General features: G+C 56.1%; 201 protein-coding genes, 2 tRNA genes, 1 pseudogene and 1 other annotated feature (2 of these 205 cut by a window edge). Of the genes and pseudogenes, 157 read left to right on the forward strand and 47 right to left on the reverse strand.

Annotated elements, in window-relative coordinates; translation table 11 throughout:
* Window positions 1–275, forward strand: partial view of a transposase gene (locus tag AC3Y2E_RS00660; protein ID WP_379206089.1) — the 3' portion only. The gene continues 28 nt to the left of window position 1, outside the view; only the last 275 of its 303 coding nucleotides appear in the window; its start codon lies beyond the left edge, outside the window; the stop codon is at window positions 273–275.
* Window positions 276–959: 684 nt separating this feature from the next.
* Here the strand turns inward: AC3Y2E_RS00660 and AC3Y2E_RS00665 are convergent.
* The 5 genes from AC3Y2E_RS00665 to AC3Y2E_RS00685 all read right to left on the reverse strand — a co-directional run bounded on the left by AC3Y2E_RS00665 (window position 960) and on the right by AC3Y2E_RS00685 (window position 7,621).
* Complete coding sequence (locus AC3Y2E_RS00665; protein WP_379206091.1) at window positions 960–1,583, reverse strand: NUDIX hydrolase; 624 nt, start codon at window positions 1,581–1,583, stop codon at window positions 960–962.
* A 47-nt stretch (window positions 1,584–1,630) separates the two neighbouring features.
* A complete protein-coding gene (locus tag AC3Y2E_RS00670) occupies window positions 1,631–3,946 on the reverse strand; it encodes a helix-turn-helix domain-containing protein (RefSeq protein ID WP_379206093.1) in 2,316 nt (771 codons plus the stop codon).
* Between the two features lie 184 nt (window positions 3,947–4,130).
* Window positions 4,131–5,750: an extracellular solute-binding protein gene (locus AC3Y2E_RS00675; protein ID WP_379206095.1), complete on the reverse strand. Its 1,620-nt coding sequence runs from the start codon at window positions 5,748–5,750 to the stop codon at window positions 4,131–4,133.
* Window positions 5,751–5,786: 36 nt separating this feature from the next.
* Entirely contained in the window at window positions 5,787–6,671 is an 885-nt protein-coding gene (locus AC3Y2E_RS00680; RefSeq protein WP_379206097.1) for a carbohydrate ABC transporter permease, read from the reverse strand.
* Window positions 6,665–7,621, reverse strand: a complete 957-nt coding sequence (locus AC3Y2E_RS00685) for an ABC transporter permease (RefSeq protein ID WP_379206100.1) — start codon at window positions 7,619–7,621, stop codon at window positions 6,665–6,667. Before AC3Y2E_RS00685 ends, AC3Y2E_RS00680 begins: the two co-directional genes overlap by 7 nt.
* A gap of 184 nt (window positions 7,622–7,805) precedes the next feature.
* Between AC3Y2E_RS00685 and AC3Y2E_RS00690 the strand changes: the two genes are divergently transcribed.
* Together AC3Y2E_RS00690 and AC3Y2E_RS00695 are read left to right on the forward strand one after the other, a co-directional pair.
* On the forward strand, window positions 7,806–8,675 hold the full coding sequence (locus AC3Y2E_RS00690) for an NUDIX domain-containing protein (RefSeq protein WP_379206102.1): 870 nt from the start codon (window positions 7,806–7,808) through the stop codon (window positions 8,673–8,675).
* A gap of 35 nt (window positions 8,676–8,710) precedes the next feature.
* Window positions 8,711–9,274: a dihydrofolate reductase gene (locus AC3Y2E_RS00695; RefSeq protein WP_379206104.1), complete on the forward strand. Its 564-nt coding sequence runs from the start codon at window positions 8,711–8,713 to the stop codon at window positions 9,272–9,274.
* On the opposite strand, the gene AC3Y2E_RS00700 is transcribed toward AC3Y2E_RS00695, so the two are convergent.
* The gene (locus AC3Y2E_RS00700; RefSeq protein ID WP_379206106.1) at window positions 9,271–9,912 is read right to left on the reverse strand and encodes a class I SAM-dependent methyltransferase; all 642 of its coding nucleotides are present in this window, start codon (window positions 9,910–9,912) and stop codon (window positions 9,271–9,273) included. The genes AC3Y2E_RS00695 and AC3Y2E_RS00700 overlap by 4 nt on opposite strands.
* A gap of 113 nt (window positions 9,913–10,025) precedes the next feature.
* A complete protein-coding gene (locus AC3Y2E_RS00705) occupies window positions 10,026–10,172 on the reverse strand; it encodes a hypothetical protein (RefSeq protein WP_190924316.1) in 147 nt (48 codons plus the stop codon).
* A 138-nt stretch (window positions 10,173–10,310) separates the two neighbouring features.
* On the opposite strand from AC3Y2E_RS00705, the gene AC3Y2E_RS00710 reads away from it, so the two are divergent.
* Window positions 10,311–10,715: a helix-turn-helix domain-containing protein gene (locus AC3Y2E_RS00710; RefSeq protein WP_379206108.1), complete on the forward strand. Its 405-nt coding sequence runs from the start codon at window positions 10,311–10,313 to the stop codon at window positions 10,713–10,715.
* Between the two features lie 414 nt (window positions 10,716–11,129).
* On the opposite strand, the gene AC3Y2E_RS00715 is transcribed toward AC3Y2E_RS00710, so the two are convergent.
* Together AC3Y2E_RS00715 and AC3Y2E_RS00720 are read right to left on the reverse strand one after the other, a co-directional pair.
* Entirely contained in the window at window positions 11,130–12,674 is a 1,545-nt protein-coding gene (locus tag AC3Y2E_RS00715; protein WP_379206111.1) for a glycosyltransferase family 4 protein, read from the reverse strand.
* Window positions 12,675–12,958: 284 nt separating this feature from the next.
* A complete protein-coding gene (locus tag AC3Y2E_RS00720; RefSeq protein WP_379206113.1) occupies window positions 12,959–13,876 on the reverse strand; it encodes a LysR family transcriptional regulator in 918 nt (305 codons plus the stop codon).
* Window positions 13,877–14,051: 175 nt separating this feature from the next.
* Here AC3Y2E_RS00720 and aroA point away from each other — a divergent pair, with 175 nt between their 5' ends.
* Window positions 14,052–15,413, forward strand: a complete 1,362-nt coding sequence (aroA, locus tag AC3Y2E_RS00725; RefSeq protein ID WP_379206115.1) for a 3-phosphoshikimate 1-carboxyvinyltransferase — start codon at window positions 14,052–14,054, stop codon at window positions 15,411–15,413.
* A gap of 413 nt (window positions 15,414–15,826) precedes the next feature.
* Here the strand turns inward: aroA and AC3Y2E_RS00730 are convergent, their stop codons facing one another.
* Window positions 15,827–16,909, reverse strand: coding sequence for a YheC/YheD family endospore coat-associated protein (locus AC3Y2E_RS00730; protein ID WP_379206118.1), 1,083 nt, complete (start codon window positions 16,907–16,909; stop codon window positions 15,827–15,829).
* Between the two features lie 1,007 nt (window positions 16,910–17,916).
* Entirely contained in the window at window positions 17,917–18,588 is a 672-nt protein-coding gene (locus tag AC3Y2E_RS00735) for a phytanoyl-CoA dioxygenase family protein (RefSeq protein ID WP_379206120.1), read from the reverse strand.
* Window positions 18,589–18,831: 243 nt separating this feature from the next.
* Here AC3Y2E_RS00735 and AC3Y2E_RS00740 point away from each other — a divergent pair, with 243 nt between their 5' ends.
* From AC3Y2E_RS00740 to AC3Y2E_RS00785, 10 genes are all read left to right on the forward strand, one after another.
* Entirely contained in the window at window positions 18,832–19,746 is a 915-nt protein-coding gene (locus AC3Y2E_RS00740) for a helix-turn-helix domain-containing protein (protein WP_379206122.1), read from the forward strand.
* 149 nt (window positions 19,747–19,895) lie between these two features.
* A complete protein-coding gene (locus AC3Y2E_RS00745) occupies window positions 19,896–21,188 on the forward strand; it encodes an extracellular solute-binding protein (RefSeq protein ID WP_379206124.1) in 1,293 nt (430 codons plus the stop codon).
* A 273-nt stretch (window positions 21,189–21,461) separates the two neighbouring features.
* The gene (locus AC3Y2E_RS00750; protein WP_379206126.1) at window positions 21,462–23,456 is read left to right on the forward strand and encodes a hypothetical protein; all 1,995 of its coding nucleotides are present in this window, start codon (window positions 21,462–21,464) and stop codon (window positions 23,454–23,456) included.
* 128 nt (window positions 23,457–23,584) lie between these two features.
* Complete coding sequence (locus AC3Y2E_RS00755; protein ID WP_379206128.1) at window positions 23,585–24,580, forward strand: hydroxyacid dehydrogenase; 996 nt, start codon at window positions 23,585–23,587, stop codon at window positions 24,578–24,580.
* A 76-nt stretch (window positions 24,581–24,656) separates the two neighbouring features.
* Window positions 24,657–25,991, forward strand: a complete 1,335-nt coding sequence (locus AC3Y2E_RS00760; protein ID WP_379206130.1) for an ABC transporter substrate-binding protein — start codon at window positions 24,657–24,659, stop codon at window positions 25,989–25,991.
* A 94-nt stretch (window positions 25,992–26,085) separates the two neighbouring features.
* A complete protein-coding gene (locus AC3Y2E_RS00765) occupies window positions 26,086–27,873 on the forward strand; it encodes a glycosyl hydrolase family 28-related protein (RefSeq protein ID WP_379206132.1) in 1,788 nt (595 codons plus the stop codon).
* Window positions 27,874–28,001: 128 nt separating this feature from the next.
* The gene (gene modA, locus AC3Y2E_RS00770) at window positions 28,002–28,859 is read left to right on the forward strand and encodes a molybdate ABC transporter substrate-binding protein (RefSeq protein WP_379206134.1); all 858 of its coding nucleotides are present in this window, start codon (window positions 28,002–28,004) and stop codon (window positions 28,857–28,859) included.
* Window positions 28,856–29,527 (forward strand): molybdate ABC transporter permease subunit, encoded by a 672-nt coding sequence (gene modB, locus AC3Y2E_RS00775; protein ID WP_379206136.1) that lies wholly within the window; start codon window positions 28,856–28,858, stop codon window positions 29,525–29,527. The genes modA and modB overlap by 4 nt, the downstream gene beginning before the upstream one ends.
* A 197-nt stretch (window positions 29,528–29,724) precedes the next feature.
* A complete protein-coding gene (locus tag AC3Y2E_RS00780; RefSeq protein ID WP_379206138.1) occupies window positions 29,725–30,063 on the forward strand; it encodes a L,D-transpeptidase in 339 nt (112 codons plus the stop codon).
* A 95-nt stretch (window positions 30,064–30,158) separates the two neighbouring features.
* Window positions 30,159–31,316: a glycosyltransferase family 4 protein gene (locus tag AC3Y2E_RS00785; RefSeq protein WP_379206140.1), complete on the forward strand. Its 1,158-nt coding sequence runs from the start codon at window positions 30,159–30,161 to the stop codon at window positions 31,314–31,316.
* 463 nt (window positions 31,317–31,779) lie between these two features.
* On the opposite strand, the gene AC3Y2E_RS00790 is transcribed toward AC3Y2E_RS00785, so the two are convergent.
* Both AC3Y2E_RS00790 and AC3Y2E_RS00795 read right to left on the reverse strand, forming a co-directional pair.
* Window positions 31,780–32,832 carry a CotH kinase family protein gene (locus tag AC3Y2E_RS00790; RefSeq protein ID WP_379206142.1) on the reverse strand — a complete coding sequence of 351 codons (1,053 nt, stop codon included), beginning with the start codon at window positions 32,830–32,832 and terminating at the stop codon, window positions 31,780–31,782.
* A gap of 179 nt (window positions 32,833–33,011) precedes the next feature.
* A complete protein-coding gene (locus AC3Y2E_RS00795; RefSeq protein ID WP_332075420.1) occupies window positions 33,012–33,389 on the reverse strand; it encodes a hypothetical protein in 378 nt (125 codons plus the stop codon).
* 306 nt (window positions 33,390–33,695) lie between these two features.
* On the opposite strand from AC3Y2E_RS00795, the gene AC3Y2E_RS00800 reads away from it, so the two are divergent.
* From AC3Y2E_RS00800 to AC3Y2E_RS00865, 14 genes are all read left to right on the forward strand, one after another.
* Complete coding sequence (locus AC3Y2E_RS00800) at window positions 33,696–39,362, forward strand: WIAG-tail domain (RefSeq protein ID WP_379206145.1); 5,667 nt, start codon at window positions 33,696–33,698, stop codon at window positions 39,360–39,362.
* A gap of 232 nt (window positions 39,363–39,594) precedes the next feature.
* Window positions 39,595–39,723 carry a hypothetical protein gene (locus AC3Y2E_RS00805; RefSeq protein ID WP_379206147.1) on the forward strand — a complete coding sequence of 43 codons (129 nt, stop codon included), beginning with the start codon at window positions 39,595–39,597 and terminating at the stop codon, window positions 39,721–39,723.
* A gap of 107 nt (window positions 39,724–39,830) precedes the next feature.
* Window positions 39,831–40,622: a glycosyltransferase family 2 protein gene (locus tag AC3Y2E_RS00810; RefSeq protein WP_379206149.1), complete on the forward strand. Its 792-nt coding sequence runs from the start codon at window positions 39,831–39,833 to the stop codon at window positions 40,620–40,622.
* Between the two features lie 13 nt (window positions 40,623–40,635).
* The gene (locus AC3Y2E_RS00815; protein ID WP_379206151.1) at window positions 40,636–41,763 is read left to right on the forward strand and encodes a glycosyltransferase family 2 protein; all 1,128 of its coding nucleotides are present in this window, start codon (window positions 40,636–40,638) and stop codon (window positions 41,761–41,763) included.
* Window positions 41,760–42,497 carry a glycosyltransferase family 2 protein gene (locus AC3Y2E_RS00820; protein ID WP_379206153.1) on the forward strand — a complete coding sequence of 246 codons (738 nt, stop codon included), beginning with the start codon at window positions 41,760–41,762 and terminating at the stop codon, window positions 42,495–42,497. Before AC3Y2E_RS00815 ends, AC3Y2E_RS00820 begins: the two co-directional genes overlap by 4 nt.
* Window positions 42,498–42,538: 41 nt before the next feature.
* Window positions 42,539–43,270, forward strand: coding sequence for a sugar phosphate nucleotidyltransferase (locus tag AC3Y2E_RS00825; protein WP_379206155.1), 732 nt, complete (start codon window positions 42,539–42,541; stop codon window positions 43,268–43,270).
* A 27-nt stretch (window positions 43,271–43,297) separates the two neighbouring features.
* Window positions 43,298–43,867 carry a dTDP-4-dehydrorhamnose 3,5-epimerase gene (gene rfbC / locus AC3Y2E_RS00830; protein WP_379206157.1) on the forward strand — a complete coding sequence of 190 codons (570 nt, stop codon included), beginning with the start codon at window positions 43,298–43,300 and terminating at the stop codon, window positions 43,865–43,867.
* Window positions 43,864–44,907 (forward strand): NAD-dependent epimerase/dehydratase family protein, encoded by a 1,044-nt coding sequence (locus AC3Y2E_RS00835; RefSeq protein WP_379206159.1) that lies wholly within the window; start codon window positions 43,864–43,866, stop codon window positions 44,905–44,907. The genes rfbC and AC3Y2E_RS00835 overlap by 4 nt, the downstream gene beginning before the upstream one ends.
* Window positions 44,904–45,791 (forward strand): dTDP-4-dehydrorhamnose reductase, encoded by an 888-nt coding sequence (gene rfbD, locus AC3Y2E_RS00840; RefSeq protein WP_379206162.1) that lies wholly within the window; start codon window positions 44,904–44,906, stop codon window positions 45,789–45,791. Before AC3Y2E_RS00835 ends, rfbD begins: the two co-directional genes overlap by 4 nt.
* 3 nt (window positions 45,792–45,794) lie before the next feature.
* The gene (locus AC3Y2E_RS00845; protein ID WP_379206164.1) at window positions 45,795–46,931 is read left to right on the forward strand and encodes a CgeB family protein; all 1,137 of its coding nucleotides are present in this window, start codon (window positions 45,795–45,797) and stop codon (window positions 46,929–46,931) included.
* A gap of 23 nt (window positions 46,932–46,954) precedes the next feature.
* Complete coding sequence (locus AC3Y2E_RS00850) at window positions 46,955–48,046, forward strand: CgeB family protein (RefSeq protein WP_379206166.1); 1,092 nt, start codon at window positions 46,955–46,957, stop codon at window positions 48,044–48,046.
* A gap of 139 nt (window positions 48,047–48,185) precedes the next feature.
* Window positions 48,186–49,169, forward strand: a complete 984-nt coding sequence (locus AC3Y2E_RS00855; RefSeq protein ID WP_379206168.1) for a GT-D fold domain-containing protein — start codon at window positions 48,186–48,188, stop codon at window positions 49,167–49,169.
* Window positions 49,170–49,224: 55 nt separating this feature from the next.
* The gene (locus tag AC3Y2E_RS00860) at window positions 49,225–50,589 is read left to right on the forward strand and encodes a glycosyltransferase family 2 protein (protein WP_379206171.1); all 1,365 of its coding nucleotides are present in this window, start codon (window positions 49,225–49,227) and stop codon (window positions 50,587–50,589) included.
* A gap of 11 nt (window positions 50,590–50,600) precedes the next feature.
* Complete coding sequence (locus AC3Y2E_RS00865) at window positions 50,601–50,861, forward strand: hypothetical protein (protein ID WP_379206173.1); 261 nt, start codon at window positions 50,601–50,603, stop codon at window positions 50,859–50,861.
* Window positions 50,862–50,922: 61 nt separating this feature from the next.
* On the opposite strand, the gene AC3Y2E_RS00870 is transcribed toward AC3Y2E_RS00865, so the two are convergent.
* Window positions 50,923–51,435, reverse strand: coding sequence for a DUF4214 domain-containing protein (locus tag AC3Y2E_RS00870; protein ID WP_379206528.1), 513 nt, complete (start codon window positions 51,433–51,435; stop codon window positions 50,923–50,925).
* A gap of 283 nt (window positions 51,436–51,718) precedes the next feature.
* Between AC3Y2E_RS00870 and AC3Y2E_RS00875 the strand changes: the two genes are divergently transcribed.
* The 6 genes from AC3Y2E_RS00875 (at window position 51,719) to AC3Y2E_RS00900 (ending at window position 58,519) form a co-directional block, all read left to right on the forward strand.
* Entirely contained in the window at window positions 51,719–52,651 is a 933-nt protein-coding gene (locus tag AC3Y2E_RS00875) for a GDP-L-fucose synthase family protein (RefSeq protein ID WP_379206175.1), read from the forward strand.
* Window positions 52,652–52,687: 36 nt separating this feature from the next.
* On the forward strand, window positions 52,688–53,974 hold the full coding sequence (locus tag AC3Y2E_RS00880) for a glycosyltransferase family 2 protein (protein ID WP_379206177.1): 1,287 nt from the start codon (window positions 52,688–52,690) through the stop codon (window positions 53,972–53,974).
* Between the two features lie 211 nt (window positions 53,975–54,185).
* The gene (locus AC3Y2E_RS00885; protein WP_379206179.1) at window positions 54,186–55,220 is read left to right on the forward strand and encodes a mannose-1-phosphate guanylyltransferase; all 1,035 of its coding nucleotides are present in this window, start codon (window positions 54,186–54,188) and stop codon (window positions 55,218–55,220) included.
* Window positions 55,221–55,224: 4 nt separating this feature from the next.
* Window positions 55,225–56,172 (forward strand): GDP-mannose 4,6-dehydratase, encoded by a 948-nt coding sequence (locus tag AC3Y2E_RS00890; protein WP_379206181.1) that lies wholly within the window; start codon window positions 55,225–55,227, stop codon window positions 56,170–56,172.
* Window positions 56,173–56,480: 308 nt separating this feature from the next.
* The gene (locus AC3Y2E_RS00895; RefSeq protein WP_379206183.1) at window positions 56,481–57,791 is read left to right on the forward strand and encodes a glycosyltransferase family 4 protein; all 1,311 of its coding nucleotides are present in this window, start codon (window positions 56,481–56,483) and stop codon (window positions 57,789–57,791) included.
* A gap of 71 nt (window positions 57,792–57,862) precedes the next feature.
* Window positions 57,863–58,519 carry a serine/threonine protein kinase gene (locus AC3Y2E_RS00900; protein WP_379206185.1) on the forward strand — a complete coding sequence of 219 codons (657 nt, stop codon included), beginning with the start codon at window positions 57,863–57,865 and terminating at the stop codon, window positions 58,517–58,519.
* A gap of 51 nt (window positions 58,520–58,570) precedes the next feature.
* Here the strand turns inward: AC3Y2E_RS00900 and AC3Y2E_RS00905 are convergent, their stop codons facing one another.
* Both AC3Y2E_RS00905 and AC3Y2E_RS00910 read right to left on the reverse strand, forming a co-directional pair.
* Window positions 58,571–59,482 carry a phosphotransferase family protein gene (locus AC3Y2E_RS00905; RefSeq protein ID WP_379206187.1) on the reverse strand — a complete coding sequence of 304 codons (912 nt, stop codon included), beginning with the start codon at window positions 59,480–59,482 and terminating at the stop codon, window positions 58,571–58,573.
* A 40-nt stretch (window positions 59,483–59,522) separates the two neighbouring features.
* Complete coding sequence (locus AC3Y2E_RS00910; protein ID WP_379206189.1) at window positions 59,523–60,020, reverse strand: DUF4214 domain-containing protein; 498 nt, start codon at window positions 60,018–60,020, stop codon at window positions 59,523–59,525.
* 277 nt (window positions 60,021–60,297) lie between these two features.
* Between AC3Y2E_RS00910 and AC3Y2E_RS00915 the strand changes: the two genes are divergently transcribed.
* The 4 genes from AC3Y2E_RS00915 to AC3Y2E_RS00930 all read left to right on the forward strand — a co-directional run bounded on the left by AC3Y2E_RS00915 (window position 60,298) and on the right by AC3Y2E_RS00930 (window position 66,361).
* On the forward strand, window positions 60,298–63,060 hold the full coding sequence (locus AC3Y2E_RS00915; RefSeq protein ID WP_379206191.1) for a glycosyltransferase: 2,763 nt from the start codon (window positions 60,298–60,300) through the stop codon (window positions 63,058–63,060).
* An 87-nt stretch (window positions 63,061–63,147) separates the two neighbouring features.
* Entirely contained in the window at window positions 63,148–64,029 is an 882-nt protein-coding gene (gene galU / locus AC3Y2E_RS00920; protein ID WP_379206193.1) for a UTP--glucose-1-phosphate uridylyltransferase GalU, read from the forward strand.
* A complete protein-coding gene (locus tag AC3Y2E_RS00925) occupies window positions 64,026–64,994 on the forward strand; it encodes an NAD-dependent epimerase/dehydratase family protein (protein ID WP_379206195.1) in 969 nt (322 codons plus the stop codon). Before galU ends, AC3Y2E_RS00925 begins: the two co-directional genes overlap by 4 nt.
* Entirely contained in the window at window positions 64,991–66,361 is a 1,371-nt protein-coding gene (locus AC3Y2E_RS00930) for a UDP-glucose dehydrogenase family protein (protein ID WP_379206197.1), read from the forward strand. The genes AC3Y2E_RS00925 and AC3Y2E_RS00930 overlap by 4 nt, the downstream gene beginning before the upstream one ends.
* Window positions 66,362–66,438: 77 nt before the next feature.
* On the opposite strand, the gene AC3Y2E_RS00935 is transcribed toward AC3Y2E_RS00930, so the two are convergent.
* Genes AC3Y2E_RS00935 through AC3Y2E_RS00955 form a run of 5 tightly spaced genes read right to left on the reverse strand, consistent with a single transcriptional unit; the run spans window position 66,439 to window position 70,532 of the window.
* A complete protein-coding gene (locus AC3Y2E_RS00935; RefSeq protein ID WP_379206199.1) occupies window positions 66,439–67,197 on the reverse strand; it encodes a glycosyltransferase family 8 protein in 759 nt (252 codons plus the stop codon).
* Between the two features lie 29 nt (window positions 67,198–67,226).
* Window positions 67,227–68,357 carry a glycosyltransferase family 61 protein gene (locus AC3Y2E_RS00940; protein ID WP_379206201.1) on the reverse strand — a complete coding sequence of 377 codons (1,131 nt, stop codon included), beginning with the start codon at window positions 68,355–68,357 and terminating at the stop codon, window positions 67,227–67,229.
* 3 nt (window positions 68,358–68,360) lie between these two features.
* Window positions 68,361–69,098 carry a glycosyltransferase family protein gene (locus AC3Y2E_RS00945; RefSeq protein ID WP_379206203.1) on the reverse strand — a complete coding sequence of 246 codons (738 nt, stop codon included), beginning with the start codon at window positions 69,096–69,098 and terminating at the stop codon, window positions 68,361–68,363.
* Window positions 69,099–69,120: 22 nt separating this feature from the next.
* Window positions 69,121–69,831 (reverse strand): glycosyltransferase family protein, encoded by a 711-nt coding sequence (locus AC3Y2E_RS00950; RefSeq protein WP_379206205.1) that lies wholly within the window; start codon window positions 69,829–69,831, stop codon window positions 69,121–69,123.
* Window positions 69,828–70,532, reverse strand: coding sequence for a hypothetical protein (locus tag AC3Y2E_RS00955; protein WP_379206207.1), 705 nt, complete (start codon window positions 70,530–70,532; stop codon window positions 69,828–69,830). The genes AC3Y2E_RS00950 and AC3Y2E_RS00955 overlap by 4 nt, the downstream gene beginning before the upstream one ends.
* Window positions 70,533–70,752: 220 nt before the next feature.
* On the opposite strand from AC3Y2E_RS00955, the gene AC3Y2E_RS00960 reads away from it, so the two are divergent.
* The 3 genes from AC3Y2E_RS00960 to AC3Y2E_RS00970 are packed head-to-tail and all read left to right on the forward strand — an operon-like array spanning window position 70,753 to window position 74,308.
* Window positions 70,753–71,844, forward strand: coding sequence for a glycosyltransferase (locus tag AC3Y2E_RS00960; protein ID WP_379206209.1), 1,092 nt, complete (start codon window positions 70,753–70,755; stop codon window positions 71,842–71,844).
* 24 nt (window positions 71,845–71,868) lie between these two features.
* The gene (locus AC3Y2E_RS00965; protein WP_379206211.1) at window positions 71,869–72,975 is read left to right on the forward strand and encodes a glycosyltransferase family 4 protein; all 1,107 of its coding nucleotides are present in this window, start codon (window positions 71,869–71,871) and stop codon (window positions 72,973–72,975) included.
* 4 nt (window positions 72,976–72,979) lie between these two features.
* Window positions 72,980–74,308 carry a UDP-glucose dehydrogenase family protein gene (locus tag AC3Y2E_RS00970; RefSeq protein WP_379206213.1) on the forward strand — a complete coding sequence of 443 codons (1,329 nt, stop codon included), beginning with the start codon at window positions 72,980–72,982 and terminating at the stop codon, window positions 74,306–74,308.
* A gap of 95 nt (window positions 74,309–74,403) precedes the next feature.
* Here AC3Y2E_RS00970 and AC3Y2E_RS00975 read toward each other — a convergent pair whose 3' ends face one another.
* Window positions 74,404–75,297, reverse strand: coding sequence for a DUF4915 domain-containing protein (locus tag AC3Y2E_RS00975; RefSeq protein ID WP_379206215.1), 894 nt, complete (start codon window positions 75,295–75,297; stop codon window positions 74,404–74,406).
* A gap of 179 nt (window positions 75,298–75,476) precedes the next feature.
* On the opposite strand from AC3Y2E_RS00975, the gene AC3Y2E_RS00980 reads away from it, so the two are divergent.
* The 7 genes from AC3Y2E_RS00980 to cysC all read left to right on the forward strand — a co-directional run bounded on the left by AC3Y2E_RS00980 (window position 75,477) and on the right by cysC (window position 82,648).
* Window positions 75,477–76,586: a glycosyltransferase family 61 protein gene (locus tag AC3Y2E_RS00980; protein ID WP_379206217.1), complete on the forward strand. Its 1,110-nt coding sequence runs from the start codon at window positions 75,477–75,479 to the stop codon at window positions 76,584–76,586.
* 149 nt (window positions 76,587–76,735) lie between these two features.
* Window positions 76,736–77,455 carry a sulfotransferase family 2 domain-containing protein gene (locus AC3Y2E_RS00985; RefSeq protein WP_379206219.1) on the forward strand — a complete coding sequence of 240 codons (720 nt, stop codon included), beginning with the start codon at window positions 76,736–76,738 and terminating at the stop codon, window positions 77,453–77,455.
* Window positions 77,452–78,291: a GT-B fold glycosyltransferase domain-containing protein gene (locus AC3Y2E_RS00990; protein ID WP_379206221.1), complete on the forward strand. Its 840-nt coding sequence runs from the start codon at window positions 77,452–77,454 to the stop codon at window positions 78,289–78,291. The genes AC3Y2E_RS00985 and AC3Y2E_RS00990 overlap by 4 nt, the downstream gene beginning before the upstream one ends.
* 20 nt (window positions 78,292–78,311) lie before the next feature.
* Entirely contained in the window at window positions 78,312–79,484 is a 1,173-nt protein-coding gene (locus tag AC3Y2E_RS00995) for a glycosyltransferase (RefSeq protein ID WP_379206223.1), read from the forward strand.
* Window positions 79,481–80,680 (forward strand): glycosyltransferase family 4 protein, encoded by a 1,200-nt coding sequence (locus AC3Y2E_RS01000; protein WP_379206225.1) that lies wholly within the window; start codon window positions 79,481–79,483, stop codon window positions 80,678–80,680. Before AC3Y2E_RS00995 ends, AC3Y2E_RS01000 begins: the two co-directional genes overlap by 4 nt.
* A gap of 125 nt (window positions 80,681–80,805) precedes the next feature.
* Window positions 80,806–81,960 carry a sulfate adenylyltransferase gene (gene sat / locus AC3Y2E_RS01005; RefSeq protein ID WP_379206227.1) on the forward strand — a complete coding sequence of 385 codons (1,155 nt, stop codon included), beginning with the start codon at window positions 80,806–80,808 and terminating at the stop codon, window positions 81,958–81,960.
* Between the two features lie 55 nt (window positions 81,961–82,015).
* Entirely contained in the window at window positions 82,016–82,648 is a 633-nt protein-coding gene (gene cysC, locus AC3Y2E_RS01010; protein WP_379206229.1) for an adenylyl-sulfate kinase, read from the forward strand.
* Window positions 82,649–82,776: 128 nt separating this feature from the next.
* Here the strand turns inward: cysC and AC3Y2E_RS01015 are convergent, their stop codons facing one another.
* Together AC3Y2E_RS01015 and AC3Y2E_RS01020 are read right to left on the reverse strand one after the other, a co-directional pair.
* Complete coding sequence (locus tag AC3Y2E_RS01015; protein ID WP_379206231.1) at window positions 82,777–83,538, reverse strand: GT-D fold domain-containing glycosyltransferase; 762 nt, start codon at window positions 83,536–83,538, stop codon at window positions 82,777–82,779.
* A 42-nt stretch (window positions 83,539–83,580) separates the two neighbouring features.
* Window positions 83,581–84,618 (reverse strand): glycosyltransferase family 2 protein, encoded by a 1,038-nt coding sequence (locus AC3Y2E_RS01020; RefSeq protein ID WP_379206234.1) that lies wholly within the window; start codon window positions 84,616–84,618, stop codon window positions 83,581–83,583.
* 123 nt (window positions 84,619–84,741) lie between these two features.
* Here AC3Y2E_RS01020 and AC3Y2E_RS01025 point away from each other — a divergent pair, with 123 nt between their 5' ends.
* The 4 genes from AC3Y2E_RS01025 to AC3Y2E_RS01040 all read left to right on the forward strand — a co-directional run bounded on the left by AC3Y2E_RS01025 (window position 84,742) and on the right by AC3Y2E_RS01040 (window position 86,760).
* Complete coding sequence (locus AC3Y2E_RS01025) at window positions 84,742–85,581, forward strand: alpha-1,2-fucosyltransferase (protein WP_379206236.1); 840 nt, start codon at window positions 84,742–84,744, stop codon at window positions 85,579–85,581.
* A gap of 155 nt (window positions 85,582–85,736) precedes the next feature.
* Window positions 85,737–86,024, forward strand: a complete 288-nt coding sequence (locus AC3Y2E_RS01030; RefSeq protein ID WP_190924428.1) for a nucleoside-diphosphate sugar epimerase — start codon at window positions 85,737–85,739, stop codon at window positions 86,022–86,024.
* A 68-nt stretch (window positions 86,025–86,092) separates the two neighbouring features.
* On the forward strand, window positions 86,093–86,425 hold the full coding sequence (locus AC3Y2E_RS01035) for an alpha-helical endospore appendage domain-containing protein (protein ID WP_190924430.1): 333 nt from the start codon (window positions 86,093–86,095) through the stop codon (window positions 86,423–86,425).
* Window positions 86,422–86,760, forward strand: a complete 339-nt coding sequence (locus tag AC3Y2E_RS01040; RefSeq protein WP_379206239.1) for a hypothetical protein — start codon at window positions 86,422–86,424, stop codon at window positions 86,758–86,760. The genes AC3Y2E_RS01035 and AC3Y2E_RS01040 overlap by 4 nt, the downstream gene beginning before the upstream one ends.
* Before the next feature lie 135 nt (window positions 86,761–86,895).
* On the opposite strand, the gene AC3Y2E_RS01045 is transcribed toward AC3Y2E_RS01040, so the two are convergent.
* Together AC3Y2E_RS01045 and AC3Y2E_RS01050 are read right to left on the reverse strand one after the other, a co-directional pair.
* Complete coding sequence (locus AC3Y2E_RS01045) at window positions 86,896–89,040, reverse strand: methyl-accepting chemotaxis protein (protein ID WP_379206242.1); 2,145 nt, start codon at window positions 89,038–89,040, stop codon at window positions 86,896–86,898.
* Window positions 89,041–89,321: 281 nt separating this feature from the next.
* Window positions 89,322–90,710 carry an extracellular solute-binding protein gene (locus AC3Y2E_RS01050; RefSeq protein WP_379206245.1) on the reverse strand — a complete coding sequence of 463 codons (1,389 nt, stop codon included), beginning with the start codon at window positions 90,708–90,710 and terminating at the stop codon, window positions 89,322–89,324.
* A 294-nt stretch (window positions 90,711–91,004) separates the two neighbouring features.
* Here AC3Y2E_RS01050 and AC3Y2E_RS01055 point away from each other — a divergent pair, with 294 nt between their 5' ends.
* The 8 genes from AC3Y2E_RS01055 (at window position 91,005) to AC3Y2E_RS01090 (ending at window position 100,589) form a co-directional block, all read left to right on the forward strand.
* Complete coding sequence (locus AC3Y2E_RS01055; protein ID WP_379206247.1) at window positions 91,005–91,874, forward strand: sugar phosphate isomerase/epimerase family protein; 870 nt, start codon at window positions 91,005–91,007, stop codon at window positions 91,872–91,874.
* A gap of 66 nt (window positions 91,875–91,940) precedes the next feature.
* Entirely contained in the window at window positions 91,941–92,972 is a 1,032-nt protein-coding gene (locus AC3Y2E_RS01060) for a Gfo/Idh/MocA family protein (RefSeq protein WP_379206249.1), read from the forward strand.
* Window positions 92,969–94,279, forward strand: a complete 1,311-nt coding sequence (locus AC3Y2E_RS01065) for a neutral/alkaline non-lysosomal ceramidase N-terminal domain-containing protein (protein WP_379206251.1) — start codon at window positions 92,969–92,971, stop codon at window positions 94,277–94,279. Before AC3Y2E_RS01060 ends, AC3Y2E_RS01065 begins: the two co-directional genes overlap by 4 nt.
* Window position 94,280: 1 nt before the next feature.
* Window positions 94,281–95,054, forward strand: coding sequence for a glucosamine-6-phosphate deaminase (locus AC3Y2E_RS01070; RefSeq protein WP_190924442.1), 774 nt, complete (start codon window positions 94,281–94,283; stop codon window positions 95,052–95,054).
* A gap of 5 nt (window positions 95,055–95,059) precedes the next feature.
* Complete coding sequence (locus tag AC3Y2E_RS01075) at window positions 95,060–96,247, forward strand: N-acetylglucosamine-6-phosphate deacetylase (RefSeq protein ID WP_379206254.1); 1,188 nt, start codon at window positions 95,060–95,062, stop codon at window positions 96,245–96,247.
* On the forward strand, window positions 96,244–97,095 hold the full coding sequence (locus AC3Y2E_RS01080; RefSeq protein ID WP_379206256.1) for a sugar phosphate isomerase/epimerase family protein: 852 nt from the start codon (window positions 96,244–96,246) through the stop codon (window positions 97,093–97,095). Before AC3Y2E_RS01075 ends, AC3Y2E_RS01080 begins: the two co-directional genes overlap by 4 nt.
* Window positions 97,096–98,114: 1,019 nt before the next feature.
* Complete coding sequence (locus AC3Y2E_RS01085) at window positions 98,115–99,641, forward strand: DEAD/DEAH box helicase (RefSeq protein WP_379206259.1); 1,527 nt, start codon at window positions 98,115–98,117, stop codon at window positions 99,639–99,641.
* Window positions 99,642–100,046: 405 nt separating this feature from the next.
* Window positions 100,047–100,589 carry a hypothetical protein gene (locus AC3Y2E_RS01090; protein WP_379206261.1) on the forward strand — a complete coding sequence of 181 codons (543 nt, stop codon included), beginning with the start codon at window positions 100,047–100,049 and terminating at the stop codon, window positions 100,587–100,589.
* Between the two features lie 377 nt (window positions 100,590–100,966).
* On the opposite strand, the gene AC3Y2E_RS01095 is transcribed toward AC3Y2E_RS01090, so the two are convergent.
* On the reverse strand, window positions 100,967–102,538 hold the full coding sequence (locus AC3Y2E_RS01095) for an extracellular solute-binding protein (RefSeq protein WP_379206263.1): 1,572 nt from the start codon (window positions 102,536–102,538) through the stop codon (window positions 100,967–100,969).
* A 241-nt stretch (window positions 102,539–102,779) separates the two neighbouring features.
* On the opposite strand from AC3Y2E_RS01095, the gene AC3Y2E_RS01100 reads away from it, so the two are divergent.
* Both AC3Y2E_RS01100 and AC3Y2E_RS01105 read left to right on the forward strand, forming a co-directional pair.
* Complete coding sequence (locus AC3Y2E_RS01100) at window positions 102,780–105,020, forward strand: helix-turn-helix domain-containing protein (protein ID WP_379206265.1); 2,241 nt, start codon at window positions 102,780–102,782, stop codon at window positions 105,018–105,020.
* A 280-nt stretch (window positions 105,021–105,300) separates the two neighbouring features.
* Window positions 105,301–105,870 (forward strand): CcdC protein domain-containing protein, encoded by a 570-nt coding sequence (locus AC3Y2E_RS01105; protein ID WP_379206267.1) that lies wholly within the window; start codon window positions 105,301–105,303, stop codon window positions 105,868–105,870.
* Between the two features lie 290 nt (window positions 105,871–106,160).
* Here the strand turns inward: AC3Y2E_RS01105 and AC3Y2E_RS01110 are convergent, their stop codons facing one another.
* Entirely contained in the window at window positions 106,161–107,819 is a 1,659-nt protein-coding gene (locus AC3Y2E_RS01110) for a methyltransferase domain-containing protein (RefSeq protein ID WP_379206269.1), read from the reverse strand.
* Window positions 107,820–108,143: 324 nt separating this feature from the next.
* Between AC3Y2E_RS01110 and AC3Y2E_RS01115 the strand changes: the two genes are divergently transcribed.
* Genes AC3Y2E_RS01115 through AC3Y2E_RS01130 form a run of 4 tightly spaced genes read left to right on the forward strand, consistent with a single transcriptional unit; the run spans window position 108,144 to window position 111,657 of the window.
* Window positions 108,144–108,335: a hypothetical protein gene (locus AC3Y2E_RS01115; protein ID WP_379206272.1), complete on the forward strand. Its 192-nt coding sequence runs from the start codon at window positions 108,144–108,146 to the stop codon at window positions 108,333–108,335.
* Window positions 108,332–110,239, forward strand: coding sequence for a glycosyltransferase (locus AC3Y2E_RS01120; RefSeq protein ID WP_379206274.1), 1,908 nt, complete (start codon window positions 108,332–108,334; stop codon window positions 110,237–110,239). Before AC3Y2E_RS01115 ends, AC3Y2E_RS01120 begins: the two co-directional genes overlap by 4 nt.
* Complete coding sequence (locus AC3Y2E_RS01125) at window positions 110,236–110,943, forward strand: glycosyltransferase (protein WP_379206277.1); 708 nt, start codon at window positions 110,236–110,238, stop codon at window positions 110,941–110,943. Before AC3Y2E_RS01120 ends, AC3Y2E_RS01125 begins: the two co-directional genes overlap by 4 nt.
* 3 nt (window positions 110,944–110,946) lie before the next feature.
* Window positions 110,947–111,657 (forward strand): class I SAM-dependent methyltransferase, encoded by a 711-nt coding sequence (locus AC3Y2E_RS01130; RefSeq protein WP_379206279.1) that lies wholly within the window; start codon window positions 110,947–110,949, stop codon window positions 111,655–111,657.
* A gap of 92 nt (window positions 111,658–111,749) precedes the next feature.
* Here the strand turns inward: AC3Y2E_RS01130 and AC3Y2E_RS01135 are convergent, their stop codons facing one another.
* Both AC3Y2E_RS01135 and AC3Y2E_RS01140 read right to left on the reverse strand, forming a co-directional pair.
* A complete protein-coding gene (locus tag AC3Y2E_RS01135) occupies window positions 111,750–112,463 on the reverse strand; it encodes a response regulator transcription factor (protein WP_190924472.1) in 714 nt (237 codons plus the stop codon).
* A gap of 184 nt (window positions 112,464–112,647) precedes the next feature.
* Window positions 112,648–113,655 (reverse strand): ketoacyl-ACP synthase III, encoded by a 1,008-nt coding sequence (locus AC3Y2E_RS01140; protein ID WP_379206282.1) that lies wholly within the window; start codon window positions 113,653–113,655, stop codon window positions 112,648–112,650.
* 239 nt (window positions 113,656–113,894) lie between these two features.
* On the opposite strand from AC3Y2E_RS01140, the gene AC3Y2E_RS01145 reads away from it, so the two are divergent.
* From AC3Y2E_RS01145 to AC3Y2E_RS01155, 3 genes are all read left to right on the forward strand, one after another.
* Window positions 113,895–114,665, forward strand: a complete 771-nt coding sequence (locus AC3Y2E_RS01145) for a peptidoglycan-binding protein (protein ID WP_379206284.1) — start codon at window positions 113,895–113,897, stop codon at window positions 114,663–114,665.
* Between the two features lie 167 nt (window positions 114,666–114,832).
* Window positions 114,833–115,561: a YhcN/YlaJ family sporulation lipoprotein gene (locus AC3Y2E_RS01150; RefSeq protein ID WP_379206287.1), complete on the forward strand. Its 729-nt coding sequence runs from the start codon at window positions 114,833–114,835 to the stop codon at window positions 115,559–115,561.
* Between the two features lie 248 nt (window positions 115,562–115,809).
* Window positions 115,810–116,034 (forward strand): helix-turn-helix domain-containing protein, encoded by a 225-nt coding sequence (locus AC3Y2E_RS01155; RefSeq protein WP_138877617.1) that lies wholly within the window; start codon window positions 115,810–115,812, stop codon window positions 116,032–116,034.
* A gap of 158 nt (window positions 116,035–116,192) precedes the next feature.
* Here the strand turns inward: AC3Y2E_RS01155 and AC3Y2E_RS01160 are convergent, their stop codons facing one another.
* Together AC3Y2E_RS01160 and AC3Y2E_RS01165 are read right to left on the reverse strand one after the other, a co-directional pair.
* The gene (locus tag AC3Y2E_RS01160) at window positions 116,193–117,275 is read right to left on the reverse strand and encodes a saccharopine dehydrogenase family protein (RefSeq protein WP_379206289.1); all 1,083 of its coding nucleotides are present in this window, start codon (window positions 117,273–117,275) and stop codon (window positions 116,193–116,195) included.
* Between the two features lie 101 nt (window positions 117,276–117,376).
* Window positions 117,377–117,697: an ArsR/SmtB family transcription factor gene (locus AC3Y2E_RS01165; protein WP_190924482.1), complete on the reverse strand. Its 321-nt coding sequence runs from the start codon at window positions 117,695–117,697 to the stop codon at window positions 117,377–117,379.
* A 177-nt stretch (window positions 117,698–117,874) separates the two neighbouring features.
* Between AC3Y2E_RS01165 and AC3Y2E_RS01170 the strand changes: the two genes are divergently transcribed.
* The 8 genes from AC3Y2E_RS01170 to AC3Y2E_RS01205 all read left to right on the forward strand — a co-directional run bounded on the left by AC3Y2E_RS01170 (window position 117,875) and on the right by AC3Y2E_RS01205 (window position 124,788).
* Window positions 117,875–118,015: a hypothetical protein gene (locus tag AC3Y2E_RS01170; RefSeq protein WP_379206292.1), complete on the forward strand. Its 141-nt coding sequence runs from the start codon at window positions 117,875–117,877 to the stop codon at window positions 118,013–118,015.
* A gap of 197 nt (window positions 118,016–118,212) precedes the next feature.
* A complete protein-coding gene (locus tag AC3Y2E_RS01175; RefSeq protein ID WP_332073467.1) occupies window positions 118,213–119,070 on the forward strand; it encodes a helix-turn-helix transcriptional regulator in 858 nt (285 codons plus the stop codon).
* Between the two features lie 54 nt (window positions 119,071–119,124).
* Entirely contained in the window at window positions 119,125–120,054 is a 930-nt protein-coding gene (locus AC3Y2E_RS01180) for a sugar phosphate isomerase/epimerase family protein (RefSeq protein ID WP_379206295.1), read from the forward strand.
* Window positions 120,055–120,067: 13 nt separating this feature from the next.
* Window positions 120,068–121,195 carry a Gfo/Idh/MocA family protein gene (locus AC3Y2E_RS01185; RefSeq protein ID WP_190924486.1) on the forward strand — a complete coding sequence of 376 codons (1,128 nt, stop codon included), beginning with the start codon at window positions 120,068–120,070 and terminating at the stop codon, window positions 121,193–121,195.
* Between the two features lie 249 nt (window positions 121,196–121,444).
* Entirely contained in the window at window positions 121,445–122,152 is a 708-nt protein-coding gene (locus AC3Y2E_RS01190; RefSeq protein WP_379206298.1) for a PIG-L deacetylase family protein, read from the forward strand.
* 59 nt (window positions 122,153–122,211) lie between these two features.
* Entirely contained in the window at window positions 122,212–122,979 is a 768-nt protein-coding gene (locus AC3Y2E_RS01195; protein ID WP_379206300.1) for a class I SAM-dependent methyltransferase, read from the forward strand.
* The gene (locus AC3Y2E_RS01200) at window positions 122,951–123,922 is read left to right on the forward strand and encodes an MBL fold metallo-hydrolase (RefSeq protein WP_379206303.1); all 972 of its coding nucleotides are present in this window, start codon (window positions 122,951–122,953) and stop codon (window positions 123,920–123,922) included. Before AC3Y2E_RS01195 ends, AC3Y2E_RS01200 begins: the two co-directional genes overlap by 29 nt.
* Window positions 123,923–124,020: 98 nt before the next feature.
* Window positions 124,021–124,788: a DODA-type extradiol aromatic ring-opening family dioxygenase gene (locus AC3Y2E_RS01205; RefSeq protein WP_379206305.1), complete on the forward strand. Its 768-nt coding sequence runs from the start codon at window positions 124,021–124,023 to the stop codon at window positions 124,786–124,788.
* Between the two features lie 106 nt (window positions 124,789–124,894).
* On the opposite strand, the gene AC3Y2E_RS01210 is transcribed toward AC3Y2E_RS01205, so the two are convergent.
* Window positions 124,895–125,425 carry a phosphatidylglycerophosphatase A family protein gene (locus tag AC3Y2E_RS01210; RefSeq protein WP_379206308.1) on the reverse strand — a complete coding sequence of 177 codons (531 nt, stop codon included), beginning with the start codon at window positions 125,423–125,425 and terminating at the stop codon, window positions 124,895–124,897.
* A gap of 164 nt (window positions 125,426–125,589) precedes the next feature.
* On the opposite strand from AC3Y2E_RS01210, the gene AC3Y2E_RS01215 reads away from it, so the two are divergent.
* The 7 genes and pseudogenes from AC3Y2E_RS01215 to AC3Y2E_RS01245 all read left to right on the forward strand — a co-directional run bounded on the left by AC3Y2E_RS01215 (window position 125,590) and on the right by AC3Y2E_RS01245 (window position 130,378).
* The gene (locus AC3Y2E_RS01215; protein WP_379206310.1) at window positions 125,590–126,645 is read left to right on the forward strand and encodes a GerMN domain-containing protein; all 1,056 of its coding nucleotides are present in this window, start codon (window positions 125,590–125,592) and stop codon (window positions 126,643–126,645) included.
* 186 nt (window positions 126,646–126,831) lie between these two features.
* Window positions 126,832–127,590, forward strand: coding sequence for a ribonuclease PH (rph, locus tag AC3Y2E_RS01220; protein WP_190924498.1), 759 nt, complete (start codon window positions 126,832–126,834; stop codon window positions 127,588–127,590).
* Window positions 127,574–128,224, forward strand: coding sequence for a non-canonical purine NTP pyrophosphatase (locus tag AC3Y2E_RS01225; protein ID WP_379206313.1), 651 nt, complete (start codon window positions 127,574–127,576; stop codon window positions 128,222–128,224). Before rph ends, AC3Y2E_RS01225 begins: the two co-directional genes overlap by 17 nt.
* A gap of 576 nt (window positions 128,225–128,800) precedes the next feature.
* Window positions 128,801–129,267: pseudogene (locus AC3Y2E_RS01230) on the forward strand (dihydrodipicolinate synthase family protein).
* A complete protein-coding gene (locus tag AC3Y2E_RS01235; protein WP_379206316.1) occupies window positions 129,264–129,413 on the forward strand; it encodes a hypothetical protein in 150 nt (49 codons plus the stop codon). Before AC3Y2E_RS01230 ends, AC3Y2E_RS01235 begins: the two are co-directional and overlap by 4 nt.
* A 76-nt stretch (window positions 129,414–129,489) precedes the next feature.
* The gene (locus AC3Y2E_RS01240; protein ID WP_379206318.1) at window positions 129,490–129,747 is read left to right on the forward strand and encodes a hypothetical protein; all 258 of its coding nucleotides are present in this window, start codon (window positions 129,490–129,492) and stop codon (window positions 129,745–129,747) included.
* Between the two features lie 367 nt (window positions 129,748–130,114).
* Window positions 130,115–130,378, forward strand: a complete 264-nt coding sequence (locus AC3Y2E_RS01245) for a hypothetical protein (protein WP_379206320.1) — start codon at window positions 130,115–130,117, stop codon at window positions 130,376–130,378.
* Window positions 130,379–130,509: 131 nt separating this feature from the next.
* Here the strand turns inward: AC3Y2E_RS01245 and AC3Y2E_RS01250 are convergent, their stop codons facing one another.
* Window positions 130,510–130,794: a YolD-like family protein gene (locus tag AC3Y2E_RS01250; protein WP_379206530.1), complete on the reverse strand. Its 285-nt coding sequence runs from the start codon at window positions 130,792–130,794 to the stop codon at window positions 130,510–130,512.
* A 535-nt stretch (window positions 130,795–131,329) separates the two neighbouring features.
* Here AC3Y2E_RS01250 and AC3Y2E_RS01255 point away from each other — a divergent pair.
* The 6 genes from AC3Y2E_RS01255 to AC3Y2E_RS01280 all read left to right on the forward strand — a co-directional run bounded on the left by AC3Y2E_RS01255 (window position 131,330) and on the right by AC3Y2E_RS01280 (window position 140,509).
* Window positions 131,330–132,106, forward strand: a complete 777-nt coding sequence (locus AC3Y2E_RS01255; RefSeq protein WP_379206323.1) for an IclR family transcriptional regulator — start codon at window positions 131,330–131,332, stop codon at window positions 132,104–132,106.
* Between the two features lie 428 nt (window positions 132,107–132,534).
* Complete coding sequence (locus AC3Y2E_RS01260) at window positions 132,535–133,491, forward strand: ABC transporter permease (RefSeq protein WP_379206325.1); 957 nt, start codon at window positions 132,535–132,537, stop codon at window positions 133,489–133,491.
* A 1-nt stretch (window position 133,492) separates the two neighbouring features.
* The gene (locus AC3Y2E_RS01265) at window positions 133,493–134,374 is read left to right on the forward strand and encodes a carbohydrate ABC transporter permease (RefSeq protein ID WP_379206327.1); all 882 of its coding nucleotides are present in this window, start codon (window positions 133,493–133,495) and stop codon (window positions 134,372–134,374) included.
* A 56-nt stretch (window positions 134,375–134,430) separates the two neighbouring features.
* Window positions 134,431–135,975: an extracellular solute-binding protein gene (locus AC3Y2E_RS01270; RefSeq protein ID WP_379206329.1), complete on the forward strand. Its 1,545-nt coding sequence runs from the start codon at window positions 134,431–134,433 to the stop codon at window positions 135,973–135,975.
* A 101-nt stretch (window positions 135,976–136,076) separates the two neighbouring features.
* Window positions 136,077–138,128 (forward strand): right-handed parallel beta-helix repeat-containing protein, encoded by a 2,052-nt coding sequence (locus tag AC3Y2E_RS01275; RefSeq protein WP_379206331.1) that lies wholly within the window; start codon window positions 136,077–136,079, stop codon window positions 138,126–138,128.
* A 101-nt stretch (window positions 138,129–138,229) separates the two neighbouring features.
* A complete protein-coding gene (locus tag AC3Y2E_RS01280; RefSeq protein ID WP_379206334.1) occupies window positions 138,230–140,509 on the forward strand; it encodes a helix-turn-helix domain-containing protein in 2,280 nt (759 codons plus the stop codon).
* Between the two features lie 110 nt (window positions 140,510–140,619).
* Here AC3Y2E_RS01280 and asnB read toward each other — a convergent pair whose 3' ends face one another.
* On the reverse strand, window positions 140,620–142,464 hold the full coding sequence (asnB, locus tag AC3Y2E_RS01285; protein ID WP_379206336.1) for an asparagine synthase (glutamine-hydrolyzing): 1,845 nt from the start codon (window positions 142,462–142,464) through the stop codon (window positions 140,620–140,622).
* A 290-nt stretch (window positions 142,465–142,754) separates the two neighbouring features.
* Between asnB and AC3Y2E_RS01290 the strand changes: the two genes are divergently transcribed.
* The 3 genes from AC3Y2E_RS01290 (at window position 142,755) to AC3Y2E_RS01300 (ending at window position 146,805) form a co-directional block, all read left to right on the forward strand.
* Window positions 142,755–145,976 (forward strand): efflux RND transporter permease subunit, encoded by a 3,222-nt coding sequence (locus AC3Y2E_RS01290; protein WP_379206338.1) that lies wholly within the window; start codon window positions 142,755–142,757, stop codon window positions 145,974–145,976.
* A gap of 200 nt (window positions 145,977–146,176) precedes the next feature.
* Window positions 146,177–146,482, forward strand: a complete 306-nt coding sequence (locus tag AC3Y2E_RS01295; protein WP_379206341.1) for a hypothetical protein — start codon at window positions 146,177–146,179, stop codon at window positions 146,480–146,482.
* 161 nt (window positions 146,483–146,643) lie between these two features.
* Window positions 146,644–146,805 (forward strand): hypothetical protein, encoded by a 162-nt coding sequence (locus AC3Y2E_RS01300; protein WP_190924523.1) that lies wholly within the window; start codon window positions 146,644–146,646, stop codon window positions 146,803–146,805.
* A gap of 134 nt (window positions 146,806–146,939) precedes the next feature.
* Here AC3Y2E_RS01300 and AC3Y2E_RS01305 read toward each other — a convergent pair whose 3' ends face one another.
* Complete coding sequence (locus AC3Y2E_RS01305) at window positions 146,940–147,374, reverse strand: hypothetical protein (protein ID WP_379206344.1); 435 nt, start codon at window positions 147,372–147,374, stop codon at window positions 146,940–146,942.
* Window positions 147,375–147,482: 108 nt separating this feature from the next.
* On the opposite strand from AC3Y2E_RS01305, the gene AC3Y2E_RS01310 reads away from it, so the two are divergent.
* From AC3Y2E_RS01310 to AC3Y2E_RS01340, 7 genes are all read left to right on the forward strand, one after another.
* On the forward strand, window positions 147,483–148,445 hold the full coding sequence (locus AC3Y2E_RS01310) for a YihY/virulence factor BrkB family protein (RefSeq protein WP_379206346.1): 963 nt from the start codon (window positions 147,483–147,485) through the stop codon (window positions 148,443–148,445).
* A 309-nt stretch (window positions 148,446–148,754) separates the two neighbouring features.
* Entirely contained in the window at window positions 148,755–149,156 is a 402-nt protein-coding gene (locus tag AC3Y2E_RS01315) for a YhjD family protein (protein ID WP_379206348.1), read from the forward strand.
* 1,086 nt (window positions 149,157–150,242) lie between these two features.
* Window positions 150,243–150,686 carry a hypothetical protein gene (locus AC3Y2E_RS01320; protein ID WP_379206350.1) on the forward strand — a complete coding sequence of 148 codons (444 nt, stop codon included), beginning with the start codon at window positions 150,243–150,245 and terminating at the stop codon, window positions 150,684–150,686.
* Window positions 150,686–151,849 carry an SGNH/GDSL hydrolase family protein gene (locus tag AC3Y2E_RS01325; RefSeq protein WP_379206352.1) on the forward strand — a complete coding sequence of 388 codons (1,164 nt, stop codon included), beginning with the start codon at window positions 150,686–150,688 and terminating at the stop codon, window positions 151,847–151,849. The genes AC3Y2E_RS01320 and AC3Y2E_RS01325 overlap by 1 nt, the downstream gene beginning before the upstream one ends.
* Before the next feature lie 62 nt (window positions 151,850–151,911).
* Window positions 151,912–153,600: a glycosyl hydrolase family 28-related protein gene (locus AC3Y2E_RS01330; protein WP_379206355.1), complete on the forward strand. Its 1,689-nt coding sequence runs from the start codon at window positions 151,912–151,914 to the stop codon at window positions 153,598–153,600.
* A 180-nt stretch (window positions 153,601–153,780) separates the two neighbouring features.
* Complete coding sequence (locus tag AC3Y2E_RS01335; RefSeq protein ID WP_379206357.1) at window positions 153,781–154,110, forward strand: hypothetical protein; 330 nt, start codon at window positions 153,781–153,783, stop codon at window positions 154,108–154,110.
* Window positions 154,111–155,700, forward strand: a complete 1,590-nt coding sequence (locus AC3Y2E_RS01340; protein WP_379206359.1) for a glycerophosphodiester phosphodiesterase — start codon at window positions 154,111–154,113, stop codon at window positions 155,698–155,700.
* Window positions 155,701–155,986: 286 nt separating this feature from the next.
* On the opposite strand, the gene AC3Y2E_RS01345 is transcribed toward AC3Y2E_RS01340, so the two are convergent.
* Window positions 155,987–156,060 (reverse strand) — tRNA-Arg (locus tag AC3Y2E_RS01345).
* 14 nt (window positions 156,061–156,074) lie between these two features.
* A tRNA-Gly gene (locus AC3Y2E_RS01350) sits at window positions 156,075–156,148 on the reverse strand.
* 263 nt (window positions 156,149–156,411) lie between these two features.
* On the opposite strand from AC3Y2E_RS01350, the gene AC3Y2E_RS01355 reads away from it, so the two are divergent.
* The 5 genes from AC3Y2E_RS01355 (at window position 156,412) to ispG (ending at window position 162,071) form a co-directional block, all read left to right on the forward strand.
* On the forward strand, window positions 156,412–157,353 hold the full coding sequence (locus AC3Y2E_RS01355) for a hypothetical protein (protein ID WP_379206361.1): 942 nt from the start codon (window positions 156,412–156,414) through the stop codon (window positions 157,351–157,353).
* Window positions 157,354–157,493: 140 nt separating this feature from the next.
* Window positions 157,494–158,795: a trigger factor gene (tig, locus tag AC3Y2E_RS01360; protein ID WP_332073495.1), complete on the forward strand. Its 1,302-nt coding sequence runs from the start codon at window positions 157,494–157,496 to the stop codon at window positions 158,793–158,795.
* Between the two features lie 164 nt (window positions 158,796–158,959).
* Complete coding sequence (gene clpP / locus AC3Y2E_RS01365) at window positions 158,960–159,586, forward strand: ATP-dependent Clp endopeptidase proteolytic subunit ClpP (RefSeq protein ID WP_317891138.1); 627 nt, start codon at window positions 158,960–158,962, stop codon at window positions 159,584–159,586.
* Window positions 159,587–159,597: 11 nt separating this feature from the next.
* A complete protein-coding gene (gene clpX, locus AC3Y2E_RS01370) occupies window positions 159,598–160,869 on the forward strand; it encodes an ATP-dependent protease ATP-binding subunit ClpX (protein WP_379206365.1) in 1,272 nt (423 codons plus the stop codon).
* A 104-nt stretch (window positions 160,870–160,973) separates the two neighbouring features.
* Entirely contained in the window at window positions 160,974–162,071 is a 1,098-nt protein-coding gene (ispG, locus tag AC3Y2E_RS01375) for a flavodoxin-dependent (E)-4-hydroxy-3-methylbut-2-enyl-diphosphate synthase (RefSeq protein WP_379206367.1), read from the forward strand.
* A 119-nt stretch (window positions 162,072–162,190) separates the two neighbouring features.
* On the opposite strand, the gene AC3Y2E_RS01380 is transcribed toward ispG, so the two are convergent.
* Entirely contained in the window at window positions 162,191–162,889 is a 699-nt protein-coding gene (locus AC3Y2E_RS01380; RefSeq protein ID WP_379206370.1) for an N-acetylmuramoyl-L-alanine amidase family protein, read from the reverse strand.
* Window positions 162,890–163,145: 256 nt separating this feature from the next.
* On the opposite strand from AC3Y2E_RS01380, the gene lonB reads away from it, so the two are divergent.
* From lonB to AC3Y2E_RS01450, 14 genes are all read left to right on the forward strand, one after another.
* Entirely contained in the window at window positions 163,146–164,849 is a 1,704-nt protein-coding gene (lonB, locus tag AC3Y2E_RS01385) for an ATP-dependent protease LonB (RefSeq protein ID WP_332073500.1), read from the forward strand.
* Between the two features lie 266 nt (window positions 164,850–165,115).
* Window positions 165,116–167,452, forward strand: a complete 2,337-nt coding sequence (gene lon, locus AC3Y2E_RS01390; protein ID WP_379206373.1) for an endopeptidase La — start codon at window positions 165,116–165,118, stop codon at window positions 167,450–167,452.
* 19 nt (window positions 167,453–167,471) lie between these two features.
* Window positions 167,472–168,095, forward strand: a complete 624-nt coding sequence (yihA, locus tag AC3Y2E_RS01395) for a ribosome biogenesis GTP-binding protein YihA/YsxC (RefSeq protein ID WP_379206375.1) — start codon at window positions 167,472–167,474, stop codon at window positions 168,093–168,095.
* A 410-nt stretch (window positions 168,096–168,505) separates the two neighbouring features.
* Window positions 168,506–169,099, forward strand: coding sequence for a non-ribosomal peptide synthetase module (locus AC3Y2E_RS01400; RefSeq protein WP_379206377.1), 594 nt, complete (start codon window positions 168,506–168,508; stop codon window positions 169,097–169,099).
* Between the two features lie 337 nt (window positions 169,100–169,436).
* Window positions 169,437–169,955, forward strand: coding sequence for a zinc ribbon domain-containing protein (locus AC3Y2E_RS01405; RefSeq protein ID WP_379206380.1), 519 nt, complete (start codon window positions 169,437–169,439; stop codon window positions 169,953–169,955).
* A gap of 321 nt (window positions 169,956–170,276) precedes the next feature.
* Window positions 170,277–170,678, forward strand: a complete 402-nt coding sequence (gene speD / locus AC3Y2E_RS01410) for an adenosylmethionine decarboxylase (RefSeq protein ID WP_190924551.1) — start codon at window positions 170,277–170,279, stop codon at window positions 170,676–170,678.
* 240 nt (window positions 170,679–170,918) lie between these two features.
* Window positions 170,919–171,455, forward strand: a complete 537-nt coding sequence (locus AC3Y2E_RS01415; protein WP_379206383.1) for a hypothetical protein — start codon at window positions 170,919–170,921, stop codon at window positions 171,453–171,455.
* A 158-nt stretch (window positions 171,456–171,613) separates the two neighbouring features.
* Window positions 171,614–173,035 (forward strand): glutamyl-tRNA reductase, encoded by a 1,422-nt coding sequence (hemA, locus tag AC3Y2E_RS01420; RefSeq protein WP_379206385.1) that lies wholly within the window; start codon window positions 171,614–171,616, stop codon window positions 173,033–173,035.
* A gap of 12 nt (window positions 173,036–173,047) precedes the next feature.
* Window positions 173,048–173,881 (forward strand): cytochrome C assembly family protein, encoded by an 834-nt coding sequence (locus AC3Y2E_RS01425; protein WP_190924555.1) that lies wholly within the window; start codon window positions 173,048–173,050, stop codon window positions 173,879–173,881.
* Window positions 173,882–173,887: 6 nt separating this feature from the next.
* On the forward strand, window positions 173,888–174,523 hold the full coding sequence (locus AC3Y2E_RS01430) for a precorrin-2 dehydrogenase/sirohydrochlorin ferrochelatase family protein (protein WP_379206387.1): 636 nt from the start codon (window positions 173,888–173,890) through the stop codon (window positions 174,521–174,523).
* Between the two features lie 79 nt (window positions 174,524–174,602).
* Window positions 174,603–175,550: a hydroxymethylbilane synthase gene (gene hemC / locus AC3Y2E_RS01435; RefSeq protein ID WP_379206389.1), complete on the forward strand. Its 948-nt coding sequence runs from the start codon at window positions 174,603–174,605 to the stop codon at window positions 175,548–175,550.
* 7 nt (window positions 175,551–175,557) lie between these two features.
* A complete protein-coding gene (gene cobA, locus AC3Y2E_RS01440) occupies window positions 175,558–177,135 on the forward strand; it encodes a uroporphyrinogen-III C-methyltransferase (RefSeq protein ID WP_379206391.1) in 1,578 nt (525 codons plus the stop codon).
* 25 nt (window positions 177,136–177,160) lie between these two features.
* Complete coding sequence (hemB, locus tag AC3Y2E_RS01445) at window positions 177,161–178,156, forward strand: porphobilinogen synthase (protein WP_379206393.1); 996 nt, start codon at window positions 177,161–177,163, stop codon at window positions 178,154–178,156.
* 435 nt (window positions 178,157–178,591) lie between these two features.
* Complete coding sequence (locus AC3Y2E_RS01450) at window positions 178,592–179,143, forward strand: general stress protein (protein ID WP_190924565.1); 552 nt, start codon at window positions 178,592–178,594, stop codon at window positions 179,141–179,143.
* Between the two features lie 130 nt (window positions 179,144–179,273).
* On the opposite strand, the gene AC3Y2E_RS01455 is transcribed toward AC3Y2E_RS01450, so the two are convergent.
* The 4 genes from AC3Y2E_RS01455 to AC3Y2E_RS01470 all read right to left on the reverse strand — a co-directional run bounded on the left by AC3Y2E_RS01455 (window position 179,274) and on the right by AC3Y2E_RS01470 (window position 182,293).
* Complete coding sequence (locus tag AC3Y2E_RS01455; protein WP_379206396.1) at window positions 179,274–180,071, reverse strand: ABC transporter permease; 798 nt, start codon at window positions 180,069–180,071, stop codon at window positions 179,274–179,276.
* A 15-nt stretch (window positions 180,072–180,086) separates the two neighbouring features.
* On the reverse strand, window positions 180,087–180,887 hold the full coding sequence (locus tag AC3Y2E_RS01460; RefSeq protein ID WP_379206398.1) for an ABC transporter permease: 801 nt from the start codon (window positions 180,885–180,887) through the stop codon (window positions 180,087–180,089).
* On the reverse strand, window positions 180,887–181,915 hold the full coding sequence (locus AC3Y2E_RS01465; RefSeq protein ID WP_379206400.1) for an ABC transporter ATP-binding protein: 1,029 nt from the start codon (window positions 181,913–181,915) through the stop codon (window positions 180,887–180,889). Before AC3Y2E_RS01465 ends, AC3Y2E_RS01460 begins: the two co-directional genes overlap by 1 nt.
* Before the next feature lie 222 nt (window positions 181,916–182,137).
* Window positions 182,138–182,293 carry a hypothetical protein gene (locus AC3Y2E_RS01470; protein ID WP_379206402.1) on the reverse strand — a complete coding sequence of 52 codons (156 nt, stop codon included), beginning with the start codon at window positions 182,291–182,293 and terminating at the stop codon, window positions 182,138–182,140.
* 242 nt (window positions 182,294–182,535) lie between these two features.
* On the opposite strand from AC3Y2E_RS01470, the gene hemE reads away from it, so the two are divergent.
* The 4 genes from hemE (at window position 182,536) to hemL (ending at window position 187,471) form a co-directional block, all read left to right on the forward strand.
* Complete coding sequence (gene hemE / locus AC3Y2E_RS01475) at window positions 182,536–183,603, forward strand: uroporphyrinogen decarboxylase (RefSeq protein WP_379206404.1); 1,068 nt, start codon at window positions 182,536–182,538, stop codon at window positions 183,601–183,603.
* Window positions 183,604–184,539 carry a ferrochelatase gene (gene hemH / locus AC3Y2E_RS01480; RefSeq protein ID WP_379206407.1) on the forward strand — a complete coding sequence of 312 codons (936 nt, stop codon included), beginning with the start codon at window positions 183,604–183,606 and terminating at the stop codon, window positions 184,537–184,539.
* Between the two features lie 105 nt (window positions 184,540–184,644).
* A complete protein-coding gene (gene hemG, locus AC3Y2E_RS01485; RefSeq protein WP_379206409.1) occupies window positions 184,645–186,093 on the forward strand; it encodes a protoporphyrinogen oxidase in 1,449 nt (482 codons plus the stop codon).
* 73 nt (window positions 186,094–186,166) lie between these two features.
* On the forward strand, window positions 186,167–187,471 hold the full coding sequence (gene hemL / locus AC3Y2E_RS01490) for a glutamate-1-semialdehyde 2,1-aminomutase (protein ID WP_379206411.1): 1,305 nt from the start codon (window positions 186,167–186,169) through the stop codon (window positions 187,469–187,471).
* An 82-nt stretch (window positions 187,472–187,553) separates the two neighbouring features.
* Here hemL and AC3Y2E_RS01495 read toward each other — a convergent pair whose 3' ends face one another.
* Window positions 187,554–189,419: a phosphodiester glycosidase family protein gene (locus AC3Y2E_RS01495; protein ID WP_379206413.1), complete on the reverse strand. Its 1,866-nt coding sequence runs from the start codon at window positions 189,417–189,419 to the stop codon at window positions 187,554–187,556.
* A 545-nt stretch (window positions 189,420–189,964) separates the two neighbouring features.
* Here AC3Y2E_RS01495 and AC3Y2E_RS01500 point away from each other — a divergent pair.
* The gene (locus AC3Y2E_RS01500) at window positions 189,965–191,128 is read left to right on the forward strand and encodes a LysM peptidoglycan-binding domain-containing protein (protein WP_379206416.1); all 1,164 of its coding nucleotides are present in this window, start codon (window positions 189,965–189,967) and stop codon (window positions 191,126–191,128) included.
* A 220-nt stretch (window positions 191,129–191,348) separates the two neighbouring features.
* Here the strand turns inward: AC3Y2E_RS01500 and AC3Y2E_RS01505 are convergent, their stop codons facing one another.
* Entirely contained in the window at window positions 191,349–191,513 is a 165-nt protein-coding gene (locus tag AC3Y2E_RS01505; protein WP_190924576.1) for a hypothetical protein, read from the reverse strand.
* Between the two features lie 945 nt (window positions 191,514–192,458).
* On the opposite strand from AC3Y2E_RS01505, the gene AC3Y2E_RS01510 reads away from it, so the two are divergent.
* The 5 genes from AC3Y2E_RS01510 (at window position 192,459) to AC3Y2E_RS01530 (ending at window position 202,534) form a co-directional block, all read left to right on the forward strand.
* A complete protein-coding gene (locus tag AC3Y2E_RS01510) occupies window positions 192,459–195,137 on the forward strand; it encodes a valine--tRNA ligase (RefSeq protein WP_379206418.1) in 2,679 nt (892 codons plus the stop codon).
* A gap of 533 nt (window positions 195,138–195,670) precedes the next feature.
* Window positions 195,671–197,047 carry a bifunctional folylpolyglutamate synthase/dihydrofolate synthase gene (locus AC3Y2E_RS01515; protein ID WP_379206421.1) on the forward strand — a complete coding sequence of 459 codons (1,377 nt, stop codon included), beginning with the start codon at window positions 195,671–195,673 and terminating at the stop codon, window positions 197,045–197,047.
* Between the two features lie 8 nt (window positions 197,048–197,055).
* Window positions 197,056–198,441 (forward strand): UDP-N-acetylmuramate--L-alanine ligase, encoded by a 1,386-nt coding sequence (murC, locus tag AC3Y2E_RS01520; protein WP_379206423.1) that lies wholly within the window; start codon window positions 197,056–197,058, stop codon window positions 198,439–198,441.
* Between the two features lie 238 nt (window positions 198,442–198,679).
* Window positions 198,680–201,076 carry a DUF4838 domain-containing protein gene (locus AC3Y2E_RS01525; RefSeq protein ID WP_379206425.1) on the forward strand — a complete coding sequence of 799 codons (2,397 nt, stop codon included), beginning with the start codon at window positions 198,680–198,682 and terminating at the stop codon, window positions 201,074–201,076.
* A gap of 87 nt (window positions 201,077–201,163) precedes the next feature.
* Window positions 201,164–202,534 (forward strand): SPOR domain-containing protein, encoded by a 1,371-nt coding sequence (locus AC3Y2E_RS01530; RefSeq protein WP_379206427.1) that lies wholly within the window; start codon window positions 201,164–201,166, stop codon window positions 202,532–202,534.
* Window positions 202,535–202,593: 59 nt separating this feature from the next.
* Here AC3Y2E_RS01530 and AC3Y2E_RS01535 read toward each other — a convergent pair whose 3' ends face one another.
* Entirely contained in the window at window positions 202,594–204,045 is a 1,452-nt protein-coding gene (locus AC3Y2E_RS01535; RefSeq protein WP_379206429.1) for an N-acetylmuramoyl-L-alanine amidase, read from the reverse strand.
* 194 nt (window positions 204,046–204,239) lie between these two features.
* Here AC3Y2E_RS01535 and AC3Y2E_RS01540 point away from each other — a divergent pair, with 194 nt between their 5' ends.
* The 19 genes from AC3Y2E_RS01540 (at window position 204,240) to AC3Y2E_RS01630 (ending at window position 221,440) form a co-directional block, all read left to right on the forward strand.
* Window positions 204,240–204,482 carry a DUF4321 domain-containing protein gene (locus AC3Y2E_RS01540; RefSeq protein ID WP_379206431.1) on the forward strand — a complete coding sequence of 81 codons (243 nt, stop codon included), beginning with the start codon at window positions 204,240–204,242 and terminating at the stop codon, window positions 204,480–204,482.
* Window positions 204,483–204,513: 31 nt separating this feature from the next.
* Window positions 204,514–205,107, forward strand: coding sequence for a Maf family protein (locus AC3Y2E_RS01545; protein WP_190924590.1), 594 nt, complete (start codon window positions 204,514–204,516; stop codon window positions 205,105–205,107).
* A gap of 620 nt (window positions 205,108–205,727) precedes the next feature.
* Entirely contained in the window at window positions 205,728–206,495 is a 768-nt protein-coding gene (locus AC3Y2E_RS01550; RefSeq protein ID WP_379206434.1) for an MgtC/SapB family protein, read from the forward strand.
* A 403-nt stretch (window positions 206,496–206,898) separates the two neighbouring features.
* Window positions 206,899–207,588: a RadC family protein gene (gene radC / locus AC3Y2E_RS01555; protein WP_379206532.1), complete on the forward strand. Its 690-nt coding sequence runs from the start codon at window positions 206,899–206,901 to the stop codon at window positions 207,586–207,588.
* Window positions 207,589–207,645: 57 nt separating this feature from the next.
* On the forward strand, window positions 207,646–208,680 hold the full coding sequence (locus AC3Y2E_RS01560) for a rod shape-determining protein (protein ID WP_190924594.1): 1,035 nt from the start codon (window positions 207,646–207,648) through the stop codon (window positions 208,678–208,680).
* A gap of 38 nt (window positions 208,681–208,718) precedes the next feature.
* A complete protein-coding gene (gene mreC, locus AC3Y2E_RS01565) occupies window positions 208,719–209,633 on the forward strand; it encodes a rod shape-determining protein MreC (protein ID WP_190924596.1) in 915 nt (304 codons plus the stop codon).
* Window positions 209,634–209,638: 5 nt separating this feature from the next.
* Window positions 209,639–210,175: a rod shape-determining protein MreD gene (gene mreD / locus AC3Y2E_RS01570; protein WP_223836328.1), complete on the forward strand. Its 537-nt coding sequence runs from the start codon at window positions 209,639–209,641 to the stop codon at window positions 210,173–210,175.
* A gap of 72 nt (window positions 210,176–210,247) precedes the next feature.
* Window positions 210,248–210,913, forward strand: coding sequence for a septum site-determining protein MinC (locus tag AC3Y2E_RS01575; protein WP_190924598.1), 666 nt, complete (start codon window positions 210,248–210,250; stop codon window positions 210,911–210,913).
* Between the two features lie 16 nt (window positions 210,914–210,929).
* Entirely contained in the window at window positions 210,930–211,724 is a 795-nt protein-coding gene (minD, locus tag AC3Y2E_RS01580; protein WP_332075093.1) for a septum site-determining protein MinD, read from the forward strand.
* A 7-nt stretch (window positions 211,725–211,731) separates the two neighbouring features.
* Complete coding sequence (locus AC3Y2E_RS01585) at window positions 211,732–212,889, forward strand: FtsW/RodA/SpoVE family cell cycle protein (RefSeq protein WP_379206439.1); 1,158 nt, start codon at window positions 211,732–211,734, stop codon at window positions 212,887–212,889.
* Window positions 212,890–213,090: 201 nt separating this feature from the next.
* Entirely contained in the window at window positions 213,091–214,038 is a 948-nt protein-coding gene (locus AC3Y2E_RS01590) for a peptidoglycan DD-metalloendopeptidase family protein (protein ID WP_379206441.1), read from the forward strand.
* Window positions 214,031–214,912, forward strand: a complete 882-nt coding sequence (locus AC3Y2E_RS01595) for a M50 family metallopeptidase (protein ID WP_332075091.1) — start codon at window positions 214,031–214,033, stop codon at window positions 214,910–214,912. Before AC3Y2E_RS01590 ends, AC3Y2E_RS01595 begins: the two co-directional genes overlap by 8 nt.
* A 215-nt stretch (window positions 214,913–215,127) precedes the next feature.
* On the forward strand, window positions 215,128–216,387 hold the full coding sequence (locus tag AC3Y2E_RS01600; protein ID WP_379206443.1) for an Rne/Rng family ribonuclease: 1,260 nt from the start codon (window positions 215,128–215,130) through the stop codon (window positions 216,385–216,387).
* 117 nt (window positions 216,388–216,504) lie between these two features.
* Window positions 216,505–216,601, forward strand: a sequence feature (ribosomal protein L21 leader region).
* A 14-nt stretch (window positions 216,602–216,615) separates the two neighbouring features.
* Window positions 216,616–216,927: a 50S ribosomal protein L21 gene (gene rplU / locus AC3Y2E_RS01605; protein ID WP_379206445.1), complete on the forward strand. Its 312-nt coding sequence runs from the start codon at window positions 216,616–216,618 to the stop codon at window positions 216,925–216,927.
* 11 nt (window positions 216,928–216,938) lie between these two features.
* A complete protein-coding gene (locus AC3Y2E_RS01610) occupies window positions 216,939–217,268 on the forward strand; it encodes a ribosomal-processing cysteine protease Prp (protein WP_379206448.1) in 330 nt (109 codons plus the stop codon).
* A gap of 26 nt (window positions 217,269–217,294) precedes the next feature.
* Complete coding sequence (rpmA, locus tag AC3Y2E_RS01615) at window positions 217,295–217,606, forward strand: 50S ribosomal protein L27 (protein WP_190924613.1); 312 nt, start codon at window positions 217,295–217,297, stop codon at window positions 217,604–217,606.
* Between the two features lie 113 nt (window positions 217,607–217,719).
* Window positions 217,720–218,340: a Spo0B domain-containing protein gene (locus tag AC3Y2E_RS01620; RefSeq protein ID WP_379206450.1), complete on the forward strand. Its 621-nt coding sequence runs from the start codon at window positions 217,720–217,722 to the stop codon at window positions 218,338–218,340.
* A gap of 60 nt (window positions 218,341–218,400) precedes the next feature.
* Entirely contained in the window at window positions 218,401–219,708 is a 1,308-nt protein-coding gene (gene obgE / locus AC3Y2E_RS01625; protein ID WP_379206452.1) for a GTPase ObgE, read from the forward strand.
* 223 nt (window positions 219,709–219,931) lie between these two features.
* Window positions 219,932–221,440: a UDP-N-acetylmuramoyl-L-alanyl-D-glutamate--2,6-diaminopimelate ligase gene (locus AC3Y2E_RS01630; RefSeq protein WP_379206454.1), complete on the forward strand. Its 1,509-nt coding sequence runs from the start codon at window positions 219,932–219,934 to the stop codon at window positions 221,438–221,440.
* 164 nt (window positions 221,441–221,604) lie between these two features.
* On the opposite strand, the gene AC3Y2E_RS01635 is transcribed toward AC3Y2E_RS01630, so the two are convergent.
* Window positions 221,605–222,105, reverse strand: a complete 501-nt coding sequence (locus AC3Y2E_RS01635) for an NUDIX domain-containing protein (RefSeq protein WP_223836330.1) — start codon at window positions 222,103–222,105, stop codon at window positions 221,605–221,607.
* A 238-nt stretch (window positions 222,106–222,343) separates the two neighbouring features.
* Here AC3Y2E_RS01635 and AC3Y2E_RS01640 point away from each other — a divergent pair, with 238 nt between their 5' ends.
* The 8 genes from AC3Y2E_RS01640 to ruvC all read left to right on the forward strand — a co-directional run.
* A complete protein-coding gene (locus AC3Y2E_RS01640) occupies window positions 222,344–222,826 on the forward strand; it encodes an ACT domain-containing protein (RefSeq protein WP_190924623.1) in 483 nt (160 codons plus the stop codon).
* 33 nt (window positions 222,827–222,859) lie between these two features.
* Window positions 222,860–224,146 carry a homoserine dehydrogenase gene (locus AC3Y2E_RS01645; protein ID WP_379206458.1) on the forward strand — a complete coding sequence of 429 codons (1,287 nt, stop codon included), beginning with the start codon at window positions 222,860–222,862 and terminating at the stop codon, window positions 224,144–224,146.
* 60 nt (window positions 224,147–224,206) lie between these two features.
* Entirely contained in the window at window positions 224,207–225,277 is a 1,071-nt protein-coding gene (gene thrC / locus AC3Y2E_RS01650; RefSeq protein ID WP_190924627.1) for a threonine synthase, read from the forward strand.
* Window positions 225,274–226,281: a homoserine kinase gene (gene thrB / locus AC3Y2E_RS01655; RefSeq protein WP_332075082.1), complete on the forward strand. Its 1,008-nt coding sequence runs from the start codon at window positions 225,274–225,276 to the stop codon at window positions 226,279–226,281. The genes thrC and thrB overlap by 4 nt, the downstream gene beginning before the upstream one ends.
* A gap of 153 nt (window positions 226,282–226,434) precedes the next feature.
* On the forward strand, window positions 226,435–227,304 hold the full coding sequence (pheA, locus tag AC3Y2E_RS01660) for a prephenate dehydratase (RefSeq protein WP_190924631.1): 870 nt from the start codon (window positions 226,435–226,437) through the stop codon (window positions 227,302–227,304).
* A gap of 290 nt (window positions 227,305–227,594) precedes the next feature.
* On the forward strand, window positions 227,595–228,839 hold the full coding sequence (locus AC3Y2E_RS01665) for a LysM peptidoglycan-binding domain-containing protein (protein ID WP_379206462.1): 1,245 nt from the start codon (window positions 227,595–227,597) through the stop codon (window positions 228,837–228,839).
* 84 nt (window positions 228,840–228,923) lie between these two features.
* Entirely contained in the window at window positions 228,924–229,616 is a 693-nt protein-coding gene (locus AC3Y2E_RS01670; protein ID WP_379206464.1) for a BofC C-terminal domain-containing protein, read from the forward strand.
* A 966-nt stretch (window positions 229,617–230,582) separates the two neighbouring features.
* On the forward strand, window positions 230,583–230,686 hold the beginning of the coding sequence (gene ruvC / locus AC3Y2E_RS01675) for a crossover junction endodeoxyribonuclease RuvC (protein WP_190924637.1). The gene runs 400 nt beyond the window's last position; the window shows 104 of its 504 coding nt (coding positions 1–104); it begins with the start codon at window positions 230,583–230,585; its stop codon lies off the right edge, out of view.

Genomic DNA, 230,686 nt, shown 5'->3' on the forward strand with positions numbered 1-230,686 from the left:
TGGTCGTACCGGTACTATTCGTATGGCTCCGGCGGATCTCCGGCTTGTTGAAGGCGCTTCTCGATGCGCTTGCACTCGTGAGCGCCTTTGGCTTCGGCCTCTTGTCCGCGTTTGCGGTTCAAGATATCCGGGCGCACGGAACGGTATATGCGACGGAGGTGCACCACGTGTTCGAAAACTGGGCGTTTCTTCTATTCGGCAGCTATCTGGGGCTGTATTTGCTGTACCTTTTGCTGTGGAGTACGATGACGGCTTACAGACGTACAGATAGCTGATGGCAGCTGTGAAATAGGGGGTGGCCATTGCGCCGGTAGCGTCGGTCGACCGCATAAGAGCGATTTAGAGATTTAGAGCTCTTATTCGAGCGTTATACCCCCTTGTGAGCGAAATAAGAGCGATTTGAGACCCTTAATTTCGGCAGGCAGCCCTGTTTTTCGGGTTTGACACTGTGATAAGAGCTTCAAATGAGGCTGTCGATTCATTATGGACAACCAAGTGGAAAGGGAAAAGATTACCTTCTGGCGAGTTTTGTCTGGAATCCCCTACCTTACAATCCTTATGAAATCAAGGGATTCCGGACAACCTGTCTGAGCAAAAGAAGGTAACTTTTCACTTGGAACGGCCTGCTAACACTTCTACACAATGAATCGACAGTCTCTCAAATCGCTCTTATTTTCGTAGGATTTCTTGTTTTTGCGAAAATATGGGGTGCAAACCGCTCTTAATGTCAGGTGTTGGGGGAGATTTCCTTTTTTACTGCAGTTGGCGGGGGAGGAGGGACGGGTTCGTTGGTCTGGAAGCAATTGTTCAGCAGCGCGGGCTCGGGAGTCCCGGCTTGAGATCCCCGGCCAGCAGAGTTACCCAGGATCGCCACCCCCAAGATTGCTAGCCTGAGCTCCACAGCTCGGCACAGCACTGGCGAGCATGGCTAACCCACGATCGTTGCGCACCGGCACGTCTTACGAAAAGTGACGGCGTACCGCGTCCAGAATATGGCGGTAATAGTCCGCCCCATGCGGTACGAAATCGTCGCAGGACAGCTGACGGCTGACTTCGCGGGGCCGCCCGTCCGCACCGGTCTCGACGCCGCTTGCCGCGATCGAATCGATCTCGCCCCCGAACAGGCGGGAGGCGTCGGCCGCGAGCACCTTCACAAGCCCCACAACCTCGTCCGGCTGCAGAGTATATGCTTCCAACGGCTGGCTGCAGCCGTACAGAAACGTATGGTAAAACTCGCGGTCGATCAAATCCCGGTAGCGGATCTCGACCGGAATCGTCCCGATCGGGATCAACTCGTCGAAGCGGACCCGAAGACCGAGCTCCTCTTCCAGCTCCCGCACGCCGTCCTCTACCGTTTCACCGGCCAGCAGATGTCCCGCGCTCGTAATGTCGTATTTATCCGGATGCGTATCTTTGCCGGGATGGCGTTTCTGGAGCAGGAGACAGGGACCTTCGCTGCTCGGGGTGACGATCCAGCAGTGGAACGTCTGGTGCCAGTATCCGTTCTTATGCGTGTCTGCACGCGTGGCGGTGCCGATGATGTTCATCTGTTCGTCGAAAATATCGAATCGTTCGTGGTTCATAGTCTCATCCCCTCGTTCTATCGTTCTTCCTGGACCGCATCCCCCCATTATAGCACGAAACTCCCCTTGACCAGATTCCGGTACTGAATCGGCGTGACGCCTTCGGCTTTTTTGAACTTGCGGATAAAGTTTGTCGAATCGACGTAGCCGACCTCTCCCATAATGTCCTTGAGCGTCATTTCGGTCGATTTGATCAGCTCCTTGGCCCGCTCCATCCGGATGGAATCGATATACCGCATTAGCGGACAGCCGGTCTGGTCTTTGAAGAAACGGGTTGCGTACGAAGGAGACAAGCCGAACCGTCCCGCGATCGTCTCCAGGTTGAGTGTCTGGTCCGCGTAATGCAGCTCGATGTAAGCCTTCATGCTGTCCAGCAGCACCACGTTTTTGCTTTCCTTCTGGCCCATGATGCAGCCACATACTTGGAGGCAGATGCGGACGACGAGCTGTTCCAGCTCCTCGATCGTCTCGAAGCGGGGAACGAACAGCTGCTCCAGCGTCTCACCGAGATCGTCGTCGATTTCGATTTCCAGCTCGATCAGCGTCTTCATAATGTTGTTGACGATATCGAAACAGATGCATTCCGCCGCCTCCAGCGACACGTTCGTCTCTACGATATGGCTGAACGCATCGCGCACCGCCTGTTCCAAGCTGCAGCCGTCGCCCTGACGGATCGCTTTGACCAGCTGGTCGATCCGTTCTACGGGATACGCATATTCCCCGGACTGGCGCGGCTCGATCTCGCGAAACGAGATCACCTGATCCCCGCCCTTCACGAACCGGTACCGGGCCGCATGGCTCGCTTCCACGTACGACTTCGGAACCGACGCCAGATCGCTGTAGATGCCGCCGATGCCGACGGTGACGGTGAGCCGGTAATATTGCCGGAAAAACGCTTTGGCCTGATCCGCCAGCTGCCGCAGCGCCTCCGGATCGTCAAAGCCTTCGTTGAGATTAAGCAAAAACACGATGCTCCGGCCGTCGATGCTTTCCGCCCCGAACCCGGTCCCGACCTCGCAGGCGAGCTCCTCGACCACCTTCATCAAGCTGTAGGCGAGCACTTCCTGCATTTTCTCGGAATTTTGGCAACGAAATGAATTATAGTCGTCGATCATGAACAGCAGCACCGCATAGTAAGGTTTGTCGAGCCGCAGATTGGAAAACTGCAGCATGTCGTCCACTTCCGCCACCGATCGGAGCTTCCCTTTGATCAGGGTGAGCAGAACCTGTTCCCGAAGCGCGCTTCCATGACTGCGCAGCCGGTGCAGCAAGCTTTCCTTCTCCTTGGCCATCGAGCCGATCGCTCTCGATATGTAGTCGATCTCGTCACGTCTTCCCCCCAACGGCTCGGTTTTATGCTGGCTGGATACGATGCCGGCCAGCCGTTTTAACGGCTTGTAGTGCCTCATGGAGAAGCCGAAGGCGATCAGGACGCCGGTAAGAAATACGATCGTTACCGTCAGGTTGAAAATGCCGCGCGTTTCGTTAACCTTGCTCATCCATTGATCGGTCGGCAGGGCGGCAACGTAGGTCCAGTCGCGGTTATCCGATTTGAGCGTCAGCACGGAGAACTTCCGCCCCTGGGCGGTCATGCCGGTGATCGCTTCGCGGTCCGGCGTGCTGCGAATCTGGGTGAGCAGCTCCCGTCCGACCGGGCTGCGACCGCCGTTTTCCTGACTGAACAGCACCTCGCCCTCCCGGTTCAGCACAAATAACAAGCCGTCGGATTCGCTGAGCACCCCCTGGGCGGCCTGAACCCAAGCGTCCTCCCGAATTAGAAACAGTGCGGTCCCGTAAGGAACTTCCGCATTCAGCGGAATCGGGACGAGATACGTGGCGAATTTCGCGTTATGCAGACGGTTGATCATCACTTCTTCCGTCGGCCGCAACAGCGGAGCCGAGAGCTTGTCGGCCGTCCGGATGAATTCGTCCTTGCTCCAATCAGAATAAGTGTAAAACGTATCGAAAAACATCCCGAGATCGTACGTTCCGCTGGAGGCGTACAGCCTGGATATGCCCGGAACTTTATAATACAAAACGACATCGGTAATAAACAGGTTCGTCGAAGCATACTGCCTGAGCTGCGTAATCGCTTGCAGCGTTCCGTATCCGCCGTCCGAGGCTACGAACGGCGTTAATTGCGGATTGGACGAAATTTGCGAAGCCATCCGGTTCATCTCACGGATGCGCAGGTCCACGGCGTCCCGGAACTGGGACAACGAGGAGACGGTCGAATGCTCGACCTCCTGGCGCAGCGTCTCGAAAAAGTTCTGATACACGACACCGCTGACGGCTACCAGGAGGAGGATGACAAGCAGGATGTAGGAGAATAAATAGTTGTAAAACCGGTGACTTCGGATCATATCGCTAGAGCCCCCTTTCGGATCATAGACGGAAGCTTGGGCATCCTGGTGCGGCCACAAGTAGAAACCATAGCCGAAGGAGACCCCCATTTTTTCAAAATGAAGAGTCTCCCGAGTGGGTAAGCCCGGTCTGCAGCGTACGGAACAGCCGATGAAAATGATCGAGACGGGTTAAACCGTCCGACTATTTCTTATACCGCTCATAAGCAGCTCCGTATATTTGCATAAATTCGTCCAGCCGCATCTTGTTCAGCGTCGCCACATATGTGTCCCATTCGGCGAACGTCGATTTGCCGGATACGAACTTGGCCAGCATCTCGTTCACATAGCTGTTAATGTCGGCGGTCAAAGCGGACATCCGCTGGTTTTCCTCCGCGGTAAAGGTAAAGTTCGGCCATAGCTCCTTCGGCATATATTTCGCAAACCGTTCCGCCGCTTCGACCGATTCCGGCAAGCTTTCCGCCCCTTTGAAAAATTGCTGCCGCACGATATTCGGATAACCGCCGCCCGGCCAGACGACGTATTTGACGAGCGCCTGCTCGAACGTAAGGCCGTTCGGATTCGCCGTAATCTCCTTCGTATACTGGAGCTCGCCGGAAGCCGTTTTCTCGTACGATTTGCCTTCGAAGCCCATAAAGAACATTTTGCTGCCTTCTTCGCCGTACAAATAGTCCATCCAGCGGACGGTCGCTTCCGGATGTTTGTTTTTATCCGTAATGACGAACGCTCCTGGCGCCGCAAGCGGCGAGCCGACGGCCGTATACACCTGATCGCCGTGGGGCCCTTTCAGCGCGCTGGCTCCGAAATATCCCGGCTGGTTCATCAGGGTGTAGGGGCTTGTGGTCACGACCACGCCGTAAAGTCCTTTCGCGCCGGTAGCGTAAAACTGGTTCGCCTGCACGGTGAAAATATCGTTGTTGATCAGTCCTTCGGCGTACAGCTTGTTCAAATATTGAAGCAGCTCCTTGTACTTCGGATCGGTCGGGATAAAGCGCAGCTTGTTTGTCTGCGGATCGATGTCGACGTTGGCGTGACGCGCTCCCTTGTTGCCGAGTCCCCAGGCGCCCTTGAAGTACGTGACCAGCGAAGCCAGGCTGGAGCCGGCAAGCGGAATTTCGTCGGCCTGCCCGTTGCCGTTCGGGTCTTTCTCCTTGAACGCCTTCAGCATCTCGTAAAACTGCTCCGTCGTCTGAGGCTCGGGGATGTTCAGCTTGTCGAGCCACTCCTTGCGCAGCCACGTCTTGCCGCCTCCGAGCACCGAGGTGAATTTCGGATCGTAAACGGTCGGGAACGAATAAATGTTGCCGTCCGGCATCGTTAGCCCTTTGCGTACTTCCGGGTATTCGTCCAATATTTTTTTCAGATTGGGGGCGTGCTTGTCGATCAGATCGTTCAGCTTGACGAATACGCCCTGCGAGCCGTATTTGAGCAGATCCGGGGCCGGAATCGCCGCGGTGAATAAAGCGTCGGGGTAGTCCCCGCCGGCCAGCATAATATTGCGTTTTTCCGCCATATTTTCACTCGGGACCATCTCCCATTGCACTTGGACGTTCGTCATTTTTGCGTATTCGGTCCACAGCATCGTTTCATTCCAGTTGGGGGCGGTAGTCGGCGCTTTGCCCGCGATCATCTTCAGGTTGATCTTTTCGGAGACGATCGGCATCCCCGCAGCGTTAAAAATGGCTTGCGGAAGCTTCGCTCTGCTGTCAGCGCCCTCTTCTTTGCCGCCGGAGCATGCGGACAGGGCGGACACGGCGGCGACGGCCAGCGAGAGCGAGGCGGGAACCCACTTTTTCGTTTTCATTGGTTATGAACCTCCTTTGATCTGTTCCAACGTTTCTTAACCCTTCACAGCCCCGATCACCAGCCCTTTGACGAAATACCGCTGAAGGAACGGGTACAGCATCAGCATCGGCAAGTTGGCGACGATGACGACGGCGTATTTGATCGATTCGGCTTCCATGATGCTTTTGGCGAGCGATTCTTCGCTGGATTGCACCATGTCGCTCATATTGCTCTGGATCAGGATCTCCCGCAGCACGAGCTGCAGCGGATAACGCTCCCGGTCGGTGATGTAGATCAGCGCGCTGAAGTAGGAGTTCCAATGTGCCACGCTGTAGAATAGCGTCATGACGGCGAGAATCGGCAGCGACAGCGGCAGTACGATCGATACGAGCGTCTTCACGTTCGAGCAGCCGTCCATCTGGGCGGACTCCTGAATTTCGCCGGGGATGCTTTGCTGGAAAAACGTGCGCATGATGATGATGTTCCACACGGCTACCGCATTCGGAACGATCAGCGCCCACATCGTATTGACCATGCCGAGGCTTTTCACCAGCAAGTAAGTCGGGATCAGGCCGCCGCTGAAAAACATCGTAAAAACGAACAGGGCGGTAAAAACTCCCCGGCCGATCAGATCTTTGCGGGACAGCGGGTAAGCGGCCAGAATCGTCAAAACGACGTTCACGCAAGTTCCGACGATCGTGTACAGCAGCGTGTTGGCATAACCGGTCAGGATGTCGCTGTTCTGAAACACTTTCTCGTATCCCCGGATCGTTATATCTTTCGGAAGCAGCCAGATTTCTCCGTTCACGACTTTCGCCGGGTCGCTGATCGAGGCGCTAAGCACGAACAGCAGCGGATAGAGGACCGCAAGGAGCACGAGCGCCAGCAGCGCATAAACGATAAAGCCGAACAGCTTGTCGCCGAACGTTTGTTTTACCATAAGCTCGTCTCTCCCGCTTTCTTGGCTATGTAGTTGACCGTAATCAGCATGACGAAGTTCACGAGCGAATTAAACAGGCCGACGGCGGCCGAGAAGCTGTACTGGGCTTCAAGGATGCCGCTCCGGTACACGTAAGTCGAGATGATGTCCGAGCTTTCCATGTTCAGGCTGTTTTGCAGCAGATACACCTTCTCGAAGCCGACGGCGAGTATCGATCCCGCGTTCAGGATCAGCAGGATGACGATCGTAGGCCGGATGCCCGGCAAATTAATATGCCAGATTCGCTGCAGGCGGGTCGCACCGTCGACTTTGGCCGCTTCGTGCTGCTGCGGGTCGATGCCAGTCAGAGCCGCCAAGTAAATAATCGAGCTCCAGCCCATCTGCTGCCATACGCCGGAGAAAACATAAACGGACTTGAACCATTCCGGCTCCGTCAGGAAGGCGACCGGCTCTCCGCCGAACCACCCGATCAACTGATTCACGATGCCGCTGCGCGGCGACAAAAAGATGATCAGCATCCCGACAAGGACGACGGTGGAAAGAAAATGCGGTGCGTAGGTCACGGTTTGGACGAGCTTTTTGAACCGGTTCGAGCTTACCTCGTTAATGAGCAGCGCCAGTATGATCGGAACGGGGAAGCCGACGACGAGCTCGTACAAGCCGATGCCCAGCGTGTTGACGATCAGGCGCCAGAAATAGTAGCTGTTGAAAAAACGCTCGAAATGGTCGAAGCCGACCCACGGACTTCCCCCGATTCCTTTGGAAGCGATAAAATCTTTGAAGGCGATCTGTACGCCGTACATCGGGATGTAGTGGAAAATGATGTAATAAGCGATAACGGGTACGAGCAGGGCGTACAAATCCCAATTTTTCCGAAAAGACCGGAAAAGCGGCGATCGTCGCCCCCGGACCGGTTGCGCCGGAGCATCTGCCGGCATAGCCGAATTCATGTCCATTCACCATCCTTTCAAGAACGTCAGGCTGTTTTATCGTTCGATGTCTCAAGGGTCCCGGGCCCCTGTGCAAACCACCTTATAATAAAACGCTTACACCGTAAATCGGCAGTTTTTTTAGGCATCTGCAGAAATTTACGTTACCGCTAAAACAGGCGGATGGATATGGTAAGATAGGAGGATGAGAGGACCAGGATTTGGTTGGGGAGAAAGGGGACGGGGGATGAACGAGCGGGAGCGGACGGTGGAGCAGTTGGGGGATTGGCGGGCGGACCGGTCGGAGAACAAACCGGAAGTCAAGCTGGATGACAAACCCGAGGGCATACCGGAGCACGAACCAAAGGACACACGGAAAGACGAACTAAGGGACGAACCGGAGAACAAACCGGGGCACCAGCCGGATAGAGACTTGGCCGACGTTCCGGCGATTCTGGAGCTGATGCCGGAAGGGGCGGAGATCGGGACGGGACTTGCGCTGCGGGATCGCAGCGGCAGGCTGCTGTTTTTCGTAGCCGGGTCGAGACACCGGATGGAGGGAGGCGAACGTTTTTTTGCCGGTATTGGCGGTCATCTGGAGCCCGGGGAGTCGCTGACGGAATGCGCGGAGCGAGAAGCCCGCGAGGAGATCGGGGCCGAAGTGGAGCTGCGTCATGCGGAGCGCACGTTCCGGGTATCGTCTGCGGGTGTCGTGTCGGAGATCGCCGTCTCCGATCGTCCCGCTCCTTATGTCTGGTACGAGATGATTCATCCGCCGGGAAGCCCGCGCGAAGGCCGCCGCTACCAGATCGTGATCTATAGGGCAATTCTGGCCGGGCCGCTTTCCGAGCTGAAGGAGGACGAGGTGTGCGGAGTGATTGCGATGACGGATCAGCAGGTGGCCGAAGCGTCCGGGCGCAAGCCGACCTTGCGGGAGCTGATCGGCGAGGGGGCCGGGCTGGTGGCGGCGCTGCCGGGGCTCGAGCCGGAGACGAGGCTGTTTCCGATCGGGACGGCGGCAGCCTTGTCGTTTATCTTCCAAGCCGTCGGGAACGATGAACGGATGCTGCCGTGAAGGCGGCTACGCGACTTGGGCAGAGGGGGAGATTGATGATGACAGAGGAAGGCGGCGAGACGCTCCAGACGATCGGAAGAAAGCTCCGGGAGCGGCCGGGAGGGACCGGAATCGCGATGATCGCAGCGATGGATCGCAACCGGGTTATCGGCGTGAACAACACGATCCCGTGGAGGCTTCCAGCCGAGCAGCAATATTTCAAGCGGGTGACGATGGGGCACACGGTCGTATCGGGCCGGCTGAATTATGAGGATATGAAACGACCACTGCCGGGGAGAAGGAACGTGATTCTGACGCGGGACAAAGATTATGCGGCTCCGGGCTGCGAGATTGCGGGATCGGCGGAGGACGTGCTGGAGCGTTATGCGGGAGACTCCCCGCTGTTTATTATAGGCGGGGAACAAATATACCGGTTGTTTATGCCGGTAGCGGATATGTTGTATGTAACGGTTATCGATGCGGAGTTTGAAGGAGATGCCTATTTTCCCGAATTCCATGCATCGGAATGGACCGAGGTGTCGCGGCAAGAAGTGAAGGCGGACGAGTATAACAGCTTCGGCTATACATACTTGGTATACAAAAGACGGACGTCCGGTTAAGGGAGCCGGTAGCGCACCCACCAGAAGCACGAAGACACTTGCACCTGCAGCTCGGTTGCACGCGGGGTGAACAAGCCGATGAGATCGTCTGCCCGGTAGCAGTTTTTTATTATTTCATGCCTGGTGCCACCGGACAGCGTTCTCAGCTTGTACGTGTCTTCCTCGCTTTCGCGTTGGAACAACTCGCCACCGGCCTCTTCGACGTAACTATGGTCGGCCATGAATACGACAGCCCCGGGATCAAGCCGGGCGTGGAAGCCGTCCAAAAAGTCGTTCAGCCGGGATTTGGGAACATGGGACAGCCAGAAGGCAGCCAGGCCTGCGTTGAAAGGGCCGGGTACTTTCCCGAGCGCAAAGGCGTCGGCGCGGATAAAGCGGACTTTGTCCGGCGATAAGTCTCTGGCGATGGCGATATCCAGCGATTCCATCGTCATGTCGGTAGCCGTCACCCGTCTGGCCGCCGCGGCTGCGCGCTCCGTCCAGTAACCGGCGCCGCAGGCGATCTCCAGCACATCGCACCCGTTCAGGGCGCTTTGCATGCAGCGTTCCAACTCGACCAGTTCGCTTCGGCAAGCGGGATCGTCGTGATGATATGCGCTTTCGTGCTCGCGTGCCCGCCTGCTGTAATAGAACTGCATCGTCTTCCCCCTAGCGGTATCGGAATGGGCTGCGGTCCGGCCCCTGTGAGCAGCGGCCGCCGTCCGCAGGCGATCATCATCCTAGTATTCAATTCAATATAATCGTACCTAAATTAGGTTCGGGGAGTCCGGCGGATTTCCTCCATCTCCTTGCGCATTTTTTCCCGGTAACGCATCTCTGCCCGGATGGAATAGGCGAATCCGATTATACCGAGGATCAGAATCGTCACAATGACGGGAGTATTGTAAGCGGCGATCACGTAATTTACACCTCCTTTCATCCTAATCAATATTTTCCATTGCATATATTTCAAATTATAACCTATGTCTTGAATAATCTTCAATAGTGTGTTGAAGAAAATTTAAATCTTTTATACTGAAAGTCGAGGTGATAAGTAATGACTTTCGGTGCGAGATTGAAAAGCGCCAGAAACAGCAAGCGGCTCACCCAGCAGCAAGTGGCTGACAGTCTCGGCCTTAATTTTACGACGATATCCAAGTACGAAAACGATAAATCCCAGCCCGATAACGAAATTCTGCATCAGATGTCCATTCTGTACAATGTCTCGATCGATTGGCTGCTTACAGGGGAAACGGGCGGCGGATCGGCCTCCGGACCGGGTAAGGCGAAAGTATACTTCGACGGCGAAGTGGAAGAGCTGACAGAAGAGGAAGCCCAGCACGTGCGGGATTCGCTCGAGATGTTTCGCCTGCTCAAGGAGAAGCGGGCCAAGTACGACAGCAGCCGGAAGCCGGACGGCGGTCATACGGACGACGACAGAGCGGACGATGAGAACGACTGAAAAGCAATGACTGAAAAGCAACAACTGAAAAACAACAACTGAACAACAACAACTGAACAACAACAACTGAACAACAACAACTGAACAACAACAACTGAACAACAACGGCTACCAACGACTAACCCTTATAATTAACGATAAATAACGAAGAAAACAAACAAAGCGAATATTCCAACAAGTGTCGGATGACAAGGGAACGTCCCGATATCCAAACGAAAGGACCTCAGGCTTCCACGGTAACGTGGGGGCGGAGGTCCTTTTTCTATAGGATCATCGGTTTCGAGCAGGACATGAATAATAATCGCAAAATGACTTCGGGGAAAGCCCTTGTCTCTGCATGACCCGGGCGGTATTCCATCATGCGGCGGCCTCCGGCAGGACGAAGCGAAACGGGGATGATCCCGATCCGCCCGCTCATCTGGCGCACGAATAGTAGATGCTCTCGTATGCCTGCGCTTCCTGCTCCATTGTAGGGATCGGGTCGTTTCTCAGGTTCGCCTTGAACGTGTTCAGCAAGGCCGGGTTCCTAAGCAGCGTCCGGATCTGCGAAGCGAGGTGGGCCGCGTCGCCGAGCCGGAACGTATAGCCGTTCACCCCGTCCTTCACTTTCTCCGCCATGCCGCCGGCATTCGAGACGAGAGCCGGGACGTTGAACGACAACGCCTCGTACAGCACCAGCGGATAGTTTTCGTACCAGACCGACGGAACGATCGCCACATCGGCATTTTGATAAATGCCCGGAATTTCGTCTTCGGTATAAAGACCGCACAGCTCCACACGGCGGTCTTTGGCCGCTTCGAGCCGCAGCCTTTCCGTATAAGCGGCCGGTCCGGAGCCGTAGATTTTCAGCTTAAGCTTTTTGGACGGGACGAGGGCCATCGCCTCGAGCAGGAGATGAACGCCTTTGTGATCGTTCAGCGAGCCTCCGTAAAAAAACGTCAAAGCGTCGCCGCGCTTGTAAGTTTTATTGTTTCCGAGTGCCGGATCACGATGGATGCCGTGGTTCAATACTTCCACCTTCAGGTCCGGCAGCGAATATTTCATCATCGAGGCGAGAAAGGCCGACGGGGACAAAATTTTACGGGCGGCTTGCAGCAGAGGAATATGCGTGGCGAACCGCTGCTCGGCGCCCGGAATCTGGCAATGCTGAAGGCAGGCGGCGCCTTGCTCCGGGCCTGCGCACAGGTTGCGGCTTGTATGCAGCATAATCCCTTTCGGACACAGAAACCAGAAGTCCGTTAGGGTGATCACGTAAGGCACGCCGAGCCGCAAGCTTGCCTGGATGAACTCCATCGCGCGCATAGGATGCCCGATATGGAGAAGATCCGGCTGCTCCTCGGTGATAAGTTCATCCGCGAAGGAAGCGAGATCGGGATGTCCGATCCCGAACGATCGGGCCGGGTCCAGGCTCTTGTGCCGATAGGCGACCACCGGCACTCCTTCGTAGTCGTATTCCCGGTAGACGACCTCGCCGTGCGTGTGAGGAAACGTATCCGGCTCGCCTCCGCTGTAGGTCGCGATTTTAACGCGATGACCGCCGCCAAGCATCGACTTGGCCATCGTCAGGACGAATTTCTCGGTGCCGGTGTACGCTTCGGGATAAAACTGATGGACCAGGTACAAAATATTCAGCTTTTTCCCGGGAGTTCCGGGAGAGGCGGAGGCCGGATCGTAACGGGAAACCTCCGGGAGCTCCAGGCTCGGCACGTGAATGGCGGGGCGGGTTTCCCGCATCCGGATCGGGGAGAGACGGCTTCGCCGTTTGGCGGGCAGACGATCACGCTTGAAGCGGTGCTGCCCTTTCGCTGCGATCCGGCGCTTGCGCGCAAGCGATTTCTTTCTGCTTCCGCTTGCTGCTCCCGCTTTTCTTGCATGAATGCGGCCCGTTTTATGGGACCGGAGACGCTTGAATCGGGGAGTTGGTGACGAAACTGGCTTTTTTCGTTTTTTTGGCGGCAATCGGAGAACCTCCCTGCACCGTTTTACGATCCCATCAGGCATATGTCGTATAGAGGTTGTTCAAAAAGCCCACTTTTGATCACGAAGCAGATACAGGAAGCCTGCTCGACATCGAATATGGAATTCAGCCGGAACTTCCGGTGCTCACGTAGCTGTCACTACGCTCCGCTCCTCATTTCCTAGCTTCATCCCATCTTCTCGGTGCTGAAAACCGGACTTTTTGAACACTTACGTATACTATATGCTCACAGGGCCCCCAAACTCGCGGGCGGATCTCCGGGGTTTTACGATTCGTTCGATAGTTCTCCTTCTGTCGAATCGCCGATATGCTGGGACAACTGCTCGACGAACAGAGCGGCGGCCAGCGACAACGACTGCTGCGGAGCCGAGACGACCCCGATCGAGCGGGCTGGAATCGGTTCGCGGGTGCGAATCTCAAGCAGAGCTCCCGATTCCAGTTCTTTGCTGACGAAATCGCGGGTGACGAAGGCGATACCCATATTTTTGACGGCGAATTCGACGAGCAGATCGACGCTGCTCAGCTCGATATCCGGCTCCAGGCTTAACCCGTGCGTCTGCAGGTACGAGTGGAAAAAGGAACGCGTCCGGCTCCCCGCCGACAACAGGACGAACGGCTCCCGCACGAGCTCGTGCAGCGAGACCGGGGACGAGGCGAGATGAGCATAGGCTTGTCCGGCGACGAAGCAGTCCTGAATGCCGCGGCGGGCGGCAACGAGCGAGTCTTCCCGGGCCGGCAGGTGGATCATGCCGCAATCAATCGCGCCTGCGGCCAGACGCGTCATGATTTCTTCGCTTTTGCCATGCGACAAGATGATCCGGATGCCGGGCCTCCCGCTTCGGAACGATTCGAGGAAAGGCAGCAAATAATGCTTGCACAACGAATCGCTTGCGCCGAGCCGGACGATGCCCGACATATACGATTTCATTTCTCCGATTTTCCGTTCTCCGGCCTGCAGCAGTCCGAACGCTTGCTCCACGAACCGGTGAAGCACGCGTCCTTCCTCCGTCACTTCGACCCCTTTCGACCGGCGGACGAGCAGCTTCACACCGAGCTGCTCTTCGAGCTGCCGGATCGCATAGCTGGCGCTCGGCTGCGTCATGTACAACTCCTCCGCCGCTTTCGTTATGCTTCCGAGCCGGACGGCCAGCTCAAACACTTTATACTGATCGATAGCACTCATGATATAGAACACCTCTATGACAAATATCCATAACATCAATTTTTCATTTATCATACTCCTCTTTATAATCAAACACAATGACAACGCGCCGAATGCTGTAGCGAATTCTGGAGAGCGGGGACGGGAAACGGGATCGGCGCGTCTGTCCCATTACACATGGGAAGGATGAGTGGGCATGAATCATACAGATGGGGATATGGAGGCGAGATCGCCGTGGTCCGGGCTGCAGGGAGTGGTAGAAGCGGAGCTTCATCCGCCTGTCGGGCCTGTCCATCAGCCGGAATGGATCGTCGCCGGCAGCAAAAGCGTCACGAACCGGGTGTTTCTTATGGCCGCCATGGCGGACGGGAGCTCGGTAATCGGCAATGCGCTGCGAAGCGACGATACGTACTGGTGTCTGGACGCTTTGCGCCGGCTTGGCGTAAAGGCGGATATAACCGGGGAGGACATCCGGATCGGGGGAACGGGAGGGGCGTGGCCTAACCGCAAGGCCGATTTGTATGCGGGAGCGGCGGGAACGGTCGCCCGTTTTTTGCCCGGCCTTCTGGCTGGCGATGAGGGCGGCCTGTGGCGGATGGAAGGCAGCCGTAGTCTTCGGGAACGGCCGATCGCGCCGCTCGTTACGGCACTGAGCGCGATGGGGGCGGAGATCCGGTACGCGGATGAAGAGGGCAAGCTTCCGATTGAGATTGCAGGGAAACGTCTGAGAGGCGGGGCGGTTTCCTTGTCCGGGTCCGTCTCCAGCCAATTTCTGAGCGGCGTGCTGCTAGCGAGCCCTTATGCGGCTGAAGAGACCGAAATCGTCGTGCCGGACGGCATCGTGCAGCACGCTTATGTCCGCATTACGATCGAGCTTATGGAGCATTTCGGAGTACCGGTAACGCACGGGGACCGCTTCGACCGCTTCGTGGTCCGGCCCCGGCGGTACAGAGGGCAGACGTTATCGATCGAAGCGGACGCCTCGACCGCTTGTTATCCGCTGGCCTTTGCCGCCCTGACCGGAGGTTATATCCGGATCGCCAATCTCGATCCCCGTACCCGCCAGCCGGATATCGGGTTTGCCGAATTGCTTCGGCGGATGGGCTGCCGGGTCGGCCTGGACGGCGGAGCGGTGGAGCTCTGGGGCGCTCCGCGTCTGCGCGGCGGATTCGAGATCAGCATGAAGGAGATGTCCGATCAGGCGATGACGCTGGCTGCGATCGCGCCGTTTGCCGATGCGCCGATCACGATTACCGGCGTCGCTCATATCCGGACTCACGAATGCGACCGGATCGCAGCGATCTGCGAATCGCTCGGCAAGCTGGGCATCCGGGTCGACGAGCGCGAAGACGGTATGACGATTCATCCGGGAATTCCGTCTGCGGCCGTACTTCCGACGTACGACGACCACCGGGTGGCGATGTCGCTCGCTTTGATCGGCGCCAGGGTTCCGGGCATCCGGCTGCTCGATCCGGGCTGCGTGTCCAAGACGTGCCCGACGTTTTTTGACGATATGAGCCGTCTGGGGCTGCAGGTCCGTCTCCATTCCGTGCGATAAAACGCCTAATAACTCCCGGTTAAAGTGCCGTTAAAGAGCGCCAATCCCATGGGTCCTGGCGTGTACTTTGCTGTCACCGAGGAGCTTGTCCTTTCACCGATGAGGGCGGGCTGCATATACAAAAGCATAGGAAACTGGCAAATCCGGCGGGCGGTTGCGCAGCAGCGAAGAGGGAAGGTCCCGAGGAAGACGGGGGAGGCCGGCTTGCCGCACCAGCGTGAAACTCCCGGAACGGTGCTCGGCGTCACATGAAGGGGGGGGTATGCCGCATTAATGTATCGATGCACGGATAAGCCTTTCGTCGGAACGGCGGACACCGGAAGAGCAGCGCTCTCCCGGTGTCCGGATTCGGTATGGCCCGGCAATTCGCGTGAAGACCGGAGGACGGCCTGCCGCTTTTTGCCGGGAACGTGTCAGGAGAGTCCGGTGCGCTCCGATTCGAGCAAATATTTGGCGTAACCGATCGGGTTGGAATACGTCATCTGAAACATATCCGGCATATTGCCTTTTTGAAAGCTGTACCTCAAATCCCTCCCATTACATTCAATGAACATGGGAAAACCGAACTCCGTCAAGCCGACGTCGAGGCCGATATCCGCCAGATGGGTCAAATGCTCGCTCAACTGCCTCGCGACACGGATCGAGAAGTCGCACAGATCGCGCTGAACGATGCCGGGGTTCAACTGCGGATACGGCTCCAGCACCTCCTTCAGCGTACGGACGACTCCGCCTTGCGCTACGTTGGTGCGGAAGGCGCCTAGTTTGGCGACTTTGGCGGCAATACCGCTTACTTGCCACTCCCCGGTTTCGTTACGCTGCACGGTTACGCGCAGGTCGAACGGTTTGCCGTGGTAGGTGGCGAGCGGCAGCAGTTGCTGGACGAGATAAGGCCGCGCCTTCAGCTTGCGCCGGGCAATCGCAGGGAGCCGCTGCTTGAAGGCGATCGCCTTGCCGCTGCGGGTGGCGCCGTGGAGCAGCCAGCCGTGTGCGGTACGCTCCAGCTTCATAATGCCCATGCCGATGCTGCTGCTGTTCGGCTTCAGGATAAGCAGCGGATACGCCGCCATCATTTCTTTGATCACGGCCGAGGTCGCTTCGCGGGTCACCGGCAAGTGCGGACGGAGAGACGGGGACATCATGAGCAGTTGGTGAATATACCCTTTTCCGTAACGGTTCCACTCGTTAAATATGAACTTGCCGTCCTGAACGAGCTCCTGGATCGCGCGTTTTGGACGTTTCTTCGTGTACAGCGTCCGGTTGTGAATGACGTTCGGAACCGGGATCGTGATCCGTTTGTATCCGGTCTGCGTATTCACATAAGCGCTGACGACAGGCTGTCCGGGACGAATGTCCCTCAGCCGGAAAAAGCAAGGCGTAACTCCGTGAAGCCTGCCGGCCTGTTCGTAATGGGGCAGCGATTCATGATACATGCGTCCGCTGGGTATGCGCCGGTACCATGCATCGCCCACAAGTATGCCCACAAAGGGTTTGTTCATGGCTGCTCCTTCACCTCCCGTAATACCGTATGCTTCCGGAAGGCCCGCGGTCTGGACGAGTGCTGTGCCGGGCGGAACTTTTTGTACGCGAACGCCTTGTCCACGCTTTCGTGCTGTGCTGGCCATACGCTCGTGCGGCGGTCGCACCGCGATAGCATCGCAATTGCGTTGCTATTGTCCCGTGATTGCATGCGATTCATTCTGCGTTCAATTTCTCGCGTGTGCTGATGCGTCGGAGACGGCGCTTGACGTACGGCTATAATACGGTGCACCCGGCTTCGGCGGGGATGTATATTTGGTCGAAGCCTCCATACACTAATCGGGCTTGGACCAAGCAGAAAGGGAGTGAACCCTATGAGCCGCAATCAGGCGAACAACAACGGCAAGCGGAGCCAGCCGGGCAACCGGAGAGATTCCGAGACGGCGCAAGCGGGAACGTCGAAAGAGAAATAAGGTTCGAAGTTATGTTTTATTACTGAACGCGACGTAATGCATGCTTATGTTTCGGGTAATGCCTGCTTAGCGGCAGGCATTTGCTCGTTGAGGTCCTTATTTGCAGAGAAAGCCTGCTCCCATGAAGGGGATTGTAAGCGCTTGCTCATTTGGCGCCGATGGGAGGCAAATTGCTGCCGGTCCGATGCATGTACCCGTTGGGGCGCCCCGTTGCCTTTATGAGGTAACTCTTGCGGCTGACCGGCAGCGGAAAATTACTACGGACCTGTACAGAGAACTCTTTGCGGAACGTCCGGTTTGATGAAACGGGCTAAAACAGGAAGTGGAGAGCTTGCGCCCTCCAATGAAGATTTCAGTTCTCTGCTGTACAGCCTTAAATTCTTCACCGAACCAAACCCAACCGTATTTGCTCCCCTTTCGAGTGTTCAAGAATGTGCCAAGCCTGGATTGGGATTTGCTTTTTGGGCTCGATTATGGTGAATTTAGATGGAGGTTCCATTTATCAAGACCCCGCAATATCCGATCACGACATCACGACTGCGGGCGGCTGCTACTTATCCGACTTGAAACGCCGCTGTTGCCCATGCATATTCGGGATCTTCCTGCGTCCCGTCCTTGTAGGTGGCAATCAAAGCCCACCTGTCCTTGCCTGAGCTATTCGGATAGGAAGCATGATACAACAAATCGTGAAAAATGATCGCATCCCCCCGGAATGCCGCCAGATCGACAATGTCTTGATCGGAGATATCCGCATCATCAAGCCGATTTTGAAAGCCGAGTCCGTCCGTTGTATCCCCGCCGTGGCGAGCCGCGCCCAGCAGGTGCGAACCGGGAACGACTCTCAGGCAGCCGTTCTCCGGTGAAGCGTCGTCAAGCGCAATCCATACGGATATTTTATGGCTCCCTTTCCAATAAGGATAATCTTGATGCCAAGGCGAACCGAAGTCGACGGAAGCGTTTTTGAATACGAGCTTGTCGTTCATAAATATGACTTGCTCCCCGATAATTTGTTTCAATGCGGCGACCAGCACCGGATGGGCAACGGCTTGTTTGAAAATCGGGCTGGCAGCGGTCATTCCTAAATATACGCCTTCCTTGCGTACGTCCCTTTGCTGCAGAATACCGCGTGCAGTTTCTTTATACAGGCCCACTTCTTCTTCCGTAAATAATCCTTTAATCATGTAATAACCGGTTCGTTCGAACTGTTCTTTGGCAAGTCCCGTCATGACGGACATCCTCCTTCAGGTGACAGTCAGATTTGTATTTGCTGTCTTATCACCAAGTTAACCCGATATCGGGCAATAAGAAAATGCACGGAATCCGATATTTTGTGTCTTGTTCCGCACTTCATGACAGGATAGCCTGCCCGAATCAAATGCGTGCACAAAATCCCGTTTTCCCTGCCTTTTAAAGACGGGCACAACTTGGTATAGTACGATTGACAATTTACAGGGAAGGGGGCGTAAACGATGCCGCCCGAGTGGATTCATTCCTCGTTCGAATTCGGAGCGATCCGGCTCGTAACGTCCGGCGATTTTGTCGTGAAACCGGGTTGGGTGTACGGTCCGGTCTGTCATCGGAATTATCAAATCGTCTACTTTCCGACAGGTACCGAAACCCGGTACGTATGGGTGGACAAATCGATCGTCTTGAACAAGCCATGCGTCATCATTACGCCGCCCGGCGAAACGCATAGTTATGAATTTGACAAATCCCAGCCCGTCCGCCATCTCTTCATCACATTTTATGGGGATGACGGGGCCGTTGAATATCCGAAGTTGCCGAAGCTAAACGAATCCGTCTGCCTGAATTCTGTAGAAGAGACGTTCGTGCCGCATTTAATCAAGCAGATCCTTTTCTTGGCGCACAAGAAAGTATACCTGTGGGAAGAGCGGTGCAAGCTGCTGCTCGTTTCCGCATTGGCGGAGCTGGAAGGCTTGAAGGGCATGCGTCCAGCCGGATCGGCGGCCATCTCCGACACGAAAAACTCCTGGCCCGTATTGAAGGCGCTGGACTATATCGACCGGAACTTGAAGGAGACGATTACGATCGCGCAGCTTGCTCGCGAAGCGGGATGGAGCCACGAGCATTTCACCCGCAAATTTGTCCAATACATGGGGATGTCTCCGCAGAAAGCGATCGTCAAGCGGAGAATCGAGCGGGCCTGTCAACTGCTCGTTTATGAGAAGTGGAACATTTCCGAGATTGCTTATGCCGTCGGTTTTCAAAACGTCCATTACTTTTACCGGACTTTTATGAAGGTAACGGGGATGACGGCTACGCAGTATCGCAAAAAATTTTCCTCGCCTCATCTAAAGCATTTGGCGCCGGTTACCGGATTGGAAGCTTCCTATCCGTTAAATCAATACTTCCGCTATTCCTGATCGCATCTTCTGTCCAATATTCCGGCAATGTGGTATGATTTTATATAAATGAAATAGTTATATCACATGAAGGGTAAAAGTGAAACGATATGATGCACAACTCGAAACAGAAACAGAGCCGTACTACGTTCAAAGAAAGATTGGACCACATGGTCAAGACGCTGAGGCATGACATCGCCGCCGGCAAATACCAAATTGGCGAGTACCTTCCTTCGGAAGCCAATCTGGTCGACATGTTTTCCTTGAGCATCAATTCCGTGAGGAAAGGACTGAACCAATTAGTTGCGGAAGGGATTATCGTCAAAAAAATGAAAGTGGGCAATATGGTGGTCAAGGCCCCGGGTTCGGAATGTGTGACGATTACGTTCGGGTATCATCTCAGTATGGATGGAATCGCCGACATCAGCTGCTTGATAAGCGAATTTGAAGCGAGGCACCCCCATATTAAAGTGGTTCCGGTTCAATTGTCGATTTTGAATTATAACGAGATCGTCAAAAATTATATGAACAACGATATGTTGGATGTAGTAACGATCAGGGAAACGGAACTGCAAACCTATGAGGAGCGGGGCGAGCTGGATTTGCTGGAGCCTTCGGAAGTTAACTCCGGGGCGTACCCGTTCTTGCTGGATACGTTTTCGCGCGAAGATGTTTTATACGCATGCCCGTTCGTGTTTTCCCCGGTGATTCTATGCTACAATCGCGAACATTTCTTGGGAAAAGATTTGCCCGAACCGGACAGCAGCTGGAGCTGGGACGACCTGATCCGCGTAACGTCGCAATTGTCCGAGCCGCCCGGACGATACGGGTTTTATTTCAATTATTTGTCCGAGCATCGCTGGCCGATATTTTTACTGCAAAGCGGGAAGCCGGATACGACGAGTTGGATAGATGCCGCTCGGCTATGTAAATCGATTCTTGCAAACCGACAGCTTTTTCCGCTGTATGCGGAAGAACATGATATAGATGCGATGTCTTTATTTCTGGAAGAAAAAGTGTCCGTCATTATGACGACTTACTTCAATTTGAACCTTTTGAAAAACGCGCGGTTTTCATTCGATATTGCCCCGCTTCCCCATCAAAACGAACAAAAAACGATGATGCTCGCGGTCGGGCTTGCCGTAAATCGATGGTCCAGGAAGAAAGTGGCGGCACAGGAGCTCGTTCATTTTTTGACGTCGGCGGAAGCGCAGCACCATATCCGCAAACGCACTTTGAGCATTCCCGGATTGAAAAAAGCGGCGGAGTGGACTGGAGAAGAAGACATATATCGTCCGTCCCGTTATACGATGTACCGGGAAATCATCCCGACATTCCGGACGCTTGCGGACTTGCGGTTGAGCGCGGACGAGCTCCGTCAACTGCAAAGGGAATTGAAGTTGTACTGGTCGGACATTGCAGACGAAGCGGCTTTGTCCGAATTCGTCGAACAAATGCTTTAAAATCCACGAGCAAGAGGCAACCAGAAAAAACCGTCGGTTCGAATCGACGGTTATTTTTGCTTTCCGTTACACTCAAACTTCGTGCCGGATCATAAAGGATTATTTGTCACCTTGTGACAACTTCTTGATGTGAAATAGAAAATCATATTGACGAATGTATTGGTATTGAATTACTATTTATATGAAATAGAAATGAAATACATCTTGTGACTAGACATCATTTGCTGCACATAAGGGCTAAGTTCGGATGAGGTGAAGGAGGTTGTCGACAAAGTGAATCTAACGTTTTATTGCTCGGAGCAAAACGATTTATTCCGGTTGCTGATCGGGCAGGAAAGGCATTGTCCTCGCTTCGGCGACATCGACGCCGCACTCGAGCATGCGCGGCCCGGAAGCGGCGTATTGCTGCTGGCCGACGCGTATCCGAAGGCGGAACTGGAGCTGGATGAGCGGCATTTGCGCCTCATTCGCGACAAGCGGCTGCGTGTTTATGCAGAATACCCTTTAAGCTTGCCTGGGCTGGACATAGGCTCGCCCCGGCAAGCTTTATGGGAGAGAGGAGTCGTATCTTCCGAGCGATTCGCACCTGATGTGGGAGTGTTATCTATTTTGGCTATGCACGGTTGCTGGTTTCTTCCTGTCCGTAGTTCGGGGTTGACGCCGCATCTCGTACTGGCGCGGATCGCAGGTTACGACAAGGCCGTATTCGGGCTGCCGCCGGAAGAAGCGGGAGAGACGCATCCGCTTTTGTTCGATTTGCCGGATACGAACGTTTTGGCAGGGGCCAGCAAGCTGAGCCATTTCGTAACAGGCAGGTACGGACCGATGGCTGCGTGGCAGTCGATCTGGCGCGGTATATTGGCCTGGCTCGACCCGGAGAGCCCAGTGCTGCTGCTGCAGTGGAAGCCGGATGTCGCGGTCCGTTTCGGCAAACGGGAGGCGGTGCCCCCCTCATACGAAACGGATGCACTGGAGCTGTCGTTTCGTTGGTTCGAGCAGCACGTGTTGTTCAGTACGGAAAAAGGTAAAGGAGCGATGGAAGGCTATGTGTCACACATCGACCATCAAGGCCGGCAGATGCGGCTCGTCTCCTCTCCCCGCGCCGATTGCGCCGCCGAGAGCGCAATGGTGTTCGCTTACGATGCGGTGTTGAACGGCAATCCCGCCTCGCGGAAGACGGCCGAACAAATCATGAATTACGTCTGGTCCGCACCCGCCTTCCTGCACGATCGCAAGGACAGCCCGGCATATGGGCTTGCGAATTGGTACGACCGCGGTCCGATCTTCTATGGAGATGATAATGCGCGCGTGCTTCTCGCCGGGCTGGCTGTCAGCCGGCTGCTCGGCGACGAGCGGTGGGATGACCATTTGCTGCGCTGCTTGTTGGCCAATTGGCGAACAGCGGGCTCGAGCGGTTTCCGCAGAAACTTTTTACGGTATCCCGAATCGTTTCCGGATGGACGCGGATGGCAGCATTACAAGAGCGAGGACTTTATCAGCTGCGCTCCGCACTACCAGTCTTACTTATGGGCCTGCTATATTTGGGGGTACGCGTTAACCGGCTACGAGCCGCTGCTTGCGACAGCCAAACAAGCGATTCGGATCACGATGGAAGCATACCCGGACGGCTGGACATGGACGAACGGGCTTACTCAGGAAATAGCCAGAATGCTGCTTCCGTTATCGTTTCTGGTAAGCGTCGAAGATACGCCCGAGCATCGAGGCTGGCTCGAGCGGATGAGCGGCGAGCTGCTGCGGCAGATGCAGCCGTGTGGTGCCATTGCGGAGAAGATCGGAGCGCTTGAGAACGGCAAGTATCCTCCGCCCCAATCCAACGAAGCTTACGGAACGGGAGAGGCTGCTCTTCTCCAGAACGACGGCGATCCGGTGTGCGATCTGCTGTATACGGCGAATTTCGCCTTTCTCGGCTTTCATGAAGCGGCGGAGGTAAACGAGCAGCTTAAGACGGCGGAAGATCGGCTGGCCGATTTTTTATGCCGGATTCAGTTAAGCTCCGACAAGCATCCGTATTTGCACGGCGCCTGGATGCGCAGCTTCGACTACCGTTTATGGGAATATTGGGGAAGCTCGGCCGATCTCGGCTGGGGAGCCTGGTGCGTGGAATCGGGCTGGACGAACGCCTGGATCGCGGCGGTGATGGCTATGCGGCAGACGGGACAACGACTGTTCGATTTGTCGGCGAAGGACAGGTGGCAGCGGCGTTTGCCCGCCTTGCTGGAAGAAATGGGTTTAGAGCAGGCGCTGTGAGCGATAGAAGGGAAACCGATTTAAGCTGGTAAATACGGATTTCAAATCGTAATGCTTGGCGGAGTTCTAGCGCATACAGCTTGCAGCGGAGCGGGGACGATAAGCTTCACGGTGGAGGAGAGAATACGGTGGAACTGAAAATCGCCATACTGCCGGACCTGGTCGTACAACGAAAATTGTTTGACGCAACTCATCGCAAACAGCTCGAGTCGATTGGCGATGTTATCTATAATCGAACGGAAGGCATGCCTTCTCCGGAAACGCTCAAAGATACTATCGCCGGGGCGGATCTGGCCGTAACGTCTTGGGGCTGCACCCCATTAACAAAAGAGATATTGGACCGGGCTCCGCGCCTCCGGGCAGTCGTCCACGCGGCCGGCACGGTAAAGCCGGTCGTGACGCCGGAGCTGTGGAGCCGGGGAATCCGGGTGGCCAGCTGCAACGATTCATTGGCCGTCGGCGTGGCGGAATCGGCGCTTGCCCTTACAATCGCTTCGCTGAAAAATATGTGGCGATTGTCGCAGATTACTCGCGAGGGGGGATGGGGACAAGGGAGAGAGCTCGTTCGCGAATTGTATGGGATTACCGTCGGCGTCATCGGCGCGGGGAAAGCCGGGCGGCACTACATTCGGCTTCTGCGTCAATTTTCCGTCGACATCCTCGTCTACGATCCATTTAGTACGGCGGAGGAGATCGCCCGCATCGGAGCGGTGAAGGCCGAGCTGAATGAGCTGCTGGCGGCAAGCGATGTCGTATCGCTTCATGCCCCATCTATACCGTCGACGTATCATTTGATCAATCACGAGCGGCTGCTGATGATGAAAGACGACGCGATCCTGATCAATACGGCGCGAGGGTCAATCGTGGACGAAGCGGCGCTAGTCGAACAATTGCAAAAAGGCCGTCTATTCGCTTGTCTGGATGTCACGGCGCCCGAGCCTCCGGCGCCCGACCATCCGTTTCGCAGTCTGCCCAACTGCATAGTAACTCCGCATATCGCCGGCGCGGTCAATAACGGGATCAAGCGGTTAGGGCAATTCGCCGTAGAAGAGCTGGGACGGCTTGTAAGAGGAGTGCCGCTGCTCGGCGAAGTGAAACCCGAGCAATTGGAAACGCTGGCTTGAAGAAGACGAATCCGACTCTGCCCGGCCGGTACATATGCCGGCCGGACGGAGAAAACGATAGGGGGAAACGAGCAAAATGAAAACGGTTACTTTAGTCCTGCTTTTCGTCATGTTGCCTTTTACGATGCTCCTAGCGGCATGCGGCAACGGGACGGGAGGCGATACCGGGAACAAGGAGATCAGCGCGGAGACGGAAGGGAAGGATACTCCGGAGAAACTGGCGAAGAAAGCGGCCGAAGATCAGGTGGAGCTCGTATTCGCCTCGTCCAGCGGGGCGACGGCGGAACAATTCATGGAGCAGCTAGGCGGCAACGAAATCCGCAAGAAGTTCCCGAACTATACAATCACATTTGTGAACGGCGCCGTACAAAACTTGATTACGGCCAACCAAACGATCGACATTTTCCTCAGCTCCGTCGGGCTCACTCCCGCTACGCTCCTGTCGTACGGCTTGCAGAGCGATATAAGCGATTTGATAAAAAAGTACAATTACAACTTGTCCCGGCTTGAACCGTCAACCGTCGATATTCAGCGGGAGCTGGCAAACGGGGGAATTTACGGGCTTCCTGTGAATACGATTTCCGGCGCCTTGTTCTACAACAAAGATTTGTTCGATCGTTTTGGAACCGCTTACCCGAGAGACGGGATGACTTGGGACGAATTGTACGATCTCGCGAAGAAAATGACCCGCACGGAAGGCGGAGTCAACTATCGGGGCCTGACGTTCGCTTTCCAGCACATGATGTTCTTAAACCAGTATTCCGCACCGCACCTCGATCCGAAAACGAATAAAGCGCTGTTTACACAGGACAACTTCGTGCGGGCGTTCGAAAACATGGCCAGATTTTATAAAATCCCTGGAAACGGGCTGCCCAACCATACCTTTTCGCTGCCGGACCAGCAAAATCCGTTCTTCAAGGAGCAGACGATCGCCATGCTGATGACGTTGAGCGGTGGAGGCGCGGGCTTCGGGAATATGAACTGGGACATGGTGCAATTGCCGTTCCTGCCGGATAAGTCAGGAATCGGGCCGCAGTCTTACCCCGCCTACTACTACATTACGAGCATGAGCAAAAAACGGGATGCCGCGTTCCAGGTGCTCGCCTACGTGACATCGGACGAATTTCAAGAGTGGCAGGCCAAAGGCGGAACCCCTTCGATCTTGAAGGATCAAAGCAAGGTTATGCAAAACTTCGGAGTCAATCAGCCGCTCTACAAAGGAAAAAATATGAAGGCGATCTTGCCCGTGAAGTTCGCGGCTCCAACGATGAAGACGAGGTATCAAGGCATCGCGGACAAAGAAGTGCTGACGGCTCTGGGCGAATACAGCGCAGGTAAAGATATCAACAGCGCATTGAGAGAAGCCGCGGAACGGGCAGACAAGTTAATTGCCGCAGAAGTTGGCAAATAAATCGAGCCTTTGTGTGAGGAAAAAGGCGATTGCGGGCTGCAGAGCTTCTCGAAGCGAAGGCGCATGATTTCATTGATCAAGGAGGAGTCGACCTATGAAACAAAACGAGTCCGAAGTGAAAATCAGCAGGAGAAAATTGCTCGGTGCGGCAAGCACCGCCGCGGTTACAGGGTTAATGTTCGGCAGCGGCGTAGGATTTGCCCGGCAGGGAAGCGGCGTGACCGCAAGCGTCTATGGGAATGCGTCCGGCGACTGTTGTCCTTATCCGAACGCAATCCTTGTAACCTGTTTCGGGGCGACAGGCGACGGCTCGACGGATGACACGGCGGCGATTCAATCGGCGATCGACGCTGCCGCAGCAGGCTCGACCGTTTATTTCCCGAGTGGTACGTATATAGTCACGTCTTTGACGATCGGCAAGTCAATCCGTTTCCTCAGCTACGATAGCGCGACAATCAAGTTTAAGAATTCGCTCGGACAAAGAACCGTCATGTTCGATATCCAAACAAACGGAATCGATGTTTCTTTCGAAAACATGATTTTTGACGGGAATAAGGACAATCAAATTGCGCCGGATCAACTGAATCGGCTGTATTATCGCATCGTATACTGGTCGGCCCGGGATCGTGCTTACGTCAACGACAAGTCTTTTCTCTCCGTACGGAAGTGCAAATTTTTAAATACGCCTTCGAATGCCATCTTTTTAATCGGTTATGACGATGCGGACAAAGCGGACGTCGATCAATCGTTGCTTGTCAAGATCGAAGACAACTATTTCGAGAAAGGATACGAAAACGCCCCGGGCCATTTGGACACTAGCGTGATTGCCATCAGCGGCAACTGCAACGGCATCGTATCGGATAACACGTTCATTAAAAACGAGCCCATTTCGATGTATGGACTCGGGGCTATTACGATCACTACGGCAGACATCGCGGTCGAGGTATTTTCCAGTCTGGTCATTCGCAATAATCTTTTTAAACATTACGGCCGTCAAACGACGACGGGAGTCGGCCCGATCGGCGTAATCGATTTTTATGCATCCTGCGAAAAACTGCTTATTGACGGAAATCGTTTCGTCGACTCCTACTATGCTGCGATCAAGGGGAAAACCAATTCGCGGAATTGCATCGTCACAAATAATTGTATTGAAGGTGCCCTCATCAATGAGAAATCCATAATCAAATCGTTCGGCATATCGATTGGAAGAGGGACGTACTTCGGAATATACGACAAATACACCATATCTAACAATATAATTAAAAAGATTTACGGGAACGGGATCGAGGTTATCGGTTCCAATGCGGCCTTCTCTCCGGCCCCGGTGGGAAAAATAAAAGATGTCCTGGTGACGGGGAATTCCGTAGAGGTGATTGCAGAGCCGGGAACCGCGTCTTACGGCGTGCTGGTCCAGCATTTCGAAAATGCGGTTATATCGCATAATATTCTCAAGAATAACGATCGCGCGATATATTGCAGTGATTGCAAGGTCGGTGCCGTCATTACGAATAACGAATTGTTCGATACGAAAAAAATATTTATTATTTTCCAAGGCTTTAATAACGGAGAGACCGGATATCCGGATTATAACGCCGATCTTATCGTCTCGAACAATCTGATGCGTACGACGATCGAACCGGATAACTTGAAATTTTGGTGTTTCTATTTCGAGAAGTTGAGCAATGTTGCTTCAACGGGTAATGTCGTTCGAATTTCGGGATCGACTGCAGCGGAAAATTTTATGCGGACGGGTGCTAGTATATTAGGAAATCTGTCCGTTCATCAAAATCTGGTGCAGGGAGCCGTATCCGCCTATTTTGCGGTTATATCCGGAACTGTGACGCAAACGCAAAATCTTCATAACGGAGTTATCGTCCCTTAATTGTTAAACCAATTCTTGCACTTCGGTCCGATCCTGGCGAATATCGCTCTATCATTGTTTTCTAGTGCATCCGGCGGCGTGATGGTAAGATGTAGCTATTCGCTATATTACAGCCGGAGGTTCTGCGCATGGCAAGGTTTTGGAAAAGCGAGAATAGGAAAAGTCGAAGCTGGCGTCTAACGGCAGCTCTCCTGCTGACAGGATTGCTGGCCGCGTATACTGCCGGCTGCGGCCCGGAATCCGCGAAGGAAAGCGGCGCGGGCGGCGAGCCGGCCAAGCAGCAGACGGAACTGCTCGTATCGGCGGCGGCCAGCCTGACCGATGCGCTGAACGAGCTTAAGAACGTGTATGAACGCAGCCATCCGGCAGTCAAGCTGACGTTTAATTTCGGCGCTTCCGGAGCGCTGCAGCAGCAGATCGAGCAGGGGGCGCCGGCGGATCTGTTTCTGTCTGCGGCCGTGAAAAACATGCAGACGCTGCTCGATAAACAGTTGATCGACGAGAATAACCAGCAGGCGATTTTGCGCAATGAGCTAGTGGTGGTCGTGCCGAATGACGACAAAGGGGAGTGGCGCGCCGCGGTCGATCTGGCGGCGTCCAAGGTCAAACGGATCGCCATCGGCATTCCCGAAAGCGTGCCGGCGGGAAGCTACGCCAAGGAAGCGCTCACCTTCGCGAAGCTGTGGGAGGTGCTGGAGCCGAAGCTCGTTCAGGCCAAGGATGTGCGCCAGGTGCTCTCCTATGTCGAGACCGGCAATGCCGACGCGGGCTTCGTCTACAAAACGGACGCGATGTCCTCGCAGAAGGTGAAGGTCGCCTTCACCGTCGATCCCTCGACCTATACGCCCGCCCTGTACCCGGCAGGAGTCGTCAAAACAACCCGGCATCCGGAGTTAAGCCGGGAGCTGTTCCGGTTTTTGCAGACGAAGGAAGCGGCTGACATTTTCAGCAAATACGGATTCAGCCCAGCCGCCCCCGGAACATGAGCGGTCTATCGCAGGAGCAGTTTCTCGCACCGATCGTCCTGTCGCTGCAAGTGTCGCTCCTCTCCGGCGTCTTCGTATTTTTCGCAGCGGCCGCGGTTGCGAAGGGGATGAGCCGTGCCCGGTTCCCCGGCAAAACGGCGGTGGAGACGCTGCTTCTGCTGCCTCTGGTGCTTCCGCCCACTGTTGTCGGATTCGTGCTGCTTCTCGGTCTCGGCCGAAGAAGCTGGCTGGGTCGCATGGCGGAATGGCTGTTCGATCAGACGATCGTATTCACTTGGCAGGCGGCGGTAATCGCCGCTTGCGTCGTAGCCTTCCCGCTCGTTTATCAGACGATGAAAACCGGCTTCGCCTCGGTCGATCCGGATCTGGAGGATGCGGCGCGTTCGATGGGCGGCGGAGAATGGCACGTATTCTGGTACATCACGCTGCCGCTTGCCCGGCGCGCCCTGGTGACCGCCTTCGTGCTCGGCTTTGCCCGCGGGCTCGGGGAGTTCGGGGCGACGCTGATGATTGCGGGCAATATCCCCGGACGGACACAGACGGTTCCGACAGCCATCTATGTAGCGGTCGAGAGCGGCAATATGACGCTGGCCTGGCTGTGGACCGGCTCGATTATCGTTATTTCGTATGCGCTGCTTTTGTTCGTCTCCTGGAAAAAGGACGGATGAAGCGGCTGTCCGGACAGCAAACCGATTGGCGGAAGCGTTTATCCGCCGGTCGGTTTTTTGCGGTTAGGCAAGAAAGGACGGGGAGAGCGCGTTTCCCCGATGTCAGCCCGCGAAATGTCTGCATATAGTATAGAGTCCGATAGGCGGGTAACCCGCTTGGTTCGGCCGCACCATCAGTCCGGCAGGAGGGATGCCATATGCCGTCGCTCCGAATTATCGTCGATTTGTCCGACCGGAAGCTTCATCTTCTGGAGAACGATATCGTCATACGCACGTATCCCGTCGGAATCGGGAAGATGCTGACAACCACTCCCACCGGCGAATACAAGATAATCAACAAGGAGCCTAATCCGGGCGGCCCTTACGGCGCTTATTGGCTGGGGCTTTCCCGCAAACATTACGGTATCCACGGAACGAACGATCCTTCCTCCATCGGCGGCCAAGTGTCGAAGGGCTGCATCCGCATGTACAACCGGGACGTTCTCGAGCTGGCCCGCCAAGTAGGCGTCGGGACGCCCGTTACGATTCGTGCTTAACGCTGCCCGCGGCCGCACGACGTAAATTCGATCGTATTCCAAATCAGCTGTACGGAACATCCCCGTACGTGCAATCGCAGAAGGAGGTGGGGGACGTGTCCCGGTTACGCGTCGCGATCGTTACACCCGGATCATTCGTCATCCCGTCAGGCAAGAGTAGCTCGGTCGAGCTTACTGTCATGCAGATCGGAGAACGCCTGAAGCAGCAGTCGGACGTTTGGATATTCGGCAAAAAAATGGGGAAGCGGCCGGCCCGCGAGACGATCCAGGAGATTCTTTTCGTACGTACAGCCGCCAAACCGTATATCCGTCACATTTGCCTGGCGCTGAAGCGCGAGCAGCCGGACGTCATTCAGGTGGAAAACCGGCCGAGGTATGCGAAATACGTAAAGCGGCTGTTCCCGCAAAAACCTGTCGTCCTGTCGCTTCATTCCACCGTTTTTATTTCCAGACCGCATATCAGCTTGCCGTCGCTGCGAGCCTGCCTGAGAGCTGTGGATGCGATCGTGGTAAACAGCCAGTTTCTCAAAGACAAGGTCGCCGCCATGGACCCGTCCTCGGACTCGAAAATAGTCGTGAACCATCTGGGAGTCGATACCGGCCGGTTCGTCTCCAAGTGGACCGAAGGGGAGCGCGGCAAACGGGAGGAGATGCTGGAGAAGCTCGGACTGGCAGGGAAAAAAATCGTGCTGTATGTCGGCCGCTTCATTCCTAAAAAGGGCGTCCACCATCTGCTCGCGGCCATGCCCGCCATTACCGCGCTCGAGCCGGATGCGGTTTTGCTGCTCGTCGGCGGAGCTTATTACGGCTCCAACCGGAAGACGGCGTATGTGCGCAAGCTTCACAAGATGGCGTCGATCATCAAATCGAACGTCCGCTTCGTCCCGTTCGTGCCGCATGGCGAAATCGCCGACTGGTTCCGGCTGGCTGACGTCGTCGTCGTTCCTTCCGCGAGGCAGGAGGCGTTCGGCCTTGTCAACGTAGAAGCGATGGCGTCCGGAGTGCCGGTTGTCGCCACCGCCGTCGGAGGCATGACCGAGATTATCCAGCACGAGCAATCCGGACTTCTCGTTACGTCTGCCCATATCTCGGTAGGACTCGCAGAGAATATCTGCTCGGTGCTCGCCGATCCCGGTTATGCGCAAAAGCTGGGCGAGAACGGCCTGAGCCGCGTGCGCGAACGGTTCACATGGGAGCATTCGGCCGACCGGTTGCTCGAGCTGTACCGGAAGCTGGACGGCCCCAAGACGTGAGGGCTCCCGCGCCGGTTGCGGCTCATACCCGGGAGCGCGGCCCGGAAGAGAGACGGTTGCCGGATCGGGTTCGTCCGGATCGAACCGCCGGCGAGCCGGAGCGGGTCGCGTGAAAGACGGCGATAGAAAGCGGAAGAAACCAAGAAAAGCGCAGCGGACTTCCATAGAGCCGGAGCGCTTTTTGAGTTCCTCTAAGACTCCGATTGAGAGGATGATCGTTCGATAGAGGAAGATTCGTTTCCGCTAATCTCTTGATTTGACGAGAATTAGCCCGATTAGCTGCAAATAGCGGCAGCAATTGTTCCGCTAACCCCCCACAGACGGCTGCATACGCGAGATAACGGAAGTAAAACTTCCGCTGGCAAGCCAGATCGCCGAGAAAGTCCACCGCCGAACCCCGCCGAAGCAGCTTTCCAAGCCAGAAGCCCCACCGCCGCCCCCCGCCAGCCGCGTACTTATTACTCTACAACTTCTCCAGCTCCTTCAGCACAATCTCCCGGCGTTCCTGAATGTAGCTGCGGAATACGTCCGGCTCGGAGGCGAAGGTCCGGTAGGGCCACTTCCGGTTGCTGTCGCGATACATATAGGAAGAGATGCGTTGATGCATATTTTCGACGACCGGCATAATCCGGGTTGTCGTAAAGGAGGTGCTCATTAGCTGTTCGAGCAGCTCGCGGTACCGGCTGCGGACGGGCTTTTGTTCGAGCAGCGCTTCGGTCAGCTGGTTGTAGCCCGTGATCCGCACCAAGTTGGCGGAGCAGCGCTCTCCGTAACAATTCCTCCCCCAAGTCCCTTCGTAGTCCCACGGAATGATGCGATATTTGCCGGTAGGCGCATGTTCGTACAAGGCATAGTTTTGGTCGAAGCCGTCATAATTGCCCGTCAGCACGGCACCGGCGAGCCAGCGCAAGTAATTGTCGGAATCCAGCCTGCGCTTCAGATACGCCGGGCGGCTTTTTTGGAGCTTGTTGATGTTGTGCACGAACCGTTTCAGTTTCGTACGGTCGGCGTCGGAGCCGATGACGAGCCGGTATCCTTCGAACAGCGTGCGCTTCCTCTTGCGGGTGTCCGGACTGATCAAGGAGAAGTTGGCGCTGTCGTTGTCGGCGTACACGAGCGAGCGGACCTTGATTTTCCTGCGCCGGAAAAACTTGCGGTTAACCGCTTCGATCAGCAGGTAGACGCCTTCGTTAACACCGTTTATATATAGCTCGCAGTGGCGGGTTAACGGGCTCGGCACCCCGATCGTTTGAAAAAAATGAAAAGACATTGCGTTGCGCATCATCGAAGGATCGTCATATTCGGCATTAAAATGATACGTAATATCGCCGATCCGGACCTCGTACGATTTTTTCGGGTAGTTGCGCGTATGTCCGCCGCGATACCGGATACGGACCGCAAACGGCTTCCCTTTGAAATGAAGGCGGGCGTTAACGAAGGTGCCGTCCCATATATGTTTCTTCATCATTTTCGTTTCGTAAGCGCCTAGGTCGAACTTGTACACGGGCAATGCCATAACATCCGGTCCGCCTTTCCTGATAAGCAACAGCCTACCTGATCAGGTAGGCTGTTGTGGGATACTTTATGCGGAGGATACGTGGCGTGCGACGGCATATGCCCGGTTATCGGTTGCTGGATGACGCGGCTGGCACCTGGTCCAAGCTCTGCATGCGTGCTTGGAAGAGTGAAGCCCGTCTAGCAGCGTTTTTTCTTTTTGACAGGGCGTCTGACAACTTTCCGGCACGGCTTGCAGCACTTTTTGGGGCTCGCTTTCCGTTTGCCGTGGGTGCGGTGGCCTCCGGTCAAGCTGCCGAAACTATGATGGGCGCCTTCGGTGCGCCGGCCGTGGGAATGATGCTCTTCTCCGGCATGCTGGCCATGAGAGTGATGGGCGCCGCCGGTGCGGCTGCCGAGCGTGCGATCGCCGCCCGTACGCTTGCCGTGCGAATGGTGAGCGCCGCCGGTACGATGGCCCTGGGAATGATGGGCACCGCCAGAACGATGGGGATTGCATGCCCCAAAGGAAGGATTCCAACCGAACACAAAATCGGACACTTTTGTTTGATCAGACATCTTCGTTTTTCCTCCCCTCTATCTGATTCGATATTAATGTATACTCGTCCAGAAGGTTTGGTTCTAGTTACGGGCGTAATTCTTGCAAAAATAGGAAGATAGCCTGATAGGCGGCGCTATGAAGGCCGACAAGCCGATTCGGCCCGGAAACCGGGACACGCGCCTTCCCTCGTATAACGTTCCACCCCTTCCGGATGCGGTCCGGGAAGCTGGGCGCTTATCTAAATCGCCGGGCGAATGTGACCTGTGCCCATATCGGTGCATATGTTACAGATGACTACTCCTGGAAGAAGAAAGGTGACCCGGATGAAAAGGAACAAACCGAATGACGGATCGCGGGCCAAAAAACAATCCGGACAGCGGATCTACAACTCCAAGATGAATGAGCTAAGCTGGCTGGACGACGATAAAACGCAAAAAGCGCCGCGACCCAAACGTAACGAAAGCGGACCGGAGGCTACGGAACGTAAAGAAGCCGACCGTGCTCCCGAACCGGAAGCCAATGTAGCCCGGATCGCGGCAGCGCCTGCGGCGGAAGCACCCGCCCCGGACAAAGCCGCCGCGGAAAAGCCCGTTTCAGAAAAGCCCGTTCCGGAGAAGCCTGCCGTTCAAGAGCCGGCAGCAACTGCGGGCGGAAGTCCTGCCGACAAAACGATCCAGAAGGTGGAGCTGTTCGAGGAGCCGACGGATATATCCCCGGTGCTGCTCTTATTCGAACGCGCCCAGCACGAAAATGTGGCTGTCGTCTATACCGACGATATCGTCGACGAAGCGATTACGAACGAGAAGATCGCCAGCCGCGCGATCGACGGATCGAAGCTGAAGCCGAACAGCATCGGGCGCGATTCCATCGCGGATTACGCGGTCGATAACACCAAGCTGGCCGAAGGAAGCGTAACGGCGAATAAAATCGCCCTGGCTTCGATCGAGGACCGGCATATCGTCCACGGGACGATATCCGGCAAGAAGCTGAAGCCGAGATCGATATCCGGGGAGAAGCTGATCGACAACAGCATTACGTCCGAGAAGCTGGCTGACAAAACGATCGATTCGATGAAAATCGCCGAAGGCTCCATCGAGGCGAAGCATCTGCACGTACAGTGCATCTCCACCGACCTGATTCAGGACCAGTCGATCGTCAGCGAGAAAATAAAAAGCGGTGCGGTATTGTCCAGCAATCTGGCCAACGGTTCGGTAAACTCGGCCAAAATCGCCGACGGAGCCGTTCTGACGGAGAAGCTGCGGGATGGAGCCGTTACCGGGGAGAAGATCGGGGAAGCGAGTATCGACTCCATCCATCTCCAGAAAGGATCGGTATTGGGGGAGCATTTGGCGGCTGGGGCGGTGGCCGCGGAGCATCTAGCGGAAAGCAGCGTCCAGACCGTTCATTTGGCCGAGGAATCCGTAGGAACCGCCCAACTGAAGCCGCAAGCGGTAACGTCCAACAAGCTGGCAAGCGAATCCGTAGAATCGCAGCATCTGCAGCCTCAGTCGGTCCAATCGTCGCACCTGAAGCCGCAGTCCGTACTGGAAGAGCATCTGGCCGACGGAGCGGTAACAACAGGAAAGCTGGCATCGCAGGCCGTAACCGGAGCCGGGCTGTCCGACGCAGCCGTTAGCACGTCTAAGCTGGAGAACGGTGCCGTGACGGAGCCGAAGCTGGCGTCTGGCGCCGTTTCCGGCAGAGTCATCGCCGAGCGGGCCATCGACCGGCGTCATCTCTCCCCCGGCACAGTCGGCTCCGACGAGCTGGAGGAGGAAGCGGTCGGCGAGACGGAGCTGGCGACCGGCAGCGTGACGACCGGCAAGCTGCGCGACGGAGCGGTAACCGGGGAGAAGCTGGCGGATGGCTCGGTCACCTCCGGCAAGCTGGCGCCCGGAGCGGTGAACGAAGAGACGCTTGCCGAAGGCGCGGTGAAATCGCAGCATATCGGAGCGGGTGCGATCGGCACGGAACATTTTCAGAAAATGTCGATCGGCAACGATTCGATTCAGGATTATGCGGTCACGTGGAACAAAATCGCGCTAGGTTCAATAACGCGCAACCATCTTGTTCAGGGAACGGTGTACACGCACCATATCGTGGACCACGCGGTTACGACGTCGAAGCTCGCCCCCGAGACGGTGTCCACGGACAAAATGACCGACCTGGCGGTGACCTCATCGAAGCTGGCGGATGCCAGCGTAACAGCGTCGAAGCTGGCGCCCGGAGCGGTTCGTGGTGCGCACCTGGCGGACAATGCCGTTACGTCGGAGCATTTGACGCAAGGAGCGGTGCTTGGCGAACATCTGGCTGCGGACTCGGTCAGCCAAGAGCATTTGAGCGCCGGTTCGGTTGCCTCCGAGACAATTCGCAGCGAAGCGGTCACGGAAGCGAAGCTGGCCGACGGCTCGGTGACCGCGGCCAAACTCGCGCCGGATAGCATAACCGGCGGCAAGCTGGCCGCTTCCTCGGTGGAGTCGCGCCATATCGTAGCCGGTTCGATTACGCCGGAGCTGCTGGCCGAGGGGAGCGTCGGCTCAACCCATCTGGCCCAAGGGGCGGTCACGGGCCGCCATATCGGCAAACGGGCGATCGTCTCCGAGCATGTTCATGAAGGTACGATCGTATCGCGCCATCTGGCAAATAACAGCGTTGTCGGATCGCATGTGGCGGAGGGAGCGATTTCGGCCCGCCACTTGTCGGCAGGCAGTATCGAGAGTACCCATCTGAAGACGGGTGCGATCCTGCCGAACCACATTAGCGAAGGCGCCGTCGAAGCGGCGCATCTGGGGAACGGTGCCGTCGGAGCTTTGCATCTTAGCGCTGGCAGCGTCTCCGAGGATGCGCTTCAAGACGGAGCTGTGACGTCCGAGAAGCTGGCGTCCGGTTCGGTGAACTCGGATCATTTGGCCCCGCAATCGGTAACGAGCGACAAAGTGGCGGACGAAACGATTGCCGGCAAACATTTGAAAAACGAAACGATTCAAAGCTACCACTTGAAGTCCGGCATTATCCGGGCGGCTCATCTGGAAGCCGGTGCGATCACCGCCGAGCATTTGTCGCCGGACAGCGTTGCAGGGGGCAGTATCCAATCGGCGGCGATTACGGAAGGGCATTTGGCGGATGGTGCGGTTACTCAGGGGAAAATCGGCCCGGGTGTCGTGCAGGCCGTTCACCTGGCGGGTGAATCGGTACGTTCCCGGCATCTAGCCTCCCAGTCGGTAGCCGAGTCGCATTTGCAAGACCAGGCCGTCTCTCCGGCGAAACTGCAGCAGGGGGCCGTTACGGAAGAAAAGCTGGCCGCACGTGCTGTAACGTCGGAGAAGCTGGCTGCGGAAAGCGTCCGAAGCGAGCATATCCAGGCGGAAGCGCTTCGGGGCTACCATCTGCAGGCCGCCGCGGTCAAAGGATACCACATCGAGCCGGGCGTGCTGCGTACGGAGCATCTGGCGCCGGGCAGCGTTAGCGGCGACAAGGTCGCGGCCGGCTCCATCGGCCAGGACCACCTGGTAGACGGTGCCGTGACGGGAGAGAAGCTGGCATTCGAGTCGGTAAGCGGAGGACATCTGCTGAACGAATCGGTTCAGTCCTGCCATCTGGCCGACGGTGCGGTGGCCGAGGAGCATATTCAGGAAAATGCGATCACCTCCTCGATGCTGCAGGATGAAGCGGTGACAGGAGCGAAGCTCGCAGCGGATGCGGTCAGCGCGGAGAAGCTGGCGGCGGGCGCAGTGACCGAGGAGAAGCTGGCGCCAGGCAGCGTAACGGCCGACAAGCTGGCAGACGGCTCTGTCACGTTAAAGAAGCTGGCACCCGGATCGTTATCCGGTACGGTTCTGGCCGGCGGCAGCATCGAAGGCAGCCATATTCAGCTAGGAGCGGTACAAGGGCTGCATATCCGTAAAAACGCGATCGGCCGAGAGCAGTTGCAAGCCGGTTCCATAGGAGCAGAGCAGCTCGCGGAAGGCAGCGTCGGCCGGCAGCATCTGACGGCCGGCAGCGTAGGCGGGCAGCAACTGGCGGACGGTGCGGTGACGTGGGAGAAGCTGGCGTTCGAGGCGATCGATACCGACCGGCTCGCGGACGGTTCGGTTACCTCGGCCAAACTGGCAGATCAGTCGGTAACCACGGCCAATCTGGCAGCCGGCAGCGTCGTCAGCGGGCATATTCGCCCGGGCACGGTTCAAAGCATCCATATCGGCCCGGAATCGGTGCAGTCGGCTCATCTGCAGGCCGGCTCCGTAGAAGCAGAGCATTTGGCGGCCGAGAGCATCCGGACGGAGCATCTGACGGCCGGCAGCGTAGGCGGGCAGCAACTGGCGGACGGTGCGGTGACGTGGGAGAAGCTGGCGTTCGAGGCGATCGATACGGAGCGGCTCGCGGACGGTTCGGTCACCTCGGCCAAATTGGCAGATCAGTCGGTAACCACGGCCAATCTGGCAGCCGGCAGCGTCGTCAGCGGGCATATTCGTCCGGGCACGGTTCAAAGCGTCCATATCGGCCCGGAAGCAGTGCAGTCGGCTCATCTGCAGGCCGGCTCCGTAGAAGCGGAGCATTTGGCGGCCGAGAGCATCCGGACGGAGCACCTGACGGCCGGCAGCGTAGGCGGGCAGCAACTGGCGGACGGTGCGGTGACGTGGGAGAAACTGGCGTTCGAGGCGATCGATACCGACCGGCTCGCGGACGGTTCGGTCACCTCGGCCAAACTGGCCGATCAGTCGGTAACCACGGCCAATCTGGCAGCCGGCAGCGTCGTCAGCGGGCATATACGTCCGGGCGCGGTCCAGAGCTACCACATCGGCCCGGAGGCGATCCGGCCCGCTCACCTTCAAGCGGGTTCCATAGGAGCGGAGCAGCTCGCGGCCGGGAGCGTCGGGACGGAGCATCTGGCAGCCGGCAGCGTAAGCGGTCAGCAACTGGCGGACGGAGCGGTGACGTGGGAGAAGCTGGCGTTCGAAGCGATCGATACGGAGCGGCTCGTAGACGGCTCCATTTCTTCCGCCAAGCTGGCACCCGGCTCTATCACCGGTTCCGCTCTGTCGGCCGACAGCATCGACAGCGGCCATCTGCGCGAAGGTGCGGTTCAGAGCCGGCATCTCGAGCCGGGATCGGTCAAGGAAGAGCATCTGGATCAAGTGGGGTGGATCGCCGAGCGGCTGCCCGACGGCAGCATAGCCGGCGGTAAACTGCAAAGTGCGTCGGTCACCTCCGAGAAGCTGGCGGCGGAAAGCGTGACGACGGAGCAGCTCGCCAACCTGGCGGTAACCTCCGAGAAGATGGCTTCGCGGTCGGTGACCGGCGCGATCCTTGCGTCGGACAGCGTAGAGGGGATTCATATCCGCCCGGGAACGATTCAAAGCCACCATATCGAAGCCGGCGCGATCAAGCCGCATCATCTCGAAGGCATCGCCTGGCCGATGCGCGACCCTTCCCAGGAGGAGTCTTCCGTCGCCAGGTTGAGAAGCGGGGCGGTAGCCTCCGGACATTTGGCGGAATATGCGGTTACGTCCGAGAAGCTCGCGGACGGCGCGGTCACAACGGATAAAGTTGCGGAAGGAGCGGTAACGTCCGAGAAGCTGGCGGACGATTCGGTCACCTCGGGCAAACTCGCGGACGGATCGGTCACTTCAAGCAAGCTGACCGAAGGTTCGGTAAGCTCCGAGCATATCGCCGACGGGGCGATTCCGGCAAGCAAGCTCGATTTCGCAGCCGTGCAGACGACCGGACGGACAGGAAGGGCGCTGCAGCAGTTCGGAGCCGCTCCATTCCGGTTCGCCGTGCATGATGAGACCGTGTTTATCGAAGTTGTGTTCGAGGAGCCGTTCGCCGATACCGGCTACGTGCTCGTAGCGATGACGAACCATTCAGCCTGCTACCCGGTATTAAAAGCGAAAACCGAAAGGTGCGCGACGGTAGAGGTCGTGCGGACGAAGTTTACTCCGGAGCCCCAAGGGTTGATAAATTGGATTGCGATCGGAGCCGGCGTTTAAGCGCTTGTGTTCGCGCAGCGTCAGGCCGGCCGATCAATCGGCTGAAGCCGACATACGGCAGCCCCCTTACTCCGCTTGCGGAGCAAAGGGGGCTTTGTCCTGTTTTGGGCAGATGTACATAAACCGTGCCGGCTCGTTTATTGATTATGTATGAGCCGTTTTTGCGGCTGCTAAAGCCCTTTTTATCGGACAATCGGCAGGTGCCCTTTCGTCGAATGCGGATTTTCATAGAATGACTCGTAAGAAAAGCAACCATAAGCGGCTTGGCGGCGCGAAGCCGGGCAAGCTGCGGCGGAAGCGATTCGTACAGGCGGAGGAAGCCGCTGTCCCATACGCTTTTCCAGAAATCGGAGGTGAATGATGTTGAAGCCGCGAGCCGGCAAAAAAAGGAGAATAAACACTCGCTTACACCGGAGGGGGGCGGCCGCCGGCCGTCTCCATTCCCGCCGCACAACGGTCAGGCCTGGCTTGCGTGACCGGTCCGGACAATCCGGCGCAGAGCCGGGACAACAAGATTACTCCGGATATCCAGCCGTATCGGTCGTCATCCCGGTCGTGAATGAACGGAGGACGATCGGACGCGTCATACGTCAGGCGTTCCGCGTTCACCGGAACACTGAAGTTATCGTCGTGGCCAACGGTACGACGGACGGAACACGGCAATTGGCGGAATCGCTTGGAGCGCGCGTTATTACGTATCCGGAAGCGCTCGGCCACGACGTAGGCAGAAGCATCGGAGCCAAAGAAGCGAAGGGGAAAATCGTGCTTTTTACCGACGGGGATATCGTCATTCCCGCTAAAGACCTGATGCCGCTGATCAAGGCGGTGGAGAACGGGGTCGATATTGCGCTTAACAGCTATATGGGACCGACGGGCAAACGGAACGTGCACGGAGTCGTACTTGCCAAGCACGCCATGAATATCGCTTTATCGCGGCCGGACCTGAAGGGCGCTTCGATGACGACGATCCCTCACGCCTTAAGCCGGAGGGCGATCGAGACGATCGGCTTCGAGGAGCTTGCGGTTCCGCCTAAAGCCCAAGCGATCGGAATATGCCGGGGGCTGGATGTCCGAGCCGTCCATTATATCGATGTGGGCAGGCCGAACCCGATCCGCAGAAGACGGCAGAAGACGGGGGGAGACCCGCTCGAGCAATTGATAATAGGAGACCACCTCGAAGCGATGGACTGGTATATCCGATCGACGAATGAACGGGGCAATATGCCCGACCTGATGCGGGTCAGGGAAATCGTGAGGTGAAGGCATGGGTCGATTGCGAAAACGTCAACACCGAATAACCGGCCGAACGCGCGGCCGGCCTATAAGAAGATTTCGCACGGTCGGACGGCCGATCAAAGGCAGAAGAAGAAGGGGCTTCCGGCAGCAGGGAGCCCCCGACGGACAAATTCGTGCAGCGGGGACGGCGCAGCTTGCCGGCAGAGCTTTCGAGGCCGGGAAGTCTGCCGCGTTATTGCCCGAGGTAGACGGCGTCAGCCGGGCTCAAGCGATCAACAGCTGCTGGAACGACTGGAGAGAATCGGCTCATGTCCAGGCGGCGTCCTGGACGGCTTATCATGATATCGTCCGGCATTTCGTCCAGGGGTTCGAAAGCGGAAAGGGAATCCGGCTGAACAATCCGGTGCTCGTCCCTACGCGGAAGACGATCGGAGCCGTCGTAACCGCGATGAATGAGGAAAAAGCGCTGCCTGCCGTGCTGGATCAGCTCGGCAGGCTGCCGCTAAGCGAGATCGTTATCGTCGTTAACGGCTCGACCGACCGGACGTTTTGGAGCGCGCGCACCTTAAGCGGCGGCATCGTCGTTCACTTCATGCGTCCGCTCGGACACGACGTCGGCCGGGCGGTCGGGGCGAAGCTGACGCGTTCGGATATCCTGTTGTTTCTAGACGGCGATTTTCCGGTATTTGCGGAACATCTGGTCCCTTTTATCGATGCGGTGGATCAAGGAACGGATGTGGCGCTGAACGACATCTCTCCTTATATCGACGTATTCGCGAACCGGGATCCGGTATCGGTTGTGAAGGAGATGCTGAACCGGTCGCTCGGGCGGGCCGACCTGGAAGCGAACTCGATGACGGCGGTACCGCACGCCTTGTCGCGGCAAGCGCTGGAGACGATCGGCTTCGCCAACTTGATGGTACCGCCGAAAGCCCAGTCGATAGCGGTCCGCAGCGGACTCAAAGTCGGCTGTGCGATGAGTGTGGACGTCATCTCGAAAAACCGGGTACGCGCAAAAAACTCCGGTCACGACAATCCGGTAGCCCATCTGATCGTCGGCGATCATCTGGAGGCGCTCTCGTACTTGCTTCGCACGGAAGGACCGAGGCTGTCTTCCGCTGACGATATACGCAACCGCAGCGTGCTCGGGAGGGTCTCGTCATGAGTATGACCAGCATCGTCATCCCCACCTATAACGAGCTCGGACTGCTGCGCGAATGTATAGCGGCGATCGAAACTTATACGGACACCCCGTATGAGATCGTCGTCGTGGACAACGGCTCGACGGACGGGACGCTCGAGTACTGCTTGCAAAAGCCGGTTACGCTCGTCTCCCTGCCGATGAACCGGGGCTTTCCGGAGGCATGCAACATGGGATTGCTCGCGGCAAGCGGTACCGAGCTGCTGCTGCTGAACAACGACGTCGTCGTCACGCATAACTGGTTATCCAACCTGCTCAAATGTTTGTACAGCGACCGGAAGACGGGAATCGTAGGCCCCCGCACCAACTACGCGAGCGGCAGACAGCAGATGGAGTTGTACTACGATTCTCTGGACGAATTCCACCGGATGGCCGAGACGATGAACCGGTCGGACGGGCGGAAGTGGGAAGAGGTCACACGGCTAGTCGGCCTTTGCTTCATGTTCCGTAGGGACTTGATGGACCGGATCGGACTGCTCGACGAACGGTTCTCGCCGGGTCATTACGAGGATGACGATTACTGTTACCGGGCCAGGCTGGAAGGCTACCGCCTCCTGATGGCCGGAGATACGGTCGTTCACCATCACGGCAGCGCCAGCTTCCGCAAGCAGGGCCAGGATCGGATGGACCGGCTGGTCGAGACGAACTACCGCAAATTTATCGAGAAATGGGGAGTCGATCCCAAACAGTTCATATAATCGGCAGCCGGCTGCGGCCGGCCGGAAAGGATGGGAAGCCGGTGAAAGGCGTTATTTTGGCCGGGGGCACCGGGACGCGTCTCGCCCCTCTGACGAAAATCGTGAACAAACATTTGCTGCCGGCGGGAAAAGTTCCGATGATCGAGCATGCGGTCCGCAAGCTGGCCTCGGCCGGGATCGGGGATATTCTGGTCGTCATCGGCAAGCAGTCCGCCGGGCTGTTTCTCGACTATCTGGGAGGCGGCAAGCGGTGGGGCGTGCGGCTGACCTACCGGGTCCAGGAGGAGGCCGGGGGAATCGCCCAAGGACTCGCCTTGGCCGAAGGATTCGTCTCCGAAGGCGAGAAGATGGTCGTTCTGCTGGGCGATAACCTGTTCGAGGACGATCTGCGGCCGTTTTCGGACCGGTTTGCGAAGCAGGAGCCGGGGACGGCCATGGTGCTGCTTAAGGAAACGGACGAATTGAACCGGTACGGGGTGCCTGTTTTGGCGAATGACACCATTACCCGGATCGAGGAGAAGCCGTCCGACCCGCAATCGGACTACTGCGTGACCGGAGTCTATTTGTACGACTCGGCGGTATTCGGGGCGATCCGCGGCATCCGTCCGTCTCTGCGCGGAGAGCTGGAGATTACCGATGTGAACAACCGGTACGCGGCGGAGGGCGCGCTGACCTATGGCGTGTTAACCGGCTGGTGGACCGATGCGGGCACGTTCGAATCGCTCCGGGAAGCCGGTGAACGGCTGTCCTCCCCGGATGCGGAGCCGGGATAAGAACCGATAGGGAAAGGGGAGGAAAGCATGGTTAGGCTCGAAACCAAGCTGCCCGGCGTCTTTTTGCTGGAACCGGTCGTACACGGCGACCATCGCGGCTATTTCATGGAAAGCTACACCCGCAGCAAGCTGGAGCGGCTCGGCTTGACGTACGATTTCGTTCAGGATAACGAGTCGTTATCCGCTCAGGCCGGAGTCATCCGCGGGCTTCACTACCAATTGTCCGCGAAGGCGCAGACAAAGCTGGTGCGCGTCCTTGCGGGAGCCGTCTACGATGTCGTCGTCGACATCCGCAGGGGCTCGCCGACGTTCGGACAATGGGTCGGCGTAGTTCTAAGCGAGCACAACAAGCGGCAGGTTCTCGTGCCGAAAGGATTTGCCCACGGCATCTGCACGCTCGCGCCGGACACTCGGCTGCTGTACAAAGTGGACGAATATTATTCGCCGGAGCACGACCGAGGCATCGTCTGGAACGATCCGGACCTCGGCATCGACTGGCCGGTCACCGTGCCGGTGTTGTCGGCCAAAGACGAAGGACAGCCGCGTCTGCGCGATGCGGAAATCGACTTTATATACGACGGGGAGGGACATTCATGAGAACGGTACTTGTCACGGGGGCAGGCGGCTACATCGGCTCCGTCCTCGTGCCGAAGCTGCTCGGCAAAGGCTACAGGGTGAAGGCGCTGGACCGTTACTTTTTCGGAGCCGACAAGCTGGAGCCCCACCCGAATCTGGTCGTACTGCAGGAAGACAGCCGACGCATCCGCGAGGAGCACTTCGCCGACGTTGACGCCGTGATCGATCTGGTCGCCTTGTCCAACGATCCGAGCGGGGAGCTGTACCGCGAAGCCACTTACCAGATCAACCATATATCCCGGGCCAGAACGGCCCTCATGGCCAAGCAGCTCGGCGTGCGGACGTATATCCTGCCCTCTTCGTGCAGTCTGTACGGATTCCAGGAAGCGGACGTCATCGTCGACGAGACGAGTCCGACCAATCCGTTGTCGACCTATGCCAATGCGAACGAACGGGCGGAGCACAGCGTCCTGCCCCTGGCCGACGGGAGCTTCACCGTCGTCGTGATGAGACAGGCGACCGTGTACGGCTTCTCGCCGCGGATGCGGTTCGACCTCGCGATTAACGGCATGACGCTCGGAGCCTGGCGGCGCGGCGTCATCCCGCTGATGAAGGACGGGACGCAGTGGCGGCCGTTCGTCCATGTGCAGGATACGACCGACGTGATGGCCCTGCTGCTGGAGGCGGACCCGGAAGCGGTGAACGGGCAAGTGTTCAATGTCGGCTCGGATGCCAACAACTATCAGCTCGGACCTCTCGGCGAGACGATCGCCCGCGCGCTGCCGAAGGAGGTCGCCATCGAATGGTACGGCGAGCCGGATCACCGCTCATACCGCGTCAGCTTCGAGAAGATCGAGCGGGCGCTGGGCTGGAAGGCGGGATGGACCGCTGCGGAAGGCGCGCTGGAAATCTACCGGGCGCTGGAAGACGGCCGGGTGACCGATTTCGAACAGACGATCACGCTGAACTGGTATCAGGAACTGGCGAAATGGCAGAAAATCATCCGGCAGACGGAAATGTACGGCGGTATGGTCGATATCCGGGGAGGGGAAAAAGGATGAAGCGAATCCTCCTGCTCGGAGCAAACGGGCAGCTCGGCTCCGACATCCGGAGCGTGCTGACGGACGCACCGGTCGAGCTGGTGCCGCTGTACCGCCAGGATCTCGACGTGGAGCGGACCGACCGGATCGGTCCCTTCCTGCGGGAGCTCGGGCCGTTCGACGCGCTGATCAATTGCACCTCCTATCACAAAACCGACGAGTGTGAAGATTATGCGGAGAAAGCGTTCGCCGTAAACGCGCTCGCTCCGCGGGAGATGGCCCGGCTGTGCGGCGAAACCGGGGCTGTGCTGATTCATTTCACGACCGATTACGTGTTCGACGGACGGAGCCGGACGCCTTACCGGGAGACGGACCGGACTTCCCCGCTTAACGTATACGGCGTCTCCAAGGCGGCCGGCGAGCACTTCATCGCGGCGCATCACGACCGTTACTTCATCTTCCGCGTATCTTCGCTGTTCGGTACGGCCGGAGCGAGCGGCAAGGGCGGCAACTTCGTCGAGACGATGCTCCGGCTTGCCGGCGGAGGAGCGCCGATCCGGGTCGTGGACGATCAGATCATGTCGCCGACGCATACGCTGGATATCGCGGAAACGATCCGAACGTTCGTCGCGGACGGCGTATCGGGCTACGGCATCTATCACTGCTCCGGGGAAGGCGAGTGCAGCTGGCACGATTTCGCCGCCGAAGTGTTCCGGCAGCGTGGCGTGAAGGCGGATTTGCAGCCGGTGCCGAGCTCCGGCTACAAGACCAAGGCGAGCCGGCCGGCGTACAGCGTGCTCGACAACTCCAAGCTGCGCACGTACCGGTCGATGCCGCATTGGACGGAGGCGCTCCGTCGCTATTTCGCAAGAAAAGACGGACTTACGACTACAGGAGGAGGATGAGGCATGCGCCGCATAAAGAGACCTAGCGCATACGGGCGGACGCCGGTTCCGCCTCCGGACGAGGGCGACTCCGGTTGGGAGAACGGCTATCGGGACGGTTGGGCGGAAGGACGCCATTTGGGGCTGTGCGAATCGATATATGCCCGCGCCGCTTCGACAGCTGTTGGATGGCGGAACGTCAAGGTGCTGTACGTGAAGGCGGACGGAGCTCCTTATGCGGCGCTCGACCAGGGGATCGAGGATGCTCTGCAGGCGGCCGTCCGCGAAGCTGTCGTCGTCTCGCCCGAACAGGACGTCGTGCCGCTGGTCGAGGCGGCGAAGCCCGATCTCGTGCTCGTTCTCGATGCGGTCGGCCGTTCGTTCCCAACCGGACAGATCGATGCGATGCGGGCGAAAGGGTTCAGGACCGCGGTCTGGCTGCCGGACGATCCTTACCATTCCGACAAGACGGCCGCGATCGCGCCTCATTACGATTATGTGTTTACTCTGGAAGCCAGCTGTGTTCCGTTTTATAAGTCGCTCGGCTGTCCGCACGTTCATTACTTGCCTTTCGGCGTCAATCCCCGATTCATCCGCCATACGCGGCCGGACCTGACGTATCGCAGCGACATCTGCTTCGTAGGCAGCGCTTTTTGGAACCGGGCCGCCTTCTTCGACGAAATCGCCGAATATTTAGCCGGCAAGCGGCTGAAAATAATCGGCTGGTGGTGGGACCGGATGCGCAACTACCACTTGCTCGAGGATAAGATCCACGGCGTCTGGCTGTCGCCCGAAGAAACGGCGAAACATTACAGCGGAGCCAAAATCGTCATCAATCTGCACAGGTCGGCGGACGATGAGTCCCATAACGCCAACAGCCGGAATATTCCCGCCCATTCCGTGAACCCGCGCTTGTTCGAAATATCCGCGTGCGCCTCCCTGCAACTAGTCGACGAAAGATTGGAGCTGCCGGGTTTATATACGCCCGGGCGCGACATCGCTACGTTCGCCTCGCCCGGGGAGCTGGTGGACAAAATCGAATATTACTTGAACCACGAGGAAGAAAGGCGGGAAATGATACAAAGAGGGCTGTACCGCACCGTGACGGAGCATACGTACCGCAACCGGCTCCAGCGGCTGCTGGAGATCGTGTTCGGTTAGGCTGGTTGAGAGGGGGAACAAAAGTGACCGGTAGGAAAACCGCCGCCGCTCCCGGCTGGGAAGCCGGATACCGGGCCGGCTGGAGCGAAGGATTCCGGCTGGGCAAATGCGCCTCGATCGTACGTCAGACGGGATATGAGCCTTCCGCGATGGAGGTCAGCGTCCTTTACGTCAAATCCGGGCTCTGGTCGTACGATCCGTTGGATCAAGGGATTATCGCCGCCTTGCGCCGTCTTGTCCGCAATGTGCATGTCGCCGTTCCGGCGGACGATGTGGCTGGTCTCGCGGCTGTCGTCCGCCCGGATCTCGTGCTTGCCTTGAACTCGGTCGAATGTCTCGGAGTCGGCCAGGTCGATGCGATTCGCGGGATGGGCATCCGTACGGCGGTCTGGTTTACCGACGATCCGTACTATTCGAACGTGACCGGCCATATCGCCGTCCATTACGATGATGTGTTTACGCTGGAGGAAGCCTGCGTCTCGTTTTACCGGGAGCGCGGCTGTTCCCGGGTGCATCATCTGCCGTTCGGGGCCAATACGGCTTATTACGCCCCGAAACGCGCCGATCCGAAGTATGCATCGGACATCTGCTTTATCGGCAGCGCCTTTCAGGGCCGAGCCGCCCTGTTCGACCGGATCGCTCCTTACTTGAGAGACAAGTCGGTATTTATCGCGGGTTATTGGTGGGACCGGATGGCGAATTACGCCATGCTCGCGGACAAAATCCGGCTCGGCACCTGGATATCCCCGGAAGAAACGGCCATGTATTACAACTCGGCCAAAATCGTCATCAACCTGCACCGCGCCATCGATGACGAAACGAATCAAAATCCGCTTGGAATCCCCGCTCGCTCCGTTAACCCGAGAAGTTTCGAGATCGGCGCCTGCGCGGCGTTCCAGCTGACCGATACGCGGGAGCAGACCGCAGCCGCGTTCGTTCCGGACGCGGAGGTTGCCGTCTACTCCTCTCCGGAGGAGCTGATCGAGAAAGCGGACTATTACTTGAGCCGGGACGAGGAACGGAGAGAGATGGCACTGCGCAGCTTCTCCCGCACGATGCGCGAGCATACGTATCCGCGGCGTGTCCGGCAGCTGCTGGACGCCGTCTTCGCCTGAACCCGGCGGCAAATTGGATGATTGTCCCCGGCACGGATGGCCGGGGGACGAATACGATATGGGGAATCGCCAGCATATCCCTTTACAGAAGGTGGTGACCGTATTGCCACGTCCCGTTTTGCGGAGGAGCAAGACGCTGATGAAACGGAAATGGCGGCTGCGGCGCAAGCGGCTGCGGAAGCCGTCCGGGCGGCTGCAAGTCGCGACAGGCGGAGCGGCCGGTTCCGTTTCTTATAATGAAGGCTACAATTCAGGCTACAACGGCGGGTACGATAAAGGCCACGAAGACGGATACCGGCAAGGCCGGTACGACGGTGAATCGCGGAACGAATGGAAGGAAGGCGTCGAAAGTCTGATCGACTCCTTCGTTCCGGAATACGAAGTGCTCGCGGATTTTACCGCCGAACAGATTGTGGCGGCGGGAGTCGAGAGCTTGCGTTCGCGATTCCGCCATCTGCTGACGCCGGACGAACTGGGCGGCAGGGTGCTGCACGCGCTGGAGACGAAGGCTCCGTTCTCCCTCGTGAGACTGGGAGACGGGGAGCTGCTGACGATGGCGCAGGATACGGTGCTGGGCGTGCAGCAGGTTCGGGAGCAGGGATCGTTTCTCGGGTACGCTGGAGTGAACGTTCCCGACCTTGAGGCGCGCGATCAGCTCCGGGATGCGGTCAGGAAAGCGTCGGTCGTAGGCATTCCGAAGCTGCGCGTACGCAATTACCAGCCTCTTGCCGTCGCTGTGTTCAAGGCGCACGGCATTGAGCTCGATTCGCTTACTTTAACCGATTCACTGATCAACTACTACTTGTACCAGGCCGGGTATGTATCGAGAATAACGAGCGGCAGGCGGGTGCTTGTCGTCGGAACGCTGGCGGAGCCGCTGTCCAATTATTTGCGGGGCTGCGGCGTAAACGTTACGGCGTCGGTAGCTCCGGTCGACGGCGTCAAGGACGTGCCGCGCGTCATGAAAGAAATCGCGAATCACGACTTCGACGTCGCGTTCGTGGCGGCGGGCATAGCGGCCGTGCTCATCTCGCAGCGGATCGCGTCCGAGCTCGGTAAAGTCGCGATCGATTTCGGTCATTTGGCCAACTCGATGTTAAAGGGCGAGGCGCCTTTCAAATGAAAGCCGACCAGACGTTCCGCCCGGCAACTACCCGGATGAAGGGAGGGAATTCAAGGTGCGGGCCAAACAACGTAAGGATGCCCGTAATCGGGCGGCTCTGAACTCGATATACGACGGCGCCTACAATACCGGCTACAACAGCGGACATTCGCACGGCTACAGCCTCGGATTTCAAAAAGGAAGCGATGCGTTCGCCGACGGCTTCGAAGGTACGAGTATCGTCATTCCAACCTACAATCAGCATAAATATGTCGCCGAGTGCATTGAGAGTATCGGAGTTTATACACCCGAGCCGCATGAGATCATCGTCATCGATAACGGCTCGACGGACGGAACCGCAGATTACTTGCGGTCGTTGAAGCGCGGAACGGTCCGCTATAAAATATTCGACCGGAATCTCGGCTTCGCTGGCGGGGTTAATCAGGGACTGATGATGGCGCGGGGTTCGACGATCATGTTTCTGAACAACGACACAGTCGTCACCCGGGGATGGCTGTCCAATCTGCTCGCCTGTCTGCATGGCGGCAGCCGCTTTGGACTCGTCGGCCCGGTTACCAACTACATTAGCGGGGAGCAACTGATCGAAGCGAATTACAGCTCGATTGAAGAGATGCACCGGTTCGCGGCCGCGATCAACCGGTCCGATCCGGCCAAGTGGAGGGCTACCGGCAGGCTGACGGGGTTTTGCGTGCTGATGCGGAGAGACGTGTTCCAAAGACTCGGCTACTTGGACGAAGGGTTCGAAATCGGCAACTGCGAGGATGACGATTACGGCTACCGCTGCCGGCTGATGGGACTGGACCTGGTCATCGCCCGGGATACGTTCATCCATCATGTGGGGAGCACGACGATCAAAACGTTGACGCCCGAACAGTTCGATGAAGTATACGGGAGAAATCTCGCGTTTTACTCCGACAAATGGGGCGAGACGCATTCGCTGCTGAACGAAACGTCCGGTCACTGGAGCGACAAGCTGCTAGGCATGAAAGACTTCTATCCGTCCCATGTGACCGTCAGGGGCGCCGGACCGGCCGCATACTGGATCGAGAACGGCTTGCGCCGTCCGCTCGAGCGTTCCGAAGGGGCCGACGTCACGAGGGTGTCGCAGATCGACCTGCGCAACTGGCCGATGGGCGAAGTTATATCGCTGCAGGAATGGCAGGCCAAGCTGGCGAAGCTGCAGTCCGCTGTCCGCAAGGAAGGAGATCCGCTTCACGAAGGGGCGGTCGTACAGACGCCGGACGGAGCTCTCCACCAGCACCGCAGCGGCACGCTGCACCGTCTGATCACCGGCTGGGTGACGAAAGTATGGAACCTGGACCGGTACGCCGTCCAGGCTTTGTCCGAATCCGAGGCGTTACGCTTCGCTACCGGCTTGCCCGTTATTGCTCCGCCGGTGATCCGGGCCGACAACCTGTAAGGAGGGATCTTATGACCGTACGACGCAAAAAACATCCGGGAAGCAAACGGAGAACGAAACGGGCGGCACATCCGCATTCCCGGAACCGAAGCAGACTGCTCCGGCGGGGCAAACGGCGCCGGTCCGTCCGGCGGGGACCGGTACGGACGCGAGGGCCGGCGGGCGCGACGCTGAGTTACGACGAGGGGTATAACCGCGGTTACGACGAAGGGTTCGACGCAGGCTTTTTCCAGGCGTTCGAAGAAGGCTATCAGCACGCCTATGTGTCGTAACGCCTGGAGGGCCGATTACGTGAGGGACCTTGAGCCGGAAGCCGGCGCATGGTCCCTCTGCTTACTCTACATCCGGCATATACTCGAGTCTTGCAAAGTCGAACAATATTTTTTGTGCGATTTTAATGCCGTCCTTCGATTGGATCAGCTCCATCCCTTCCCCCGACCGCAACAGGTGAAGGGCGATTTCTGTCCGGGGGGCGCCGCTATGCAACTGCTTCACGAAGTTTTTAAACCCTTGGCTGTCGGCTTTTCTGCCGAGCAGCTCCTCATACAGCTCCTGCACGTATTTATCGGGAGAGCGGGCGTACAGATTGCGGAAGATATCGGCCGCCGACGGACGTCTTTTGCCGGAAACGGATACCGGACCGGAGCGGTACAGCCGTTCCGCCTCCTCACTTCTCATTACCGAGGCGAGAACGGTAATTTTCGATGTGCCGGAGCGCAGCATGCGCACGTGGTTATCCAGACCGGCCGGGTCGGGGTCCCGGTTAAGCAGCTCCCGGTAACAAGCGGCAACAAATTTGTGATTGTCTTTCTGGTAAACCTTCCTCAAGATCTCGATCATTCTCACTCTGCTCAAATTAGCCTCCCACCTTCTGCCCAAATCTTGATTCCGTCCTGCGTCCCCGGGATCGGGCGAACGGGTCGCTTCAGGACCCATTCGCTTGCACGGTTTCTTCGGACAGACTCCTAGTGCTACTGTATGGGGCGTCCTCGTCTCCGGCTTGGATATGTACCCGCCTCGGGCGCGCATATTTTAACGGACCCGATGTAGTTGTCTATACGCGCATGCTCCCGTTTACATATCGTAAACAAAGCCGATATGCCGATTTTCTGGAGAAAGGGAGAGATTCATGAAGCTTTCTGACAAGACGGTCGTCGTGACCGGGGGGGCCGGGTTTTTGGGCAGGCATGTGGTGGAACGGCTCAGGCGGGGAGGGTGCACGCAGATTTTCGTTCCCCGCAGCAAGCAGTACGACCTTCGCAAAGAAGCGGATATTGTGCGGATGCTGGACGATTGCCGGCCGGACGTCATTCTTCATTTGGCCGCAGTAGTCGGAGGGATCGGGGCGAACGAGAAAAATCCGGGCTCTTTCTTTTATGACAACCTGGTAATGGGCGCCCAGTTGATGGAACATTCGCGTCAGAAGGGCGTGCAGAAGTTCGTCGCGATCGGCACGATCTGCTCCTATCCGAAGTTCGCACCGGTTCCGTTTCGCGAAGAAGATCTGTGGAACGGTTATCCGGAGGAAACGAACGCGCCTTACGGGCTGGCCAAAAAGATGATGCTTGTTCAATCGCAGGCTTACCGCAAGCAGTACGGCTTTAATTCCATTTATCTGCTGCCCGTTAATTTATACGGTCCTTGGGACAATTTCGATCTGGAGACGTCTCATGTCATTCCGGCCGTTATCCGCAAATGCGTGGAGGCGAAAGAGAAGGGGGAGCCTTCGATCACGTTGTGGGGGGACGGATCGCCGACCCGCGAGTTTCTATATGTGGAAGACGCGGCGGAAGGCATCGTGTGCGCGGCGGAAACCTACGATGAATCGGAGCCAGTTAATCTGGGGTCCGGCGAGGAGATTTCCATCCGCGAGCTGGCCGAAACGATCAAGGAGTCGGTCGGCTATTACGGTGAAATTGTGTGGGATACGGGGCGGCCGAACGGACAACCGAGAAGAAAGCTGGACGTGACGGCGGCCAAAGCGAAATTCGGCTTCGAAGCCGGAACGGATATGCGGACCGGTCTGGAACGGACGATCCGCTGGTATATGAATACGCTATAAATGTCGTTCACTATGTTATGCAGGGAGGTTCCGAAGATGACCCGCAACGATACCGAATCGTCCCCTAAACCGCTCGTCTCCGTCGTTACCCCTTCTTATCAGCAAGGTTCCTTCATCCGTGAAACGATCGAGAGCATCATCAGCCAAGACTATCCCAACGTGGAGCTCATCGTGGTGGACGGCGGGTCCAAGGATGAAACGGTGGCGATTTTGGAGAAATATGCCCGGCGGTACGGCGACCGGTTCCGCTATATATCCGAGAAGGACCGCGGACAGTCGCATGCGCTTAATAAAGGGCTGGCTCTGGCCCGAGGCGAAATCATCGGCTGGCTCAACTCGGACGATACGTACTGGCCGAAGGCGATACGCCGAGCCGTGGACAGCTTGAGAAAACACCCGGAGTACGGTCTCGTATACGGCAAAGCGAATCATACGGACCGCAACAACCAGCTGCTGAGGCCGTATCCCGTCGATCCGTCCGTCGACCGGGTCCGTCTGTTCGACGTCTGCACTGTTTGCCAGCCCGCCGTCTTTATTCGCAAGCGGGTGCTGGACGATGTAGGGCCGATCGACGAAAGCTTGCAGTTTTGTATGGATTACGACCTGTGGATGCGCATATCCGCCAAATACCGGTTCGGCTATATAAACGAGTTGATGGCCAATTCGAGACTTCACGACGACTGCAAAAGCGCAAAGCAGTATTTCTCCGTCGGCCTGCCCGAAATTATCCGCTCCAGCCTGAAAAACTACGGGACGGTCTCGAACAACTGGATCATCCAGTTTATCGCGCACCATCTGCCGGAAGGTCCGGGCTGGCTAATAGAGCAGATGAACCAGTTCGGCCTGTTCGGCGGAAGGCAAAGTATCGCCTCCTCCAACCGGTTCGATGACGGCTGGGCTCCGCCAAGCTATTCGCTTGAAATCGACAGCGACGGTTCGCCGGATGCGAAGTGGCTGCTGATCGAAGGGGATCATCAGCTTCCCAAGGTGTCCAAGAAGGCTGGAGACATGCTGCTGACCGTATGGGTGAACGGCCGCCGCCAGCAGGAAACGAAAGTCGGCGAAGGCACGTTCACCCTGAAAATTCCGCTGGAGGACAGGGCCGAGTCGTATTCCATCGATATCCAGTCGAATACGTCGTTCGTTCCGGCGCATCTGAAGATTAACGATGACCGCCGCCAGCTCAGCTATAAAGTAAACGGAGCGGTACCTCTGACGAAGGCCGGCGTGGAGATGTACGACTTGCTAAAGGAGGACCCGGCATCGGTCGGCCACTGGCTGATGAAGTACCGGAAGTCCGAAAGAAAGCCCGGGCGGAAGTGAGACAAGAAAAGCTAGGCGGGGCGGCGGTCTATACCGGGGCCGCAGCTCCCGCTCGTGATAAGCTCCTTCCATGGGAGGACAAATGCCGATTTTTACGTTGTATCCGCAATATGTCCATGTTCGGCATGGTCGTCTTGCATACTATATACCTAGTTTGGTGGATGCTTACACAAACTTCGACTTTGGTGCCGCAGCAAAGGAGGGAAGCGATTTGAAAATCGTCATTATGGCCGGCGGATCGGGTACCCGCTTCTGGCCGAGGAGCGTCCAGTCGCGCCCGAAGCAGTTTCTCCCCCTCACCTCCCGCGATACGATGCTGCAGCAGACGTACAGACGATTGTTGGAATGGCTGCCCGCCCGCAAGCTGTATGTAGTAACGACGCAAGCTTACCGGTCGATCGTGCTCGAGCAGTTGCCGGAGCTGCCCGAGGAACATCTTCTGCTGGAGCCCGACCAACGGGATACGGGACCTTGCATCGCCTTGACGGCGCATCATTTCTTGTCACAGGACGACGACGAGGTGCTCGTGACAATGCCTTCGGATCATTACACCGAGGAATCTGTATCGCTCTTGAACGCTCTGATCCAAGCAGAGCGGGCGGCATCGGCCGAGAGGGCCATCGTCACGCTGGGCATCGTGCCGACAAGACCGGAGACGGGTTACGGTTATATCCAGACGGCGGAGCATGCGTCGGAAAGCGGCGTGCTGGAGGTCGTCTCGTTTATCGAGAAGCCGCCTCTCGATGTGGCGTTATCGTTAATTCAAGATCCGGGCGTTTTTTGGAACAGCGGCATTTTCGTCTGGAAGCCCAGCACAATCGCCTATTATATGAAGCTTCATCAGCCCTCGATCTGGACGAAACTGTCCGAAAGCGGCAGCGATCTCGAATCCGTCTACCCGGGGCTGCCGAAAATATCGGTCGATTACGCGATTTTGGAAAAGGCGGATACGATCAAAACGATTCCGGTCCGCTTCAAATGGGACGATGTCGGCATCTGGTCTTCGCTTGAACGCATTCAAAACGTGAACCGTGAAGGAAACATATTGGATGGAAGCGGAACGGTCCACGTGGAATCGACGCGCAACAGCATCATTTATTCCGATCATCCGAAAACGCTCATTATCGGCGTAGAAGATCTGATCGTCGTCTCAACTGCCGAAGGGCTGCTAGTCTGCCGCAAATCCGAGGAGCAGCGAATCAAATCGGCATTAAAAGCGATGGAACAACTTGAGGGGGGAGCTTGAACGGATGAAAGCTTTAGTAACAGGAATTTCCGGGTTCGTCGGAAGCCACATGGCGGAATTTTTGCTGAACAACAACGTGGAGGTTACCGGTACGATCCGGCAGCGCAGCCGTATGGACCATATCCGGCATATTAAGGACGTCCGGCTGGTGGAATGCGAGCTGAGGGACCCATTTTCGGTTGAAACGCTGATCGGGGAAATTAAGCCCGACCTGATCTTTCATCTGGCCGCGCAAAGCTTCGTCCCCACTTCGTGGAACTCACCGATCGATACGATTCATAACAATGTCGCCGGACAGGTTAATATTATGGAGGCGCTCCGCCGGTTCGACCTGTCCAGTAAAATGCAGGTAGCCTGCTCCAGCGAGGAATACGGTCATGTCGAGCCGGATGAGGTGCCCATCCGGGAGACGAATCCGCTCCGTCCGCTAAGCCCGTATGCGGTCAGCAAGGTCGCTCAGGACTATTTGGGCTATCAATATTACAAAAGCTACGGTTTGCCGATCGTCGTTACCCGGACGTTTAATCATACCGGTCCCCGGCGCGGCGAAAACTTCGTCACCTCGAACTTCGCCAAGCAGATCGCGGACATTGAGAAAGGGAGGAAGCCTCCGGTCATCCATGTCGGCAATCTGACGGCCAAACGGGATTTCACCGATGTGCGGGATGTGGTCCGGGCTTACTGGCTGGCTCTGGAGAAAGGGAAGCCGGGTGAAACGTACAACATTGCTTCGGGCACGTGCTACACTGTCCAGGAAGTGCTTGATCTGCTGCTGTCGTACAGCAATGTCAGCATCTCGATCCAGGAGGACCCGGCGCGGCTTCGGCCTTCGGACGTGGAAATCTTGCTCGGCGACGCCACCAAGTTCCGCAGCGAAACCGGTTGGCAGCCGGAGATCCCGTTCGAGAAGACGATGCGCGATTTGCTGCAGTACTGGAGAGACCAGCCCTAAGAGGTCCCCCAAAAGTGACGCCAACCTTCGCAGCCTATTCCGAGTACTTTCGGGGGAGCCCCCGAAACCTTGCCCCCGAAACCTTGCCCCTAAAAGTAACGCCAACCTTCGCAGCTTATTCCGAGTACTTTCCTCCAATTATAAAGTAAAGCTCAACAACGGGGGAGCTGCCGGCTCCCCTGTCATTTCAACCGGAAAGGGTGGATATTATGAAAAGCGCCGGTCGACGCTGGCAGAGCAAACGAGCCTCCACGGCTGTCAAAACGATAAAGCGTAAAAAGCGGAAGCCTCCGCTCAGGGGCAGGAAGGTGCGATCCAAGAAAAAACGTTTGACCGCCCGGGGGAGAAAGCGCAAGCTTCTGCTGGTTAGAGGTAGAAGACGGTTCCGCAAAGGCCGGCTCAAAGCCTGGAGAAAACGCCGCAGACGCACCCCCTCGCCTGCGCCTGCCGAAGCGCTGCCCGCTCTGATCGAGACTCCGGCCGAGCAGCGGGTGGAAATTCCAGAGGTGCCCGGGTACGTCAGAGGGATCAATCTGGTCGGCTTTATTCGGGCGGAGATGGGGATCGGGGAATCGAGCCGGCTGGCCGCCAGAGCGATATCGAAGACGGATATCGCATTCGGTGCGATGAATTTCCCGGTCACCTCGATCCGGATGGACGACATGTCGTGGGCGCACAAGGAGATGCCGGACCCGTTGTACAATACGAACATCTTCCATGTCAATGCCGATACGATGCGTTCGGTTCATCATCATTTTGGAAGCGGCCTGTTCGACGGACGTTACAATATCGGCTATTGGCATTGGGAGCTGCCCGATTTTCCGGACGAATTTTGCGACGGCTTCCATTTCGTGAACGAGGTGTGGGCGCCTACCAGCTTCGTGGCCGAGACGATTTCGAAGAAATCTCCCGTGCCGGTGATCCGCATCCCCCACGGCGTCGAGGTGAATCCGCCGGCTGATCTGAACCGCGGCTCGTTCGGCTTGCCGGACGACAAGTTTTTATTTTTCTCGATGTACGATACTCACAGCTACCAGCGGCGTAAAAATCCGCAGGGAGCGATCGAAGCGTTCAAGATGGCGTTCGACCGGAAAGACCATTCGGTCGGACTCGTCGTGAAGCTGAACCATTCGCACGCCAACCCGTCGGATCTCGAGGAAATCAACCGTCTCGTGCGCGGGTACGACAACATTTACATCATCGACCGGATCATGCAGCGGCACGAGGTTGACGGACTGCTGAACTGCACCGACTGCTTCGTTTCGCTGCACCGCTCGGAGGGCTTCGGCCTGGGGCTGGCCGAAGCGATGTATTTGGGCAAGCCGGTCATCGGCACGTACTGGTCGGGCAATACTGACTTCATGAATTCGACCAATTCGTGCACGGTCGATTTCAATATCGTCGGCGTCGGCGGCGACTGGGGACCGTACAAAGCGTATCAGACTTGGGCGGAGCCCGATCTGGGCCATGCCGCCCACTATATGCGCGAGCTGAGGTACAATACCGACTACCGCAATTCGATCGCGTATAATGGCATGCAGCATATTCGCACTTACTTTTCCCCTCAAGCGGTCGGCGGCATGATCAAAGAACGTCTGAAGCAGCTCGGCTTACAGTAGTGTCCGCCGCGGCTGCACCTGATCCGGGCCGGTTCCGCTTTCGCCGGCCCGCTGCATAAGGGGGTACATCCATGAAAGATTTCAGATCTATCCGGGTCGAGGCGGTTATCGTCAAGGGCAAAAAAGAGCTGAAGGTGCACAACCCCACCGATTATCCGATGATCGGGATCGGGGCTCAGGGGGCTGTCTTCCGGCTGTCGCCGGAACGGTGCGTCAAGCTGTACGGATCGACGCACAGCGCGAATTGGGAAGCTGCGGCGCTGAAGGCGGCGAAGGAGGGGGCTTACTTCCCCAAACTGCACGAAGCCGGCGACAACTATGTCGTTATGGACTATCTGGAGGGGCCGACCTTGCAGGAATACGTCAAGCAGCATCAGGAGCTGCCGGAATGGGCCTGCGCCCAGATCGTCGGCATCCTGCAGGAGATGCGGCGGTTCAAGTTCAAACGAATCGATACGAGAATCGGACATATGATCGTTACTTCCGGAAACAAGCTGAAAGTAATCGATCACAGCGGCGCCTTTCGGACGATCCGGCGGGCTCCGTTCATGCTGTTTATCAGTCTGGAGAAGGCCGGAGTCCTGCTTCCGTTCTTACGTTACGTAGCCAGGCATTACCCGAGGCTGTACGAGAAGTGGCGGGCCAAGAGGCGGCAGGGAACCGATGTGGACCAGGTTCCCAAGCTGCCCCGGGCGGAGTCTCTACTGAAGGAAGAAGAGGCGCAATAGCGGTAGGGGGCAGCATGCAGCTGTTCAATCAATAAAAGCGCGGGCCGGACTTTAGAAGTCCGCATCCCGCGCTTTTTGTTTCAGCCATTCGTGCCGCAGTTTGAATTTGTCTTCATTTTTTGTCTGGACGGCGATAATCATCGAGCTGAACCGGAGGATGTTCGCGTAGAAGGAGGAGCATCGCTCGAGAAAGGTCGGGTCGGCCGGCCCCTTGTACTCGCTCAGTACCGCCCGGGCGAACGGTTCCCCGTACGAGATGCACAGGTCGTGATAATCATAGGAGGGATCTCCCATCTTTAGCTGGCCGAAATCGATAACGCCGGTCAGCCTGCCCGCTTGCGGGTCGTACAAAATGTGGTCGTTTTTGAAATCGCCGTGAATAAGCGACGGCGTAAATTTGAAATGCTCGGACGGGTACAAGTAGTCGTCGAACACTTGCATGATCCAAGTCCGTTCCTTTTTCCCGATGTTCGGAAACACGTACAGTTCGACCGCCCGGTAATATCCGCTCCAGTTCCGTCTCCATTCCGCCTGAAACTGCTGCCGGTCGACACGGGTTATCGGATCGCCTGTGAACGTGTGGAGCGAAGTCAGAAACTCCGCGATCTGCTTCGCGAACAATCGCCGGGTTCGTTCGTCCAGGCCGTTCAGTTTTTTGGCTTCCAGCGAATCGCCGGGGATAATCGGATAGCCGACATAACGTATTTTGTGCTTCGACAACGATACGTAGCGAAACTGCGGGATCGGCAGAGGCAGCCGCTTACCAAGCTTGGGCAGCAATCGCTCCTCCAGCTTCAGTGAGGTAAGGTCGGATGTCAGCGGAAAGCGGAAGATGAGTTTTTCTCCCGCTACGATGATCAAATTTTGATGACCCGATGAAATGACGCGAAACGTCTGTCTGGATAGCTCGGGATGGTGTCCCCGCAAAAACTCGATGAGCTTCTCCGCCTCTAATTGTCCCAAGGTGCCCGCCTCCGTTCGCTGATCGTCCGTATGCGCCGCATTACTTGTAAAAACTCAAAATGAGCTGATCCAGCACGTGACGGGTAAACGTATACTTATCCATCCGCATCAGCGATTCGAATTCGGCCGAGGTGACGAACCGCTTGAAAATGGATGATCTCCTGCGCCCTCTGCCGAGCGACTCCAAGTAACCGTTGTAGGAATCGCGATCGGGCTCGCGGCATAGCACCTCCCGATATAGATGGCTTACGAACGAATCGGCTCTTCGGTCGAACAAGCGCTGCAGCTCGCGGTACATCATCGACGATTGGTCGTCCTTGTTTTTCGGAGGGGGCTGTTCGTACAGCGCCAGCGCTTCGTCGCTGGTCAGAAAGGCGATGAGCAGTTGGTGCTTGGAAGTGCCTTGGCGCAAGGCGAGGGAATGATGAGCCAATCCCTGTTCGTCGGGTTCCCGGTTCAACAGGCTGCGGTACAGTTCCTCCAGAAACGGCTGTTCATCCAGACTCACGATTCTATGCAGCTTCCGGGTTATGCTCAAATGAGTATCCCTCCGTTTCGGAAATCGCGGATTATGCGATAACGTACATACTCATACGTATGAGCAGGCTGTGCGGGTGGAACCTGTCATAAGCGGATACCGGGAGCTGATTTCCGAACCGGAACATGATCTGATCTTGCGCGGTAGGTTAACGCCAATTTCTCTCCGATAGGGGTACCGGTCCAAGTAGGTCTTTTTCCTGATGCATATGGTAAAGAAATTGCCGATTGCCCGAGCTGCTTTGCGGCTTGATCTCAAGGAAACAGGTGGTGGTACGATGAACATCGCGGTCGATATGTCCTTTTCGGAGACAGATTCCGGCCGGCCCGGCGCGGATCGTTACGTGAAAAATTTGATGGATTCGATCGCCCCGCATAATAAGGAGCATTCTTTTTTTTATTATCGGCTGGATGAAGAAACGTTGGATTCCGAAACTTACAAAAACCGTCTGCAGTCGTTTCTGGAGCAGAACAGGATCGACTTGTTCCACCTGTTTCAGCCGTTCGACCCCGCCTACCCTTCCCTTCAAAGAAAATGGTTCGGAACAGCCAAAGTGGCGGTCACGCTTCACGATGTATACCCGCTGCTAGGTCCGGACGGCACGGAAGACGGCTTCTCCGGGCAGGAAAGCGGAAGCGATAGGAAGGAGTTTATCCGGTCGAGCGACCTCATTCTGGTCAATTCGGAGAATTTGAAGCGGGAAGCGATCCATTGGGCGGATCTGGATCCGGATAAAATCACAGTCGTCCCGGAAGGAGTGGATAGAAGGTTCAAGCCGAGAAGAACAACGGCAGCGGAGCTGGCCGAATTCGGAATTACGAAGCCGTATGTGCTGAGTTTGGGAGGGATGGATAACAGACGAAATACGAGAGCTTTGATTGCGGCGTTCGCATCGGTGAACAAGTGGTGCAAGTCCAGTTACCAGCTAGTGATGATCGGCGACCCGGATACGAGGTTCGGCGCGCTGCGGACGTCCGATGAGGAACCATCGGAGGACTGCGAAGATGTCGTATGGGTGTCCCCCGCGTCCATTGACGATCTGGTGAAACTTTATGGAGGCGCTAAGCTGTTTGCCTGCCCGTCCTTTTTCGAGGCGGCCGGTTATCCGCTGCTTGAAGCGATGGCGTGCGGAGTTCCGGCGCTGGTCACGAACGACGCTTCATTAAAGGATGTGGCGGGCGATGCGTCCTACAAAGTAAACCCGGCCAAGCATGAAGAGATTCGAGCCGGGATGATGAAAGTATTGACGAACGAGAAGCTGGCCCAGGATCTGAGGGAGAAGGGGTTCGAGCAAGTCAAACGGTTTCAGCGCAGAACTGAGGCGGAAAAGGTGCTGGCCGCTTACCGTCTGACGTGCAGGAAAAAACTGGCGATCTTCACGCCGCTTGCGTCGTCGAGAACCGGAATCGCCGAACATATGGATACGATTCTGCCATTGTTAAGCGAGCGATTCGAATGCGATCTGTTCGTGGACGACAGTTATGCCTCTCCCGGGGAGGCCGGCCGTTATTGGAATCCGGAGATCCACATATGGAACCATGCCGAATTTCCGGGCAGGGCCGATCAGTACCAGGCGATCGTGTATCAACTGGGCAACACCAAGTATCACAGCTATATGGTGCCTTATCTGAGAGCTTACCCGGGAACGGTCGTGCTGCACGATCTGAACCTGCACGGATTGACGGGCGAATGCACGCTGCTGAAAGGGGACGGCAACGGTTATTTGTCGGTTGTGGTGGAGGAGTTCGAGGATCGGGCGATCGAAGTGATGCAGTCGATGCTGAACGGGGCTCATGCCGACATCGTCGTGAACCGGTATTATTTGAAAAATGCCAAATCGATCGTCGTTCATAACGAATATGCCAAGCAGCACTTGCAGGACAAAGGATTCAGCAATGTCGTCATGTGCCGGTTGCCTGTAGAGCTTCCCGTAATGATTTCGATGCTGTTCGACCGTCACTTCGTTTTTGCCAGTTTCGGCCGGGCAACGGATAACAGGCAGATCGACAAAGTGCTGGCTTGCCTACGGCGGCTGGTCGACCAAGGAATAAACGGAATCCGGTACTGGATCGTCGGGGAGTGCGAGCCCCGTTATAAGGAACGGCTGGATGAGATCGTCCGGAATTTGCAGCTCGAAGATTATGTCGTATTTTACGGTTACGTCCCGAAGATGAAGTATAACGCCATGATGAGCCAGTCCGATGTGTGCATCAGCCTGCGTCATCCGACTTGCGGGGAAACGTCGCGTTCGCTTCTGGACGCGCTCGCGAACGGCAAGCCGGCCATCGTATCCAACGTCGACTCGTTCCGCGAATTCCCGGACGGTGCCGTTTATAAAATCCAGAACGACGCAACTATGGAGAACCGTTTATATGAGGCGATGCTTGCTCTCTACGAAGACAAAAATTTGCGCAAAACGATGAAGCAGCAGGCTAGAGGTCACGTAGCCCAGCTTCACGGCGTAGCTCCCTATGTCGCCAGAATAAGCACGGTGATCGAAAAAGGGGCCAAATATGCCGAGGAAACGCAGGAGCCTCCCGCTCCGGCGGAGCTGCCGGCAGTGGAAGATATCGAAACGGATGCTTTACCGGATTACGAGCCCCGGGAGGAGCCCTGTCCGGAGCCGGTGTCCGCCCAGCCGCAAACGGTGCTGCTGCAGCCGAACCGGTACCGGCGTATGATTCGGGGCAAAAAGCGGGTTTCCTACTTCTCCTTCAACTTGGCCGCTCTCCCGCCGAACTGTTCGCTGCAAGAGGCCGTCATGGTTATCCCGGTATCGAACCGACAGCTCAGCGTGCATCGGATCAGCTCCGGCTGGAGTGCGAAAACGTTGCGCCGCCGCCGCCCGTCCGTTCGTCCGAGAGCGCTGTACCAGGCTCGGCGCAGCGCCAAAAGCAAGCCCGGAGCGTACGAGTGGAATTGTACGCAACTGGCGCAGAAATGGCTGAGCGACCACAAAAGTAACCACGGCCTCTACATCCCGTCGTATTTGGCGCTTCGTAAGCCCTATCTGTCGTGCAAGGTCATATCCAAATCGTAGCAGTGCCTTGTGGAAGGATTTGCGGGCAGCTCAACTTCTCCCGCAGATAAGCCGCGGCTTGCCCGGAGGAAAGGAGCATGGAGTTCGATGAAAAAAGTGAGGAAAGCGATCATCCCGGCCGCCGGCCTCGGAACCAGATTCCTTCCAGCCACCAAAGCGATGCCGAAGGAGATGCTGCCTGTCGTAGATAAGCCGACGATTCAATATATCGTGGAGGAAGCGGTCAGATCGGGCATTGAAGATATTATGATCGTGACAGGCCGCAGCAAACGATCGATCGAGGATCATTTCGATAAAAACTACGAGCTGGAAATCAATCTGCTGGAAACGAACAAAACGGGTTTATTGAAAATCGTCGAAGATATTACGAACCTGGTCGAAATCCATTACGTGCGCCAGAAGCAGGCGCTCGGCCTCGGTCACGCCATATGGTGCGCGCGCAAATTTATCGGAAGCGAGCCGTTCGCAGTTCTGCTCGGCGACATGATCATCGACAGCGACCCGCCGTGCCTCAAGCAGCTTATAGAGCTGTATGAGCAGCGGCAGTCCTCGATCATCGCGGTCGGGCCGGTAAGCGAGAAGGAGATCGGCAAATACGGCATTATCGACGGCGAGCCGATCGGCGAGCGGTTGTATAAAGTGAATCATCTCGTGGAAAAGCCGAAAGCGAATCCTCCGTCCAACCTGGCGATTATCGGGAGGTACATTCTGGAGCCGGAAATATTCCGCATCCTGGAAGGGATGTCTCCCGGTGTCGGCGGAGAGATTCAATTGACGGACGCCCTTCATGAGCTCGTCCGGCACAGGTATTTGTATGCCTATACGCTGGACGGCAAGCTGTACGACGTCGGGGATAAGCTCGGGTACTTGAAGGCGACGGTGGAGCTGGCTTGCAAAAATGAATGGCTGAAAGACGATTTTCGGTCGTTTCTGGACCATTTTGTAACGGGAAGAGGCGAAGCGCATTGAGAACGGCTTTGGTCACCGGCGCCGCAGGCTTCCTCGGCTCTCATCTGGCGGTACGGCTCCTCGCGCAAGGCTACCAGGTCATCGGGATCGATAACCTGTCCACCGGCACCGTGTTGAATCTAAACGGGCTGACCGGACAGGAGCGGTTCCGGTTTCTCGAGTGCAATATTGCAGAAGCGGAATGTGTGAATCGCGAGGAACTGGCAGGGGTAGACGAAATCTACCATCTGGCTTCTGCGGCGTCCCCCAAATTTTATCAACAATACCCTTTCGAGACGATCAGGGCGAATACGACCGGCACATGGAATATGCTGGAGCTTGCCAAGCGAGCCGGAGCGAAAATCGTATATACGAGCACGAGCGAAGCGTACGGCGACCCGACGGTCCACCCGCAGCCCGAGGAATACCGCGGCAATGTGAACACTTGGGGGCCGCGGGCTTGCTACGATGAGTCGAAGAGACTCGGGGAAGTATACTGCTACGAATACGTGCACCGTTACCAAGTGCCGGTAAAGGTGGCGCGCATATTCAATACGTACTCGGCGGGCCTGCGCAACGACGATGGAAGAGTGATCTCCAACTTTGTCTACCAGGCGATCCGGGGAGACGATATTACGGTGTACGGAGACGGCCGGCAGACGCGCTCCTTCTGTTATGTCGACGATACGGTCCGTGCATTGATGCTGATGATGGAGCGGGATCAGGCGTCCGGCGAAATTATCAACGTCGGCAATCCGGTCGAGTACGCCGTGCTGGACGTGGCGAAGCTGGTGCAGCGGCTCGCGGGCTCGCCCAGCGCTATCGTCTTCCGCCCGCTTCCGAAAGACGATCCGAAAGTGCGCCGGCCGGTCATCGATAAAGCGAAGCGGCTGCTCGGCTGGGAGCCGGAAGTCGGGCTGGAGGACGGTCTGCGCCGAACGATCGAAGCTTGCCGGCGGCTGCTGGCTCAAGGAGGATTGCCATGAAAGCGGCGTGTATCGGTTCAGGCTACGTCGGGAGCGTAACGGGCGCCGCTCTGGCGGCGCTTGGACATCCGACTACGATAATCGACATCGATCCGAAGCGGGTCGCTATGATCAACGCGGGAAAGAGTCCCCTCTACGAACCGGGGCTCGAGCGGCTGATTCGGGAGTTTGCCCGAAAACGGGTGCTGTCCGCCTCCACTTCCTATGGCGCCGTAGCTGAGGCGGATGTCGTCTTTATTGCTGTAGGCACTCCCTCGCTGCCTGACGGCACGGCGGATCTGAGTTATGTGAAGGCCGCATCCGGACAGATCGGTCGGCATCTGGATCCCACCCGGTTTACCGTAGTCGTAACGAAATCGACGGTGCCGGTCGGAACCGCCGACCTGGTCGCCTCTCTCATCGAGCAGGCATCGGGGCTAAGAGCCCGGGAGCACTTCGCGGTCGTCAGCAATCCGGAATTTTTAAGGGAGGGCTACGCGCTGGAAGACGTCTTTCTGCCCGATCGGATCGTGATCGGAGCGGATCAGCCGGAAGCGTTCGGAAGGATGCGAGAGCTGTACGGCAGCCTGCTGGACCGGTCTTCCTACGATCAGTTGTCCGGGCTGTTCCCGTTCCCGTACTTGCCTGGCTCCCCGGGGGCGGTTTATTTCGAGACCGATCCGAAAAGCGCGGAGCTGATCAAATACGTTTCCAACGCTTTTTTGTCCGTCAAAATCAGCTATATTAACGAGGTTGCGAGGCTGTGCGAGACGCTCGGAGCGAACGTGCTTGACGTGGCGAAAGGGATGGGGCTCGATTCGCGGATCGGAGGCAAATTTCTGGAGGTGTCCAGCGGCTGGAGCGGCAGCTGTTTTCCGAAGGATACGTCCGAGCTGCTCTCGGTCAGCCAGAAGTATGGAAGCGAGCTGACGCTGGTGAAGGCGGCCGTACACTCCAACGAAGCGATGCTGCACTATTGTGTCCAAAAAGTGCAGAGCCGGCTCAAGACGTTAAACGGGAAGTCGGTAGGAATACTAGGACTTACCTTTAAGCCGAATACCGACGACGCCCGGCATACGCAAGCGTCCACGATCATCCGGAAACTGACGGATCTCGGGGCGTCCGTGTCGGCACACGATCCGAAGGGGATGGAAATGTTTGTAAGACTGAATCCGGAGCTGCCCGTCACGTACTGCTCCAATCCGGAAGATGTGGCGACCCGTGCGGATGCAGTCATTCTGCTGACGCATTGGAGCGAATACGGGGAGCTAAACTGGCGGCAGATGGGGGAGACGATGAGGCACCCGTATGTGCTGGACACCCGCAATTTCCTCCTACGTCTTCCTTTCCGGCAGTGGGGCGTCGTTTACGAAGGAATCGGAATATAACCCGCCGGCACCTGTGCCCCGCCTATGTAGATCACCCCTGTCGCGTTACGCGGCAGGGGTTTCCGTTTTTCCTTTCTTCACCATACGGTGGTGCGGAAGTATTTTACATATTCGTGCTTGCCTAGCGGATTCCCGTTCCACGGCTTATTAATCGTTATATAATGGATGATCGCAGGAGGCCGGGAGGCGTTGTACAACGAAGCGAAGCAGTTCCATTCGGGGTTCAGTCTCATCCATTTGTCATGAAGCACCGCGTTCAGTCCGTCCTGGTCCGCGATTAGAATTCTTCGGGGGTATCGCTTGACATATCTCATAACCCGGTACGTTACATTGTCGGACCTCCATTTGTTCAAGTCCAGCACGAGGACGCCCGAATTGAAGTAATGATCCGCCGGAATGCGCAATATGCGTCCGCGGTTTATTCCGACGCTGTCTTGCACAGCGGCCAGGTAGTACGTGTCCAAGTTTATGTTCCATAATTTAGCAATATCTCTGAGGACGATCAGGTCACTGTCCAAATAAATGACTTTATGGATCGACTCCGGGAGCAGGCTCGGGATGAAGACGCGATAATACGCTTCCCGGCCGAACCGTTCCGTTATTTTAACGCCTTCCAGCAGTTCGTTGTTAAAGGGGATGAACCGGATTTCCTGGTTGAATTTCTCTACCGACTTTACGAGTTTTTCTTTGTTCTCGGAAGAGATGGTCCCCCCGTCGATGATATGGATCTGAACGGGATTGCCGGAAGTTTTGTTAGTCAGCAGCGAATTCAGCATGATAGCCATGTGCCGGACATACAGGTCGTTGGCAGCCGCAACAATATGAATCGTCTCCACGTGATTCACTCCAATATTGAATTTTGGTTTCAGGGCTGTTCATTCACCTCGGCCAGCTTCAGCAGTTGGATCAACTTAGCGGGATGAAGGGTAATGTCGTCTCCTCTAGCATGCGGATTGACGAATTCGGGAGGGCGCTTGCCTTCCCCGATCAAATAATAGTGACGATGCCCAAGCAGGCTGCTCAGGATCGGGTAGCATGTGTGAACGAGATTGGGCGAGAAAAACTCGATCACTTTCGTCCCGGGTTTGCAAAATATCAGATTGGTGAAGCCGGCCCCGTGAGGCCCCGCGACGATTTGAGCGGAGGCGAAAATCCGGATTTGCTCGTGCAGCGGCAGCGATTCCAGTATTACTTTGCGGAATCCGCGCTTCTCCAGAACGCTTAACACTTCGGTCTCGTTAAGCAGTTTTCTTTTACGGGCACGCTCCCGGCTTATATAGATCCGCTCATACCCTTTGACGGGTTTGATTCCTTTCCTGACCATCATCTCGGTTTTTAGAAAATCGCAGGCCCACCGGGCCCGGATGCCGCTCGTAAAGCCGGGTAGAACCAGCTTATCCGGCCGGATATGGAACTGGTCGCTGCTATAGATGATTTTGCTCTCGGGGATGCCCAGCGCTTTCAAGGTCGTAAGCTGGAAGGAGGCTTGCCTGTTCCCGTTCAGGACGTAATAGTCGGGAGCGATTCCGCATCTGCGCAGCAGCAGCAGGCGCGGCAGCACGTCGAGCATCCAGTGGTAATACACGCCGCTGTCTTTGATCGCGAGCAGAGCGGCGGTTCCCGGGAGCGGGCGAAGCGGTGGAAGGGTCGGCCGTTCATAGATCGAGCGCTGTTCCGGCGGCTTCTTCCACTCCAGCGAAAAATCTGCCAGCAGCTTATCGTCCGGCGTAATGATGTGGCACATCGTCCGGCAGAGCCGGCCGCCCGGGATAACGGCGACGAAGCCGCTGCGCATCCGGGAATCGGCGGCGCCCGAGAACCGGAGCCGCCAGTGGACGGGATTCTCGAGCCCGGACGGCTCGTATAGAACCGTCGACCGTTCGCCGAACTCGACCGGCAGGAGTACCTCCCCGGCGTCGCATCCGGATGCCGCGATCCATTCCCGGAAGGAGCCGTGGTGGCCGGCTGGGGCATTCATAACGGAAAAGGGTGACACGATCTATCCCCCCTCTGCTGGAATCGACTCGGCTGTGACCGGCGCGGCGGAGCTGATTCGGTTCAGAAACCGGGAGTAGTTTTCCTCCATATCCTCAACCGGCTTGTATTTGTTGCAGTAATGATAGATGATCGGCTGCGCGGCCGAATCTTTGTTTCTGCTGTTCCACTCGTGATCCAGAAATTGAACTAGGCCGCTGAATGGAGTGGGACCCTGGAACGTGTAAGTCCGAGGGTCGTAGCCGATCAGATCCATCAGCGCGGCTTGCTCCCACCATCTATGATGGATGAACGCAACGTGACGCCACACTTGCTCCAGCAGCTCCAGAGTAGAGGGGTCCCTCCGGCATATCCAAACCCCGGTGTTCGGTATCATTCTTCCTCTGCCTCGTCTGTGAGCGACCAGATGGATCTTCCGGTCCGGGTCGAGCGCCTCCCGGATATCCTTGCCCGGATCGCAAATGATCGCATCGGCGTCGATCCACATGACCGTCTCGTACATGTGCAGGGCGTTGTAAATGAGCACCACTTTGTCCCAGGCCGGAGGCCGGGACGGCGCTAGCCGGCCGTTCAAAGGCAGGACGAGGCTGTCCATCTGATGCTGCAGCGCGTAAAAAGCGACGGTGGGAGCCATGACCCGCATCAAGGCGATATGTTTGGCACCGGTGGCGATACTGCAGATCAGCATTTTGTTTTGCGGCCTCCAACTGAAAGGGAGAGACGGAATTCGCAGATCCTCCATGACTTACCTCCTGTCCGAAGCTTTAATCCGTTAAAAACACGCGAGATAAAAACTCTTTATATCTTTTGTGCATCTCCTGCACTTTTTTGTTTTTGCCGAGACAATGGATAATGACCGGATTGGTGGCGGGGCGGACGCGGCGGCTGTTCCACTCTTCGCCCAAAAAACCGACGACCCCGCTGTACCGGGCTTCTCCCCGATACCTGCTGGAGAGATCCCTTGGCTCGTATCCGATCAAATCCATGAGGGCGGCCTGCTCCCACCAGCGGTGGTTGATGAACTCCCGGTGATCCCATATCTCTTCCAGCAGAGCAAACGTCCGTTCATCCTGGCGGCACACCCATACTCCGGTATTCGGGACGCTTTTATCCGGGTAGCGGTGGGCGACCAGATGTACGGGACAACCAGGGTCGAGTACGTCGCGAATATCTCTCGACGGATCGCAAATGATCGCATCGGCGTCAATCCACATGACCGTTTCGTACAGCGTAAGAGCATGGCGGATCAAAATCACTTTGTCCCAGGCCGGCGGCCGGGATGCGTCAAGACGCATGTTCGGCATCGGCAGCAGCAGGCTGTCCATCCGATGCTTCATCGCATAATAAACGACCGTCGGGGCCATGATCTGCATCATGGCCAGATGCTGGTCACCGGTCGCCAGGCTGCAGATGAGCATCTTATGTTGCGGCAGCAGGGTATAGGGCAGGGGCGGAATGTCTGTCGCCGGATTCATAATGCCCCTCCTTCCCCAATTTCCTTCAAGAATCTATTGTAGGATTCCAGCATTCGGTGAGGCTTCTTCTTATTGCTCAGAAAATGTTTGATGACCGGACTGCCGCCTTGCTCGGGTCTGCAGTTCCACTCTTCGTCCAAATATTGGACGAGGTGGGTATAAGGGGTGGGAGCGTGAAACGTCCACGTTTTGAGATCGTACCCGAGCAGGTCCATCAGGGCAGCTTGCTCCCACCACGGATGATGGATGCAAGCGGTATGGTTCCATACGTTTTCTAGCAATTCGAAAGTTGCCGTATGGTTTTGGCAGATCCATACTCCGGTATTGGCCGTCACCTTTCCGTTATACGGGTGTAGGACGAGGTGCATCGAGAAGCGCGGGTCCAAGACGGCTTGGATATCGCGGGCCGGATCGCAGATGATCGTATCGGCGTCAATCCAGATAACCGTGTCGTAAAGCGATAAGGCATGACGGATCAGGATGACCTTATCCCATGCGGGCGGTCTGGAAGGATCCAGCCTGTCACGAAGCGGCATAACGAGACAATCCATCTTGTGGCGCAAGGCGTAGTAAGCTGCGGTAGGCGCCATGATCCGAAGAAGCTCGGTATGCTTCGGACCGGTCGCCAGGCTGCATAGCAACGTTTTATTTTGCGGAGTCCACGTAAACGGCATCGAGGGAATGGCTGTGCCAGATGACATTAGTACCCTCCATTCTGTATGCATTAATCCATTTATATGAGGGTTCTCGTAGAAATGCAGGGCGCATGATGCGGGATGTTCGTCCAATTGTCCTGCAGTCCCGGAAAATATGCGTATGCCGATTAGACAAGTGCGGTGACCGGGCATAGTCGATTTCAATACGATAAAGATAGGTAAGCTGATAGGCCGGGGTACCTGAGGCAAAAGGCGGTGATAAACGATGAATATTTTGCTGGACGGCATGTTTTATAGCGGTCACGGGTTTGCAGAGGGAAATCGGGTGCTGCTTCGCATGCTGGATGAGGCCGGATACAACGTGCGAATTCTGCCACGCGACCGGTCCGATAAAAACTTGGCGCTCACCCCGGATGAAAAGCAGTTCATCGCCTCATTTGAAAATACGGTGCTGCCGTCGAACGATTTGTATTTGTGCAATTGGACCGGCCCGAAAGTCCGCTACAATCCGGATTACCGGATCAACATCACCCGCACGACCTTCGAAACGGACCGGATTCCGGCTTCCTGGGTGCCGGAGCTGAACCGGTTCGACGAAGTATGGGTGCAATGCAAGTTTAATCTGACGACATTTGCGGCTTCTGGCGTGAATGTGCCGCTCCGGCTCGTTCCTAACTTTTTTGAGGTGGATCAGTACTCGCCCCGGGGGGAACGGCTGCCGCTGCCGATCGAGCAGTCGTTTTTATTCTTATCGGTTTTCGATATGCAGTCCCGCAAAGGATACGATCTGCTCATTCGCGCGTTTCTCGACGAGTTTTCCCGCTCGGACGACGTGGCTCTCGTGATCAAGATCCGCGAACCAAGCGCAAGCCATCTGCTCGAAAGCATAGCGGCCGGCCATCCGAAGCCGACGGAAGAGCGGCCTCCGATCTATATCATCGCCCAGATGCTGTCGACGCCGGAGCTGCTCGGGCTGTACAGAGCGTGCAGCGCCTTTGTGCTTCCTACCCGCGGCGAAGGCTGGGGCAGGTCTTTTTTCGAAGCGATGCTGCTCGAAATGCCTGTCATCGGCACGAATTGGAGCGGTCAAACCGAATATATGACCGAGACGAACTCCTTCCTGGTCGAGGTGGAGCAGCTTGTGCGGATCGACGAAAATGAAATCCCGATTTTTACCGGCCATTACTGGGCGGAACCTTCTATGGCCGACCTGAAGAAAAAGATGAGGCAAGTATTCGGGCGCCCGGACGAGGCGAGGGAGCGGGGGCGCAGGGCGCGCAGAGAGCTGCTGGACAAATTCAATATACGGAGCGTCGCCCGAAAAGTGAGGAGTGAAATTGAAAAATACATCACGTAACCCTCTGAAGAAAGGTGGAAACGGATGAACATCTTATTGGAAGGGATCTTCTATAACGGACACGGGCTCGCGGAAGGAAACCGCATTTTGCTGCGTATTTTGGACGATGCGGGCTTCCGGGTCCGGATTCAACCCCGGGACCTGTCCGATAAATGGAAAGTGCTGCCACCTGAAGAAATCGAGTATATCTCCTCGTTCGAGCAGACGGAATTGACCTCCAACGATATTTATTTAATTAACTGGGTAGGCTGGCGCGTCCGGCACAATCCGGAGTTCCGGATCAATATCGCACGGACGACGTTCGAGACCGACCGGATCCCGGACGCATGGGTTCCGGAGCTGAACAAGTTCGACGAAGTATGGGTTCAGAGCACGTTTAACAAAGAGTCGTTCGTAGCCTCCGGCGTCAAGGTGCCGCTGCGGCTGATCCCCAATTTTTTCGATATTAGCCAGTACGACCCGCGAGGGCCCAGATTACCTCTTCCGATCGCGGAATCGTTCACGTTTTTGTCGGTGTTCGATCTGAAGGAACGCAAAGGGTACGACGTTTTGCTGCAAGCGTATTTGAACGAGTTTTCGCGCGGCGAAGATGCGGCGCTGGTCATCAAGGTGCGAGACAACGGCAAAGTAGGCAAAATGGAGGAGTTCATTAACGCGCATCCTAAGCCGAAAAGTGAGAGACCGCCGGTATACATTATCGATCAGATGCTGTCGCCGTCGGAGATGCTAAGCCTGTACCGCGCTTGCGATGCGTTCGTGCTTCCGACCCGGGGAGAAGGGTGGGGGAGGCCGTTTTTTGAGGCGATGCTGATGGAGCTTCCTTCGATCGGAACCGGCTGGAGCGGTCATATGGATTTTATGAACGAATCCAATTCCTATATCGTCGAGGTGGAACGGTTCAAGCAAATCGTAAATAACGAAAACGAGCAATTTATCGGTCATTTCTGGGCGGAGCCTTCGCGGTACGATCTTCAGCGCAAGATGAGACAGGTAAGAAGGCGGATCAAGTCGGCCAAGGAAGTGGCCCGGAAGGCGAGAGAGGATTTGCTCGGCAAATACAGTATGCGAGAGACCGCCCGTAAAGTCGTGCGCGAAATATCGAAATATAATGAAATATGGATTAGGAGCTGATGGAATGAACACTCAGCAGCGCCCCTATGCCGTATCCGTCTTCGGCCTGGGATACGTCGGCTGTGTTTCGGCCGCTTGTTTGGCCCAGATGGGCCACAAGGTTGTCGGGGTCGACATTAACCCGGACAAAATCGAGATGATCAATCAAGGGAAGCCGACGATCGTAGAAAAAGGGATAGCGGAGCTGGTGATGGAGCAGCATCTGGCCGGAAGATTGACGGCTACGCTTGATATACGGGCGGCTGTGAACGAGACGGACCTCTCTCTGATCTGTGTCGGCACTCCCGCCGACAAAAACGGCCATACGGATCTGACGTTCATATGGCACGTGGTGGAGCAAATCGCAGAAGCTTTGAAGGAGAAAGACCGGTTCCACACGATCGTTATTCGCTCTACCGTACCGCCGGGCACCTGCAGCCGCATCGAGGAGCTGATCGTCCGATCGGGCAAAACTGCGGAAGCGGACTTTGCGGTCGTCAGCAATCCCGAGTTTCTGAGAGAAGGCACCAGCGTAGAAGATTACTTTCATCCCCCGTACACGCTGCTGGGTACGTCAAATAGGGCCGCGCTCGATATGCTCCGACAAATCTACGGCCCGGTTGACGCGGTGATCGTCGAGACGGACCGGGACGTGGCGGAGATGATCAAATACGTCAACAACTCGTTTCATGCGCTGAAAATCGTGTTTGCCAACGAAATCGGAGCTATCTGCCACTCGCTCGGCATCGATCCGCACAACGTCATGGATTTATTTTGCAAGGACCACCATCTGAACTTGTCGTCCGCCTATTTGAAGCCCGGCTTCGCTTACGGCGGCTCCTGCCTGCCGAAAGATTTGAAGGCGATCAATGCGCTGGCCCGCTCCCGTCATGTGGAGGCGTCCGTATTGTCCGTCATCGAGCGGAGCAATTCGCTGCAAATCGACCGCGCCCTCGAGTTGGTGCTCGCCGCCGGGAAGGTAAGAGTCGGTGTGCTGGGCATCGCCTTCAAGCAGGGAACGGACGATCTCCGGGAAAGCCCTGTCGTGAAATTGCTGGAGGGGCTGATCGGGAAAGGGTACGAGGTGAAAATATACGATCAGGAGGTGCTGGCCTCCAAGCTGATGGGAGCCAATAAGCAGTATATTGAAACGGCCGTCCCGCATATCGCCAAATTGCTTGCACCCGATCTGGATGAAATCAAGCGGTTTGCCGATATTGTCGTCATCGCCCAAAAAAACCGGTTGTACGTACCGTTCGTCGAAGAGATGCTGTTCGAGAAGCCGGTGATCGATCTGGTGCGGTTGTTCGACGAGATTCCCGCTTCCTCTAATTACAAGGGGCTGTTATGGTAGTCAGGTACTCTGCCCGGAGCATTTGAAATTTATGAATGCGGTTGTAGTATACAAAAACGGCGCTCCGTGAAGCGCCGTTTTTGTATGGCTTGCAGTTACTGCGGGCAGATGAGGATCTGATACACCTGCTGCGCCGGGAGCGATACGAACCGGGAGATGCGAAGCTTGGGGTTGTAGACATAAATGCCGCCGTCCAAGCTGCAGTTCGTAAATTTATGCGGGATACGCAGGACATGTCTCATTCGGCTCTGACCGATGAACACCAGTTCGTCGGTCAAGGCTAGCCCTCTTGTAAAGCCGGACAACTGAACGGTTGGGGATCCGCCGATCATGGTTTGGAACGACATGGAGTTGCAATAGGAGAGTCTGTTTTTATAGATGATGACGGAATGCGGCATATACAGATTTTTCACCGCCACATGATTGGCCGGATTGATCACAAGCGGAACATACGGGTTGAATTTGCTAAGATCGACGACGATGATTGCCCCCGTCACGTTCATCGGTTGTTTGTGCCATTTCCCGTAAGGAGAGAACATCGAGACGTATAACAAGCTGCCTTCCAGCCAAATGTCGTTTATGTGGTGGACATCCCGGGTCGCCGGGTTCAACCGGATTTCTCCGATTCGTTTCAGCGTATCCGCTTCGTAGCAGCCGATCGCATTATTCTCCGTCTCTACGACTAGCACGACATGATCGCTAAATTTGGCGACCCCGTGCAAGTCCAGCTGTCCGCACTCCTGCTTGGCGGTAATCTGGTAGCGGGAGTTCATACACAAGAGCTGGTTCTGGTTCGTTGCGACGAACAGGCGGTCTTTCAGCCAAGCCATCCCCATACATCCGCCGGTATATAGCTTTTTCAGCGTGTTCTGCTTGAAATCGAGTAAAAATAAGCCGCCTTCATCCGGACCGCTGACCGGACAGCTTACGAGCAGTTTGGAATCCAGACGCTGAAAATCCTGATCGATGTCCAAGCCGTGTAACAGCATCAGTTCATACCTCATTTCTATATTCAGTTGCCACTCGTTCTTAATAGGGTATGTACCGTCCCGCCATGTTGTATGGATGAAAGCTCAGCCGGGAGCCAAATTTGCGGCACCAGTGGGATTGGTCCATATGAATCTTCGTCCGCTTGCATAAGATACATGCAATAACGGGAGGTGGCAGGATGCGAAGAGGTCATGAACCGCCGCCGAAAGGCCATTACAAGAAAGTAATAGATTGGGTGGACGCCAATCAGCCGGAATCGCCGCAGCGTCTCTATTACGAGATTCATCCGGCGGAAACACTTCGCTTGCTCGATCCGAAACGGGTGGAGGAGCCGTTATACTGGCAGTATCGCAAAGATACGTTCTCCCGGAAACCGTCCTTCGTCGCCGTTTTGCCCGAGGGACGGTTCTACAGCGGACGCAGCGATGCGGTCATCAGTCCGGACAATAAGCTGATCTGGGACGCGTCGCAGCTGTTTTTCCGCAAACCGGAGCAGCATCCGGTATTCAGTCAGAACCAATTGCCCTCAGCAAGCCGTACACGGGAGACAGCTGCCGTTCTCACCTTTTGCGCCAGCCATAACTATTATCACTGGATGTTCGACGTTTTGCCGAAGTTTTATTTGCTGAGAGAGAGCGGTGTGCCCATCGACAAATTCATCCTGAACCGCTATACGGGAGGGCCCTTTCACCAAGAAACGCTGGGCCTGATCCAGATTCCTCCCTCTAAAATCATCAGGCCCGGCCGCGGTTTTCATTTGCAGGCCCGCCAGCTCGCCGTGCCGTCGCCGGCCCAGTCGCTTCCCTCGTCGTGGGCTTGTTCGTTTCTGAGGAGGGAGATTTTGTACATGACGCTGACGAAGCGGAAGAAGGGATATGAACGGTTGTACATCAGCCGATCCGACGCTTCGTACCGGAAAGTGAAAAACGATCAACAGGTAACGGCGCTCCTTGCCTGCTACGGATTCAAGCAAGTCGTCCTGAAAGGAATGACGGTAGCCGAGCAAGCCCGGCTTTTCTACAGTGCGGACGTGATCGTATCGGCGCACGGCGCGGGACTTTCCAATCTCGTATTTTGCCGTCCGGGAACGAAAGTGGTGGAAATCTTCGCTGCGAAGTATGTGAACTTGTGCTACTGGCTGCTTAGCAACTATGTGGAGCTGGATTACCACTATTTATTCGGTGCCGGCGAACGGCTGCCGGAGAGAATGGACTTTTCCCATGTCAAGGACGACATTCATGTGGATCTCGCCGCTCTGCTCCGGATGGTCAAGCTTCTGGGCTTATAGCTCATGGGTTATATCGTCATGCCGATACGATCGGATGCCCGCTCAAACTTCCTCTCGCTGGATACACGTCCATGCGGATTATCTTCCCCCTGCATAGGATTTACGAGCGGGAATAACGATTCAACTATTGGCGGGGAGGGTGCAGATGTATGGAGCAAGACGGAAGAGAGGCAGATCCGATTCTAATCGTGATGCATATTCCGAAAACAGCCGGGTCGACTATGCGCACGTTCATTCTCGATCAGTATGAGCCGGGACAAGTATACCGTTCTTACCGGGAATACGGTTACGGCAAACAAGACAGATTTACCGTGCAGACCCGGTGCATTATCGGCCATGAACCGTTCGGAACCCATCATCTTAAGCTGACGAAGCCGTACACGTATGTGACGATGCTGCGGGATCCGGTCGAGCGGGTATTGTCCGAGTTTTATTATTTAAAGCGGTGGCCGCGGCACGATCCTTATATCAGCGCGGAGCTGGAGAAGCGGAATTGGGATCTGGACTATTATTTAAGCTGCACGGACGAGACATTTTTAAATCGAACCTACAACACGCAGACTCGTTACGCAGCCGGTCAAAGGTCCCCGGGTTCTCCGGACTTGGAGCAGGCGAAAGCGAATTTGAGCCGGTATTTTTCCGTTATAGGCATTACGGACATGTTCGATGAAAGCTTGTCGATGATGAAGCGGCAATTCGGCTGGAGCGACGCGCCTTATCGGAATAGGAACGTCGCTCCCAACCGCTCTGGGGAGAAGCGGCCTTCGGAAGAGCAGATCGCCCGAATCGCAGCCATGAACGAGCTCGATATTCAGCTGTACGAATGGGGCAAAGCGAATCTGATGAACCGGCTGCAAGAACGATTATGAGGAACGAGCGCGAGCCAGTCGATAAGGCCGTTGCGGAAGCGCTTCGGCCGGAGGATTGCCTGATCTGCTGTCTGGGGGAAAACAATCCGAGGTATCATTTCGAGATTTGGACGTTGTTCCGGACGGTAAACAAGTTCGGAGGCCGAATCGCGGCCGCTAAACGATTCGCGCTGTTCGTAGGGGATGTCGACAGGCAGATCGCCGGAGCGCTGCAGCGTCTCGGCGTTACGGTGCGAGTCGTACAGCCGTTCGACCGGAGAGCGCCATATGCCAATAAGCTCCGGATGCTTGAGCTGAACGAGCCGTACGGGATGCTGATCGCCATCGACTGCGATACGGTCGTCGCGCGGGATTTTTACGATCAGATCTCACCCTCGCACGTTCAAGCCAAATATGCGCCGCTCAATCCGTTCCAGCCGGGCAAGTGGAAGCTGCTGCTGTCCCGGTACGGATTGCCCTTTCCTTATGCGGACAGAATCCCATACTTCAACAGCGGGGTAGTGACGATTCCGCGCCATCATGTGGACAGCGTAAGGGCGGCCTGGGGGAAATATGTCGGACTGCTGCTGAAGGACCGGCCCGGTCTGCCTCGCTTCAGACCCTATCAGCTGGATCAGATCGCGTTGACGCTGGCGCTGCTGGAAGAGCGGGAGGTTGCGGTCAAATCGTATCCGGCAGAGATGAACTACCAGTTCAGGCATCCCTTTCCAAATGCGGATCCTTATATTATTCATCATCATCATAAAACGAGATTCGGTCTATTGAGAGGAGTCGGGCAAGAAATTCCGGACAGGGCCATCCACAAAATCAATTCTTTTTTGCGTAAAGGCGAATAAACCGGGAAAGGAGGAACGGATTGGACTATCAGGTCGTATGGAGAGGGCCGGTTCACGATATGTCGGGCTACGGAACCGCAAGCAGAGGGTATGTGCTGGCGCTGGACCGTGTAGGGGTCGATGTCAAGGTGGAGACGTATACGCAACGCGGCTTCCCCTACACCGGCCGAGGCAGCCTCGGACGTGAAAGCGGAAGGCTGAGCGCTCTGATCGGCAAACGGTACGCGGCGAATAAACCGAAAGTGTTAATCTGGCACGGCTCCCCCTGGCTGATCGATGCCCGGAACTTGAAGGATACCTTTGACCGGATTATTTTGAATACCGTCTGGGAAACGAACCGGATTCCGCGAGCCTGGGTCCCGGTCATCCGGCAGTTCGACTGCGTGTGTGTTCCCAGCATGATGAACGAGAGCGCCGTTCGCAGCGGCGGGGTTGCGGGTCCGGTATTCGTGGTGCCTCACGGGGTCGATACGCATTCGTTCCGCCCGGATAACGAGAAGCTGCGGGTCTATGAAACGGATGGAAAGTTTGTGTTCGTTTCCGTTTTTGATTTTCAACACCGCAAAAATCCGGAAACGCTGCTGAGAGCTTACTGGGAGCAGTTCCAAAAACACGATGACGTCGCGCTGGTGATCAAAACTTTTCCCGGAACGCGGAAGCGGCCGGGAGTTATGCCGGAAGCGGCGATGCTGGAGTACAAAAGACGACTGGGCTTCGGGAACGGGACGGCACCGCTTGTCGTATTGCCGTGCCGGCTCGATGAGCCGATGTACCGGGGCTTGTATACGCTGGGAGATGCGTTTGTTCTGCCGACGAGAGGCGAAGGGGTGGGCCTGCCATTTCTTGAAGCGTTGGCCAGCGGCGTTCCGGTAATCGCTACCGGCTGGGGAGGGCAGACGGATTATGCGAATGACCGCAGCTCGTTTCTGGTCGATTACCGGCTGGAGGAGCCCTCGCGCAGCATGGGGAGCAAGCATGCGATCGCGCCGCTGTACCGCGGGCTGTTCGATAGCGGCGGTCAGCTGTGGGCCGAAGCCGATCTTCACGATCTCAGGCGGAAGATGAAGCAAGCGTTCGACAATCCGGAGCTGTGCAGACAAAAGGGGAGGCAGGGCCGGGCGGACATGGCTCTATGGTCGTGGGATCGCGCCGGCGAAGCATGGAAACGAGTCGTGGAGCATGTGCTCGGATGAACAAGCAAGAAGGGGCAATCGCGATGACGGATTATCAAGTCGTATGGAGGGGGCCGGTTCTCTCTTCTTCTACCGGATACGGGAACGCCAGCCGGGAGTATGCCGCCGCCTTGCATCGCCAAGGCGTAGACGTCAAGGTGGAGGCGCATACCCGGGGGATGCCTGCGGCCGCGATCTATGGCCGCAAGCCGGACCTAATAAGCCGGTTGATCGGCAAGCCTTACGCTCCGAACAAGCCGAAGCTTTTAATTTATCATTCGTCGGACTGGAACATCGACATAGGCAAGGAAAGAAAACGGTTTGACAAGATCGTTCTCATGACGGCATGGGAAACGGCCCGAATTCCGCGGAACAAACTGGCCGCCCTGAACCGGTACGACGCCGTATTCGTCCCGAGCAGTCAAAATGTCAAGGCGATGATACGCAGCGGAGTGACGGTGCCCGTCTATTTGGCTCCGTACGGGGCCGATACGGACCGGTATCGACCGGACAATAAAAAGATTTCGCTGCACGGAATGGAGGGCCGGTTCGTCTTCGTATCCGTTTTCGATTTTTTGCACCGCAAAAATCCGGAGCTGCTGCTGCGAGCTTATTGGGAAGAGTTTACGGCGGCCGACCGGACGGCTTTGGTTATCAAAACGTACAGCTCGAGGCATAGGAAATCCGGCGAGTGGATTAGAAAAACGATACTGGACTACAAAAGAAAGCTCGGGTTCGGCAACGATACGGCCCCTCTCGTCCTGCTCACCCATGTGCTTGAGGACGAACAGATGAAGGGCTTATATACGCTGGGGAACGCTTTCGTACTCCCTTCGAGGGGCGAAGCGGTCGGAATGCCGTATATGGAGGCGTTGGCCAGCGGCGTTCCGGTCATCGCCACCTGCTGGGGAGGACAGACGGATTTTTTGCATGACGGCAACTCGTTTCTCGTACGCTGCCGGCTGCAAAATCCGGCAATCGGCATCCGGAGCGGCGATGCTTTATCGCCTTTTTATCGCAGCTTGTTCCTGAGCAAGGATCAGCTATGGGCGGAGCCCGACCTGCAAGACCTGAAGCGGCAGATGAGAAGGGCTTATGAAAACCCGGAGCTTAGCCGGGAAAAGGGAGTGCAAGGAAGAGAAGATATGAAGCGCCATACGTGGGACCGCGGGGGGATCGCTTTGAAGCACGCGATCGAAGGGCTTCGCCGACCGTGAGCGAGCGACCCCGGCATGCGTGGAATCGTACCGACGCGCATGAGAATCGTCCATATTCGGAAGGCGTAACGTGCATAGCATACTGGAGTGTACATTCTGATATCCGAACGATAAGGTGGAATACAATGGGAGCAATCAAGCCTCACGGCGGAATGCTGATCAACCGGGCGGCCAGCGGCCCTCATAGGGATGAGCTGCTGCAGCTCGCGGAGTTCGGGAAAAAAATTTACGTAAAAGCGCGGACGATCTCGGATATCGAATGTATCGGGATCGGGGCGTTTTCCCCGTTGACCGGATTTCTCGGACAGGACGATTACGACTCGGTGCTGCACCGGATGAAGCTTGCCGACGGCACGGTGTGGACGCTGCCCGTTACTCTGGCGGTGCCCGAAGCAGACGCGGCGCGGCTGGCGGCCGGGGAACGGGTCGCGCTGATCGGCGAACAGGACGGTATTGTATACGCGGTGTTAACGGTGGCGAGCATCTATACGGCGAACCTGCTGGAGGAAGCGCGCTGCGTCTATAAAACCGGCGACCCGGCGCATCCGGGCGTCCGGCAGCTGCTGTCCGGTCCAGCCGTCTATATCGGAGGGCCGATCGAGATGGTGAACCGCCCCGCCAGCCGATACCCGGATTGCTGCTATACGCCGGCCGAGACCCGCAAGTGGTTTGCAGACCAAGGCTGGAGTACGATCGTCGGGTTTCAGACGAGAAATCCGGTTCACCGGGCGCACGAATATATTCAGAAATGCGCGATGGAAACCGTGGACGGCCTGTTCCTCAACCCGCTTGTCGGGGAGACGAAGCCGGATGACATTCCCGCTGATGTCCGCATGCGCAGCTATCGGGCGCTGCTGAAAAATTATTACCCGGGCGGGCGTGTCATGCTCGGCGTGTTTCCCGCCGCGATGCGTTATGCCGGCCCGCGGGAAGCGGTATTTCATGCGCTCGTGCGAAAAAACTTCGGCTGCACCCATTTCATCGTAGGCAGGGATCACGCCGGTGTGGGCGACTATTACGGCACGTACGAAGCCCAGCATATTTTCCGGAATTTTACCAGGGAGGAGCTTGGCATTGTGCCGTTGTTTTTCGAGCACAGCTTTTTTTGCACGCGGTGCGGCAATATGGCGACAAGCAAAACTTGTCCGCACGATCCGGCGTTTCATCTGCACTTGTCGGGGACGAAAGTTCGCGCCATGCTGAAGGACGGGATCTGCCCGCCAGCGGAATTTTCCAGACCGGAGGTCGCGAAGATTTTGATCGAAGGCATGAGTACATGAGTGCATGTGTACATGAGCAAGCAACCGAAACGGCTTGGAGACGGAGGTGAACGAGATGAACACGGCTGCCGAACATATCGTCTGGCACACGCCCCGGATATCGCGAAGCGACCGCTGCGAGCTTAACGGACACCGGAGCTGCGTCTTATGGCTGACCGGGTACTCCGGATCGGGGAAATCTACGCTGGCCTTTGAGCTGGAGAGGCGTTTGTTCGACCTGAACTGCCGTTCGTACGTACTGGACGGGGACAATATCCGGCACGGCCTGAATCGCAACCTCGGGTTCAGCGCGGAGGACCGGAAAGAAAATATTCGCCGCATATCGGAGGTGGCGAAGCTGTTTACAGACGCAGGTCATATCGCGATTACGGCGTTTATTTCCCCGTACCGGGAAGACCGCAGGTTGGCGCGTTCGTTGTTCGCGGAAGGCGATTTTATCGAAGTGTACGTCAAATGCCCGATCGACGAATGCGAGAAGCGCGACCCGAAAGGATTGTACAAAAAAGCAAGAGCCGGAGAAATCCGTGACTTCACCGGTATCTCTGCTCCGTATGAGCCTCCGGTCCGCCCGGAAATAACGATTGAAACCGACAAGCTTACGCCGGATGAATCCGTGGAGCGGGTGCTTCGTTATTTGCAGGCGAACCGGTATATGAGCGAAAGCCCTGCGACAGGCCGGCCGGAATGACCACAGCCGGTCTTATAGGGGAAGTACGGCGGGCGGGTGCAGCGGCGGAACCGGGGATGTAAGGTCCTGAGGACCGCCGCAGTCACCCTGTCCTCAGACGCAGCGGGAAGCAGGCGGCGCGAGCCGTGTTACTGGAGCATATTCTTGTTCGCCCGGTCGGAGGAATGCTCGAGTCCCGCCTTGCGCTCTACGATAAACATCAGCGATTTGCCGAAGTCGAGAGCGACCTTGCCGGTCTGATCGGCGATCCGCGGGCATAATACGACCGCATTCACTCCGCACGACACGAGGGCGACGTCGAACTGATCCTGCTTTTTCAATACGGTTGCAAGGACGTCATCCATCTGGTTGTAGTGGGTAAATTCGATCGTAAACGGGACGTTCAGGTCGTACGGGCGCCGGGTCACGATTTTTTTCACTTTATCCGCCCAAGAGCTGATCAGCAGCACCCTTTTTCCTTTTAACAACTTCCAGAACTTTGATTTTTGCGCAAAGACGCGGTTGACGAACGTATGGCACACTTCCTTCGGTTCAATCTTCAGCTGCCGGAACGTCTCTTCGGTAAGCGGCCGCTTCAGATGCTGAGGAGCCCGGATCGGGTCGTCCCGCCAAAACGGAATGCCGACAAGATCGGCCCGGTTGATCGCCTCGGCCATCTCGTCGCGAAGCTTCAGGTTCGGCAGCGTAACGCCTTTTTGCCCTTTGTTCGCGAGCCTGGCCCATTCGATCTTCAGCACCTCCTCCACCGTCATTACCGAATCCTGGGCCAGCACGACATTTTCGCCGTCGCCGACCCTCACGAGCGAGAACGGCTTTTGGTGCTCCAGCGCGTCTTTAATCTTCGAGATGGCTTGCCTTACGGTCAAAAATTGGTCATCCGGCACCGGCATTCGTGTCGTCCCTCCTGTGTCGCAATGGGCAAGTTAAGGCTCTCACCGCTGCTTGCGCTGCATGTCGTACAAATAGATTCCGTCGCCGGTCATGTTCTGCAGCACGTTGTCCTCCAGCGGAATCATGGAGCTGCCGAACGTGGCGAGCACTTTGTAGTTCAGCTGCCGTGTCGTCAGCACGAATCTGCTGTAGGCGTCTTTGCTTTTAGTTCCCCATAAATCGACGGATAAGTTCGTCCGGACGGGCTCTTTGAACTGTTTGCCCAGACCGGTATATTCGTAAAAAGCGTCATACACGACCCCCGAATCGTCGAGCGGGCATAACGCGAAAGTCCGTTCTCCGCAGTACGATAAAGTGACCTGGTACCGCTGGGTAGGCTTCTTGACATGAATCCCGGGGTCGGCGAAGTTCGTGCTGTGCGAGATGTACGGATAAACGAAATATTTGTTCTGCTCGATCATGTATTTATAAAAGTATTTTTTCCAGGAACGGGACCATTTCCTGACGTTCGGAGGAATATGATGGTCGTCGGAGCGAATGTCCAGGTTGTCCCCGTCGCCGTACCAGGCGGCAAACGAAGCCCATTGCTCCGGTGTCCACAGTTGCCCCCAGGAGGACGGAAACTGGCCGAAAAACACATCGTGCCGGGACTGCAAAGGCTCGAACGCCGACTTGGCGGTTTCGTTGTAGCGCGGAGAATACAGCGAGATTCCGGCGATTCTCGGATCGTCACGGTAATAGCTGCACGCTTGACCGGCATAACTGTAAAAAAACGGCGAAACGAATATGTCGTCTTCCAGCAGAATGATCGGGCCGTATCGCCGGGTCAGCTCTCCGCAGGCGAGAATATGCCGCTTGAGGCCCAGCTCCTGCTCCTGATAAATAACCGTTTTCGGACCGTGCTTCCATTGAAATTGGTCGGCCAGCTCCCGCACGTCCTTGTTGGAGGAGCCTCTGTCGATGCTGATGATCAGCCTTGGCGAAAGGTCTTCATACTGAGCTTTCGACAATGCCTGAAGACACCGGGCCAACGATTGCTTGCGGTTAAACGCCGCGACTACGATGGTTGCTTTCTCCATGCCGATGTTCACCTCCGCCCGTTTAATAGAATATTCTGAATCAGTCCGGCCGGTTACCTGCCGGCTTCCGATTTGCCCCGGCCGAAGGAAAATCAACTGCCGCCCATCGGGAGGTGAGGACTTATGCTAACGCCACGGCCCGTCGTCGCTATGGCAAACCTCGGCACGAGGGGGCGCTTCGGGAATAAACTGTTCCAATACGCGTTTCTCAAACTGTATGCGAAACGGTTCGGGCTCCGGACGGAAACGTCCGATTGGATCGGCCGTTACCTGTTCGGGCATAACGATCCTTTCATCAGCCGTGCCTGGCCTATCGTCGCGGAGCAGGAACAGACCCGACTGGCTCAACTGCTGTCCGCGCCGAAGCCGAGATTTGTGAACGTTAATTTCGAAGGTTATTTTCAATTCGATACCCAGCATTTTGCCCCATACCGCCCGTATTTTCAGTCGTTGTTCCAGCCCGTACCGCCGATCCGGAAGGAGCTGCAGACAGGGCTGGAGCGGCTTAAGGAGAAGGGAAGGACGATCGTCGGGGTTCATATAAGAAGGGGCGATTATTACCGGTACCGGAAAAAGGAGAAAAATCGCGTGTTTTTCATAGCGCCGTCCAACTGGTATGTCAGATGGCTGCGAAGCGTCTGGGGCAGATTGGACCGGCCGGTTCTGTTTTTGGCGAGCGACAGCTTGCCCGAAGTGATCGCGGATTTCGCCGAGTTCGATCCGGTCGTATCGGCCGGATTATACGAGAAGCCGTTTCCGGAGGCGGACTATTACCCGGATTTTTACTTGCTGTCCCATTGCCACCTGACGGCCATATCCAACAGCACGTTTTCGTTTGCCGCATCGATGCTGAATTCGGACGGAAGACTGTTCGTCCGTCCGGATAACGACGTTAAGGCGCTGGTCCGGTACGATCCGTGGGCGAGCCCGCCGCTGCTGCATTACAAAAGAAGCTACTATTGAGTCAATCCCGGACCCGTGAGACAGATAGACGGTTCTGAGGCAATTGCCCGGGTGCCCGATCGGGTTCGCCCGGCCCGAAGCGGCCGGATGTGCACCAACCCCCGGGTCCGATCATAAAATAAGAGGAAGAAAGTCACGGTCAGGGAGGTGTTCGGGTGGATCAGGAAGTAACGTCCATCATTGCCCATATGGCCAAGTCGCACAGCGAAATGGCCCGTATGCTGGAAGCGAAGCGGCAGTCGATATTCAATATGGCCCATGTCGTGACGGCGCTGCCGAATGAAACGATTCAATTTCAGGGGGCGGATATGATCGCGTCGAATTCGATCGATCTGACGAAAAGCGTTACCGCCTATTTGAACAGCCTGGCTGATTTGGCGGACGCGATCGGCGATCATCTGGAGCTGGTTGTGAAGGAAATGACCCCGCAGGAAGAAGAGTAGGGGACGTATCAGACGAACCGGACAATCCGGACGATCCGCAGCCTTGCAGTCGGGAAGGAGGGAGAAGGGTGGAACGAGCAGAGTCGTTTTTGCGGATGCTGCAGGCGTCGGCTAAAATGCAGCACGACATCTCGCTTATATTGGAAGCGAAAGCCAACGAAGCGGAGAAGTCCCGGGATTGGATATGCGTCCATCTCAACCATAAATGTTATGAAAGCCATGAGGACCAGCTCAAGAAACCGCTCGACATGCATGAGCAGTTCGTGGAGCTGATCGACGGGCTGACCAAGATGGAGAACGCCCTGGCCAAAAACTTGAAGGTCGTCTTGAATAAAAAAGAAGACAGCTCTTTTGGCGATATGGGCGGTCTGTTCGGCGGACTGGGAGATACGCTGGAATGAGCTGGCTGGAGCGGCAGAGGGAGATGAAGCTCGACATATTGGAGTCGCTTGCCCGCAGCCAGCGGGCGATGGCGCGTATTATCGAAACGGTGGCCGACGCCGATACCGGCGCTTCCGGCGACGATAAGGCGGAGCGGAGGCTGATCAAAAGCATCGAGGCGATCAGCGGGTATCAACAAGCGATTATGGAGAAGATGCTCGGCATTACGATCGGCGAAGTGAAACGGTCGTCTCCGTCGGCTCCCTGGACGAATGAGGAGCTGGGAGTAGCCCGGTTCGAAACGCAGACGGAGGGGGAAACTGCCCCCACATCCGGTTCCGGCTTCAAAAAGTGATGCTCGCGATCCGCCCGCCCGATTTCAAACGTACCGGAAACCGAAAGACGCCCCCATCCCCGGGATCAAAGGGATGGAGGCGTCTTGTTGTCCGGAGGGGCCGCGCCGGTTGTCCGGTCCGGCCCCTATTGACAGTCAGATCGAGAACTTGCTGAGCGATTCCTTCAGCGAATCGGACAACTCCTCGAGCTTGTCCGACAACCGGACGAGCCCGCCGCTGATGCTAAGCTGTTCGGTGCTGAGGGAAGCGACCTCCTGCGAAGTGGCCGACGATTGCTCGGCTACCGCGCTGACGTTGCTCATCGCGTCGGACAGCACGACCTGCGAATTTTTCAGCTCCTGTACGGACAGGGTGACTTCCTGCAGCTTGGCGGCGAAGCCGTCCATCTGCTGCTGCACCTGTTTGAAGATTCCGTCGGCGTCCTTAACCGAAGCGATCTGCTCCTGGAAGATCGGATAAGCTTCGGACAGAACATCGACCGTCTCCTTCATCTCGGTCTGAATCCGTTCGGTAATTTGCGCGACGACGTCGATCGATTGCTTCGACTGGTCGGCAAGCTTGCGGATCTCGTCGGCGACGACCATGAAGCCTTTGCCGGCTGCTCCCGCTCTTGCGGCTTCGATCGTGGCGTTCAGCGACAAAATGTTCGTCTGCTTCGTAATGTTGTTAAGCATTTCCAATATTTTGCGGATCGAGCTTGTGCTCTCTTGAAGCTTCTCGACCTTGTCGGCCATCGAGCGGATCATATCTTCCGTCGTGCCGGTTTTCGTAATGAGCTCCGTCATATACGAAGTTCCTTTGCGGCTCGCCTGCTGCACTTCCGCCGCTGCCGCTTCCATGAGAACGTTGGCGTCGACGACGTGTCCGACTTTCTGGCTGATGCTGCCGGTCAAGTCGCTGCCCCGTTCGGCCTCGACGGCGAGTGAGGAGGCGCCGCTTGCGATTTCCTCGGTGGCCACGGCGATTTCCTTCGCGGCCTGCTCGGTTTTCTTCGATGCGTCGGACAGCTCGGCCGCCGTACCCAGCACCTCCTTCGCGGAGATGTTCGTGCGGGAGACGAGACTCGTAATCTGCTCCATCATCTGGTTGAAGCTGACCGACAGCTGGCCGATCTCGTCCTGCCTGCCGGTATTTTTGGTGCGGACGGTCAGGTTGCCGCTTGCGCCTTCCATCATCAGGTTGCGGATGGCGACGATCGGGCGGGCGATCAGCCGGATGACGACATAACCGACGAAGATGGCGAGCAGTGCGGCTATGATGACCATAATCACAGTAATTTTGGAGATTTGCTCGGCGTCCTTGACGAGTTCGCCTACGGGAACGGCTCCTACGACATACCAGCCCGATTTCGAGATCGGATCGTAAACGGCCAAGTAATGCTTGTCTTCAATCTCGGTATCGAAAGTACCGGACGTGACCTGGGTCGAATCGATGCGGGCGGCCAGATCGACGCGGTAGGCGGCTTCGATATCTTCCGATTTCTCGGAGTAGATGATCTTGTTATCTTTGCCGACGATCCGGATCTCGCTTCCTTCGCCGATCGAGACGGTGCCGAGCGCGTCTTTCAAGGCGCTGGTCTTCACTTCCAGAATCAGAATGCCTTCGATCGTGCTGGACTTGATGTTGCGGAGTACGCGGGCTACGGCGAACGTGTTGGCCGATGCGGCGTAGCCGGCTTTGCTGGTGCCGAGGAACGTGATCCGGCCGTCCCCGTTTTTGATCTCCTGGAACCAAGGCGTCGTATAGACGTCGTCTTTCAGGGTTGTAATCGTGCGGTATGTATCGGTTACGTCGGGAGCATACGGGACGATATGGACGTCGGCCAGCTTCGAATTGGACAACACGTAACTTTTGAGCCGGTTGTTGACCGCTTGGCCGGTTTGCAGCTTATCGAAATTGGACAGCGTCTTGTCTTTGTACTTTATCATATTGTCAGAGACGACTTCGTCCGACATGATCTGAACCGTTATGTTCTCCAGGCTTTCCAGCAGGAAGTCGACCTTGTCGGTCGCCTGGACGATCGTCTCATGCGAAGCGTCCGCCACTTTGTCTTTAATGACGCCCTTCGATATTTGGTAGGATAAAATACCCACTACAAGAACCATGGAAACGATGCTGGCGAAGAAGATGAGAAACAATCTGACGCCTAACGATTTAACCGGATTTTTCATTTTGTACGTTCTGCCCGTGCTCTGGATGTCGGCAGAGGACATGCCGCTTCTCGCCTTGTTCCAGAAATTCGACAAATGCGAGAGCAATTTCGACAATGTTCCCTTCATAAAATCCCACCTTCGCTATTTTCGTCAATGTTCGCAATAGTTGCATAGTCCTGTATTCGACATGGGAGCGCGTACTCCTTTTCCGATTGTCAAATATTATAAAGAAAATGTCCTACATATGGCCGGGAAGGGGGGACCAGGGACGGGCGGATATTGGAAAAGGATGGGGGAAGATGAGACCTAAGGCTGGGCGGAACGCGAGAAATTGCGGTGGAAACCTAAAAAAGCTTCCGGAACCGGAAGCTTGGGATTGTCGAATTGCGTTGTCGAATAGATGCCGATTAAGTCGCTCCGGACAAAATGCCGATGATCCGGTCGGCGAGCGGCTCCGCCTGCTCCAATCCGGCCCAGAACAGCTCCATTTCCCCGCTGAGGTCGTCCAGCCGATGGGAATCGGCGAACAGCTCGTGCAGAAAATAGCCGTTCTCGATATGGCGGCCCGTAATGTTCAGCGATTCGAGATGACGCTCGTTCCAGACGGCCGCATTAACATCCGGCAGGCAGGACATAAAGCCGGTATCGCGGGCAAGCTCGGTCTGCAGCCCGGGGTCCAGGGCGATCCGCAAAAACTCCAGCGCCAGTTCCGGATCGTCACTATCCTTGTGAATCATAAAAGCGTTGGCGACGAGCAGGGTCGATTTGACCGGACCGAAGGGCAGCGGCGCCACTTTGGCCTCGAACGTCATACCTTCGCTCCGCCAGCCCGCGATCTCGATCGAGGTCGTAAGCACCATAGCCGCTTTCTCACGAAGAAAGGCGTGGAGATTGATTTTGGAGCGGTACGGCTGATACAGCGTGGCGATCCGCTTGCGGTGCAAAACGTCGCGGAACAGCTTCAGCGTCTCGACGATGCTCTCACGGCTGGTCGTAGCGTCGAACTTCACGCCATTTTGCAAGGCGACGACCGGCCAGCGGCTCGGGAACGAAGAGAGCGACAACCCGTACAGATCGGTAACGCCGTCCCCGTCTTCGTCTCTCGTGAGCTGGCCGGCCGCTTCGATCAGCTGTTCCCGGCTCCAGCCGGGATACGGCTCCTGCACGCCGAACCGGCGGAACAGCCGGGGGTTGTACGCCAGGTATACCGGCGAGAACGTAACGGGAAGGGCGCGGAGGACGCCTTCGTGACGAAACGGTTCGACGATTCGGGGGTAGAAGCCGTCCAGCAGGTCGGGCAGCTTGTCTCCCAGATCGATAAACGGATCGAGCCGGTCCGACTCCGCGAAGCTGCGGTCGGTTACCAGCACCAGATCCGGACGGACGCCGAGCTCGGCTCCGGTTCTTTGCCAGTCCCAGAAGTTGAAGCTCGGGAAATGAAGCAGCTTCACATCAATTTGCGGATACCGGGCCTGGAACGCTTCGATGATCGTGCCCAGGCAGTTATCCACATAATGGGAAGGGGAAGTGGCCAGGATGCGCAGCGTGCGCTTCTCTCCGGGGGACGGGACGAAATCGGGCGAGACGATCGTGCCTTGTCCAACCTTTTTGACGATCAGCCCTTCCTTGTGAAGTTGCTCCAGCGATTTGCGCACCGAAGTGCGGCTCATGCCGTAATATTTGCACAGTTCGTTCTCCGACAGCAGGAACTGGCCCGGCTTGATATATCCGGATACGATTTGCTCTCTCAGCATGTTGGCCAGCCGGGAATAGCGGAATTCGTTGTCGCGTCTCATAGGAATCTTCCGTTCTGCTTAGTTTCATTTATTATAACGAATAATTGGAACGGGGAGAAGCTTTCTACGAGGCTGGCTTGCGACTTCATTATTCTGTTGACGTCATCTGCTAGATACAACTATAATACAGGTGCGATCGGGAAGCTGAACGAAAAAAAAGTATAACCGAATCGTAAGAAAGATCAACACATCACGCCCTAACCTTGGTATAGTTATAGTTGGAAAGGTGCGGTTCGCTGCAGGCAAACAAACGTTCGTAGCGTTTCGCGCTGAAATCGAAAGGGGAGAACGGTTTTGGTATTGGAACGGTTAGGCATATTGACAGATGAAGTGTATCCGGATAATTTCTCCAAATCGCTCGATTGGATCGTGGAGCAAGGCTTGAAGTATATCGAGGTGCGGGTCGTGGACGGCGTAAATATCGCGAACATGACGGACGAGCAGGTTGCGGCGGTACGCAGCCAGATCGAGGCCAGAGGGCTGACGGTTACGGCGATCGCGTCCCCGCTCTACAAATGCGCGCTCGATCCGACCCGTCCGGTAGCGTCCGGCGACGTGTTCGGGCAAGCGGAGGAAAGCGTGGAAGCGCATCACGAGAAGCTTCGCCGCGTCATCGCGATCGCCAAGCAGCTCGGAGCAGGCAGCATCCGCATTTTCTCTTTCTGGAGAGAGAACGAGCCGGAGCTTTATTTCGACGACATTGTCGCTCATATGAAAAAAGCGGCGGCTGTGGCCGAGAAGGAAGGCATCATGCTGCTTCAGGAAAATGAGCCTTCCTGCAACGGCGGATTTGCCGAGGAAGTAGCGAAGATCGTACGTGCGGTTGACTCTCCGGCGATGAAGGTGCTGTGGGACCCGGGCAACGAAGCGTATGGCGGCAGACCGGCGTTTCCGGAAGGTTACGGGCTCGTTAAAGACGTTCTTGCACACGTTCACATTAAAGACGCCTACGTTCTTCCGGACGGAACTTCCCGCTGCGTGCCGGTCGGCTCCGGCAACGTTCCGTTCATCGCACAGCTGCGCGCGCTGGCCGAGGACGGCTATACGGGCATGTTCACGATCGAGACGCATTACTTGCCGGAAGGCGGCACGAAGGCGGCCGGCTCCCGGATGACGCTGGAAGCGCTTCGCGTGCTTGTGAACGAAGCTTTCCCGGTGAAATAAACCCATATCCATGGGGGACACGGATTCGTTTGATACTATTTGAACTATCGTATAGGAGGGTATCGGGTGAAAACTTGGGGATTCGGCATTATCGGAACCGGTTCGATTGCAGATTTTCATGCGGCGGCTATTAAGGAGATCGGCAGAGGCAGGCTGGTTGCCGTGGCGAACCGGACGGAAGCCCGGGCGAAAGCGTTCGCGGAGAAAGAAAACTGCGGCTATGCCACGGACTACAAAGAGCTGCTCGCCAATCCGGACATCGATATCGTCTGCGTAACGACCTCGAGCGGCAGTCATGCGGCTATCGGGCTCGACGTATTAAACGCGGGCAAACATCTGGTCGTGGAGAAGCCGATTGCAATGAATACGAAGGAATCGCTGGAGCTGATCCGCACCGCGGAGCAAAAAGGCGTGACAATCTCCGTCATCTCCCAGCGGCGCTTCGAGAAGCAGCACGTGGCGGTGCGCGAAGTGTTGGACAGCGGCGCGCTCGGGAAGCTGCTGCTCGTGGAAGTATCGCTTCCGTTTTATCGTACGCAGGCTTATTACGACAGTGCCGACTGGCGCGGAACGATCGACCAGGACGGCGGCGCCCTCATGAACCAGGGCATTCACTCGATCGATCTGCTTCTCTGGTTCGGCGGAGCGGTGGAGACCGTTTATGGCAAAACGGCGACCCAGACTCATACGATGGAAGCCGAGGATATCGGGCTTGCGCTCATCACGTTCAAGAACGGGGCGTTCGGTACGATCATGGCTTCGACCAGCATCCAGCCGGGCTTCGCAGCCGCGCTGAACCTGTATGGCGAAAAAGGCTCGATCAAGCTGGAGGGCTCTGCGATCACCCATTGGACCGTACCGGGCGTCGAGCAGCCGGACCTCGGGGAAAATACGAATTATGGAGGCGTGTCCGATCCCCGCAGCATTTCGCACGTCAATCACCGAATCCAGTTGGAGAACGTCATCGATGCGATCGAATCGGGCAAGGAGCTGTACCTGAAAGGGATCGACGGCTTGCGCGCGGTTCAACTGGTCGAGGGGATTTACGAATCGTCCAAGTCCGGTGCGCCGATCCGACTGGAAGAGGTGTCGGGATGAGCGAAGGCACGGGTACGGAAGGTCGGCTTCTTCTAGGAACGGCGAAGATCGACATTACCCCGGCATCGCCGATACCGCTGGCCGGTTACGGCCACCGGAAGGGGCCGTACGCCGGCATCAACCGCAGGCTGTTTGCGAGAATGAACGTATTCGAGCAGACGGAAGGCGGCGAGACGCGCCGGGTGCTGATCGGGATGGGCGACATTATATGGTGGCCCGGGGAGCGGATGGACCCTATCCGTGAAACGTTGGAGAGCAAGTTCGGCATCCGGCCGTCCGACGTCATTTTGAGCGCCCAGCACACGCACGGAGGACCTCAGACGAGCGCAAGCTTCTGCGACATTCTCGGGCTGACGGACGACGATTATTTGACTTATTTGGAGCGGCAGCTGTTCGCCGCGGTCGAGACCGCGATTGCGAATCTCGAGCCGGTAACGGCCGAACAGGGCAAGGGAGAAAGCTATATCGGCATTAACCGGCGCAAGATGGCCGGAGACAAGATGACGATGGCGCCGAATCCGGATGGGCTGTATGATTCCGAAGTAAATGTGGTCCGTTTCCGCAAAGACGACGGGGGGACCAAAGCGGTATTTATCCATTATACGTGCCATCCGACGACAACCGGGGACAACTTCATCAATTCGGACTACCCGGGGGTTGCCGCGGAACGTCTGGAAGCGACGCTCGGCTGCGGAGCGGTCGTATCGTTTCTGCAGGGCTGTGCCGGCAATATCCGCCCGGCGCTGCACCGGGACGGCAAGTTTTACAGCGGGCACGACGAAGAGGTGATGCGGTTCGGCCGCAGCTTGGCCGACGAGGTCGAGCGCGTGCTGGACGGTCCGATGAAGACGCTTGATCAGGCGCCCTTATCGGGCAGCCGTGTAGTAGTGGAGCTGCCGTTCCAGCCGCTGCCATCGGAGGCGGAGTTGGACGAGGCAGCCGGGAAAGGCGGTCATATGCAGCAGTGGGCCGAGAAGCTGCGTTGCCACCCGGAGAAACTGCGGCCGTATATCCCGTTCCAGGTGAACCGGATCGCGCTGGCCCAAGGACTCGCTTACCTCGCCATGGACGGCGAAGTCGTGCTGGAATACGGAGCGTATGCGAAGCAGCTAAGCGGCGGCGAAACGCTGGCGATGGGGTACAGCAACGGCATGGTCGGATATGTGCCTACAGCGTCGCAAGTGGCCGAAGGCGGCTACGAAGGGAAAGATTCTTTCGTCTACTTTGCTTTGCCGGCTGCGTTTGATCCGGAGCTGGAGTCCATCATCAAGAATGCAATCCAACAATTGATTCGAAAGGAAGATTGACATGGGCTTGCAGCCACAACCCGTTAAGGCGGAAACGGTAGATCATTTGAAAGTGAACGTATATGCGAACCGGCAGGATCTCGGGATGTCGGCCGGCCGCGCGGCGGCGGCGAGAATCAAGGAGCTGCTCGGCAAAAAAGCGGGCATCCGGATGATATTTGCGGCGGCTCCGTCGCAAAACGAGTTTCTCGATACGCTTGCCGCCGATCCGGAGATCGACTGGTCGCGCATTACGGCGTTCCATATGGACGAATATATCGGGCTTCCGAATGATGCCCCCCAGAAGTTCAGCCGTTTTCTGTGCGAGCGCTTGTTCGATAAAGTGAAGCCGGGCACGGTGCATCTGATCGACAGCTCGAGCTCGATCGAAGCGGAATGCAAACGTTACGGCGATCTGATCCGCGAAGCGCCGATCGACATCGTCTGCCTCGGCATCGGCGAGAACGGCCATATCGCGTTTAACGATCCTCCGGTCGCTGACTTTAACGATCCACATGTTATTAAAGCGGTGGAGCTGGACGACGCCTGCCGCCAGCAGCAAGTGAACGACGGCTGCTTCCCGTCGTTCGGCGACGTGCCGACTCATGCGCTGACGCTGACGATTCCGACGATGATGTCGGGTTCCTATCTGTACTGCATGGTGCCGGGACCGACGAAGCGCAACGCCGTTGTGCGGACGCTCAGCGGCGATATTTCCACGGAATGCCCGTCAACGGTGCTGCGGAGACATCCGGAGTGCACGTTGTACGTAGACCGCGATTCTTACGGAGAGTGATTAATATGACTACTGCGATAGGGGAAAGCGCAATAATCGAAGGGATTCATTATTCGAGCGGGCAGCCGGTCCGGATTACAGTCCGCGATGGAGTTATCACCGGTCTCGAGCCTTTCGCGCCGGCCAACCCGGCTGCTCTGCCGCACGTTGGTCCGGGGCTTGTCGATTTGCAAATCAACGGCTACTTCGGTGACGATTTCAATACGCTGCCTTTCTCGACCGAGCTGGTTACGAAAGTAAGCCGGGCCTTATGGCAGGAAGGCGTCACCGCCTATTATCCGACGATCATTACGAACTCGCCGGAAGCGATCGAGGAAGCGGTCGGCATGATCGCGCGGGCGTGCGACAACGATTCGCATACGAACCGGATGGTCGCGGGCATTCATGTCGAAGGTCCGTTCATCTCGCCGGAGGACGGTGCGAGAGGCGCGCACGGGCTGGAGTACGTACGCGCTCCCGAGTGGGAGATGTTCGAACGGTGGCAGCGCGCCGCAGGCGGACGGATCAAAATATTGACGCTCTCTCCGGAATGGCCGGAAAGCGCGGAATTCATCGCCAAGTGCAGCGCCAGCGGAGTGACGGTCTCGATCGGCCACACGTCGGCGACGCCGGAGCAGATCCGCGAAGCGGTCCGCGCGGGAGCGCGGATGTCGACGCATCTCGGCAACGGCTCGCATCTGATGCTGCCGCGCCACCCGAACTATATCTGGGAGCAGCTCGCGGAAGACGACTTGTGGACTTGCGTGATCGCCGACGGTTTCCATTTGCCGGAAGCGGTATTGAAAGTCGTCTTCAAGACGAAGGGCCGGCAGGCGATGCTGGTCAGCGACGCCGTCTATTTGTCCGGCATGCCGGCCGGGGAATATATGACTCACGTCGGCGGCAAAGTCGTCAAGACGGAGGAAGGCCGGCTCCATACGGCGCATAACCCGAAAATATTGGCCGGATCAGCGCAAATGCTGCTGTGGGGCATCGAGCATGTGCTCAAAAACGGTTTGGCCAGCCTGGCGGATGTCTGGGATATGTCTTCGGTCATACCAGGGCAGTTCATGAAGCTGCCGTCCGGCGCGGGACTCGCCGTCGGGGCGCCGGCCGATCTCGTGCTGTTCGAACGGAACGAATCGAGCGTCCGGCTGCTGCAAACGTACAAGGACGGAGAGCTCGTATACCGATTGGAGGAGCAGACGAAATGAAATTCGCGGCATTCAGCGGCGTTTTAATCGATCATAGTATCCAGGAAGCGCTCCAACTGACGAAAAAGCTCGGCTTCGACGGCCTCGAAATCGCTGCGCGGGAGCCGCATCTGTCGGCTTCGACCAGCGCTCAGCGGATCAAGGAAATTCGCAGCGTAGCTGACGGGCTCGGACTGGAAATTCCCGTGCTCGCCGGGTATATGGGCAGCTTCTCTACAGCAAGCGATAAAGAGTCCGAGCAGGCGTTCACCGATTTTCAGCGTATTCTCGAGGCGTCCTTGACGCTCGGATCAACGATGATCCGCGTCGTGGCGGGCGGCCCGAACGCTTTTCTGGCGCAGGATTATCATTACGCCAAATCCGCCTACTGGCTCCGGAAGTGTGCGGTGGAAGCGAAGAAGCACGAGCGGAAAATCGTGCTGGAAATCCACAACATTTCGCTGGCGGAGACGGTCGAATCCAGTCTGCGCCTGGTTCATCTGGTCGGGGAAGACAACGTCGGCCTTATCCACGACGCGGGCAATATGTACATTACCGATACCGACTACGGACGCGACTCCGTCATCGGCCTCGGCGACCGGATGTTCCACGTCCACGTTAAGGACGAGAAGCGGGTGGATGCAACCGGAACGCCCGGTACGTTCGTCAACTTGACGAAGCACGGCCAGGAGAAGTTTTTGCAATGCCGCCTGGGTGAAGGGGAAGCCGACCATCAGCCGTTGTTCGACGCGCTGAAGGAGACCGGATACGCCGGCTGGGTAACGCTGGAATGTCACGCACCGTTCCCGGCTTACGAGCGGCTCGAGCATGATCTGGCAAAAGTGAAGCAAATGATGGGGCTCGCCTAAGTCAGGCAGCCGCTTGCTAGAGAGCACGGGGAGAGGAAGGCTTGCGCATGGCGCAGGGCAGCCTCTCTCCGTGTTTTTGATTGTTACACCAGAAAGTTTAAGTTTGCTAAAGTGATAAAGCTTCAAAGCGTTGCTTCAAACAAAGCAGAATGCGAGTTTCTGTACCAAGTATAGCAACCGCTTACGCAGGGTCATGCATCGTGGCAAAGGCTTCGTTTAAAAGCTTTTCTTATTGTTGAAGGGGGTTTAACGATGCTGGAGCGTTAAAGTGGCGCTTCGCTCCTAACGGGGAGAGGAGGACCACTGAATAAGAGCGGTTTGTGAGGCTGTCGATTCAATGTGGACAACCAAGTGGAAAGGGAAAAGATTACCTTCTTGCGAGTTTTGTCTGGAATCCCCTACCTTACAATCCTTATGAAATCAAGGGATTCCGGACAACCTGTCTGAGCAGAAGAAGGTAACTTTTCACTTGGAACGGCCTTTTTAACACTTCTACACAATGAATCGACAGCCTCGTTAGCAGCTGCTAATCTCCGCGAAACGGGTGCAGCTCCCCCTTGTTGGCTGAAATAAGGGGTGCAAACCGCCTCTATATTGTCTCTATCAGCCCAATATGCCGAACATAGGGTACCAAAGACTCTTATTATGTTATTGCCCGCACGTGTCAGACGGGTTTGGCGAAGGCGACACTACCTGCTCGCAGAAAGACATTTATGGGCCGCATTTGAAGCATGCTGTTTCGACAACCCCCCTTTACATAACACGATTTCAACTAACGGCTGGAGCGAAGGCAGCGGTCCCCCCTCCCATGCACAAACGTGTGGGTTAAGTAGCTTTAAGTAGACCGTGTAAAGAATCGATACTAAATGTTCCCTGGCGGTTTTTCTCGCCCCCCAGCGGACATCGATGCGGAACCTGGACCGGTGCGGACTTGATTCAAATTTCGGATTTGGGACAGGCGGCGACATATGGTATAGTTTGAGGATACGAATGATTACCGGAAATGAGGGAATACCGCAATGAAATCGACGTTCGAATCGCTTGGCATCCGTCAAACCATTGTCGAAACGTTAGCCAGGTACGGCATAGTCGAGCCGTCGCCGATCCAGGAGGAGGCGATCCCCGCCGCTCTGGAAGGACGCGACCTGTTCGGGCAATCGCAGACGGGAACCGGCAAAACGCTCGCTTATTTGCTGCCGATCCTAGAGAGGATCGACGCATCGAACAAAGATCTGCAGGCGGTCGTGCTGGCGCCTACGAGGGAACTCGGCGTACAGATCGCGGCGGAGATCGAGAAGTACGGAGCGCCGGAAGGAATTCGCAGCTTGGCACTGATCGGCGGCGCCGCCATCAATCGTCAGATCGACCGGCTGAAGCAGCACCCGCATATCGTCGTCGGCACGCCGGGACGGGTCGCCGAGCTGATCCGGCTGCGGAAAGTGAAGATGCATCTGGTCCGGACGATCGTCATCGACGAAGCGGATCAGATGTTCGCGCTCGGCGGGGCGAAGGAAGCCGAGGAAGTGGTCGATCGTGCGATGCGCGACCGGCAGTTGCTGTTTTTCTCCGCGACGCTTCCCGCCGAGGTGCGCCGGATGGCCGGCAAATGGATGCGGGAGCCGCTGGAGCTGAATATCGACCCGGAACAGCGGACGGCTGGCGGGATCGAGCATATTGTCTTCGTCTGTCAGGAACGCGACAAGGTCGATACGCTGCGCAGGCTGGTCCGGCTGTACGATCCGAAATCGTCGCTGGCGTTCGTCAACGACCTGGACATCATTGCCGAAGTCGCCGCCAAGCTGCAGCATGCGGGACTGTCGGCGGACGCCCTGTACGGCGACGCCCCCAAGCAGGAGAGGACGACACTGCTGGCCAAGTTCCGAACCGGAAAGCTGCGCACGCTGGTCGCGACCGATGTCGCCGCCAGAGGGCTTGATATCGAAGGGTTGACGCATGTCTTCCACCTTCAGCCTGCGCTGGATGCCGATCATTACGTGCATAGAGCGGGACGTACCGGACGGATGGGACGCAGCGGATGGTCCGTCTCGATCGTTACGGAGCAGGAAATGTTCATTATCCGCAAGTTCGAAAAGCAGCTTGGCATCGTCATCCGGCAGAAGGCGATGTACAAGGGCAAAGTGGTCGAGCCTCACGAGGTTCGCAGCGGCGCCGAACGGACAGGGACGAAGGAGCGGGCGTCCGGAGGACGGAGCCGTGGGGCGGGCGATGAGGCCCGCGTATCCGAGAACCGTCCCGGCGGAAAAACGGAGAAAAGCGAGCCTGCAGCCGGGCGGACTTCCGGCGTCGCTCAGCCGGAATCTGCCGTTGTACGGAAGTCTCCGGCGGAAGGAGCGTCGCTTCGTTCTACGACCGGCGGGTTTCGCTCGCTTGGCGCGGCCAGCCTGCGGAACGAACGGGAGAGGTCCGCAGCGCCGAGACCGGCTGCTGCAGGTAAAGACCGGGCGAGCGACCGGCAGCGCGACAGCAAAAACAAAGGAGCCCCGCGCTGGCTGAAGGAGAAGAGGGACCGGGATCCGTCCACCTAAGGAGTATGTGCTGCGCAACGTGTATGGTTGCTCCCGGAAACGCCGCGACTGCTCTCTGAGTTAACATTGTAAGGAGCCTCGGCGACTGAATAAAGGTCTTTTGCGGCTCTTATTTTCCGGAAAAAGTCGATTCCCGTTTGTATAAGAGTGGTTGGAAGCTCTTAATTATGGCGATAGGCGCGGGATAACCATACTTTATGCGAAATAGAGGATACAATCATTCCTTATTTTTAAAAAATAAACGGTTTGGCCGGAAATAAGAGCTTCAGACCGCTCTTATTCTCCCCGGCTCAACCTTAGAAACTATAAGCCGATCCGAGAGCGAACCGGACGGTGACGGGGGATCATGCGGCAGTAGGCGGCGGACGGCGGACGTCAAACTGTCGGTTTTGGGAGTGGGAGAGTTTGGTTCGAAGATCGTTATTCATTATATTAGCCGTTCTGGTGCTGCTCGCAGCGGCGGCGGGCGCCGCGGTATGGTACGCGAAACCGCAGGAGAAGCTGGACTTGGCTTATCGCCCGTTATCGTTCGTAGATAAAGCGCTGGACATGCTCCAAAACCGGAAGCTTGAAGTCCGGCTCAACGAACAAGAGTTAAACGATCTATTGAAGAAAAAGCTGTCCGAGCAGCCGCAGCTCCGCCCGAACGTGACGATCGAAGGGGCCCGTTTCGAGCAGCGGGGCGACCGGCTGACCGCGCATGTCAACATCAGGACGGCCGCGAACGTCAAGGTCGGAGCCGCTCTCGATTTCGCGCTGGAATGGCGGTCTCCCGACCTGATCGTCCGCCATACCGCCACCCGTATCCGCGACTGGAGCGTGCCGTCCTCGTGGCTGCAGTTGGAGCCGATTGTCGTCCCGATCAGCGACGGGCTGCCCCCGCTGATCGCGATCAGGGAGATCCGGTTCGATCCGCAGGGCATTGTCGTAGCGCTCAAGCTGCCTTAATTCGCTACCGGAAGAGCGGTGCGCGAAAATACCCTCAGCCGGATAGGAGCTTGCGACAGACTGTATATATGTTCGGCAAACAAGGAGTGGTCCCAAAAGGATTCGCACCACACGGGAACGTCCCATGTTCCAAACAAAAGGACCTCAAAATCCACGGTAAAGTGGAGGCTGAGGTCCTTTTTCACAAGGACAATCGGATCTAGCGGGACTCCAAAAATCGCAGAATGACTTATGGGACGCCCTCTTGATGCCGGTGCAACACAGATAGAGTCGTGTGCCTTAAACTAGCATGGGATAGCCGAAACGCAGAACCGTAGAACCGCAAAACCGGCTTATAGTTTAAGGCACGACGACGCTGCACTGCCGGTACCGGATGCTTATTTCCCGAGACCCGCCGCCTTGATTTGCGCCGCATACGCTTCGAACAGCTTACTGCCGCTGTATTTGTTCATCAGCTCTTCGCGGTAGGCCGGCCAGTTTTTGCCCGACTTGTCTTCGAACACGGCTTTGGCCTGCAGCTCGCGCTGGCGTTTGCGGAACGCGGCCAGGTCGAACCCGGACGGAGGCGTCAGGCTGGTGCCGATATACGGAGCGGAAGGGATCGCGGCGAGCGTTTTGGCGATTTCTCGGTCGCGGTCGGTCTCTCTCGGATCGACTACGGTCAGACCGAATATATTCGGCGTGTTCGGGGTGAAGAAGTCCCAGATCGTCAGCCAGTCGCCTTTTTTCACGATCTCTTCCTGAATCACTTCCGGTTTGAGCGTAATCGTTTTGCCGTTTTTCGTATAATGTTTGTTCTCGACGCCGTAATGGGTGAGCAGGAACCCTTCCTCGCCGGCCAGCCAATCGAGAATCTCGGTGATCCGTTTTACTTTGTCCGGACTTTTCTCGACCACATTTTTGTGGAACAGGAACGGCGATCCCGGAGCGATGCCCGACTGCAGCGGCTTGTCGCCGAACGGCGTGAACGGCACCCAGTTGGCGTTTGGAAATATCGCCTTCGATTTGCTTTGCAGGCTTTGCGGGTTGGAGTCGTAAGCGAAATCTTTGGTCGCCCCCAAGACAACGCCGATTTTGCCTTGAGCGGCCTTATCGACATGCTGAGTCGTTTTGTTCAGGAACCAGTCCGGATCGACCAGTCCTTCCCCGATCACTTTCGAGATGTCCGTCAGGACGCCTTCCACGCGAGGATCGGTTTGCATATCTTTGAACTCGCCGTTTTCCAGGAAGCTGGCGAAGATGAGACCGTTCTTGTGATATTCCGGCCAGTCCAGCCCGATTCCGTCGCCCCCGGCGGACAAGGAGAAGCCGTACGTATCTTTTTTGCCGTTGCCGTCCGGATCGTTGTTCGTAAAAGCGCGCAGCACGTTTACGTATTCGTCGTACGTCTTCGGAACTTGCAGGTTCAATTTGTCCAGCCAGTCTTTGCGGATATACCAGGCGCGGTAAATCTCCTTGTTGTACGGAATGGGCGCGCGGACGAACTGGTTGTGCACCTGATACCGCTGAAGCGTCGTTTCATCGACCCAATATTTGAAATAGTTCGGCATCGCCTTCGGAGTAACGAATTTGCTAATATCGCCGAGCAAACCGTCCAGCGCGTACTTTTGGCCTCCGTCGCCGTTGGAGTCGCGCCACATATCGGGCGGATCGTTGGAGGTGAGGTAGGCGTTGATTTTACTGTTGTAATCCGCTCCCGGAGTCATATACTCCACTTGAAGCTTGACGTTAAACTTCTGCTCGATCGTCTTCTTGACGAAATCTTCCTGCTCGGAAGGAAGCTGTGCATTGTTCGTCCCGTCGATAAAGATACGAATCGGCATAGCGGGCGCTTGGCCTTCGGCATTTGGTCCGGCACCCGGCTTGGTCGTTTCTTCCTTGGAGCCGCAAGCGGCCAGGAGGCTGCCTGCCAGCACAATCGCCGTGCCTGCTTTCCATAATCGTTTCATGCCTCGTTCATCCCCTTTTCTTGGTCTCGTGTTGGTCCGTTACTTGCACCCTGATCGTACCCGGCGCCGGACCGCTTTGGAAATAGACGGTTTTTGCGGCATGAATCATTTTTGATGCGCTTCCGGTAAGGCTTGACGGGGGAACATGTATAGGAAATAATAACGGTATCTATCCGATTTGTAAATTGGTAAGCGGTTTCAAATATACGTACATTTTACGTCCGAAAGGGGCTGGATCGGGATGCGTAAAAACTGGTTTTACCGTTTGCTGTTTTCGTATATGCCCGTTTTTATCGCCGTGTGCGTCACGCTGCTGCTGATCACATTCGTCAGCGTCCGGCAGCTGTCCGACAAGTCCGCGATCAAATCGAACGAGGCTGTAGTGCGAAATGCGGTACAACTGATCGAGCAGTCGCTGCGGGCGATCGAAAACGCCATGTACGACACTGTATCGACGGATACGAGAGTGGCCGCTTTTTATGACGGCAGCGATCCGTCTTATGCAGGCGCCTACCCGGCCGCCTTGGCTCTTGGCAATTTGAAGTCCCGGATGCCGTTGGTGCATTCGTTATATTTGTACCGGCCCGAAGATCATACAGTATTAATGCCGACCAGTATTAGCAGGCTGGAGAGCTTTCCCGATCAGGCTTACCTCGAACGGGTCTATAACTCGGACCGCAGGTACACCTGGGGCGATCTGCGTCCGCTGGACGAGACGACGCTTGCAGGAAAGCGGGCGGACGTCGTCTCGCTGTCCAAAATATCCGATTTGCGGACGACCGGTCTTCTCGTCGCGAATATCGATGTATCGTCCTTGCAGACGTTGCTGTCCGATTCGACGGATACGTCTACGGGGTATTTGGAGATTACTGGTGCGGATGGCGCTGTGATCGCGTATACAAACGGTGCGGAAGCGCGTGCGGGCCAACAGGAGCGCAAGAAGCTCGTTACCGCCGAGATGCCCTACACCGGTTGGAAAATCGAGGGAGGCTTGCTGCAGCCGGGCATTTTCGGCTGGGTGTCGCAAGTGTTGTACGTATCGGTATCGCTCGGAGTGATCTGTGTGGCGTCCGGTCTGATCTGGATGATCTTCGTCACGAAGCGGCATTACCGGCCCGTGGAATCGCTGGTGAGGCAGATCAGCGTGTTTTCGGCCAAAAGATCGGCTATTTTGTCGCCGGCGCCCGGCAAGCGCGACGAGTTCCAGACGATCGGTCTGGCACTGGACAGTTTATGGGATCAGTCCAACCGGCTGAGCCGCGAAAATGAGGAGAACCGGCGTTTCAGGAAAACGTTTCTGTTCCGCCGCCTGGCGGAAGGGCGGACTGCTGCGGCGTCCCGGGAAGCGCTGCGCGAAGCGGAGCAGCTCGGCTTGTGGGCGGATGAGGGGATGGCGTCGGCCGTTGTCGTCGAGATCGACCGCTTTTTCGTGAACGTATGCCGCAATTATACCGATCCGGACAGGCAGCTGTTGAAGTATGCCCTGCAATCGGCTGCCGAAGAGACGGTGAGAGGAGCCGGCTTCCCGGTATGGACCGATTGGCTTGGGGAACACCGGCTGGGCATCATGATCGGGCATAGGGGCGACTCGGCAGCGGGCAGCCAGGCAGAGGTGCCGCTCGAGAGGCTGCGCAGCTGGGCGGAGGCGAGTCTGCCTTTCACAGTGACGATTGGCGTAGGAGCGGCCGCGTTGCGGATCGAGGAGATCTCGCGTTCTTTCCAGACGGCCAGCGAGGCGCTTGCGTATAAAGTACCGCTCGGCTTGAACCGGGTGATCCGGTTTCGCGATCTTCCCGAAGGCGGGCGACCGGAAATCGTGGCGGAGCTCCAGAGAATTAAGGAAATCAGCCGCGCGTTCCGGATGGGAGAGCCCGGATGGCGGGAGGAATGGTCGCTGCTGCTGGCTTCGATGCAAGGCAGCTCGCTTGGCGGCGAGCAGATCCGGCATTTGTTGTTCGTGCTGCTGTACCATGTGCAGAGGGAAATGATTGAGCTGCCGGCCGAGCTCCAGTCGGCGTGGCTGGCTGAAAGCGGGAAGCTTGAAGACGCGCTGAAGGAAGGGGAGACGCTCGGGGAAATCGATGCGGCGCTTACTGCCGTCTTCGACGCGGTCGGCGAGCGGCTGCTGCAGTGGCGCGAGTCCAGAAACAACCGGAACGTGCTGCAGGAGGTCAAAACGTACATCGACGCCAACTATGCCGATCCCGGCTTATCCCAGGCGATGCTGGGAGACGAATTCCGGCTTCATCCGACGTCAATCAGCAGGCTGTTCAAGGAAGAGTTCGGCGTCAAGTTTGTCGACTACGTCAACTCGGTCCGGATCGAGCAGGCGATGCGGCTGATGGAGCAGACGGAGCTGCCTGTGCAGGACATTGCCGAGAAGGTCGGGTTTGTACACAGCCAGACGTTTATTAAAATATTCAAGAAATGTACGGGATACACCCCCGGCGCTTACCGCAAGGAAAAGACCGGAGCCGGGTAACGGCTGCTCGTTTACATGCGGCGGATGTTGCAGCAGAGGGACTAACGGAGCCGGTAATATTTGTGAAGCGGGGGAGCCTGGGATCAGGGGATCAGGGGCAGGCTAACGCAGAGCGGGGAGCAGGCTCCTTCCAGTTGAAGCGGCCGGGGCTTGTTCCTTGTTGTTTGGCGGAGCATTACCGGAAAGTCTCCGTCTCCGTCTCCGTCTCCGGAACGATGCGGACCCTGGACTGTTTTTGGTACACTAGGGGGCGGTAGCAGGAGGAGGCGAGGAACGTAAGATGAATACAATCGGCCAATTTGCGGTACCCCTGGTAGTTATTGCTTTCATCATGTACAGAAGAACGAAACGGAGTATCGGGTTCCAGAAGCTGTCCGTCCGCCGGATGAAAGTCCGGCTCGGCTTTTTTGCTTTTGCGGCGCTGATGCTTTTGCTGCTGGCGCTGAAACACCCTGTTATGCTGATCGGGTACGCGGCCGGCGTGATCGGCGGACTTGTCCTCGCCCGTTATGCGGAGCGTCATTTCGTGACGGAGCGGCGCCACGACGAGCTGTTTTTCCGTACGCACATCGGGATCGAGTCGACGGTGCTGGCGTTGTTTCTGGGCCGGATCGTTTACCGTTTTATTGAAGTGGCGATGATGGGGGATTTCGGTGCGGGCATACCGCAGGATCCCGTCATGATGACGAAAGATCCGATTACAGGGGGCATTGTTTTCGTCATCATTTCGTATTACTTTGCTTATTACTTGTTCGTAATCCGCAGCGCCAAAACGATAGAAAGTGAAGCTGCTAATTCGCCGGACGCGGCCGATTTTTTGCCACCCGGGGGTTCCGGATCAAGCACGTGACTGAGCCGCTTCCGCCCGGGTACGCTACAGACGGCGGGGAATGTCCCGAGTACCGCTACAGCTTTGAACAAAGACGCTTCCAAGTTCCACGCCAGCCGTGGGCCGGGAGCGTTTTTTGTCGTTGAGGAAATGTGGAGCCGGAGCAGAAAGCAGCGAGCCGCTATTCGACGAACGTCCCCACCGCTCCGAAAGTGGCTGGCGTCTTATTCCCGGCACCGTGACGAACTGGCGCCAATCCGCAGTCAGCTTGCGGAGCTGCTTGGGGGAAACGCTGTTCCGCCCGAGCCGAATTATAACGAATAGGACTGCAACGTAATCTGCTCCGGCCGGACAAGCCGATCATGGGCGTAACAGGCGACAAGTTGTTTTCCGCCCCATCTGGAATTTGGAAGGATGTTGCAATCGATAGCTTCGGCATATATCAAATGAAACGAGTCCCGGTTGATGGCGAAATCGGACTTGTCGAACCGGTAATGATGCTCCGGCTCGCCGGAATCGTCCTGAAACGGCACCATGATGATCAAATAATCGTTGGTCTTGGATAACATATGCGCAATAATCGGATGCGGGTCGTAAAAATGCTCCAGTGTGTTCGACACGAATACCACGTCGTACCGCTCGGTGAATCCCCCGATATCGCCTCTGAGAAACTCGTGCTGCGGATACAGCTGCTTCGCGCGCTTGACGGCGGCTTCGGCGAAATCGATGCCGACGAACGAGCAGCCGGGCCACGCCTCGGCAAGGAGATGGGTTCCGTCGCCGAGCGCACAACCTGCGTCGCATACGTTCAGCTTGCGGGCGGCGATATCCGTCTGGATCGAGAGCGGAATGGACCCCAGGGCGACGCGGACAAAAAAAAGCGTCTGCTCCCGTCCCCGATACGCTTCCCAGTTCTGCGCGAAACGCAGATCCCAGTACGCTTCGCTGTTCATCCCTCCGTTCGCTTTACTTGAAGCGAGAGGCTCCAGATGCTCCAGCACGGCATGAATGCGCGCCGTCCAGGAATGTTCCGCGGCATAGCTCTGCCGGGCCGCCTTGTCTGCATCGCTGCCGCCGGTCATGATCCGGTCAATCTCCGCGCTCCAGTCCGCCGGATTGTCCGAAGTAAACACATGGGGGCAGTGGACCGCTTCCAGAATAGGCGAGGCGAGTACAGGAATACCGGCGGCCAAGTATTCATACATTTTGATAGGCGAGCTGCTGTGGGTCATTTTGCGGACTTGAAACGGGATCATCGCCGCATCGAAATGTCCGGCATAAGCCGGGAGCGACTCGTACGGTTTACGACCGAGAAAGTAAACGTTCGGGAAGCCGGCGAGGCGCGAGGCCGCCTTCGTATAGTCCGGTCCGATCAGCACGAAGGAGCAGTCCGGCCGCAGTCCGGCAAGCGCGGTAATAAAGTCCGTGTCGATCCAGGTGGAGATCGAACCGTAGAACCCGATTACGGGTCTTGGAATCGCGGCCAGATCGCCCGGAACGGCCAACGTCCCGGCATTGTGGAAAAAATCGTAGTCGGCTGCATTAGGCAGGAGAACGACCGTTTTGCCCGGATATTGTCCGGTGACCAGATCGTACAGCCTCTGGCTGACGACCGTAACCAGGTCGGCCGCTTGAATCGCCGCATTCAGATCGTCGTTGTGCCAGACCGCAAATTCTTCAACGGCTTCGTCGATATAATCGAATACGACCAAGTCCGCCTGCCACTGTTCTTTCAGCCTGAAATGGGGAGGATGAGTCACCCACAGCACCGTGGGACCGTCCATCCGTAACGGAACGCTGTTCACGCCGCACAGCTCCACGCCGCCCCGGTTATCGGTTCGGTCATTTCTCCCGTACTCAACAAATACGGCGCGGTGGCCCAGCTTGGCGAAAGCGTTCAACAGCTGCTGAGGCCTCTGGTAGACGGCGCTCCCTTCCCATTCGATCGTAGGGGGATAAATGATATTCAATGGACGACACACCTTCTTTAATGTTGGTAATCGCTACTTTCATACGTATGTTTTGTCGCCGGGGCTTAGAACAGAAGGGCTGCGGTTCGAAAGCGGACAACAGGGGCATAAGAAGTCCGGCCCGCATATATGAACCGGCACAAGATCGGAACTTCTACGGTGAGTTTGACCACGAGGTTGGAGATCGGCCGATCCGGTTCAACATACTGAATGCACGCTGTGCCGGGTGCAAGAACTATCGCTGTCCAGACTGCTAAGGAACACGATCCGGTTGACGGCAGAGAGCTTGCATCCGCTTGGCGGGCAAAGGACATTCGACGATTTATGGCAACTATTTTTGCGGTGCTGCATACGATGATTAAGCTGATCGAGTGCTTCCAACGGTTTCTATGTGACCGTCTCGCCTCGATCGCGGAGCTTGAACATGTACAGCCGGATATGGCGGATGGCCGCGACGACCGGCGCGCGGCACAACCGGTTTCGCCAGCACAAGCCACGAGGAAGGGGATCGAATGAGCAGACGAATACTTGCGGCTAGCCCCGTCCATCAAAAGTCCGCTATTTTGAAGCTGTTCCTGGAAAGTCTGGCCGGACTGGACCGGGACGGGCTGGAAGTGGACTATTTGTTTTTCGACGATAACGAGGAAGAAGCGTCGCGCCGGCTGCTCGAGGAGTTTGCGGAGCGGCAGGACGGCGTGACGATCGTCAAGGAGCAGCAGGTGCACGCGTATATCAAGGACGAGTCGACCCATTACTGGAACGATACGCTCGTCGATAAGGTGGCGTCGATGAAAGACCGGATCATCGAGCACGCGCTGGAGCGCGATTATGACGCTTTGTTTCTGATCGATTCCGATCTGCTCGTCCATCCCGATACGCTGCTGCGTCTGGACGGGACGGGAAAAAGCATCGTCTCGAACATCTTCTGGACCCGCTGGCAGCCGAATACGAGCGAGCTGCCCCAAGTGTGGATGATGGACGAATATTCCTTTGTCCGCCAATCGCGCCGGAAGGCGCTGACCGACGAGGAGGCGAACCGGAAGGCGGCACAGTTTCTCGAGCTGATGCGTATTCCGGGCGTTTATGAGGTTGGAGGGCTGGGCGCCTGTACGCTCATCCGAAAAGAGGCGCTGGAGAAAGGCGTCCGGTTCCGCCGGCTGCCCAATGTCTCGTTTTGGGGAGAGGACCGGCATTTCTGCATTCGTGCCGCGGCGCTGGGCATCGGACTGTATGTCGATACCCGCAAGCCCGCTTATCATATATATCGGGACTCCGACATCGAGGGGGCGATCCGCTTCAAACGGTCGATCGAAAAAGGCGATACTCCCGGGATCGGGATCAGTTTGTGCATGATCGTCAAAAATGAAGAACGTTCGTTGGAACGATGCCTCCAGTCAGTTCAAGGGATTGCCGACGAGATTGTAGTCGTCGATACCGGCTCGACGGACAGGACGAAAGAAATCGCCCTGCAGTTCCAGGCCAAAGTCTATGACTTCGCTTGGATCGATGATTTCTCGGCTGCGCGCAATTATGCGTTCGGCCAGGCGACCGAGCCTTATATTCTGTGGCTGGATGCTGACGACGTGCTGGAACAGCCGGACCGGGAGAAATTCATCGCGCTCAAGCGGGAGCTGGACCCGAAAGTGGATAGTGTCATGATGGACTATCATCTGATGTTCGACAGCGCCGGAAAACCTACGGTCAGCCTGAAGCGGAATCGGCTGGTCAAGCGGTCATGCGGCTTTCGCTGGATCGGAGTCGTGCACGAGTATTTGGAAGTGGCGGGCCATGTGATCCACAGCGACATCGCGGTGACTCACCGGAAAGACAAGACGTATACCGACCGCAACTTGCGCATCTACCGCAGGAAGGCGGAGCAGGGCGAGACGTTCAGTCCCCGGGATCAATATTATTACGCCAATGAGCTTAAGGATCACAGCTATGTGGAGGAAGCGGTCGTCCAGTACGATATCTTCCTGAAGACGAAACAGGGATGGGTCGAGGATCAAATCGCTGCCTGTCTCAAGCTGGCGGACTGCTACGGCCGGATGTACGAACGGGATAATCAGCTGCAGGCGTTGTTCCGCTCGATGGAATACGACCGGCCGCGTGCGGAATGCTGCTGCCGTCTGGGCGCGTTGTTTATGGCGGAGAACCGGCTCCAGCAGGCGATATATTGGTATGAAACGGCGGCATCGCTCGGAGAACCTCCGCGCTCCGGAGCTTTGATCGATCATGCCGCCTGGACCTGGCTGCCGCTGCTGCAGCTGTGCGTGCTGTACGACAAGCTGGGTCAAACCGACAAAGCGTATGCGTGCAACGAGAGGGCGCTTCGTTTCCGCCCCGACCATCCGAGCATGCTGTACAACAAAAAGTATTTTCAGGAGAAGCTGGCCAAGCAAGAGGAGGGACGCCCGTGAGGAGCGAAGGCGGGAAAATAACGCTGTCCATGATCGTCCGCAACGAAGCCGACCGCTACTTGCGCCGCGCCCTTGAAAGCCACCTGGACTATATCGACGAAGCGGTTATTATCGATGACGGAAGTACGGACGATACGGTGGACGTATGCCGGGAGGTGCTGTCCGGAATCCCGCTGCATCTGGTGAGCAACGAGCGGTCTTCGTTCCATCATGAAGTGACGCTGCGCAAGCAGCAATGGGCCGAGACAGCCGGCCGCAATCCGGACTGGATCTTGAATATGGATGCCGACGAATGGTTCGAACCGGGCAGCAAGGCGGCGATCGAGCAGATCGTCGCCCAGCGGAGCTATGATGCGGTTTATTTTCGATTATATGATATGTGGAGCGAGACGCATTACCGGGAAGACGCATACTGGCGGGCCCATCTCGTGTACCGTCCGTTTCTCGTGCGCTACAAGGCGGATCTTCCCTACGCGTGGAAAGAGACGCCTCAGCACTGCGGCCGCTTTCCCTTGACGATCAGCCAATTTTCGTACTGGTGCCATCCGCTGAGAGTGAAGCATATGGGTTGGGCCCGGGAGGAAGACCGGCGCGCCAAATACGACCGGTATATGCGGCTTGACAGTGAAGGGCGTTACGGCTGGAAGGAACAATACGAGTCGATACTCGATCCGGCGCCGAATACGATAGCTTGGGAGGGGTAGGACGTGCTCGTCCGCGATATTGAGAAAGCGTTGCTGCATTCCGAGCAGCAAGGGTATGGCTTCGGCCCTATGAGTCTCAGCAAAGGGGCGCTCGTTCATTTGACCCGGAGGATGGAAAACGGAGAGGGCGGAGAGCCGCTGCACGTACTGGAGCTGGGCGGGGGACAGTCGACGTTGTTTTGGCGGTCGCTGCTGGCGCTTGAGCTGTTGGCTGTGAAGGTCACGACGCTTGAGCATCAGCCTACATGGGCCGGGGAACTGCAGACGCGGGTGGAGGGCCAGCCGATCCGGGTGGTCAGACAACCTTTGAAGCAGATCGGCGACGAAGACTGGGAGCGGCTGTTTGCCGATCCGGATCAGGCGGCCGGATTGTGGGAGCACATCGGCGAAGAGGTGCCGGAGTCCCAGTACGGGCATTATACGATTCGCAATACGTTTTACGGGGATCTTGCTTCTATGATGCCGGCGCCGCAGTCGATCGATGCGATGATCGTAGACGGGCCGCACGGCAACGGAAGATCGCTTGCCTACCCGCTGTTCGCTCCCTCGTTGAAGACGGGCGCGCTGGTCCTTATCGACGATTTTGACCATTATCCGTTTCTGGCCGACCTGGGACGAATATTCCGCTACGAGGAGCTGTACCGGGAAATTATCGGCGACAAGCATTGGGTGCTTGCCCGGGTCGCAGGAAGAAAGACAGCTCCCGGCGTATAAGCCGGTCTTGTCCGCTGCGCGAAGGGCTCAGGCGACGGTTGGTACCGGATCGAGCATGGCCCTTCGGCGCTTATTCCCGGGTATGCGGTTCGTTAATTTCCCGGACCGGCCAGAGAACCGTTGAACTTGTAGCCGCCTCCGCGGACGGTTACGATGTAAGTAGGATGAGCCGGGTCCGGCTCTATTTTTTTGCGGACATTGCTTATATGTACCATGACGGTGCGGGGATCTCCGATCGAGGGAGACTCCCATACCTGAGTGAACAGCTGATCCAGACTGTAGACGCGGTCCGGATTTTTGGCGAGCAGCAGCAGCAGCTGGTACTCCTTGGCCGAGAGCGTCACGACTTCGCCCGAGAGACGCACCGTAAAGCTTTTCGGATCGATCGTCAGCTCCCCGAACGTCAGCGTATGCTCAGGCGTTACCGGTTCAGACTGCATCCGGCTTCTCCGCAAGTGCGCTTTCACCCGCGCCACCATCTCACCCGGACTAAAAGGCTTTGTAATATAATCGTCCCCCCCGACGCCGAGGCCTAAAATCTTGTCCAAATCTTCGCTTTTGCAGCTTAAAAACAATATCGGTGCTTTCGTCATTTTACGGAGCTCCAGACATACCTCGAATCCGTCGAGATCCGGCAGCTGGATGTCGAGAATAATCAGGTCAGGCTTGGATTTGTCGACCATCTCGATAGCGCCGTAGCCGTCAAGCGCAGTTAAGGTCTGGTACCCTTCACGGGCCAAATAAAGGCAGATCAGTTCGATTATCTCGACTTCATCGTCCACAATCAGTATTTTTTCTCGTCGCATGGATTCCTCCCTGAGCCTGGCGTAGGACGACTTACCGTCATGTCATATACAGGCATAGGAAGCTTCCGTCAGGAAGCCTCCGCTCCCTAATGAATAGGACAATAGTCTTATTATACCTTTTTCCTGGTATAAATCCAGATGATACGGGTATCCGCTGCGGTTAACTGGAACTTGCAGCCGATCCTCACACGGTCCAGCGGATCAGCAATCCGGCGTAAGTGAGTCCTCCACCGAAGCCGAACAACAGCATCGTATCGCCCCGGTTCAACCGGCCCGCCGCTGCGGCGTCGGATAGGGCGAGCGGGATGGAGGCGGCCGACGTATTGCCGTAACGGATCATGCTGACGAGTGTCCGGTCTGCGGGGAAGCCGCTTTTCTCGCAGATCGACTCGATCATCCGCATGTTGGCGCTATGAGGGATAAACCAGTCGACGTCGCTCATGGACAATCCGGCATGGTTCAGCAAAGCGTTCATTCCTTGCGGAACGGTCTGAACCGCCCATTTGTAGACCATGCCGCCGTTTTGGACGAGCTTCTTCGAATCGCGCAGAGGCTGGCCGTTGAGCGTATCGCTTAGACCCGTCCGGTAAATATGAACGCCGCCGCTTCCGTCGGAGCCGACGTGAGATGCAATAAAGCCGGACGCTTGCCCAGTCCGTTCGACGAGAGCCGCTCCGGCTCCGTCGCCGAACAAGATGCAGCTGGTCCGGTCCGTATAATCCGTAATGCGGGACATCGTGTCCGCGCCGAGAACCAATACTTTGCGATGAAGTCCGGCTGCGATCAGTCCGTTTGCAAGATGAAGGGCGTACGTAAACCCGGCGCAGGTGGCGTTCAGATCGACCGCTCCCGCCGCCTGAATGCCGAACCGCTCTTGGATTTGACAAGCGACCGACGGAAACGGGAAGTCCGGCGTATGCGTGGCGACGAGAATGAGATCGGCGTCATGAACGGTGACGGGATAACGGGACAGCATGTTTTCTACAGCGGCGAAGATCAGGTGGCTTGTGAATTGATCCGGGGCGCAGATGCGTCTTTCCCGGATGCCGGTTCTGGAAACGATCCATTCGTCGTTCGTCTCAACGATACGGGCGAGATCGTCATTGGTCAATATGCGGTCCGGCACGTAGCCGCCGATTGCCGTGATCGCCGCATGTGCAGGGAGCGCCGATTGACTGGCCGAATAGCTCATGGTATCCGCCTTCTTTTCATTTGGAATGTGAAATGTGATATGTTATCAGGTATTAGAACCTGGTACTAAATTAAATGTATCAAAGCATTTTGGAATCGTCAACCGGTATCGGTCCCTATTCAAGTAAAACGTTCAGGACGAAAAAACGGGAAATCCCCCAAATGACCGAAAGCAAAGCGAATAGCGCTCCTGCCGATTTGGCATATTAGGGGTAATGAGCCGAAATGGAGGAATGCAACGTGAACAAGGCGATTCATCGCCGCTATAAACAAACGTTCGTCGTTTTCGTAACGCTGGTCGTGTGCTTATTCGGGACCGCTTCAAACGTCGGCGCTTTCGGCAAAGGCGCCAAAGGACCGGATGTATATGCCGTTCAGGGGATGCTGAAATCGCTCGGTTATTTTACAGGGATGATTACCGGGTACTACGGTTCCGAGACGGAAGCGGGGGTCAAACGGTTTCAGCAGCGATACGGACTTCCGGTTACCGGAGCGGTTGACGACAAGACGCTGGAATCGATCCTGTACGCCTATGCCAACGCGAAAATAGTTAAGCGCCCCCCGCCGTCGAAACAGCCGACACCGGCGCCAGCACCAGCGCCTTCTCCAAAGCCGCCTGAAAGCGGGGTCCGTGCGGAAGAGTCACAGATGATCGACCATGTCAATGCCGCACGCAAGGCCGCCGGGCTGCAGCCGTTTGCGGCCGATTCGAAGCTGTCTGAAGTCGCGCGGCTCAAGAGCAAGGATATGATCGACCACGACTACTTTTCGCACCAGTCGCCGACCTACGGCTCTCCGTTCGAAATGATGCAGAAGTTCCATATTACTTACTCGACGGCCGGCGAGAATATCGCCTGCAATCAGTCGGTGGAGGCGGCGCACGAGGCGTTGATGAATTCCCCGGGACACCGGGAAAATTTGATGAACGCCAGCTTCACCCGGATCGGCATCGGCATCGTGGACGGTGGACCTTGCGGGAAAATGTTTACGCAACTGTTTATCGGGAAGTAAAGCTGGAGCGGAAATTCCGCTCCTTTTTCAGCTTCCGCTGCTGCGCATCCGGCCTGCGCGGCGCTGCCAGCCTTTCACTAGGGAAATCGGGCATGCGAAATCAGCCGCCGGAGTATCCTAATGTTGTTCGGCCATACCCTACAACTGACAACAAGGAGCTGAAACGATTGGCGACCAAAACGATCAAGCTTGCGGTTCTCGCTTCCATTGTAGCTGTTGCGGCGACCGGCTGCGGTGCCCGGTATGAAGGTTCCGGTACGAATGACGGCATGAAAACAAGCAATTATCGTCCTTTTCAGTACGGCACGGGGAATACGAAGGATATGAGGCTCGGCTTCGACCGCTATCAGACGGCCGATCCGAATCTGATCCGGGATAATGACAGCATGCGCGACGGCTTAAACCGCGACAACGGCATTACGGGATACGATCAGGATGGCGTCAACGACTGGAGAGACTACAAGGATCAGCGCGGAATGGCGGGGGGAGCTTCCCCGGGCGCTGGCGCTCCGGCAGACGGCCTGCATCGTAACACGAAGATGGAAGCCGCTCAAGATATCGCGAATCAGCTTACGGCGATCGAGCCGGTCCAGAACTGCAACGTTTTGCTGACGGACAACAATGCTTACGTGGCGGTTTCCACCAAAAACGGCGAAGATCTGGAAGGATCTCAGGAAGTGAAAAACCGGATCGCCGAACAAGTCAAAGCGATGCGTCCGAACGTTCAGAACGTTCACGTCTCCGCAAACCCGGATTTTGTAAGCCGGATCAACGGTTACACGCAGGACATGCAGGCCGGCAAGCCGGTATCGGGGATGATGGAGGAATTCAATACGATGGTACAGCGTATGTTCCCGACGAATGTTCCTGCACCGGCACCTGCCGCAACGCCTTAACACAAGAAGCTGAATCCAGCCCCCGAAGCGACGGGGGCTGCTTGATATACCTGGCATACTTGGCATAGATGCATACCCGGCATACTTGACATACATACACGATTGACCCCTTGCGGTTTACGCAGAGGAACCGCGCCCATTTTATTTCCCCGCCGCACCAACGAGATGCCTTGCTCATATTATACCTTTGACTGTATCCCTACACCTTGTAACTATATACAAAACCCAAGCAAGGAGGGGTGGCGATATTGAAGGGTAACGACCACAAAAACAAATTTCTACTGACCAACCGCGAACGCGAAGTCTTTGAGCTTTTGGTCCAAGACAAAACGACGAAAGACATCGCTGGGCAACTGTTCATCAGTGAAAAGACCGTCAGAAATCATATTTCTAACGTGATGCAGAAATTAAACGTAAAAGGTCGGTCGCAGGCGGTTGTCGAGTTGATTAAGCTTGGGGAATTAAAGATTTGATGCATGCCGGATTTTCGGCAAAAGACCGACCTTCCTTCCACTTGCCGCATGTTATGCGAGTGGGGGGAAGTTTTTTTATTTGGTTGCTTGCATAACAAAACTGCCAGATCGGAAACAAGAAAGCCCGATTCCATGACGAACCGGGCGCTCGGCTGAGCTCACTCCCAGGAAATTTTTACTCCATGCTCCTCATAAAAACCGGTTATCGCCGCATGGTCCATCCGCTCGTCAGGGAGGTCCTCCGGATAATAAATGCCGGGCGCAAGCGGCTGCTCCTTGGGGAGGCGCAATAGCTTCTCCGCCTGTACGGCAGCGCCCAAGGCGGTGAGATGGGTTTGGCCAAGCGGATCAGTGATGGAGACATTCCGCTCCGCCCGGTTCCCCTCCGCATCCAAGCCCTTCAGAACAATCCGGATATGATGGGCGCTGCCGGTACCCGGATTGTAGAGGATGCCTCGTCTGAGCCCGCGGAATCGCTCTCCGCTGATCATCTTCCATATTCCGCTCTTGATCAGCATGACGATGGACTGGGTAGCCGCTTTGCTGTCGAAAGCGATCCGGAAGCTGGCCGAGGCGATCGCCTCCGTCCGGATCAGAGTCTCGTGGTCGGGGGTATCGAGCCGGTAGCAGCGGGTTGCGTATCCGTTTGGAAATTGCACGCGGACGGGATCGGACATCGGATAGACGAGGCGTTTCCCTGCCGGTTCCATCACGGGAAAAGGAATCGTCATTCGATCCATATATGCTGTAGAATCGGGGCCGGCCTTGTCTTTCAGCGAGTATAACGCGTAGAGGTCGGCCTCAACCTGGTGAAACGGCTGCGAATGGAGCTTCGCGAACAAGGCCGCGGTCCCGGCCATCCATCCCGAAGCCATTACGACAGGTGCGCGAAGCTCCATCGAGTTCAGCTTATCGACCGATTGGCGGAACAAAGAGGTCCAGCGGGTAATGTCGATGAGCGGGATGCTTCTCCGGACGGCAGACAGAAGCAGCCGGTCCTGCAAGTCGTTGACGGCGTTGACGATCAGCGCCGGCTTGTTGTCGATACACATCAGCGGGTCTTCGGAATTGTTGTCCACGACGGCGGTATGAATCTTGCCGTTGCCGAACGGCGCCGCTTTTCCGGGTGTTCTGCCGCCCAATACAATCGTCAGATCGGGATAGCGGGCGTGCAGAATTTCGCCGATTTGCCTGCCGACGACGCCATGTCCGCCTACGATAAGAACGCTTTGTTTGTCCATGTCCATTAACCTCCAATAGTAAGTTTAAGTGTTTAATTATTTCGACATAATAGGGTTGAAAATAGGAATGTCGCTGTACCAGCTTAACCCGGAAAAGGGCGCTAGCACCGGCATTCCTCTTCCACAAAAACGACGAGCTGCTTCATCAGCGAGATCGCATCGTCGAACGCCAGCCTGTAGTACATCTCCGTTCCTTTTTTCTGGACGGCGAGCAGGCCGGTTTGACGCAAAATTTTCAGATGATGGGAGACGGTCGGCCGCGACATCGGAATATGCTCGGCGATCTGGGTCACATTCATCTGCTCCTTGTCGATTAACAGGGCTACGATCTGCTGGCGGACCGGATCTCCCAAGCCGATAAAATAAGGGCCTAACTGCTCGAAGATGTGAATCGCCTTCTGATTGCCGGCAACTTCGCTCATCGTTTCAACTCCGTTACTATGTTTAAATGTTTAAACGAATTATATGCGATCCGGTTCCAAAATTCAAGCTGCAATTGTTCGGAACTTCTTATGGCGGCGCTTCACATCCGAGAACCCTCCATATATCCCGAAACTTTCCAAGCGGAAGGGACGTCAAATGAGTAGAGTATTCACCATGTGTATGCAACAGATGCGGAAAGCGGGCAAAGCCGCATCCTGTTCCGGGATGTTCCGCAGAGGTCATGGCTAAGGGGCGTTTCGTCGGACGGTCAATGGCTGTATCTGGTAACGGCGGATACGTTCGTACCGCGCCGGTAGTCTCTAGTCCCGGTCACACTTACGTGCGCGCGACTGCCGTAACGGTTTAGGCTTCCGGCTGCTGTTCGTTTTTGCTTCCGCTCCTTCCGGGGCGGAGGCTTTTTAGCTTTATGGCGCGCTCCCCGCGTGATACACTGGTGTCAACCCAAGAACTATAGCGATCCGTAACGGTTCGGTTATGCAAGGAGGACAGCACGGTGAGCGCCGTTTTATTCAAGCCGTTAGACGTATTCTACAGCGAAGCCGGGGGAAACATGGCGTTTCACTCGCATGCGCATTTCGAGCTTTATTATTTTCATGGGGGCAAGACCACCTATTTGATCGGGGATAAAATATTCGTGCTGTCGCCGGGCGATCTGATTCTGATGCACGGGATGACGCTGCATTGCCCGAAAGTCGATCTGAGCGTCCCCTACCAGAGGACGATCGTTCATTTCGACCCGGTGTTTATGAAATCGTTTGCGGACGTGGCGTTTTCCGTTAACGTGCTGCAGCCGTTCCACGAGCTGAGAAACCATCGCATTCATCTGTCGGGGGACGTGCGGGAGGAAGTGGAGTCGAAGCTGAGACGGATGCTGGCGCTGCAAGCCGAAGGAGGGAAGACGTCGAAAGACCGGCAACTGCTCGTATTTGCCGATCTCCTGCTCCAGGTGTACGAGCTGTGCGAGCAATCGGCCGATTCGCCGAACGCGTTCCCGTCGGATAAAGAGCGTCATGTGCAAAGCATCGTCGGGTATTTGGAGGAGCATTACCAGGAAGATTTGCATCTCGAAGATTTGGAGGAGCACCTTCATTTAAATAAATATTATTTGTCGAAGCTGTTCAAGGAAGTGACGGGAGCGACGATATTCGATTATTTGTACCACCGCAGAATCAACCAGGCGAAAATTCATTTTCTGCTCAGTCGCGAAATGTCCGTTACCGACGTGTGCTACAAGGTCGGCTTCAAGCATCCGTCCCACTTTACCCGCATCTTCAAAAGCCGGGTAGGCTGTACGCCCGATCAATACCGCAGGGAGACGAGAGGCGGTATCACACCAATGACAGTCAAATGACCCGAGCCGATTCGGCAACGAGAAAGAAGTGCCGGAAACTCCGGATATGTTAGCATGGAGGAAACGAATGCCGCGCTTCCGATCAAACCGAAGCTGTCGATCCGGAGCTGCACGGCCGAAGGAGTGTCTAACTTGAAATTTGCGGTATTTACGGTCATGATGCCGGAGTATACGGTAGAGAATACGGTGTCCGCCTTGAGCCGGCACGGCTACGACGGTGTCGAATGGCGGGTGGCGCCGATCGATCCGGGCAAGCTTCAGGAGAAGCCTTCGTTCTGGGGCAACAATCACAGCACGATTCATGTGGATTCGTCCGAGCAAGAGCTGCTTGCCGTCAAACGTCTCATGGACGATGCGGGGCTGGCTTGCGTCAATCTCGGCTGTTATTTGAAGGTGGGGGATCTGGCCGCCGTCGAGCGGGACATGCGTACCGCCAAGCTGCTTGGCGCGCCTTCGATCCGGGTGGCCGTACCGGGCTATAACCGGACGAGAGCGTACGACGACTTGTTCAAGGAAGGCCGGGCCTATCTGGAGGGCGTTCAGGAGCTGGCCGGTCAGTACGGCGTTCAAGGCTTGATCGAGATGCATATGAACTTTATCGCTCCGAGCGCAGGGCTGGCCAGAAGGCTTGTGGAAGGACTCGATCCGGCGAGAATCGGCGTCATCTATGATCCCGGCAATATGGTTTACGAAGGGTACGAGCAGTACCGGATGGGGCTGGAGCTGCTGGACGAATATTTGGCCCATGTTCATATCAAAAACGCATGGCCGGAGCGAAACCCGGACCGCAAAACCGAAAACGATCCGTTGTGGAGAACGGTGTCCGCCCCGATTCATGAAGGCTGCGCCAATTGGCGCCAGGTGATCGGCGATCTGAAAAGCGTCGGATACGACGGCTGGGTCAGCTTCGAAGATTTCAGCCAATCGGCTCCGACCGAGCAATTGCTGGCCGACAATATCGCTTATATCAAATCGTTGCTGTGAGGAGCGAATAGAGATGAATCGAGTACGAATCGGTATCGTAGGGATCGGCAATATGGGAACGGCGCACGCCCGTTATGTTTCGGGAGGCGAGATCAACGGCGCCGAGCTGGCCGCCGTGTGCGACATTAGCGCCGACAGGCTGCGCTGGGCGAAGGAGCAGTTCGGCGAGGCGCTGCATACGTTCGAGTCGGTGGACGCGATGCTGGACTCGGGAACGGTCGACGCCATCCTGATCTGCAACTTGCATTTCGACCATCCTTCCACGGCGATGAAAGCGTTCGCCCGCGGCATCCACGTCCTGTGCGAGAAGCCGGCCGGCGTCTATACGAAGCAAGTGCGGGAGATGAACGAAGCGGCAGCGGCCAGCGGCGTCAAGTTCGCGATGATGTTTAACCAGCGGACGATTCCTTTGTACAAGAAGCTCAAAGATCTGATCGATAGCGGCGAGCTCGGGGAAATCCGCCGTACGAACTGGATCATTACGAACTGGTATCGTTCCCAAAGCTACTACGATTCCGGCAAATGGCGGGCGACGTGGGCCGGCGAAGGCGGCGGGGTCCTCCTTAACCAGTGTCCGCACCAGCTCGACCTGTGGCAATGGACGGTCGGCATGCTGCCGTCGAGAGTCCGCGCGTTTTGCTCGTTCGGCAAATACCGCGATATCGAGGTAGAAGACGAAGTAACCGCCTATGTCGAATATCCGAACGGGGCGACGGGCGTATTCATTACGACGACGGCGGAAGCGCCGGGTACGAACCGGCTGGAAGTGACCGGAGAGCGCGGCAAAATCGTCATTGAGGACGGCAAGCTGACCTTCTGGCGTCTGCGCGTATCGGAGCCGGAGTTCAACCAGACGTTCAAGGGCGCATTCGGCCAGCCGGAATGCTGGAAATGCGATGTGCCGGTATCCACCGATTCGAAGGCGCACAAGGCGATCACCCAAAACTGGGTCGATTCGATCCGCACCGGCGTGAATCTGATCGCCCCCGGCGAGGAGGGCATCCGCGGTCTCACGCTGTCGAACGCGATGTACTTGTCCGCATGGACCGACGGCTGGGTCGAGCTGCCGCTTGACGAGGACCGGTTCCACGAGCTGCTGCAGGAGCGGATCGCGACTTCGAGATACCAATCGAATACGTAAGGAGAGGGGACGTTCCCGGGTTTGAATCCGGCGGACGTCTTTTTTTGAGTTGCTGCTTCTGTGTTTCAGATTTCTGTGTGTCCTGGCGTCCTGGCAGGAATGTGAATCAGGAAAGGGCTGCGGGAACGATACCCCTTGGGTCTGCGGCTAGCGCTGTTTCGGAGCTTGGATAACCGATGCGCCCTTTTGCCCGGGAGCGTACAGTGGTACAATCGATATCAGACAAAGCCAGAGGAAGGTGGGTCTCCTGTGACAACGACGATAGCTTGGATATCCGCGCATCCGGACGATGAGACGTTCACGAGCGCTTGTACGATTATGGAAGCCGTCCGCCGCGGGGTTCGGCCCGTGCTGCTGTGTGCTACCGACGGGGACGCGGGCAAGAGCGGCTATCTTCCGCCGATGACGAGACAGGAGCTGGCGGAGAAGCGGGAAATCGAACTCCGCGAGTCTTGCGAAATAATGGGGATAACATCCATCGATTTGCTCAGGCATCCGGACGGGAAGCTGTCGCAAGTTCCGAGAGAACGGCTGGTCGCCGAAATCGTCGATTATATCGGGAAGACCGGGGCGGAGGTCGTGCTTACGTTCGGCGAAGACGGAATGTCCGGCCATGCCGATCATATTGCCCTTCATCATGCAGTTCGCGAAGCGGTTGTCGGCGGAAAGTGTCCGTCGGTCAAAAAGCTTTACTATTATTACAACTGGCTGATCCAGGACCCGCTTCGTCCGCCTACCGTTACCGTGGACGTATCGCCGGACTGGAAAAACAAAGCGAAAGCGCTGCTCGCCCACGAATCGCAACTGCTCTCGGTAGAGAGAGTGTTCGGCGACGTGCGCAATCCGGGCGACGTGCCGCCGGAGCCGATCGCGCTGGAACGGTTCGTGCTCGCCTGGAAAGACGGAGTCGAATTTCCGGAGGCTAGGGAAAGCTTTCTGACAGACGGGTTGTCGTAACGCTCGTATGCAACGCCAATGAAAGGTTCACAATCATGGGGAAGGTGCGAAATCGGAAGATGGACAAATGGTATGAGCAAAGCTTCGGAGACGATTACTTGATCGTGTACAAGCATCGCGACACGGCCGGAGCGTATGAAGAAGTGAAATCGATGATCGATTGGCTCGAATTGCCGGAGGGCTCCTCCGTGCTCGATCTATGCTGCGGAATGGGGAGACATTCGATGGCGCTGGCCGATTTCGGCTACCGGGTAACGGGGGTCGACCTGTCGGGCGTCTTGCTGGATGTAGCCCGCGAGCGCGACGATAGCGGCCGGGTCGAATGGCTGCAAGGGGATATGCGCAACGTGCCGGCCGACGGCCCGTTCGACGCCGTCGTGAATTTGTTCACCTCGTTCGGTTACTTCGACGACGACCGCGAGAACGGGAAGGTGCTTCAGGAAATAAGCCGGTTGCTGAAGCCGGCCGGCCGGTTTATTATCGATTTTATGAATGCGGCTTACGTGGTGCGGAATCTGGTCCCATTCTCAAGCCGGCAGGAGGGGGATTGGCTTATCGAGGAGAGACGTACCGTTGAAGACGGATTTATCCGCAAACGGATCGTCATCCGCGAGCCGGGCCAACCGGAAAGACATTACGACGAGCAGGTCAAAGGTTACGGGCTGGAGCAGTTTCAGATGATGGCTGAGGCTGCGGGGCTGCGCATCGACCGCGTCTACGGCGCTTATGACGGCGGCGCGTATGACGAGACTTGTTCGCCGAGACTCATCATGACAGGCATGAAGGAAGGAAAAAATCGTGATCAAACCGGTACATATTCTGGATGATTCGCTCGTTCAAGTGAAAGTGCCCTTGCCGTTTCCGCTGCGGTGGGTGAACAGCTATGTGGTCCGGTCCCGTTCCGGCTGGACGGTGATCGATCCCGGCCTGCATACGCCGGAGGCGGAGACGCTGTGGGGTCAAGTGATGACCGAGCTCGATCTGTCTCCTTCGGCGCTCGAGAAAGTCGTCTTGACGCACCATCATCCCGACCATTACGGTTTGAGCGGCTGGTTCCAGCAACTGACGAGCGCTCCTGTGCACATATCGGGTACCGGAAAAGCGCAGACGGCCGCATTGTGGGGCGAAGGGGAGACGATGAGCGTCACCCTGCTCGACTTGTTCCGCCGGCACGGGATGGAGGAAGCGACGCTGGAGCAGATGAAGGATCATATGACGGGCTTCATCTCGCAAGTGTCTCCGCAGCCGGAATTAACCGTCATCGGGGCGGACGAGCCGTACCGGATCGGAGACCGGCTGTACCGGCCGATCGTGACGCCGGGCCACGCCGCGGGACATTTGATTTTCCACGACGAAGAGCGGGCGCGCGTTTTTTGCGGGGATCACGTATTGCCCCAGATTACGCCGAATGTGAGCTACATCCCGGGCTTTGACGAGAATCCGCTCCGTTCGTACCTGGACAGTCTGGAGGAGGTAAGCCGGCTGGAGGCGGAACTTGCGTATCCCGGCCACCGGGAGCCGTTTCGCACGTTCGGGACGAGGGCGCTGGAGATCGTGCGCCACCACGAGGACCGTCTGGAAGCGATGGAACAGAAGCTGGCCGAGCCGCATACGTCCTATGCGCTGTGCAGAGCGTTGTTCGGCGACCGGCTGTCGATCCACCAGCTCCGGTTCGCATTGTCCGAGACGATCGCCCATCTGTTGTATTTGCGGGACGCGGGGCGGGTACGCGAGCTGGAGAGAGACGGGTTGATCTGGTACGGGCGATGAGCCCGGGGGGCGGATGGTTCAGCTCGTTGACAGAAGCTAGTTATTCATGTACACTAACTTACATAAAGTAAGTAACTTCCGGGATAGAGGTGTTGTACATGGTACCTTCGTTATTTTTAGCTCACGGTTCGCCGATGCTGGCGATTGAACAGACGGATTACACCCGGTTTTTGTCCGGGCTTGCCGGACGTTACAAGCCGAAGGCGATCGTCATTTTTACCGCTCACTGGGAACGCCCGGTTACGACGGTATCGGTTTCGGACGACGTGTACGAGACGATTTACGATTTCGGCGGTTTTCCGGACGAGCTGTACCAGATCCAATACCCGGCGCACGGGTCTTCCATCGTCGGATCGATGGTGCTGGACCGGTTAAGCAAACACGGCATTCAAGCTGCGGCGGATCAATCGCGCGGTCTGGACCACGGATCGTGGACGCTGCTGCACCGGATGTACCCGGACGCCGCTATTCCGGTCGTACAGGTGTCGGTGAATCCGTACACTCCGCCTCGCGAACAGTATGCGATCGGGGAAGCGCTGCGCGGACTCGGAGACGAGGACATCCTCGTCATCGGCAGCGGCGTAACGGTGCACAATCTGCGGATGGTGCTGTGGGGCCAAAAAACGCCGGAGCCTTGGGCATTCGAATTCGACGATTGGCTGCTTGCGCAGATGGAGCGGGGCGACCTGCAGGCGCTGTTCGACTACGAGAAGCTGGCCCCCCATGCCCGGCAAGCCGTACCGCGCGCGGAACACTTCGTACCGCTGTACATTGCGATGGGCAGCGGCGATCCGTCCCGCAAGCCGGAGGTCATCCATCGCAGCTACGACTTCGGCACGCTTAGCTATTTGTGTTTGCAATTTTGAAGCGCAACAAGAGCGCCCAACCTCCCGGAAGCGGGAAGGAAGGGCGCTCTTTTCCAATGAGTAAAGAACGAAACCGGACATCAGTCTCACAGTCAACGTCCGCCGTTCATCCCCCGTCGACCAGTTCGTCGGTTTCCCGTTCCGCCTGCATCCGGTGGGCGATTCGGCTGCTGGCCGCGGCGGCGATCGCCCCGACGATATCGTCGAGAAACGTGTGGACGTCCTTGCCGTTTTTCTCGTTCAGCCGTTTCAGGATGCCCGGCTTCATCTTGTCGATATAACCGAAATTCGTATAGCCTATGCTCCCGTACACGTTAACGATCGACAGCGACAAAATCTCATCGCACCCGTACAACCCTTCGTCGTTAAAGATCATTTCCTGCAGCGCGGGGAGCAGCTTGCCTTCTTCGGCCAACACATCGAGCTGGATGCCGGTTAATATCGCGTTTTGCACCTCCCGTTTGGAAAGCACGCGATCTACCGATTCCAGACATTCTTCCAGCGTTAAGCCGGAGAAATAATCTTTCTGGAGAAACAGCACCAGCTCTCCGATTTCCCGTTTGTCCACGCCTCTCTGGCGCAGCCATTCCGCCGTCGTTTCCGCCACTTTGCGGCTGTTCAAGCTGTAAGTCAACATTATCCCTCCGTATCGTACTCATATGGCCACTTTTACATTGTTGCCCAACGTTTCCCGTTTCATGAGACCCGAATGGCCCGTACCCGCAATTGGACAAAAACTGGTCATGAAATTTCCGGGAGCTCGTATACATAGTAGTACAAGGCCAAAGAGGAGGATTCCATATGAGACGAACAAAGTGGACGACATGGGTCGCCGTCGCCGGTGTTACCGTTCTCTTGACGTCAGGCTGCTCGCTGCTGAAGTCAAAGGAAAGCCAGCCGATCGATCCGCCGCAGAGCGCGACCGGTACCGGGGGAGCGGCAGAGACGCCGAATGTTACATCGCTTCCTGTGAATGGGGGCGTGCAGCAGAAAGGTGTTGCGGTTACTTTGTATATGAAAGACAGGAACAATTTCGTCGCTCCGGTAACGGTTCAGGTTCCTACGACCGACGCGGTCGCCCGCAAAACGCTCGAGTATATGGTCGACGGCGCCGGCATCGGAGTCGTACCGGCCGGATTTACAGGGCTGCTGCCCAAGGGGACCACGATCAAAGGGCTCGATATCAACCCGGAAACCAAGGTAGCGACGGTCGATTTCTCCAAAGAATTTACTACCTATAGCGCAGTTGACGAAAGAAAACTGCTGGAAGCGGTCACTTGGGCGCTAACCGGTTATTCGAACGTACAGGAAGTGCGGATCTGGGTGGAGGGCAAGGAGCTGAAGCAGATGCCGCTCGGCGGCCTGCCGATCAATGGCGCTTTAAGCCGGGCGATGGGGATCAACGTCGAGCGTGCGGAGGGCGCCGAGTTCGGGCAGTCTACGCCGGTTACGCTGTATTTCCTCGGGCAAATGGATAATCAGGAACCTTACTATGTGCCGGTGACGCGGATGGTGAAGCTTACCGACGACAAGGCGAAAGCGACGCTGGAGCAGCTGATCGCCGGTCCGCTGCAGAAATCCGCTTTATCCTCGGTTATGGCATCGACGGTCGAGCTTCCCAAAATCGAGTCCAAGGACGGCATCATTACGGTCAACTTTACCGACACGCTGCTCGGTCCGGACCGGAAAGCTCCCGGAGAAGCGCTGCAATCGGTCGTCTTGTCCTTGACCGAAGCGGCCGGGGATGCTAAGGTACAAATTAAAGTGAACGACGACGTCAAAGTCACGACGACCGACAACCAGAACTACAGCAAGCCGGTTTCCCGGCCAACCGGCGTCAACGCGATCAAGATGTAGCTACCGGTCCCCCGGGCAGGCGTAAGCGAAGCCGCGACAGCTTCCGCCTTGCCCGCGGGGATCGTTTGTATTCTTGGTTTCTTTTCAAAGCGGTATTTGGTAAAATGAGGTAGTCTTTGCGGCGAAAGTGCCGGCGGACTTTAACGAATGCTATAGCGGGAAATAGATTAGACAGGGGTGCAAGACATGAGAGGCGACGGAAGACAATACGATGAGACGCGAGCGGTAAAGATTACGCCTAATTATATCAAGCATGCGGAAGGCTCCGTTCTGATCGAAGTGGGCGATACGAAGGTGATCTGTACGGCGACGATCGAGGAGAAGGTGCCGCCGTTTATGAAAGGACAGGGCCGAGGCTGGATCACGGCCGAGTATTCGATGCTGCCGAGGGCGACGCAAGTGCGCAACCAGCGCGAATCGGCCAAGGGCAAGGTCGGCGGACGGACGATGGAGATTCAGCGCCTGATCGGCCGTGCGCTCCGCTCGGTCATTAATCTGGAGGCGCTCGGGGAACGCACGATTATGCTCGACTGCGACGTTATTCAGGCAGACGGGGGGACGCGGACGACTTCGATTACAGGTTCGTTCGTGGCGCTGTGCTATGCGATCCATAAGCTGATGCAGAACCAGAAGCTGAGCAAATCGCCGATTACCGACTACCTTGCTTCGGTCAGCGTAGGGATCGTCAAAAATCGGACATGCCTCGATCTGAATTATGAAGAGGATTCGCAAGCGAAGGTCGATATGAATGTCGTGATGACCGGACAGGGCAAATTTGTCGAGGTGCAGGGAACGGGTGAGGATTCGCCGTTTTCGCGCGATGAGCTGAACGAGCTGCTGGCCGCAGCCGAGACGGGCATCCAGGCAATGATAACGAAGCAAAAGGAGACGCTTGGGCCGATCGTCTCCGTCGTGGGGGCTGAAGCGAATGCGGGCTCTAAATAAAGAGATCGTCGTCGCGACCCGGAATAGCGGGAAAACGCGGGAATTCGCCAGCTTGTTTGAACCGCTGGGCATTCAGGTGCGCAGTCTGAACGATTTTCCGGATGCCCCGGATATCGTAGAAGACGGAGAGACGTTCGAGGCGAATGCGCGCAAAAAGGCCAAAGTCATCTCCGAAGCGTTCGGCCTGCCGGTTCTCGCCGACGATTCGGGATTGTGCGTCGATGCGCTGAACGGCGCTCCCGGCGTATACTCGGCGCGTTATGCCGGAGAAGGCGCGGCGGATAGCGACAATAACGCCAAGCTGCTGCAGGAGCTGAACCGGCTTGTAGAAGAAGGCGCGATCGTGCCGGAGCCAGCTTCCGTCGCCGGCGAAGAAGTCCGGCTGTTGAGTCCGGCGCGGTTCGTCTGCGTACTGGCGCTGTACGACCCGGATGCCCCTGAGCAAACGGTGGAGGGCGAATGCGCCGGCGTTATTGTGGACAGGCCGCTCGGCGAGGGCGGCTTTGGGTACGATCCGCTTTTCTACGTGCCGGATGCCGGTCAGACGATGAGCCAGATGCCGATGGAAGCCAAAAACGGGATCAGCCACCGCGCTGCCGCGCTGCGCAAGCTTCAGGAGCTGCTGAAGGGGTAATACCGTATCGCGAAAAAAATCATTGCCGGCAAGCTGTGCCCGATGCACAGTTGCTCGGTAAGTGAGGCCAAACTCCCTGACCGTCTTGGCGGTCAGGGAGTTTGTTTGTATGGAGTGGAGCAGGCTCGCGCTCAGGGCTCCGTCCGGCGCCGGCGGCAGGGAACCCGCCTTTTGTAAGTGACGTGTAAGCCACAAATGGAAGGCTGCTGGCCGGTGACAGCGGCAGCGGGCTCGCACCCGGCATCCGTCCCCCTGCACCCATATACCCCAATGATTGGACAAACACTATGCTTTACGGAAGCGGCGGAAGTGTTAGGTTTCCAGGCCTCCTCACGTATGTGACTGGATAAGACTCGCAATGTGAAATGACACTTCCTTCTTTCATCTAAAGAATGGAGGTAAACAGGTTTATAAATTTCAAATTAAGAAATTAAATATCATAATATGAAAATATATTGTTATATACGTCTTGTTCATCTATAATGAGTCTGAAAGTGTCATCAGACACACAAGGGGAGGCTGCGGAAGATGGGAGAGTTAGCGCTGCGTAGCAAGTTTTCGGGGGTTCATGTTGCGATGAACTCCTGTTATGACGAGTTTGGGGAGATTGACGAAGCGGCGGTCAAACATTTGACCCGTTTTTTAATCGATAAAGGCGTTCAAGGCGTCTATGTCGGCGGCGGAACGGGTGAAGGGCTGCTGCAGACGGTAGAGGAGCGCAAAAGGGTACTGGAGGCCGTTGCGGCCGAGAATGGCGGACGTATTACCGTTACCGCCCATACCGGGGCGATGACGACGAAGGACAGCGCCGAGCTGGCGCGCCATGCCGAGCGGGCGGGGGCCGACGCGATTTCGTCCGTGCCTTGTTTTATTATGCCTACACCGAGCAGGCGGTGAAGGATTACTGGCTGGAAGCGATAAACAGCGCGGATCTGCCGTTTCTGATTTATCATATCCCGGGTGCGACCGGGTTTCAGGTGACGCCGCGGTTGGTTCGCGACCTTCGGGAGGCTGCCCCGGATCGGATCGGCTGGTCGGGATGAAAGTGACCGTGTTCAGCACGTACGAGCTGCAGCAGTTCAAGGCAAGCGGCGGCGACGAGTTCATCGTGATGAACGGCCCGGATCAGCAATATTTGGCCGGACGCGTCATGGCGCCGACGGCGGGATCGGGGGGACGTACGGAGTGATGCCGGAGCTGTTTCTGGGATCGAATCGCACATCCGGCAAGGCCGTCTTCAGGACGCTCAGCGCTGGCAGTTCCGGGTGAACGGAATCATTACCGATATGCGCGAACTCGGCTTGTTCGGCGCGATCAAGCAGTTGATCCGGCTGCGCGGGATCGAATGCGGGGAGCCCAGACGCCCGCTGCCATCTTTACCGGCTTCGAAGAGCGGAGAGGCGGCCCGGATGTACGAGACGATTATGCGATATGTCGCCGAAGCGGAAGTCGAGGCCGCTGCGGAAGCCGAAGCTGCAGTTGGGCGGTCTAATACGATCGCGGCCGGAGGCGCCCAGTCATGAAGCGCCTGTTTGCAAGTCCGTTCGGCGCCTTGTGGAACCGGGGAAGAAACAGGAAAGCGATGATACGTTTTCCGTCTATTTTTCCGCGATCCGAATAGAGGGCGCTTGCAGCTTGCCGGAACAGGGTTGGCCATTTTAATGGGTCCAAGCGCAGTGCGGACGGGTGATCTTCGGCCCGAAGCCGAGTGAAATCCGATCCGTCTGTCATGCAGCGAGCACCGTATACGAGAGCTGAGAGCCGGCGCTTGTGCACGAGCACACATAGAAGAGGAGGACGAGGCGTGGAAGGGGTAACGGAGAAGCGGCTTCGTTCCGGAAGTTTGCTTCGGATCTATCGGTTCGGCGGGGGGGCAACGACTGGTGCTTCGTGCGGACCCCGCCAGGCTATAAGCCTGACGGCAGACGGCATCCCCTGCTTATATGCAATCACGGGAACGGCTGGACGATGGACGGCAGCGAGCGGACCGCCAATTTCTCGGGGAAAACGCAATATGGGGTAGACGCTCAGAATAACGGTCTTTACCTGGACGATCACATCGCCGGATTCGAAGCGTACTCGAATCCGACGATCGAGTCGTTTTATGAGTTTTGCGCTCGTTTAAGCCGGATTTATGGCTGGACAAGCTGGTGAGTGGACTGGTGTTTACCCGCATACACTTCAGCCGAGGCGGTTCATCCTCTTTCCGGACGGGGAGCATTTTTAACTACCGCCGTGTGTTGGACCGGTCTCATTTCCCCCCTGAGACGTGTATTCTGCCCAACTCATTCACTTTCCGAGTCTATTCCTCTGGTCTCGACCTTCATAATATCCATGAATGCAACTTTTGTAGTTTCACCATTCTTTTGGATGTGCACTTTACCAGTACGAGAGTCCATATTTTCAATTCGACCACGAACAGGCAGTTCCATACCCCAAACCGTCAATAACACTTCTGAACTTTCAGACTTCGCTTCGTTTAATTGGTTCGCGAGCTCTTCCAACACAAACTCATCCCGAGTTGGGCGTTTTGCGTCGTATTTCTTTTTTGGCTTCGGAACTCCAGTCAATCCAGACACCCCCGCAAGAACATTTGTAGCAATTCTACCATTTTCGGAACTATAGAGAAAACGTAAATCCTTATTCGTCGGCTTTTTCCGGTTCATAACGGGGTCAGACCATCACTAATTCAACCAAAAGGTGAATGACAGATGTCGTTTGGGTGTTTTCCACATCTGCAAAGAATGGCCGGGACTGTCAAGTTCATGTTCCCAAATCGTTATATTTAAAGCAATCATTGCATGCATTCAAATGCCATTGAAATCTTTCGTTCAAGTGAGATTTCTTTATGTGAAGGGAGTTTAGCTTTTTGCGTCGTTCCAGCTCCACCTATTCAATGGTCTTGATGCCAGACTTGAGAATAAAGACCTCAACCTCAGCCGCTTTACAGTGGAATTGGAGGTCTTTTCATATTAATGATCATTCAAATCACTTTGCATCTTACAACGGTTGGTTATAAAATGGATATATAGCATTTGCAATTAAATTGTATAATGTGCAATCCGAGGGAGGGATTTAACTCTGAAACCCGAAACATCTACAGCGATGCTTACCCAAAGCGTCACGCGGGCTTTGGCGATTTTATCGTGCTTCTCCGACAGCGAGCCGGAATTAAGAGTAATCGATTTTTCCAAAAAGCTGAACTTGACCCAGAGCAACGTATCGAGGCTGCTCACTACGATGGTGTCGATCGGTTACGTCGTGCGCAACGAGCAGACCGGCTATTATTCGCTCGGACCGGAGATCGTCACGCTTGGTGGCATTGCGCTTAATCATTATGAGATCCGCAAGCAGGCGCTGCCGGAGCTGTACGAAATCGAGCGGAAAACCGGCATCGACGCCAACCTGGCGATCCTCGACAACGGGACCGTCTTTTATTTGGCCCATGTCGACAGCTACGACTCCCCGCGCATGTATACGTTTGTCGGCCGGCGCAATCCGCTTCACTGTACGGCGATCGGCAAGGCGCTGCTTGCTTTTCTTCCCGAGGAAGAGGCGCGCCAGCTGCTTGGCGAAGCTCCGCTGGCCCGGTATACCGAGAAAACGATCGTTCAGATCGACGACGCCGTCGCTGCGCTGGAGGATATCCGCAAGTCGGGGTATGCGGTGGAGATGGAGGAGCTGGCGCTCGGCCGGGCTTGCATCGCCGCTCCCGTGCTGGACCGGACAGGCAGAGTGGCCGCCGGCATCAGCATATCCGGACCGCTGTCCAAAATGAAGCTGAACGAGCGGCTGGACGAGCTGTCCGCGTTGTTGATCGAGAAGGCGGGACGAATCTCGATGAAGATGGGACACGCCCCGATGGGCACGATGCGGCTGTAAGCTGCGGAGCACGTAATTGCGAAACCGAGATCGCTTTGTCCGGATGTAAGTTCCGGCGGGAGCGGTCTTTTTTTTGGTTGAACCGGGCGATGCGGCAAAAGCCTGCTTCTCCGGATCGGCGAGGCAACCGGAAGGAAGGAGCGGCCCGCTGCCGGGATCGAACAATGCGATAAAGCTTGTTCGCATTTGTATTCGCATTCGTACTCGCATCCGTACTCGCATTCGTACTCGTATTCTCATCCCGCTTCGGGGGAATTTGTTGTGCCTCCGAAGAATATTCCGTGCCCGTTCAGGAATGCTCCGATTCGTAAAACGCTTGTCCGGCCAAGGGAAGCGGGAAAAAGCCGCAAATGAATATAGACGGAAACGGCCGCCCTCCGGTAACGTTGGGACATAACCTTCATCTTGGCGAAAGCGGGTGGACAACGATGCCAGGGCTACCGGCGCAAGCGGTGTCCGGGAACGCGAAGACGGCGTACGGCATGCGGCTCCTTCGCGATCTGAGACGGGACCGGTGGCTATATATGCTGCTCGTTCCCGGGGTGCTGTATTTTCTTATCTTTAAGTACGCCCCGATGTTCGGCGTGCTGATTGCCTTCCAGGATTACCAGCCGTTCTCCGGCGTGGCGGGCAGCAGATGGGTCGGCTTCAAACATTTCGAGACGTTTTTTACCGATCCGTGGTTTTGGAAGCTGTTCCGCAATACGATTTTGCTTGCGCTATACAATTTGCTGTTTTTTTTCCCGCTGCCGATTCTGTTTGCGCTGATGCTGAACGAAGTGCGGCAGGAACTGTTCAAGCGGACGGTGCAGACGATCGTATATATTCCACACTTTATCTCATGGGTCGTCGTTGTCGGCATCGTGTACGTATTATTGTCGGCCGAAGGGGGGCTGGTCAACGAACTGCTCGCGTCGGTGGGGCTGGAGAAAATCCATTTTTTGATCAGGACGGACTGGTTCCGTTCGCTCATTACGTCCCAGGTCGTCTGGAAGGAAACCGGCTGGGGCACGATCATTTTTCTGGCCGCTCTGGCCGGGGTCGACCCCCAGCTGTACGAAGCCGCCCGCATCGACGGGGCGAACCGCTGGCAGCAGCTATGGAACATTACGATGCCGGCGCTGAAGACGACGATCGTCATCTTGCTGATTTTACGGCTCGGTCATTTTCTCGACAGCGGGTTCGAGCAAATTTTCCTGATGCTTCATTCCATCAACCGCGACGTCGGGGAAGTGTTCGATACTTACGTCTACACGGTCGGCGTGCAGCAAGGGCAGTTCAGCTACAGCACGGCGGTAGGGCTGTTCAAGTCCGTGGTTGGCCTGATCCTCGTCATGGCTGCGAACAAGCTGGCCAAACGAATGGGGGAGGAAGGGGTGTACTGAGATGATTCGCAACCGCGCCGTGCTAAGCCGCTTGTTCGATGTTGTGAATTACGCTGTCCTCACTTTGTTCGCCTTGTCTACGCTGGCTCCGTTTCTTTATGTGCTGGCCGGCTCGTTTGCCTCATCGGAGGAACTGCTTGTCAAGAAGCTTATAGCGATTCCGGACACGTTATCGATTGCCGCATACCGGTACATTTTCTCGACGCCGATCATTTTCAACAGCTTGCTTGTAACGATGTTTATCACCGTTGTCGGCACTGCGATCAATCTCGCATTTACCGCCACGATGGCGTATCCGCTGTCCAGAACGGCTTTGCGCGGGCGGAGCTGGCTGATGCTGATGATTATTTTCACCCTGCTGTTCGGCGGCGGCATGATTCCGACGTTTCTCGTCATCAAGGCGCTCGGTCTGCTGGATACGTACTGGTCGCTATGGCTTCCCGGGGCGATCAGCGCCTTCAGCGTCATCCTGCTGAAAAACTTTTTCCAGCAGCTTCCGGAGGGGATCGAGGAATCGGCTAAAATCGACGGCTGCAACGATCTGCAAATTTTGTGCAAAATCGTCGTGCCTTTATCGATGCCGGCGATCGCCACGTTCGCCCTGTTTTATGCGGTCGGCCACTGGAATTCGTTTTTTACCGCCATTCTGTACATCAACGATGTGAACAAATGGCCGATCCAGGTATGGCTCAGACAAATCGTCATTTTGTCCACGGGCGGGTTTGCGGACCCGAACGCGGCAGCGGAGACGGCGGCGCTCGTCCCTCCGCAAAGCGTCAAATTTGCGGTGATCGTCGTTGCAATCGTGCCGGTGCTTATCGTTTATCCGTTCTTGCAGAAGCATTTTGCCAAAGGGGTCATGCTCGGCTCGGTCAAAGGTTAGACCGCAAACCGGCGGGAGATCCGGTCCGAGTCGTATAGAAAGGGGATGTTTCTCCGATGAAAGGCAGACAAAAGCGTTCCCGCACCAGAACCGCAGCCTCGCTGCTGGTCGCGGCCGGCCTGTCCGCTGCGCTGCTCGCCGGCTGCGGGAGCGGTTCGGCCCCGGCGCCGGGTGCGGAGGCCGGGGGAGCGGGAGAGGGCGAGCCGTTCAGGATGACAATGATGTCGCCGTTTTACAACGCTCAGCCGCCGGCCGCCAACGAATCGAATCCGGCGTTTCAGGCGCTCCAGGAGCTGACGAACACGAAGCTGCAAGTGACGTACGTGCCTTCGGCCACGTACGAGGATAAGCTGAACGTCACGCTGGCATCCGGCAACTTGCCGCAGGCGATCGTCGTGCTGAACGCCAAAAGCTCCACGATTTTAAATGCGGCGCGGGCGGGGGCATTTTGGGAGATCGGCCCGTACATCGCAGATTATCCGAATCTGAAATCGTATTGGAACGACACGATCGCGTTTCATACGTCCATCGACGGTAAAACGTACGGCATTTTCCGGGCGAGACCGTTCGTGCGCACGGGCTTCATCTACCGCAAGGACTGGCTCGACAAGCTCGGGCTCCAGCCCCCGCGGACCGTGCAGGACATCTACGACATCGCCAAGGCGTTCACGCTCGGCGATCCGGACGGCAACGGCAAACACGACACGTTCGGCCTGACGACGACCAGCGACAATATCGACGCGATGGTGCGTATGTTCGGAATTGCCCAAGGCGGCGTGAACGGCTGGGGCGTCCGCGACGGGAAACCGGTTGCGATGCATATGACGCCCGAGTACGGGGAAGCGGTTAGCCTGCTGCGCAACATGTACGCGGAGAAGCTGATCAACCCGGATTACGTCACTTTGAAAGGGCTGAAGCTGTACGACAGCTTCAATCTGGGCAAGGCGGGCATGTACGTCGGCGTGCTGGACGACGCCTACAACCGGCATCCCGATCTGTACAAGCTGTTTCCGGAGGCGAAGCTCGATTTCGTGCTGACGCTGGAAGGGAAGGGCGGGGCGAAAACGATGGCGTTCCCGGGTCACGCGGGGATGATCATGTTTCCGAAAAGCAGCGTCAAAACCGAGCAGGAGCTGCGCAAAGCGCTCGCCTACTTCGATAAAGCGCTGGATTCGAAAGTGCTTATGCTGGCGGCCTGGGGCGTCGAGGGTGTTCATTACAAGCTGGAGAACGGCATTCCGGTCTACATCAACGAGCAGCTGTTTAAGGATCAGGCGGCGGAGCTGGCTCATTTGCGCGTACAGCCGGCGGTCGTGGAGTGGCCTTCCGATCACGAGATGGTCAAGAAATACAAGCGGCTGTGGAAAGAAAACGAGAAAAACGGGGTCGCGAGCGTAATTGAATCGTTTATCCCGCCCCAGGAGCTGATCAACAAGGAAGCGAGCATGGGGAATGTCATCACCGACGCGAGGGACAAATATATTCTTGGTCAAATCGACGAAGCGGCGTTCCGCGCGACCGGCGAACAATGGAAGAAACGCGTCGGTGACGATCTGTCGAAAGAAATCGCCTCCTTCCTGGAGAGGGCGAAGCAGAAATAATAGAGAAACCGGCCGGGCCGACTGGCCGGAGCGCTTTACCCGGGACCGGAGACTGCAAGCGGAGAGAAACCTGCCGTCAATCGCCAAGGAGGATGGTAGGAATGAACAAGGACAATCGGCCGGCAGCAGCCGGGATGGACAAGGCAATGAGCCGGCGCAAGCTGCTCGTCTCGATGGGAGCGGCCGGCGCGCTGGCCGCCGGATCGTGGATGTCGGGCGGCGTCGCGGAGGCCGCTTCGCGGGACAATGCGGCCGACTTGCTGGAGAGCGTGTTTGGCAGAGGCAACGTACCGGAGGGGCTGCTGACGAATGTGAACAGGAAGCTGGCGGAGCTGTTTCCGATGGTGAACGTCAAATGGTTCGGGGCGCTCGGCAACGGCGTCAAGGACGACACGCAGGCGATCCAGCAGGCGATCAATTTCGCGAATACGGCTGCTGAGAAGCCGATCGTTTTTTTTCCGGCGGGGACGTATATCGTGTCGCCTACGCGAACGACGCGGATCGTGCTGCACAGCGGCATCCGCCTGACGGGCAGCCACGCCGCGGTTATCCGGGTGAAGAACAATGCCGGCGATTACGAGACGATCTTCGGGCCGGCGACGAACAATACGTATATCGAAAACGTGTCGATCAGCAACTTGACGATCGATCAGAACGCGAGCAACAATACGACCTGCAACGTTACTGTCGCGGACAACGGCTCCAGACAATACGCCATTGCGATCTACCGGTTCCAGCACGTTATTGTAGACAATGTCCGCTTCGTCTCCATCTGCGGAATCAATGCCGTTACGCTTAATGGGGACGGCTCCAAGTTCGCGGTCGTACGCGACTGCTTCTTCCGGTTCGTGCGCGCCCGGGGCCAGGCCAACTATGACAATTCCGCCGTTTATTTCAATTGCGAAAACCACGCCGCGCTCGGCAACGTTTTCCTGGCGGAAATCGCCGAAAAAGCATATGGCGCGATCGAGACGCACAACGGCCTGGCCGTCATTGCGAACAATGTGAGCGAAGGATACGTAACGGGCGTCAACGTCGTCAGCCAAAGCCAAAATACGGCCGTTACGCGGGACAATTCGGACATTACCGTAACCGGCAATACGTTCAGCAAAGCCGCGCACGGCGTCCGTCTCTGGTCGATAACCGGCAAGACGCTGCACAATGTCAACATTACGAACAATACGATCTCGCTGGCCAACGCTGAGCATGCGGAGCGGGAATGCAGCGGCGTAAGCACCGTACTCGACCTGTCGCCGAACCGGGTGCTCGACGGCGATTACGACACGCTGCTAGTGGCGGGCAATACGATCAAGTTCCAGATGGAGCCGGTCCAGCGGGCGACGCTCATCGATTCGGTCAATTATGCGATCGGCATCACGCCTAGAGGTAATATGGCCAATGTGCTCGTCTCCCATAACGTGATTACGAACGCGCCGGTCGCCGGCATCAAAGTCGGGCTGCACAATCAGCCGAACCGGTTCGTCAATATCGCGGTGCGCGACAATGTGATCGCGAACTCCGGCATATACCAGCACGGCATCCGCGATTATTGCGCCGCCGTATTCCTCGTCGGCAACCTGGAGCGGGTCAGTGTCGTCGGCAATCATATCTCCGACACGTTCGATACGATGCAGGGCCATCAGTCGTTTTATACGTTCGGTACGGCGATGAAGGAGGTGACGATCCGCGACAATACGGTCTGGAGCAAGCAGGGCGGCTATCGCTCCAGCATCCAGTCGCCCGGCATCGATACCGGGGACAAGCATGCCATCCGTTACGTGGACAGCGTCCCTCTTACTTCGGGAAAACTAACGGTCGCCGCGGGCGATACGATCGTCCCGGACGGGCCGCCCGCTCCGGATTCGTTCTACGGGTACCGGGCGACGACCGGCGGTACGTTCGGGACGCTGACGGGAGTAACCGGCACGGTCGCTTCCGGCACGGCCGGCTTGACGGTGAACAATGCGAGCCTGCTGCGCGTCGGCGACGTTCTGGCGATCGCGGGCGCTCCGGCTTCGTACGAAATCGTGTACATCAAGGGACCGGTCGTAGTGCTGCGGACGCCGGTGCCGGTGTCGCTGACGAACGCGGCGGTTTCGTTCCATCCTCCGGTGCTGCTGCCCTTCGGCAAATACGAAGCGTTGCAGGCGTAACCGCGGATATATGTCATTTTTGCGAGCGCTCAGGCTGCGGCCTGGCGCTTGCGTGTTATAATGACAAGTAACAACCGTGTATCCGGAGGTCGTAAGCGCCCGTGAGAAAAAAGCGTTCATCCCGGTTTTTAGTTCGTCTGATAGCGTTCAGCCTGCTGCTCGTAACGGTGCCGGTAACCGTTATGGGGATATTTTCCTACTACAAGGCTTCGGATATGCTGCAGCAGCGCGTCCGCGACAGCAACGGCCAGCTTCTTCTGCAGATTGAATCGAAGGTCGAACAGGTGCTGCGCATGACCGATGCGTCAGCCGTACAATATACCGGGCTTCCGCTCGTAACCGAAGCGCTGGACGTCAGCTTGTCGCCGAACGATTTCAAAATCGTGAACAATCTGCTTACCGGCATGAACCAGCTGCAAGCTCACGAATGGGGCATTCACGATATAAAGCTGATCGACCTGAACCATAACTGGATGATCGACGCCGGAGGACTGTCGCGGTTCGACCGGTTGGCCGACCCATGGGCCGAGTATGCCGCTGCCCCGCAGACTTCGTATTGGATCGACGAGGGAGAGCGGATTCGCCTGGTCAAAAAAATTCCGGTGTATGCCCAATCACCGCAAGGGCTGCTTACGATCGCCATTCCCGTATACGAATTCGAGAAGCTGATCGGCCAGATCCGCTTCGGCGGCACGGTCCTCGTGCTCGACAAGAAGGGCAAGGTGCTGGCGGGAGGCGACCGGGCGGCGCACGGCCGGCCTTTCGAGACGCTCCCCTTCGGCCGCCTGCTGAGCCCGCTCGCCGGAGAGCAGGACGAAGGCCACTATACGAGCGGCACGCCGGACGGCGAAGTCGAGGTGACGTACCGGACTTCGCCGTATAACGGCTGGACGTATATATCCGTAGTGCCGATCGGCGAAATGTCCAGATTGTCGAAGCAGATCGGCTTGTTCACGGTGGCGCTTTGCGGTTCGGTGGCGCTGACGGCGTTTGCGCTGGCGTACTGGGGCTTGGGGAAAATGTATTCCCCGATCCGCAGGCTCGTCCAGAGCGCCTCCGGACCGGCGGCCGGCGGACAGACGGAGGGAGTGGGGGCGGAGGACGAATGGGAGCTGATCGGCTCCAGGCTGTCCGGCCTGATGAGCGCCCAATCCGAGCTGTTTCAGCAGCTGCAGGGCCAGTCGAGGCAGTTGAAAGAATTTTTCGTGCTGAAGCTGCTCCAGAACGAGCCGGGACCGGACGAGCTTAAGGAGAAGCTCGCTTTGTTCGAGCATGCGCGGACGTGGACGTCGTATATTGTGCTCGTCCTGCAGATCGATTCCTACGACCGTTCGCGATACGGAGACAACGACCGCGATCTGATCATGTTTGCGATTAACAATATGGTGACTGACCTCATACCGGCGAAGACGAGACTGCTGCCCGTCGTATCGGATCGTTCGCAGATTACGATCGTCGGCTGCGAAGCGGGCGACGAGGCGCTGCTGAAGCGACAGACCTACGAGCTGGCGCTTGGCATTCAGCAGGAAGTGAAGCGTTACTTGCGTGTTAAGACGAGCATCGGCATCAGCCGTAGGCACGAGCAGCTCGGCTGCGCCCGGACCGCATTCAAGGAGGCGGCGGAGGCGCTCAAGTACCGGATGAAGCTTGGCGACGAGGCCGTGTTGTTTATCGAGGAAGCGGAGCCGGAACCAGACCGCAGGCTCCGCTTCAACTATCCGGCCCAGCTGGAGCAGGCGGTCGTCGATGCGGTCAAGATGGCCGACCGGGAGCGGATCGGACCGGCGCTCGCCGAGTTCGGGAGGGCCGTGTTCGCCAACGACTGGACGCATCACGATTATTCCATGTCATACGTCAGGCTGCTGACCGAGCTGCTGCGCGTCGTGCAGGATGGCGGAGGGGCGGAGGCGGAGCGGCTGCCGGGTCCGGAAGGGCGCTCGCCGTTCCATGAGCTGCTTGGGCTGCGCACGGCGGCGGAGATCGAGCAATGGCTGCTGCAGGCCGTCATCGAGCCGGCCGTCATAACGTTCGAACAGCAGCGCAAAACCCGCTACAGAAGCATCTCCCGCGAAGTGATCGCGATGATCGAGAACGAATGCGACATGGAACTGACGCTGGAGTCGTGCGCGAGCCGGATGAATTACAGCAGCAGCTATATCGCCAAAGTGTTCCGCCGCGAGACGGGAATGAGCTTCAGCGATTACGTCATGCAGGTCAGGCTGCAGACGGCGAAGCGCTGGCTCGCCGAGACGGAGATGAAAGTGGCGGAAATCGCCGACAAGCTGAAATACAACAGCTCGGCCAACTTTATCCGTTATTTCCGCAAAGCCGAAGGCGTAACGCCCGGACAATACCGGGAAGAAAGCCGGTCGCGGAAGTGAACCGGCAAACAGACAAAAGGAAGAGGGCGGTCGAAGGCTCTCTTCCTTTTTCGTATGGCTGTTCTTTTGCGAATTCTGTTCCTTTCCTGCGCAGAAGGCTGCACCGGAACTCAGCGGATCGACACCTTGTATTCGCGCAGCCAGGAATCGATTTGGCCGATATAAGCGAACAGCTGCGGACCGGACATCAATTGGCCGAACCAGGGCAGATCCATCGTCGCCGTCTCCGGTGCGGCCAGACGGCGGAGATGATCGGTGTCGAGAAACTGCAGCACAGGCGAGGAAGGATCGTTCAAGATTTGCAGCACCCGGCTGCGGGTCGCCGCCAAATAGTTCGGGTTGTGTGTTTTCGGATACGGGCTTTTTTTGCGGGTCAGCACGTCGTCGGGCAAGAGGCCTTTAAGCGCCTTGCGCAAAATCCCTTTCTCGCGGTCGCCCGCCGACTTGATTTCCCACGGGACGTTCCACATGTATTCCACCAGCCGGTGATCGCAGAAGGGGACGCGTACTTCGAGGCCGACAGCCATGCTCATCCGGTCTTTGCGGTCGAGCAGAGTCGGCATGAACCGGGTAATATTCAAGTACGACATCTCCCTCATCCGGCGGGCCGTATCTTCCTCACCGGCGAGATGGGGCACTTCTTCGAGCGCCTGCCGGTACCGCTGATCCAAATAGTCGCGGGGCCGCAGCCAGTCGGCCGTTTCATCCGACAGCAGCCCGGTGCGGATGCCGGCGGACAGCGACCACGGGAACGTATCCGCATTTAGCGATTCCTCGCGGTGGAACCACGGATAACCGCCGAATATTTCGTCGGCGGCTTCGCCCGAGATGGCGACCGTCGCGCCTTTTTTGATCTCCCGGCAAAATAAATAAAGCGATCCGTCCACATCGGTCATCCCGGGCAGATCGCGCGCCCGAAGCGCATCCTCCAGCGACTCTACAAGCTCCGGCGTATCGAAGGTCACGTCATGGTGCCGGGTTCCCAGATGCCGGACCATCCGCTGAATCCACGGGGCGTCGGAGTTCGGCTGGAATACATTTGCCTTGAAATGTTTGTCGTTGTCGACATAATCGACCGAATACGTGTCCACGATCCCTTGACCGGTCCGGTTATAATACTCGGCAGCGATCGCCGTCAAGGCGCTGGAGTCGAGACCGCCGGACAGGAGCGTGCATACCGGCACATCGGATACAAGCTGACGCTCTACGGTGTCGATCAGCAGTTCGCGAATGTGCGAGGCTGTCGTCTCGACATCTTCCTCGTGGGGCTTGCTCTCCAGCTTCCAGTACGTTCTGGCCGAGATGCCGCTGCGCTCCACAGTCATGCACTGGCCGGGCTTCAGCTCCGCCATATGTTTGTAGATGCCGTGTCCGGGCGTTCGCGCCGGGCCGATGATGAACAGCTCCGCGAGCCCTTCGCGGTCGACCTCCGCGGGAAAATCGGGGTGCGCAAGAATCGCCTTGGGCTCCGAGCCGAACAGCAGCATGCCGTCCCGCACGGCGTAAAAAAGCGGCTTCACGCCGAGCCGGTCCCGGGCCAGAAAAAGCGTTTGCTCCGTATCGTTCCATACGGCGAAGGCGAATATGCCGTTCAGCCGGTCCAGGCACGCGCGCCCCCATTCGATGTACGACACCAGCAGCACTTCCGTATCGCAGTTCGTCGAGAACGAGTGTCCCCGCTGTTCCAGCTCTTTGCGAAGCTCGATCGCATTGTAGAGCTCCCCGTTATATACGATCGTATAGCCGGTGTCCCCTCTCGTCCGGGTCATCGGCTGGGCGCCGTTCTCCGGGTCCATCACGCTTAATCTGCGGTGTCCGAGCGCGCAATGCCGGGAAAGCCACGTGCCGGACGCATCCGGACCGCGAAGTGCCATCGTTTCCGTCATATTCACGAGCACGGACGGAAATTGGGTCAAGTCTTTACGCCAGTCGATCCATCCCGTTATTCCGCACATGTCCATTCATCCTCTCGCCGCTAAGGTGTAAAACTGCCGATTTCCAAAGAAAAACGTCTTGCGACGCCGAATCAGGGAGAAAAGGCCCAAAACGATACTAACAACGTATGCGGCAGCCGGGTGTTTCATGTCTGTCCATCTAACATTACTAAGCCGCTGCGCTAACCGTGAAAACAAATACGAGCTTCTTGCAGAAAATATCCAATTTGATGTTGGGTTTCTTGAAATTGGAGCACAATAGGGGAAGCGTGCAGCACGCCCTATTCCGATAGAACAAGGAGCGTATTCCGTTGAAAAGTATAATCCGATTTTCGCTTGGCAATAAATTTGCCATCCTGATCCTGACGCTGATCGTAACGGCGGCCGGCTTGTACGCCGGATTAACGATGAAGAAAGAGACGATCCCGGACATCGAGGTTCCGGTATTAACCGTTACCGCCATCTATCCCGGAGCGGCGCCGCAGGAAGTGGCGGACAAGCTGGCCAAGCCGCTGGAGCTTCGAATCCGGGCGCTGGCCGGCGTAGGCACCGTAAGCTCGACATCAATGGAGAATGCGGCGTCGATCATGATCGAGTACGGCTACGACAAAAATATGAAGGAAGCCGAGGACGAGCTGCGCCGGGTGCTGGCCGATTTCGTCAAGCCCGAAGGCGTGCAGGATATACGCGTCTCGAAAATCAGCATCAACGATTTTCCCGTCATCTCGCTGAGCGTGTCGGGCAAAACGAAACAGCTCGAGGAAGTGACCCGGCTCGTTCAGGACGAACTGCGGCCGATGCTGGAAGGGATCGACGGGGCGGGAAGCGTCAGCATATCCGGGCAGTATGTGCAGGAAGTGGAGCTGACGTTCGACCGCGCCAAAATGGCGGAGCTGGGGATTGGCGAAGAGACGGTCAAAGCGATCGTACAAGGATCGGCGATTCAAGTGCCGCTTGGTTTATTCGAGATGGAGAACGCCGAAAAAACGGTTGTCGTGGACGGCAATATCCGCACCTTGGACGATCTGCGCAATCTCAGCATCCCGGTCATTCCATCCGCCGCCGGTTCAGCTGCAGGAGCTGCAGCGGCTCCCGGAGCCGCGGCGATGCCCGGAGCGGCCGCTGCTCCCGGTACGGCCGTTGCCCCGGGAGCGCCGCAGCAGCCGAACGCCGCTCCGGGCGCCGGGATGACTCCGGGCGGGGCAGCCGTCCCGCCGATTGCGGCGGGCATACCGACCGTGAAGCTGTCCGACATCGCGGACGTCAAGCTGGTCGGCAAGGCGGAGTCGATCTCCCGCACGAACGGCAGCGAATCGGTCGGCATTAACGTGACGAAGGCGCCTGCCGCCAACACGGTCGACGTCGTGAACGGCGTGAAGGAGAAGGCCAGACAGTTCGAGGAGCAATTCCCCGGCATGGAGACGCTTGTCATGATGGATCAGGGGCAGCCGATTGAGGAATCGGTCAGCACGATGCTGGACAAGGCGATGTTCGGAGCGTTATTCGCGGTCATCGTTATTTTGCTGTTTCTGCGCAATATCCGGACGACGCTTATATCCGTTGTCTCCATTCCGCTGTCGCTGCTTATCGCGCTGGTCGTCCTGAAGCAGATGAATATTACGCTCAACATTATGACGCTCGGCGCCATGACGGTGGCGATCGGACGGGTCGTCGACGATTCGATCGTCGTTATCGAGAACAACTACAGACGGATGGGACTCAGCACGGAGAAGCTGTCGGGCAAGGCGCTCGTACTGGATGCGACCCGCGAGATGTTCGTCCCGATCTTGTCGTCGACGCTCGTCACGATCGCCGTATTCCTGCCGCTCGGCGCCGTCAGCGGACCGGTCGGCCAGCTGTTCCTGCCGTTTGCCCTGACGATGGTTTTTGCGCTGCTGGCTTCGCTGCTCGTCGCCATTACGGTCGTGCCCGCTCTGGCCCACTTCATGTTCCGCAGCGGGCTGAAAGGCAAGGCTGGGCATGAAGACAAACCGGGAGCGATCGCCCGCTTTTACCGACGCGTGCTGCAAGGCTCGCTAAACCGCAAAGCGCTAGTGTTTATCGCGGCGGTTCTGCTGCTCGCCCTCAGCCTCGGACTGACCGGACTCGTCGGCGTCAGCTTCCTCCCGGAGGAGGAACAGAAATATGCGATGGTGACCTATAATCCGGGACCGGGCCAGCGGATCGTAGACGTGGAGAAAACGGCGCTTGAAGCGGAGAAGCTGATTCTCGGCCGCAGCGGCGTGACGAATTTGCAATATTCGGTCGGCGGCCAGACGCCGATGAGCTTCGGACCGAGCAAATCCGCCTTATTTTACGTGCAGTACGAGAGCTCGACAAAAAACTTTACAGAAGAGAAGGAAGCGCTCGTCGCCGATTTGCAGAAGCTGGATGCAGCCGGCAAATGGGGTCAGATGGATTTTGGCGGAGGGTTCGGCGGGAGCAAGCTGAGCCTCACCGTATTCGGCAATTCGCCGGAGGAGATCAGGCCGGCCGTCGAACGGGTGATCGCCGCACTGCAGGCGGAAGGCTCATTCGAGAAAGTCGAGTCCAGCTTGTCCAAATCGTATGAGCAGTACACGGTATTAGCCGATTCGAGCAAGCTGGCCAAGCTCGGCCTGACCGCCGGACAAATCGCGATGAGGCTGAGTCCGGTCCGCACCCGTCCGGTATTAACCGAGGTGGAGACGGACGGCAAGCCGTACAACGTCTACGTGAACGCAGAGCAGAACGAGCCGGCGGGCTTGGCCGACATTGAGAATACGACACTTACGTCTCCCCTCGGAGCGGCTGTGCCGATCAAAGACGTCGCCACGATCGAGAAAGGCTCGTCGCCCAATACGATTACGCACAAAAACGGGCGGCTGTACGCGGACGTAACGGCGGATATTACCGTCAAGGACGTAGGCAAAGCGTCGGCCGCCGCACAATCCGCGATCGACGCGCTCGGCCTGCCGTCCGGCATCGCGGTGGAATTCGGCGGCGTAACCGAGCAGATCACCGAGACGTTTACCCAGCTCGGCCTCGCGATGGCCGCAGCGGTAGCGATCGTTTATTTGCTGCTCGTCATTACGTTCGGCGGAGCATTGACCCCGTTTGCGATTTTATTCTCGCTGCCATTTACCGTGATCGGGGGCTTGGCCGCTCTGTACATCGCCGGCGAGACGATCAGCGCCTCCGCGATGATGGGCGCGCTCATGCTGATCGGCATCGTCGTGACGAACGCCATCGTATTGCTGGACCGCGTCCTGCATAAGGAGCGGGAGGGGCTAAGCGTACGCGAAGCGCTGCTCGAAGCGGGGACGACCCGTCTCAGGCCGATTCTGATGACGGCGCTTGCGACCGTAGGCGCGCTGCTGCCGCTGGCGCTCGGCTTCGAGAGTACGAGCGGCAGCCTGATCTCCAAGGGGCTGGGCGTTACAGTAATCGGAGGGCTGATCAGCTCGACGCTGCTGACGCTTGTGATCGTGCCGATCGTGTACGAGTTTCTGGCCAAGTTCCGCCGGAAGCCGGTTCATAACGAGCCGAATTAGGAATAAAACGACAAAATTCGACATGAACATTCATACCTCGTTCATAATTCAGCCACTACCCTAGATATAGGGCAACAAGCCGCTCATTTACCCGGGATAAATATAGGCTTGCTCAAAACTAGTGCAAAAGGGTGGTATCGTTTGAAGCTGAAAAAACCGTTTTTGACGCTGTTAACTACGATGATGAGCGCATCCCTTGTGTGATGTCCGCTTGCGGAGGCAGCTCCGGCAGCGGCGGCAGCTCAGGCGCCGATCAGAATGATTCGAACAAACCGTCGCCTGAGAACAAGGACCCGATCACGCTGAAATGGTCTTACAATTTCGGGGAAGAGACGTTCAAAACCTACATCAAGGAACCGATAGAGAAAAAATTTCCCCACATCACCATTGAACTGAGCAGCCGGGAGCGGAGCAGCAAGATGTTCGGGTTCGGGTGTCGGACGCCTCCATTCCTGTGCGCCCCGGTGTTGAGCTTCGCTTGTTGCCTGCCGGAAAATATTATTTAGGACGGGACAGGCTGACTGCCGGTGCGGCTGGCACCTTCAGGAGAAGGCTGGGCGGAACAGCTTCATAACGCGCCGCCCTCGTTGTATTCATATTCGCGAATATCCGCAAATACCGCAACGAATCGGGATTCGGAACGTACATGAAGCGAGGGGGGGAAGCGATGTTTACTTTGGAGGAAAAGCAATACATGCTGAAGCTGCTTGCCAAGGAGAAGCGGAGCAACTGGTTCGGGCTGAAGAAGACGCCCGCCGTACACCCGAAGCTGACGGAAAAGCTGGAACAGATGGTTCGCAACGAGCTGGTCAATAAAAAACATTTGTGAGGATTTTATCTATTTCCTTTTTTTCGTCGGAGTGTGCTCGCGGTAATCCGGATTATAGGTTATACAAGACGAGCCCCGAAGATGCTTCCATATTAGGGGGCTTCACGTGCAGAAAAGCTGGAGAACGTTGCGTTCTACAGCTTTTCTGCTTCTTTTTTTTGCTGCGGGGTAAGCAGTCCGTGCAGTTCGTATACGTACGAGCCGTTCTCGGCGACGCGGAGCTTGGCATACCCTTTAATCCGGAGCTGCTCTAACATTTCTCCGGCTTCTTCGAGGTTCATGTCGGAGGCGAGTACGACCTCCATCGGAGTGATCAGCCCTTCGTTGCGGGCTGCGATTTGAAGCACGATTTTTTCGGCGGTTTCACGGATATCAAGCTCGGCTTGCCTTTGCTGCTGCCGGGCTTTATTTTTGTTGTGCCAGAACCAGTAAGCGCTGCCTACGGCTGCAAGAATCAGGATGACCCAGCCGAATCGGACCAGGAGCGGGAGCAGGGAGAAGATCAGGACCAAGCCGACAAGTAAGGCCAGGCAGCCGAGCCATGAGCTGCCGCCGGTATTCTTTTGCATAAGATCACGCTCGATTCGAATGAATTGTAATGAAGATCAGGGTCCGGGATTGGTTTCATACTATACGGGGTAATAGGTACAAAGGTTACAAAGAAATGGGGGATTGCGATGAAAAAGAAGCGTAACATCGGGCGTATGGAGTTTATCCGGCAGTTGGTTTGCCGGTTTCGTGACGACGAAGTTCCGGCAATGGGCGCACAGCTCACGTATTATCTGATTCTCGCTTTTTTTCCGTTTCTCATCTTTTTAGTTAGTGTCGTCGGCGTTATGCAGCTGTCCGGGGATGAAGTGATCCGTGATCTGATTCTCGTGCTTCCGGAACAGTCGTCTGGATTGATTCGTACCGTTCTTGATGAGGTGACCGCATCGAGAAGTCATTCGCTGTTGTCTCTGGGCATGGTGGCGACGATCTGGTCGGCCTCGAACGGGATTAATGCGGTGATCAAAGGGCTGAACAAAGCGTACGATGAGGCGGAGACGCGGCCGTTCTGGAAAGTGCGAGGCCTGTCCGTGTTGTCTACGATCATCCTGGCCGTTGTGTTTCTGCTGTCGGCGTCCATGGTCGTCTTCGGTAAAGTGATCGGCGAGCAGCTGTTTGAGCGGTTGGGTTACCCGGCGGGCTTTGACACGATCTGGAGCATAGTCAAATATGTAATTCCGTTAGCGGCGATGCTCGGAGTGCTTATGCTGCTGTACCGGTTCGCTCCGAACCGCAAGCTGCGCTTCCAGGACGTTTGGCCGGGAGCGCTGGCCGCGGCGCTGGGCTGGATCGTCACCTCGCTGCTGTTTTCCTTTTACGTGAACGCGTTCGGCAGCTATTCCAAAACGTACGGGAGCCTCGGCGGGGCGATCGTGCTGCTCATCTGGCTGTACATCAGCTCGATTATCCTTCTTGTCGGAGGGGAGATGAACGCGACGTTCGCTTTTTTCAGAGAAGGGAAAGCGAAGGATGAGTGCAAGCGGTACGGCTGGAACTTGCCGATGTTCAGCAAACGAAACGACTCTCCAGAGGCGGTAAATCGCGAAGGGGCGGGGGCGAGAAGAACGCAAACGGTGGATGACGGCGTGTGAGCGCTAGTCCTTTCCTTTATTCGAAACCCCGGCCGGATTAGTGAAACGGGGGGACGTGAATCGGGTAATGGGAATCTGGGCAACATCGTGGGGTCCTGGGAACGTGAATCCGGACAGCGTGAACCGGATAAATGTGAACCTAGGGAACGTCACCTAAGCAACGTGATCCCGGATTAAAGTTGATTACCGATAAATTTATGGTAGTCATGTTAGTGAAATGGACGTTTATGTAAAATTTTTCTTGAATGCGAACAAGTGTTTGGATTATAATGGAGATAAAGCAAAACTTGTATCAGGAGGTGTTCCCGTATGTCTGCACCGCTTCCTACACACCCAATCGCTCCTGCCGTCCCTGCCGAACATATGCATCTGATTCGCAATCTGGTCATCCTGCCCGTTGTTTTGTCCGCTTTCGAATGCGATAAGATGTATTTCGAGAAGAATCACAATTCCGGAGTAATGAGTCCTTATGCAGCGGTTGCTCAGCGGGCCATCAACCGGATTCAGGACGATATCGACAGGTTGACCGATACGCTCCGCCGGCAAGGTATCGAAGTGTACGCGGAGAAACGCAACCAGAACGGGATCAACCGCGTGTTTAACTTCCAAGGCAGCCGGAACGTATATGCTTTGCGCTGGGGAGCGTTCGACGCCGAGATCGACCTGCTGACGAACTATTATTTGGGGAATCTGGCCGAGGACGAGAAGTGAGGATGCTTTGCGGCTCGTGACGGCGAGCGGTGACCGGCCACACATGGCTGCCCAACCTCGCTTTGCGGCTCGTAATCGAGCTGAACCAGGAACGCTTCATTGAGGACCGCATGGGCGACAGGCGGCGTGGGGCGAACCTTAGACAATCTTTAACATTAGCAGGCGAGGCACGGCCTCGTCTTTCGAGGAAGCACTCTGATCAGAGTGCTTTTTCTTGTGGTTAAAAGGGATTTAAGTTTTTACTAAAGTGATCATTAAGCTTCAAAGCTTTGCTTCGAAAAAGCGGGCTGCGATTTTCTGTCCCCCAAAAAGCTGCCCTTTACGCAGGGGCATCCATCATGGCAAAGGCTTCGTTATGAAGATTATCTTAAAGGGATTGGAAAGTTTACGTTCAACACCGTACCTTTGCGGGTAAAGGGCCCCCTTGCTTGCCGAGTCAGTTAGCCTCGCAAGTTGCTTAGCGTTGTTTATTGTGGCCGTTCGGCACTCTGTCCTGCTACTAGATGGGGGGAGGGGGGGTGAATAGGAGTGGTTTGCAGCCTTTGGTCCGAAAACCGGCCTGGGCGAGGAATAAGAGCGGTTTGAAGCTGCTAATATTCGCGAAAAAGGCACAGACCCTTTCAGGTGGTGGAAATAAGGGGTACAAATCGCCTCTATTTGTCTTTTTCATCCCAATACGCCGTAAATAGAAGCTACTAGAGACTCTTATGTGGTTAGTTAGACCGTATGCATGTCATCTCAGCGAAGTCCAACGCGATCGGTTCGCAAGAAACGGGTTTACGGGATTCATGCGGAGCCGAGTTGTTCCCACACAAACTCATCAACAGCCGGCTGGAGCAAAGGTACCGATTCCCTTCCACGCACAGACGTATGGGCTTGCACGGAAAAGGACCGTCCAAAGGATCAGCTTTGACCGGATCGTTTTTCTTAGAGATAAAAGGGAACGACAGCAACGGGCAGGAACGAGCTAATTTGTAAATTAGGTGAAAAATGTAAAGTATTCCAGTTTACACATCGGGTGTTATGATGATCCTACGCTTCACCTTGCCCGAGAAATCGGAGCTCGATCATGGAGGTTGATGAGGAATGAGTTTGTTGGATTCGTTAGGCGTAAAGACAGGACGGATGGTGCGTTCGGACAACAGTATTGCCAATGAGGCGGATGGAATCCATTCGGATGGGAGCCAGAATGTACGTGTCACCGGGTGCGCAATGGAGGACGTCGTATTACACGACGCTTCAACCGCAGCTGGAGATGGAACTGCACTCGCTGTAGGGGCTTACCGGACGTTAACGCTCGAGATCACCGGGACAAGCACCAGCCGCACGATCCATTTTGAGGGGGCGAGCGTCGGCGGAAGCTATTACCCGCTGAAAGGGATTCGCTTGTCCGATCTCGCCATGGGCACCCAGACTACCACGAGCGGCGAAGTATGGCAGTTCGAGGTGACGGGACTCGTTACCTTCCGAGCCCGGATTTCTTCGATATCCGGAGGAACGATTAGCGTTAAGGGGAGGGCGGTGGTCTGATGGCGGATTTGATTGCGCGCTCGATGGCTGAAGAGAAGCGTGACAAAACTGTAAAGATCACATCGACTGATGTTGATTTTGTAGAAAGAAGTAACAATCTATTTAACTTATATGAGGAAGGTAATGCTGTAGGATACTATTTATTGAACGGCGCTCTTACAGCAGGCGCTGGGTACTATACGACCCATCATATTCCTTGTGTTTCCGGCAAACAGTACTCGATTCGGTATGCAGAAACCCAATTTGGTGCTTTTTATACGGCGCAAGGCGAATTTATCAGTAAAATTGGAACAGTTTCGGGAACTTCATCACCGTTTACTTTCACGGCTCCTACGGGAGCCTATACGATGCGAGTATGCGGACATAAAAATAAAATGAGCAGTGATGCTATTGTTGAAGGAGCGAGCTATCCGTCATCCTCTTCTGCCAGCTCGTACTACACGCGCATACAAAGGCCCTTGCTTTCGAGCGATAATCCGTTGGCAGGAAAGCGTGTTTTGTTTAATGGGGACAGTATTACAGCTGGTGCGGGATGGCCATCGACGGCAATTCTTAGTCCAAGGAACAATACTGGATGGGGGATTGTTATTGCCGAGAGGAACGGAATGAGTGCTGCCGGGTACGCAGTGAGCGGCGGTACTATTGCGGCAGGGACTTTTGCGAACAATGGAACCACTCCTCGCCATTGGATATGTAGGGATATTGTAAATATGGACGAGAATGCAGATTTTATTATTCTTCAAGGTGGTATAAACGATTACTGGCTCAATGTTCCTATCGGGGCGATTACGACATCATATACCGCTGCATTTGACGACACTACTTTTTGTGGGGCGTTGGAAAGTATCATTAAACAAGCCCAACTAAGATGGAAGGGGAAAAAGATCGGATATATTGTCACTTTTAAAGTAAAGGGGACATTTGACCTCTTAAATCAAAACAAGTCGGAGCTTTATTGGAACAAAGCTCGAGAAATCTGTGAGAAGTGGAGTGTCCCTTTTCTTGATTTATTTAAAACCAGTGGACTTAATTTCGGTCTTAGTGAAATCGTCAACGAGTATTCGCAACAGAATGGTGGAGTAGGGGATGGATGCCATCCGACTGAAGGCGGTTATAAAGAATATTTGGTACCCAAAATCGAAGCGTGGATGAAGACCTTATAGCTCGGACTCTAGCATCGAGAATTTGTTAGTTTCGGATCCGAATAGGAAAGGTGGTAGTCACATTGGCTGACTTGATTACGAAAGCTTTGGTTATTTCAGCAAAAGGTGGTAGCGTAAACGTAAAAGACTTCGGAGCGACAGGTGCATACAAGGATGATACAGCGGCAATCCAGAGCGCAATCGACTACATCGAGTCTATTGGAGGCGGAGAGGTTATTGTTCCTCCGGGAAATTACAATATAAGCGCGACTATAGAGGTGAAGCCAAAAGTTCACTTGAAATGTGCACATGGTTGCACGATTAGACCTACGGCTGATGTAAATATGATTAAGCTTCGCAAAAACGCACAGATAAGTGGAGCGCGACTCGATACGTACAGTTTTGTTGACTTTAACAAATGCTGCATATATGTAGATGGCAGCGATAAGTTTGCGTTTAATCATAATACATCCATCAAGAGCATGGTGCTTTACGGTAGACATGAACGTGTTGTTAGAAGTAAGGAGGAAGATGAGCACAGCAGCACAGGCATATATCTTTATGCAACAGGAAACGGAAACAACGTATGCGGTGTGCATATTTATGACATAAACATCATCTATTTTGGCAAGGCAATACATCTGCACGCAGAGAATGCTGGAGATGATACTTCGCAATGGGTTAACGGAAATCAATTTGATATGATAGGCTTTTCCGGGAATCAGTATGATATATATACCACTGGAAGTATTTATCGTCATCCGGTGCATAACGGAATCTATGAAACCTCAGGGAACATATTCACCAATATCCAGATACAGCCGACGGAAAATATCACAAAAAAATGCTTTTATATCAATGGTGCATATAATCGAATAATTGCTAAAGTATGGGATATTCATGTTGTTCCTTCCAGAATCCTTGCTCAGTTAACTAATAAAACGGCCTATACGATCATAAGTTCAAATTTGGAAAAGAAAAATGTAACTGATCAGGGAACAAGGAATAAAGTAGACGGTATTTACGAATCAGACGATTCATTTAAAGGCACTATGATGTCCGGGACAATTCCACCGCCGGTTCCTGAAGTAGGTATGTTTATTGGTAATCAGGACGATTTTTTAGCTTTCGCTAATAAAAGATTCACGGTTTCACAAACAGGAGGCCCGGCTCCGGAAGCTGGACAACTGATTAATGCATTTAATCTAAGTCCCAATTCTGCGGCAAAGTATGATGCTAGCACAACAGAAATAAACCCGATCGTTATCGAAATATTATTCCCCAGTGCAGTCACCTACTTTAGCAACTTCGGAATATCATTTGGCAAATGGAATGAAAGCCCGAAGAATATCAAGCTTCAAAAGTTGTACCAAGGCATGTGGTCGGATGTGTTTGACTACACGAACTTGACGGCAAAAGTCCATATCATCTCCGATAATATCCCGTATAACACCGAAGGTTTTCGAATTACTCTGAGTGGAACTAATGCGGCATCCGGGAAACTGCGAATAACAAGAATATTCGGGCAATGTGCCGATTCGGTAGGAGCTGCATATTTACAAACGATTGGCGGTCCTGTTTACGGAACGATTGATATGCGTGATAACTATGTTGTTGTGGGCAACAAAACGTCTTTGCCTACAGCCTCGGCAGCCTATCGCGGACATCTGATCTCCGTAAGAGGGGCAACCGGAGTTGAAGACAGTTTTTACGTTTGCGCAAAAGAAAGCAATGATGCTTATATATGGAAAAAAATTAATTTTACGCTTTAGTTCACCGGGAGTAATAGCAGTCTGACAAGCCCAAGTTTTCGGGTATAGGGGCGGCGTAAAGTAGATCGCCGATATAATGAGGGACTTGTGTAAATCAAGTCCCCTGATTGTTTAAGGCAGATATCGCTATGTTTGCAATTGTATATATAGATGTTAATGTTTCAGGAATGGCGGCGGAGTATGGTTGATTGGATTGCAAGGGCAATGGCGGAAGAGGCTAGAAGCATACCCAGAAACTCACTTGGTTTGGCGAATGTTGATACTGCGGTTAAAAACGCACTAAGACCTGCTAACGTAGCGCTTCCGTTTTATTTCATGAAGAATGCGGCCAATATGGTCAGGCAAAATATTAAATACGATATATACAGTTATTGTCAATACAACGGCAACGGTTCGGACATTGTTATCGACGATGACACGGTTATTGTTAACCAGCATTTTGGTACCAAATTTACTATTGAGTATATGATAACTTTTGAAATGCGCAGGTGGGGATCGTTAAGCTTTTGAATGACCATTGAAAAAACGGCCGGGACACCGAGCTTGCTTTTTAACTTTTTTGACGAGACCAATGCTTTGATATCGTCCAATGTGGCGGTAGCATTCGGAACATCGTATGTTAAAGAAAATATACCAATCCCGGATCATGCGGTTTATTTCAGGATTCTTGCTCAATCCAGCAATATTACGGCAGTGTACAGCAAATCGATCCTCACATACGGTGACATTCTAGGTGACTATTCCTTGGATTACTACAACAAAATCTTTTTTACTGAACAATACGCTCGGGTAAACCTGTTAAATACGTTTCCTGCCATATGGGAGGTTGGTACGACCATACCGAATGTGTCTCTTGATCAAGCATACTCTCCAAGCAATTTACGTGTGCGCTTAAAGCTTCCGCACGTACTCAAAGTGGAAGCTGGTAAATCGTTATATTGGAAAATCCCGGGGCATTATAAAATAGGGGTTGGACAATACGATGCTAACCGTCAATTTATTGCTAGCATGGGGCTCAATCCGACAACTGAATCGTCCATTGCTCTATCGCCAGCCACCACATTTGTTACCATCTTGCTGGCTTACACAAACGACGCGCCTATAGCACCAACCGACATTTCGATTGAAGAAATATATGTGGGGTATAGTCCAAGTATTGAAACATCTTTGTCCAGTCAAATAAACAACCTAGACAAAGTGCGTTCCCTTATTGGTAAAAATTGTGCTCTTACTTATACAGGGCATTCAGGAGCGCTTGGATATGCACCGGAAAATACATTGGAAGCTTTTGAACTGTCGCGATTATTTGGGATGACTGGAGCAGAAACTGATATTCTTATGACGGCGGACGGACATATTGTTCTTATGCACGATGAGACTATAGATCGAACAACTACGGGCACAGGTCGGGTAGCCGATTTAACGCTGGTCCAAATAAAGTCTTGCAATGTAAGTCAATCCCGATATTCCTATAATGTCAAAGTTCCAACGCTTGAGGAATTTATGGCGCTTTGCAGGTCGTGTGACGGTTTGATTCCGAGATTGGAAATTAAACCTTATCCTAGCAGCAACATACCTAACTTGGTTGCAGAAATGATTCGAATTGTCAAAAACTACAACATGATCGATTTTATAATGGTCACATCTTTCAGTGCTGACATTTTGCGTGAAGTGAGACGTCAAAACAAAGATCTTCTTCTTGGGCTTATACGCAGTAACGGATTAAACTACATGCAGCAAGACCTTGCTCTTTCCCGGGAATTGGGGAACTTTGCTATATGTTTGTACGATTATGAGCCCCCAGATATTACTGCGGTAACGACTCAGGAACAAGTAGACACCTATCATGCTAACGGTATTTATGTGTCGATAGGCATTTCGAATTTATTGGAGGAAGAAGCGTATTTTCCTAAAATAGGCGTGGACACGATTGTCACAAATGTCCTTCCTAACCGATTTCGAAATCCGGTTAAGTATTCGGCCGACATTCGCACTACAGATGGTGGTACAACGTGGGAATTCATAGGTGCTATTATTGGGACAAGTATATCGTTTGACAAGACGTTAGGAAGCAAGAAACTGGGAGTTGTTTTTCAATGAGATTTCCGCCTAACTGGTTTAACGTTCTTTATCCATCCATATATGTGACCAACTACAGCGGAGCCATACATCCGGGGAGCGAAAACCTTGTAGTGAATACATGGTGGAGGCCCGATAAAAAATGCATAGTTCTAACGTTTATTTACAATGGTACGTTGATAGATTATACAGAACTACCGAGTTTTGCTCAATTTCGCATCAATGTCATCTTTTAAGCCTAACTTGCTTTGATATAGGCAGATAGGAAAACAAGAAAAAGCACAAGCATAAGCTTGTGCTTTTCGACCGTCCCAGGAGAGATTCGAACTCCCGACCGACGGCTTAGAAGGCCGTTGCTCTATCCTGCTGAGCTACTGGGACACGATGTTGTAGGCTGGAGCGGGTGATGGGAATCGAACCCACGCCACCAGCTTGGGAAGCTGGAGTTCTACCATTGAACTACACCCGCATTTTTAGCGGCAGAAATAAATATAACACACGCCTGTATGAATTTCAAGACAAAAAAGCGGATTAATTTGGATGCGTGGACTTAACAAGGAATGCACCGACAACCACCATATTTGAACGTACAAAATCGGGAATAATAATGAAAGAAGAAAATACGCGTTATCAGGTTTTATTTTCCTCACACCACGTCGCAGCTGTTCCCGGGATGCACATTTCTGATACAATGAGAGAACGTGAAAATATGGGAAGGCGGTGGTAAGAGACGTGTCGTCCAATTCGGATAATGTGATATTGTTCCCGAAGACGATCGAGTATTACCAGAGCGAACTGACACGTTTGCTGGAGGGAGAATGCTATGCGGAAGCGGCCGGCATGCTCCGTTTTTTGCTTCAGTGCCAAAGCGACGATCCGGAGTACAAGGAGGAATGGCAGTCGCTGCTCGGGTGGCTGGTCGAGTCGTTTCCCGAATCGGTACGCGGACATGGAAGCAAGGGAACCGGCGTAACCGGTCCGTCCCCGGACGATGAGAACGAAGACGAAGTGGACGAAGCCGGTATGCTTAAACGGCATGTTCGGGCCAAAGCCGCCAATGACTCGAAATTCGCCGACAAGCTGCTGGACATGCTGGCGCCGCACGCAACGGCCGAGAAACAGATGATGGCGCTGGAGCAACTCGCCCATTTGGACCGGCGCATCGTAGGCGACAGGCTTAGACGCTGGCTGTCCGAAAGCCGTCTTCATCCGCTCGTTCAGTTTCGCGGTCTCCAGGTGCTGCGGACGATCGGTGAGACCGGAACGATCGAGATCCGCAAGCTGGGGCAGACGATGATGCTGACCATTGGCGATACACCGGTTCGTTACGAACAGTATCCGGACCATCTGAGAGCGATCGGCGAACGGGTCAAATCCGCAATGGAATCGAAGCAGCCCGGCTTGACGGAGCTGATTGAAGCGACATGGAAAGACTTTCTGGCTTTCGTTTATGGAACGGCCGTGTACGACGAGCTTCTCGCTTTGGATGAAACCGGCAAAAGCGTCTGGGCCGCAGCGCTTCACCATACGGTGGAGGAGATGCTTTTCGAGCGTGCAGACGAGCAAAAACTAGGGGAAATCTACGGGCTTCCGGAATCCGTTTCCAAATCGCTGAACAAGGCGCAGCAGGTCATCAAATTGTTCGCAACCGTATCCAGCCCTGCGGAATCGTAAAGGAAATGATCCTACGCTTGAAATGAAGCCTCCTTATGTTATAATATAGTGGTTAAATGGCCATTTTGAGAGCGCACGGGCCTTTGCAGCGGCTCCACGAGCGCGCGGGACCGGTAAATTTGTTGGAGGGGAAAGCATAAATGAAAGCAACTTGGGAAAAAATAGAGAAGAACAAAGTCGTTCTTAACGTCGAAGTAGATGCTGAGCAAGTAGCATCGGCGTTGGACCGCGCCTTTAAGAAAGTAGCGGCTAAGGCTAACATTCCAGGATTCCGTAAAGGCAAAGTGCCACGCCAAATTTTCGAAGCCAAGTTCGGCGTTGAAAGCTTGTATCAGGATGCAGTAGACATTCTTTTGCCGGAATCGTATGTAAAAGCTCTGGATGAAACCGAGATCAAGCCGGTAGATCGTCCGGATGTAGAGATCGAGCAGTTCGGCAAAGGACAAGCCTTCGTCTTTAAAGCGACCGTTACGGTTAAGCCTGAAGTTCAACTGGGCGAGTACAAAGGGCTTGAAGTTGTTCAGAAAGAATCCGCCGTTTCCGAAGAAGAAATCGCTGAAGAGCTGAAGCGTCTGCAGCAGCGTCATGCCGAGCTCGTTGTCCTTGAAGAAGGCACGGCTGAGAATGGCGACATCGCCGTTATCGACTTTGACGGTTCCGTCGACGGAGTTCCGTTCGAAGGCGGCAAAGCCGAGAAGCATTCGCTTGAACTCGGATCCGGCAGCTTCATTCCGGGCTTCGAAGAGCAAGTGGTAGGTATGGCCAAGGGCGAAGAAAAAGACGTTAACGTAACGTTCCCGGAAGAATACCATTCCGAAGAGCTGAAAGGCAAAGCGGCCGTATTCAAAGTCGTGCTGCACGACATCAAGCGTAAAAACCTGCCTGAGCTGGACGACGAGTTTGCCAAAGACGTTAGCGAATTCGACACGCTTGAAGAATTCAAGCAAGACATCCAGAAGCGTCTGCAGGAGCGCAAAGAACAGGCTAATGAGCAGGACCGCGAATCGGCGGTTGTCGAGAAAGCGGCTGCCAATGCCGAAGTGGAAATCCCTGACGCGATGATTACGTCTGAAGTTGACCGCATGTTCGAAGACTTCACGAACCGTCTCAAAATGCAAGGCATGGACATCGACATGTACCTGAAATTTACGGGGCAGGATCAAGCGACTGTTAAGCAGCAAATGCGCACGGATGCGGAGCGCCGCGTTCGCAACGATCTGGTGCTTGAGGCGATTGCCAAAGCCGAGAATATCAGTGCTACGGAAGAAGAAATCAACGGCGAGTTGGATCGTCTGGCTAGCCAGTACCAAAGATCCGTTGAGGAAATCCGCGTCATTTTGTCGGCGAACGGCAGCCTCGACTCGATCGAGCACGATCTGATCGTGAAGAAAACGGTCGATTTCCTCGTGGAGAACAGCAAGGCGGTTGCGGAAGTAGCCTAATCCGATAGCGACAATGCGACAAGGCACGTTTGTTCCTAACGTGCCTTTCGTTTACCCATCCGGACAGGATTTTACAGTTTTACGCAGCCGGGCATAAGTTTTAAAGCCGAATACATACATTGGTATTAACGCCAAAAATGACATGAGGCCGCAAACGTGATACAATGAATGCAGCTTACAAAAGAAATGAGGGAAACAATATGGGCCTGATTCCTATGGTGGTTGAGCAGGAAAGCCGGGGCGAGCGTTCGTACGACATCTACTCGCGCCTTCTGAAGGACCGCATCATTTTTTTGGGCAGTGCGATCGACGACGACGTGGCGAATCTGGTTATCGCCCAACTGTTGTTTTTGGCCGCCCAAGATTCCGAGAAAGACATCAGCCTCTATATCAACTCGCCTGGGGGCTCGGTTACAGCCGGCTTAGGCATTTATGATACGATGCAGTATATCCAGCCTGATGTTTCCACCATTTGCGTCGGCATGGCAGCCAGCATGGGTTCATTGCTGCTGACCGCAGGCGCGAAAGGCAAACGTTTTGCGCTTCCCAACAGCGAAGTGATGATTCACCAGCCGCTAGGCGGCGTTCGGGGACAGGCGGCCGATATTAAGATTCATGCCGACTGGATCTTGAAGACGAAGCACAAGCTGAATGAAATATACGTGCACCATACCGGCCAGCCGTACGACAAAATCGAGCGGGATACGGACCGGGACAACTTCATGAGTGCGGGGCAAGCCGTCGAGTACGGGCTCATCGACAAGGTGATAACTCATATTAATCAGCAATAGGAGGTGATCCTATGTTTAAATTCAATGACGAAAAAGGTCAGCTGAAATGTTCGTTTTGCGGCAAATCCCAAGACCAGGTTCGCAAACTTGTAGCCGGTCCTGGCGTATATATTTGCGACGAATGCATCGAGCTTTGCACCGAGATCGTTGAAGAAGAACTGGGCAGCGAAGAAGAACTGGAACTGAAGGACGTACCGAAGCCAAAAGACATCCGCTCGATTCTCGATCAATATGTCATTGGTCAGGAACAAGCGAAGAAGTCGCTTTCGGTTGCCGTTTACAACCATTACAAACGGATCAATTCGCAAAGCAAGCTGGAAGACGTCGAACTTCAGAAGAGCAATATCGTCCTGATCGGTCCGACGGGCAGCGGGAAAACGCTTCTGGCGCAGACGCTCGCCAAAATTTTGAACGTTCCGTTCGCTATAGCGGACGCAACTTCGCTTACGGAAGCCGGCTATGTCGGCGAAGACGTAGAGAACATCTTGCTGAAACTGATTCAAGCGGCCGACTACGACGTCGAGAAGGCCGAAAAAGGGATCATCTATATCGACGAGATCGATAAAGTGGCGCGCAAGTCCGAGAATCCTTCGATTACCCGCGACGTTTCGGGTGAAGGCGTTCAGCAGGCGCTCCTCAAAATATTGGAAGGAACGGTCGCATCGGTTCCTCCCCAAGGCGGACGCAAACATCCCCATCAAGAGTTCATCCAGATCGATACGACGAACATTCTGTTTATTTGCGGCGGAGCTTTCGACGGGATCGAACAGATCATCAAACGCCGGATCGGCAAAAAAGTGATCGGCTTCAGCAGCGAAGGTCACAAAACCGATCTGAAGCCGGGCGAATATTTGTCGCTCGTGCTGCCTGAGGATCTGCTGAAGTTCGGACTCATTCCTGAGTTCGTGGGCCGTCTGCCTGTGATCTCCACATTGGAGCCTCTGGACGAGTCCGCGCTCGTGCGGATTTTGACGGAACCCAAAAATGCGCTTGTCAAGCAGTACCAGAAGCTGCTCGAGATGGATAACGTTGCCCTCGAGTTTAATCCGGAAGCGCTCGACGCGATTGCTAAGGAAGCAATCAAGCGTAATACAGGAGCACGGGGACTGCGAGCGATCATCGAGGGAATTATGCTCGATGTGATGTTCGAGGTGCCTTCCCGCGACGACGTCATCAACTGTGTCGTTACGAAGGAAGTCGTCATGGACAAAATCTCGCCCGAGCTCAAAACGAAGGACGGCAAATCCGTTGCCGCCAAAAACAAAAAAGAAGAAAGCGCGTAAGCGCCTGTACCAATACGAACCGGCTTCCTCCAATCCGTTCGGAGTCCTTGATGTGGGCTCCGGACCGGAGCGGGGGATGTTTGGCATCATGGGGAGTGACGGCTATGTATCATCGTACCGAAACGAGGCCTGTCCGAGTCGGCGATCTGACGATCGGGGGAAGCAATGAAGTCATCATGCAGAGCATGTGTACGACCAAAACGGCGGACGTCAAAGCGACGGTAGCCGAAATACTCCGCCTGGAAGAGGCCGGCTGTCAAATTGTCCGGGTTACCGTCAACAATAAGGAAGCTGCCGATGCGATCAAAGAAATCAAAAAACAGATTCACATTCCGCTCGTTGCGGACATTCACTTCGACCATCGGTTAGCTCTGGCGGCTATCCAAAACGGCATCGACAAAGTGCGGATTAATCCCGGCAATATCGGCCGCCGAGAGAAGGTGGAGGAGGTCGTCAAGGCGTGCAAAGAACGCGGAATCCCGATCCGTATCGGCGTTAACGCGGGCTCGCTGGAGAAGCATCTGCTCGAAAAGTACGGGTATCCAACTCCCGATGCGATGGTGGAGAGCGCCCTTTTTCATATAGGAATACTGGAAGAACTTGATTTCCATGACATTATCGTATCTTTAAAAGCATCGGACGTGCCGATGGCCATCGCCGCTTATTCGAAGGCGGCGGAGAAGTTCAATTATCCGCTTCATCTCGGTATTACCGAGGCGGGGACCCTGTTCTCGGGCGCTGTCAAAAGCGCGGCGGGGATCGGAACGCTGCTGCATCTCGGACTCGGTTCGACCGTCCGGATCTCGTTAAGCGCAGACCCGGTGGAAGAGATCAAGGTAGCCCGTGATTTGTTGAAAACGTTCGGGCTTATTACGAATGCCGCGACGTTAATTTCATGTCCGACATGCGGCCGGCTGGACATCGATTTGTTCTCGGTAGCCAACGAAGTGGAGAGTTATATCGAGAAGCTGAAAGTTCCGATCAAAGTATCGGTGCTGGGCTGCGCCGTTAACGGCCCCGGCGAAGCGAAGGAAGCCGATATCGGAATCGCCGGAGCGCGCGGAGAAGGGATGTTGTTCCGGTACGGAGAGATGATCCGGAAAGTGCCGGAAGCCGAGCTTGTGAATGAACTGAAAAAAGAAATCGACCACATCGTGGCCGAATTCGAACGTACGGGGGAAATTCCGGGACGGCGTCATTGATCCGGTTCGGCTGCCTGATAACGATCAACTTGGACAAGCCGTAACGACAGGCTGAACTGTCGGGTGAAGTCTCCTTCATACCGATTGCTTGGTAATTTGCAGTCATGATGCAATTGACTTTAGTGGTCCACATAAAACACGAGCAGATAATCCAAAATGGCGGAGGCGATAGCCTCAGCTATTTTTTTTTGCCCTTCTGTCCGGGTCAGCATCGCACGGTCGGATTCGTTGCTGATGTAGCCCATCTCGATGATAACGGCCGGGGTTTGCGTCCGTTTGAGCAGATAGAAGGTTTTGCCTACGTAAGGCACCTCTTTCGTTCCGTAAAGCTCGTTAAGGCGGCCTGCGAGCAGATGAGCGGCTATGTAGCTGGGCTGGTTGAACTGATACAGCAAGCCGGGCCCCCGTGCGCTCGAATGCCGGGCCCAGTTCGTATGCAGGCTGACGGTCAGCTTGGGCTTCAACGCGTCGATGAGCAGCTTGCGCTGGGCCAGATCGCGAAGATGTCGGGAACGTGAGCCGAGCCAGTCGTTGTCGTCGCTAAGAGCGTAGTCGGTAGTCCGATTCAGGGCGACCTGCAGTCCGGAGGCGCGCAATTTTTCGTACAACTGCTTGGCTACGAGCAGGTTCAGATGTTTCTCCAGCAGATCGCCGTGAGAAGTGCCTCCATCGATTCCGCCGTGCCCGACGTCGATAAGCACATCCACCTCAGAGATCGATTGAGGGATGGCTTGTACCGCAGCGTGAACAGGTCCGGTGTGCAGAAGACATAATAAGACGGCCATCAGGGCGCAGACGAACGGGTAACGTTTGTTCATAGCCTTCCTTCCATTTCGTTGCAGTATGGTGATCAGCTTGGTCTGGTATGTGTAGGGTGACTCAAACAAATTATTCTCATTCGCCGATTAACGGATCGGGCAGAGGGGAATACTACCATGTATGCGATAAAAAACGAAGCTGCGGCAGTTGATGTCGGTTTTGGAGGGCTTACGAAGACAGCTTTTTCTCCGAAAAAGCTCAGCAACGCTTACGAAGACAGCTTTTTCTCCGAAAAAGCTTTTAGGAGGGGTAACCATGAGTTTAAGCATCATTCTGATGATCATCCAGGTGTTTTTCGCCATCGTGATCGGGCTGTATTTCTGGAACTTGCTGCGCAACCAGCAAACGAACCGGACCGCCGTCGACCGGGAATCCCGGAAAGAAATGGATAAGCTGCGCAAGCTTCGCTCCGTCTCGCTGACGAAGCCGCTTGCGGAGAAGACGCGCCCGACGGCACTCGGCGACATTATCGGTCAAAAGGAGGGGCTGCGCGCGCTTAAGGCGGCTCTGTGCGGTCCGAATCCGCAACACGTCCTCATATACGGTCCTCCCGGAGTAGGCAAAACGGCAGCGGCGCGGGTCATTCTCGAGGAAGCGAAAAAAAACGCCTCGTCCCCGTTCCGGTTTGACGCCAAGTTTGTGGAAATGGATGCGACTACGGCGAGGTTTGACGAGCGGGGCATCGCCGACCCGTTGATCGGATCGGTCCACGATCCGATTTATCAGGGCGCCGGAGCGATGGGCGTGGCGGGTATTCCGCAGCCGAAAGCGGGAGCCGTTACGAAAGCGCATGGCGGAATGTTGTTTATCGACGAGATCGGTGAATTGCATCCGATACAAATGAATAAATTATTAAAAGTGCTGGAAGACCGCAAAGTGTTTTTGGAAAGCGCGTATTACAATTCGGAGGATATGAACATTCCGAGCTACATCCATGACATTTTTCAAAACGGTCTGCCCGCCGACTTCCGGCTGGTCGGAGCGACGACGCGGACGCCTCAGGAAATTCCGCCGGCGATCCGGTCGCGCTGTATGGAAATCTTTTTCCGTCCGCTTCTGCCCGATGAGATCGGTCAAATCGCGCGCAACGCGGTATTGAAGATCGGACTGAAAGAGACGCCGTCCGCCATCGAAGTCGTGCAGAAATATGCGACCAATGGCCGCGAAGCCGTCAATATTATCCAACTGGCCGCAGGCATCGCGATGACCGAGCAGCGGAGCGAGCTGACGGCGGCGGATGTGGAATGGGTCGTGAACAGCAGCCAGCTGACGCCCCGTCCGGAGAAGAAGATTCCGCCTGAACCGCAAATCGGCTTCGTGAACGGTCTTGCCGTATACGGTCCGAATATGGGGACGCTGCTGGAAATCGAAGTGACGTCGCTGCCGGCCTCCAAGCCCAAAGGCGGTACGTTTACGATCACAGGGGTAGTCGACGAGGAAGAGATGGGCGGGGGTTCCAAGACGCTTCGCCGCAAAAGCATGGCGCGCGGCTCGATCGAGAACGTGCTGACCGTCCTCCGCCGATTGGGGATGCGTCCGGACGACTACGATCTGCATATCAATTTCCCGGGAGGCATCCCGATCGACGGTCCCTCGGCCGGCGTGTCGATGGCGACTGCGATCGCTTCCGCAATCCATCAGATCCCGGTTGACAACAAAATTGCGATGACCGGCGAAGTGAGCATTCACGGCAAAGTGAAGCCGGTAGGCGGTGTCGTCGCCAAGGTGGAGGCGGCTTTCCAGGCAGGCGCGACCAAGGTCATCATTCCGAAGGAAAACTGGCAGGAAATTTTCGCGGGCTTAAACGGGCTGCAGGTGCTTGCCGTCGATACGGTCGATGAAGTGCTTCAGCATGCGCTCGGCATTCGCAGCGAGGATGCTTCGTTCGGCGTGCCGAACGGGACGGACGTACTGATCGCTTCGCCGCTTCCGTACTTGCAGGCCAGACCCGAATCATAATTCAGGCGCGCTGCTATTCAGACGGCGTTGGACCTGCTATAGGGAATCGATGCCGCTCCGGGCGTCGCTTCCAAAAGTATCGCTTTGCCGTATCCCGGTTTCGCCAGAAGCTCGTGGGTGCGGCAAATTGGTGTTTTTATCTAGGTTTTGATAAAATGATGAACAAGTAATGAACACTGATGTGGAAAGAAAGCAATAAGCTTGTGAACACTCGCCCCTCGCGATCGTCCGGGGGAGCTCCATAAAGTTTCTGGAGGTGCAGAGCATTGGGACTGAACAAAGCGAAAGTGCGCCGCTTGCCCCTTCTACCGCTGCGTAGCCTAATTGTATATCCGAGCATGGTTCTGCCTCTGGACGTCGGCCGCGAAAAATCGGTTAAGGCGCTGGAGCAGGCGATGGTAGACGACGAAATGATACTCCTCTGTTCGCAGTCGGAGATTAACATTGAAGAACCGCAAAAGGACGACATTTACCAGATCGGGACGATCTCCAAAGTGCGGCAAATGCTCAAGCTGCCGAACGGGACGATCCGCGTGCTGGTGGAGGGCGTCGTCCGCGCCGAGATCGTGGAATACGTATCCAACACGGATTATTACGAAGTGACCGTGAAGGAGCTGCCGGAGCAGGAAACGACCGATCCCGAGATCGATGCGCTTATGAGAACGGTGCGTAACCAGTTCGAGCATTACATCAACCTGTCCAAAAAAGTAACGCCGGAGACGCTCGCCGCCATTTCCGACATTCACGAGCCCGGCCGGCTGGCCGACGTCATTACGAGTCACCTGCCCCTGAAAATTAAAGACAAGCAGGAAATTCTCGAAACGGTGGAAGTGCGGGAGCGGCTGGAAAAGCTGCTCAATTTTTTGAGCAACGAGCGCGAAGTGCTGGAGCTGGAACGGAAAATTAACCAGCGCGTCAAAAAGCAGATGGAAAAGACGCAAAAGGAATATTATTTGCGCGAACAGATGAAGGCGATCCAGAAGGAGCTCGGCGAGAAGGAAGGCCGCGCGGGGGAAGCCGAGGAACTGCGTTCCCAGCTTGAGGAAGCCGGAGTGCCGGAGAAGGTCCGGGAGAAAATCGACAAAGAGATCGACCGGCTGGAGAAAATGCCGGCGACCTCGGCGGAAGGGGCGGTTATCCGCAACTACGTCGATTGGCTTCTGGCCCTCCCGTGGTCCAAACGGACCGAGGACGACCTCGACATCAACAAAGCGGAGGACGTCCTGAACGAGGATCACTACGGTCTGGAGAAGCCGAAGGAGCGGGTGCTCGAATATTTGGCGGTCCAACAGCTCGTACAGAAGATGAAAGGACCGATCCTCTGTCTGGTCGGCCCTCCGGGTGTCGGCAAAACGTCGATCGCCCGTTCCATCGCGCGTTCGCTGAACCGCAACTTCATCCGGATCTCGCTCGGCGGCGTGCGCGACGAGGCGGAGATCCGCGGTCACCGCCGTACGTACGTAGGCGCGATGCCGGGCCGGATTATTCAAGGGCTTAAAAACGCCGGAAGCAACAATCCGGTCATGCTGCTCGACGAAATTGACAAGATGTCGATGGATTTCCGGGGCGATCCCGCTTCCGCCTTGCTGGAAGTGCTCGATCCCGAGCAAAACGGCACTTTTAGCGATCATTATATCGAGCTGCCTTTCGATTTATCGAACGTCATGTTCGTCACGACGGCCAACGCCGTCCACAATATTCCGCGACCGCTGCTCGACCGGATGGAGATGCTGTACATTCCGGGATATACCGAGCTGGAGAAGCTGCAGATCGGCATCCGGTATCTTTTGCCGAAGCAGATCAAAGATCACGGGCTGACCGAGGATCAGGTGAAGATCGGCGAAGAGACGCTGATGAAGGTGGTCCGCGAATATACGCGGGAAGCCGGCGTCCGTAACCTCGAGCAGCAGATCGCCACACTTTGCCGCAAATCGGCCAAGGAGATCGTATCCGGGGAGAAGACGGCGATCGAGATTACGCCGGACAACTTGAAGGACTATCTTGGACCGGCGAAATTCCGCGTGAATCTGGCGGATCAGAACGATCAGGTCGGGGCGGTCAACGGGCTCGCCTGGACGGAAGTGGGCGGCGATACGCTCGTCATCGAGGTGACGGTTATGCCGGGCAGCGGTAAGCTGACCTTAACCGGCAAGCTGGGCGACGTCATGAAGGAGTCGGCGCAGGCCGCCTTCAGCTATACGCGCTCCAAGGCCGAGCAGCTTTCGATTGCCCCTGATTTTCATGAGAAAAACGATATTCATATCCATATTCCCGAAGGCGCGATTCCGAAAGACGGCCCTTCGGCGGGCATCACGATGGCAACTGCGCTGATCTCGGCACTGACGAACATTCCGGTATCCAAATCGGTTGCGATGACCGGAGAGATCACGCTGCGCGGTCGTGTGTTGCCGATCGGAGGACTGAAGGAAAAGTCGTTGGCCGCCCATCGCGCCGGGGTCAAAAAAATATTGCTTCCGAAAGACAACGAGAAAGATTTGCAGGACATTCCGGAGACCGTCCGCAATGAGCTGACGTTCGTTCCGGTTCACCATATGGACCAGGTACTGGAGCACGCGCTCGTCAGACCGGTGTCGATCGGGTGACGGGAGAGGGGAAACAACGGTGAACGTAACACAAGCGGAATTCGTCATCAGCGCGGTCGGACCGGCGCAATACCCGGAGGACGGGTTGCCGGAGATCGCGCTGGCCGGGCGGTCCAACGTAGGGAAATCATCACTGATCAACAAGATGATCCAGCGCAAAAATTTGGCCAGAACGAGCTCGCAGCCCGGTAAAACGCAAACGCTCAACTTCTACAAAATCAACGCGGAGCTGTATTTCGTCGACCTCCCCGGGTACGGGTATGCCAAAGTATCCCGTACCCAGCGGGAGCAGTGGGGGAAATTTATCGAGCAGTATTTGCTCCAGCGGGACCGGCTGCGCCTGCTGCTGCTGCTCGTAGACGCCCGTCATCCACCTACCCGCGATGATGTGAGCATGTACGACTGGCTCACGCATTTCAGCATTCCGGTATGCGTAGTGGCGACCAAAGCGGACAAAATACCGCGGAGCCAGTGGCAGAAGCACGTGAAGCAGGTGAAAGAAACGCTGTTCATGCGCGGCAGCGACCCGCTCGTCTTGTTTTCGTCCGAGACCGGACTCGGCAAAGATGAGCTGTGGGCGATCATTTCGCAGCATACGGAAGTGGGACAGCCTGCTCCCAAAGCGGCACCTGAAGCGGACTGACATCAGTCCGCTTTGTTCGGGTCCGCAGGAGTCGCCGGCACATCATCCTCAGCCCGATCGGGGCTTTCCCGTAGGAGAACGGGTTAACTGCGATTCGGCGAGCAAACGCCCGTCAGAGGGGCTGAAGGACCGGGTGAAGACGGCTCGCTCAGCAATCCAAAGTTTCTACGGACTGCTGCGGGATTTCGAGAAGTTTGGGGAAAAAACCGAGAGATCGGTGCGACTGGCGGTAATTCTTCCGGTTCGCAGCCGATTTTTCTGAATTTTGCTTGTTTTCAGCGAAAAAAAAGCAGGAATAATGATTCACGATATAGTATAATAAATTAAGGTAAGAGCAAGAATCAGCGGATTTTCGAAATCAGAAAGCGCATCAGGTTCACGGGTTTAAAAAATAGAATCGAGGGATTTTTATGGCTCAGCGGTTAGCGACGGAATATGTCAAAACCTGCTTGACTTTATCGGAAGCCGAAATGATCCAGTTTATCAAGTTGTTTGACGTACAGGATGTTCAATTGGAAGTTCAGGTGCAAGTAACGGAGAACGGCAGTCAGGAGATCGTACTCAGAGACGATTCCGGCGAAGAAGTTAGTCTCACGTTCGAACGCCGTCAGGGCAAGTATGTGTGTGAAGGCTCATGCCGTGTCAGCAATCCGAAGCTGTCCAACCTGATTCGCAAGGCGGTGTCGCAGTTCAAGGGTGATGCGATCGTCAACCGGATTTACCCTGCCTTCACGATGAAATACGTCTACAAAAGAGGCTCAGTCGTACAAATATCCGAAATTGCATCCGGTAAACATAAGCTAGTCTACGAATACAAGGACACGGTAGGCCAACTGGAACGATTGTACCGCCAGCAAAATGTGGAACGTCAAATCTCCAGCGTATATTCCCAAATCGATCAATTGCTAGACGAACGGAACCGTTCAGACAGCGCATCCGGCCAGCGGAGCGTGGACGAACAATTGGCGCGGCTCGCGCACAAACTGTTCGAATTGGAAGCATAACCGAACCCTAACTTGGAAAGCAAAGAGCCGCAAGGCTCTTTTTTTGTTGATTGAGCAGAAAATATATCGTGGGATCAGTCCCAGATATCGGTAAAACGACAGCGTCAAAAGACGCCAGCAGGCGTTTATCCTTGCTTGCGGTGCGACAGCAACACGACTTGCGGCGAGCGGCTCAACCATACGCTCAGGCAACGTAGGTTCCTTCCGCGTTCGGGCGTGCATATGCTGAGGAGCTGCAAGACAAATGATTTTGCGGCAGCCGGACAAAAAATTCGAAACTCGGGCGTATCCTGTATCGTATAACAGTTTTAACGACGCTTATGAAGGGGGAACGGACATGAAGTGGCTGGATTTGCTTAAGGAAGGGGCTTCCCGTGCCGCAGACAAGGCTCAGCGAACGGTGGAAATCACACGGACGGCCGCCAATATAGCAGGCAAGCGAAAGCAGATCCGCAGCCTTCATGGCGGGATGGGCGCGGCGGTGTACGAGGCTTACAGAGAAGGCGACTTTACCGCAGCCGCTCCGGAGGTCGTCCGCATCTCGGCGCTGATCGAGTCGCTGGAGAGGGAGATCGGCGCACTGGAGCTGGAGCTGCAGCGGCTGAACAAGGAGAAGACATGCGCCTGCGGCAAGGTGGTGCCGTACGGAGCTAGATTTTGTCCGGATTGCGGCAAACGGTTCGAGACCGCCCCCGAGATGATCGAAGAAGCCGTGGAGGTGGAAGCGACCCTGCGCTGCGTCCGCTGCGACACGGAGCTTGATTTCGGCGACCGGTTTTGTTTGCGGTGCGGCTCCGATCAGACCGAGGACGCGCAGGTCCGGGACCCGAACCCCGATGCACAGCCGAAGCGATAAATGACGCCGGTGTACAAGGCATCGGAAATAGGTTCCAAAAACGGCTTTTCCGCAAGTGTATCGAGGCACCAACCGCTCTCGGCCAACATACTGTGACTACGGGAATAAAGCGGGGAGGAGCCCAACTTGTTCCTTAACAAAAAAAACTATTGCATTTCTGGGCAATAGATGTTATTTTTATTCTCGTTGAAAACAATATAGGAACCAGGATTCACTCAGGACATGTAATGTTTCGAGAGATTATTCCCTCGAGAAGTGAATGACGTAGGTCCTAGCGGATGAAATCCAACAATTTTATTCCTAGGAAGGGGGAACCGAAAGATGGAATACTCGACTTTCGGAAGACACGTTGCTGTTGATACTTGGGGAGCTGACTTTGGCAAGCTGAACAATGCTGAGTGGCTTCAAGCGCAAATGGTAGAAGCTGCTGAGGTGTGCGGCGCAACCGTTTTGTCGGTTCAGTCCAAGCAGTTCGAGCCTCAAGGGGCAACCGTGCTGGTTTTGCTTTCAGAGAGCCACATCTCGATCCACACGTATCCTGAGAAAGGATTCGCGGCCCTCGATTGTTATACGTGCGGGGAAACCGTCGATCCGCAGGCGGCTATCGACTATCTGGTTTCCGTACTGAAGCCTGAGCGCACTTATGCTAAGAAATTGATTCGCGGTCTCGGTGAGATGACAGTAGAATCCCCGGTCATGAATCAGGCAGCTTTGGTCAAATAACGGAACGGTCAGTACCAACATTTATTGAATAGAGAACAGACGATAACCATGGGAAACCATGGTTATTTGTTTTTTACCGGACTATTGCGCGGTTACTAGGTTCGTCATACGCCGGTGGATCACGCGCCGCGCCTCGGATGGTTAACGAAGGGGGAGACAACCAAAGCCAAGGGCAAACGGCGGATTCCGGGGATTTTTTTGAAGTTCGTCCCATACAATGGAACGGGAAGGATGGTGCGTATGGGACGAAGAGCCGGATGGAGAAAGTTTGGGGTATGGGTCGTACTGTTTGTGCTGATCGTATGGCCGGTATACCGGATATACGGGTATTTCACGCAGCATGAAGCCTCTTACGATGCTTCGCTGTTGTTGTACCAGGTATCCCAGTTTCAGGTGGAGCTGCTGAACAGCTCGTTGTCGGAGGCCGATAAGGCCGGCATGACGAACGAACTGGATTCGTTGCGGCTGACCGCTTTTTCGGCCGGTTATACGCACGAGCGGCTCGTGCTGGCGCTGGGGCAATCGAAGCTGACGAAACTCGCCTCGATCGAGCAGCTCGTTCAGTTCGTTACCCGCCTGCAGATCGGAGGAGACCGGGCACTGAAGCAGGAGGAGCGGGATACGTTCGGCAAAGCGTCGCTCCTTTTTAAGCAAATGTACGAAGTGTACGGGAAGCTGCTGACTAGCGGCGGCAGAACGGTATCGTCACAAAACGACAAGCTGGCGGGGCTCGACAAGGAATTGGAGGAGCTGCTCAGAAAACGTCTGCTGCGATAGGCGGACGACAGCCGTATACCGGAACGTTTTTCCGATAAGACTAGAGGAGAAAGAAGTAAAACGGTGTCATCATTTAGTCAAACTTTGCTCTTTTGCATTTGTCGAACTGTGATATAATGAAGAATGATTCTAATGTGCCGGAAAGGCAGGTGAATGCGATGCACATCATTGCGGTAGGTCTGAATTACCGGACGGCTCCCGTCGAGATCCGAGAACGGTTCGCTTTTGACGAACAATATCTTCCTATGGCCCTGCAGCAGTTGAAGGAAACGAAGAGCATACTGGAGTGCGTCATCGTAAGCACCTGCAACCGGACGGAAATCTATGCGGTCGTTGACCGTTTGTATATGTGCGGTCATTACGTGCGCAATTTTCTTGAGAAGTGGTTCCGCATTCCACGGGAGCGGATGAAGGATTATTTATATATTTACGAGGACAGGCAGGCAATCGAGCATCTGTTCCGGGTGACCAGCGGCCTCGATTCGATGGTGATCGGCGAGACCCAGATACTCGGGCAGGTGCGGGATGCGTTTCTGAAAGCCCAGGCGCAGAAAGCGACCGGAACGATGTTTAATACGCTGTTCAAGCAAGCCGTCACGATGGCCAAGCGGGCGCACTCCGAGACGTCGATCGGCGAGAATCCGGTTTCGGTCAGCTATGCGGCGGTTGAACTCGGCAAGCGGATATTCGGCGATTTTCAGGGGAAGACGGTGCTTCTCGTAGGCGCCGGCAAGATGAGCGAGCTGACGCTGAAGCATCTGACCGCCGGAGGCGCCGAGAAAGTCGTCGTCGTGAACCGGACTTACGAGAAAGCGGTCGAGCTCGCCTCCAAGACGAACGGGACGGCCCGGCCGATCGAGAAGCTGCCGGAGGAGCTTGCGAAGGCGGACGTCGTCATCAGCTCCACGGGCGCAGCCGGATTCGTTCTGACCCGGGAGACGGTGCGTATGGCGATGAGCGCCAGAAAATCCCGGCCGTTGTTTATGATCGACATTGCCGTTCCGCGGGATATTGAGCCGGGCATTTCGGAATTGTCCAACGTGTATTTGTACGACATAGACGATTTGGAGTTTATTGTGGAGACGAACCTGAACGAACGCCGCAAGGAAGCGCTGAAGATCGAGGCTATGGTCGAGAAGGAGATCGAAGCGTTCGAGCAGTGGTACAAGCTGCTCGGAGTGAGTCCGGTGATCCGGGCGCTTCAGGAAAAGTCGGTGGCCATTCACGAGGAGACGATGTCCAGCATGCTGAACAAGCTGCCGGGACTCGGCGAACGCGAGGTTGATGTAATCCGCAAGCTGACCAAAAGCATGCTGAACCAAATGATGCGCGACCCGATCATGCGCGTGAAAGAGCTGGCAGCCGAACGCCGCGGTGAGGAAGCGCTCGACATGTTCACCCATCTGTTCGCCCTGGAGCAGCGTCTGGCCGATGCCGCAAGCGCTGAAGAAGCCCGGAAGGCGGCAGTCAAAGCGGCAGCAGCTGAGCAGCAGAGCAAGGAAGCGATAGTCGGACCGGACGATCGCGACCGGAAGCAGCGGATTGCGATAGCAGCCGGCGAACTGCTTGCCCACTCGTAAGAGGGTCATCTGATGCCGGGAAGCACATGGTTTTACGACGCGATTTTGTATATATACGCCCTGAGCCTGCTGTTTTCTTTCTCCGATATGGCAACCAAAAACCGGAGTGCAAAGCGGATGGGAACAGGGCTGCTTGCTTTTGTATGGCTGCTGCAAACCGTATTTATCGCCTCCCGGATGTACGAGCACCAGTACGTGCCGGTGATGACGATGTTCGAGGCCTTATTTTTTTATTGCTGGGTGCTGGTCACCATATCCATAATGATGAACTTTTTTCTGAAGCGGCTGGATTTGCTCGTCTTTTTAGTTAATGTGGCCGCTTTTGCTATACTGGCGATTAACATATTCAGCGATCCTTCGGTCACGCCGATCAGTCAGCAATGGGAGGCGAGGGACGAGCTGGTATTTATCCATATTACGCTCGCGATCGCCAGTTACGCGGCATTCATGATCGCTGCGCTGCTCTCGGGTATGTATCTGTTCATGCACCGGCAGTTGAAAGGAAAGCGCTGGTCAGCGGTCATGACCCGGTTTCCGAGTCTGGACCGGATCGAAGGTTATACCTACCGGGCGGTGCTGATCGGAGTCCCGCTGCTGATCGCCTCGGTCGCGCTCGGAATCGCCAAGATCGTGCTCGACGGGGATACTCGTCTCTTGGCCGATGCGAAGGTGCTCAGCTCGTTGTTCAGCATTGCGGTGTATGCGTTTTATTTGCTCCAGCGGGTAACGGCCAACCAGACCGGGCCTATGCTGGCGTTTTGGAATCTCGCCGCTTTTACCGCAGCAGTGATTAACTTTCTCGTGTTTAATATGTATTCCGGGTTTCATCACTGGATATGGATGTGAAACGATATGCGAACGTTCTACCCGATCGTGGCCGATCTTGCGGGCAAGCGCTGCCTCGTCGTCGGAGGCGGACGGGTGGCGGAACGTAAAGTCGGCGGCCTGCTGGAAGCTTCAGCGGCCGTTGCCGTCGTTAGTCCGCTAATTTCGGATACGATCGCAGCCTGGGAAGCCGAAGGACGGGTGACGGTCGTCCGCCGGGAGTATACAGAGGGCGATGCGGCGGGAGCTTCGCTTGTATTTGCCGCAACCGACAAAAGGGAAGTCAACGAGCGAGTGTATGCGGAGGCGGTTGCGCGGGCGCTTCCGGTGAATGTGGCGGACCGGCCGGACTTGTGCACGTTCGTCGTCCCGGCTGTGATTCGAAGCGGACCGCTTCTCGTGACCGTCTCGACGTCAGGGACGAGTCCGATGGCTTCCGCACGTATTCGGGACCGGATTGAGGAATCGCTTGGCGAGGGGCTCGACCGGTTTCTTGAATTTACGGCGGAATACCGGCTGTCCGTGCACAACAAGGTAAGCGACCCGGGCTTGCGGAGAAAGCTGCTGGCGGAGCTGTTCAGCGACGAAGCGCTGGATGCGGTCAAGGCGGGAGACTGGGAGTCGTTCCGCAGCCGGATGCTGGCCCAATTAAACGAAGCTTAACTACCCTTGCAGGGGAACAAGACAGGCTTCGAGCGGCAGCCATTCGCTCCGCTCGGGCTTTAGCGGAAAGGATGATCAGATGCGTACGGTAAAGGTAGGCACGCGCCAAAGCGCGCTCGCTTTAACCCAGACGGGTCAAGTTATCGAGCAACTGCAGCAAGCAAGCGACAAATACGGAATCGAATGCCGGTTTGAACTGAAAAAAATCGTGACCCGGGGCGATCAAATTTTGGACGTCACCTTGTCCAAAGTAGGCGGCAAAGGGTTGTTCGTCAAGGAAATCGAACAGGCGCTGCTGGACGGGGAGATCGACATGGCCGTTCATAGCATGAAGGACATGCCCTGGGAGCGCCAGCCGGGCCTTGCGATCGGCGCCACGCCGAAGCGCGTTGACCCGCGGGACTGTCTGGTCACGCGCGGCGGCATACCGCTGGCTGAGCTGCCTCAGGGAGCGCGCGTCGGCACAAGCAGCCTGCGCCGTTCCTCGCAGCTGCTGGCGTACCGGCCAGATCTGTCGGTCGAATGGATCCGCGGCAATATCGATTCGAGAATCCGCAAGCTGGAGACGGAAGGCTTCGACGCGGTCGTCCTGGCGGCGGCCGGGCTGCACCGGATGGGCTGGGAGGAGCGGATCTCCGATTATGTCTCTCCCGATATTTGTATTCCGGCGGTCGCGCAAGGCGCTTTAGGCATTGAATGCCGCTCGGACGATCCGTTCATACTCGACTTGCTAGGGCGAATCAATGACGGGCACAGCGAACTCGCCGTGAAGGCCGAACGCCAGCTGCTGGGACGGTTGAACGGCGGCTGTCAGATTCCGATCGGAGCGTATGCGGTAATTCGGCAAGAAGGCGGGTCCGGCTCTGCAGCAACGCTCGAGATGACGGCTGTCGTCGGTTCGCCGGACGGTCGTCTGCTGCTCAAGGAATGGGGACAAGGAACCGACCCGATAGCGCTCGGCAATGCGCTGGCGGACCGGCTGCTGGAGCAGGGAGCGGATCGGATCATAGCAGAGCTGAGGGGATGAGGGGACGTTGAAGCAGGAGCAGGGGAAAGTGTATCTCGTCGGGGCGGGCCCCGGCGATCCGAAGCTGATAACGGTGAGGGGACTGGAAGCGATCCGGCGGGCGGATGCCGTCGTATACGACCGGCTCGCCAACCCGAGGCTGCTTCAGCATATGAAACCGGGTGCGGACCCCATATTTGTTGGCAAGCTGCCGGATAAACATATGATCAAACAGGAAGAAATCAACCGGATGCTCGTCGATCTGGCGCTTCAGGGGAAGACGGTTACGAGGCTGAAGGGCGGCGATCCGAGCGTATTCGGGCGCGTCGGCGAAGAGGCGGAACTGCTAGCCGAGCACGGGATCGACTTTGAGATCGTGCCGGGTATTACTTCGGCGATTGCCGTGCCCGCTTATGCGGGCATCCCGGTGACGCATCGGGACTTTACTTCTTCCTTCTCTGTCGTAACGGGCCATGAATATCCGAACAAAACGTATTCCAGCGTCAATTGGGAAAATTTGGCCAACGCGTCGGGAACGATCGTTTTTCTGATGGGCGTCGCCAATATTGATACGATTTGTCAGCAATTGATGGTATACGGCCGCAATCCCGATACGCCGGCCGCGGTGATCCGCATGGGGACCTGGATGGAGCAGCGAACGGTCACAGGAACGCTGGATACGCTGCCCGGGCTCGTGAAAGAAGCCGGACTGACGTCCCCGGCGATTATTATCGTAGGCGATGTCGTCAAGCTGCGGGCCAAGCTGGCCTGGTTCGAGAAGCGGCCGCTGTTCGGCAAAAGGGTGCTCGTCACCCGGGCCAGAGAACAGGCGAGCGAGCTCGTCCGGCAAATCGAGGAGAAGGGCGGGGAAGCGATCGAATTTCCCGTCATCCGGATCAGGCGGCCGGAGGGCGAAGCGGCGGCAAGGACGCTGGACGAGGCGATCCGCAGGCTCGAGGATTACGATTGGGTGTTGTTCACGAGCGTGAATGGAGTCGATTATACGTTCGAGCGGATGGCCGAGCTGCGGATGGATGTCCGTACGATGCATCGTGCCAAAATCGCCGCCGTCGGCCCGAAAACGCAGGAAGCGCTGCTAAACCGGGGCCTTGTGGCCGATCTGGTGCCAAGCGGCAGCTTCCAGGCCGAGTCGATGCTGGAGCTGCTGCTCCAGTTCGTCAAACCCGGCGAGCACGTCTTCCTGCCCAAAAGCGATCTGTCCCGTCCGGTGCTGGCTGAGGGGCTTCGGCGCTTCGGAGCCCGGGTGACGGAAGCGAACGTATATGAAAACGTACTGTCGCTCGAAGGCGGAGACCTGGCTCTCGGGATGCTCCGGGCGGGAGCAATACATGCCGTCACCTTCACGAGCTCCTCCACCGTTACCAATGTTCTGGAGGCGCTTGGCAAGCTGGGGGAAGCCGACCCGGTCGGGCTGCTGAACCGGATCGAGCTGTATTCCATCGGACCGGTTACGGCCGAGACCGCAGCCAAAGCCGGACTGCATATCCACGCCACCGCAGAGCAATCGACCGTCGCTTCGCTGGTCGAGGCGATCGTTCACAAAGGCAGCCAGGGCGGCTCCCCCGCAGACGAAAACCGTCCCTGAACAACTTGGAAAGGAATGAACCTCCATGAGTTTTCCGATTACACGCAACCGCAGACTGCGCACGTCGGCGGCACTGCGCAGCATAGTAAGAGAGACGCGGCTGACCGCGCATGACCTCATCTATCCGATATTCGTAACCGAAGGGTCCGGCGTACGGGAAGAAATCGTCTCGATGCCGGGCGTCTACCATCTGTCGATCGATCTGCTTGAGGCGGAAATCCGCGAAGTGGCCGAACTCGGCATTCAAGCGGTGCTGCTGTTCGGCGTGCCGGATCATAAAGATGAAGTCGGCTCGGAAGCGTACGGCAACAATTCGATCGTGCAGCGGGCTACCCGCAAAATCAAAGAATGGCAGCCGGATCTGCTCGTCGTAGCGGATACTTGCTTGTGCCAGTTCACGAGCCACGGCCATTGCGGCATCGTTCGTCAAGACGAGAGCACGGGACGCGCCGACGTCGACAACGACGCTTCGCTCGCTTTGCTCGTGAAGACGGCCGTCTCCCAAGCACAGGCCGGAGCGGATATTATCGCCCCTTCCAACATGATGGACGGTTTCGTGCAGGCGATTCGTACTGGTCTTGACGAAGCGGGTTTCGAGCATGTGCCGATCATGTCTTACTCGGTCAAATACGCTTCGGCGTTTTACGGCCCGTTCCGCGATGCAGCCCACTCGGCCCCGCAGTTCGGCGACCGCAAGACGTATCAGATGGACCCGGCCAACGTCCGGGAAGCGCTGCGCGAGGCGGAGAGCGATGTTGTGGAAGGCGCGGACATGCTGATGGTGAAGCCGGCACTCGCGTATTTGGACGTGATCCGTCTGCTGAAGGAGCAGTTCGACTTGCCGGTCGTCGCCTACAACGTAAGCGCCGAATATTCGATGGTGAAAGCAGCCGCCAAGCAAGGCTGGCTCGACGAGAAAGCGATCGTGCTGGAAACGCTGCTCGGGATGAAGCGCGCGGGCGCGGACATCATCATCACCTATTTCGCCAAGGACGCTGCGCGCTGGCTGCAGGAGCGGTAAGAGCGCGTCATCCATGACGATGCCCGCTTTCCAGGCGTGGACCTTGAACAAGCCCGGAAGTTCCGATTGTGGAACTTTCGGGTTTTTGTTGGCGCTGACCCGACCGGCTGGTAGAAATAAGGGGTGCAAACCGCCTTTATTCGCCTCCGTCCACCTATTGGGCCGAAAATAGCGGATGCCAAAGACTCTTAATTCTTTTAGAGCTGGTGCGAATACACGTTCTGCGAAGCCGAACAGGAACACACGTTGCTTCTAAAAAAGCTGCCGCCTGCAAGGTTACTCGCCCTCGAAAGGCTTCGTTTAGAATCGTTTCTTTTAAAATAAATCTCACATGTTACGTCCACGGCTCGGGCTCGTCGCATGATTATCCGTTTCAACTTTGCGCCAAGGGGTAATGAGGAGTGTGACATATACCTTGTACTCAAGGAGGAAACGATGATGGATAACGAGAAGAAAATCGTAGGCGTATTCGACAACGAGCAAGAGGCAATCCGCGCGATCGAAGGATTGAAACGGCAAGGTTACTCGTCCGACGACATTTCGGTCATTTCCAAAAGTCGTGAGGAATTAAGAAGGGTGGAGGACGAGACGGGAAGCGCGGCTCCGGAAGGGGCCGCTACGGGGGCCGCCGCAGGCGGGATGCTGGGCGGTGTGACCGGGCTGCTCGCCGGGATCGGCGCTTTGGCGATACCGGGGATCGGGCCGATTTTGGCAGCGGGTCCCATCGTCGCTACGCTAACCGGAGCGGCCGTCGGAGCCGGAGCCGGGACGCTGGTCGGCGGCCTGATCGGACTCGGCTTCTCGGAGTCGGATGCGAAGCAGTACAACGAATACGTAGAGGGCGGCAAAATATTGGTGCTCGTCCGCTCCGACAAGGAGCGCGATCCTCATGTGTATGAGACGTTCCGCACGAACAACTCGCTGAACGCCTCGACTTACGAGCTCGACGCCGGCGCTGCAGCGGCGGGCGGGCGTGTGCGTCCATAACGGATAAGGGGATTACTCCACAAGTGTTCGTGTGACAGAGGAGCGTCGCCATTTGCAACCGAAAAGGACCTCAACTTCCACGGTAAAGTGGAGGCTGAGATCCTTTTTCTTTTGAATCCGTTTTACGCCGCTAGTTGCCGACGCTTTCGTACTTGCGGAGTCCGCGGTTAAACATAAGCAGCGATAACGCTAGACAGATGGCGGCGACTACCGGCGTCAACAGGCCGAGTGCGGGCCATTCTCCTTTCCCGAGCAGAAAGGAAGCCGGATAATAGCTGATAAAGGCGTACGGGACAAGGATGGAGATGAACAACTGGATGCCCGTCGTATAGATCGTCAGCGGGTATTTCGCAAAATCGCTCACCGTATGAATCATCATCGGAAACGAGTTGCGGGGGCCCTGCGTCCAAAACGATATGCTGTTTGAAGCAAGGTTGACGGCAATCCGGATCGTTACCCCAGAGAGAACGAATACGAGAAGCAGAACTAGCTGCCACCAGCTCCACTCCGCATCGATATGCCTTACAGACTGGATCAGAAAAAGCGAGCCGATGATCAGGTTGCCGATTCCGTTCATCCCGAAGGCGGACCCCATTACTTGAAGCACGGGAGGAAGCGGACGTACGAGAAACCGGTCCATCTCTCCACGGTTGACCATCCCGTTAATAAGCCAGATGCCGTTGAAAAAGAAGGAAGATACTCCTTCGGACATAAAGATGAGCGAATACAAAAATACGATTTCCCAAAACGTCCAGCCGGCGATTTCCGGTATTTGCGCGAACACGACCCAAATGAACACGATTCCCAGCAACTGAGTCAACATAGCGGCGCACATGGCGATCCAGAAGTCCGCCTGATACTCCAGTATCGCCTTTACGTGTTGAACCATCAGTCTGGAATAAATGTATACAGCACGAGTCCACCTCAAAGCAAGCTTCCCTCCTTATCCGCCATGTATGGTCACTTGTCGCACCGACCAGCGCCAAACGGCTTTTCCCGCCAGCCACAGCAGTACCGCCCACAGGAGCTGAATGCCGATTTGCCGGATAGATTCGGCCAGATCGTAGCGCCCCATATAGATGGAAGCGGGAATATATACGATTCCCTGAAAGGGCAGCCACAGGGCGATAGTCTGAAGCCAGCCGGGAAACATCGACAGCGGAACGAGCGCTCCCGAGAACAAGTTGGTAACCGCCGCTCTCGCCCAAGCGACGCCAAGCATGCTGGACGTATAAAAACAGACTAGCCCGGCCAAATACACGATGCCGAACTTGATCAGTACGGAGAGAGTCAGACTCAGCAGGAACAAGACGGAAGTTCCCAGATCCGGCGGGAGGCCGGCTCCCGCAAACAAGATGGCCCAGGCGGCGGCCACAATGGCGCACACACCGCCTTCGACGATGCTTGTGCCGACCGTTTCGGATAAGCGCGCTTTTTGAAAGTCGAGCGGCTTAAGCAGATCCATCGCCACGCTCCCGTCCATGACCCTTCGCGAGATCGCCGTCTCCGAGTACCAGGTGAGCAGCATGTTCGTTATGAAGACGACGAGCAGATACGTTTTCATCTGCTCCCAAGTCATGCCGTTCAACTCGTCCCGGTCTCCGAAAATCGCTTTCCATACATAAAACAGGGCGGTCACAAATACGATACCCGAGACGGTATTAACGAAAAAGTTAAACCGCTGCGACAAGGAAGCTTGCATCGACGTTTTCAGAAGTGAGATATATTTTCGGGTGGAGGCCATTAACGGACCTCCTCTGCGAGCCGTTCCTTCAGATGAAGGTCGCCGTCATACAGACGTCGGATAATTTGATCGATCGAAGGCTCGTCGATCCGGAAGTCGGCAATATCGGCCGCTCTCATAACGGCTGAAGCGACTTCGCCGGCGGAGTATCGGAAACGATCGAATTTGACCGACAGCCTGACGGCATCACTATGTTCGATCGTAACTCCCTCCAGCCCGCCGAGAATCGAATCCGGTTGCGGCGCAGGCTCGCGAAGCTGGAAATGGATCGTTCTTTCCTTGGCGAAGGCGTCCGTAATCGTATCCATTGGGCCGTTGTATACGAGGGTCCCTTTATCGATAATGATCAAACGCCGGCATATGTCCTTGATATCTTCCAGATCGTGGGTCGTAAGCAGAATCGTGGAGCGTTGTTCGCTGTTGATTTGTTTAATGAACTCACGAATGCGCGTTTTGACGGCAATATCAAGCCCGATCGTCGGCTCGTCCAGAAATACGATAGGGGGATTGTGAAGCAAGGCGGCGGCGAGATCGGCCCGCATCCGCTGACCGAGCGAAATTTTGCGGGCAGGGAGATCGATAAAATCTTGCAGTCCGAGCAAATCGTAAAACTTGTCGAGGTTTTTTTTGTAGGTATCGGCGGGAATTTCATAAATGTCTTTCAGCAGCGAAAAGGATTCCCGGACCGGCAAGTCCCACCACAGCTGAGTTCGCTGACCGAATACGACCCCGATTTGCTTCGAATTGCGGATACGCTGCTGGTGGGGGACGATACCTTGAATGCGGACGGTGCCTGAGGAGGGGACGAGGATGCCTGAGAGCATTTTGATCGTGGTCGATTTGCCCGCCCCGTTCGGACCGACATAAGCGACGGATTCGCCTTGCTCGATGTTGAAGCTGATTCCGTTCACCGCATGTTTGTCCCGGTAGTTCTGAGTGAACAGATGTTTGATCGATCCTTTAAGACCCGGATCTTTGATGGCCTGACGAAATGTTTTGGACAGCAGCTCCGCTTCGATGGCTAACATTGTGGAAACACCACTTTCCGGCAATTTCTAGCCATTATAAGTCGGTGAGGAAAATGTTGTCAATTGATTTTTCTAGTATACGGAACTCGCGGTATCGTAAACAGAGAGCCCGCTAAGGGCTGTTATAACATGCAAAAAGGGCTCCACCGACGAATCCGGTTGAGCCCTTCTATGACGTTTCCCCGATCAAATATCGTTCCCCCCAAAAAAACGGTTTATTTTTTACGGACTGGCCGAAACGATCCATCCGCAAACGGTGATTATCGCCACGGTGCCGAAAAACAAATAACTGAACGTACGTATGGGCCTCGGCAGCATACTCGGCCTGCTCGTTAGGGCCTCCTCTCCAGCGTTGCGCTGTTCTTGCTCTTGGTTCAAAAGGTTCTCCTCCTCTCTGGAAAACGTTTTCATATACTTACACTTATATTAACGCATTTGAATCAGAAAAGTTTCATTCTGAACTGAATTATTTCGACAATTCCTTCTCATTGTCATCATTTTGTCGGATTATGCGGGACTGCTCGGTTGTTACGCCGTTTGAAATCGGGCATAATGAGAGGTGGAAACGGGAGTTGTTATGATCTCCCAGTAGCGCGGACAAGGACAAAGGAGAATCGGACATGGCTTATAACGATACGTTCATCCGGGCATGCCGTAAGCAGCCCGTCGACCGACTACCCGTCTGGTATATGAGGCAGGCGGGAAGATACGACCCGGACTACCGAAAAATAAAAGAAAACTATTCGCTGCTCGAAATATGCAAGCAGCCCGAGCTGGCGGCGGAAGTGACGATGATGCCGATCCACAAGCTGGGCGTCGACGCCGCGATCCTGTATTCGGACATTATGAACCCGGTCGCTTCGATCGGGATCGATTTTGATATTGTGGCGAATGTGGGCCCGGTAATCGACAACCCGATCCGCAGCGCCGAGGACGTACAAAAGCTTCGTCCGATCGATGTGGAGGGCGATTTGTCCCACGTGATCGAGACGATCCGGATTCTCGACCGGCAGCTTGAAGTGCCGCTTATTACATTCGCCGGCGCACCGTTTACGATCGCCAGTTATTTGATCGAAGGCAGACCTTCGAAGAGCTATATCCGCACGAAAGAAATGATGTACGGGGCTCCGGACGTCTGGTTCCAGCTGATGGACAAGCTGGGCGATATGGTCATCACCTATTTGCGCGCGCATATCGCTAACGGCGCCAAGGCGGTTCAGCTGTTCGACAGCTGGGTCGGGTCGCTGGCGCCGCGCGATTTCCGCACGTTCGTGCTGCCGACGATCGAGCGTATCTTCAAAGGTCTGGAAGATTTGCCTCAGCCGAAAATTTATTTTCCGGGCGTGAGCTCCGGCGAGCTGCTGTCCGATCTGCACAACGTGCAGGCCGATTGTATAGGATTGGACTGGCGGGTGCCGATCAGCGAAGGAAGACGCCGTCTGGCGGGCAAATTCGCCGTTCAGGGCAATCTCGATCCATACTTGCTGACCGCGCCGATGGATGTCATCGAGCGGCACGCCAAAGAAATTATCGACGATGGGCTGGAGAGCCCGGGCTACGTATTCAATCTGGGTCACGGTTTGTTCCCCGAGGCTTCGCTGGACAAGCTGAAGCAGTTGACCGACTATATACATCGTTATTCGGAAGAAGCTATCGTGCGGCTTGCGGAAACGAAGGGAGCGAAATAAATGTCGAAACGCAAAGTCGGCGTCCTCGTCATGTCGTACGGAACGCCGGAAAGCATGGATCAGATCGAAGCGTACTATACGCATATCCGCCGGGGCTCGCCGCCTTCTCCCGAGCAGCTGAAGGCGCTCACGGACCGCTATGAAGCGATCGTGGGCGGTTTTTTTCCGCTGAGGGAAAATACGAACCGCCAAGTGGAGGCGCTCGAGCAGACGCTGAACCGGGACAGGGCGGATATCGAATATAAATGTTATCAAGGACTGAAGCATGCGTCCCCCTTTATCGAGGACGGCGTGAAGCAGATGGCCGAAGACGGCATCCGCGAAGCGGTCGGGATCGTACTCGCTCCCCATTACTCGGTTATGAGCGTCGGAGGGTATATCAAGAGAGCGCAGGAGACGGCGGAGCCGCTCGGCGTGCAGATGAAGTTTGTCAAGAGCTATCATCTGCATCCGAAGCTGATTCAAGCTTTGTCCGAGCGGGTAACGGCGGCGCTGGAGTCGATGGAAGGCGTCGCCAAGGAAAACGTGCGGGTTATCTTCTCCGCCCACAGCTTGCCGGAGAAAATTTTGGAGATGCGCGATCCGTATCCGGATCAGCTGCTCGCTTCCTCCAAAGCCGTAGCCGACCTGGCCGGCATAACCAATTGGCAGTTCGCCTGGCAAAGCGCCGGACAAACGGCGACCCCATGGCTCGGCCCGGATATTATGGACGTGCTGGAGACGATTCATCGGGAGGAGCAAGTGGAGAACGTCCTCCTCTGTCCGATTGGCTTCGTATCCGATCATCTGGAAGTGCTGTACGATATCGACATCGAATGTCAAAGCTTGGCGAAGCGGCTTGGCATGCGTCTGGCGCGGACAACATCGCTGAATACGGACCCTCTGTACATGGAGACGCTGCGAGACTCGATCAACGAACAGCTGCATCACAACTAATACACGTTTCCCGCTCTCGAGAGGCGGCTTAAGCTCACGGTCCGGTGAGACGGGCCGCCTCTTCCGGGCGTATAAACGTTGCCAGCCAGAAAGGAATGGTGCCTAGTGGGAGACAGAGCAAACAATCGCAAACAGGTCGTCGTCATCGGCGGAGGCATTAGCGGATTGAGCGCGGCCTATTATGTGCAAAAAGCGCTGGCGGATGCGGGCACGGATGCCGATATAACGATTGTTGAAAAAACGGGCGCATTCGGAGGCAAAATCCGCACGCTGCATCGCGACGGCTTCGTGATCGAGCAGGGGCCGGACTCGTTCCTGGCGCGCAAGCTGCCGATCATCGAGCTGACCAGAGACCTCGGGCTTGAAGGCGAGCTGACGGGAACGAATCCGAAAGCGAACAAAACGTATATCGTACACAAAGGAAAACTGCATCGGATGCCGAAAGGTTTATCGTTAGGCGTTCCCACCGAGCTCGAACCGTTTCTTGAAACCGACCTCTTGTCGCTGCAAGGCAAAGCGAGAGCGTTGATGGATTTTGTGCTGCCGAAGCGCGAGGAGACGACGGACGAATCGATTGGCGGCTTTTTTGAGCGAAGGTTCGGCGGCGAGCTGCTGCGGAATTTGGCGGAGCCCATCCTGGCGGGCATTTATGCGGGAGATACGTACAAGCTTAGCCTCCAGGCGACGTTTCCCCAGTTCCAGCAGTTGGAACGTGAGCATGGAAGCCTGATGAAGGCAACGATGGCTGCTAAGCTGAATCCGCCCGTCCCTTCGCCCGTATCCGAGGTTATTCCTGCCGAGCATCGTTCCAGCGTGTTCCTGACATACCGGAAAGGGCTTGTCACGCTGCTGGACGGTCTGAGGGGCGCCTTGGAAGGCGTCCGCAATGTCCAAGCTGCGGTAACGGGGCTGAGCCGTCAGGAAGGCCGCTACAAGCTAACACTGGATGGTGGCGAAGCGCTTGACGCGGACGTCGTGATCGCCGCGCTGCCGTCGCACGGGCTGGCTCCCTTATTTGGCGGGTTCCCGCAATCGGACTGGCTCGGCGCCATGGACAACGTATCGGTGGCCAACGTCGTTCTCGCCTTTGATAAAGACAGGCTGGATCATCCGCTGGACGGCTCGGGCTTCGTCATTCCGCGTACGGAAGGCAGATTCATTACCGCCTGTACGTGGACGTCGTCCAAATGGCTTCACACGGCGCCGGAAGGCAAGGCGCTGATCCGCTGTTATGTAGGCCGTTCGGGGGAGCAGGACTGGATGGAGCTGACCGACGAGGAGATCGTGACGCGGGTGCGCCGCGATATATTCGAGCTGATGGGCGTAAAGGCGGAGCCTCTGTTCGTGGAAGTGACGAGGCTGCTCCGGTCAATGCCGCAATATGCGGTCGGGCATCCGGATCGAATCGCCGGATTAAGAGACAGGCTGGCATCCGATTATCCGGGAGCGTTCGTTACGGGGGCTGCGTTCGAAGGAGTCGGCATTCCGGACTGTATCCGCCAAGCGAAGGATGCGGCTTATGCGGCGGCGTCTTATTTGGGGACGGACGGTTAAGGAAGTAGGGGCGACGCGGGCCGGGACAATCGGCCTGGAGCAAGGAGACAATAGATCAGGGAGCGTGTTAGGGATGACGGACCACAAAGTCGGACGGAACGACCGGAAATCGGCTGCCGCGTTCGAGGAAGCGAAACAATATATACCGGGCGGGGTTAACAGTCCGGTACGGGCGTTTAAATCGGTCGGACTGACGCCTGCATTTATGGAACGGGGAAGCGGAGCGCGGGTAACCGATATCGACGGCAACGAGTTTATCGATTACGTAGGCTCGTGGGGACCGCTGATTATGGGCCATGCCCATCCCGAAGTGGTCGAAGCGATCAAGCGTACCGCGGAGAAGGGGACGAGCTTCGGAGCCCCGACCGAGCTGGAGACGATGATGGCGAAGCTCGTATGCGAGCGGGTGCCGTCCATCGAGATCGTCCGTATGGTCAATTCCGGAACCGAAGCGACGATGAGTGCGCTGAGGCTGGCTCGCGGCTACACGGGACGCAACAAAATTTTGAAATTCGAGGGCTGCTACCACGGACATGCCGATTCGCTGCTGATCAAAGCGGGCTCGGGCGTTGCCACGCTCGGCTTGCCCGATAGCCCGGGCGTCCCGGAAGGAGTGGCCGCGAACACGATTACGGTTCCCTATAACGATCTGGAATCGGTAAAGCTGGCTTTCGAGAAGTTCGGCGAAGAGATCGCCGCCATTATCGTCGAACCGGTGGCGGGCAATATGGGCGTAGTTCCGCCGGTGCCCGGCTTTTTGCAAGGGCTGCGCGACGTGACCCGTCAATATGGCAGCTTGCTTATTTTCGACGAAGTGATGACCGGATTCCGCGTCGGCTTTAACTGCGCCCAAGGCGTATTCGGGATTACTCCGGACCTGACCTGCCTGGGCAAAGTAATCGGCGGCGGGCTGCCGGTAGGCGCATACGGCGGACGCCGCGACATTATGGAGCGGATGGCTCCGAGCGGCCCGATCTACCAGGCCGGGACTTTGTCGGGCAACCCGCTTGCCATGGCGGCCGGCTATACGACGCTGAAGCTGTTGGAGCAACCCGGCGTATACGAGGAGCTGGAGCGCAAATCGGCACGGCTGGAGCAAGGGTTTTTGAACAATGCCATGGAGCTTGGCGTTCCGTCGACGATCAACCGGATCGGCTCGATGGTATGCCCGTTCTTCACCGATACGAAGGTCATCAACTACGAGACGGCGAAGACGTCCGACTTGTCCCGGTTCAACCGGTACTTCGGCCTTATGCTGGATCATGGCGTCAGCGTAGCTCCTTCGCAGTTTGAGGGCATGTTCGTATCCGCCGTCCATACCGACGAAGAGATCGAGGCGACGATCAGCGCGCACTACCAGTCGCTTCAGAAGCTGTAAAATAGAAAGATACGGAAACGAAAACCCTCCGGCGCCGCGTCTGCGGATCGGAGGGTTCTTTTATCGGTTGAAAGTATGTAGGTTATTTGGCTGTGCCGGTGCCGGTCTGCGTGCCGGTTGCAGGCGTCGAAGCAGCCGTGCCGGAAGAGCTTGCAGCTGGAACGGAAGCATTCGCGTTCGCCGCGGTACCGCTTCCGCTTGGAGCAGTTCCTGACGAAGTGGAGCCGGTAGTTGGAGCGGCCGGCTGAGACTTGGCGCCTTCGGCCGCCGGCGGTGCCGGAGGTGTCGAAGTGCCGTTCGTGTTCGGAACGGTCGTTGCAGGCGCGCCTCCCGTACCCGGCGTACCTGTCCCTGACGTGGAGCCTCCGCCGGTAGTGGTACCGCTTGCACCGGTACTGCCGGAGGAGGCGCCGGCAGGCACTTTCCCGTCGCCTGTACCCGGCGGAACCTTCGTAATATCGGGCGGTTCGCCGGTCGCCGTACTTCCTGTACCTCCCGATGCAGGGAGACTGTTGCCTCCGGGATTTGCAGTACCCGGATTTGCGGCCCCTGGATTTGCAGTACCCGGATTCGTAGTACCCGGGTTCGTCACCGGCGTATTCGTTGTGCCGGTTCCGGTGCCGCCGGGAGTAGTTCCGCCCGTCGGCGGCTCCTGCTTGCCGGCATTGGGCTTGGCAGGAGGTTTGGACGTATCCGGTTTGGAGGCCGGTGTATCCGGCTTCGGATTTTCCGGCTTGGTTGTTGCAGGCGGTGCAGAATCTGTTTTTGGCGGTTCTTGCGTCTTTGCAGGTTCCTGTTGTTTGGTTTGTTGCTGCTGCTGTTTTTGGCGCTCCAGGTCCTTCAAGTAATCAGGATGGTCGAACGCGCCGCCAGCATTAATCTTCAGCAGTCCGTCCCATACCCGGTCCACCTTGTAAGAATCGGGATCGTCGTATACAAGCAACCCGGACGGCAGACGGCGTTCGCCGTAACGGCTCGAAGGCTTCGTCAGCAGCTCGCCCTTGACGACGAGCTCGGAGGAAGCCCCCCCGTCCATCATGCCTGCATTGACGGCTCCTTCTTTCAGCAGCAAATCCTGAACTTCTTTTAGGGTAGCGCCGACGCTGTGCGTCTGTCGGCCGTCGATGACGACGAAAATAAGCGTGCCGTCTTCCTTTTGGCCGATCGCGGTACGGGGAGCGCGGCCCCAGCCGCCGTCGCCGTTCGTAATCTGCGGATTGCCGTTGGCGATCAGACGCGGCGCCAGGAACGATACAGCCTCTTTTACGCCCATCTCCTTCAACTGAAGGAGGCTGTACTTCCCGACTACGAGCGTACCTTCCTTCGTAAAACCAACGATATGCTGCGGCGTTTCAGGCTCTACGTCCGTATAAACGGAATCGAACCCGGACATAATGAGGCCGATCGGCGCAAAGCCGTTACCTAATCCGTCGGGGTCGATGAAGCCGCCGCCGTTAATGCCGGCTACCGCGCCCGTGCGGGTAACCATCGAGCTGATCCGTTCGCCTTCGCCCACCGTATGCGGAGTAACGATGCGGACCGAAGTCGGGTCGTAGACGTAAATCATTTTGCCCTTCCAAAACTTGTCGGAGATATCGATCGGTTCGCTGATCAGCTCTTCGACGGAACGCGCCTTGCGGGCAGGGTCGTGCTTGATCAGCTGCAGATCCTGTTTCTCCAGCGCAGACGTTTCGGTGAATTGATGGGACATTTTCACCATATAATCCCGCTTCTCGGCGCCGACGAAGATCCACGCCCAATCGCGATGCTGGGTCGAGATGACGGTTTGCGCCAAAAATTCCCTTATCAGAAGTCCGGGGGACGTCAAATACAAGAAACTGGACGTGCCGAATATAAGTAGAGTGAACAATAATAGCGATTTCTTCAGCCAGCTCCATCCTACGAGCTGTCTTTTTGTTTGTGAGATCAGTTGGATAGCCGTACTCACAGCGGTCCTCCCTTAATAGTCGTTTGGCTGCGATTTTATGGCGCAACCTGTTGTCGGATCAATACCCTTAATCATAGCATACTCGTATTTGGTTTTGGATGAAGACTTTGATAAAATAATAGGAAAAAGCGGTGGAAACAGGTGATACTGGACATGAAGAGGTACTATGTGTTTGATTTTCCTTTGGAGTTATACGGAATCGGGCTGGTATTCGCCGCTGCGCTTCTGCTGATTGTATATGCGGCCTATAAGAGGGCCCGGCGCGAATCATAGACGGCCGGACGGATATAGTAGAGACACTCCTTTAGTATGAAGTTTCATGATAACGCTTACACACCGCAAATTACCAATTAACTGGATGCTATTGTCATCATAATTTCAACTCTCTCCCTTGTCAACGGTCTCTTTTTGCTGTCTGGGCGTATGAATTTCAATAAAAGTGTCATGCTCTCCTTCTTTCGTCCATATCATTTAAAGAACGCTTCTCATATAGGCTCAGTCAAGCATTCAGGCACGTGGAGGACGTTATGAAGGGAGGAGTTACGGTGAGCGAACGGCAATCCGGTTTGCGCTTCGATATTTATGAACGCGTTCATCTGCCGGACGAAGTACCTGCCATCCATGAACTGGATGAGGTCGAATTGACTCCGCAAATCCAAGTCGCGGTAGAAGGCGATCAGGCTGTTGTAAGAGGATGCTTGCTCTTGACCGGTTCCTACTCGGGACAAGCGGGAGCGGAGACCCGGAACGGGGTGGCGCTTGAGCATACGATCCCGGTGGAGATTACGCTTCCGGTCAGCCGGATTCGGAGTGTGGAGGACATTTCCGTCTCGATCGATAATTTCGACGTCGACTTGTTAGCTCCGAACAGTCTGAACGTAACGGGCGTACTGTCGTTAAACGGAATCGAGATGGTGTCCGGCGATGCGGATACGTGGAGAGAGGAGGAAGAGGTTGTATTTATCCACGAAAATGAAAGGACGGACGAGTCGTCCGAGTACGGCGAGCTGGAGCTGCCGTCCAAAGTCGACAGCCCGCCTGTCTCGCATGCGATTCCCGATATACCCGCGGCTCCCGTATTTGCGGCGGCGCCTCCGCCGAATACCGGGGAAGCGGAGCAGCCCGAAAGCCCGGCCGCCGAAGCGACGGTCCGCCGCGATCAGCTGCCGGATGATACGTACGACGATTACGAGGCGCTTGAGCAGTATGACGACGCATCGGCATCGGCACCGGCACCTTCGGACGAAGAGGAAGAAGCGGTGGAAGCATCGGCTCCGGAAGATAAGGAGTTGAAGATCGCGTTTGGCAGCAAAAAAGGCGAAGCCGGCCCGTCGATCGATCTGAAGTCGTATGCCGGCAAAAGCGACGATTACCGGAGGACCGGAGCTCCGCCCGCTCAGGAGCAGGCCGCGGCGCCGAGCGCGACAAGCTCGCTGTTCCGCAGCGGCCGAAGCTTCCGCAGCGAGCCGGAGCCGATCCCGGAACCAGTGCCGGAAGCGGGCGCAGCCGATGTGCTTGAGTGGAAAAATCTGTTCCTGACCGCCAGCGAGGAGCAGCAGTTCCGCAAGGTGCGGCTCTGTATCGTACATAAAGACGACACGGTGGAGTCGATCGCCAAAAAGTACGATCGCAAGCCGCAGGAAATCCGGTTGTACAACAGCTTGAGCGATCAGGAAGTGACGGAAGGCCAGGTGATTTATATCCCCTGACGAGGGGCAACCGGCAATAGCAAATAAAGCGTCCCACGGTCCGCTTGGCGGCACCGGAGGGACGCTTTATTATAGGCAAGCGCACGTGCGCGGCGGGAAACGGATCGACCTTGCGCAAGCAAGGCCGGAGTTCATCGGATCACTTCGTATGCATGCCAATCCCAATGCTAATGCCAATTGCCGGAGCGCGATAATGATCAAGCGACCGCACCCCGGAGGCTCAATACACGTTAAGCAGAAAACCGAGATAAATCATAAACAAGGCGAACAAAATAAAGACGTCGAGTCCGGTCGGCAGCAGCAACGTCCGCACGAACTGAACGCAAATAAGCGGGAAAATAACCCCTTTTACGGAATAACGGATTTTCCACCACCATTTATCCATCGATGCTTCACCCCGATTCCCTCATTCTTGCGCATACAAGCGAACGATCTGGTCCGATACAGAAAAAGCCGCCGGCCCAAAGACCTCTCCCGGTGCAAGTAAGACCGCTGTTGGGAGGCAGGCTTTTCTTGCGAGCAGAAAGTGTCCGGCAGTGCCGAAACCCCAATCTTTCTTCGCTCCTAAAATATGTCGGTTCGCCCGAATTGCTCCTTATTCCAGTGTATGAACCCTCGTCCGTTGGTTATGCTGATGCTATACCGTTATATTTCGCCGGAACGGATGCCGGAGTTAGGGGAGAGGGTACAGGCGGAATCCCGGAAGCGGAGGAGAGGGCTGTGGTTTCGGAGATCCGGTTGATGGAACAGGCGGTCTGGATTACGCTGCTGATCGTCCTGATCGTTTACGTGGTCAAGCAGATGATGAAGCGGGACTAAAGCGAAGACTTGCGCGGAAGTGCATTGACTCGGAGCCGCAAAATGATTAATATATAGGGTATAAATCTCCGGAACTTGCTTGGCAATGCCACAGATGACGGAGTCACTTTCGATGCATAGTCAAACGACATTGAAAGGGAGTAATTCACTTTCAAGTTATAGTCAAACGACATTGAAAGGGAGTAAATCACTTTCAAGTTATAGTCAACGACATTGAAAGGGAGTAGTAGACAGCCAACCCTTCAGAGAGCGGTCTGTAATTCGCTGAGAGGAGCCGCAGGATGTAACTGTCGAAGTCGCCCTGGAGTCGCCGGATATCCGGCCGGCCGCAGCCGTTATCCTGCTCGAGTGTCGCGCCCTGCACGTTGCTTTTATCGTAAACGGATAAATGGTCAACAGCCGTGAGGGTGCGGAATAAAGGTGGTACCACGGAAGCGATGCCTTTCGTCCTTTGCGGCGGAAGGCTTTTTTGTATGCTTTTGATGACTTGCGGACAAACGGGAGGTTTTGAATGATGACGGATATACAGGAAACGAAAACAGCGCCGTCGGTATCGATGCCGACTACGTACGATCCGAAAGCGGCGGAATCGAAATGGTATGACTACTGGTTGAAATCTGGAATTTTCGAAGCGGGGAAGCGGCCGGACGCACAGCCGTATACGATCGTTATCCCGCCTCCTAACGTAACGGGCATGCTCCATATCGGCCACGCGCTCGATTGCACGCTGCAGGATATTATGATTCGCCTGAAGCGGATGCAGGGCTACGATGCGTTATGGCTGCCGGGCACCGACCATGCCGGCATTTCCACGCAGACCAAGGTGGAGCAGAAGCTGCGCGGCGAAGGCGTCTCCCGTCACGATCTGGGCCGGGAAGCGTTCCTGGAGAAAGTATGGGAGTGGAAAGAGCTTTACGCGAATACGATTCACGAGCAGTGGGCGAAGGTCGGCTTCTCGCTCGATTATTCCCGCGAGCGCTTTACGCTGGACGAAGGGTTGTCCCGGGCGGTACGCGAAGTGTTCGTCAAGCTGTACGAAAAAGGGCTGATCTACCGCGGCAACCGGATTATTAACTGGGACCCTGCGGCGCGCACCGCCTTGTCGGACATCGAGGTCGAGCATAAGGAAGTGCAGGGCGCGCTGTACCATCTCCAATATCCGCTTAAGGACGGCAGCGGCCATATCACGGTCGCTACGACGCGTCCCGAAACGATGCTGGGCGATACGGCGGTTGCGGTTCATCCGGACGACGAGCGCTACAAGGACATGATCGGCAAAATGCTCGTTCTGCCGGTGATTGGTCGTGAAATTCCGGTCGTAGCCGACGAATATGTCGATAAGGAGTTCGGCAGCGGGGCCGTTAAAATAACGCCGGCCCACGATCCGAACGACTTCGAGGTCGGCCAGCGCCACAGCCTGCCGCAAATTCTCGTAATGGACGAATCGGGCGTCATGAACGGCGAAGCCGGTCCGTACAAGGGGATGGATCGTTTCGAATGCCGCAAGAAGCTCGTTCAAGATTTGAAAGACCAGGGCGTGCTGGCCAAGATCGAGGAGCACGTCCACCAGGTCGGCCACAGCGAGCGCACCGGCGCGGTCGTTGAACCGTACTTGTCGACCCAATGGTTCGTCAGCATGAAGCCGCTCGCCGATAAGGCGATCGAAGTGCAGAAGTCCGGCCAAGGCGTCAACTTCGTACCCGAGCGGTTCGAAAGAACGTATCTGCAATGGATGGAAAACGTCCGCGACTGGTGCATCTCCCGCCAGCTGTGGTGGGGACACCGGATTCCGGCTTGGTACTGCGACGACTGCGGCGGCATTACGGTTGCCCGCGAAGACGCTTCGGCTTGCTCGCATTGCGGCGGATCGCACATCAAGCAGGACGAGGACGTGCTCGATACGTGGTTCAGCTCGGCGCTCTGGCCGTTCTCGACGCTCGGCTGGCCGGATCAGACGGCGGACCTGAACAAATTTTTCCCGACCTCGCTGCTCGTTACGGGCTACGACATTATCCCGTTCTGGGTATCGCGGATGATCTTCAGCTCCCTGGAGTTCACCGGACAGAATCCGTTCAAGGACGTGCTCATTCACGGTCTCGTCCGCGACTCCGAAGGCCGGAAGATGTCCAAGTCGCTCGGCAACGGCGTCGATCCGCTGGAGGTTATCGAGAAATACGGCGCGGATGCGATGAGGTACATGCTGTCCACGAGCAGCACGCCGGGGCAGGACTTGCGCTTCCATTGGGAGCGTGTGGAGCAGGCCCGCAACTTCGCCAACAAAATATGGAACGCTTCGCGCTTCGCGCTTATGAACCTCGAAGGCTTCACGCTGGCGGATATGGATCTGAGCGGCGAGCTGCGCACCGCTGACCGGTGGATTCTGCACCGCCTGAACGAGACGGCGAGAGAAGTAACCCGACTGATGGACCAGTACGAGTTCGGCGAGACGGGCCGGATGCTGTACAACTTCATCTGGGACGATCTGTGCGACTGGTACATCGAGTTCGCCAAGCTGTCGCTGTACGGCGAAGATGCCGCCGCGAAGAAGACGACGCAATCGGTGCTTGCTTATGTGCTGGACCGGACGCAGCGGCTCATCCATCCGTTCATGCCGTTCATCAGTGAGGAAATCTGGCAGCATCTGCCGCACGAAGGCGATACGATCGTATTGGCCGAATGGCCGGTATACGACGCCAAGTGGGAAGCGCCGGACGCCGTAGCGGAGATGAACCTGCTCATGGACATCATCCGTGCGGTACGGAATATTCGGGCCGAAGTCAATGTGCCGATGGGCAAAAAGGTCGAGCTGGTCGTCCGGGCCGCGAATGCCGAGGCGCTCTCGATTTTGCAGCGCAACGAAGCTTACGTCAGCCGGTTCTGCAACACCTCGAGCCTTGCGATGGGCGCCGATCTGCCGCATCCGGAGAAGGCGATGACCGCCGTCGTGACCGGGGCGGAGCTGTTCCTGCCGCTGGCCGGCCTGATCGACATCTCCCAGGAAGTGGCGCGGCTCGAAAAAGAAATCCAGACGTTGACCGCCGAAGTGGAACGGGTCGACAAAAAGCTTGCCAACGAAGGCTTCGTAGCGAAAGCGCCGGCCAAAGTGATCGAGGAAGAAAAAGCGAAGCGGAGCGATTACGCCGACAAGCGGGAGAAAGTGTTGGCCCGTCTGGCTGAGCTAAAAGGGTAACGTACGCGAACAGGAAACCGAAGAAGGTGCGGGCAGCCGCATCGATTGGCTTATAGTGCAAGTTCAAAAAGTCCGGTTTTCAGCACCGAGAAGATGGGATGAAGCCAGGAAATGAGGAGCGGAGCGTAGTGGGAGCTACGTGAGCACCGGAAGTTCTGGCTGAATTCCATATTCGATGTCGATTAAGCTTACGGATCGGCTTCGTGATCAAAAGTGGACTTTTTGAACTACCTCTTAATAGTGCGAGTTCAAAAAGTCCGGTTTTCAGCACCGAGAAGATGGGATGAAGCTAGGAAATGAGGAGCGGAGCGTAGTGGGAGCTACGTGAGCACCGGAAGTTCTGGCTGAATTCCATATTCGATGTCGATTAAGCTTTCGGATCGGCTTCGTGATCAAAAGTGGACTTTTTGAACTACCTCTTATACGGAACGGTCTGCGGATGCGATCAGGCGTCTAGCAGGCCGTTTTCCCGGAAATGGACCGATAACCATCAATTTCGCTGTACAATTTCATATAGTAAAGGGATGAGACGTATGAATGGCTCGACGGATAACTTGGCGGCATCGTTTCTTACGGCGGACGAAGCGGTCGACTGGATCACGGGGCGGATGAAGTTCGGCATTCGTCCGGGGATGAAACGGATGGAGCTCCTGATGGAGAAGCTCGGCCATCCGCACAGACGGCTGAAATTCATTCATGTCGCCGGCACGAACGGCAAAGGCTCAACCTGCGCCTATCTGACCAATACGCTTCACCGCTGCGGCTACGATGTGGGCACGTTCACTTCTCCGTATATCGAGCGTTACCAGAACCGCATCCAGTATAACGGCCGGGACATCGACGACGAGTCGCTGGTTGCGCTGACGAACGAAGTGAAGCCGATCTTCGATGAAATCGCCGAGTCCGAGTGGGGCGCTCCTACGATGTTCGAGCTGTCGACTGCGATCGCGATTTTGTATTTCGCCAAAGTGGCGTACCCGGATTTCGTCGTATGGGAGACAGGACTTGGCGGCAGGCTCGATTCGACCAATGTCGTCACCCCGATCGTCTCGGTTATTACGAACGTCGGCCACGATCATATGGAAATTCTCGGCGACAGTTTAACGAAGGTGGCGGAAGAGAAGGCCGGGATTATCAAGCCGGGCGTACCGGTCGTCAGTGCGGTCGAGCAGCCCGAAGCCGTAGAAGTGATCCGCAGAACGGCGGCTGAACGCAAGACTACGCTGTACTTGCTGGGTGAGGCGTTCCGGTACGAGACGGTGCAGGCGGAGCTGGATTTGCAAACGATCTCTTTTACCGGACCTTTCCGCAACCTGGATCGTGTGGACATTACGCTGAACGGCGCGCATCAGCAGAAAAATGCCGCTGTGGCCCTCATGACGCTGGAGGTGCTGCGGCAGTATTACGCGGTCGTCCAGGACGATGAGCCGTTGTACGAGGGGATACGGTCGGCCCAGTGGCCCGGACGGCTCGAGATGGTTTCCCGTTCTCCGCGGATGCTGCTCGACGGGGCTCATAATCCGGAAGGAGCGGCAACGCTCGCGGAAGCGCTCCGCTCCGTCTACCGGTACGAGAAGCTGCATATGATGATCGCCATGATGCCGACGAAGCAGCATGAAGAAGTGCTGCGTCATTTGCTCCCGCTCGCCGATTCGCTGATCGTAACCGAGCCTGACTTTTTCAAAAAAGCGGAGGCCGGAGTTTTGGCGGATCTGGCAAGAAGCACGCTGGCGGAGCAAAACAACAAATCGATTGAGATCACGGTGGAACCGGACTGGAAACAAGCGCTGAAGCTGCTGAAGGACCGGACCGGTTCCGAGGAACTGGCCGTCGTAACCGGAACGCTGTATTTGATCTCCGATGTGCGATCCTGGATGCTGTACGGCAAAGATTCTGACAAAGGCTGGTGAGCGCGGGCGTGAATACGACGGAGCACGTGCATTTTATCGGTATTGGCGGCTATGGAATGAGCGCGATTGCCAAGGTGATGCTCGAGATGGGCTACCGGGTGACGGGATCGGATCTGGCCAGCCAGGAGCTGACCGAGAAGCTGGCGGCCAAAGGGGCCCGGGTGTATATCGGACATGAAGCGAGTCATGTGCAGGGGGCGGACGTCGTCGTGTATTCGACCGCCTTGTCGAAGGACAATGTGGAGATCGCCGCCGCGCAGCAACTGAACATCCCGATCCTGCACCGTTCGCAGATGCTGGCTAGACTGATGGAATCGCGCAAAGGCGTCGCCGTTGCCGGGGCGCACGGGAAAACGACGACGACTTCGATGGTCTCGCTCGTTATGGAAGAGTGCGGGCTGGACCCGACCTACATTATCGGCGGCGAGATTATGAACGTAGGCAGCAACGCCAAGGCGGGCAGCGGCGAATTCGTCGTGGCGGAAGCGGACGAGAGCGACGGCTCGTTCCTGCAATACCGGCCCAGCTATGCGGTCGTGACGAATATCGAAGCGGATCACCTGGAAAATTACGATGGAGATTTCGGGAAGCTGAAGAAAGCGTACTCGCAGTTTTTGAGCCAGGTGGCCGGCGGCGGGAAAGCGGTCGTCTGCTTCGACGATCCGGATGTGCAGGAAGTGCTGACAACCGTTTCGGTCGGCACCATTACATTCGGGCTGGAAGTTGGCGCCGATTACCGGGCCGTCGATATCGAGCTCGGCGACCGCCGCGTGACGTTCCAGGTGGAGCATGCGGGAGAGCGGCTCGGGACGCTGGAACTGTCGGTGCCGGGGAAGCATAATGTATACAACGCGCTCGCCGCTTACATCGTCTGCCACGAGGCGGCCGTCCCGTTCGCCGATTTCGCCCGGGCGATCAAGTTGTTCCGGGGGGCGAAGCGGAGGTTTCAGGTGCTCGGCGAATCGGACGGCATTCTCGTCATCGACGACTATGCCCACCATCCTACGGAGATTCAAGCTACGATCAGCGCGGCGAAAGCGACAGGCAAGCGGATCATTGCCGTATTCCAGCCCCAGCGGTATACGCGCACGTATTTTCTGTTCGACCAGTTCAGCCGTTCGTTCGGCGAAGCGGACGAAGTGATTATCGCCGACATCTATTCGCCGGCCGGAGAGAAGCAGATCGAAGGCATCAGCTCGGAGAAGCTCGTCGAACTGATCCGGAGCAACAGCAACGAGAACGTCCGCCATATATCGTCGGTCCGCGAAGTGACGGACTTCCTGATTCGATTCGTGAAGAGCGGAGACCTCGTCCTGACGATGGGGGCGGGCGATATATGGAAAGCTTCGCACGCGCTCGCGAGCCGATTGGCGGAGCGGAACACCGGCAAGTAGGCTTGCCCGGGAGAACGATTCGCGACGCTCCCCTCTACCATAAGCCCCGCGCATCCACGATCCCAGCCCGGATGCGCGCGGGCTTATTCGGGTTTGGAGAAAAGGATTGCGGCCTTTATCCGGTTGTGACATAATTTTCCTGACATCTTATGTTACCGATAACTCTTGCGGAGATCCGCTGGGTTACGATGGCACAATACGGAGCGCAGGACATTAAACCGGAAGAAGGGAAAACGATATGGGAGAAATGGTGCTGGTATCAGGAGGCCGGAGCGGAGCGATCGTGATGACAGCCAAGGATGCGGATGAGAGAACGGCAGCTGCGGCACGGGTTTTGGCGGAATACGTCAGGAAGTCGACCGGAGCGGAACTGGCCGTGTATATCGGGGGGAATGTCCCTGTTCATGACCATGACACTGAGGGCGTCATTCCTATCCGCATTGGGATCATGGGAGAGGAGGGCGGGCCGCTGGAGCCGCTGCTTCGAGACTTGGATGAGGATGGCTTCGTTATCCGTACGGCCAACGGAGAGATCGACATAGCCGGTCCTTCGTCGTGGGGGACGATGTACGGGGTGTATGAGTTTCTGGAGCGATACGTCGGCGTCCGCTGGTTATTGCCGGGCGAATTCGGCGAGGACGTGCCGGTATGCTCCGACTTGAGCGTGCCGGAAGAAACGGTACGCGAGCAGCCTGCGTTTCTTTCCCGTGATCTGAACGATTTTCCCGCCGCCGCCGATTGGATGCGGTTCAACCGGCTTCGCCGCCGGATGAATCCGTTCCATAATTTGTGCAACCTGCTGCCTCCTTCCCGATACAAGGATACACGTCCGGAGTTTTATAAGGCCGGAGCGCTGCTCGACCGGGACACGGACTGGCAGCCTGCATTTACGATAAGCGGGACGACCGAGGAAGCGATCCGCAACATTTGCAGCTTCTTCGAGGCCAATCCGGACGAAGCCTGTTACTCCATCGGCGTTAACGACAACGGGGGATTCGTCGAGGACGACCCGGATCATCCGGACTATCCGAACCGGCTTAATTCGATCGGGCATACGGATATGTCAGACATCTACTTCCGCTGGGTCAAGCAGGTGGCGGAGGGCATTCTGGAGAAATACCCGGATAAATATATCGGTTTGTACGCCTATGCGGACGTATACGATCCGCCTACGGGGATCAAGCTTCCCGCTAATGTCGTCGTTTATATTACGGACGACCGGATGTCATGGAGAGATCCGGAGATGGGAGAGGCGGGCAGGCGGCTGACCGAAACCTGGAATAAGGTGACGCCATCGCTCGGCTTTTACGAATATATGTACGGATCTCCATATATGGTCCCGCGGACGTATCTCCAGCATATAGCCGGCACTTACCGCTATGCGCTTCAGCACGGGGTGATCGCCCATTTCGTTGAGATATTCGCGAATTTCGGCGGCGAAGGGGCGAAGCCGTGGGTAGTGGCCAAGCTGCAGTGGAATCCGGAGCGCGATGTCGAGGAACTGCTCGAGGAGTGGTATGAGCGGGCGGTCGGCAAGAAGGCTGCCGTTCATCTTTCCGCCTATTACAAGTTGTGGGAACGGTTTTGGGAAGAAAGAGCGATGAAGTCGGATTGGTACGAGCGTTGGAAGGGAGCCAAGCTGCGTACGAACTATATGGCTTTTTACGAGCCGTCCTATCTCGCGATCGTGACCCCGCAAGATATAGCCGACAGCAGACGGCTGCTGGAGGCGGCTGTTGCCGATGCCGAAACGGAGCTGCAGAGGAAGCGGGCAGCGTTTCTGCTGGATACGTTCGCCTACTACGAGGCGTCTGCGCTCAGCTATCCGAAGGGCCGGGTTCCGGCGGCGATCGATGAGAAGACGGCGCTGGAGCTGCTGACGGCTGTTGCCGATGGCGCTGCAGGGAGAGACCGGCGCCTTGCGCTGATCGGCCGGTTTGCCCAAAATCCGCTGCAGCAACTGACGGTGGACCCGTTCACGTGGAAGCTGGAATGGTCGGGGGTTAACCCGGCCCAGTTGTACGCCCTGCTGGATGGGTGCAAAACCAGCGAAACTTCAGCCGTTATTCGTCAAGTCCGGGAGCTCGAGAAGGAATCCTTGTCGCCCAGCGTGAAACCGCTAATGAACCTGATCCGCTCTCTGCTGTCGGAGGAGGGGAACGGATCGGCGGCAGAGGGAGAATGGATTCTAAAAACATCCGACAGTACGTCGCCCACCGGCTTAGTCCGCTCGCCCGACGTGACTCCTGTCCTTTCTCCGACAGGAAGAGGCGTTGTTCTGAGCGGGATCGGCACGGCATGGATGGCGGAGGAGCTGCCGTTCGCACCGGGGACGTATGGAGTGGCGGTCCATTATAAGGCGCGAGCCGACGCGGCTCTGACGGCTATGATACAGCTTCAGTTCAAGCTGTACGATGCCGAGGACCGGCCTGTCGCTTTCCTCCGTTCGGAGGATCGCGTCTTCGTGAGGTCGACGGCCGGAGAGTGGGCGACGCTTCATTTCATCGCCGACATTCCCGCACAGGCCAACGGCGTTCCGGTGAGCCGGGTCGAGATCCTTACTTATCTGAAAGAATTTGCCGTAAGCGACAGGATCGAGCTGGAGCGGGGCGGCACGTTCCTTCTGGGCACGTAGAAGCCGGATCAGAAAATAGCGAATAATCGCCCCTTGTCCCGCATACAGTGGAGTACAAGCGTTTCACGGACAAGGGGTGATTCTGGGATGAACAAGGCAAGAATTACGTACCGGTTTGACGAAACTGGACGGGAAACGGTCCGCAAAGAGCCGAATCCGGTCATACCTTTATCGAAGGACGAGTTCACGGTAGTCGAGGAAGAGCGGCATGTGCCGAATCCGGGCAGCCGTGAGGCGTACGATTGGGAGCAGGAAACGATCGTGCGTCCGGCGAGGCGCGCGCCGGTCGATGTGCAGCCGCTGAATCAGTTTACGACTGATTTCGGGGCGTGGAGCAGTCCCTTCGATGCGGAGACGGAGCGGGTGGAGCGGACGATTCGCGAATCCGGAAGAACAGAACCGCCGATTCCGCCCAAGCCCTCCCTGCGGGAGGAGCGTTATCCGATCGAGCGCGAGGAGCGTTACGACGGCGAGAGCGGATATTACGGGCCCGAGGCGGAGCAGCCGGAGCTCGAGTATCCGAGGCGGGAGCGGGCGGTGCCGCGTCCGGTTATGACCCGGGCTCGGTATGAGCGGCATAACCGGACGCCGTGGCTGAAAATCGTCGCCTCCGTTACCGGTGCGGTCGCGGTCGGCGTGGCGATGGGGTTTTTCGTGCTCTCCATGTTTGGCGGAGACGATCTGAAGCTGGACGGCAACAACGGTACGAACGCAACCGCTAACGGCTCTACGGTGCCGGCACAAACGAAACCGCCCGACGCGGGTGGCGGAGCGAAGGACGGGGCGGCGCCTGCATCGTCCGCCTCCGCGGCAGCCGTTCCGGCGAATGTCGCTGCGCAGTCCTATACGTTTTTGCAAAACGGCGTGTTCTCGAATCAGCAGGGGGCGGATACGGCGGCGGCCGAGTGGAAGAAGAAGGGACTCGCCGCGTACGTGCATCCGTCCGATAAATATTACGTCTACGTCGGGATTACGCAAACTCGGGGCGACGCCGACGCGCTTTCGGCGCTTTTGAAGGAGCACGATCCGAAGGCGGAGCTGTATCCGAAGGCGATCTCGATTCCTGCGGTCAGCAAGGTCAAATGGGCGGGTGAGCAGGCGCAGGTCGGGCAGGCGGAGCAGTTTTTCGCGCAAGGCCAAAAGCTCGTGCAGTCGATTCTCGGGTTCTCCTCGGGCAGGCTGAAGGAAAAGTCGCAATCCCCGATTGACGATGCGACGATGCAGACGATCTCTACGGCGCATCAGGCGTGGATCGGAGCGAGCGGCCCGTTCGGCGCGGGGCTAGGCGCGGAGGAGAAAGCGGTGCTGCAAAAAATGACGACAGCCATGAATACCGCCGTCAATTCCATGCAGGAATATAAGAAAAATCCGTCCTCGGCTTATTTATGGCAGGCGCAATCGTCGCTTATGCAGGCGCTGATCCTGGAAAATGAGCTGCTTGCGGCGATTAAGGTATAACCAATGAAACGGACCTGTGGGTTAGTCCACGGGTCCGTTTCTTTGGTTGTGGCCGCTTTTCATTTCGGAGCGGATACGTAGCGATCCATGAGCGCGGCCATTTCGGCCCGCGTCATTTTTTTGTCGGGAGCGAACGTTTTGTCGGTTACTCCGGTTATGATTCCTTGCTGCTTCATCCGGTAGATCGGTCCGGACGCCCAGTGCTTCAGCGGAACGTCGGTAAAGTCGGCCGGGCCGGTCCAGGGCGGGGTTTTGCCAGCTTCGGCCGTCATCCGCTCCAGCAAGGCCGTCACTTCGCCCCGGGTGATCGGCTGGTCCGGACGGATCGTGCCGTCTTCATACCCGTTCATATAACCGAGCCGTACGGCGTTTTGGAACGTCTCGTACGCCCAGTGCGACTTCGGCAAATCTTTGAAAGATTGCGGCTGCCCCGGAGACGGCGTCCGGGAAGCCGGTTTAGGCGCAGCCGTTGTTTCGCTTTGTACGGCTGATCCATTCGCCCGCGTCGGTGGAGTTTCCGCCAGTGGCGAAGCTTGCCCTTGCGACGCAGATTCCGGCTGTACGGGCGGTGAAGACGGAGCTTGCGCCGCCTCCGTCTGATCTGTCGGCAAAGAAGTCTCTGCCTTCTTCTGTTCCTTCGGAGTTGTTGTGTCCGGATAGCCTGTGTCCGGCGTGTCCGCCGCTTGGAGCCGGTCCGCGAACTTGAACAGCCTGTCGCTTAAGGCGAGCCATTCCGCCCGCGTCACCGCGCGGTCGGGCTCGTACCGGTTAAAGATTCCTTCCACCAGTCCTTTATTCTTCAAGCGAAGGACGGCTTCCCTTGCCCAATGGTCGGCCAAATCCGGAAACAGGTCCGGCAGCGGCAGGTAAGCAGCGATTCCTTTGGCGATTCCATCCGCGAGCTTTTGCCTGACTGACGAATCGGACAAACGGGCGGCATCGCCCGAATGACTCAAAAATGCCGTTTCCACCAAAATGCTCGGAACTTGCCCCATTCGAATCACATAGGCGGCGCTCGGGACGATGCCTTTATCGGCAAAGCCCGTTTCCGAGATGATGTTTTTCAGGACGAGATTGGCGAGCTTTTTGCTCTCCGGTGAAAGCTTGGCCATCGCCTCGCTTGCCGGATAGCTCTCCTGAGGGTAATCGCTGTCATAGTACAAGACGAGCGAACCGCTGACGTTCGGGTTTGGATGTGAATTGGCATGTACCGAGACGAACAGCGAAGGCTGGGCCGCATTCGTTTGTTCGACTCGCTGGGCTAAACTTAAGTATTCGTCTGCGGTCCGGGTCATTACGACCTCGTATCCTCGCTGGATCAACTGCTCTTTCAGCTTTTGGGCGACGTCGAGGTTGACGCTTTTTTCATACAACCCGTTGACCCCTACGGCTCCGGGGTCTTGTCCGCCGTGTCCGGCGTCTACTACGACCGTCTTGGCGGAGAATGCCTGCGCGGGTACGGCAAGAAGAGCAATTGCCGCCAGCAGCAGCGATAGAAGTCCGGTTCTCATGCGTGCAAGTCCCTCCCGGGTTCTATTTTACATGGAATCGAAGCTCCAAGTATGCAGGAAAAGTTAACCAGCGGGCGGTCAAAGGCGGTCCGGCGGCGGATTTGCGCCTCGTTGTCAACGGCCTGAATTCCATCGTATAATGGGACCGTGCAAAAGATTAGGATGCCGCAAGCATCGCGAGAGGGCGAATCCGGATGAAAAAAAACGGTTTTACGCTATTTCTGTTTCTGCTGCTCGGGTTGCTGGCCGCCGCGATCGTCACCCAACTGCTGGAGCCGGTATCGTGGCTTTCGTTCCTGACCAAGTCGGCGCAATTGAGATGGGAGCCGAAGGCCGACCTGAACGTGGTGCAATACGATCTGTTCATTCAGGTTAAGCTGAATGTGATCAGTATAATTGGAATCGCTGCGGCGATATGGATCTACCGGAAGCTGTAGCAACGGGCCGGAATCGGAAGGAGAGAGCGTATTGGACAAGCAGTCTGTATTAATTTTGGCGTCAGGTTCGCCGAGAAGGCAGGAGCTGATCGGCACGATCGGCTTGCCTTACCGGATCGACGCGGCGGATGTGGACGAATCGATGCCGGAGGGAACGGCTCCCGATGCGCTGGTGGAGCAGTTGTCGCTGCGCAAAGCGCAGGCGGTGAGCGGACGGGTCCCGGACGGGGAAGACGGCATCGTCATCGGTTCGGATACGGTGGTCGTTCTGGACGGCCGCATTCTGGGCAAACCGAAGGACGAGCAGGACGCCGCCGATATGCTGGGAACGATCGCCGGCAGAACGCATCAGGTGTACACCGGTATTACTTGCGTCGAGGTGCGTACCGGACGAGTGATCACGCGGCACGAAGTGTCCCATGTCACGATGAAGCCGATGGACGAGGAACGTATCCGGCGTTATGTTGCTACCGGAGAGCCGGCGGACAAAGCCGGGGCGTATGCGGTTCAAGGAATCGGAGCGCTGCTCGTCGCGAAGATCGAGGGCGATTATTTTAACGTGGTCGGCATGTCGGTCCGGCTGCTTGGCGAAATGCTGGAGGAGTTGGGCGTGCGGGTGCTTTAGGCCGCGCGCTTTTTGATTGTCGCCAGAAAGTTTAGGTTCTTGACGGGGGCGAAGCGAGGATGCGTTCGGCAGGCCAACTTCTGATTGCAGATGCGTCGTACCGGTCCGGCATGCGGCTTCAGGAATTCACGGAAGCACGCTGGCGAAATCCACCCCGCCGCATCCGGTTTCACCCCGGCATGATCCTGGCGCAAGCGGATCGATCCGAAAGGGGCATCGGACTCTTACTTCGTTGCAGACTCCGGGCAGCGGGTGACACACATATCAGCCGCCAATGCTGGTATTGTCGATTCATGGTACAGGCTCTATCACCGCTATGGAATATTTGTTCACATCATAGGTGGAAGCCTATTGACAAAAGTGACAATTGGAACGATAATGTTAAATAATTATTAAGTTTTATTTGGACCGGGAACCATTTTACAATTAAATAGGATGCACGGGTGGAGACGTCGAGAAATCCCGATAGCCTATGACTTGTTTGTTTAAACATGTGCAGCGGGATGGAAGGACTTGGATCGTATCTAGTTTTCTTATTGATTAAGAAAATAAAGGACCCATTTCCCGGACCCTAAACTTGCCGCTGACGCGAAAAACGAGCGTAAGGAAGGGTGCAGAGCATGATAGACGAAAGCGTTTGGCAGATTTCACATCTTGATTTGACAATTAGGATGGTACTGGCCGCCGTTTTAGGCGGATTCATCGGCTTGGAGCGGGAATGGAGCAATCATGCTGCGGGATTCAGAACTCATATCCTTGTTTGTCTCGGTTCGGCGTCCATCATGCTGCTGTCCATCTACGGATTTTCCCAGTTCGTGGCGGAGCCTAACGTACGGACCGACCCGGCCCGGCTCGCGGCTCAAGTTATAAGCGGGATCGGTTTTCTCGGCGCAGGAGCGATCATCCGCAACGGGTCGAGCATATCGGGGCTGACGACAGCCGCCTCGGTATGGGTGGTAGCCGCGATCGGCCTGTCGGTCGGCGCCGGTTTCTACTACGCGGCCGTACTTGCGACATTTATCGTCTTGGTCAGCTTGTTTCTGTTGAACAAATGGGAGAAGCATCTTTTGCGCCACCGGCGCAATCAGGAAGTGATGATCAAAATTTTCGACCGTCCGGGCAGCCTCGGGCGAGTGGCTACGAAGTTCGGCGAGCAAGGCATTCAGATTAAAAATCTGGTCATGCAATCCACCAGTCCCGAGTCGTTCGATGCGGCCATGGACGCGACGATGGAGCTCCGGTTTAATCTGAGGACAGTCAGCACCGACAAACTGCTGCGGGCGATCGACGAAATCTTGTCGCTTCCCGATGTCATCGCGCTGGAGACGAATTCGATGCCTACCGGCAAACCGACCTCGATATCCAAAGGCAAGTCCGCCTCTGGCTGAGGCGAATGGCCTGCCGGCCGTACCTTGAACCCCGCTCCCGAGCGGGGTTCAAGTCGTTCCTGGCCCGCGTAACCACACAAGAAACGACGAATCCGGCAACTGTCGGCGAGCCTGCCTCAGCTGCTGTTTTTATTTCCGCTTCATTTCTAAGACACGTTCCTAGTTCCTGCATTACTTATTACTTGTGCAGGATTTGTCGTCATTTGACCGGTTTCCAGAACGATTCCGGCTTCCGAACAGGAATTTGTTCCTCTCGCCCGGGCTTAAGCGACGGCAGTGCAGTTTTTTTGAGGCGGCGGACCAATCCGGCGATTTTTTTTCGAACCATTTCGTGTAAAATAGAAGAGGTGTTATAATGGATGGATATCGAATCGATCCATTTTTTGTCGAAAGAGGGGAAATGATGGAATCCTCCGCATACACGTTACGGAATGTACCCCAAGAGGAGCGGCCCAGGGAAAGAATGCTTCAAGCGGGAGCGCAGGCGCTTAGCAACGCCGAGCTGCTCGCGATTTTGCTGAGAACTGGCACGATCAACGAGTCGGCGGTTTCGCTGGCCCAGCGGCTGCTTAACGAAGCTGGCGGCCTCAGGCAGCTTGTCGAGATGAGTACGGCTCAATTGACGAAGCTGAAAGGAATCGGTTCCGCAAAGGCGCTGCAAATTCAAGCCGGTATCGAGCTCGGCAGAAGAATTGCCCGCACGGTCCAGCCCGAAACCGTGACCATCCGGTCCCCTCAGGACGTTTCCCTCCTACTGACGGAAGAACTCCGCTATTTACAAAAAGAGCATTTCGTCTGCTTGTTCTTGAATACGAAAAATCATGTGATCGGACAGGAAACGCTGTCGATCGGCAGCCTGAACGCTTCGATCGTGCACCCCCGCGAAGTATTTCTCGCTGCAATCAAACGAAGCAGCGCTTCTATCATATGCGTGCATAATCATCCGAGCGGCGATCCGACGCCGAGTCCGGAAGATATCGAGATTACGCGCAGACTGGTCGAAGCGGGCGCGGTGATCGGCATCGACGTGCTCGACCATGTAATTATCGGAGACCGCTCAAGCATTAGTTTGAAGGAACTAGGGTTGATGTAATATAATGATATGACGGACAAGCAGTCCGTCCGTAGGATGAAAGGAGACAAGCAATTTATGTTCGGTAGCTTCACGAAAGATTTGGGCATTGATCTTGGAACAGCCAATACGCTTGTATATGTTCAAGGTAAAGGAATTGTGGTCAGAGAGCCGTCTGTGGTCGCTCTGCGTACTGATACAAAAACGATCGAAGCGGTCGGAGACGCCGCCAAAAAAATGATCGGGCGCACGCCGGGCAACATCCGCGCGGTCCGTCCGATGAAAGACGGAGTCATCGCCGATTTCGAGACGACATCGACGATGATTAATTATTTTCTGAAGCAGGCCCAGAAGCAGCGGGTGTTGTTTCCGCGCAAGCCCAACGTCATGGTGTGCGTTCCTTCCGGCATTACGGCGGTAGAGAAACGCGCAGTGGAAGATGCGACGAAGCAGGCGGGAGCCCGCGAAGCGTATACGATCGAGGAGCCGTTTGCGGCGGCGATCGGCGCGGATTTGCCGGTGTGGGAGCCGACCGGCAGCATGGTGGTCGATATCGGCGGGGGAACGACAGAGATTGCCGTCATTTCGCTCGGCGGCATCGTTACGTACAAATCGGTCCGGGTCGCCGGAGACGAGATGGATGAGGCGATCATGCAATACATCAAGAGAACATATAATCTGATGATCGGCGAACGTACATCCGAGCAGCTCAAGATGGATATCGGCTCCGCGATGCCGATGGACAAGCCGCAGACGATCGAGATCCGCGGGCGCGACCTGGTCAGCGGCTTGCCGAAGACGCTGCCGGTATCGTCGGACGAGATTACGGAGGCGCTGGCCGATACGGTCAACAACATCGTCGACGGAGTGAAAGCGACGCTGGAGAAGTGTCCGCCCGAGCTGGCTGCGGATATTATGGACCGGGGCATCGTGCTTACAGGCGGCGGCGCGCTGCTGCGCAACCTGGACAAGCTGCTCGCCAGAGAGACCGGCATGCCGGTGCTCGTAGCGGAGAATCCGCTGGATTGCGTCGCGATCGGAACCGGCCGCGCGCTCGACAACATTCATCTCTTCAAATCAAAAACAGGTACCGCTCCAAGGGGAGTTCGTTAAGCTTGCTGATATAACGCTGCAGGAGCCTAGGCGACTGCATGCGCGGCGGAGAGGAGCTCGCGGCAAGCCTGGGGACAGACCGCTGGAAGGTGTTTGCTTTGTTCAAATGGCTGGGGAATAAAAGACTTATTATTTTGATGTCGGGCGTAATCTTTTTCGTCGCCCTGATCGGATTTTCGTTCGGCGGCCGGGGGCATATGTCCTGGCCGGAAGGATTTGTGAAGGATACCGTCACTTGGGTCCAGGGATGGATCAACAAGCCTGCTCGCGCCGTAGCGGGCTTGTTTGAAGATATACGCCGGATGTCCGTGCTGTACGAGGAGAACCGTCAACTGAAGCTGACGATTACGCAGTACGCCAAGGACACGGCGCGTCTGAACGATCTGGAAGCCCAGAACAAGCGGCTGATGGACGCGCTCGGATTTACCGAACGGCAGCAGCAATCGACCCAGTACAAATACCGGATCGCCGAAGTATTCGCTTCAAGCCCGGACCCGTTTAATAACACGATCGTCATTAATCTCGGCGAAAAGGACGGCATCAAGGCGAATATGGCGGTGATGTCCGTCGACGGTCTGATCGGCCGCGTTGTTACCGTTTCTCCGTTTTATTCCAACGTCCAGCTGCTGACCGATCTTGATACGAGCAGCTCCAAGGCGATCGCGGTAACGATTAAGGGCAAGGAAAACGAATCTTACGGCATTCTGGAAGGTTACGACCGGGAAAAAGGTCTGCTCGTCATGAACAAAATTCCAAAGGTAGATACACTGGAAGTGGGCGATACAGTCGTCACATCCGGAATCGGACAGTTGTTCCCGAGAGGCATCCAGATCGGCGAGGTCGTCTCGCGCGACGAAGGTGAATTCGGCATCACCCATACGGCGCTTATCAAGCCGTTCACTTCGTTCAACCATTTGCGCGAAGTGTTCGTCATCGAAGTGCCGGAGCTATGAGGTGAATGATGCAGCGCTACGTGATCTCGATATTTCTGTTCGTTCTTTTCTTGCTGGAAGGCACGATTTTGGAATGGATCATTCCTCCCGTATGGCAGTCCCAGGTGCTGGTCGTTCCGCATATCGTCTTAGTCGGGGTGCTGTTCGCCGCCCTGTACAAAAACCGGTATCAGGCGCTCGCCTACGGACTCGCTTTCGGATTTTTGCAAGATTTCATCTATTACGGTCATGCTCTGGGCGTTCATTCGTTCAGCATGGGGCTCGTCGGATACGTGGCGGGATTGACCTTCCGTCTTCCTTATCAAGGCCTCTTCACGAGTCTGATCGTCGTCTTGCTGGGTTCGTTCGCCTACGATTCGATCGTATACGGCATATACCGGTTTTTTCTGGGCGTCGTCCGGATGGATTTTCAATGGACGTTTCTGCACCAGATGCTGCCAAGCATGCTGTTTAACGCGCTGATTGCGCTGCTGCTGTACGTTCCGGTTCGCAAATGGCTGGAGAAGGCGGCCGAGAGAAAACGGGAATCGGAAGAAAAATGACAGTGCCGGATGCTGCCTGGCGCGAAAGGCATTCTGTCAGACGAATGGCCGATAGGGGGTGAACGCGTGCCGATGACGGAAACGAAACATCGCGTTACGATTAAAGGTGTCAAGGAAGGGCTTGTCTTCGTGATCGACGATTCGTGCCCGTTCGCCGAAGTGATGCAGGAACTGGAGCATAAGCTGGACAAGACGAACCGCACCGTACTAACCGGTCCGGCCGTTCAAGTAAGCGTCAAGCTGGGGAAACGCTCCGCAACGGAAGAAGAAAAAGAATCGATCAGGGAGCTGCTTGTCCGCAAAGGAAACTTGCAGGTTCAGCATATGGATTCCGACCTCCCGGGGCCGGAGCAGCAGGAGCCGCCGCCGGACCGCGTTACGATTCTGAAAGGAATTATCCGTTCGGGACAAACGGTGCGCCACGAGGGCCACGTGCTGTATCTCGGCGACGTTAACCCTGGCGGCACGCTGCTGTGCACCGGAGACATCTTCGTGCTCGGAGCGCTGCGCGGCATGGCGCACGCGGGAATCGACGGGGGCGACAGAGCCGTTATTGCGGCATCCTACATGCGCCCGACACAGCTGCGGATCGCCGACGTCATCAGCCGCCCTCCGGACGAATGGGGGTTCGATGACGCGACGATGGAGTTCGCTTTCATCCGGGACGGGAAGATGCAAATCGATAAAATAAATCAGCTTCACCGGTTACGGCCGGACCATCCGTTCGGTGGCAAGTAAAGGAGATGATTGACGCATGGGAGAGGCAATCGTCATTACTTCAGGCAAGGGTGGAGTCGGCAAGACGACGACATCGGCCAATGTAGGGACCGCTCTTGCTTTGCTGGGCAAAAAAGTATGTATGGTCGACACCGATATCGGACTGCGTAATCTCGACGTCGTGATGGGGCTGGAGAACCGGATCATTTACGATATCGTCGACGTTACGGAGGGCCGGTGCCGGCTGCCGCAAGCATTGATCAAGGATAAGCGGTTCGAGGAGCTGTATATGCTGCCGGCCGCCCAGACGAAAGACAAACACGCCGTCTCCCCGGAGGCGGTGCGCGACATCATCGTCGAGCTGAAAAAAGAATTCGAGTTCGTTATTATCGACTGTCCGGCCGGAATCGAGCAAGGGTTCAAAAATGCCGTCGCCGGAGCGGACAAAGCGATCGTGGTGACGACGCCGGAGCTGGCGGCCGTCCGCGATGCGGACCGGATCATCGGCCTGCTCGAGCAGGAGCGGGTGCACGGGCCGAAGCTGATCATTAACCGCGTCAAGGCGAATATGATGAAAAAGGGCGAGATGCTCGATATCGACGAGATCTGCTCGGTGCTGTCGATCGACTTGCTCGGTATCGTACCCGACGATGAAGCCGTCATCAAGTCGGCGAACAGCGGCGAACCTACGGTCATGAATCCGAAGTCGCGGGCTGCTATCGCTTACCGCAACATCGCCCGGCGCATCCTGGGCGACACCGTGCCGTTAATGCCGCTTGAGGAGAAGACGGGCGTATTCGGGAAAATGAAGAAGTTTCTTGGAATGGGATGAGTAAAGCTTGCTGGACAAATTGAAGCGAACCGACTGGTCTATCGTTATATTGATGGTATTGTTCATGATCATCAGCACGCTTGTCGTTCATAGCGCCACCGCTAACGATCCGCTGTTCCAAGGGACGGACGTCAAAAATGTCATCAATTACTGCATCGGCTTCGTCGTGCTGTTTTGCGTGATGCTGTTCGACTATCGGCTGCTCGTCAAGACCGCTTGGTACACGTATGGCATCGGCGTCCTGCTGCTGGTTGCCGTTTACTTTTTCGGAGTAGAGAAAAACTCGGCCAAAAGCTGGTTTGAACTTCCGTTCGGCGGTTTCAACTTTCAGCCGGCCGAGTTAATGAAGCTTCTTGCCATTATTGCGGTAGCGGCGTTTCTTGCCAGGCGGGAAGGGGAACCGCTGCGCTTTTGGCGGGAAATCGTTCCGATCGGTCTGATCGTCATGGTGCCGACGGCGCTGATCGTGATACAGCCGGATCTCGGCAACGCGATTATATTCATCGTCGTCCTGATCGTCATGTACTGGATCGGAAATATCAAATATACGCATTTTCTGATCGGAGCCGGGCTCATTGCAGGCTTTATCGCACTCTTTTTCTATTTGTTCCAGCTGTACTACGATCCGGTCGTCCAATATTTAAAAGATAACGACATGGGACAATGGGTTCACCGGATTAACCGGATTCACACGTTCGTCGATCCGGATTCGGCGAGTGCGGACGCCAAGTACCAGGTGCATAACTCGATGAGGGCGATCGGCTCCGGCGGCTTGACCGGCGAATCGTATTTGCAGGGGGATTCGATCCAGAAGGGCTTTATTCCGCTTCCGTATTCCGATTCGATTTTCGTCGTCATCGGGGAGGAGTTCGGCTTCGTCGGATCGTCCGTGCTGCTGTTGTTATACTTTTTGCTGATTTACCGGATGATTTATATTTCGATCCAAAGCCAGAACCGGGCCGGTTCCTATATCATCATCGGGATCGTCTCGATGTACGTCTTCCAGGTGTTCGAAAATATCGGGATGATGATCGGAATCATGCCGCTCACAGGCATTACGCTTCCGTTTATCAGCTACGGAGGCTCTTCCATCCTGATCAACATGATGGCCGTAGGCATCGTCGTAAGCGTCCATGCGCATCCCGAGCCCAAGTCGCTTTACTGAATGAATCCGACGATGATACGTTCCACACGACCTGAATGCCGAAACGTTCCGCAGCCTGTCCGCAGCGGGGCGTTTTTCGTTCAGGCGGCCTGTCCCAAGTGCGCCTCCCCTAGTCATAGCCGTTCATTCCGGCTCATAGGATGTAGGGAAGAAGCCTGTCTGTTTCCTTAAAGGGGAGCGGAGCAGCGAGGGGGAACCTCTATGGAAGTCAAGTCGAACGTCCGGCAGCGGCGAATGGACCGTATGAAGCAAATAGTCGCATCCGAGCAGGGGATGCGTTCGGGCAATGACAAAACCGTGTTTCACGGGGATGCCTATGACGGGCAAAGGGAGCGCAGCGGACACGACTCTTCGCAGTACCGGCCCGCAAACCTGAACGGCAGCGGCCGGGAGGACTTGCCTTCGGCCCGCGACGACCGGATGGACGACCCGGAGTTCGTATGGAAGCGCCGCGAGCAGGAACGGTGGACGGCGATGGGGCGGGCGGAACAGCCGGGATGGACGGATACGCCGGACAACGGCGGGATGACACCGCCGAGCGTACGGCAAATTTGGGTCAAGCTCGGCCTCAGCGCCGTCGTATTCGCAGGCGTATGGGGGCTGTTCCAGCTCGACCATCCGACGGCGCAGCGGGGGCAGGCGTGGGTGCGGACCGCTCTAACCGTCGATTACGACTTCACCGCGGTGGCGGCCTGGTATGAGCGGTCGTTCGGGGGCGTGCCCGCCTGGCTCCCGGCCATCCGGGAGAAAGAAGCACCGGAAGCACAAAAAGCGAGTACATCCTCGCTTGGACGGATCTACGTTCCCGTTACCGGCAAAATCGTCAGCCGCAGCGGCGACGGAGATCTCGGCATTACGCTGCGGACCGAGCCGCTGGCGGCGGTTATCGCGATCGATACCGGCCGGGTCGTCTCTGTCAGCAGCGGGACGGACAAGGGGACGGTAGTGGTCGTTCAGCATGCGGACGGCCTGCAGTCCACGTATGCGTGGCTGCAAAGCACGACGCTGCAAAAAAACGATTGGGTGAACGGCGGAGAGACGATCGGAAGCGTAACTACAGATGCCGCTGGCGGAGCGGGCAAGCTGTACGTTGTCGTCAAAAAGGACAACCAATACGTCAATCCGACAGAAGTGATCCCTTTTGATTAAACTGCGGGGGATTACGTTCCGCCTGCATCCGCTGTTTTTGCTGTTGATGCTCGCCGCAGTCGCGACAGGCTACTTCGCGGAGCTGCTCACGCTTTTTGTGATTGTGCTGATTCATGAGCTCGGTCATGTCGCTGCAGCGAGAAGCTTCGGCTGGAAAGTAATCCGCGTGCAGCTGCTGCCGTTCGGCGGCGTAGCCGAGACGGAGGACGGGGGCCGTTCCAGCGCGCTTCAGGAGACGGTCGTCGCTTTGGCCGGGCCGCTGCAGAACGGCTGGATGGCGCTGCTTGCACTCGCTATGGGAGGACTCGGCTGGTGGGAAGCGGAGTGGAGCGACTATTTTCTAAAAGCGAACCTGATGATCGGCGCATTCAACCTGCTTCCCGTCCTGCCGCTCGACGGCGGCAAAGTGATGCAGGCGCTCGTCAGCCGCTGGCTACCGTATTACCGGACGCTCGTACTGGTCAGTCTGGTCAGCCTGCTGCTCTCCCTCCTGCTGGCCGCCGCGGCGTTGCTCGGGTTCCGATCGAGCGGAATCCATCTCAATCTGCTTATGATCTCGATCTTCCTTGCCTACTCCAATTGGTACGGCTACAGGAACGCTCCTTTTCAGTTTATGCGGTTTCTGATGAACCGGGAGCCGGTTACGGATCGTCTAATCGACAAGGGCACTCTTGCCCAGCCGATCGTCATCTACAGACACCGGACCGTTGCCGAGATCGTTCGTTTATTTATGCGCGACAAATATCATCTCGTCTACATTATGAGCGAACAAGGCCGCATTCAAGCAGTCCTCCCCGAACAGAAGCTGCTGTACGTTTATTTTCAGTTAAATCGACCTGGAAGTGCCGTTAGCGACATTTTCGTGTTAGAATAGAAAGGCTATACGAGGTTGTTCAAAAAGCCCACTTTTGATCACGAAGCAGATCAGGAAGCCTGCTCGACATCGAATATTGATTTCAGCCGGAATTTCCGGTGCTCACGTAGCTGCCACTACGCTCCGCTCCTCATTTCCTAGCTTCATCCAATCTTCTCGGTGCTGATAACCGGACTTTTTGAACTCGCACTATAAGGTGAGGTGGTGAGGTTTCATTGAAGCAAATCATCGTGCATTGCCGTGACGGCTCGACTCAGGTCGCTCTGCTGGAAGACCGGGTGCTTACAGAGTTTTACACGGAGGGACCTGCCGAGAAACAGCTGGTAGGCAGTGTATATATGGGGAAAGTAGTCAACGTCCTGCCTGGCATGCAGGCCGCCTTTGTGGATATTGGGCTGGAGAAAAACGCTTTTTTGTACATCGATGATATTTTACCGGCCCACATGGATAAAATTCCGTCCGTCAAGCCGCCGATCTCCGATCTGATCCGGCCCGGGCAGCATATACTCGTTCAGGTGGCCAAGGAACCTCTGGGAACGAAAGGGGCGCGCATTACGACCCATTTCTCGCTTCCCGGACGGTGGATCGTGTATATGCCGGCCGCCGATTACGTGGGAGTATCCCGTAAGATCGGTTCCGAGCAGGAACGCTCGCGTCTCAAGGAAATCGCCGAACGAATGCGCCGGCCGGGGGAAGGCATCATTATCCGCACGGTTGCGGCTGACGAGACCCAGGCCGCGCTGGAGCGGGACTTGAACGTGATGCGTTCCGAATGGGAAGACATCGTCCGCCGTTCCGAAAAGTCCGCGGCTCCTGCTCTGCTGTACAAGGAGCCGGGCGTTCTTGAGCGTGTCGTGCGGGACGCCTTTACCGACCGGGTGGACGAGCTCGTAATCGACGATCCGGTGAGGGGCGAGATTCTCGTCCGCCGCGTACGCGAAATATCCGGCGAGCTGGCAAATCGGATCCGCATCTACAGAGGGCTCGAGCCTGTGCAGGTGGCGTACCGGGTTCGCGAGCAGCTCGAGCGGGCGATGAAGCGTAAAGTGTGGCTGCGCAGCGGCGGCTATCTCGTAATTGACCGGACCGAAGCGCTTACGGTGATCGATGTCAACACCGGCAAATATACCGGGACCGACGATCCGGAGGCTACCGTGTTCACGACGAATGCGGAAGCGGCGGAGGAGATCGCACGGCTGCTGAGGCTGCGCGATATCGGCGGCATCGTTCTGGTCGACTTTATAGACATGTCGTCGGACAAGCATCGGACGGATATTGCCGCGCTGCTGGAACAATCGTTTAGCCGGGATCGCACGAAGACGTTCGCCGTCGGCTGGACGAAGCTCGGGCTTATGGAAATTACGCGCAAGAAAGCAAGGGAAAGTCTCGACGATTCGATGATGACCGTATGCCATACATGCGGCGGGTCGGGCAAAGTGGCCGTGGAACGAAAAACGTATCCGCGCAAAAAATAACTTTGAATGACCAAAGCGCAAGCCGGCGATGAGGCCGTATTTCCGGGAGCAGACCGCGAGAAAGCTCTTGCTTCATGCGGATTGCTGTGGTAGAATACTTAGGTATGTGCGCATGAGCACATGCTGTAACCGCTCGAGTCGGGTCATAAGTGCGACTTCGCCGGCATTGTGCCGCGGAGCCGTCACCTGGGACAAGGCGAGTCTGAGACATGAGGAGGTGCGCAAAGCATGTATGCAATTATTGAAACTGGCGGCAAGCAATACAAAGTTCAAGCAGGCGACGCAATCTACGTAGAGAAGTTGACAGCTAACGCAGGTGATGTCGTAACGTTTGACCGCGTATTGGTTGTATCGAAAGAAGACGGTTTGGTAGCAGGCACTCCGCTCGTATCCGGAGCAACGGTTTCCGGTAAAGTGGAGAAGCACGGCAAAGGCGAGAAAATCATCGTTTTCAAATACAAAGCGAAGAAAAACTATCGCCGCAAGCAAGGTCATCGTCAGCCGTACACTAAAGTGATTATCGACAGCATCCAAGCGTAAGGTGTCTCGATATGATCCGGGTGAACATCAAGCGAGGCCGCGAGAGCGGGACGATTGAAGCTTTTACGGTATCCGGACACGCGTTTTACGGCAAGCCGGGGCACGATATCGTATGTGCCGGGGTATCTGCCGTAACGGTCGGTACGGTGAACGCCGTCGAGAAATTGACGGGAGTCGCCCTTCCGAACGACATGCGCGAAGGTTATCTGAACGTCCGTATTCCGCAAGGAACGGATGTGGAAACGACAAAGCAAATTCAGCTGCTTCTCGAATCGATGCTGGCGATGCTGGAGACGATCGAGGACGCGTACGGCAAATATATCGCTTTGCAGCAGTCTTGACTAACGAAAGAAGGAGGTAGACTACGATGTTAAAACTGAACCTGCAGTTGTTCGCATCCAAAAAAGGAGTAGGTTCCACGAAGAACGGTCGCGACAGCATTGCGAAGCGCCTTGGCGTTAAGCGTGCAGACGGCCAATCGGTGACAGCGGGAAGCATTCTCGTTCGTCAGCGCGGAACGAAAATCCATCCGGGTGAGAACGTAGGCCGCGGTACGGATGATACGCTTTTCGCGAAAGTGGAAGGCGTTGTGAAGTTCGAGCGTTTGGGCCGTGACCGCAAAAAAGTGAGCGTCTACCCGGTAGAAGCCGCTCCAGTAGCAGCCGCTTCCGAAATGTAAGTTTCTGATCGATCCGATCAGCGTTTAACCTCCGGTCTTGCAGGACCGGGGGTTTTTATTTTGAACCTGTCATGCTATACTGTGGAAGAAGTTGAAGCAAACGGGGAATCAAGATGAATTCAAATGCGCAGCGATACGAATTGGACCAGCCGGCCATCCGTTCCGGAAGTAAGGATGAGCTGTTCGCGGAGACGCTTAATCATTTCCGCCACGATTGGATGAACGACATTCAAGTGCTCTACGGCTACTTGAAGTTAAAAAAATATGATAAAATGCACGATTACATGGAAACGATAAGAGAAAAGCTGATCGGAGAAAGCTGCATCTCCAAGCTGGGAGATCCGGCTTTGGTCGTTTATTTGCAGTGTTACCGGGCACGGTGCCGGTCGATCCGGCTCGACGTGGAGCTGGGACCGGATGTGCAGCTCTCCCAGCTTTCGGTCGATTCGGGGACGGTTTCGGATGCGATTATTGCCGTGATCGAAGCATTTACGAGACAGGGCGTCGCTCCGGCGGACGGCGATGTGAACCGGCTGCGCTTAAAGCTGTCGGTTCAGTCCGAGTTCCTAGTAATCGGTTTCGACTACGACGGCGGCTATCGGCGCGAAGAGTTGCTTCATGAACTGCGCGAGGCGGTCGGGGCAGGCCGATCCAAGCTTAGAATCGCAAGTGGAGCTGTGTACGACAACGAGAAGGCGGTATTTGACATTCATGTGCCACTAATTCAAATTTAGAGCTTTTCATCCCATGGATAAGCTCTAAAATTGTACTAGGCGTATAGGACGAGGTGTAGGATGTTTTTAGATAAAGCAAAAATTTTCGTAAAAGGCGGCAACGGCGGGGACGGTATCATTTCGTTCCGGAGGGAGCTGTACGTGCCGGAAGGCGGGCCGGCCGGCGGTGACGGAGGCAAAGGCGGAGACGTTGTATTTCGCGTCGACGAGGGACTGCGAACGCTGATCGATTTCCGTTATCAGAAGCATTTCAAGGCGCCGCGCGGCGAAAAAGGCAAGACGAAGGGAATGCACGGGGCGAACGCGGACGATATGATCGTGCGGGTGCCGCCGGGCACGATTGTGATCGATGACGACACGCACGAGATTATTGCCGATTTGACCCGGCACGACCAGGAGGTCGTCGTCGGCAAGGGCGGCCGCGGCGGCCGCGGCAACATGCGTTTTTCGACGCCGAGCAATCCGGCCCCTTATCTGTCCGAGAACGGCGAGGAAGGCCAGGAGCGCTGGGTCATCCTGGAGCTGAAGGTGATGGCGGACGTCGGGCTTGTCGGTTTCCCGAGCGTAGGGAAATCGACGCTGCTGTCGGTCGTATCGGCCGCTCAGCCGAAGATCGGCGCCTACCATTTCACGACGATTACGCCGAACCTTGGCGTCGTTGATGTAGGGGAAGGCCGCAGCTTCGTTATGGCGGATTTGCCGGGGCTGATCGAAGGCGCGCATCAAGGCGTAGGGCTCGGTCACGAGTTTTTGCGCCATGTGGAGCGGACGCGGCTGATCATCCATGTCCTCGACATGGCGGCTACCGAGGAACGCGATCCGTACGACGACTGGCTCAAGATTAACGAAGAGCTGCGCCTCTACAACGAGAAGCTGTCGCAGCGGGTGCAGATCATCGCGGCCAACAAGATGGATATGCCGGGGGCGGACGAGCAGTTGAAGCTGTTCCGCGAGAAGCTGGAGCGAGACGGACATGGGGAGATGGAAATTTTCCCGATCTCGGCTGTAGCCCAGCAGGGCGTGCGGGAGCTTCTGTACCGGGCGGCCGATCTGCTGGAGCAAATTCCAGAAACGCCGCTTGTCGAAGAAGTGGTGGATGTCGAGGAGCGTAAAATATACCGCTTCGAGAAGGAAGAAGACGAGAACGAGTTTACGATCCGCCGGGAAAACGATACGTTCGTTGTCGAGTGTGTCGCGGTGGAGAAGATGCTCAAGCGGATCAACATGAACTCGTATGATGCGCTTATGCGGTTTGGCGTGACGATGCGCAAGTCGGGAATTGAAGCGGCGTTGCGCAAAAAAGGAGCCCAGGACGGACATATGGTCCGGATCGGCGACTTTGAATTTGAATTTGTCGAGCAGGAATGACAATCGCAAAGTTGTACCATACACTGCCGGGGCGAAGCTTCGGCAGTTTTTTATATTTGGAGAGAAAGCGACAGATGCCAACCAGGCTGTAGACGCTTATAATGGGAGAAGCTGGGCGAATGCAATAAACGAACTTGAAAATGAACTGACTTGAATATGCCTGTTGGTGCAGGATGAGCAGCGGACACTTTGAAGCTGCGTGACGTAAAGGGGGTTGCTTATTATGAAGCTGAACGAAATGGCGAATCTGCTTACCATTGCCCGGACGTCCGGAAATATGGAGATGGAAATCAGCGGATTTGCGATGAACTCGAAGCAGGTTCGTCCCGGCGATTTGTTTATTTGCATTCCGGGGATACCGGGCTTGCAGGAGGACCGCCACCCGTATGCGGAGGAAGCGGTTCGTGCAGGGGCGGCCGCGCTGATCGTCGAACGCGAGGTCGGGCTGGCCGTGCCGACGATTCAGGTGCCGGACGCCCGTTATGCGATGGCTGTGATGACGGCGCATTTCTATGGATATCCAAGTTCGGAGTTGAAGGTAATCGGCGTAACCGGGACGAATGGCAAAACGACCACCAGCCATATGATCGAAGCGGTATTGGCTTATGCCGGCTACCGCACCGGATTGATGGGCAATATCGGAACGAAGATCGGAGAGATGCAGCACGAAACGGATATCAACACCCCGGAGTCCTACAAGCTGCAAGCGAATCTGAGGAAAATGGCGGACCATCAGACCGACTATTGCGTCATGGAGGCGACTTCCCAGGGGCTCGATATGGGGCGTGTCATCGGCTGTGAGTTCAGAACGGCGGTTTTTACCAACTTGACGCTGGATCATCTCGACTATCACGGCACGATGGAACGGTACAGGGAGGCCAAGGGGCTGCTGTTCTCCAGAATGGGCAACGCCTTCTCCCCGGATGCGTCCAAGCGCAAGTATGCCGTCCTTAACATCGACGATCCGGCCTCCGATTATTTCCGAAAGCAAACGACCGCTCAGGTCGTGACATACGGGATACACAGTGACGCCGACGTGACCGCCTCGAATGTCCGGTTAACGGCGAGGGGAACCGAGTTTGAACTGCGTTCGTACACCGGCACGATTCAGGTACAGCTCCAGATGGTCGGGAAGTTTAATGTGTACAACGCGCTTGCTACCGCCGCCAGCTGTCTCGTCGAAGGCGTCCCGCTCGAGGTGATTGGTGAAGGGCTGGCCCGAATCCAAGGGGTGGCCGGACGGATGGAGGTTGTCGACGAAGGTCAACCGTTTCTCGTACTGGCTGATTATGCCCATACGCCGGATTCTTTGGACAACTGTTTGTCTACGGTCCGGGAGTTTGCAGAGCGGCGCGTGATCACGGTGTTCGGCTGCGGGGGAGACCGGGACCGGTCGAAACGTCCGCTGATGGGAGGGCTGGCTGCCCGCTATAGCGATTATATCATCGTGACTTCGGATAACCCGCGGAAGGAAAAGCCGTCGGCGATTATGCAGGACATCGAGCAGGGGCTGAAGGCAGCGGGGATCGACGCCTCCCGCTACGAGCTGATCGAGGATAGGAAGCAGGCGATCGGAAGAGCGGTCGAGCTGGCGGGTCCGGGCGATATCGTACTGATAGCGGGCAAGGGCCATGAGACGTATCAAATTTTTAAGGACGGCACGGTTCATTTCGACGATCGGGAAGAAGCGAGACTGGCCATTCGCAGGAAAAAAGACGAGACTCCAAGGTGAGGCGGTGGAGAGGCGAGTTTGGCTGGCGGCTGGCTTGTTGGCGGGAATGTGCCTGAACTCGGGGCTCTTACCGTAACACCGTAACGCATGCGTTACGTAAGGCGGCGGGTCTCCTCCATACCCGCACGGCCTTCACTCTTCCGCCACGGCCCGGACCGCTGCCGTCAATAGCGAGGGTCCGTAAGCGGCACCCAGTCGACTCGCGGATAGCCGGTTGCCGTATCCCTGTTGGCCGTGCCGACCCAGGCGTGGTCCCGGGGGCCTTCGCGGAAATAATGCTCGAGGGCGGCGCGGAAGATGTAGGGGATGTCGCGGTCCAACACTCTAGCGACCGGAATCCAGTGGAGCTCTCCCTCGTCGGTATCGACGAAGTCGGTCCGCTTCGCGATTCCGCTGTATATAAACTGCTGCCGCAGCTCCCCCTGGTTGTTGCGGAGCAATACATAACGGAGCGTTAACTGCTCGATATCGGTTTCGGCAAAGCCGGTTTCCTCGGCGATTTCGCGCAGACATGCGTCGCGCGGACGGCTGAGCTCCTCCGGCTCGAGGTGTCCGCCTACCGCGGCCCACATGCCGGGGTTCAGCGTCCGGCTCATAGAGCGTTTCATCATAAGCAGTTTGTCTTCGTGAAAAAGCATCGCTGCGGCCATCATCCGACATTTCATAAAGTATCCTCCCGTTCGTAAGCGATCACTCGCTGCAATCATGTTATCCATCTTAGCACGGCGGCCCGGAAGCGGCAACTTCGCGCCAACGCCGGGCGGAGCTGGATAAAGCGCTCTCTTCCGGATTGTTTGAAAACGGTCGTTTATATTTCATTTCACCTATTGCCGTGATCCGGCGTTTTCGGTATAATGTCCACTATATACAAACAACAGTCTTTACAGAGAGGACGAATCGCCTGTGGAACACGACACTAGCGCGAACGGCTCCAGCGAAGACGACACCGAACGTTACTATTTGGTACGGGAAGACATTTTGCCCGAAGCGGTCGTCAAAACGATCCAAGCAAAGGAACTGCTGGCCAAAGGGCAGGCGAAGACGGTTCACGAAGCGGTCGAGCAGGTCGGCATCAGCCGGAGCGCCTTTTATAAGTATAAGGACGGCATTCATCCGCTGAACAAGCTGGAGAGGGAACGGCTCGTGACGCTGTCCATGGATTTGGAGCACCGGTCGGGGATCTTATCGAAGGTTCTCGCGGTTATCGCCGGCTTGGAGGGCAACGTGCTGACCATTCACCAGACGATTCCGCTGCAGGGCATGGCGAACGTGGTGCTGTCGGTCGACACGTCCCAGATGGGCGGACCTAACGCCGCCCGGTTAATGGATGTGCTGCGTCACCAGGACGGTGTCCGGAAAGCGACTCTGATCGGTCAAGGCTCATAAAGATACAATGCGAACTCAGGAGGAGAGAACAGGATGGAACCAATTCAAGTAGGTCTGCTCGGGATGGGCACGGTAGGAACCGGCGTGCTGCGCATCGTCGAGGGGCATCAGGAAGATTTGCAAAAACAGGTAGGTTCGGAGATCCGCATCGCCAAAGTGCTCGTGCAGGATAAGTCCAAGTCTCGCCGGTATGCGCTCGAATCGGACCGCCTCACGGAAGATGCCTGGGAAATCGTAAACGATCCGTCGATTCAGATCGTCGTCGAAGTGATGGGCGGCATCGAGCTGGCGAAAACCTATATACTCGCGGCGCTGGAGAAGGGGAAGCATGTCGTTACCGCGAATAAAGATTTGATGGCGCTGCACGGAGCGGAGATTCTCGCCAAGGCAGCCGAGAAAAACTGCGACGTCTTCTACGAAGCGAGCGTAGCGGGCGGCATTCCGATTATCCGGACGCTGATCGATGGCTTCTCGTCCGACCGGATTACGAAGATCATGGGGATCGTCAACGGGACGACAAACTATATTTTGACCAAAATGAGTCAGGAAGGCGCGTCCTACGAGGACGTGCTGAAGGAAGCGCAGGAGCTGGGATACGCGGAATCCGATCCGACCTCCGACGTGGAAGGATATGATGCGGCACGCAAGATGGCGATTCTCGGAACGCTCGGCTTCCATACAAGCCTCAGCTTCCCGGACGTCAGCGTCAAAGGCATCTCGCAAATTTCGAAGGAAGATATCCAATACGGCAAAAGCCTCGGCTATGAGGTCAAGCTGCTTGGCATTGCTGAGCGCCAGGACGATCTGATCAGCGTTAGCGTCGAGCCGACGATGGTGAAGAAGACGCACCCGCTTGCTGCGGTGAACGGAGTGTTCAATGCCGTGTACGTCTATGGCGAGGCAGTCGGAGAGACGATGTTTTACGGCCCTGGCGCGGGCGAGATGCCGACGGCAACTTCCGTTGTGGCCGACCTCGTCGCGGTTGTCAAAAACTTGAAGCTGGGCGTGAACGGGCGCAGAATTTTTACTCCGTATAAGGAGAAAAAGCTGAAGACGCCGGAGCAGATCGCTTCGAAATATTTCGTCAGGCTGCACGTGGACGACAAAGCCGGCGTTCTTGCCAAGATCACGCAAGTGTTCGCCAATTGCGAGGTCAGCCTTGAATCGGTCGTTCAGCAGCCGAATCATTCGATCGCCGATGCCGAGATCGTCATCGTGACGCACGACGCGTCGCTGGCCAGCATGAACCGTGTGCTTGCGGAGTTCGAATCGCTTGAAGTGATCCAGAAGATCAAAAGCGTGTACCGGGTCGAAGGATAATTTTTAGCAGAACTACTATATTAGAAGCATTCATACACATACAAAGGAGCCGTTCGCAAAATGAGATACATGGGATTGCTGCAAACGTACAAAGAGTATTTGCCGGTGACGGACAACACGCCGATGCTTACGCTGCACGAAGGCAATACGCCGCTGGTACGCGCCGAGAAGCTGTCGGACGAATTGAACCTCGACATTTATTTTAAATATGAAGGGTTGAATCCGACCGGTTCGTTCAAAGACCGCGGTATGGTGATGGCGGTAGCCAAAGCGATGGAGGAAGGCAGCCGCACGATCATGTGCGCCTCGACGGGCAATACGTCTGCGGCAGCAGCCGCTTATGCGGCACGCGGCAATCTCAATTGCATCGTGCTGATCCCGAACAACAACATTGCGCTCGGCAAGCTGGCGCAAGCGATCATCTACGGAGCGAAAGTCATCGCGATTGAAGGCAACTTCGACCGTGCGCTGGAGATTGTCCGCGAGATTACGGCCAAGCACCCGATCACTCTCGTGAACTCGGTCAACCCGTACCGCCTGGAAGGGCAGAAGACGGCGGCCTTCGAAGTATGCGACCAGCTCGGTCAGGCTCCGGACTACTTGGCGATTCCGGTCGGCAACGCAGGCAACATCTCCGCGTATTGGAAAGGCTTCAAGGAGTACAACGCCAAAGGCAAATCGTCGTCGCTGCCGGTGATGATCGGCTTCGAGGCGGAAGGCGCCATGGCGATCGTGAAGGGCGAACCGATCCTGAATCCGGAGACGGTCGCTACCGCCATCCGGATCGGCAATCCGGCGAGTTGGGATCTTGCCGTGAACGCGGCCAAGGAATCCGGCGGACAGATCAACTACGTTACGGACGACGAAATCCTGCATGCGTACCGGACGATTGCGTCCAAGGAAGGTATCTTCGCCGAGCCGGCATCCGCCGCTTCGATCGCGGGTGTCATGAAGCTGCACAAGGAAGGTTACTTCAAAGGCGGCGAGAAAGTCGTCTGCGTCTTGACCGGCCACGGCCTGAAAGACCCGAATATCGCGATCAAAAGCGTGGGCGGCGATCTGCTCGTCGTTCAAGATACCGAAGAAGCGGTTATGGATGCGATCCGCAAGCTGGAGGGCGCTGGCGCATGAGTTTGCCGGGGAACGGAAACGGACCGGCCGCGGGAGACGGCCGGCCGAAGGTGTACGTGAAAGTGCCGGCGAGCACCGCCAATCTCGGACCGGGCTTCGATGCGCTCGGTATGGCGCTTAATTTGTACGCCTGGATCGAAATGGGCATAGCGGACCGGACCGAAATCCGCCTGTACGGAGATCAGATGGAAGGCGTGCCGACGGATAAGTCCAATCTCGTCTACAAAGTCGCGCAGCAAGTATTCGAGAAAGCCGGAGTAAGTCATCCCGAGCTCGATATTGCGATGTATAGCGATATTCCGCTGACGCGCGGACTCGGCAGCAGCGCTTCGGCGATTGTCGGGGCGCTTGTAGCGGCCAACGCGCTGATCGGTTCCGCTCTGTCCGACTACGAGCTGTTCCAGATGGCGTCGGCACTCGAGAAACATCCGGACAATGTCGGAGCCTCGCTGTTCGGCGGCTTGACGGTGGCGTTCTGGGACGGGACGCGGGCGGAGCATATCCGCGTCGTTCCGGAGGACCGTCTGGAAGTGCTGGTGGCGATTCCCCGCTTCCAGCTGGCCACGGAGAAAGCGCGCAACGTCCTTCCGGCCGAAGTGCCGATGAAGGACGCCGTATTTAATATCGGCCACGCTTCGCTGCTGGTGGCCGCCTTTTGCACCGGACGTTACGACCAGATCCGCCATGCGATGAAGGATGCGCTGCACCAGCCGTACCGCGCTCCGCTCGTGCCCGGTATGAGCGACATCCTGGAGCAGGCGGAGGAGCACGGAGCTCTCGGTATCGCCTTAAGCGGCGCGGGACCGACCTTGCTGGCGCTGCTAGACAGAGAGAGCGGCCGCGGGGCAGAGCTGGAGCGGTTTCTGACCGATACGCTGAAGCAGCACGGCATCGAAGCCGATACGATGCGGCTGAAGCCTTGTGCCGAAGGCGCGACGGTTCTGACCCATTTCGATCCTCATGTCACGCTGATCGACAACATCAAAGGCGAAGTTCGCGCCTAAGCGAGATAGACCGAATGGAGCAATTTATATAGATGTTGATGCGAATTCGTGTTACTGTAGTAAAGTGGCGATAGTTCACCGTGTAGACCACGAATGAAACCATAAGACCCGGCAGCCGACAGGTTAAAAGCCGGTTAGAAGGAGATATTCCCCGTGAAACGGATCGCTTTTCTCGGGCCGGAAGGGACGGTGTCCCAAGAGTCCGCCCGATATTTTTTTGCCGAAGGGGCGCATGAGTTCGTTCCTTACGCGCTGATGTCGGACGTGTTCACGGCTACCGCCGCAGGCACGGCCGATTATGGTGTCATCCCGATCGAGAATACCATCGAAGGATCGGTTAAGCATCACATCGATCTGTTGGTCGAATCAGGCGGCAATTTGCCGATACAGGCGGAATGGATCTATCCGTCTATTCAAAATTTGATCGGCCATTTCGACCTCACCTCGGGAACCGATCCGTTTGCGAATATTCGCAAAGTCATCTCCAAGGACGTCGCGATCGCGCAGTGCCACGACTTTCTGCGCAGCCGGCTGCCTCATGCGGAATTCGAATACGTCAGCAGCACGGCCGAAGGCGTACGGATCGTCAAGGAGTCGCTGGACCCGTCCTATGCGGCGATCGGAACGAGGATGTCGGCGGAGCTGTACGGGCTCGATCTGCTGGCCGAGAACATCACCGACCATGACAACAACTACACCCGATTCATTCTGATCGGGAAAGACAAGCCGGTGCTGAAGCCTGCCGACTGCGCCAAGACGACCATCCTGGTCACTTTGCCGGAGGATTACCCGGGTGCGCTGCATCAGGTGTTGTCCGCTTTCGCATGGCGCCGGATTAACTTGTCCAAGATCGAATCGAGACCGACGAAGAAGAAGCTTGGGAACTACTATTTTTATATGGATATCGAGATGTCGCTGGATACGGTACTGCTTCCATCGGCTTTGCAGGAGATCGAGGCGATCGGCAGTCAAGTGCGGATCTTGGGTTCTTATCCAAGCTACTCCTATATGGCGGGGCTGTAGACGTTTATTTGCCGTCAATGGCAGGCGCAGATTTGCATAGGAGTGAATAGTCTGTCGGGAACGTATCCCGGCGGGCTATTTTTTTAACGATTCAGAATGTTTAAAGTTCGCTACAGCGCTAAAGCGAACCGAGACATTCTGAACCAAGGAAAGCTACCTCTTTACGCAGGGGCATGCATCGTGGCAAAGACTTCGTTTAGAAGCTTTTTTTATTTTCCCGGAATGATGTCAAATGCCTACCTCTTGCATAGACTGTATTGTTATTCAAGACAACGGGAGGTTTCAGTCCGGTGAAAATCCATCTGGTGAAAAAGGGAGAAACGCTCTTTAACATCGCCAAAAAGTACGGTATCGAGCTGCAAAAGCTGATTTCTTTCAACAGTCAAATTGCCGATCCCGATCAAATCGACGTAGGCATGAAAGTGAAAATTCCGTCCACTCCAGTACCGGTGCCGCCTCCGGTCGGCCATGTGCTGCACAAGCATATCGTGGTACAGGGAGACTCGTTGTGGAAACTGTCGAAGGCGTGGGACGTGCCGCTGAAGGCGGTCATTGATGCGAATCCGCATTTGAAAAATCCGAATGTGCTGATGACGGGGGAAATTGTATACATCCCGAACCTGGCGACGGGAACGGCCCCCGATCATACGGAAGGAATGAGCAAAGCGGAGCTGACCGCACCGATCGCTGCACCCGAGACGATGGAAGCGATGCCGGAGATGCCGGAGATGTCTGTGATGCCGGCTGTCGAGGAGCCGATCGAATGGCCGGGCATGGCCGACGTAACCGAAGCGGAGCCTATGCAGCAGCCGGTTTACGAGGCGCAGGAACCTGTCCAGTTCCCGTTCATGCAATATGAGATGCCGGCGACGGAAGCGATGACTCCGCAAGCTCAGCCGGCTCCCATGGCGATGCAGCCTCACGTTCCTGCTCCGGTTGCGACGTGGAACTACGAAAGCTTTATGCAAGTTCATCACAAACCCCATCATCATGAGGCGGCCGTACCGTATATGCCTATGATGCCGATGGCCCCTGCGGCGCAGATGCCGGTCATGGGCACAGCCGATAAGTATCCGGGCATTCCGGATCAGGCGGCTCCTTGTCCTCCTGCTATGGAATGGCCGGAGGCCGCCGTTCAATCACAGCAGGCGATGCCGTTTCCTCAGATGACCGGAGGTCCTTGCGGATGCCAGGGTGGCGGCCATCATCATGCTGGGGTTCCGTACGGCATGCACTTCGGGATGCCATACGGTATGCCTTATGCAATGCCGGGCGTTATGCCGGGCATGTTCAGCCCGCAGCAAACGATGTCGCCGCACGCATCGTGGATGAAGAAGGATGACTGCGGCTGCGACGACCGGATGGGAGATATCGGCCTTGACTCGATTGCCCGGGAGCAAGAAGTCCGCACGGACCAAGCGGTTTCGTCCGGCACCTTCTCCAAAGCGTCCGTCAGCACCAAAACTAGAGCTCCGAAGCGGAAAAGCCCGGCAAAACGTGAGAAAAGACAAAATCAGCCGTGGATTCGGAGATAACGGTCTGCCGGATACCGCCTCAAGTATAACAGCAGTCCCCTTTGGGAAAACTAGAAAAAAAATCTAGTACCAGAGGGGATTGCCATGAACTTGTCAAGCTTGTACAAACAACTGAAAAAGCGTCTTCGCCAAAAAAGACGATGGTTGTCGCTTGGCTTTTTCATTGTTGCGGCAGCCGTAGGCTTGTTAACCTTATTCGGTTCCCGTTCCCCGGACATTGCGGGAGACGCCGCTTTGACGGCGGAAACGCTCGCTGCCGTTCGCGGCGGACAGGCTCCGCAGGCGTACGTGTCGGAGGAACAGCGCCAGACTTTGGAGCAAATCCGGACCGAAGGCGGAACAAGGGACGTATTTGTGCGCAGAAGTTATGTGTGCGGAGAAGAGCACGGGTTGACCGGACGAATGGGAACCGAGGAGATTATGAGTTTCCATCAGGAGCACCCGACGTGGAAAGTCGAGCTGGACGGCAACGGAAGCGTGACATTTACGGAACAGATCGACGATTTGTCGCCGGCCTGCAAGCAGAACGCCTATTTCGGAGTGGACAAAACCGGCAACTTGTCCTTGTTCGAAGGACCGCCGGATAACGAGAAAGTGATCCGCACCTTCTTCCAGCTTAACACCGGATACCTGGAGAGCAGTTTGCCCCACAACTCGCTGGAAGAGCTGAAGAAGGGCATTCCCGTGATCGATATGGCGGAGTACAACAGCGTTCTCTCCACATTCAGCGAGTTTGCCGTCGAAGCTGCGGAAAACGTGATGATCCCGGCGCAGTAGAAGTCCGGCTTGAGACGTTAGCCGGCTCTGGTCGGCTATGGCCGTCAGTGCCTATAGGTAGTGATAAGGTGGACATTGTAAATTTTGATCGCCCCGCATCTCTTTTCGCCGAACATCGCCACTTTTGCGGGCGATGTTTTTTTGTTGAAAGATCACTTGAGAAAGTTTAAGTTTTTCGCCGGGGTCGAGTGGGAGAAGGGGGCATCCCTTGGCGAATCAGCAAGTTCACAAGTTGTTGATTGCGAGTGGATGGCGTCTGGACCTTCTGCCCTGCTTCAAGGGGGGAAGGGAATGAACGGGGTAAAAGCGGTTTGGAGCTGCTAAAATCGGCAAAAACGGTGCAGTTGCCATCAGTGCGTTGAAATAAGAGGGGCGAACCGCCTTTATCCGCTCTCGTTTTGCGAAAAGGTCGATAATAGGAGGTGCGAAAGTTCGTTTTGGGTTTAGAACCCACTCGCATACGTTTTAGGGAAGGCGAACAACCTGTTCGCACAAGCAAGATGTTTTTGTGCCGCAACTAGAGTCGAGCGGTTCCCCTCAAACCTTATCAACAAGCAGTTGGAGTGAAAGTAACCCATTCCATCCTTCACAGGGGCTTGAATAATAAAATGGGCTTTACAGGCGGTTTTTTGGTCCGAAGGGCAGGAGGATGGAAGGCATTTCTGCGCAGCCGCGGGAAATTTAGCAAACGGACCTCATTTCGGCGCATTTCGTGAAAAGCTCCTGTGCGTATGCAGCAATCTGCTTCATCTTCCGTTGTACTCAGGGGATTGCTGCTGCTGAGCAGGAATCTGGTCTGAGAGCAGCAGGCGCTCGCTCCCTCCTCTCCAAGGCATACGCGACAAAATCCGTTTTTGCACTTGTACAAAAGTCGCGCCCTCAGCCGCTGTCCAACCCCGGCCCACTTTGTTATAATGGTAAATTGAATACATATGTTCGCTTATCGGCAGAGGGAGAGGGACTTTTGTGCGCGTATTGGGCATAGACCCGGGAATTGCGATCGTCGGCTTCGGCTTTATCGATAAGCAGGGACACAAGCTGACTCCGGTCCAGTTCGGCAGCATCCAGAC

The sequence above is a fragment of the Paenibacillus sp. MAH-35 genome, assembly GCF_058135425.1.

Coding starts and splice junctions, on each gene's coding strand:
- AC3Y2E_RS00665 (WP_379206091.1), bottom strand. CDS start 1,583: ATGAACCACGAACGATTCGATATTTTCGACGAACAGATGAACATCATC.
- AC3Y2E_RS00670 (WP_379206093.1), bottom strand. CDS start 3,946: ATGATCCGAAGTCACCGGTTTTACAACTATTTATTCTCCTACATCCTG.
- AC3Y2E_RS00675 (WP_379206095.1), bottom strand. CDS start 5,750: ATGAAAACGAAAAAGTGGGTTCCCGCCTCGCTCTCGCTGGCCGTCGCC.
- AC3Y2E_RS00680 (WP_379206097.1), bottom strand. CDS start 6,671: ATGGTAAAACAAACGTTCGGCGACAAGCTGTTCGGCTTTATCGTTTAT.
- AC3Y2E_RS00685 (WP_379206100.1), bottom strand. CDS start 7,621: ATGAATTCGGCTATGCCGGCAGATGCTCCGGCGCAACCGGTCCGGGGG.
- AC3Y2E_RS00690 (WP_379206102.1), top strand. CDS start 7,806: ATGAGAGGACCAGGATTTGGTTGGGGAGAAAGGGGACGGGGGATGAAC.
- AC3Y2E_RS00695 (WP_379206104.1), top strand. CDS start 8,711: ATGATGACAGAGGAAGGCGGCGAGACGCTCCAGACGATCGGAAGAAAG.
- AC3Y2E_RS00700 (WP_379206106.1), bottom strand. CDS start 9,912: ATGCAGTTCTATTACAGCAGGCGGGCACGCGAGCACGAAAGCGCATAT.
- AC3Y2E_RS00710 (WP_379206108.1), top strand. CDS start 10,311: ATGACTTTCGGTGCGAGATTGAAAAGCGCCAGAAACAGCAAGCGGCTC.
- AC3Y2E_RS00720 (WP_379206113.1), bottom strand. CDS start 13,876: ATGAGTGCTATCGATCAGTATAAAGTGTTTGAGCTGGCCGTCCGGCTC.
- aroA (WP_379206115.1), top strand. CDS start 14,052: ATGAATCATACAGATGGGGATATGGAGGCGAGATCGCCGTGGTCCGGG.
- AC3Y2E_RS00730 (WP_379206118.1), bottom strand. CDS start 16,909: ATGAACAAACCCTTTGTGGGCATACTTGTGGGCGATGCATGGTACCGG.
- AC3Y2E_RS00735 (WP_379206120.1), bottom strand. CDS start 18,588: ATGACGGGACTTGCCAAAGAACAGTTCGAACGAACCGGTTATTACATG.
- AC3Y2E_RS00740 (WP_379206122.1), top strand. CDS start 18,832: ATGCCGCCCGAGTGGATTCATTCCTCGTTCGAATTCGGAGCGATCCGG.
- AC3Y2E_RS00745 (WP_379206124.1), top strand. CDS start 19,896: ATGGTCAAGACGCTGAGGCATGACATCGCCGCCGGCAAATACCAAATT.
- AC3Y2E_RS00760 (WP_379206130.1), top strand. CDS start 24,657: ATGAAAACGGTTACTTTAGTCCTGCTTTTCGTCATGTTGCCTTTTACG.
- AC3Y2E_RS00765 (WP_379206132.1), top strand. CDS start 26,086: ATGAAACAAAACGAGTCCGAAGTGAAAATCAGCAGGAGAAAATTGCTC.
- modA (WP_379206134.1), top strand. CDS start 28,002: ATGGCAAGGTTTTGGAAAAGCGAGAATAGGAAAAGTCGAAGCTGGCGT.
- modB (WP_379206136.1), top strand. CDS start 28,856: ATGAGCGGTCTATCGCAGGAGCAGTTTCTCGCACCGATCGTCCTGTCG.
- AC3Y2E_RS00780 (WP_379206138.1), top strand. CDS start 29,725: ATGCCGTCGCTCCGAATTATCGTCGATTTGTCCGACCGGAAGCTTCAT.
- AC3Y2E_RS00790 (WP_379206142.1), bottom strand. CDS start 32,832: ATGGCATTGCCCGTGTACAAGTTCGACCTAGGCGCTTACGAAACGAAA.
- AC3Y2E_RS00795 (WP_332075420.1), bottom strand. CDS start 33,389: ATGTCTGATCAAACAAAAGTGTCCGATTTTGTGTTCGGTTGGAATCCT.
- AC3Y2E_RS00800 (WP_379206145.1), top strand. CDS start 33,696: ATGAAAAGGAACAAACCGAATGACGGATCGCGGGCCAAAAAACAATCC.
- AC3Y2E_RS00805 (WP_379206147.1), top strand. CDS start 39,595: ATGACTCGTAAGAAAAGCAACCATAAGCGGCTTGGCGGCGCGAAGCCG.
- AC3Y2E_RS00820 (WP_379206153.1), top strand. CDS start 41,760: ATGAGTATGACCAGCATCGTCATCCCCACCTATAACGAGCTCGGACTG.
- rfbC (WP_379206157.1), top strand. CDS start 43,298: ATGGTTAGGCTCGAAACCAAGCTGCCCGGCGTCTTTTTGCTGGAACCG.
- AC3Y2E_RS00835 (WP_379206159.1), top strand. CDS start 43,864: ATGAGAACGGTACTTGTCACGGGGGCAGGCGGCTACATCGGCTCCGTC.
- rfbD (WP_379206162.1), top strand. CDS start 44,904: ATGAAGCGAATCCTCCTGCTCGGAGCAAACGGGCAGCTCGGCTCCGAC.
- AC3Y2E_RS00845 (WP_379206164.1), top strand. CDS start 45,795: ATGCGCCGCATAAAGAGACCTAGCGCATACGGGCGGACGCCGGTTCCG.
- AC3Y2E_RS00855 (WP_379206168.1), top strand. CDS start 48,186: ATGAAACGGAAATGGCGGCTGCGGCGCAAGCGGCTGCGGAAGCCGTCC.
- AC3Y2E_RS00865 (WP_379206173.1), top strand. CDS start 50,601: ATGACCGTACGACGCAAAAAACATCCGGGAAGCAAACGGAGAACGAAA.
- AC3Y2E_RS00875 (WP_379206175.1), top strand. CDS start 51,719: ATGAAGCTTTCTGACAAGACGGTCGTCGTGACCGGGGGGGCCGGGTTT.
- AC3Y2E_RS00880 (WP_379206177.1), top strand. CDS start 52,688: ATGACCCGCAACGATACCGAATCGTCCCCTAAACCGCTCGTCTCCGTC.
- AC3Y2E_RS00890 (WP_379206181.1), top strand. CDS start 55,225: ATGAAAGCTTTAGTAACAGGAATTTCCGGGTTCGTCGGAAGCCACATG.
- AC3Y2E_RS00900 (WP_379206185.1), top strand. CDS start 57,863: ATGAAAGATTTCAGATCTATCCGGGTCGAGGCGGTTATCGTCAAGGGC.
- AC3Y2E_RS00915 (WP_379206191.1), top strand. CDS start 60,298: ATGAACATCGCGGTCGATATGTCCTTTTCGGAGACAGATTCCGGCCGG.
- galU (WP_379206193.1), top strand. CDS start 63,148: ATGAAAAAAGTGAGGAAAGCGATCATCCCGGCCGCCGGCCTCGGAACC.
- AC3Y2E_RS00930 (WP_379206197.1), top strand. CDS start 64,991: ATGAAAGCGGCGTGTATCGGTTCAGGCTACGTCGGGAGCGTAACGGGC.
- AC3Y2E_RS00945 (WP_379206203.1), bottom strand. CDS start 69,098: ATGGAGGATCTGCGAATTCCGTCTCTCCCTTTCAGTTGGAGGCCGCAA.
- AC3Y2E_RS00950 (WP_379206205.1), bottom strand. CDS start 69,831: ATGAATCCGGCGACAGACATTCCGCCCCTGCCCTATACCCTGCTGCCG.
- AC3Y2E_RS00955 (WP_379206207.1), bottom strand. CDS start 70,532: ATGTCATCTGGCACAGCCATTCCCTCGATGCCGTTTACGTGGACTCCG.
- AC3Y2E_RS00960 (WP_379206209.1), top strand. CDS start 70,753: ATGAATATTTTGCTGGACGGCATGTTTTATAGCGGTCACGGGTTTGCA.
- AC3Y2E_RS00965 (WP_379206211.1), top strand. CDS start 71,869: ATGAACATCTTATTGGAAGGGATCTTCTATAACGGACACGGGCTCGCG.
- AC3Y2E_RS00970 (WP_379206213.1), top strand. CDS start 72,980: ATGAACACTCAGCAGCGCCCCTATGCCGTATCCGTCTTCGGCCTGGGA.
- AC3Y2E_RS00975 (WP_379206215.1), bottom strand. CDS start 75,297: ATGCTGTTACACGGCTTGGACATCGATCAGGATTTTCAGCGTCTGGAT.
- AC3Y2E_RS00980 (WP_379206217.1), top strand. CDS start 75,477: ATGCGAAGAGGTCATGAACCGCCGCCGAAAGGCCATTACAAGAAAGTA.
- AC3Y2E_RS00985 (WP_379206219.1), top strand. CDS start 76,736: ATGGAGCAAGACGGAAGAGAGGCAGATCCGATTCTAATCGTGATGCAT.
- AC3Y2E_RS00990 (WP_379206221.1), top strand. CDS start 77,452: ATGAGGAACGAGCGCGAGCCAGTCGATAAGGCCGTTGCGGAAGCGCTT.
- AC3Y2E_RS01000 (WP_379206225.1), top strand. CDS start 79,481: ATGAACAAGCAAGAAGGGGCAATCGCGATGACGGATTATCAAGTCGTA.
- sat (WP_379206227.1), top strand. CDS start 80,806: ATGGGAGCAATCAAGCCTCACGGCGGAATGCTGATCAACCGGGCGGCC.
- cysC (WP_379206229.1), top strand. CDS start 82,016: ATGAACACGGCTGCCGAACATATCGTCTGGCACACGCCCCGGATATCG.
- AC3Y2E_RS01015 (WP_379206231.1), bottom strand. CDS start 83,538: ATGCCGGTGCCGGATGACCAATTTTTGACCGTAAGGCAAGCCATCTCG.
- AC3Y2E_RS01020 (WP_379206234.1), bottom strand. CDS start 84,618: ATGGAGAAAGCAACCATCGTAGTCGCGGCGTTTAACCGCAAGCAATCG.
- AC3Y2E_RS01025 (WP_379206236.1), top strand. CDS start 84,742: ATGCTAACGCCACGGCCCGTCGTCGCTATGGCAAACCTCGGCACGAGG.
- AC3Y2E_RS01040 (WP_379206239.1), top strand. CDS start 86,422: ATGAGCTGGCTGGAGCGGCAGAGGGAGATGAAGCTCGACATATTGGAG.
- AC3Y2E_RS01045 (WP_379206242.1), bottom strand. CDS start 89,040: ATGAAGGGAACATTGTCGAAATTGCTCTCGCATTTGTCGAATTTCTGG.
- AC3Y2E_RS01050 (WP_379206245.1), bottom strand. CDS start 90,710: ATGAGACGCGACAACGAATTCCGCTATTCCCGGCTGGCCAACATGCTG.
- AC3Y2E_RS01065 (WP_379206251.1), top strand. CDS start 92,969: ATGAGCGAAGGCACGGGTACGGAAGGTCGGCTTCTTCTAGGAACGGCG.
- AC3Y2E_RS01070 (WP_190924442.1), top strand. CDS start 94,281: ATGGGCTTGCAGCCACAACCCGTTAAGGCGGAAACGGTAGATCATTTG.
- AC3Y2E_RS01075 (WP_379206254.1), top strand. CDS start 95,060: ATGACTACTGCGATAGGGGAAAGCGCAATAATCGAAGGGATTCATTAT.
- AC3Y2E_RS01080 (WP_379206256.1), top strand. CDS start 96,244: ATGAAATTCGCGGCATTCAGCGGCGTTTTAATCGATCATAGTATCCAG.
- AC3Y2E_RS01085 (WP_379206259.1), top strand. CDS start 98,115: ATGAAATCGACGTTCGAATCGCTTGGCATCCGTCAAACCATTGTCGAA.
- AC3Y2E_RS01095 (WP_379206263.1), bottom strand. CDS start 102,538: ATGAAACGATTATGGAAAGCAGGCACGGCGATTGTGCTGGCAGGCAGC.
- AC3Y2E_RS01100 (WP_379206265.1), top strand. CDS start 102,780: ATGCGTAAAAACTGGTTTTACCGTTTGCTGTTTTCGTATATGCCCGTT.
- AC3Y2E_RS01105 (WP_379206267.1), top strand. CDS start 105,301: ATGAATACAATCGGCCAATTTGCGGTACCCCTGGTAGTTATTGCTTTC.
- AC3Y2E_RS01115 (WP_379206272.1), top strand. CDS start 108,144: ATGGCAACTATTTTTGCGGTGCTGCATACGATGATTAAGCTGATCGAG.
- AC3Y2E_RS01120 (WP_379206274.1), top strand. CDS start 108,332: ATGAGCAGACGAATACTTGCGGCTAGCCCCGTCCATCAAAAGTCCGCT.
- AC3Y2E_RS01135 (WP_190924472.1), bottom strand. CDS start 112,463: ATGCGACGAGAAAAAATACTGATTGTGGACGATGAAGTCGAGATAATC.
- AC3Y2E_RS01140 (WP_379206282.1), bottom strand. CDS start 113,655: ATGAGCTATTCGGCCAGTCAATCGGCGCTCCCTGCACATGCGGCGATC.
- AC3Y2E_RS01160 (WP_379206289.1), bottom strand. CDS start 117,275: ATGGACAAACAAAGCGTTCTTATCGTAGGCGGACATGGCGTCGTCGGC.
- AC3Y2E_RS01165 (WP_190924482.1), bottom strand. CDS start 117,697: ATGAGCGAAGTTGCCGGCAATCAGAAGGCGATTCACATCTTCGAGCAG.
- AC3Y2E_RS01180 (WP_379206295.1), top strand. CDS start 119,125: ATGGAGGAAACGAATGCCGCGCTTCCGATCAAACCGAAGCTGTCGATC.
- AC3Y2E_RS01185 (WP_190924486.1), top strand. CDS start 120,068: ATGAATCGAGTACGAATCGGTATCGTAGGGATCGGCAATATGGGAACG.
- AC3Y2E_RS01195 (WP_379206300.1), top strand. CDS start 122,212: ATGGACAAATGGTATGAGCAAAGCTTCGGAGACGATTACTTGATCGTG.
- AC3Y2E_RS01205 (WP_379206305.1), top strand. CDS start 124,021: ATGGTACCTTCGTTATTTTTAGCTCACGGTTCGCCGATGCTGGCGATT.
- AC3Y2E_RS01210 (WP_379206308.1), bottom strand. CDS start 125,425: ATGTTGACTTACAGCTTGAACAGCCGCAAAGTGGCGGAAACGACGGCG.
- AC3Y2E_RS01215 (WP_379206310.1), top strand. CDS start 125,590: ATGAGACGAACAAAGTGGACGACATGGGTCGCCGTCGCCGGTGTTACC.
- rph (WP_190924498.1), top strand. CDS start 126,832: ATGAGAGGCGACGGAAGACAATACGATGAGACGCGAGCGGTAAAGATT.
- AC3Y2E_RS01225 (WP_379206313.1), top strand. CDS start 127,574: ATGCGGGCTCTAAATAAAGAGATCGTCGTCGCGACCCGGAATAGCGGG.
- AC3Y2E_RS01235 (WP_379206316.1), top strand. CDS start 129,264: ATGAAAGTGACCGTGTTCAGCACGTACGAGCTGCAGCAGTTCAAGGCA.
- AC3Y2E_RS01255 (WP_379206323.1), top strand. CDS start 131,330: ATGCTTACCCAAAGCGTCACGCGGGCTTTGGCGATTTTATCGTGCTTC.
- AC3Y2E_RS01260 (WP_379206325.1), top strand. CDS start 132,535: ATGCCAGGGCTACCGGCGCAAGCGGTGTCCGGGAACGCGAAGACGGCG.
- AC3Y2E_RS01265 (WP_379206327.1), top strand. CDS start 133,493: ATGATTCGCAACCGCGCCGTGCTAAGCCGCTTGTTCGATGTTGTGAAT.
- AC3Y2E_RS01270 (WP_379206329.1), top strand. CDS start 134,431: ATGAAAGGCAGACAAAAGCGTTCCCGCACCAGAACCGCAGCCTCGCTG.
- AC3Y2E_RS01275 (WP_379206331.1), top strand. CDS start 136,077: ATGAACAAGGACAATCGGCCGGCAGCAGCCGGGATGGACAAGGCAATG.
- asnB (WP_379206336.1), bottom strand. CDS start 142,464: ATGTGCGGAATAACGGGATGGATCGACTGGCGTAAAGACTTGACCCAA.
- AC3Y2E_RS01300 (WP_190924523.1), top strand. CDS start 146,644: ATGTTTACTTTGGAGGAAAAGCAATACATGCTGAAGCTGCTTGCCAAG.
- AC3Y2E_RS01305 (WP_379206344.1), bottom strand. CDS start 147,374: ATGCAAAAGAATACCGGCGGCAGCTCATGGCTCGGCTGCCTGGCCTTA.
- AC3Y2E_RS01310 (WP_379206346.1), top strand. CDS start 147,483: ATGAAAAAGAAGCGTAACATCGGGCGTATGGAGTTTATCCGGCAGTTG.
- AC3Y2E_RS01315 (WP_379206348.1), top strand. CDS start 148,755: ATGTCTGCACCGCTTCCTACACACCCAATCGCTCCTGCCGTCCCTGCC.
- AC3Y2E_RS01320 (WP_379206350.1), top strand. CDS start 150,243: ATGAGTTTGTTGGATTCGTTAGGCGTAAAGACAGGACGGATGGTGCGT.
- AC3Y2E_RS01325 (WP_379206352.1), top strand. CDS start 150,686: ATGGCGGATTTGATTGCGCGCTCGATGGCTGAAGAGAAGCGTGACAAA.
- AC3Y2E_RS01335 (WP_379206357.1), top strand. CDS start 153,781: ATGGTTGATTGGATTGCAAGGGCAATGGCGGAAGAGGCTAGAAGCATA.
- AC3Y2E_RS01340 (WP_379206359.1), top strand. CDS start 154,111: ATGACCATTGAAAAAACGGCCGGGACACCGAGCTTGCTTTTTAACTTT.
- tig (WP_332073495.1), top strand. CDS start 157,494: ATGAAAGCAACTTGGGAAAAAATAGAGAAGAACAAAGTCGTTCTTAAC.
- clpP (WP_317891138.1), top strand. CDS start 158,960: ATGAATGCAGCTTACAAAAGAAATGAGGGAAACAATATGGGCCTGATT.
- clpX (WP_379206365.1), top strand. CDS start 159,598: ATGTTTAAATTCAATGACGAAAAAGGTCAGCTGAAATGTTCGTTTTGC.
- ispG (WP_379206367.1), top strand. CDS start 160,974: ATGTATCATCGTACCGAAACGAGGCCTGTCCGAGTCGGCGATCTGACG.
- AC3Y2E_RS01380 (WP_379206370.1), bottom strand. CDS start 162,889: ATGAACAAACGTTACCCGTTCGTCTGCGCCCTGATGGCCGTCTTATTA.
- lonB (WP_332073500.1), top strand. CDS start 163,146: ATGAGTTTAAGCATCATTCTGATGATCATCCAGGTGTTTTTCGCCATC.
- AC3Y2E_RS01400 (WP_379206377.1), top strand. CDS start 168,506: ATGGCTCAGCGGTTAGCGACGGAATATGTCAAAACCTGCTTGACTTTA.
- AC3Y2E_RS01405 (WP_379206380.1), top strand. CDS start 169,437: ATGAAGTGGCTGGATTTGCTTAAGGAAGGGGCTTCCCGTGCCGCAGAC.
- speD (WP_190924551.1), top strand. CDS start 170,277: ATGGAATACTCGACTTTCGGAAGACACGTTGCTGTTGATACTTGGGGA.
- AC3Y2E_RS01415 (WP_379206383.1), top strand. CDS start 170,919: ATGGGACGAAGAGCCGGATGGAGAAAGTTTGGGGTATGGGTCGTACTG.
- hemA (WP_379206385.1), top strand. CDS start 171,614: ATGCACATCATTGCGGTAGGTCTGAATTACCGGACGGCTCCCGTCGAG.
- AC3Y2E_RS01425 (WP_190924555.1), top strand. CDS start 173,048: ATGCCGGGAAGCACATGGTTTTACGACGCGATTTTGTATATATACGCC.
- AC3Y2E_RS01430 (WP_379206387.1), top strand. CDS start 173,888: ATGCGAACGTTCTACCCGATCGTGGCCGATCTTGCGGGCAAGCGCTGC.
- hemC (WP_379206389.1), top strand. CDS start 174,603: ATGCGTACGGTAAAGGTAGGCACGCGCCAAAGCGCGCTCGCTTTAACC.
- hemB (WP_379206393.1), top strand. CDS start 177,161: ATGAGTTTTCCGATTACACGCAACCGCAGACTGCGCACGTCGGCGGCA.
- AC3Y2E_RS01450 (WP_190924565.1), top strand. CDS start 178,592: ATGATGGATAACGAGAAGAAAATCGTAGGCGTATTCGACAACGAGCAA.
- AC3Y2E_RS01460 (WP_379206398.1), bottom strand. CDS start 180,887: ATGGCCTCCACCCGAAAATATATCTCACTTCTGAAAACGTCGATGCAA.
- AC3Y2E_RS01465 (WP_379206400.1), bottom strand. CDS start 181,915: ATGTTAGCCATCGAAGCGGAGCTGCTGTCCAAAACATTTCGTCAGGCC.
- hemE (WP_379206404.1), top strand. CDS start 182,536: ATGGCTTATAACGATACGTTCATCCGGGCATGCCGTAAGCAGCCCGTC.
- hemH (WP_379206407.1), top strand. CDS start 183,604: ATGTCGAAACGCAAAGTCGGCGTCCTCGTCATGTCGTACGGAACGCCG.
- hemL (WP_379206411.1), top strand. CDS start 186,167: ATGACGGACCACAAAGTCGGACGGAACGACCGGAAATCGGCTGCCGCG.
- AC3Y2E_RS01505 (WP_190924576.1), bottom strand. CDS start 191,513: ATGGATAAATGGTGGTGGAAAATCCGTTATTCCGTAAAAGGGGTTATT.
- AC3Y2E_RS01510 (WP_379206418.1), top strand. CDS start 192,459: ATGATGACGGATATACAGGAAACGAAAACAGCGCCGTCGGTATCGATG.
- AC3Y2E_RS01515 (WP_379206421.1), top strand. CDS start 195,671: ATGAATGGCTCGACGGATAACTTGGCGGCATCGTTTCTTACGGCGGAC.
- AC3Y2E_RS01525 (WP_379206425.1), top strand. CDS start 198,680: ATGGGAGAAATGGTGCTGGTATCAGGAGGCCGGAGCGGAGCGATCGTG.
- AC3Y2E_RS01530 (WP_379206427.1), top strand. CDS start 201,164: ATGAACAAGGCAAGAATTACGTACCGGTTTGACGAAACTGGACGGGAA.
- AC3Y2E_RS01535 (WP_379206429.1), bottom strand. CDS start 204,045: ATGAGAACCGGACTTCTATCGCTGCTGCTGGCGGCAATTGCTCTTCTT.
- AC3Y2E_RS01540 (WP_379206431.1), top strand. CDS start 204,240: ATGAAAAAAAACGGTTTTACGCTATTTCTGTTTCTGCTGCTCGGGTTG.
- AC3Y2E_RS01550 (WP_379206434.1), top strand. CDS start 205,728: ATGATAGACGAAAGCGTTTGGCAGATTTCACATCTTGATTTGACAATT.
- radC (WP_379206532.1), top strand. CDS start 206,899: ATGGAATCCTCCGCATACACGTTACGGAATGTACCCCAAGAGGAGCGG.
- AC3Y2E_RS01560 (WP_190924594.1), top strand. CDS start 207,646: ATGTTCGGTAGCTTCACGAAAGATTTGGGCATTGATCTTGGAACAGCC.
- mreC (WP_190924596.1), top strand. CDS start 208,719: ATGCGCGGCGGAGAGGAGCTCGCGGCAAGCCTGGGGACAGACCGCTGG.
- mreD (WP_223836328.1), top strand. CDS start 209,639: ATGATGCAGCGCTACGTGATCTCGATATTTCTGTTCGTTCTTTTCTTG.
- AC3Y2E_RS01575 (WP_190924598.1), top strand. CDS start 210,248: ATGACGGAAACGAAACATCGCGTTACGATTAAAGGTGTCAAGGAAGGG.
- minD (WP_332075093.1), top strand. CDS start 210,930: ATGGGAGAGGCAATCGTCATTACTTCAGGCAAGGGTGGAGTCGGCAAG.
- AC3Y2E_RS01590 (WP_379206441.1), top strand. CDS start 213,091: ATGGAAGTCAAGTCGAACGTCCGGCAGCGGCGAATGGACCGTATGAAG.
- rplU (WP_379206445.1), top strand. CDS start 216,616: ATGTATGCAATTATTGAAACTGGCGGCAAGCAATACAAAGTTCAAGCA.
- AC3Y2E_RS01610 (WP_379206448.1), top strand. CDS start 216,939: ATGATCCGGGTGAACATCAAGCGAGGCCGCGAGAGCGGGACGATTGAA.
- rpmA (WP_190924613.1), top strand. CDS start 217,295: ATGTTAAAACTGAACCTGCAGTTGTTCGCATCCAAAAAAGGAGTAGGT.
- AC3Y2E_RS01620 (WP_379206450.1), top strand. CDS start 217,720: ATGAATTCAAATGCGCAGCGATACGAATTGGACCAGCCGGCCATCCGT.
- obgE (WP_379206452.1), top strand. CDS start 218,401: ATGTTTTTAGATAAAGCAAAAATTTTCGTAAAAGGCGGCAACGGCGGG.
- AC3Y2E_RS01630 (WP_379206454.1), top strand. CDS start 219,932: ATGAAGCTGAACGAAATGGCGAATCTGCTTACCATTGCCCGGACGTCC.
- AC3Y2E_RS01635 (WP_223836330.1), bottom strand. CDS start 222,105: ATGAAATGTCGGATGATGGCCGCAGCGATGCTTTTTCACGAAGACAAA.
- AC3Y2E_RS01645 (WP_379206458.1), top strand. CDS start 222,860: ATGGAACCAATTCAAGTAGGTCTGCTCGGGATGGGCACGGTAGGAACC.
- thrC (WP_190924627.1), top strand. CDS start 224,207: ATGAGATACATGGGATTGCTGCAAACGTACAAAGAGTATTTGCCGGTG.
- thrB (WP_332075082.1), top strand. CDS start 225,274: ATGAGTTTGCCGGGGAACGGAAACGGACCGGCCGCGGGAGACGGCCGG.
- AC3Y2E_RS01670 (WP_379206464.1), top strand. CDS start 228,924: ATGAACTTGTCAAGCTTGTACAAACAACTGAAAAAGCGTCTTCGCCAA.